This is a genomic window from Nonlabens xiamenensis (genome assembly GCF_003865345.1).
Lineage (GTDB): Bacteria > Bacteroidota > Bacteroidia > Flavobacteriales > Flavobacteriaceae > Nonlabens > Nonlabens xiamenensis.
Map to the genome: position 1 here is coordinate 115,344 of NZ_RMVE01000004.1, position 230,686 is coordinate 346,029.

Here is a 230,686-nt window from a genome sequence, read left to right on the forward strand (position 1 = left end):
CTATTTCTTGAAGCCCGTTCCTCTGTAAGCTGCTTTTCTATCCTCGCATTTTTAAGTTCCTGCTGGATTTTATCCACCTTATATTTAGCTACCGCGCTTTCGACGGCATTGATTTTATCTACCTGATATTTTTCTTCATTCAGTTCGTTGAACTTTTGTAACTTATCCAAGGCAGATGCATAGTTTCCTCTACCCTCCTCAACGCTGGCATAAGTCTTATAAATTTCTACCAATATTTCCTTGAAACCCGAGGATTCGGCCAATTTGATTCCTTGCACTAACTCATCGGCCGCGGCATTGAATTGTTGGGTACTGTAATAGTATTTACCGAACAAGGATTTCTGACCTGCCTTGTAAGCATCGACCAAACTGGATACATATTTTTCTGAAGATTCAATATACGGCTTGGCGTCCTTGGCTTGATCCAATTCAAGAAAAGATTCACCAATATTATAATTCAGCAGGAACAGGGAGATAGTATCGTTGACTTGTTCGGCCAGGGGAAGCACCTTTTGATAATTTTTGATGGCTGAGCTGTAATCTTCGCTGATGGCATAAACATTGCCCAAATCAATGGAGGCGGTGAGTATACTCTGGGTATCATCCAATTCCTTGGCTTTACGCAAGCTACGCTCAAAAATCTCCTGAGATTGTACTGTATCGCCTAATTGTAAGAGTGAGCTACCCAACAAACTAGACGTATTGACAAATGACTTGAGATCATTGCGCTCTTCGGCCTGTTGTAGAAGCTTTTGTCCATTCTCTATGACTAATTCGTAATCCTTGGAATAATAATATCCGCGAACAACACTTACCATTGAATCGAGCGATATTTTGCCAACCTCCTGAGAAGGCTGCACGTCAGGATCCTGAAAATTGACAAAACCTAAGATTACCGATAGAGGTAAAAAGGTAGCACACAGAAGAGAATAAAAGAAACGGATTGGCTTTGGCATTTTGGAATAACAAATTCTTATCTGCACAGCTAATGTAATATATTCCTACGAGAACTTATATTAAAACCAAGATAACAGCAGCTAATTGTGTCATATAAGTCAATAAATTGACCATATGTGATACCAATGAGCAAATGAGGGTTTCATTGGTCGATCATAAAAAAGTTTATTGTTTAAACTTGATGATTAAAAAAGGTAGTCACTCTGTCAAATAAATCCGTGGAGGCCCTTTATTGAAAAGCTTTTATGACTATCACTCCCTTTTCCGTTTTAGTTTCTTTTTCGGTTCCGATTCCTGTTTCCGGAGCTATAATTACCAGATGATTTTCCAGATGGATTGGATGAGCTATTTTTCCTCCTGGGTGGACGCTGGCCTTGTTTTTTATGCGTTGGTTCTGCCGCATCTTCCATCCTGAATTCGTACTCGTGTTCTTCTACGACTGGAATCTTGGTTTTGATCAATTTTTCAATATCCTTGAGGTAGGGTCGTTCTTCCAGCATACAGAAAGATATAGCCAATCCACTAGCACCAGCCCGACCTGTCCGACCTATGCGGTGTACATAGGATTCAGGGACATTGGGAAGATCATAGTTGACCACATAGGACAACTCATCTATATCAATGCCTCTGGCCGCTATATCTGTAGCTACTAATGCACTGAGGTCGCCATCTTTGAAATGTTGAAGAGCGCGTTGCCTTGCGGCCTGTGATTTATTCCCGTGAATGGCAGCTGATTTGATGCCAGCTTTATCCAAAATTTTTACAATTTTATTGGCACCATGCTTTGTCCTTGAAAAAACCAAGGTCGGTTCGGTCAATTTTTCCTGTAACAAATGAACCAATAGTTTGGTTTTGTTCACCTTGTTGACGTGGTAAATTTGTTGTTCAACCTTTTCTGCGGTAGTTTTTTCTGGGGCGATCGTGACACGTGCAGGATTCCCTAAAATCTCGTTAGATAATTTCACTATTGCAGAGGGCATAGTGGCACTAAAGAATAAAGATTGACGCTGTTGTGGGAGTAATTTTAAAATCTTTTTGATGTCATGAATAAAGCCCATGTCCAACATCTGATCCGCTTCATCCAATACAAAATGCTGGATATACTCTAGCGTGATGAACTTTTGACCAATCAAATCCAATAGACGTCCAGGCGTAGCCACCAACACATCCACACCCTGATGCAAAGCATAAACTTGAGATGTCTGTTTTACACCACCGAAAATGACCGTGTTTTTAATATCCGTGTATTTGGTGTATGCTGTGAAATTTTCACCGATCTGAATCGCAAGTTCACGTGTGGGTGTAACCACCAATGTTTTGACCTTGCGCTTACCCTTTTCTTTGGGTTGGCGGTACAAATCCTGAACAATTGGGATAGAAAATGCTGCTGTTTTACCTGTTCCTGTTTGTGCACATCCCAATAAATCTTTGCCTTCGAGCAAAACCGGGATAGATTGTGATTGTATAGGTGTGGGACGTTCATAGCCCTGATCCTGCAATGCGCGTAAGATGGGATCTACAAGTCCTAATTCTTTAAATGTCATGAAAAATATTAAGCGCCAAAGGTACGCTTTTGAAGTCGGCTAAAGACTAGATTAATACTAAAGTCCTTTTTCTTCATCCCATCTGTGTTACAGCATTGGCCCTTTTTGAGATTCCTAAGGCTGCGACCTTGGCCATCACAGGCTTTTCCTCAATTTTCCTTGACTCTACGTGCGTTTTGATTCTTGTTTCACAGCGGCAGCTTTTTTTCTCAAGGCTTCGACTTCTTGCAAGATGCGCCGTTTTTCCTCCTCTAATTTCTTGAGTCGCAACTCTTCTGTAACTCTTTTACTCTTAAATTTTTCTTCCTGGATGGCCTGAGCGCGTTTTCTCAAGGCTTCCTTGTGCTTTTGATGTGCCTTTTCCTCATTGGATTTTTGCTCAATCGCTTGTTCAATTAAAGCCTGTCGCTCTTTGATGGCTTGAAGCTTCATCTCCTCCTCGATCTTTTGTTTTCGTGCTTTTTCTGCCTGATCTGATAGCCTGGCCTTTTGTTTCTCCGTGGCACTGATTTCCTTTTCCAATGCCCGGTGGTTAGGATTGGAATCCGAATTGGGTTGTCGAGTTGTGGTCTTGCGCTGCTCTGTAGTTAATTTGACGGCCGTGTCAGCAGCTGGATCCATTTTCTTCCTGTGATTATCAACAGCATTTTGTTGGGGTGCTTCTTGTTTTTTGACAGGATGCGGTCGGTGCGGTTCCTTCACGCGTTGGGCAGATACATCGGATTCGGTCTGTACAGGTTTTTCATCCATCTTTTGAACTGATGGCTGGGCTGGTTTTTCGTTTTTTGCTCCAAGATCACAATAATCAAAGTAAAGGATCAAATTCTTCTGGATATCGATTTTCAAACAAATGTCTTTGATTCCGTTTTTGTCTTCTGCTAAAATGGAAAACTCGTTGCCTTGATCAGAGATCAGGTTCAATCCTAATTTACTGGTCACACCAGAAGAACGTTGATAACCACTGATCTTACAAGTAATACTATAAGCTTCTTTCAGTTCTCTGATCAGATCAAAGATTTGATTACGGTCGAATTGCGCATTGATGGTAAACACCCTGACCTGGTCGTCATTCATTGTGCTTGGTGGGTAGATGGCTGTTGAATTCGCTTTCGCGAAAGCGGAAATACCTACGATAACCAGTAGCCAGCACAACTTCCATTGCCCTATAATTGAAGTCATGAGTTGAGAATTGATTCGGTGAAAATACATAAATATCTTATTTTCAGCAGCTGAGAATCAATAATTAATCTGCAAAATTTCTAAAAAGCAAGCCTAAATAAAACTGGTCTTTTTAAGTAAAGGTTTTACCTTTACCGGTTCATATTTTGTAGTTATGATCAATATTACACTGCCAGATGGCAGCATTAAAAAAGTAGAGCAAGGTAGCACGCCCATGGATGTAGCCATGAGCATTTCCCACGGATTGGCTCGCAATGTTATCAGCGCCTCTTTTAACAGTAAAAAGGTAGAGACCAAAACGCCTCTGGAAGAGGACGGAAGCTTGATTCTGTACACCTTCAAGGATGACGAGGGAAAGGAAGCTTTCTGGCACAGTACTTCACACGTAATGGCGCAGGCGATTGAGGAACTATTTCCTGGTGTGAGCCTGACCATTGGACCAGCGATCGACAATGGCTTCTATTATGATATTGACTTTAAAGACCATAGTATTTCTGAAGCTGATATTCCTAAAATAGAAGCGCGTATGCTAGAGATTGCCCGTGGTAAGCATGAGTTTGAGATGCGGAATGTATCCAAGGCCGACGCCCTCGAATTTTATAAAAAGCAAAACAATCCCTTTAAGGTCGAACTTATTGAAAACCTCACCGATGGTGAGATTAGCTTTTGTGACCATGACACTTTTACCGATTTATGTCGGGGAGGTCATATTCCCAATACAGGGATGATCAAGGCGGTAAAGATTATGAGTATTGCCGGTGCTTATTGGCGTGGTAATGAGAATAATCCTCAACTGACCCGTATTTATGGTACCTCTTTTCCTAAACAAAAAGAACTAAAGGAATATTTAGAATTACTGGAAGAAGCCAAAAAGCGTGACCATAGAAAACTGGGCAAGGAATTGCAGTTGTTTACTTTTTCTCAACGTGTAGGTCAGGGGTTGCCATTGTGGTTACCCAAAGGAGCTGCTTTGCGCGAGCGTCTGGAAAACTTTTTAAAGGCAGCCCAGAAAAAAGCTGGATACGAAATGGTGGTGAGTCCGCACATCGGGTCCAAAGAGCTCTACGTTACTTCTGGTCATTATGCCAAGTATGGTGCAGATTCATTTCAGCCTATTACTACACCCAGCGAAGACGAAGAGTTTTTGCTGAAGCCGATGAATTGTCCGCATCACTGCGAAATTTATAAAAGTGCCCAATGGTCCTACCGGGATCTTCCTAAGCGCTTTGCCGAATTCGGTACGGTGTACAGATATGAGCAAAGTGGAGAGTTACATGGATTGACCCGTGTACGTGGATTTACACAGGATGATGCACACATCTTTTGTATGCCAGAACAGTTGGATGCCGAATTTAAGGCTGTCATTGATTTGGTGCTTTATGTATTCGGTTCTTTAGGCTTTGAAAACTTCACTGCGCAAGTGAGCGTTAGGGATCCAGAAAATCCAGATAAATATATAGGTGACACCAACAATTGGGAAATTGCAGAGCAGGCCATTATTAGTGCAGCTCGTGATAAAGGCCTCAACTATGTGGTAGAGGAAGGTGAAGCTGCCTTTTATGGGCCTAAACTGGACTTTATGGTCAAGGATGCCTTGGGTAGAAGCTGGCAATTGGGAACCATTCAAGTGGACTACAATTTACCTGAGCGATTTGATCTTTGGTACAAAGGAGCTGACAATGAGTCACATCGACCCGTAATGATTCACAGAGCGCCCTTTGGAAGCATGGAGCGATTTATTGCGATTTTACTAGAACACACGGGAGGTAATTTCCCGCTCTGGTTAATGCCTGAGCAATGTACGGTGCTGTCTCTCAGCGAGAAATATGAAAATTATGCCAAAATAGTGGCAGATTCTCTTGAAAATAACGAAATTCGCACTAGTATTGACAATCGCGCGGAAACCATGGGCAAAAAGATACGTGAGGCCGAAATGAATAAATCGCCTTATATGTTGATCGTGGGAGAGCAAGAAGAAAAGGATGGTACGGTTTCTGTACGTAAACACGGTGGAGAGGACTTAGGTTCCATGACTCCGGCAGCATTTGCCGAACTGGTACAGAAAGAGATCTCTCAAACGATCAAAACATTTGAAGTTTAACAACCTACGATAGTAGGATAAAATTATATAGCCATAGCAATAAGAAGACGCAGAAGCCGAGGCCCGGCTCGAATTATCAAAGAAGACAAGCATGCGATCAATGAAAAGATCCGCGCGCGAAAAGTTCGCCTGGTAGGCGAAGGAGAACCTAGAATCATCGACACCCGCGATGCTCTGGCAGAAGCTAGAGAAAAAGAATTGGATCTGGTAGAGATCTCCCCCAATGCAGAACCTCCCGTTGCCAAGATCTTGGACTACAAAAAGTTCATTTACGAGCAGAAGAAGCGGGAAAAGGCCATGAAAGCTAACGCCAGTAAAGTAGTCATTAAGGAGATCCGTTTTGGACCTAATACAGATGACCATGACTATGAGTTCAAAAGAAAGCACGCAGAAAAATTCCTGAAAGAAGGAGCTAAGTTAAAGGCTTACGTATTCTTTAAAGGACGTTCTATCATCTATAAAGATCAAGGCGAAATCTTGCTTTTAAGATTAGCGCAAGATCTAGAAGAACTAGGGAAAGTAGAACAAATGCCCAAGATGGAAGGTAAACGTATGAATATGTTTATCGCCCCTAAGAAAAAATAAAAATCATCGGTGTGATTTTAGCGTTTTAATGCGGTCATTACCAAGAAAACATATATTTTTGCAGTCCTCTAAATGAGGACTGTTTTTTTATGCCTTTTCCTGAAGGCCATTAAGCAGGACTTAGCAAGAGGATTGCGAGAATCTAAAAAAGGAAATTATGCCTAAGATGAAAACAAAATCCAGTGCCAAAAAGCGTTTTAAGCTTACTGGTACCGGTAAAATCAAAAGAAAGCACGCTTTTAAAAGTCACATCCTGACCAAGAAAAGCAAGAAGCGCAAGTTGGCTTTGACCCACGATACCCTCGTGCACAAAGCAGATGAGCCTAATGTCAAATTGCAATTGAACCTTAAATAAGGGAAAATTGTCACTTTGACGGTTTATTAATTATTCAATAACCCAATAGTAGTGCTCTAAGAAGTATCCCCAGGATCGCCTGCTGTTAAAAAATTAAATTATGCCAAGATCAGTAAACGCGGTTGCCCGTAGAGCCCGCAGAAAAAAAGTCCTTAAACAGGCCAAAGGTTATTTCGGACGTCGTAAGAACGTTTGGACAGTAGCCAAGAACGCGGTAGAGAAAGCCATGCAATACTCTTACCGTGACAGAAGAAACAAGAAAAGAACTTTCCGCAGATTGTGGATCACCCGTATTAATGCTGGTGCCCGTCTTCACGGAATGAGTTACTCTCAGTTTATGGGTGCGGTAAAGAAAAACAATATCGAGTTGAACCGAAAGGTGCTAGCCGATCTTGCTATGAACCACCCAGAAGCGTTTGAAGCAGTAGTTAAAAAAGTAAAGTAATTAAGGTGTAACCACCATCTCGCATTGAAAATCCTGGTCTATCGACCGGGATTTTTTATTAGATGACTTGAGAAGGCAACAATTGAGCCACTTGACCTCATAAAAAAAGCAACCCGAACGGGTTGCTTTTTTGCATTACTATATTGAAGAAATTACTTCTTCATATCGGTCACCTCATTCAATTCCTTGATTTCTTCTTCGTATTCTTTTGAAGCCTCAATCATATTTTGTCTGCGGGTTCTATTATTTTCAATCTCCTCCATGTATTCTTCACGTGCTTCCGCTTGAATGTCATTGTATTTCTTTACTGTTTCTCCAACTTCTTCACGCAAGTCTTCATACTGCTCAATTACTTCTTCCAAATTCTCCTTAAATTCAGAAGTGTCCATTTTGGTACCTTTCATCAATTCGATGTACTCCTTTTGAACATCCTGCACATCTTCCATCACACTTTCGGTCCACATCCACATGGGCAGTGTATCGTCCAATAGCATGATATTTTCACGCATTTGCGGGATGATTACCATGGTTTCATTTAAGGTTTTACCTTCCAACATATATACATGTTCTGATAGCGTATTAAAACTTTCCCAGTCGCTTACACCTACAATTCCAGTATCTTCTAAATCGTCGTCCACATCGTTCATACCTACGTTTTGGGCTTGACTTAGATTCATCATTCCCGCTGCTATTAATAAGGTAAACATTGTCTTTTTCATAATATCTCTTTTTTGATTTGAGTCAAAATTAAGATGATAACTTTAATGGTATACCTAATAAAGAATCAATTTTATTGCTAAAAAAGCCGAAGTATTATGTTAAATTTGGTTAGATCGCTTGTAGAACGGCCGCAAGTTTAATTATTTATTAAAAAGAGAATACCGAGAAATCATATGGACTGCTTCCCATACATCAAGCACGCATTTGATGAGCGCCTTTTTAGCGTCATCAAGGTTGGTGCATGAATAGGTAAGAACCAGGCGTACCAAACATTACTTAGTTCAGTAAATACACTCCGCTCAAATTGAAATTGACAAAATCGCCCACGCTGATTTGGGTATTGAGATTCCAGCGATTGGAAAGCTGATAAGCAGCCCCCAGATCTAGTTTAAAGGTGTTTTTTCTATCGCTCAACCTGGTCAATGCCTGATTAAATAAGTTAAAAAATGGTCCCTCCTCTCCTACCAATCTATAGTCAACCCAACTCGTATTGTAATTGACGGCAGTCGATAAGGTCCATTTACCGTAAAGCTTACTAGCGACCACCCCAGTATTGACAGAGTGAAAATCGATCAGCGAACCCGTAACTATGGCCAACTGTGCACCACCGTCGGTAGGCTCAAGGTCAAGTGGCTCGTCATAAATCAAGTTGAGATCGCTCAGGCTGTAATTGACAAATAAGGACAATTCAAAGCTTCTATCTGATTCAAAAAAATATTGAGACAATCCATGTTTGAGGCTTGCACCATAAACCGCATAGTTAGTTTTTTCTATGGTGACTTGTGGTGCATATCTCAATGTTAGTTCAGTTTCCTTCCATAAACCGATCTGAGATTGAATGTAGGGATAGGCAAAAAAATCTGTATCTAATCCAGAAAAAGCCTGAAACTCATAAGTTTCACCCTCTATTTCAAAATCAAAAAATGTAAGTCCGCGACCTCCGATGGTAGTGGGAATTGACGCACGCTCACCACCTCGGATGCGCAAATTGCTGAAATCAGTATTGGAAACTTCAAAACGTTTTCGCCTGGAAGGAAAAGGCAAACCTCCAATACCCACTGCTAGGTTGACTTTGTATAAACCCAACGGGCGTGCGGTATGGAACCAACCTCCACTGGTTTGCATTACACTGGCCTCTGCGGCAGGCTGATTGTAGCCATCTAAAATAAAAAGAATGTCAGAAAGTACATTCTCTACATCGTTTTGGGCATAGAGATTGGCACTTAAGAATAGAGTTAAAAGGAGTAAAGGTTTCTTCATCAATTAAAGCTGTACGTGATAAATCAAACCCATTTCAATTCCCCAACTGTTGTGTCCAGAGTTGGGCTGGATAAACTCAAGGTTTGAAGTGTGCCTCAAAATACATCTTAAATTCCAATCCCACTCCTTTTGTTGAAAAGATATACCTATTCCTAAAATATTTGAAAAAGCAAAACCCTTACTCAATCTTTCCGTTTGCATAGTGCCATACATGGGTCCAAGGCTGGCTAACAATGGCGTGCTCCATTTTTCATTCCATCGGTATCTCACTTGAAGACCTAGATTAAGAGCATATTCATGAAATGTCCTAGGGGTAGTAAATTTCATGCGTCGCTGCTCAAAATCAGGTCCTGAGGCAGGCGTTATATAAAATGGATTGAGCAGTTGATGTTCCACCCGATATATTCCAGGTTCCAACACAATCTCCCAATCCCAACGTTCTCCTTGCTTGATCTCCCAAAGCAAAACTGCTTTAAAAGAAGTATTGGCATAGCGATAGTTTTCATCTTTGATCAAGAAACTTTCATGTTTTGCGGTACCTAAAAATATGCCCACAGCGTCGATTTTCAGAGATGCTTTATTGATCGATTGGGCGACAAGATGTGTAGAGGAAAGCATCAATATCAAGCGCAATATCAAGTTGCTTTTCCTGATCACGATAATTTTCTTAATAAAACGCAGAAATACTTCCAAAATATTTGATGATTGGTGTTCATTCTTTTGAGGCCAAGCCAATTCCTATCAAAGTTGAACTGTTCTAAGGTAAGAATATCCCTCCTTTTATCAATGAGACAGGTATCGCTTTCGCGAAAGCGAGCCAACCAGCATCAGGATATATACCTAGTTCCGGCAAGTCAACAATCGCATCATCAGTATAAAAATCAACTTTTAGGTCGATCCAGCAAAAAATTTAGTTGAATGCCAGTCTCTACATCGGGAGCATTATGTACGTCAAGATCTTCTCTCAGATAAACTGAAATTCCCCAAACTTCTCTCTGGTGGGAATAGATCAGGCTCCAACCGGTGAGCTCCTCAATAAGTGTGGTATAAGCGTGATGCCAGCCTTGATTGATCGCATCCCAATCTCCTTTAAGATGAAAATAATCGGCTTCTTCCCGTTTAAAAAATGGCGTTTGATATTGATAATTAACACCTAAACTGTTCCAATTCCCGTGACGGGTTTTGTGCGACCACTGAAGCGTAACTTCTCCAACCCCCATGAAATTGTTATTCCCAGTGTCAAGCACATCTTCGTTTCGGGAGAAATTTTTGGCGGTTACATGTAAGCCTAATCCCGCATTTAACCAGGACTTATTGGTCAAAAGAATGGATTTTATCAAGCTACTTCCCGCCCCTACGTCCAATGATGGATTATATTTACTTGTATTCCATCCCAAGTGCGCCTGAAGGTTAAGAGACCATCCCTTTTGGTTCCAGTGGGTCAAGGTGGGAGAATACCTGTACACCAATTCAAGTCCGCCCAGAATCATTTCATTTTCCTGCATCTTAAGCTGACGTCCATTACGATCGGTATAATCGACTACCACCTGATTCAGACCATAAAACTCCCTACCAAAAGGGTCTGGGCCTCCTGCAACATTTCGATGGAACCATTCTATGGATTCATCGTTGGTCAATGGCGAATTCACAAAGTTACCAGAGATGGTCTGAAAAGCCCTTACACCTACAGACAATTGATGCTGTTGATTAAGGGGAATATCAACACTCATTCTGTACACTTTATATACAGCATCAAAATGCAAGTCCATACGTTGGGCTGGTGTTGTTTCCTGATCGATGTAATCAAAGCTTCGAAAGAACCAGGGCTGATTGCTGAAAGTCTCCCTTAGGGCTGGATCATCAGGCAGGTAAACTTCTACTGGCGGCTGGAAAACATTCCCAGATTGCACCTGAAAATTCAGGGTAGTTCCTGCCGTCACCTTCGTATTGAAATTAGGTCCTACTCTGGCAAAAAACAAACCCAATGGATGAGTAGAAACCAGGTTGGGTTGATGTATTCCTGTACCGACATTTACCGTTGTATTTTCCTGAGATTCTTGGGCATTTGTTGTTGGGGGAAACACTAAAAGGCTCCAGAAAAATGAAAATAAAATAAGGTATCTTTTCATGAAGCGTCAAAAATAGGACAAATACAAATGAACAACATTGATTTAAATAGAGAAGGCGTAAGTGCTAAATTTCTGGTCCCAACTTGCGTAACTGCTGTAAAACCGGCATTTATTAAAGGATAGTTTTCATGAATCAGTTCCCGTACTCGCCACACTGGTGGTGCCTAGATGTTGGCCGATCATATCCTTTAATTTCTTTTTGGTGATGGGTTTATTGAACACTTCTCTCATCCCAGCCTCAACGCATTCCTCACATATAATGGAAATATCCGTAGCAGATAAACCTATAATACAAACTTCTGGATGTGTTTCAGAAATTTGCTTACTGGCCTCCAGGCCGTTCATGACGGGCATATTCAAGTCCATAATAATCAAATCGAAATGCTCTTTGGATGTTTTATCCACGGCTATCAATCCATTTTCTGCGGTTTCTACTTGATGCCCTAATAATCTTACCATGTTTCCAGTAACCAACAAACTCATTTTATTATCATCTACGACAAGAATTTTCTTGGGGTGCAAAGGGGCGAACTCAATGCTGGCATTCTCTTCTTGCGAACTCCCTTGTTGCAGCACCAAACTGAAATAAAAGGTAGATCCAACCCCTTTGGTAGTTTCCAGCTCGATCTCACTTCCCATGCTTTCCAGTAAGTATTTTACAGTGGACAAACCTAATCCTGCACCAGAACCAACATTGATTTCTTTTCTTTCCGCTTTGTTAAAAGCTTCAAAGATCATATTTACTTGATTTTGATCGATTCCCGACCCGTTATCGCTGACTTGAAAAGAGATCCTATCACCGTGTTTATCCCTTGAGACCAACTTTATTGCTATAATAATTTTTCCTTTGGTCGTGAACTTGACGGCATTTTCGATTAAGTTCATCATGACTTCGGACAAACGTATCTCATCAAAAATATAGTTTCTGACCAGTGACTGGTCCCATTCAAGACTGAGTTGGTTGTCACTTTCTCGAACTTGATAGTCAAACGAACTGACAATATTTTCCATCAGCCATTTTAGGTCGTTTTGTTTGAGGTTTAAATGAATGCCCTGAGATTCAATTTCTCTAAGTTCCAGCACCCGTTCTACGATATTCATAAGGTATTGTCCGGAAAACTTAAGGCCATTGACCAAACTTTGGAGCCTCTTGTCTTGCCCCTTTTCCTCTTCTAACAAGGTAGTAATACCGATCAAACTGTGTAGCGGAGTTCTAATTTCATGGCTGACCCTAGAAATATAAGATGATTTCATTTCGGCCAGGCGTTCTGCATTATCTTTTTCCACTAACAAGGTTTCATTTTGGGATTGTAACCTGAAGTTTGATTTCCATTTTCGGTAACTATAGTACATGAAACTCAGAAGTAGTAGTAATAAAACGATGCTGAGTATCCCAATATAAATCGCTGTGGATTGGCTATTTGAGAGTTTCTCTAATATATGTTTTTGCTTTTCTGAGGCAAGGAGCTCTTTGCGCAATTGTTTGGCCTCGGTAAGTTTTGAAGCTAGGCTTTTCTCACGGTCGAAGAGTATCCTCTGAAGTTCTGAAATCTGCTGCAAGTCATTGATCATGGCCGACTTATCATCCAGAGCCGTATGCGCTGTTAGCAACTCCTCGTAGACTTCAATGGTATAGTCATCCAGTTGATATTCCTCTCCGATCGCCCTGGCCTTTTCCAAATAATACAAGGCAGTTTGATAATCTGTCATCTGGCTATAATACGCTCCATATAGCAAGTTCACATGCATATCGTACAAAGGAATGTACTCACCATGAGTAGGTATGTTGCCAAAATAAAGTTCGTGAGCTGCCTCTAGCTGGGATAGATAAGGTTCTGCGTCTTCTGGCCTATTCATCTCCAGGTACATATTACAAATATTGGCCAAATTCACCAGGATGGCTAGGGGCTCATTTCTCTGCAAATTGTACTCCAAAGACTGTTTAAGGTAATCCAGGCCTTTTTGTTCATCCTCATAATAGTCATAATGGATGTAAGCCAGGCCATTGGTGGCCGAATTAAGTATAAACAGATCGTTGAGTTCCTTGCCTATTTGAAGTGCACGTTCAAAATAAATTTCGGCACTCTCAGGTTTTTTTAATTGCTGGTAAGAGTTACCTATCGCATTGTATGATCGAGCTATGAGTTCGCGGTCACCATTTGCTTCAGCATGATCTAGCGCTTGAATGGCTAGTTCTAAGGCTTCATCAGCCTCGGTATTCTGGATTTTAAGCTCGATGGCATAGAACATTTCAACTATGCTATCCTTAGATATTGTAGACCGTTCCTGATTTTGCGCCCAACTGAGGGATAGACAACAGGAAGCAAAAAGAAAACCTAGACTTGATACAATCTGTGCTACGCGCGGCATAATTTTCTACATAATTAGGCTTACTTCAATAGGTTTTGGAGTGACTAAGTTAGTATTTTATATAAACATCCAAGGGTTCTTGCGCACAATTCATCATTAATCAGGGACGAATTCATTCGGTTCATCTGGAATTTGTTGTTTGATAAGGCTTTGTCAACTCATAACCACGACATATTGTCTACAAGTAGAAAGTATAAGAGTTCTATACTAAAGTTTAACTTGTTTCGACTTCTCTATAGGTAGACGATGATTCTTGGTGGCTTTATAGGCTCATGGCCAATAAAAACATAGCAATGACAGCTGGAACAGTTTGTATATATACAGTTTTTTTATCTACGGTGATCGCACCATAAATACCTGCAATCATCACACAACCCAAAAAGAAATAGGAAACCTGATCTCTAAAAGTGGGGTTTTCGATAAAAAAAGTCCAGGCCAATCCTGCGGCTAAAAACCCATTGTATAAGCCCTGATTAGCTGCCATGGCCTTGGTTTCTCTAAAAAGCTCTTTGGGAAGATTTCGGAACACCTTAGGGCCTTTTCTTTCCCAGGCAAACATTTCTAAATACATAATATAAATATGCAGAATAGCGATAAGGCCAATGAGAATTTGGGCTGGTAGTTTCATAAGGTTGGGTTTGTAGGGTATATAAATATACATCATGTTTGGGAAAATTCGAAAATTCGCGAGCTGTAGTTCATGTTTATCTCACTCCTACTCCAAATCATAGGATCATTGTGATTCAGGTAGATTTGATCAACTTTTGGAATAAACAAGCTATTCAAGTCACTATAGGCAAAAAAAACACAGCACTATATAAAAATCACAAAATGCACTATCAGTAGGGACTTTAAAATATTTAAACGTTTACAAACGTAAATAAACGGAAGTAAAGGGTTAAAATACGAAAGCAACTTTTTCTTTGCCCCAATTTTGCATCGTCATCCTAACTCATGGTTGGCACTAATTTTTTTAATCCATATAAACCAATTTATTATGAGCACATTAAGCAACAAAGTACAATTGATCGGTAACCTGGGTCAAGATCCAGAAATGAAGACGCTAAGTAACGGGAATACTATGGCCAAATTTTCTATCGCTACTTCTGAGCGTTACACCAACAAGCAAGGTGAGCAGGTAACCGATACACAATGGCATCGGGTAGTTGCCTATAATGGAGCCGCAACCATTATTGAGAAATACGTTAAAAAAGGAAACCGAATAGGTATTGAAGGTAAACTGGTGACCCGCCAGTGGGATGATATTGAAGGACAAAAAAGATACACTACAGAAGTGGTCTGTAACGAGGTCTTGCTGCTTGGGAATAAATCTTAATTGCGACATAGCGTTTTTACCGATCTTCAATAGATCGTTTTGACCTCAACAACATGGGGCTGTCCAAAAAGTACGTGAAGATTAATATTGTCAGTCTGAACTTTGCGAAGACCTTTTTGAAATTCAAGAAGTTCAAAACTTCGGCAAGTTCAGTTTGACACTTTACAATCTCATTTTGGGCGGCCTCCTGTTTTTATACACCTATATTGGCCTAACCGTCAATTGTGATAAGAAGATAAAAATCTATGACCATCAAAATGTATGAACACCGCACCATGCCAGAGCTCTACCTCACAAGTCTTATGCAAGACTTTGCTAATGGAGTCTCAACCGAGAATGAATAAGCTCATCTTATTGGCTTAGGCTACTGGAATCGCATAGAGATCAAAATCCTCTGCATCAGTTATTTTGACCTGAACAAAACTTCCTACACTTAGGTAATGTTCGTCTGCATTGATCAATACTTCGTTATCCACATCTGGACTATCAAACTCGGTACGCCCCACAAAATAATTTCCACGCTTGCGGTCAATCATCACTTTAAATTCCTTGCCGATTTTCTGCTGGTTCAGCTCCCAGGAAATTTGCGACTGGATTTCCATAATTTCATTCGCGCGTTCCTGTTTTACCTCAGCCGGAACATCATCCTCCAATTCATAGGCGTGCGTGTTTTCTTCATGGCTATAGGTAAAGCACCCCATGCGTTCAAACCTTTGGTCTTTTACCCATTGTTTCAGGATGGCAAAATCTTCTTCAGTTTCCCCTGGGTACCCGACGATCAAAGTGGTACGTATCGCCATATCAGGAACTTCTTCCCTAAATTGTTGGAGCAACTTATTGGTTTTCTCAAACGTGGTTCCTCTACGCATAGATTTGAGTACAGGGGTTGAAATATGTTGCAGAGGAATATCCAGATAGTTACAAACCTTTGGTTCTTCTCTCATGACCTCTAACACATCCATTGGAAAACCTGTAGGAAATGCATAATGCATTCTGATCCATTCTATTCCTTCTACCTTCACCAATTCGCGCAACAAGTCAGCCAGACGTCGCTTCTTATAAAGATCTAAACCATAGTACGTCAAATCTTGAGCGATCAAAATCAGTTCCTTGACCCCAGCTGCCGCCAATTTCTCAGCTTCAATCACCAGGTGCTCTATGGGCGTACTCTTATGACCGCCCCTCATCAAAGGAATAGCACAAAACGAGCAAGGACGGTCGCATCCCTCGGCGATCTTAAAGTAGGCGTAGTTTTTTGGGGTGGTGGTAACACGTTCTCCGATCAATTCGTGTTTGTAGTCTGCCCCTAAAGCCTTTAAAAGAGAAGGTAGTTCGGTGGTTCCAAAGTATTGGTCCACATCCGGAATTTCGGCCTGAAGATCTGGTTTGTAGCGTTCAGAAAGACATCCTGATACAAATACTTGATCTACCTCTCCATCCTGTTTGCGTTGTACAAAGTCCAGGATGGTATTCACCGACTCCTCTTTTGCATTATCGATAAAACCACAAGTGTTGATGACTACAATATTGCCTTCCTCTTCATGCACCACATCTTTACCGCTGGCCTTGAGCTGGCCCATCAGTACTTCGCTGTCATATACATTCTTGGAACAGCCCAATGTAATCACATTGATTCGGTTCTTTTTTCTGGATTTTGTTCTCATAAGCGGCTGCAAATTTACGACTTAAGTATGGTTTATGACTTTTTTTGTTCCGCTTTCGCGAAAGCGATAAAAATTAGAATCTAATACCTTACCTTTAATTAACACCAACTCATAGAAAATATATAACAACGGTCAGCTACTTTAATTTCAACCGCTTTGCTGAATTTCCTTTGTTCACCATAAGGACGCAATGCGGAACTCACTTTATGTTTGATTAATGGTCTATGACTCTTGAGATGTACACTATATGGGGTCAAGCGGGCCTACTACTTAGTCAACCTTCTATATGAAACAATCACCAGACCAAGTCATATCTTATTACGATAGCATTGCCACAAATTATGATGAATCTCGTTTTTCTAATACTTATGGGGCCTACGTCCATCAGCAAGAAATAGGTCTTTTAGACAAGTACGTAGGCAAAGAAAATGCGGCTCATCATGTTGATTTGGGATGTGGCACAGGAAGGTTTTTGGCCTACGCAGATACAGGCGTAGATCCCAGCCAAGAAATGCTAAAAATTGCTAAGGCCAAGCACCCTGATAAAATACTCTTATGCGCTAAAGGCAATCATACGACGCTGGCCCAGGAATCCTACGACAAGATATATTCCCTGCATGTGATGATGCATCTCCATCAGGAAGAGATGCTTCCAATTTTAATAGAGGCTCATCGTTTACTCAAAAATAAAGGTCTCTTCCTGTTTGATTTCCCCTCTAAGAAAAGAAGAAATTTGATCCGCTATCGTCCGGTGAACTGGCATGGAGCAACTAGTTATAATCTATCTGAGATCAAAAAGATATCACAGGAATACTTTGATGTGGTGGAAAGTTGCGGGATCATATTTTTCCCTATTCACAGAATTCCAAAACAATTACGTAAGTATTTATTGTTTCTTGATGGATGGCTATGCCGGAGTTGGCTCAAATCGTATTCCAGTTATATTTTTGTTGTATTAAGAAAGAAATGATCAGAGCGCTCATCCCAAAATCCGTGCGATTGCGAAGGCAACTTTACAAGAGAAAAAGAATGGACAACCAATGTGGTTTCCTGGAACGCATTGCCAGCACCAGGATAGAAAATGCTGCACTTGAATATCGAATATCTATCCGCCAACCCATAAAGGTAAACAAGGGTAGTCAAAATAAAATTCACAACATTCAACTGGCTTTTGACCGTCTCCAGCACCTGATCATTGAACCTGGGCAAACTTTTTCCTTTTGGCACTTTATACCTCGACCTACCGCCCGCAATAATTACAAAAAGGGTAGAAACTTAATTAAAGGCCAGCTACAAGAGGATTATGGGGGTGGATTATGTCAATTATCTGGTATGATCTATTTATGTCTTTTAAAAAGTGGTGTGACTATTTTGGAAAGACATCATCACTCCACTGATATTTACACCGATGACACAAGGTATACCCCTTTAGGAAGCGACGCCACCGTAGTCTATGGGTTCAAAGATTTACGATTTGAAAACTGCCTGGACCAACGTCTAGGGTTTGATCTGGAATTTCAAAAAGATAGCATTGAAGTTTCTTTAACCAGTGACAAGCCGTTGACAGAAAATGAAATAAGCTGGCATATTTTATCCGAATCGCCAGTTAAAATAGTAGAAACAAGAAATGCCGCTGGCGCTATACTTACGACCTCTCGTTATCAAATTAACTCAAGCCAAACCATATAATTTATCTTTCTGGGGGCCAAGAGACTATGATAAATCCTACAATCTTCCTTTACCCGTAAATCCCTTTTTAACCCCTGCTTCTACTTTGAGCGGCAAGTGATTTTCAGCTGGTGGGATAGGGCACGAAAAGCGCGAACTATACGCACAATAAGGATTATACGTGTTGTTGAAGTTTAAGACCACTTTTTCATCCAGTGGCGACCTCAATTCCATATAGCGCCCTACCTTATAGCTCCCTTTTCCATTGGTATCATCGGTAAAAAATACGGAGAGGTAGTTATAATATTCCGGATCGTCTTTTAAACTGGGACTTTCCAATACCAACAGTCGGCACTTCTTTCCTTTTAAGGTAAAATGCAAATAGCCATACGGACTATAAGTGGCTATACGGCTGGTGGATGTTTTTAGCTTCATTAGTTCGCCGCCTTCCAGTTTTTCAAATCTGGCCTCGACCACAAAATCTGGGTCATAAGGATAAAAATTCAGGTACCTGAAGCCTTGGCGTTCTGCCGCGGTTAATACATTGTTTTCTCCAGAAGCATATTCGGCAGAGAGTTCCTGACGGTAGGTCATAGACTCCGCTTTACGGTCTTGGGCTGTGGCGTAACACAGGTTCAGTAAAAAGCTAAAAAGTAGGATTTTCTTCATTTGATGTGGTTTAAAAATCATGCACTCCAACTCCATACCCAAAGCGCAATATCTTCATAAAAGATTCGGCTGAGCAGTACGACAATTACACTCAATATGGTAATTATCCAACGGTACCGACTCATCGCTATACAGGCACCAGTCACCAGTAAAACCAACAGGTGTATTCCTGCGACCACATAAAGGGGGTCGTAGGCGTGAACCGATACGGTAGGTTGATTTTCCAATGGATCAGCAAACACCTTAACCAGTCCGGTTACGATATAAAAGGCGGCATATATAGCCGTGACTTTGGTAATAATGATCAGGCTCTTTTGGGTGAGAATGGGTGGTTTTGAATCTGTCAAAGTGATTAAATTTCTGTTGGTAAAGGTAGGCACTGCGGCGCCAATACCCATATCTTATCAAGGAAAGGCAGCAGATTAATAATTGGCAGGCGGTTGACGATGCATGGTCGCTTTTTCAAAGGCGCTAGCCCAGGTGTATAACTGAGCGTCTTCTTCATTGGGAGCGATAAAGGTCAGTCCAAAAGGTTTACCTTTTTCTCCATAACCCATAGGGACCGTCAGGGCTGGATAAAAACCTACCGCAGCAATCCCGGCATCATAATTATTGATCGACACAAATCCGTCCAAGTTGTTATTTTTGATGTAGTAGTCAAAATGTTCCTGAGCTTTGGCGGTCATCTCCTGCTTAAATTTCCAGAACTCGGCATCAGACAGCGGTGGCTCATTTAGGATACCCTGAAAAAGTTTTTGACCGTAAGGCATGGAGCGCAACGAGTCTTGTCTGTTGTACTGCATGACCTTTTCGACATCCCAGCCTCTGTATTTTTCATTACTTTGTCCCATAAAATAAGCAGGCAAGTCCTTTTTCATATCCAGGTTCAGGAGTTGTAAAAAACCTTTCAGTTCTAATTCCCTTTCTTCCAAATCAACTAAGGTGGCCCCCAAATTTTCCAAATCTTTCAATGCTTGCGCATAAAGTGGATTCTCACGGTATGCTGGAAATACCCCAAAGCGTTTACCACTGAGATCAGCTGTGGCAAGCGAACCTATTCCCTTTTCAAATAATTCGACACTGCTGATGGCGTCCATCAGGATAGCATTGTCGATCACCCATTTGGTCATGGGTCCAGCTGTATCCAGGTAACTGGAAATAGGAACAATTCCCTGACCGTTGATGGTTCCCACCGTAGGTTTCATCCCCACCACACTGTTGGCCGAGGAAGGAGATAAAATAGATCCCGACGTCTCCGTTCCAATAGCGGCCATGGCAAAATTAGCTGCCACAGCTACCCCACTTCCACTACTCGACCCACCTGTATCCAGGGAACGCCGTCCGTACGGATTTAACGTCTGCCCTCCTACCGCACTATATCCACTCGGGCAATCACCGCAGAAAAAATAAGCCCATTCACTTAGATTGGCTTTACCCAAAATTACCGCGGCTTCCTGTCTTAATTTATCCACCAGGGGCGCATTGGTTGTGCTATTTTCCCTTAATACCGCTGCCCCAGCTGTGGTGACCATATCTTCGGTATTGATATTGTCCTTTAACAGCACGGGCATTCCTTTTAGCGAATAAGGATTAAAGACCGCGGACTGGGATTTAAGGTATTGTAAATCGCGATCTGCTGCTCTGGCTTGTTCCAGTGCTTGCGGATTCAAAGCGATGACAGCATTAAGTGATTTGGTGTTCCACCGGTCGTAAGTGTAAATCCGATCGAGATAGAACAGCGTAAGCTCCTCATAGGTCAATTGCCCATCAAAAATTGCTTGTTGAACGGCCGGAATGCTTCCTTCCAACACCACTGTTTCTATTTCCTGTGTTCGATTGTTGGTGAGTCCGCTTTCGCGAAAGCGTTGCACCTGTCCCAATAACGGTCCAAAAACTTGTTCTTTGGTCAGATAAGCAGAATCCAATACTTTAAATTCCCTGAAGTCATCTTTTGATTTTTTTGGATCGACGCCGTCTTGAGACTTACAGGCAAGAAATAAAATGGGGAGAAGCAGAAAAAACTTTTTCATGACAAAGATTTTCCTTAAAAATAAGACAGAATAAGCGAATTATCGAGATCAGGCTAAGATCTAGGAAATTAATAATTACGAATTCCGATCTACTGGAAAGTTGCACGATTTTTAAGTCAACAGCTCATCCTACATGTTGTTACTTCCTACCTCCAGAATGTCAACCATCATCAATTCTGAATGCTACATGCTGTATGCTTATTGCCTGAAGAAGCTATCGACAAACTCGACTTTGTTAAAGACTTGTAAATCTTCAACTCCCTCTCCTACTCCAATATAGCGTACTGGGATTTGGAATTGATCTGAGATACCAATGACCACACCACCTTTTGCGGTTCCGTCCAATTTGGTAACAGCCAGACTGGTCACTTCAGTGGTATTAGTAAATTGTTTGGCTTGTTCAAAAGCATTTTGTCCTGTGGAACCATCCAGAACCAGCATTACATCGTGGGGTGCATCGGGTACGATCTTTTGCATAACCCGCTTGACTTTTGAGAGTTCGTTCATCAAGTTCACTTTGTTGTGCAATCGGCCAGCAGTATCCAATAAAACTACGTCCGCATTTTGGGCTACGGCACTTTGCAAGGTATCAAAAGCGACACTTGCGGGATCGCTTCCCATGGCTTGCTTTACAATTTCTACACCTACACGTTGGGCCCAGATATCCAATTGATCCACCGCAGCTGCCCTAAAGGTATCACCTGCTCCCAGCACTACCTTCTTTCCAGCCTTTTTAAATTGATAAGCCAGTTTTCCTATGGTCGTGGTTTTCCCTACACCATTGACACCTACCACCATGATGACATAAGGTCCGTCAACTTTAGGCAAGGTGAATTCTGTGGCATCACCGTGATTGACCTCGCTCATCAATCCGGCAATTTCTTCTCTTAGAATTTGGTTCAGCTCTGTGGTTCCCAGATATTTATCCCTGGCCACCCTTTCTTCAATACGATCAATGATTTTTATGGTCGTCGCTACACCCACGTCACTGGAGACCAGGACTTCTTCCAGGTCATCCAGTACATCTTCATCGACTTTGGCTTTACCGGCAACGGCCTTTCCCAATTTGTCAAAAAAGGTAGTTTTGGATTTTTCCAGTCCCTTGTCCAGGGTTTCTTTTTTCTCTTGGGAGAATATTTTTTTAAAAAAGCTCATGATCTAGGTAAAGGCCACAAAAATAGGAAAGTTAGTGTCAAAACCAGCCATGCTTGTACGTGTTTTCCTCGGTCTGTATCGGACCAGTCTCAAAATATGATCCTGCCGATCGCAAACTAGGGTTAAGCTTCTACCCTAATATTCTCACGTATGATCAGCAACACCCAATAATTGGTGTTTTACGCTTATCGTATACGCTCGATGGTAAAGTCAGTTTTACCCGCAAAAGAATCCAATTCCACTACACCTGCCTGAAAGTTAATGGCTGAAATTTCAATGTAATCATTGGTATTGAGATATACCACGGTATTGATATGCCTGGTCACTTGGCTGGCGTTTTCGGCAGCATTGTAGGCATGGTGGTGAGCAAACTCTTTGGAGGGTACGCCTGATCCATTGACGAAGACTGCGATACCATAGAAATTTGAGTTGCTTTGAGCAGTCACTGTATGATATACGGCATTCACTCGGTAATAACCAGGCTGCTGGGCAACAAAACGATTATTGGCAGTATCAAATTCGTTGTTGATATCAAAGATCACATTATCGAAGTTGATTTTCTGCGCTCCGGTTGCTGCCAGCGCCTGATTTCCAGAAAGACTAACCCTGGTAAGTGAAAAATCGGATGTGGCATCTCTGCCTACTTTTACCCATGACGAACTGTTATTATCCCAGTAATAAAAACCTCTTACTGCAGTGGCATTACCTGTGATAAAAACCATCATTGCATCCTGATTAAAGGTGGGATCAACTGCAGGAAATTCATCCAGTCTGGGAATTAGCAATCCATCTGTATTGTCTGGAGCGGCTTGGTTGCTCACTCGCATGTCCAAGAGCGCCTGTGGGTCATTGGTACCTAAACCGATTTGGCCATAGGTGTTGAGGCTAATCAAGCAAATGGTTAAGCAACATAATCGGCTGAGTCTCATCATCATTTTTTATTACTTATTCAAATCTCATATTGTCAATATAATAGAGGTCGGCAGGTGAACCGTTGGCCTGCCCAGCATTGAAAAACAACACCAAGGCGGTATTTCTATTGCCAATTGCTCCACTAAAATCAAAAGTTAATTCCTGCCATTCGTCTGTGACAGTGACATCGGCCATTACTTCAACTGGCGTACCGCCTTCCAACTTGGCCAGTACCGTTAAAGGTGTAGGATTAGAAGTAAGGATATCCATTGAGAAAGTACTGTTATTGGTCAGATCAAATGGCCCGTTGAGTGGAATAAATAAATTGTCAAAAGGCATGGTTCCGTCATCAGTATATTCCCCTACGTTGGAACTGCGGTTATTACAGCTTACCATAGGGTTTTGGACGGTAGGCGCATCGTTGATACCGGCACCATTACCCATATTGTAGTTTTGCTGACAATCAAAATCATTGATCACCTTCAAGTCCTGGGCTACTCCAGTACAATCGGCCACCACTTCACTACAAGGGTCTGCTTCAAAGCGCAAATCATCCAGGAAATAAATATCTTGTGTGGTTCCATTCATTTGACCTGCATTAAAAAAGATGACCAACTGATCATTCCCTGCCCCGGTTACTGAGCTAAAATCAAAAGAGTATTCTACCCAGTCGTTAAGTACAGTAATATCTTGAGTGAGCTCAAGAGGTGTAGTTCCTCCTTCCAATTTAGCTATAACAGGGCCTGCCATTGAGGATAAAATCTTAATACTGAAAATAGGCGTAGCTGATAAATCCACAGGCGTCCCCAGGTCAATTAACAAATTGTCAAAGGGCTGTGTTCCATCCTCAAGATAACGACCCACCTGCGGACTTGGGTTAATGCCAGTATCATCAGGATTTGGTACTGTCGAGATCAAGGCTGGATTTAAACCTAGGGTGTAATTCTGCTGACACTCAAAATCAGAAATAATGGATAAGTCTGCTGTCACCCCTTGACAAGGGTCCACAAATTCCTCAAGCCTCAAATCATCGATCAGATAAACATCTGTCGCAGCACCCATGGTACCACCAGCGTTGAAAAATAGAGTAAGTACATTATTACCTTCATTTAAGGCAGGCGTGAAGTTAAAACTGTACTCAACCCACTGGTTTAAAGCAGTGATATTTGTAGTCAATTCGAGTGGCGTATTTCCACCTTCTAATTTTGCAATCAATGGCCCTGCAGTGGTAGAATAAACTTTTAAGCTAAAGACGGCATTCTGGGACAGGTCAACTGGATTGTCAAATACAATCTGAAGATTGTCAAAAGGCTGAGTTCCATCATCTGTGTACACCCCCACATGAGCGCTGGTGTTAATGCCTTGGGGGAAAGGATTATCTACCAATTCCACGCTAGACATGGTAGGATCTGCACCTAGAAATTGATTTTGCTGACAGTCAAAATCATTAAGAATGCTAGGATCAGTGGCCACACCTTCACAAGGATCGATCGTTGGGTCAAATTTTAAATCATCTAGTAAATATTCATCAGACCCACTGGTTGAAACGCCCTCATTAAAAATCAGCTGGAAGGACGAAAAGTTTTCATTCCTGTAATCGATCAGGTCAAATTCATACTCGTTCCAGCGTTGATCGCCATCGATCGTAGTTTCCAAGGTTACATCACCAGCATTTCCACCGAGCAAATCAAGTCTTAGAGTTCCTGTCACCGCAGTTTTCACCTTGAATTTAAATAAGGCATTGGTGGACAGATCCAAACCATTGTCAAAATTGATGGTTAAGGCATCCGTTGGACTTTGGCCATCCGTGTAACGTCCTACAAAACTGGAAAGATTGATCCCGGTTTTGCTGGGGTTCCTGATGACCTCAACGTCTTCCAATTCGATATTGGACTGACACTCGAAGTCTGTGATCACAAATGGATCTGGCACCACATCATCCCTCTCACAGCGTTGTTCACTGATCAGATCATATTCCTCCAGTTCCCTCTCGCAGGAATAAAGTAAAAAGAAGATGATAATACAGGTGCCTATTCTTAGAAATGATGTCTTCATGACTTGTAATTATTTTATTTTTTGTAAAACCTGATCAACTGGCTGGTTGATGGTCCATCGAGTCTTAGGAAAAACATTCCTTGAGACAAAGATTGGATGTTGATCAGATTATTTTGAATTTGGGCATTATTGACAATGCTTCGTCCAGATAGGTCAACAATGCTATAGGATTCAAACTGCTGGTTGGAACTCAGGTTCAAGAAATCAACGGCCGGGTTGGGATAAACATTGACCTGCGGCACTGAAATATCGTCTGATGACAAGGTGGTGGATTCCCACCGTATATCATCCACAAAATAAGTTTGAGCAGTGGCTTGGGTATTCCCTGCATTAAAAAACAGCACCAGGCGCTGGTGATTTTCATTGGCCTGACTACTGAAATCAAATTCGTATTCCTTCCAGGCATTGACCGTATCTATATTGTCTCCATTTGTCCCCACACTTCCCAATTCTACCGGCATTGACGTTCCATTCTCAAGCTTTACTAACAAGGGTGCCGTTTGAGTAGCATAGACTTTAAGTCTCAATTTATTGTTGACTGATAAATCGATGGGAGTGCTATAGGAAAAAGCAAGGTTATCAAAAGCATCAGTAGGGTCATCTGTGTAATCACCTACCATGGCTGATGTATTTAGACCTCCTGGAAATGGATTGGCTGTCCTAGTCACAGCACCAGTCAAAGGCTGCGACGGTAAATCACATTCAAAATCCGTTAGGATAGGGTCAGCACACATGGTTTGCATCGTCACAGGTTCATCAAAGAACAAATCATCAATAAAATAGATATCATTGGCCGTACCATTGGTTTGAAACGCATTGAAAAACAGCACCAATCTGGTATTACCAGCACTACTCACTTGAGAAAAATCAAAAGTGTACTCTCTCCACTCATCAGAGGCTTCAATCTGTGCCGTTAATTCTAAAGGTGTAGTTCCTCCTTCCAGTTTTGCCACTAGCGGTATAGGGTTGGACAGGCTAGCTGCTATAGAGGTGTATACCTTGATATGAAAAACCGAATTGAGACTGAGATCAATCGGCATGACATAATCAGCCGATAAATTATCAAACGCCATAGTTCCATCATCCACAAATTGACCCACATTGGCACTGGTATTAATTCCTGTGGACGATGGATTGGTAACCGTTGTAATCGCACCTACCAAAGGATGTGAAGGCGCTGAACATTCAAAATCAGTTAATACGGGATCTACGCATTGCGCTTTCGCGAAAGCGGCCACTAAAAGACCTGCTAAGAGTAAAGTTTTTTTCATCATAAATTATTTTGGGTGTCCCTCATTTTTAGTTCGAAACTGTTGGTAAACGCATGATCAGAACTACCAGCTACGAACAAGTCATATTGACCGGCTTCATTAACAAATTCTAAATCGCGGTTGTAAAATTTCAAATCATCTACACTGATTTCAAAGCTGACTTTTTGGGTCTCTCCTTTTTTCAGACTGATTTTTTGAAAAGCTTTTAATTCCTTTACTGGTCGGGTTACGCTACCGAATCTATCTTTGATATATAACTGGACCACTTCTTCTCCATCGTAATCCCCAGTATTTGTCACTTCAGTAATAATGGTTAGCTTCTCACCATCCCGCAAGGTTGTACTGGACAACTGTGGCTGAGAATAATTAAAGCTTGTATAACTCAAACCGTATCCAAAAGGAAATAAAGGTGCATTTTCAACGTCAATATATCGAGATACATAGCGCGGATGTGCACCTTCAAGGTCTTGAGGCCTTCCAGTGTTTTTCATGTTGTAGTGGATGGGCACCTGTCCTACATTGCGAGGGAAGGTCAGTGTAAGTTTTCCAGCTGGGTTGTATCTCCCATAAAGTACATCCGTGACAGCATGTCCACCACTGGTACCTGGGAACCAAGCTTCCAACATTGCATCGGCCATCTCATTTTCTTCAACCAAATTCAGTGGACGACCATTATAAAGCACGAGTACCAAAGGAGTTCCCGTAGCTTTTACGGCTTTGATCAATTCACGTTGAATTTCTGGAATTCTGATATTGGTCCTACTGGCCGCTTCGCCGCTCATTCTTTCAGACTCTCCTACCACTAAAACGGCTACATCTGATTGTTTGGCCAGGTTGACAGCTGACTGAAAGCCAGAACGGTCATCGCCTGTGATTTCAGATCCTTTGACATAAGTAAAAGTTTTGTTTTGTGCCTCAAAGCCTTCTTTAATACTTACAGCAGTTCCATCTCTGTCACCTCGACCGGACCAGTTCCCGATGATATGAAATTCATCAGCGGCCAGAGGTCCAATCAAAGCAATTTTTTGGTTGTCTTTTAAAGGCAAGGTTTGCTTGTCATTTTTCAAGAGAACCATAGATTTTTGTGCCACCTCTCTCGCAAAGGCTAGGTTTTCTTCACTTAAAACAACCTCGGTTTCAAGCTCCTCATTGGAATAGCGATATGGGTCTTCAAAAAGACCTAATTTAAATTTCAATCTAAGGATATTTCTTACCGCCTGATCCAAGCGTTCCATATCCACATTTTTTTCGTCCAAAGATTTCTTTAAATAATCCTTGTAAACACCACCTTGCAAATCCATATCTACCCCTGCGTTCATCGCCATCTCACCTGCATGTTGAAGGTCCCTGGCGTATCCGTGTGGTACCATCTCATTGATGGAGGTGTAATCAGTGACCACAAAACCATTGAATCCCATCTGATCACGCAGTACATCTTTGAGCAAATATGAATTGCCAGTAGCTGGTACTCCATTGAGTTCGTTAAAGGCAGTCATCACAGTAGCTACATCGGCATCTACCGCGGCTTGAAAAGGTGGTAAATAATATTCCCTCAAGGAAAGTTCTGACATATCTACGGTGTGGTAATCCCTACCCGCTTGAGCGGCACCGTAGGCTGCATAATGTTTGGCGCAAGCAAGAAGGGTATTGATGTCAGAAAGATCTTCTCCTTGGAATCCTTTTACCCGAGCCTTGGCGATCAAACTACCTAAATAGGTATCCTCTCCTCCCCCTTCGGCCACTCGGCCCCAACGGGCATCCCTGGAGATATCCACCATAGGCGCAAAAGTCCAGTGCAACCCAGCCGCAGTAGCTTCTTCGGCGGCTACACGAGCGCTTTTTTCCATCAAATCCATATCCCAGCTCGCCGACTCACCCAGCGGAATGGGAAAAATGGTTTTATACCCATGAATTACATCGTAACCAAACAACAATGGAATACCTAATCTTGTCTCCTCTACCGCTATTTTTTGGAGTTCGCGGGTAAATGAAGATCCTGTCGCATTAAAAATGGCGCCGATTTCTCCATTTTTTAGATAATTCATGTAATTGGTATCAAGCGTTGGCCCAGTAACGTCCTCTATACTTGAATACAAAACAGTTTGTCCTATCTTTTCCTGCAATGTCATTAAGGACAATACTGAATCAACTTTGCGGGAAATTTCCTGCTCAGCCGGATCCTGGGTTTCTTTATAGGTTGTATTGTGACAGGAGGTCATCGACGCCAATCCCAAACCAATACATAAAATTTTAAGTGTTTTGTGCATAGCTATTAAAATGTAAAGCCTAATCTGTTCAAACCATTGATTACATCAGGATCCTGCATAAAGAGGGTCCATAACATCTGGGTTCTATAATTTTCAATCATCGCAACGATGGGTCCCTGATCAATAGCCAAGTAACTATCGTCATACCAATTAAATTCTTCAGAAAAAGCGTCATAGAAACCATAGGGACCCAATAATTCATCATTGAGGTTGTAATAGAAATACTCCATGGCCGCTAGTGACTCAGTGGGTGTATACGGAAAAGAAGACAAAGCTGCTGTAGGTGTGATTACTCCAATGTCATTGAGTGGATCATGAACCGCATAACCATTATAATCGTTACTGGCAGTAAGTCCCCAACTATCTCCACCGTAGCCTAAATAGTTATTGGGGTTGTTTCTACAGTGTGTGTAGTTGATCAGAGAATGCGCTGTATTCTGTTGCATATAATCGGCATACTGATCACTGAGATTGCGCGGATCCAAACCTATAAACGAATAATGCGCATAAAACAAAGGACCTCCAAAGTCCACACCCAAAGGGAGTTGAGTGCCTAAATACGTATTGTTATTGACCATGGCGCCATTTCTTGCCCATCCATTTTCATAAGTAGCCCTATCGATAGGAAAAGTCGGCGATCCCGCCGCCAAAACGTACACCATCAAAGCTTCATTCCATCCTTGCACCTGCAAGTCAATCGCAAAGGCATTGTTGGGTGACCAGTGCCAGGTCATTACATTTTGTCCTCTTTCAAAGAAGCTCCATTCTACGTTTTCATATAGCGTGGTGATTCTATTGATGAGCGCGGCCTCTTCGGTAACTGTATCTGACAAATATTGCCTATTGATCAACAATCCTTGCAATAGGAAAGCAGTCTCAACAATATCAGCACCATCATCTAGCGCACTGAAATCTCTTGTCAATCCCGTATCACCAAAATACCAGTGGGAAAAAGCACCGTGGTAGGTTTCACAACTTTCTAGAAAGTTGAGTATTCGATCCAGTCTGGCTAGCATTTCTGGTCTGGTGATCCAACCGTGTTCAACGGCCGCAGGAAAGCAAGCAATACCAAATCCTGAACCACCTGTGGTAACAACTCTATCTCCTGTTCCTCCCAATGCATCATCTCTAGAAGTTTCACGAGCCAATCCACTGTTAGTTTCTGCAAAGTCCCAGAAATAGTTAAAAGTACGCTGCTGTACGAGGTCCAATAACTCCTCTGTGGTTAAACGCTCCACCGACGGCGTTTCCACAAAGCCCACATCTGGCGGTGGTGGTGCGATATCTTCATTGGTACAATTACTGGACAGGAAAAACACCCATCCGACCAAGTATATTTTTATTGGGGTCATAAAATTTGATTTATGCATCATCATCTGTAAACTTTCTTAATAATTGGGATTTTGTACGAGAGCTCCATCACTTAAATCAATTTGCTCTTGTGGGATAGGGAAGACTTCATGCTTTCCCTGAACAAAGGGAATACCTTTAGCATTTAATACCTGGGCTGCGCGCCCTTGTCTGACCAAGTCAAAATATCTATCGTGCTCAAAGGCCATCTCTAACCTGCGTTCCTCCCAGATCGCTTGTGTAGATAAATCTGTGGCCGGTGTCAATCCAGCTCTTAACCTTATCTGGTTTAATGGTGTAGCTACATCGCCTCCCAAAATAGATCGGGCTTCTGCATTGATCAGCAACACCTCAGCATAGCGCAATAGCCTTACATTTTTACCTGTGATTTCGGCTTCTGTAAGTATACTTGAATAGGCCTTTTGGTTATACCCGATATTGGGCACATTAGGGCTGATTTGTCTTCCATCAAAAAGGGTTTCGCCTGGAAATATGATCGTTGCATCCATACGTTCATCATCAGCCGTGTACGTATCTATCAAGTCCTGGGAAGGCGTATTAAAGCCCCATCCCCAGCCGCTTTCACCACGAACTCCCTGAATGGTGCTGTATTTATCCACTCCCGCAGCGGGCATCACACCTCTAGATTGAATTTCAAAAATAGATTCCGGACCATTCTCAAAAGATTCTTTCCAGATATCTTCATAATTATCAGTCAGTTGATATTCCTGGCTAGCGATAACATCATTGGTCAATTGCAGGGCCTCAGTCCATTTTTCTTGATACATACTGACTTTGGCCAGCAAAGTTTGCGCAGCCCCTTGGGTCGCTCTACCTAATTCGCTAGGTGGATATTCGCTTTTCAGCGGAAGGTTCTCAATAGCAAAATCTAGATCAGCCTCAATGAACGCATAGCACTCTGCTTTGGACTTTCGCGTAAGCAAATCAGCATCTATCTGGTCAGCCGAAGTCACATTTTCAATCAAAGGCACACCTCCATAAGTTTGGACCAGTCTGAAATAAAATAAAGCACGCAAGAATCTGGCCTCACCGATCAAACGTTGCTGTAGAACTGGGTCCATATCAAATTGAGATATCCTGTTGATAGCTTGATTTGCGCGTTGGATACCATTATAATGTCCTCTCCATACCTCGGCGACAGAAATCAAAGTGGGCGTAATATCCAACTGGTCCAATTGACCTTTGTCGGCTCCTGTATCACTGGGAATACTTCCTTTATCTGCATCGTCGGAAGCGATACTGGTGATACCTGTCCAGGCAAACGAACTCATTTCCCATTGCAGCAAACTGTTGTAAATCGCATTAACCAACTCGGGTGCACGATCAGCCGTTAAAGCCGACTCGGTTTCCTGATTGGCATCCACATTGATGAAGTCTGTTGTACATGAAAATGTCAACAGCGCTATCAAGGCAAAAATGGCCAATTGAAGCTTCGTTGTTAAATTATTCTTTTTCATGATTTTATTTTTTTTTTAAAATGACGCGTTCAAACCGATAAAGAAAGATCTCAAAGTAGGATAGGCATCAAGTTCTATCCCGGCCGACCCTAAAGGTGCACCTGGCAATTCTGGGGTGAATCCAGAGAATTTTTGGAAAATGATTGGATTTTTGGCAGTCGCATAGAACCTGGCATTTTTCAAGAAACTATCTTCTGGAAGTGGTACTGTGTATCCCAGGGTGATATTATTGATCCTCAAGAAATCACCGTCCTCCAGATAATAAGTAGAAGAAAGCGGAACATCATTAAAAGCCCTTGGGGTCGTATTACTGGGTCTTCCCGTGGTGTATCGACTGTTAAATTCAATCTCCTCAATATTTTCATTACCAAATCGTTGGGCCTTTTTACCATTGTACACTTTGTTCCCGACGTTGAAATAGGTATCTACATTAAAATCAAATTGTTTGTACTGCAACCCTAGATTGAAGTTTCCGTAAAATTTAGGAATGTAAGAACCAAAGAACGCCCTGTCTCTTTCATCAATTACACCATCCTCATTCAAATCTTTGTATACCAGATCTCCATCTTCATTAATACCTTCTACATCATACAGGAAGAAACTTCCTAAGGGTTGTCCGACGGCAATTTTCTTGGTGTATTGACCATTGTTGATGAATCCACCCAATTGTTCTAAAAAGAAGGGATTGGTGACCTTTGTAATTTCGTTTTTGTTATAGGAAAAATTCAATCCCAATTGATACTTGAGGTCCTCATTGATATCATCCTTCCAATTTAAGGCCACCTCCACCCCAGTATTTTGAATTTCACCTACATGCGAATTGAAAGGATCGAATCCGACGATATCCGGTAGGTCAATCTGTAGGGTGGCATTGGTATTGGTACGCTGATATGCATCGATTTCCCCTGAAAATCTGTAATCCAATAAAGTGAACTCTACTCCTACATTGAATTCATTTGTTTTTTCCCAGGTAAGATCTTCCTGGATAGTCCCTGTGATCGTTATTCCCTGCTGTAGGTCCTGATTAGGTCCGAAGGCATAAAAACCAGCGGCGCCGGTGGTGGCGGTCAATACATTTAAAGGGACATTTTGGTTACCTAGTTCGCCGTAACTTCCCCTGAGTTTTAAAATATCAAATACGGATCCCTCCATAAACTCCTCTTCGGTAATAACCCAACCAGCACTTAAGGCATAAAAGTTTCCAAACTGGTTACCTTCCTGAAACTTACTTGAACCATCCCTTCTGAAAGAGCCTCCAAACAAATATTTATCCTCAAAATCATAGTTCACTCTAGCGATATAAGAGTACAAACGATCTTTAACACTAATAGCTCCAGCATTAAGTTGCGTATCATCTTCATCTCCTGTATTTAGGTTGAAATTCAAGTTGCTATCCAATGGAACGTTATTTCTCGTGGCGGATAAGAATTCACTCTGACTTTCCTCAGCGGTTATACCTAAAGTGGCATTGATGGTATGCTTGTCAGCGAAAGTTTTGTCATAGGTAAAATAGTTGTCCAAAAACCAGCGATAAGTATTGGTATGCGTGACAGTGAGTCTAGTGTTGGCTGGATTTTCCAGATCACCTTCAAAACTACTGGCTGTATTGGATGGGTTTTGGGCTAGGAACAGTCCTAGTCGATCTCTAAAGGCATAGAATCTACCGTATTCTGTTTCGATGGAGAATCTAGAGGTGAAGGTCAACTCTTCCAGTAAGTCGTAATCAAATTTAAAAGCACCTTGGATTTTAAAAAATTTGTTCTTGTCTTCCTTGAAGGCATTGCTTGCGCCTACGACTGGATTGGCCACACTATTCAGTTCTACGGAAGAACCAAATGCTCCATTTTCATCCCTCACCGGTACAATAGGTGCTTGCTTGTAGGCCGAAGTGAATAAACTATAATCTTGTGGCGTGCCTGTAGCCAATTGGATGCCTACTCTATGGGAAAAATCGAACTTTTTACCAATCTCATAGTCTACATTGCTGCGCAGCGTCAAACGATTGAAATCATTATTGAGCAATACACCTCTTTCCTCATTGAACCCTGCACTGAAAAAGGCTTTTACAACATCAGAACCTCCACTCGCAGATACATTCACGTTGGACATCAATCCAATTTGAGTTATTTCATCCAGCCAATTGGTATCATAAACTTGATCGGTTGGGATAAAACCAAACGTACTATTATCATTGGTGGGGTCATTATCAGTAAGATAATCTCTTCTCAGTGCCTCGTTACTATAAATAACATATTCTGAGGCATTGGCCATTTCTACTTCTGTAAGAATATCTCTAAACCCATAGTAAGCATCTGCATTAATCTTGATTTTTCCAGTTCTACCTCGTTTAGTGGTAACGATCACCACTCCATTAGCTCCCCTGTTTCCATATATGGCTAGCGAGGCGGCATCCTTAAGAACATTTACTGACTCAATATCACTGGTATTAATGTTATTGATATTATCAGTCAATACACCATCGACTACATATAATGGATCACGCCCACCTTGGACGGTTCCTAATCCTCTTATAATGACGTTGGATGCGGCACCTGGCGCATCAGATGCAATGATGTTTACCCCCGCTGCTTTACCTTGTAGAGCTTGAGTAGCATTTAACACAGGTTCACGCGCCAACTCTTCCCCATCGACCTGAGCGACCGAGCTGGTTAAAATAGCTTTCTTTTGTGTTCCATATCCCACAACCACCACTGTTTCCAGAGCGGCGACATCTTCCTGCAATTGAATCTGATAGGTAGATCGTTGATCTACAGTTATTTGTTGGGTCGTATAACCCACATAGCTAATAGAAAGTGTTTGACCTGCAGACGCTTCTAAGCTAAAATTACCCTCAAGGTCAGTCTGAGTTCCTGTATTCGTCTCTAACACAACCACCGTTGCCCCAAATAAAGGTAGGTTATTCTGATCGGTTATTTGCCCAGAAATAAGGGTTTGTGCCAGTAGGTTTTGTCCCCATACTATGGCGATCAACAATAGGAAAAATGTAGTGTTCAACTTCATGCCGTAGCGATTGTTTTGTTGCTCTTAAAATTGGTCTCCCAATCTTATAGCTCAAAATTAATGGAAGCATGTATTGAATCGAAGCGACTATAACGATGTAGTCGGTTGTGAAATATAAGTTATTATTAATGAATAACTTACATCAGAATAAAATTGTAAACTTTAACAATATGATGTAGTAATGATGGGGTGATTTTCAACTTAAAATCACGGATTTCCCATTAAAACCTATCTAAAAATTCGATAAAACTAATTTTAGTGTCGAGATTTAGCTTTTTCCTTAATCTATAACGTTGTAGTTCTACACTTCTCTTTGTGATACCCAACAAGGGGGCAATTTCTTTGGAAGTGAGGCCAATTTTTATGTAGGCACATAATTTCTTGTCCTTGGTAGTCAGTTTTGGGTAAGCATGTGAAAGTTTATTGAAGAAGTCCTCATTCAATTCACTGAACCTAGATTCAAATAAGCTCCAATCTTTCTTACTGTCTAACTGCTGTCCAGATCGATGAAGTATATTTTTGGTTCGAGTTACATTTGGAGAGGATTTCTCAAGACGCTTGAGTTCATTTCTGAGAGAAATAATCGTTTCGTTCTTTTGCACCATGGAAGCGGTGGTATTGGTAAGCTCCTTTTTTTTGTTCTTGATTTCCTTGAGTAGATTTTTTCGTTCAATTTCAGCGATTTCCTTTTGAGCAGCAATTTTTAATCGATTCTGTTTGTCTATACTTGCCTTTTGTTCTCTGCGTTTCTGGAAGCGCCCAACTGCAAATAAAGAAGCTATAAATAGAATAAGGTAGAGTAATTTCATCAGCGGACTCCAATACCAGGGAGGTAACACTTCAAAATTTAATTGGGCCGGTGAGTGAGGATGCGCAGTCTCATATATACTGAGCTCATAGTCTCCGGCTGGTAAATTTTGCAACATCAATTTACCATTGGGAATTTTACCTTTTTGTTCTTGCTGTCCCTTTAGATCATATTCCAATTCGCTGCCCTGAGCCTGCGGAACATAAGCCTCCACAACAACTGTCCTGGCTTGAGCATGGGAAATGGTCAAATCAGTCATATTTTCCAGAGGGATGGCTGTGTTATTGAGATAGATCGCCCCGATTGCTGGAGAAATATCATTGTCCTTGCGGTTACGAGTTACATCCCATCGGGCAAATCCATCAATAAGGTTCAGTAATAAGGTAGAATCATTCTGTATCAATACTTTCTGAAAGCCAGGTACAAATCTTTCCACAAGGCTGGAATTGGTCCAAGTGTCCAAGCTTTTAAATTTGACATCACGACGTGTAATTAAAGTAGATGTCTGATCCCAAAACCATAATTCATCACTGGTTTGGCCCAATAGTTTTTGGTCGGTTAATACAGGAACTTCTTGAAATCCTTTCATTGATTGCATCCACCAACGGTTGTTTTCTGCTAAATATATGGTGTTGTCAATAATGTTAAGTTTGACCTTATTTTGTTGAAAAATATCATCTTCCCCCCATGGTTCCCAGTTTGTTGGGCTTTCGCCTTGAGCGGCAAAATCAGATTTATAAAGTCCTTGATAAAAGCCTGAGGCATACCAATGCCCCTCATGATCAAAACTGACTTGTTCGATGGGACGATCCAATCCTGAAATTCGAGTAATTTGTAGCCCTTCAGTTACATTCAAGTGGCCTAATCCAGAATAAGTGGCCAGTAGTAAATTCTTATCACCAGGAATGGGAGTATAATCATACACGCCACTAAAGGAACCGGGTATGAGACTGAGTTGTTCACCTTTTAGCCAAAACGCACCATTATTATGTCCACAGAGTAAACCGTCCTCCCAGGGATAAAGACTCCAACATTGTCCCTCAGACCCTGGAATTAATTGGAGTTGGTCATTGTAGTATCGATATATACCTGTATTGCTGGCCAAATAGTACACTTGATCAATCACAGCCAGGTCATAGACTGTCCCCAATACACCTGTTGGATCATTGAAATAAGCTAGTGCTCCGCTGATATTGATTCTACTTAGTCCGTTGTCTAAGGCTGCCCACAGTCGGTCACCAGAAACATGCAAATCCAAAACTGTATTATTATTTATACCTGCTTGTTTATTTAGCATTTGCATGTCCTGATTCAAGTTGTCCATCAGATAAATTCCGTTTTTGATGGTACCAAATACCAAGCGTTGATCATCTATAAATTGAACACTATTGAGGGATTGCTGTTTCAATAATTGGTTAAGTTCAGGCGATACAGGTCGGATGTTTTGTGGGTCGATAAAAAAACCTCCAGCACTCGGCGAATAAGCAAATAATTGATCCTGATAAACCGCTAACTGACTGAATGATTCGATGTCCAGTGTTTGACCTCCAGTTTCAAAAGCCCGGATGCCCTCTTCTGATATTTGCAATAATCCATTATTTAGAGTGGCTACTACCAGCCTGCCCTGGTATTCTTGTACCCTTGAAACAGCATATCCTTCCAGAATTCTGTTGATTGTAGAGCCATCATAAAGATATACCGCACCAAATGACCTAAATACCACCTGATCTCCAAAAGGTATAATTTGCCAAAATTCTTCACTCGGCAAGGGCGGATTGGCACCAAAAGATTCCTTAAGGCTGTGGTAGATCAATTGTCCCGTATTGTCTTTTTGCCAATAACCAAACTCTTCATAGGAACCTGTATAAATCCGTTCTCCCAAACAACGAACAGATCGTATAATTGTATTTTGTGGCAACTCATGCAAGCGCCAGAATTGTCCATTATATACAGTTAACCCTGCATTATTAGCGGCGTAGATCACTTCTTCCTCATCTGTATCTACTCCCCAATTCTGTACGCCGCCAAATGAATAGTTGACGATTTCTGGAAGCATGCTTTGACCCTGCAATAAGTACGCACCCAAGAAGCAAACCAAAACAGGCCAGCGGTGAACAAAATTCAAATGTTTGAATAGATTCTTCATATCAGGTCTGGATGGCAAATAAAGCCCAAGTTTATACCCAGGCAATAAATGTAGCCAAACCATCCAGCTTTTAAAAATAATCAGGCTGCAATGCTTTGGGAGGAGCTTGGCCAAATAAACCCTAATCTTTGAATACTAACCACAACAACCTTTTTAGGGGTGTTGGTCGAATCTGTAGTCCGCTGTTGGCTACTGGCGTTTTGTCATCAACGAAGCGCATTTTATTCGACCAAAATTTTGCTTAAACACCTGTAATTGGAAGCATTTACATGTTTTTTAGGCCTTAACCACCCAGTGGATAGAAGATTAAATACGTCATTCCTAAATTGAAAGCCGCATGACATATTATAGCGCCTAAAATCGACCCTGAAGCTTTTCTACATACATAAAATAAAATGCTGACAAGAAACATGCTCAACACCCAAATCAGGGTTGGCAGCAAGAGAAATTCCCATTGTTGTTGATGATAAACAAATCCAAAATGTGAAATATGAACGATAGCAAATGCAGCACTATCGATTAAAGATGCTTTTCGATCACCGAGCGAATTTGCAAAGCTCGAATGGACTATTCCTCTAAAGAAAAGTTCTTCTCCAATTGGACTAAAGGTCATGGCTATAAAAGCTGAAACACCAAACATAATCAGTCTGGTATTTTCGTCAATGTCTGGCGAAATAGGATAAGACGCCCCAATATAGGTGTACCAATTTTCATAAGATTGACCGTACAATGCGTCTCCGATGAAGTAAAGAAACATACTGAAACCAGCACCGATGATGAAAGCAATCATCAACCAATAAATACGAGCTGGTTTTTTAATGCTGATTTTTCTTCTGCCAAATTTGGTCAAAAAAACGAACGGTGCAGCAGCCATACTGAGCATTGCTATTCCAACAAATTGCATACTGCCAATGAAATTGCCGTGCAACACCAAAATGAACCGAGGAATACTAATGGCTAAAAGTAAAACAAGCCCAAACTTCCAATCAAATTTGAAATATTTGAGCCAAAAGGGTTTCAATTCAATTTCCATTCTTTTTTGGAGGTTTTATATTTCTCGGTGTTGAATCCAATTCCGCACCAAGCCAAATATATAAAAAAGCAAAAATGACGAAGTCTTTCATTTTCATTTGATTAGTATATTGATTTAAAGAATTCTAAGCTTATTTGCCTACACCACATTGCCGCAGATTAGTCTTCTTTGATTAGCCTTAAAGCCTCATCCAATACACTGTCTTTCCCGTCAATCAAGTCCTGTTTTGTCAACAGAATTTCAATATCAGGCAATATCCCGCTCCCCTTTTCTACCGTATGATCTTTGACGTATCGCTCAATTTGAACAAACGAAATCAAAAGTTTGATTTTAGAATTTGGCAAGGTATAAATTACCGGGTATCCACCGGTTTGCTTGTAATAGTTTCCGCCGGTTTCTTCTCCAATTAATGATATACCCTGATTTTTACAGAAGAGCGCAAAACTTGCTCCTGCTGAAAAGGTTTTTCCTCCAACCAATACGTAGGTTTTTCCTTTGAATCCTTTTTTATTTGGAAGCATCATTGATTCGTTCTCGTCTGTCGTTGATATCCATTGGTTATCTTTCTTTGCAGCCTTTTGGTAATATTTCTCAAAAAAGCTGTGGTAGGTATATCCATTCACTAAATTTTGACTGTGACTTTCTTCGGGTAAATTGGAAGTAGTAACAACAGTGGCAGTTCGTTGTTTAAATGCTTCGTTTGCGATATAAGAAAAAGCCTGAATGCTATTCAACGGATAACCACCTTCATTTTGCCTGATATCGACAATTAGATTGTCAACTTTTTTTCTATTGATATTGTTGAAAATAGTCTTTAATTCCTTTTGAAATTTTTCAACATCCAATTGGAAGCTATTCATTGTCAATACCGCTGTATTGACGGAATCAATGAAGTAAACATAAGGCTCTTTTTTGCCTAGCGTGTTTTTCACAAATTCGGATTTATTGGTCGCATGATGATAGTTGGAAAAATAGGAATTTCTCTCCACGAATCTACTGCCGATTTGCTGAAAGGGTTGACTTTCTATGTTCTTTGTGAATAGCTCGTTTGAGGGTGTTTTGTAAACTACCTGATAGGCATCACCAGCACCAAACTCATAAAAATGCAGGATACTAAATTCGCGTTCTATTTGCCTATCCTTTTTGGTGGTGTTGAAACCATCTGAAGGAGCATATTTCAGAAGTCTCTGCCTTATATCTTTCGCATCTACCTGATCAATAGCTATTAGTTCTGAACCCACAGGAATACCAAAATCATTTGTATCAGTATAGAATTTCTTATCAATAATTTTTACCAACAACGGAAATAATTTTGGTATGGTCTTTAGTTGCGGACGCATGACGATTAAGTGTCCATCTCTAGCATGGTCAGTCAGCTCCGTAATGGTTTTATATAAATCTTTGCTGGTTTTAAGCTTGGCTAATTGTTTGTTTTCAACGTTGGAAAACAGGCTGTCCCAATCGCTTGGGGAAGTATATTCATATAAACTTGGGTAGCCCTCGGTCAATATATTCTTTACAACAGTGTAGTCCTCGCTTATTTGTTTTTGAGTCAATTCATCTTGGCCAAAAACAAGCAAGGGAAAACAGATAATGACTCGTATGATAGATGTTGTTCTCATGGAATGAGTGGTCAAAATAACAACTAATCACCTATTAAACATGTGGTTATATATAGAATTTACTCGGCTGTTACATTCAACCATTCTATGATTAATTCTTCTTTGATATCTTCTTGCTTCCTAATTTTAAGATGACGCATTGTTTTACCAGTTCCTTCCAAGATACCATCGATGTCTTTTATTTTATCAATACGATAAAACCCAAGGGCCACATGTTTTTTGCTATGTCGTAGATAGGTAAATATTTTACGCTTTTTAAACACTGGGATTCCCCACTTGATCTCTTCGGTCACTCCATCCACACTTTGGTGGATCAACTCGCGCAACTTTTCCAGTATTGTAATTTGTTCTGCAGATGCGGTGTGGATATAGTCTGTAACTTCTTGATTGAATGCCATTATTTCTTGTGTTGGTGTTGTAAAAATTCTCCCAATCCTTTTAATTGAACTTGCCAATATTTTTCAAGTTCGGACAGGTACTCTTGCACTTCTTGTAAGGCCTCTAACTGAGCAAAACAAATTCTTTGTCGGCTGTCATTCTTGTCCAGTTGAATACCGACCAAATTAGCACTTTGGAGAATTTTTATGTGCTTGGCCACTGCAGGTCTGGTCATGTTGAACTGCTGTGCTATTTCTCCAATATTGTTTGAATCCTTGATAAGCATCAATAGAATTTCTCTGCGCGTTTGGTCAGCAATTGCTTTAAATACATCAGCCATTGTCTTGCAGGTAATTTGTTAAGTTTTCAGTCAATATTTTAGACTTCCACCCATTCGATAAAAGTTTACGAACTATAAATCGATTGAATAACCCATCAAATCCTTTATGTTCAAAATGAAGTATAGTTTTGTTATCTACTTCTTCAAGTCTAAAAACAACAGTTGTGTTGCTTAAGGGACCACCACTCCAACTGTAGGATAGCAATTTATTCTCGACCACTTCTAATACTTCGCAATCAATGATTCCATCAAAGAATAGATTGGATTTTGTTTTGAACTGGAACTTGTGTCCAACGACCGGCTCAATATCGCAAGGCATTAGCCATTGGCTTACCGCTTGTTTGTCCGTTATGGCTTTCCAAACTACTGATGTCGGAAAATTGTATTCCACAGTAATGTTGATCCTATCTTTCATCAATTATAAAACTAAATGGTTTTACAAATATATGAAACTTTTTGGTTTCATACCTGCCGATTCGTTCTACCTCAATCGTGGACATTAAAGAGATGGTGTCCAATAGTTGTGGCTTGACACTAGAAATAAAAAATAACCCTTAAAACAAACTGTGCCTCTCTGTGTAATTACAAGCTGGTTATTCAGGATTGGTGAGACACCAACATGCAACAACCTTGGTTGTAGTAAAGACTTGGCCTGTAATCATTATCAGAGTTGGCCATCACTTATGGAAGTGATTCAATCATTTCCTTCTTTTGCTCGTCAGAATAAAAATCGGATTTTTCCAGGCTGCGTTTAAAAGCTACGATCGTTTCTTCTGTGTCTAAGTTCAGGTGTTTTTGTGCGCGTAGGATATTGAGATAAGCTTCGCTGAAATTTGGATAGATCGTTAGAAATTTCTGCCAAGCTTCGATTGATTTTTCATATTCACCTTGATTATAATAAGTGAAACCCATTCCATAGAGTGCAGATAGTGAAAACGTCAAATTTTCACCATAATGCGCTAGTATTTCTTGTTGAAAGTCTTCTATTTTATGAATATCTGCGCTTTTGTGTAAGAGTTCATTTTGCTGTGCAGCCCAAAATTCAAATATTTCATATAAGGCATTGGGAACAGTGACCGCTGGAATCGCATAATGTTCCAATTCTTCAAACAACTGCCCTTTGATATTTATCTTGGGATGATTGATTGTTGAAAGTACCTCTTGAGCAGGAGTAAATTGAGAGTAACTATCCCTACCAATGGCATACCTAAAGTATTTCTGCCCAGTTAACACCTTGTTGGACAGTGATTCAAAATCCTCCAAAAGATTGATATTCTGCTGAGTAAAAAAAGGCTCAATGGCAATAACTGCACTTAGATCGTCAATATGGTTAGCGAATAAACCTGATGCAAAAAATCCATATCTGGAATGTCCGATAAACAATCTAAATGAATTGGTTTTCAGCTTTTCCTGAGCAAAAGGAATCAATTCGTCAAACAAGAAACTGATGTTCTTTTCAGCAAGACCGTTGGCATCAGTTGCCCGGTAATTGGTCTCTCTAAACCGTTTGTTTCTATCGGAATTAATACTGATGATGACAGAAGATGGAACTTGGTCTGTAGCCGTTAAAAAATCAATAGTATTGATAATAAAATGGTGTGTTCTTTGGTTTTGCCTATCAAAAACAATCGTGAGCGGGTAGGTTTTATCTAAGTCCGCTTGCCATTCCAGGGGCACATAAATACTAATTGCTTTATCATTATTTAAAAAGGCAGAATGAACCACAGTATCGTTCAATTTTCGATAGCGTTCAAGTTTTTGTGCAAAAGCCCCTTGTAGTAATACAATTAATGAGATTACCAGTAGTAATTTTTTCTTCATTCAATAGAAATATTTGATGTTGGTTGCAGCTTGGGTTGCCGTGTGCAAATTATCATTATTTTTTCGTTTAAGCGTGAGCAAAATTTTTTAATGCTCTTGTTATTCTATTTTCAGTTCATCGTCAAATTTGAAATATGGCAAATGCTGCAACCACAAAGCTACCTCCATGGTTCAGACCTATAGTCGTTGTTGATAGCCCAGATTTCAACATTAATGAAGCTATTGGAATTAATAAAATAAAATAAAATCAATTTATGAGGATACAAACAACATACTTAAAGTAAGTAATCTTAAATCAGTTGTTAAAGGCGCAGGAGATTCTGAACTTGTAAGTATGTTGAATAGTTTAAATTTATCAGATCCAATAATTAAGAATAAAATGGATTTAAAAATATACCCCTTGGAAGCAAAGCAAACGGAGTTAAGACCTATAAGTCAAATTACATTATAAAGAAAAATTTAGCCGTTATGGAAGTTATATATGGATTTCAAAATAATAGACGTACCAAAGTTGAGTATATGACAGAGCAACAAGCTCTACAAGATGATTATTATCATAAATTTTTTAAAGATGATAGTGGGTTAATTAAAAAAGTAGAGATATATAAGAATCAAAACTTATCAGCTATTGAATATTATCTAGATGCAGGTGAAGATGAAACTCAATTGCTCAATGAATTTTATCAATTCGTGGATAGCGTAGGTTTCTTTGAGCGTAAAATCCCCATAGGGTCTTATTTTATAGAAAGAGAGAGAAGCTATCAAAAGGATACACCTTCTTATATCTGGCGTTACATCCGCGTTTATGATGCTCAAAATCGTTTGGTGTGCTATCAAAGAATTGATGAAAATGACAACCCTAGAGTTGACACTCGTACGACTGAGAAATATTATTATACGAATATCACAACTATAGAAACTGATGGTACATCTAGTACAGATTTATTCTATTTACAATTTTACTATGATAAAGCCACCCAAGATATTATTGACATTGACGTTAACAATGGTCACATTGTTGAAGAAAATAGGCATCTAATAGATACTTTGGATGATTTAAATGAAGTAATGGAATATTTTGGAAGTAATCATGATTTTAGTTATTACTTACATCCTAATTGGATGCCATAAATAATGCTCATAGGCCTAATAATTTTCTACTAAATCAATTTAGAATAAGATTTGAATGTTTAAAATAAATGATATAAATATTAAGCTTTCACGAAAGCGAAATGTCAGTAAATATTTATTAAGCCTTAAGAAAATGTAAACCAGTAAAAAGAAGCAGGGAATGAATTTTTATAAATAATCTTTATTAATTAATACAAAAAAACAGGCAACAACCCGAAATAAGATACCTAGGTGCAGCCTAAAAAATCAACTAAGAAACCTAAAATATTGATCTGAAAAACTGAGGTAGCGAATACAGTATACTAACTTACCTATTGATAAGATAAATTTTGCATTTATAAAACCTAATACTAGTTTAGATAATGGGATTAAAACACCTTTAAAGTTTAATTAAAATAATTATAAGACAATGAGTATCATATACAAATATTATAATGGTGATGTAGAACTCACCCTACAGCAAGCACAAATGCAAGATTTTGGATATAAAAAGTATAAATTTATTAATGGCGATTTAAAAATTATATATCATATTAAAAATGGTGAAATAATTGGGGGTGATTATTTCTTAAATTCTAATGATGTAGTTCCGGATTTAGTGCAAGAGTATTGTACACAAAACGGGTGGTACTTCGTATTTTACACCCTATTAAATTCGGCTGGACAATACAAATTATGGAAAGGAGATGTATATAATGAAGAGGGAATATTATCTAGTAAAATCCAATTAGTAATAGATCAAGATGGTTTTGATATCGCTAATGCCCACCTAGATTTTACTACAGAAGCCGTAAAGCATGGTACTAAACGTTTTTTTAACATTAATCCAGATACAGGCAAAAAAGATGCTTTAGTACAATTTCATTATGAGCGCCATACTTTTAATGCAGAGTCTTTTTGCGGCGGTAGAGGGCATTGGGATTTTTACTATGGTGGTGCTATAATTGAAAAAGTTTACAATCCAGAAGTAATGGCACTATTCAACTATGACAACCACCCTTATTTTCATAACCTATTGCCTTTATTACCGGCTAATGGAATTATTTAAATTTATGCAAACTACAGATAAAATATTAGTCATTGATCTTGAAGCTACCTGCTGGGAAAACCGTCCTGAGTACCAGCGACAGCATTCAGAAATTATAGAAATAGGAGTTGCTCTTCTAGATGTCCGTACTGGTACAATCAGTAAAAATCTGGGAATATTAGTTGAACCTTACAAATCAGAAATAAGCCCGTTTTGTACACAACTTACTACCATAACCCCAGAGATGGTCACAAAAGAAGGTGTATCGCTAGAAGATGCTTATGAATTACTCCTAGACGAGTATGAATCACACGAGCTTACTTGGGCGAGTTATGGTGCTTATGATAAAGGCATGATAGAACGACAAAGCAAAAAGTGGAGTTTACATAATCCTTTAACAAATAAACATATCAATGTAAAAGCAGAATTTGCCAAGACTAAAAAGTCTAAACCCATGGGAATGGATAGGGCACTTAAAAGTATTGGGATACAACTAGAAGGCACTCATCATCGTGGGGTAGATGACGCCAGAAACATTGCTAAAATTTTACGTTGGATACTAAACAATAATTAAAAAATAATTATTTACCACAGTCAATAAGCTCGCAATGACTAGCAAAAGAATAAAAATTCCGCTTTCGCGAAAGGGTCACTCTAAACAGAGTGAACAAGAAGAAACTATAAATACAAGAATCGAATATAGAAAGTGGAACGGTGTTATCACAGAGCAGCAGGCGTTGACGTCTGGAGAGAGCTTTGAGAAAATATATTACACAAACAATATCAGAGATCGAATGGAAGATTACGATGATCAAGGAACTTTGTATCATTTTACTCACTATAAAAAAAATGGCGAAGATGAAACAGCGTTAGTAGCCTCTTTTGCCGGACAGTATAATCATCATTTTAGTATCGTGGAAAGAACAGCTATTGGCCCATATTTTAGAGAGAGAGAAAGAGAATATAATAATGATGGAGTACTTTTTGTCGAATCAGATTCTGTTGAATTAGAAGGGCAAATAGATTCATTATGCATACAGCAAATTTATGATCAGAATGGCTTTGATCCCGATGAAGAAATTACAATAAAGCAATTTGAGCTTGAGGCTACTAATCGAAGCTATGCCTTTTTTTATCACCCCAATGGAAGCTTTCGAAATGCTTTTTTAACAGAAGAATCACCGTGGGTAGATGAGGAGACAGAGTATAATAATTTTTCAGATATAGAATTTCCTTTAGACATCCATATGCCTATTAAAAAAGAATATTTTTTAACAGATGCCGTGGACCCCACAGGCTTTGAACCTGATTGATTTTTTATCAATAAAGATAAGCCAGTTGAAGGAAGGAGAAAATATAAAATTTTTAAAGCGAGCTTTCGCGAAAGCGAAATACTAATAAATGATTTTTAAAGCCTTAAGAAAATGTAAACCAGTAAAAAGAAGCAGGGAATGAACTTTTATCAAATAACTATAATTTAATTAATAACAGAAAAGCATGCCTAATACTAGCACTCCTGTTGTAAAAAGAAGGTACTATCCTACTTTATCCTCAATAGTTTCAGAAAATGATTTTCCTGAGGTCCTAGGCTTTATAAAAGATGGGATCGTTAATCTTTTTGAAAAGATACATTATAAGGACTTACAGTATAACAAAAGTCCTAGAGGTGACGCTGCATTTTATAGCTTATCCATAATATCTCCAAATCGTATAGACATTGAAATTCCATGAACTGGAATTTTCTTAGTCTTAAATCCTGATTTGATAGGGAATGACAACAATATTTCTTCTTTTCCTATCACAATAGAATATGAGTGGCAAGTGCTTGCTTTTTTATGAGAGTTTAGTGTCGGGAATTTTTTATTTTCTCCTCAAGAGATATTTGAAATAGCTTTACAGGTTTTAAACATAGACCAGGAACAAGCCATTGCCCATTTTATAAATACTTTTACTGAGCCTGCAACAGGACAAACATCTTTAGAGAAATTTAAGCAAGATGTCGAGCAAGCAAATAATATTCAAATCATTCCAGTGGATGTGGAAACAAAGCTTTCCGAGATTGCTGAGAGTATTTATTAACATGGACTAAAGAAGAAAGGATGACAGCATTTGCAAGTAAAGGTGGCGCATTTCATAGAAGAATTTCAACAGATTATGCAGACCTTATAGCAAATCCAAAAGCAATAGAATTATTTACTGCCCATGTTAAGACTGCTAAATCCAGTCATCCTAGCCAATTTAACATAAATAATCTTTATGATTTTACTAGGAGCAACTTTGAATCTAACACTTATGATTTACTGATAGAGCGTATTAAAAAACCGTTACAAGAAAAAAATGCGAGGTTTAGACAGGCCGAAGGGATTACCATCATAGACCTTAATGATACACAGCTTAGTGAACTTCATTTGAGGTATTCAAACAATCTGTCCCCAGCTGCTAAAGATTTTTTCTTGACTAAAAATCGATTTTACGTGACTATAGAGAATATAGATAATACCACAGGTAATCGCGTTAATACAAGCGATGTAATTATTCAATCTTATATATCTGGAAAATCTGAAGATCTAGTCCCTTTTATTACTGAATTACAGAGTAATGTTCCTAATCTGGTTGTAATTACTGATCCCAACGAATTGTCAAGATTTAAAAGCTTCCATCAAAAAGCGATTGATTTTGTAGATAAAAGTCGAAAAAACGATACGGAAATAAAAATGCTTTTTAATATTAATGAGGTAAACTGGAGTACTATTAACAGTTGGGATACAACTAATAGTTATATCAAGATATCAGGTGAATCAGTGCTGGATATTTGCACCAGTTGCCAGCGTTATCTAGAATCCTCTGTACCTGCCGTAACAAAAAGCAACCTGCAGTTTAAATATGAGATAAAAACACATCCTAGAGCTTCTGAGATAAACAAAATAGAAGATTTAATAAACTAAGAAATAACCGTCAATGATGCATATAGAATATTTAAAAGACCTAAGAGATTATCCCGAACAATACCCTATGGATAGTGAACATAAGTTTGGAAATAGAGGAATCCCTATGACAGAGATTCAAGCCCTAGAAACTCAGTTTAATAATAGTGCGCCTTTTCCTAAAGCCTTAAGGGAGCTGCTGTTTCTGGCAGGTGACTATTGTTATTTATTTAGTTTTGGCCGTTATAATTCTCAACAAGAATTTCAACTAGGCCAGCGCCAGTTAATCATAAATGCTAATAATAAACTTCAAATCACTAGACCCTACTATATCATAGACTGTACGTCTTTTGGAGATTATTTTTTATTAGTGTATTTAGATGAAGGAGACGATCCTATTGTGAGTGAGGCAGCTGTTCATGGGACAGAGGATCAAGAGGACGATAATGGTACAGGAATTAGGTCATTTGACATGACTCTCTCTGAATATATAAAATTTGGAGTAGACAATGTAAAAAAAGGTGGTAGTTTCAACTAGACAAAACTTTTTAATGGAAGTGCAATAGAAACTTTTTAAAACATAAAACTAGAAGCACTACTTTGAAAAAGGTATTAAATGATAATAGCTAAAATTAGAGAATAATGTTCTTTTTTTGGCAACATTGAAAATCCATTATGAATGAAGATTAGGACTCCGCTTTCGCGAAAGCGATGTTAAGAAAAAGAATGTTAGACCGAATAGGATGACTTTTCATTTTTAAAAACTAGTTGAGTAAAAGAGAATAAAAAAAGAATAACGATATGCCCAGTAATAACATACCTGTTTTAACAGATAGATTTTATCCTACACTGGCCACAGTGATAAATGAAGATGAGATCCCAGAGATTTTAGGGTTCGTTAAAGAAGGTGAAACATGAACTTAACAATCTAAGCAATTTAAATAGCATTAACATCTCTATGTTTAAAATATGGGATTATTCGGATGGTCTAACAATCAATGATATCAAACAAGTATCAACTTCTAATATTAATAATCTATAAAAAATGAGTTCAGTATACAATAAAGAAGATTATCATAGGCACCTGCAGCAAATTATGCCTGCCGGTTATAACATGAATCAATACGGTCAGTACCTGTTAAGAGATGAGAATAACGGTAGGACGATAATGATTAGTTTAGGAGGTAGAGAGTCTTTTCCGTTTGGTGTGAATTTTGACGCTTGTTCGCTTGGTGTCACCTTTCATGAAGTAGAAAGAATCTTTCATGATGTCTATGTTAACCATTCAAATTTAAGTTTTGGACATGATTTAGACAGTAATACATTTCACGATGACTTTTCTGATAGTGTTTTCACTCGACAAGTAATCTACGACGACGTTTATCCTATCACTGTTGAAGATGACGCTAGCTTTGCTCAGGTGCGTCCTTACTTACAATCTATGCTAGATGCTGCCATAGCCTTTTTGAACACATAAAACCCTAGAAGATTTTCATAATCTTGCTGAGGCTATGCCTATTTCAGAAATGGCAAAGTTTTATAGTCAGCCTTTACCCGAACGAAGACTAATTGTATACAAATTGATGGGTGTTCCATACAATAATTATGCAACAGATGTAATTAATGAATACAACCAGATAGGGCTAATTAATGATGCCATATTTGTTCAAGATTTAAAAAATCATCTTGATAATTTATGATGTAAATCGATCATAAGTAATAAAGTATATTAAAAGTTTTTTGACTAGACAATAATAAATTGAACGTTTCTGGCGATCAATCAAGTACAGGCACATCTACCTCAATCCAGCTGAGGATGGATTACAGTTGTTTAGGGGAATCGATAAATGGATTAAATACAACATCAGAAAGCACCAAAAAACAGGGCAACAACCCGAAATAAAATACCTAGGTGCAGCCTAAAAGATCAACTAAGAAACCTAAAATATGGGTCTGAAAAACTGAGGTAGTATGTTCTAAACGTGAATACGAAAGGAAGTCGTAGCATAACAACTTGCATTATTTGTATTTTCTACACGTACCAATAGATCTTCGTTAGCTGTTTGATTGGAATAACTAGAAGGTAATTCATTGATTCCAAGATCTGCACCTGACTGACTTACATGATAACTAATTATATGATCAGTAGCAGATGGACCGTTTAAAATCTCGCTTTCGCGAAAGCGAAGATCAAAAACTTCTGTACCATCGTTTGAACTATCATCATAAACTTCTATATCGTTAGGTTGATTTGCGATAGGTAGTATAGAAAATCCTATCAGGCCGGTTTCAATTTTTTCGACAGATTCACGGATCGTTTAAATTTATTTCGTTTAAATTATTTTCTAAAATATCCCTTATTTACAACTGTTTTTGATCGGATTATCATATTATTTTACCATCCTGATGAAATAATTCTTATAAAATTTAGTTTTATTTAAAAGTAAGTTATAGTTTTATGTCCCCCCTAACACGTAAACACTTAACTGTAATTTGCAGAAGAGTTGACGTGTTAGGGTTTTTTATTTAATATCCAATAAGCAAATGCATTTTTTTACAAATTATTATCAAATTCAAAATCAAATAAGCAGTGATGCTTTTGGAATTATGCCTAGCACTGCAACTCACGATAGGTTTAAACTGGATAATCATTTTGACGTTTCAGTAAATGCTCCTGTTTATTCTATTTGTAAGTCGATTGTTTTCTATGTGGAGAGTCAAACTAATTCTGATATACTGAATTGTGTTTTGTTTCCTTTCGGAAAATCATTTTACGCAGGATTACCATTAAATTGTTTTGTCATTAAAGGGATAGACAAATCCTCGTTAGTCGATACGAATAATGAAATTAAATTGGCTACCTCTCAATGGAAGGATGATAACATATTAGAGTTGATTAAGAAAATTCAGGATAAAATTAATGTTGAGGAAGGTATAAATGAAGTAGCTACATCAGATTCGTTGGGTATACAGTTCAGTAATTCAAATGACACCTCTCTTGTCGAAAGCGTTGTTTTCGACCATACTGATGATTTTAAACCTGTGATTGTAAATGAAGGTTGCCAAATTGGTTTGTTTAAAGGAGGATCCCAGAAGGTCTCTATCCAATGCATTTTAAACACTATTGGTCACGAATTAGATTTTGCTCAAGCAAAAAGTCAAAGTAATATTCTCGAAGTTCCCAAGTTGCCTACTCTATCTGGTAATGAATTTGTTGATAAAAACAGTCTTTACTCTCATCGTGTCGAAAAGGAAAAAATATTAGGTTACATTGATATAACTGCCTTTTTCGGTAATTCACTTTTGAGAAATGGAATAGTCAATGGTTTAGATAAAAATAATTGGCAATCCAAGTTTAGTAATAAAAATAAATTATATCTAGACATTAGAAATGAGCATGGTTTAGCATTTAATCATTTCCTTATAAACAATAAAACCATACAAATAGGTGCAATAGATCCAAATGATGGCAATCTTGTATTTAACGATTTAAATTATTCAAATAATTGGCCTTTAATAATCTTAGACAATCAGGATTTTATCAAAGGGAGTGAATTATTTATTAGGTCCTGGATAGATGTAGGATTACCTTTTCACCACACTTTGTTGACTACCTTCAACAATAATGTGAAGTCTCAAAACAGTTCTTACGGCGAAAGGTATTCTTTATTAGGGCTTTTAAACGACGACGGGACAACAAAAGTCGGGTTCTCAGAAGTAATTTCCCTCAGGGGTGAAGATGTATCAAATTCAGGAAAATTTTTTACATCCCACTATTTGATGAAAATTGAAAATACACAGAAAAGTAGTAATAATATTTTACCTAGATATTTTTCATCGTTTTTCAATTTTAAAATGAGGCTTTCCCGAGATTTATCTAATATTGATTATCAGACTTTTTATGTTAAGCTTTATTCTGGACTAAATGCTCCTGCCATTCTTAATAGCAGATTAGATAGAATTTATGATTTATCAATTGGATTGGCCATTGATAAGAATTCAAGAACATTTTTTACTGTAAAGGAACATGAAAAAGATATTTCAAATACCTCTGGCGTATTTACACGACCACCTTCTATAGCCACAGGTAAATTTACATTAACTACAAATACTGATGATTTTAATAGCGCACCTTTAAATTTAAGTACTGCTTTTCTTTATGGTTTAAAACGATTTGAAAATTTTAAGGAATACAGGATTGGTAAAAAGATTATAGATAATCCGGACCTTACTTCAAACGGAACAAACTTTTTGCATTTTGAGCGTATAGCTCAATATGAAAATAGCGATCTGAATTTTTTAGATGCATTTAATAGTTTTACTTTAGATCACTCTGAATACTCCATATTTGTCAGTGCAATTGAAAATTACTCTTCTAGTGCAAACTATCATTTATCTGGTCCAATATTTCTTGAAGGAAAGATTAAAAAAATAAATAATACAGTCACTTCTAAAATAGTAGACATAGAATTGACCGCAACAGCCCCATCACAAGCTAGTTCAGATAATTCAGAAATCAATTTATCTACATTAACAGATTTAATTCCCAGCTCAAATTCAATTACGCTGAGAGCAAATTTTATAATTTAAAAATGGCACAATTTATTTCATTAAATAGCATTCAGAATTCTAACTTAAAAGAACGTAGTATTTCCGGTTTAAATGGGGGGAATTCTCGGTTGACCTGGGAGTTATTTCGACGAAGTTCTCTCCTCGTTGGAATAGCTACAAATAGTGGTTACAGACCTTTACAGCTTAATGATGTTTTACTGGAGGTAGCATTTGTGAGAATCGGTATTGCTTTGATAATCAAAAATGATAATTTAAATTTTTCAATTAGTGATATTGAATCCACTCTTTTTGATTCGGATTTTGAAGCAGTAATTTTGAATTATCAAAATCATTACAATTTGTCTCCTACAGGTGTCGTTAACTCTCAAACACTCCTTCATATAGACGGAAAAATTCCCAAAAATATTTTCACTGAATCTAAGAAGCCTATCGGAGAATTAACGAATTTTTCGCTCGAAATATCTGGAATTGCTACATCAAATACTGAAGAATATTTTTATTACTTCACGATTGATGGAATAGATTTTGATTTTAAAAGTAATAAAGAAAAGTTACAGTCAAATTTTGTAGATCCAAGAAATTATTCAGCCGTTGAAGTTAATCGTATACCTCTAGATGCTGAGGGGGCCAAACAATTATTTGATTTTGGAGGTAGAATTGGACCAGAAATTGAAGATGTTCCTGTGAAAATTGAAGTTAGAATTGATAAGCATTTGATTAACGGTGAGCAATTAAACTCGTCACAAGAAGTATTTGATCAAATCGATAAGATCTCTAAAACTAAACTTTCTAATGACCTAATTCAAGAAAATTATTGCGTCAAGGATACTGATTCTGTAAATAGTATTATACAAGATTTTTATTATCAAAATAATTATTCGATTTCTAATCCTTTTTACCCTGATTACGGTACTGAAAATGTTGTTGATCTACATGACTATGGTTTATATCCAGCGGCAGATCGCAATGATGATGCAAGATTAATTTTCTTCACCCGTTTTATTTACTTGCTTAACATTGATGTAAACGAGAATTATCAAGTAGTTAACGAGTATGGCTTCAAGTGCAATTCATCTGAAAAATTACCAGATGTATCATTCATTGAATCATATAACTTAAAGGAAAATATTTTTAATACTAGCGATTCCAAATCTTGCTTGACTAATTATGGAAGGTTTCTAAAAGAAGAGCAAATTCAATCAAATTTCAAAATAGAATACGATTTAAATAGTGGAGATTGTACGACCCTTTCGCCACAACCAGGAAAGTTTCTTGTCATGCCTAAAAGAGAAGTGCTAGAGGCTGCTTGGGCAGATGCTAATTTTAGGCCTCATGAATATCTAACTAAGCCTGCACCATTTGCATTATACGATTTCATAACAGATGTACAAGAGTTTATAGATGACCTTGTAATTCATCCTGATTATATGCCTTTATCTCCTACTGTAAAGGAAGAAATCCGAAAAAATCATGAAGACTCGTATAACATTATTACAAAACTGTATACTTTTGCGACTTCCGTGTTGATGGAAGTATGGCCTAGAGGTACGGGCATTTCTGGTGGAGGCTTTTTAGGGGTAACTTGGGGAATTCCCGTTTATACGGATTTTGCTGTTTATTCTCAAACCATAAGGAAATTTAGTAAAGAGGATGAGCTTATTTTAAAGACTCAGATTTCAGGGTACGCTGAAGTTGGAGTGGATATAGGCTTTGAATTTCAAGCGGGTCTATTCATGGGTAAAGGCAGTAAACGCAAGGGTGTAGGAATCGATGCTGGTGGCAGCTTCCAGGCCGGTGCTAGGTTTAGTAATGTGCAGAAATATGAATTACCCGTAGCTAAGCATGAAACTAGTATACTCGCTTCGTTAATCGCATTTTTACAAGAAAGATCTACATCTCACAATAATTTTGAAAATCTACTATCTCTAAATAATGTTAATCCAGTTAACTATTTAGTTCATGCAAACTTGGCGGTAACATTTGTGGTCACAGCAAATCTTTCAGGACAAATAGGGGTTTTAACTCAAGCTCCAAATACAGATCAGAAAACCTTGAAATGGTACGGTAAAGTTTCTCCTGAAGCGAAAGCTAGTGAGAAAGAGAGTAAGATGTCCTTTAATCAATTTGGAGAATGGGTGCCTGGATTTGCAGGAAGCGGGGGTCTTGAGATAGGCTTAGAATTTGAATACACAGCAGAATACGATAGAACGAATTCCAGATATTTTATAATAGATAAAGAAAAAAGAGAACCAGATAAAGTAAGTGTTTCAATGAACTATTTAGGGCACTTTCAAGCTAATGGTCAATTAAAAGGAAATAACTTACTTGGCAGCATTTTAGGTGCGGGAATAAATTATGTATTACCTATGCTTAGTATAGATTACGGCTTAAAGTTAGGTCTACAATTTGATTATGAAAAACCTCTCCAAGATCCTACAAACTCTTTATGGTTAAATCTGGATCAAATTATCAGAAGCGGTAACTTTTCTGAATCAAACATCTCTGAAAATAATGGATATTTGAAGTTTAACAATTCCTATTGGCAAATGTTGATTCGAGCCGGGAGTTTTTCTGGTGATATAGATAGTTTAGGTATGCCTGGATCTGAAACCTATTTATTAATTAATGCTTACAAGGCCAGACAATTAGTTCAAAGCTTTAATAGTCAAGGATTCGGAAATTACGATTATTCAAACTTATCTAACCTATTAGGTGTTTTTTATGCGTTCGAAAAAAGAATAAAAGCGGGTATAGGTAACAACGGTAGAGGATCAAAATTGTTTAGCTCTACAGCCAAAGCAATTCAAGTTAGTAAATTATTAGACTTTTTTGGAAATACTGCTACTAAGGACTTTTTTAGCATATTTAAAAAAGATTCTAGTAGTCCTATCTTGGAAGATTTCAAAGTGTTGCTCGATATGGGATTTGTTGTGGATATAGGATTCACATTGCCACTAGATAGTATTAAAAAGTATCTTGAGATTAAATTTCTAGAATTTTATGGGATTTATTATATAGGATATTTTAATGAAAATCTACATGATAGTCAAAGATTTAAAGAGAAAATTTCAGCATTTAAAATTAATTTTAGAAAGTCTTACAGCGCAAGTCAAGGCAGTGATAAGCTAGATAGTGTTGACTTTTTTACACAACGTAATGATCAATTACTAGATTATATCCTGGACATGTATAATCCAGCTCATGGTGATCATTTTTCACCTTTAGATCTTTCACAAATCGATTTTACTACCTCTATTCGCTTATTTGTTTCCCTTTATGAGAAGCTATTACTCTATTTAAAAAAACAGTACAATGAGTATGATACTGAAAGCATAGATAAATCCATCGATACCTCTACATTAAAAGTACCAAATGCTACGGGAATTATGAAAGATTTCGATGAAGAGATGGGAACAGAAGATCTTTTTAAAATATTTGCCTATTTATGTGATTTTATAGACCTTAATGTTTCCGTTGAGGCGGTGTTAGGTGCAACGTTGGGTGGTAGTGCTAAGGCTGCAATAGTCAAAGGGAAAGGTAGAATAAATTTAAGTGGTTCTCTTAGCGCTTGTTTCTCGGGTGATTTTATTGAGAAAGGATCCAATCTGGCTTTACCTGGTGAGGATGATTTAAAGCCTCTCATTGATAAGATCGTTGAACTTTATCACAGTGCTATGGATACAACTACTGACAAGAAAAAAGCGCTCAAACCAGGTAGCTTAAGACAAGAGATTAGTGTAACCGAATAAAGAAAATAATAATTACGCTTTCGCGAAAGCGTGATGTTTTAATGAAATTAATACCTGTTATGTTGAGAAATTTAAAATATACAATTTGCTATGGTTTGTTAATTATTATGATGAGCTCATGTAACGGTAAAAAAGAAACGGTAACTGAGAATCAATCTAAGCAAAAATTAGAAGCGGTTAGATACTTAATTAAAAATTTTAAAAATGACAGAACAAATTTATTTGGACCTGTAAAAATCTTGGACGTAAGCTTTGTTGACAAAATGAATAGATCCATAAATACGGACCTTTATAAGGTATTTCCTTTTAATACAATAATCAGTTATCGTGGAGATTATGAGTTTGACCAATTTGGACATCAATTATTGTATAAGAATGATACCCGTTCTGAATATCCATTTTTTGATGGTATTAAATACTTCGATTATCAGCCATCTAGTACTTTACACTCTGAGGATAATTTAACCCCAGACTATTCCATGCATATAAAATACCCTAATCAAATACACTTTAATTATAAACATGTTGATTCCCATACGCTTCGAAAAAAGAAACAAGAATATGACTTTTGGCATGTTTATACTTTTGATTACGATAAAAAAGGGTATTTAATAAAACAACAGGCTTTCGAAGTGCTTTACCAATCTATAGGTTATACTGATACCATTATTCGAGAAGAAAACCATTATAAATATAAAGATAATCGTATAGTCAGTAAAATAACCATTTTTGATAAAAATAATCCTGAGAGGAGCTTTGGAGCAGAGAAATTCCATGGAAAGTTAGTTACTATAAAAGTTCCCTGTACAGAGGATTTTGAATACGATGATCAAGGACGTATTATAAAATGGATGTTTTATCAGGGTAATCGCTCTATTGCAGAGCATTCTTACATATACGGAGATGGTAGTAATACGCTTAAGAAAAAAATAGAGTATAGTTTCACTGCAAGTGATGATCGTAGGGTAGTGAATAGCTCATATAAAGCAATAATACTCTTTGATAAATATGAAAACATAACAAGGGTAGATCGGGTGCATAGCAGTGGCGACACCTTAAACACTCAATACATTGAGTATTTCAAATTTGATCACCTTAACAATTGGACCGAGAAGAGAATTTACTTAGATGGTGATAAAAACGACAAAGGAGAAGTCTCCATAATTGCCACTAGAGATCTAACCTATTATGACGAATAGCATATGAATACTATAGCACCTACTTTAGATCAAATATTGCCATTAGAAAAAATTCCTAATGAATTAAGTGCATTAAGAGATGCTCTTACCAATGTGTTTGATGGATTATTTGTACATGATGTTATTATTGGGCACTCTACCTATTCAGATGCAGGATTTTATAGTTTTACTATAAAGAGCTACACAGGTGTACAGTTGGATATTCCATTTGTAACAGATTTGAAATTAGTATTAAATCCAGATCCTTCAGGAATTTCTGGAATGTCTGTGCCAATTGAGTTTGATTATTCTTGGTTAATCCTTAGATATATATCGGAATTTAATATAACTAGCTTTGATAATTCAATTAAGTCAGTTTTTGAAATTATTTTCAAACTTGCAGGCGTTACACCAGATGAATTACTCTACACTGCTGTAAATAAGTTAGCTAGTAATAATTTAAATGATCTAAACGATCTTATAAACGCATTTAATTCGACATTTAATGAAAATGTTCAAATTATCAATGAACCTCACCTAAATGAATTTGATCAGTATAGTGAGTTTACAAAAAGTATTGCAAACCTTTCTTATGATCCCATTGAAGTTATATATGAGCTGTTTTTAAGTAGTTCAAACGTCACATTAGAAGATGTCCAGTTGATATTTGAAGACTTCATAGATAACATCGTGGATTCTTTAATGGAAGCTATTCAGTTGCATTTTAATTTAATCATAAGAAATATTGCAATTGGTCTTCAATTTCCTCATAAATGGTTACGACCTGTTAACACTTCTGCAATTAATGAACCGGGAATAGGCATAGATGAACCTTTACCAGATCAATATTTTAGTTTTTTGACTTTTGATGTCGGGACATTTAGATATTCCACAAGAAGAGGGTTTGAATTTGAACAAACAACAGCATTTAGTTTATCAAGATCGGTTATCGGTAAAACTGGAATCATAGCGGAGTTTTTAGGATTAAAAGTTGATTTGTCTAAAGGTAGAAATATTCCTGAGGCTGTACTCGATGGTCGTCCGGATAATTTTAGAGGTGTTTTTGCCAGTCAGGCTTCACTTACACTACCAAAAAAATGGTTCAATTCTACAGACAACACTACTTTACAACTTGTAGGAAGAAATTTGTTAATTGGTACTGGTGGTGTTTCTGGCACTATAGGTCTAGAAGCGGTTACTCCAGGAGCTAACATAGCTAATAGTGTATTATCAACAAAAATTGGGAATTGGGAATTAGGATTTAGCAGTTTTGACATGGTGTTTAGTCAAAATGTTGTAGTCTCTTCTAATATAACAGGTAGTTTAAAAATCCCAAAGTTAAAAGATGCCAATGATAATCCAGCAGAGCTGTTAATTTCGGCACATCTACAAGAAAATGGAGACTTTCAGCTTACTGCTTCAGAACCTGATGGCATTGAAGCTAGATTAGCAGACTTAGTAATTTTTAATTTTAAGTCAGTTGAATTAGGTACACAAAACGACGATTTCTATATAGGAACACAAGTAGACATTTCTTTTCCACAAGATAGTGTAATCCATAAGCTTACTAAAGGACAGGTAATTAAATTACCTAGATTACGAGTCTATGATAACGGTTCAATGGAAATTGTAGGCGGTAATTCTTTTATTCCTACAAATTTAAGCTTACCTCTAGGCCCCATAGATATTGACGTAACAGGAATACACCTAGGAAGTCATCAACAACAGCATGACGGTATAGAGCGCACCTATAACTATATAGGGTTTGACGGTGCGATTTCCCTCAATCCAGTAGGAATAGATGCTCGTGGAGAAGGTGTCAAATATTATTATACTACAGATAATGATGAACCTGCTCTGGATGCCAACGGTGATCCTATTCTAGATGCCCAAGGTAATCCAGTGATAAAGCAAGCTCACGGTTTTTTACGTATACAGACCATCGAGGTAGAAATGGTTATACCTAATGATGCTGAAGCCGAAAGTGCAAAAGCAGTTATTACTGGTATGTTAAGTATACCAGAGCCTGGAGTGTCTCAAGAGTTTATAGGTAAAGTGACTTTTGAACAAAATAATCCAACTGGTTTAAGTGCAGGTGCCGACATGCGTTTCATGCCTCGTGAGCCTGCCTTTGTAATTGAAGCTGGTTTAGAACTCCCTAAACCTATCCCCTTATTAGGTACAGGGCTAGGTTTTTACGGTTTTGGTGGATTACTTGGATATAATTATGTAGCTGAGAAAGAGGCTATAGGATTAGTTTCTGGAGAAGATACCTGGTATGATTATTATACCTATCCTCGTCGAGGTGTTAATATAGATAAATTCAGTGAACCGCCTAAAACTGATGAATATAATTTTCCTTTTTCAATTGGAGCAGGGACGGTATTAGGAACTGATGGAGATGATGGCTATTTATTTAGCTCAAGACTAATGTTAATTCTGTCGTTACCGTCTGTGTTAATATTAGACGGGCGTGCGAATTTATTAGGAGACCGCATTAAAATGATGGATCGTACTGAACCACCGTTTTTTGCGGGTGTGGCCATAGGTGATGCATCGGTAGAATTCTGGGCTGGTGCCGATTTCTCACTGGAGAAGTCAGGTACATTTAAAGGAAAGTTAATTAGCCTTTATGCAGAGGCTCAGGCGGCCTTCTTCAAAAACAATCCATCAGCCTGGTACATCAATATTGGTACTCGAGATAACCCTGTAACAGCGAGAGTTCTTGATCTTGTGACGGCAAGATCATTCATTATGATCTCAGCCAGTGGCCTAGAAGCAGGAGCAAGGGTAGATTTTGAATTGAGGAAGCGATTTGGGCCAGCACGAGTTGAATTAACAGCTTATCTAGAGGTAGGTGGAATGATAAGTTTTGAGCGGCCTCAAATAGGTGGTTACATCGCTTTAGGAGGAAAAGCACGAGTTGATATATGGGTAGTTAGTATTGAAATCTCTGTAGACGCTATATTGTCAGTAGAGGCTACTAAACCATTTTTGCTTTATGCAGAATTAAGATTGAGAGCCTGTATAAGAATTGCTTTTGCTAGAATTTGTAAAAGATTCACAGTCAAATTAAAATGGGAAAAAAATAACCAGGTAGACCGGACACCCATTGCTCCATTGACCTTTGAAGATAGCTTACCTTATAAGTTAGACAAATCTAATGACCTTGTAAAGGGAGTTCACATGTTAACTAGTGAAACCTTTAACTTGACCAAACTACACATTGTTGAATCGGGTACCGCGGTAAATATTAACGCGTTTGAAAATTCGATTGCAAATGTTATTCCTATAGATACCTACATCGATCTAAAGTCGGCAAAAAGTCTTGACCCTACGGCAGTGAATTTAAGTTCAACATCAGAGGCAAAGATTGGTGGTAACACTCATGGGGCTGATAATTTTGTAGACTTAATACCACCAAATAAGGTCGTGCGAGGTGGTAGAGAACTACGTCAGGTTAAGCATAAATATTCTATAGAAGAGATTGAAATCAAGGCCCTAGACCGTAGCGGTAACTGGCAGCATTACCATCCTTTTGAAGCTGTGGTTAAAGAAACAGATCGGGCGCAATTTGCTAATTCACCAGTAGGATATTGGCAAAAGTCGGATAAAAAATACAATACTATTAGGATACCGTCTACAAACCCTTTTCAATATACTGAAAACGGAAGTCCTGGCTCATTTATTCCCGAGCACTATGGAATAACACCTTCAGATCTTTTTTGTGAAGGAGAGCTACGAGATTACACGTATTCAGACTTTGTAGATGAAACTTTAGGTCGAATTTATTTCAACCCTTCTCAATTTGAAGCACACTACATTGATCAAGCTTATTATGCATTAAATTTTAATAACTTTTTAGTGGTAGGAACTTCTCCAGACGGCAGCCAAAATATTTTAGAGAATGCTGATTACTTGCAAATCACTGATGAACCAAATCCATTTAACAAAGTTCATTCATTGAAGTTCGATAATTATTCAGAACTAGTTGTCAAAATTCCACAAGCTGCAAAAAAAGTTAAACTTTCTATTCAGACCTATTCTACAGGTGTGACCTTACAGTTTTTCAAATCCGATGGGTTTACAAATGATGAGGTAGTTCATACTCAATTTGATTCTGTTTATCTCAATAGGAATCAGCTTAATGTAGCTTATGAGTATGAAGCTCAAAATGACTTAATATCTAAAGTCATAATTATGCCTAATAGGGCAGATCAAGCGGCCTTACAAAACGCACAAAACCAGCTAAATAATTATATTTCAAATTATTACAACGGGCAAAATGGACCATTAAGTGATATTACATCAGATTCACAATATCTAAATTTACTTTCCAATTTGAATGATTTAAAGGATATAGCTTGCGACAGCGATATAATTACACTGCCATGTGAGGAAAATACGGAGTTATGCTCTCTTTATAAGGAACTTATATCAATTTTTCAGATAGACTTCATTTTTCCTGTTGCAAAACCTGAATATCTTTTGGGAGAAATTCAAACGGTGTTTGAGGAATTTCATTCGATTTTAGTTTCATTTATAGATGAAAATCCTGAATTAAATCTGAAAGATCAATTGTCGCCTACTTATGATACTTACATTATTTTCCAGAATATTGTGACTTCTTGGAGTAATTCTGAAGAGGTTAATATTAGTACCTACTACATGTTTAGAAATGTAACTTACAGACTATTACAAGATATATATGTATTGGCTAATTGTGATTGTAAAGATCGACAGGTTGAAATAAAAAAATGCTACACTACTGTTCAAGAGGTTGGATGGCTTTCTATTGCCGATTTTGAATATAACTCAACGGTTCCTGAAATTGCCGCTATAAACGAGGAACGTACACAAATGATCGAAACTCTTCAAAGTGTGGCAATGCCAGTTTGGAGACCAGATACTAAGTACTACATCAGATTTAGGCTTAAAGATGAAGTAGATAATGATAGTGCTCTAGCCAAATCATGGGATTACTACTATGGTTTTAAAACTGTAGGCCCATTAGGTTTTTATCAAGACCATCCAGATGTGGATTACATAGGAACCGATAGAAATGAAGATTCATATGCTTTGACCACTTTAAAATCATATATCGATTATCAAAAGTCTTATCCACAGGCTAATGGTAACTTGCTTCAGGCAAAACCGTTATTTTATGGAAATGAACAAGCACAGATAGAATTATTTTTTATCAAGCCTTTTGTTCAACACATGTTAAATAACTGGAACGGATATAAAATTTCAGGCAGTCAGGGATTTGATGCATTGAATGGTTCCATTTCCCTTGCGATTAAAGACCCAGTGAGTGATGAAATTATACCTTATCCGCTTCCTGTAAATTTTAGTTCTGAAACAGTTCCGAATACGCTAGATGAATGGGTGGATGACAGGGATCCTAGAATTCCTTCAACTATTATGTTTTTGAACAATATAATTGATAGAATAAATCAGGATAATTCTACGATATCATGTCAGCTAGATATGGGTAATCCCATTAGTCCCGTTCATCAAAATTTTAAAGCTATCTTGTCGAACCTAAAACCTCAAAAGTTATACACGGTTTTAGTTTATAACAACTATGCAGGAACTTCCACGGCATATGAGCGTAAGAAAATACATGAGTTTGTATTTCAAACGTCAAGGTATGCTAGTTTCTCTGATCAAGTAAATAGTTACAAACTATCTGCAGTTGAAGAGGATACCGAAACTTTGATGGAAAAGGATTTAGTTTTAGATATGTCGATGGATCTATCTGTCAACAAAATTCAAATTATTAAAAACTTGATCCTAGATACGCCAAATTCATCTGCAGAGGAACTGGAAAAAGACGTTGTAAATCGTTTCGATAGAATTGTTGATACGATACTTGAGTTAGGTACATTAGACCCACCTGTTTGTAGTGAATTTAATGTGATAAGGAACTCTAATGATGATAAGGTGATAGCAATCTTGTTCAGAAATCCAGAACCTTTAAATAGTCCATTAATTCCATCAGATATAATTTATTCTGGACTAACTGCATCATCTCTTATGCCTAGCGTTCAAATTTTAAAAGAGGACATGACTCCTGATTCTGGCTTTTCAATCTTACATTCTAAAGACAGGTCACAATTTATAATTTGCCATAATTCAATGAATATTGATAGACCAAAATTAAATTTAAAACTATCATATATCAAATGGAATGGTTCAGATTATGAAGAAAATGATACAGTAACCATAGAAGATTTAATAATTAACTAAGCCTTTCGATAATGTCTTTTATAAATAAATATACCTATTCAAAAACGGTTAAATTTAACCTAGCAAAAGAGTTTATCGAGGGAACAAATGCATTTGTTCTGGCCGTAGGGCTTTATGATAATAAGTCAGGAATTGTTAATGCCTTAAAACCTAATGGTGAAGTAATCTGGGAAAAAATTTATACAATCCCTGATTCTACTGTCAAATTGAATTTTCAGAATGTCGTTGTTGCTGAATTTGATAATGTTGTTCAGTATATCATTCACGCATCAGATAGCAACAATCATTTTCTGTTAAGCATAAACTCTACGGGTGACTTACTTTGGCAAAATCAAATTCTCGGATTACAAGAAAGTCAAATCTGTCGTATAGATAGCTCAGTTTACGATAAGCGACCTTATCTAATGATTTCTGACGATGAAAACAATGAGTTTTCAAATGAAATAACCGTATCTGAGATTGATTCTTTAGGCTCAATTAAGAATTCTATCTCTATTTTTCATAGTGATTCAAAACTATCAGCTGGTGCCTTAAAGGTTGAAAAAGATGAGATTTTAGTGGCATCTTCATGTACTTATGGAGAGTCAAATATAAATCCTCTAATCATCGAATTGACCAGAGATCTCAAGGAAATAAATAATACCCAGATCTTTCTTAATTCAATATGTAAAAGCGTAACGAGAACAAATGAGGGTAACCTAATTGTCAGTTCCCTCGATGCAACTAGCTCTAAATTCTATCTATCATCCGTACAGCCAGGGGAGGAGAACGGGATATTTAAGTTTTATTCATCACTAGATAATAACGATTCAACTTTAGAAACATATAGTTCAGGTTTCTATCTTTTGCACTTCCTGGGAGAAAACGGATCTGTTCGCGCTTTTGACGATGAGTTAATACCTATCTGGAGCAAAAGAATTCTTGCGTCAAATGTTGATAATAATCTGAGGTCCTTTTGTCCGGATGGAAGAGATAATTCCATTTACACCACCCCCATTGATGAACTGGGCAATAGTTTAGTATGTAGAAGCGATAAGGATTTTGAAAACTGTAAATCTACAACGGTTCCTATTATTGATTCAGACCGCACTGAATTATCTATTGAAACTCTCAATTTGGGCTTTCGCGAAAGCGAAATGATACTAGAAACAGTCGATATTTCTACTTCCTCTATCAATTCTACTCAATCGCCCGTTTGCTCTCCTAACAGAGAGAATTTTGAATTGAGTGAAAACATGTCTATTCAGTCTCCGAGTTTTGGAATTCAAGCTGCAGGTTCAATAGGAGCAGATAGTTCTTTAGGTATACACACTAGATGGGTTTTAACAGGATCTCTGGGTGAACTTCATTTACCTAAGGGCAATATGGCAACGGGAACTTCAAATTTTAATCAACCAAATGATTTTGTCAAATTATATAGAGCTAGGTATACCCCTTCAACCTTTGAATTAAATTTTGCAGACGTTGCTCCAAGTGCAGTTAACGACCTCTTGAAATTTTGGATATACAGATTTGGGGAGAAAGAATTTAAGATATACTTTAAGGATTTAGACGTTTATACTGCTGTCAGGCAAAGTATCGACCCAATGACTGATACTTTAGGATTCCTAGAAGCCTATGGTACGGGATTGATCGAGGTACACTGTAGCCAATTGTTTTTTAGTGCGAAATTAAATTCAGATTCTTATCCTAATGGTTCTTACTATAGAGCAGAGGTTCATTCGGCCCCACATAATGGAACCAATGCTCAGATAGTCTGTTCTTTAAGGAAGGATTTCTCATCTGATTTTTCTCAAATGAACTTGAAGGCTGAAAACGGAAAGCTGGTCAAGTTTACATCCTTGTTAAAGCCAGTAAGTTCTATCATTTTCGAATTTTACGAAGACCAATTCAATCATGTAAACCAAGGAGAAGGATGGACGCATTTAGGAGATTTTTCCTTAACTCAAGACACCGATGTAGCTTACAGGGCATTAGAACCTTTTAGAGACGCTGTAAATTCTCAGTGGAAAAGATTTAATGATGAAGAATTTGTAAATGTAGACAACTATAAAAAGCGTTTTAACAATATAACAGACCCTCAAGATAGGGACCTGGTAGAAATTATATCTAATTATGTTTCCTTAAGTAATGACGTAAACAATCCGACAGCTATCGAGGCAGTTGATTTTTATGATGAAGAGGGTAACACTACAGAGATAAGTAATTTAGATGTACTCAATTTAGCATCATATGATTACCATATAGCCAGAATGTTAGGATTGGGGTATTTAGATTTAGATACTGAAGTCTTTGATGGCACCTATATTTATCTAGCGATATATGAGACGAACGGAGATCTTCAAGATGGCAACGGTGCTAAGTATGTACAGCATATAGCTATTTCATTACCTACTTCTATTCATGATTCTAGATTACCTATTCCAATTGACTTAAATCGACTTACGCCTGGAATTGAATTAGATAATGTGAATATCACAGATGAAAATGGATATTCTCATGATGGAATGTCACGTTATGTCCAGATTTTCATGGATGAACTTCCTGCATATGAATATAATCAGGAATTTTTTCATGATTCAACTCCACTTGAACTGCATAACAAAACATTTCCTCTTTATGCAGGTCTAGAACATCGCTTGTCTACAACTACCGAATGGGATAACCCAGAGTTGGCTCACGATGTTAGGTATTCAAATGTAAATAGTCAAGGCGCTCTATCTAATTTTGAAACTAGACCTTTAAATATTCCAGAGAGTGACCAGGCTTTATATATACATAAACAAAAGAAGAGTGGTACACATGTTTATTCTTCCTATGGAATTAATATTTTCTCCCGTGCAACAAATAGTGATGTCAGCAAAATTTTAGCCACTACCATTCAACAAAAAAACAATTTAGTACCTCCTACTAATTTAAATGCTCACATAATAAAAGAGGAAAAACCACTAATGCTTACTTCATTAGATGAGCAGCAAAGATTACAAATGTTATTGTCAGATGGAGGAAAAACAGATAAAACCTTGATGAGAGTAAGATTTGATTACAACAGTAATCACGAGCTTAAGACTTATCAGGTACCGCTCAATTCGCCTTATACAAATTCAGATTATTTGAATCCGCTGAATACAAATAATCCAGATATCCTTTTTCCAGATAATGAAGAGATTTTTGCAGATGAGGTAGAACTTTTTTTCAGGCCAAAAGAGCCAAATAGAATAACAGGTAAAATCTCTGCTATAAATTCGGTTAATGGCAATGATTCCCTTTGTAGATTTACTGTTGACGACTATGTAATTGCAAGTCAAAACACGGTTGAAACCCCATTAATAATTCAAGGCACTGCAAATAATTTTATAGGATCAGTTCTGATGATGGGAAGCGAGCGATTCATAGTACAGAGTTTATCCATAGTTAATGAGAATGCTGAATTTGATAGAGTGAATCAAATTACGGTTTATAAGCAAGAAATCAGTCAATCTATCTTTAATAATGGTGCAGCAGCCACTAATGGATCCACCTCTAGTTCTCCTGTAATAATAGGAGACGGCTACTTTATTTGCATAGAAAACATGTTAAATGAGAATTCTTGGGAAGCATCCAATCCATCTTCATTTAAAGTTCAAATAGGAGATAACTGGGATACTAACGGTATACATAGGGAACTCATACAATTTACTAACAGTGATGGCGAGATAGAAAGGCATGTAGAAAAATCTAGAGGATTTTGGTTTAATGCTAGCGTTGATAGGATAGATGAGGAAGAATATGAAGTTGACCAAAATAGTATTATCACGGTTTTTCTAGGTCGATACATATTAACATCAAATGGATTTAATTTAAACCATCATCCACAATTTTCATCGACTAATAATTCTGTTGAATGGCATGGTGGTATTGTTAGAATTCATGTTCAAGGAACTAATAGTAATGGATTTCCTACACAGACAAGAAAAGTACTTCAAGTACAAAAGATAATTACTAAGGACGAAAATGGAAATCCTATTCCACTACAATTGATCTGTAGAGATGAGCAGTTTGTATTTAATTCTAGTGATAATGTTGCTATCGAAGAAGGAGCAAATGTTGAAGTGAATTTCTATCCTGGTTATCGCGCTTATTATTATCAAGATGATTCTATTCTCTTGAATGAAACTAATACCATTCCCTTAACAGAGAATGTCAAAACAGCAATGATAGGTCTTAGATCAGTAGATAATGATTTTAATCCAATTTTAAAATCTAAAATAAGTCCTCCTTTCTTACTTCAAATACCTAGGCAAATAGAACCTAAACAACCATTATTACCTATTGGTTCTAATTATGCGACTAAACCAGACACCTATGGACGTTCAACATATACGTTCAGAACAGAATATGAGCATAAGCCTCACGGATTATTGTTTTACCGTACCAGCGACCAATTATTATTAAATGCACTTTATAGTGTTGAAACCATTGATATTATAAAAACTGAATTAATTGCCAGAGGTGGATCAGATGGTACATTTTTTGCGAATAGGTATCTTAATTTACTTGATTTTGACGCCTTATTAACGAATGGAGATTTTTTAACCTTTCCAGCTACAAATGGTTATAAATTTCCTTATCCTGATAAAGTAGGATTCTTTGATTGGTGTAATGAAATAATTAATAGAATTAATGAAAGCTCAAATCAACCACCGATTCCCAACATTCCAGAATCAGCCTATGGAACGCTACCAGCTGGTCATGATACAATTAGAGATTTTGTAAAAGGAGCCTTACTTTCTGCTTTTATCCCATTGACAAAAGCTCCTATCATTTATGAATACATTAATGACGATTCATATAAACCTAATAGCAGACCACAAAATCTAAGGGATAGCAATGGAAACATTTTGTCTCCTTTTCATCCTGATTTTGTCATGGCTCCTATGATGAAAATAGTGAATACCTCTCCTCACCAAACCCAGTTTACAGATTTCAAGCTAGATGGAACTACAAACAACGTTTATTTCTACGCAGTAAGGGAGTTAGGAACTAGTATGGCGGTAAGTGAAATGAGCCCTGCGCTTGGACCAGTACTTCTACCTAATACTAACCCGCCTGAGAGACCTGAAATTAAATCTTTGATTCCCTCTTTAGATAATCCTCAGTTGGGCTTGAGTGCAAAGATGCAAATCGATATCAATGCATTTGATGAGATTCAAAACATAACAAAAATCAAGGTTTATCGATCAAAGACACTGTTAGATGCTCAAAGTATCAGAACAATGAAAGAAGTCAAAGAAGTAGATATTACCAGTTCTAATTTTGCTGGTAGCCCTGTTTGGTCTATTGCAGATACTTTTGATGATTTAAGTGAAATACCTTACGGAGACCCTCTTTATTACAGAGCAGTTGTCTTACGAGAAGTAAAATACGAACGAATTGACATTGATAATGGTTTACAAAAAAACCTGGTAACCGACTATCAGGCGTCTCAACCTTCAAAAATCTTGGGTGGATTAATGGTTCAAAATGCGGTACCAGAATCACCTGTTATGAAATATTATTCAGAACCTATTGATTCCTATGGAGATATACTTAACATAACCTTAGCCTGGAACAAAACCACCTATAAAGGGATATATCATGTTTACAAAATGACACAGCAAGGAAATTGGAGTAAAATCGGCGAACAAAGAGGGAATGAAGAAGAAGAACTGTTTTTAGATTTAATACAAACTCAAATTAATGATTCTGGTATTTCCACTTTAGATAATAATGGCAATCCGATATATCATCATTTTAAAGTGATTGCAGAAAACTCATCAGGTTTGCTAAGTACTCAAGAGAATATTATGACAATTCCAAATTTGGACAATTGGGTAGAGTTAGGTGGAATTGGTGATATGATAATTGATGGAACTTTTACAATTGGAAACATAAATCATCTAGAAGTCGAAACAAGAAATGCCTTAAGAATTGCATACGAGAATAATTTTCAGGCACCAGACAATAATACAATTACTAGCCTGAATAGATTGATTAGAAGGATGAAGCAAGAAGGATTGTGGGATAAAAAAGATACTTTTTTCAACTTTGCTTATAATAATCTGCTGTTAAGCGATTTTGCCAAGATTGATTTAAAACGATCTATTTTGTGTGAAGCTCCTTATGGAGTCGAACCTGTCTTAACTGAATATGGCTTTGATTTTGATTTGCAAGCTGCGCTTGATACCAATTTCGTACCATCCACTGATGGGGAGAATTATACACAAGATGATGCTTCTAAGGAGTGCATTATTTACGATCTTTCTGGAGGTACCGCTTGTATTAATACAGCTCTTAACAGTACGGATGAGAGATGGTTTTCTGCGGGTCCTAATTCTTGGCTGAATTCCGCATCACCAATGGTTGGAACTCTTCCGTCAAATGTTGTGGGTTATCGAAGCATTAGTAGATCTAATTCTAGTGAAGTAAATTACGTTACTAAATATACTACTAAAACTTTAGAGCAAATTGCTGATAGAATGAGTAATCGCAAAATTGTCATAGGTAATTATGCAACCTCTTCATCGTACGATCATGCTTTTCTTTCAATGTTTGCGATGGGATCAAGTCTTTCGTTTCAAGAGACGCAAAAACAAAGAGAAATTTTAAATGAATTCTTTGCTAACATTGGCTTAAATGAAATAGCCTAAAATTTAGATAAAAAGGAAAAGGGCTATGGCACAGAAAACAAGACAAGAGTTAAAAGACACTTTCGTAAACGGATACAAACCTACAGAAAATGATTTTGCCGACTTGTTAGATAGTTACCTCCAACTATCAGAGGTGGATAAGATCAATAAACAAATCACGGGAAATGGAGGGGTTTATATTTTATCAGATGATGATAAAAAATTTGATATTGAGTTTAGTGTATCGGGAAACACAATTTTAAGAATAGATGTAGGGGTGCTCAATGAAGGGTTTGAAACCACAATTTTTGATAGTAACGAACAAGGTCAAATCTTTTTTACTACTGGAACTGGAGTAGATTTATTGTATAATCATAATTATCTACCGCAGACTGAGATGTTTAGCGCTTCTACTATATCTGTAGTAACGATCAAAAAATTATCTAACGCTAGCAATGGGGATGAGAGATATGTGATTTATGGCAATTTAGAAAAAGTGCCTGAGTTTGTTGATGACAGTTTGTACCACTGGAATTGCGAAGATGGCTCTGGGAATACTATAATGGATATTAAAAATGGAAATAATGCAACTGCTGTTGGCCTAACTTTCATGGCAGGAGTCAAAAATGGTGGGGTTTTTATAGATCCTACAGTGCAGCCAGCATTAACAAATCCAATATCCCCAATTGGAGAATTCGCCCTTTCGGTATGGTACTATCCAAATACACAAAGTCAATATAAAACCTTGTTTGGAATGCAAAACAACCAACATGCGATGTTATTGTCTAATAACAGTGAAAATAGGCTAATGGCATATAATTCAGGGTTTAAGTTTATTAATTTGGAACCAGGTAAATCTGATATTCTGAGTGTCGGTAATTGGTATCATATTGTTTATAATTATTCAAGTGATGGATTTTTTAAAGTTTATGTGAATGGAGAATACATTGGTGTATCGCAGGAAAGCATAAATCACGACTTTATTTCACAGCCAATAACTCACATAGGTAACTCTGGAACACAAGCTTATGGAGTTGGATTGATGGACGAAGTTCGCTATTACGATAGAAACCTATTAGATTATGAAATCCAATTTATGTATAACCAATTAATTTAAATAATCAAATAAAACAAACTCCAGTCACATCGACTACAATATTCATATTTAAATCTAATAAATTAGTTTAAATAATTATGGCACAGAAAACAAGACAAGAGTTAAAAGATACTTTCGTAAACGGATACAAACCTACAGAAGATGATTTTGCAGACTTGCTAGATAGTTACCTCCATCTATCAGAAGTGAATAAGTTGAATAAACAAATCACGGGAAATGGTGGGGTTTATATTTTATCAGATGATGATAAAAACTTTGATATTGAGTTTAATGTATCAGGAGACACAATTGTAAAAATAGATGTAGGGGTGCTCAATGAACGGTTTGAAACTAACATTGTTGATAGGAACGAACAAGGTCAAGTCTTTTTTACTACTGGAGCTGGAGTAGAGTTATTGTATAATCATAATTATCTACCGCAGACTGAAATGTTTAGTACTTCTACTATTTCTGTAGTAACGATTAAAAAATTATCTAATGCTAGCAATGGTGATGAGAGATATGCGATTTATGGCAATTTAGAAAAAGTGCCTGAATTTGTTGATGATAGTTTGTATCACTGGACTTGCGAGAATAACTCCTCGCAAATAATCACTGAGATTAAAAGTAATAATTATGCTGACAGCGGTGGAGGTTTAACCTTCTCACCCGGTATAAAGGGTGAAGCTGTCTTTGTAGATAGTTCAGTACGTCCTCAACTTCAAACAGCTATAAGTCTTCCAAGTTCATTTAGTATTTCTTTTTGGCATTACGCAACAGGGGAAAATTTCTATAAGATCTTTTTTGCTTCTGGTTCCAACAGAAGTGTAGCTAGCATGAGAAATAATGGATTGAACACCCTTATTGCTTTTGATGGATCGTTTATTGATTTCATCACCAGCAATGGTGAACAGAACTTAATCAACAATCAGTGGTCAAGTATAGTCTATAATTATTTACCTAATGGATTTATAGATTTGTATGTCAATGGAAGAAAGGTTGGTGTTTCTAATAGAGCGTATAATTTTAACAGTAGCAATTCAAGTATATCTCATGTTGGGAATGATGAAAATTTAAATTATGGCGCTGGTATAATTGACGAATTAAGATATCATGACAGGAATTTGACAGATTATGAAGTAGCTTACATGTATCATAAACAACTTTAACAATGTTAAAAAATAGTAAGGTTTAACGTTTTGATTAAAAGATGTTTATATTTTGGTAATATTGATGACTATCTTAACATAAATAATGATGATAATTTCGCTTTCTCGAAAGCATAAATAAAAATATTTACTTAACCTCGATAAAATATTACGAGTTTAATAAATGATTTAATCTTTCGAAATACACTGGATATACTATAATTAGAATAGTTTACAAGAAAAATAAAGCCATGGCAAAGAAAACAAAACAGGAATTAAAAGATACCTTTATAAACGGTTATAAACCGACGGAAAACGATTTTGAAGATTTATTTGATAGTTTTTTACATCAAGATGAAGATCTTTCTACAAAAGTACCTACTGTGCCAAGTTACCTTGATTTTTCTGGTAGATTTTATTTACACCCAGACAAAAGATGGGTTAGTCACCTTGCATATTACGGACAGGCTACGGTAAATAATTATCAAAGTCACGGCACCGGAGCCTCACCTGGTATTCTTTGGAACCATATAGGTTTTGGTTATTTGCCGGCAGGTTCAGTACTAAAGAATTTAGAATTTATTGGTAGGGTAAATGTTACTGAAGTAGAAGGTGTTCAGATTCAGTTATCCTGTCAAGGGACTAATTTCAATACCTCTGGATATGATAGTGCTGCTGAAGCTCAAAATCAAGTCATTTTACCACCTACTGATTTGTTGCCACATTCAACCGAAATGTATGATATGCAACGACATGAAGTATTGTTAAACGATTTTATTTTAGATCAAGATAGGATTTTAGTTTTCTGTTGTAGAGGTATTGGAAATATAACAGATACTAGATACTGGAGTGTTCAAGCTAAATTACATTATCAATTACCTTAAATTATAATATTATGAAAACAGTTGTCTTCTTTCTATTTAGCATTTTATCTATTAATATGCTTGTAAGTGCTCAGAGTTATGACACTACAAATTTTAATTCACCTTCTGGAAGACAATTAATTAATACTGGTGGTAATGATGAAGAAGGAAGACGTGTTTTAAAAAAATCTGACGGAACTATTTTATTTGGAGTAAAGACATTTTCATTTATAGGTAATTTACGATATGAAATCTACTGTTTGAATCAAGATGGCACAAGATGCAGCAACTTTGGAACCAATGGATATGTAGACAACTTAGGTCTTCCTGTAGTTGTAAGAAGTGTACGAGATTTTTCATTAGAACCAGGAACTGATAGAATCGTCTTAGCTGTAAATTTGCAATTTGAAAGCAGACCTGCACTGATAAGATTAAATGCAGATGGATCATTTGATAGTACTTTTGGAAATAGCGGTTCGACTGTGCTTCCATGGCCTTCTAATGCAATTATGAATGCCGGCGGTTTTTATAATACGTTGTGCCTTGGAAATAACTTCGGTTATATATTATCACATACTTATATAGCGGTAGGAGGTATTTTAAATCATGTTTTTTATAAACTAGATAGTAATGGCAATTTAGACACTAATTTTGGAACAAATGGGTTGATAGAATTTAGTAGTGCCTCTATGTCCTTTGTTTCAGAAGCTATAATACAGGATAGTTCAACTACTTTCTTAATTTCTATGGCAGAATTTGATAATAATACTCAGGTATTGAATAATGTAATACGGAAATATGACTTTACAGGTAATGTAATTCCAAGTTTTGGGACCAATGGAACCGTTAATATACCTAACGCTGATTTAGATAAATCAATAGAAATTAGTAGCACTGGAAAAATTGTTGTTTATGGTACTTATCCATCTACAATTTCAAGTTCTGGTGAACAAGAACTTAATATAGCTGTTTTAAATCCCGATGGTAGTATTGACACGAGTTTTTCTAGTAATTCTAATGGTGTCAATAATTATGTTTTTGTTCCTAGTACAACCCATATTGCAAATGATGTCGTTTTTCAGCCTGACGGTAGGCTTATTGTTATGTACCGAACCACACCGCAAGTGGCAGGCTATAATAGTTTATTATTTAGATTAAATACAGACGGATCGGTTGACACAACTTTTGGTGGCCCTTCGGGATCAGCACCTCCTAATAATTTCAGTCTAAATGCTAGTGCTAGCATATCAGAATTTTTTGATATGAAATTAGTAGATGACGGTAGCCTGTTCGCAACTGGTTTTGGTAATAGTTTCACACCTACTTTCTTTGATGCATGGCTTGTCAAAGTGCTCATTCCTGGAGCAGCTTTAAACAGTCCAGACATTAAGCCTAATGAGGTAGAAGTGTTCCCTAATCCTGTATCTGAAATTCTACATTTTAAAACGGATCTCTCTATTCAATCTATTTCAATTCATGATTTGTCAGGGAGAGAATTGTTGAAACTTGAACCTAATACTACTAACATTAATATTCAAGAATTAGGCCTAAATCCCTCTGTTTATTTTCTTGAATTCAAAGGTGATTTGATTTCTACTACCAAAAAAATAATTGTCAAATGATAGAAGATGATAAAAGTTTAAGTAAAGCAGACCTTAGTGACGAAGCTATTGCCACTTATATAGAGCAACGAGTTGTTGATGAGAGTTTTTGGTTAGATCAAAATAGAATATTTAACGACTTGAGTATTTCTCCAGAGAATCTAGACAAAATTATAGAGAATTCTGATCTCATAGTGATGAATAGTGACCGTAAGTTAACAACAAGAAGATTATATAAAAAGAGAACTGCTTTCACAGATAGATTGTTCAACGCTATAAATAACAAAATTACATGAGCGAAATCATAAAAAATATATTCACTGAAGGAGTTATTCTTTCAGCGCTTGGTGGCTTGGCGTATCCATTATTGACTTTATTAGAAAGAATTAAACAGCCTAGTGCAGTTCGCATAGATTTCAAAGATCTTACTTTTTATATCACTGTCTTGATATATGTTTTTATGGGTAGCGTTATCGGTTATATCTACTTCAATGATAAGACTGGCTTTGGAGTTAATGATCGATTATTAGCCTTTCATGTAGGAATTACAGCTCCGTTGATCATTCGCTCTCTTACTACATCTTTGCCTAAAATAAAAGAGAACCTTTAAAAATAGAATATTTCAATATGGTAGTTCTTCTAGATAATGGCCATGGTTCACTAATCAATGGTAAATATGTAACCCCAGGAAAAAGGTTTGACCATGGAAGCCATGGGATAATATATGAAGGTGAGTTTAATCGAGCTATTACCGCAGGAATTATTGAGGAGCTTACTAAAAAGAATATTCCGTTTGTTAACATCGCCCCTGAGTATTGGGATGTTCGTCTAGAGACGAGAGTTAAGAGGGCAAATAGATATGCAGGTCATGAGTGTTTCTATTTAAGTATTCATAGCAATGCTGGTGGCGGTCAAGGTAGTGAAATTTTCACCTCGCCGGGTGATACATTAAGTGATAAGATAGCTACTGTGTTTGGTGAAGAATTCAAATTAGAATTTCCCAATCGACATTTGCGTACAGATTTTTCTGATGGCGATTTAGATAAGGAAAGACGCTTTTATGTTTTAACTCGTACTAAAATGCCAGCGGTCTTAACAGAAAGCTTCTTTATGGATAATCTTGAAGAATTTAAAAGTATCCTCTATACAAGATCAGGTAGACAAAAAATAGTCAATTATCACGTTAACTCAATTTTAAGAATTCAAAAAGAAATATTCATTTAAAACTAATCAAACCTATGGCAAATTTAGAATGGCAACCAATCAACCCACTTTTAAAAGAGGATGGGTCTTTTTATTCCTTGTCGTTGGAAGACAATGCTCATGAATTAAAACCACTTCAATTAGAAGAAGGAGATAATCCTTTTTCTCAATTCAAGGTAATGCAGAAAACACTAAATATTCAGACCGCTGCTAAACTAGGTATTGCTTTAGGGAGTGTTAATGGAAGCTTCAAATCCTTCGTTTTGAGCTATGAAGCTATGCTGTATACCGATAAAATTACGAGCACTCCAATCGGCGGTAAAATTTATGGAACTAGATGGGGGGCAGGACTGAGAGTGCTGCTTAAAGTAAGCGAAATAAAAAGTAATGCAGATTTCAAATTTGGTGCAATCGCTGCCGCGGCAGAATTAGGTTTAGCTAAGGTAGAATATGAAATTAATGGGATTGGTATCAGCAAACCCAGTATATTAAAATCGCTACCAGGTCCAGCAGAATTCAACTTTGATAGCTATAACAAAATTCTAGAAGCAGCTGAAAAGGTCAGGCGATATATGGCAGACAATCACGAAGAGTTGAAGCCAGAGCCTTTTCAAGTTTATGTTAGCGACGAGATCAATAACGATATTTACAGGGATGCTCGCTCAGTAATAGTTGCGGCTAGAAACATCATAAGCAGAAATTCTTTACAGGAAGCTATATCAAATGCTGCAGGTAAATACAATATTGATATTATCACAGGATTTTATTTAAAAATGGGGATTGCCAATGAAAATGAAAGACCAAGTCGTGATGATAAAAGAGCTGCCATAGACTTTCTTGACGACTAGAGTGCAATGAGTTCAGAAAAGCAAGTTTCCAAGCCCCAGTATTACAATTGCCATACTCATATATTTACTATAGATCATGTGCCAAGGTTTGTAGGGCGAAAGATGATCCCTTTATTGTTCGCTTATATATTTAACGTCTCAGTCCTTAATTGGTTATACACGAACTTAAGCATACGAAAAGATGGAATTGCAGGACAACTCAAATATGGGAGATATCCTAAAATAAGTAAGATTTGGAATAGATTTTTGGATGTTTTAAGGCTAACCATCATATTGTTTTGGTTGTACCTGTTAATTCATGGAATTGTCAGCTTTGTATTCAAATTTGTTTTAAGAGTCACAAAATTTGTATTAAACCCCTTCTTTGGTCATAGGACCAAAGAAGGGCTAATAAGGTACATGGGAATTGCGAGATTCGCTACTTATATTGATCAGTCTAAGATTTTTGAAGTTTTAACTAGATCTTATCCGAACTATTTTTCGTTCGTCGTATTAGCCATGGACATGGAATATATGGGTGCTGGTTCAATCCGTATACCATACAAGGAACAGCTTAAAGAATTAATTAATTTAAAGGAAAACAAGAAAAATCAAATACATGTATTTCCAGGTATTGATCCTAGAAGATTGCAAGAGGACAAATCATTTCTAACTTATTTGATGGATAGGTTTTCAAGTAAAAAGTTTTCTGGAGTGAAATTATATCCTGCTTTAGGTTTTTATCCCTTTGATAAAAGATTCAAGTCATTATATGAATATTGTATAAGATATGACATACCCATAATGACGCATTGTATTGAAGGGACGATATATTATAGAGGATCCAAGACAAGAAATTCTGATGAACATGCTCACCTAAATAACAAAAATGAATGGAATCATCATCCTATTTTAAAAGTTAACGCTCAATCCGAACCTTTAAAATTACCACAACGAGCTAATCATGATTTCACTAAAAACTTCACTCATCCTTTAAATTACAAATGTTTATTAGATCCTAAAAAGGCAACTGAATATTTTGGAGATCAAGTTGATTTTTCCCAACTAAAAATTTGTTTAGCACATTTTGGTGGTTCCGCTGAGTGGGATAGGTACTTTGAAGATATCTATGAAACTTACAACAACAATTTGTTCAATAAAGAAAACATTGGTAAAGCAACTGCGTACACTAATGTCCAAAAGATTTGGGATAGTGCAAGCTGGCTAAGCATTATTTATGATTTGATGGCCACTTACGACAATGTATATGCTGATATGAGTTTCATGCTATACAACAAGAATAACTTTGAATTACTCAAATTGCTCATTGATGATAATAGAGTAGGACACAAAATATTATTTGGAACAGATTTTTATGTAGTCGCTCAAAAAGGCACGGAAAAGCGATTGTATCATACCATTAGAGCTGAATTAGGTGAAGAAAGATTTAAAAAGGTGGCTTCAATAAATCCAGAAAATTTTTTGAAGACAAAATTTTAGATACTGTAGACTACTTTACTATTCCAAATAAAGATTTTGAATTACAATTTGAATAAAACATTCTGACAGCTCACGCTTCTCGATTTATTGACTTTTTGGGAAATAAACTATTCAATGAGCATAAGCATTTTCCTCTGCGCAAGACATTTCAGAACTATGGTATTTTTAACGCCGAGGACTTTACAGAAATTGTTCAATTTGAACTTTGGTATGAGACCAATTTTAAAGCTAGTAGCAAAAAGTTAATTGAAGATCATTTAGAAGCCTTTAAAGATGTTATTAATCAAGCATTCACTTTAATCTAAGTCAGGAAACTCACCTTATCGCTTTCGCGAAAGTGTTACAAGCATCTTCAAAGGTCAATACTCTCGAAACTGATAAGGATGTAAGTCTAAAGAATTTCTTATACGTCAACCAAAAAGCCCACTATCTCTAGCGGACTCTTGAGCCTAATTTCTGCGGTGGCGTTTCTTTTTCTTCCAAGGGGCATTTTTTTTCCAGTTACCGGCCATGATGCATCCATAGGGCATTACCTTATCCAATACCTGACCGAGGTTGAATTCTTGCATTTGCTCACGTACGTTGTCTGCATCCTTGTAGGCACTAGGAAGCTCTGAAATATCAATTTCGTTTGAGTAGAAACGAATATCTAGTCCTTTGGTTTCTTCCGCAAAGATTTCTTCTTTTGTCAGGTGCGCCAAATTACGTTTGTGTTGGGATCTGCTCATATTTCTACCAGCCCCATGAGGTGCAAAGCCTAAGTTAGTGGTCGTTGTTTCTCCTTGAACAATCAACACAGGCTCAGACATGTTCAAAGGAATCAATCGAGGTCCCGTGATGTCTGGCATGAACTTGCTGTCCAGCGGTGTCGCACCTTTGGCATGGTAGAAGATATCTCCATCCTTAAACACAAAATTATGCTCATTCCAAAACCTATTTTCCTTAGTAGCACTTGCTTTTTTGGCTACCTCGTCATGGATCAACTCGTGATTCAACTTTGTCCAATCACGGATGACCTGTAAGGCATTCCAATAGTCTTGTCCTTCTTCTGTATCAAAAGGGATCCAAGCGTTTTGACGCAAGGTTTCTGGCGAAAGCAATTCCTTAAAGCGTGCTGCGGTAGCCATACCTTTACTGTACAATCGTGCTCCAGGACCTCTAGAGCCATGGTGTGTGATCATCATCGTATTGCCAGTTTGTTCGGACTTGCCGACAAACAAGAAATGATTTCCATCTCCTTGAGTACCCAAATGTTCGCGAGCGACAGAGATGGATTTTTCATCCCAAAGAAATTCATTCGTTTTAAAAGCTTCCATCAAGGCTTCTGGCATTTGGAATTGCTGCCCACGAGGACGCCCACCCGGACCAAAATGCGTCACGGAATGCGCAGCATCCAGAATTACCTTAGGATCCGCTTGACCGAAGTCCGTCAACATGACTGAGCAACAAATATCTGCACTATGCATACCAGGATGAATTGCATTTTTAGCCGCTACAACACCACCTACGGGAATAGTTCCTACAGGTCCTGCCGGGCAGGCATCTGGCATCACAGACCCACCGACTACCGTGGGTGTGCGCATAACCGCATCCATGGTTTCTTTGACTTTGGCGATATTTTCTTCTTCCAATTCATTAGAAGCGCTGATGTTCAAATTATAAAAAACAGGCACATCAAATAGTGGTTGAGGATCTGGCAACCTGAACTGGTCCAAATAGTTTTCTATCTCAGTTGTCGAAAGCTGATTTTCATTGATATGGTCGATGGCTTTTCTGAACCATTTCCCAGGTGGGAAACCCATATCTATCAAATCTTTTCCTGTAATTGTTGTTTCTGTTTTCATCGTCTTATCTTTACTTGATTAAAAGCTCCGCCCACTCCTCTGGTTGACGGAGCCACCACTTAGAGAAGTAGAAACCACAAAGAATATACTTCCCTACTAACTCTACACAAATATTTGTTATCTACTGCGCAATCTTTTTGCGTAGAAAGATTTTAATGTTAGATTTCGATAGAATTGAACTTATGGCACTGAATAAAAATGCACTGATACGATATAAAACCATCGATCGATGTCTCCAAAATAATATGCGCGACTGGACGCTTGATGATCTCATCGACGCTTGTAGCGATGCCCTGTATGATCTAGCGGGAAAGGATGTAAATGTGAGTAAGCGCACGATACAGCTCGACCTGCAGCATATGAGAGGAGATGCGTTAGGTTATAATGCACCCATAGAGGTATATGAAAAGAAATATTACCGGTATTCTGATCCTGATTATAGTATAACCAATATACCACTAACCGAGAATGACATGAGTGTGCTGTCAGAGACCATGGATATGCTGAAGCAATTTCAAGATTTTTCTCTATTCGATGAATTTAAAGGAGTCTTTCAGAAATTGGAGGATAAGATACATACTCAGCGACATCACAAAGCCGCAGTAATACATTTAGATAAAAATACCAATCTTAGAGGATTAGAACTACTGGACGAATTGTACCAAGCAATTTTGAAAGAGGTTGTGATTAATATTCTGTATCAGTCATTTAAAGCCCAGGTGCCTTCTACCATTAAATTTCATCCGCAATTATTGAAGGAATATAACAATAGGTGGTTTCTAGTGGGTATCAGAGATGAGAATGGCAAAATTTTGACTTTGGCACTGGATCGAATCTTAGGCATTGACTATGATCTGCATTCTGACTATAAAGCTGCACATCTCGATGCAGATTCATTTTACAGGCATACCATAGGTGTAACCGTCCTTTCAAATAGAGAATTACATGATGTGGTATTTAAAGTAAATCGAACAAATGCTCCCTATGTGGTAACCAAGCCTTTTCATGAAAGTCAGATGATATTAGAAGAACACAGCGATGGTAGTACGACCTTTCAAATTCACGTGCATCTGAATTATGAGTTGGAGCGTTTACTGTTAGGTTTTGGAGAAACACTAGAAGTTTTAGCGCCTAAACAGTTAAGGCGCAGAATGCGCGAAAAGTTTAGGAAAGCGCAGAAGCTATACTGTTGAGATAATTAAAACCATAATCAAAAACTATCACTATGAGCACAACGGTGATATAAGTTCAGGAAGTCACCCCCAAAGAATTAGCAAAAGCCCTATTTGAATTTCTATATTTTCCCATAACGTTTTTTAGCTAGCTTTTTTTGCTTCTCTATATAAGATAACTCAGTTATACATCTACTACTCTAACACATATCCTACTAACCAATAAGGATACGAAGAACTATTGCGATAGAAACCCTTACAATTTATCATTCCAAGAAAGATAAAATGTTGATAATGCTAAAGTATGCTATACCTATTTGGTGGATGCTGGGATGGTAAAGAAATATTACAAATTAAAAGCTATTAATTTCTTTGAGGTGGTGGGTTTTCGCATTCCTTGATGTCTTTATCTATTTCAACATTAAAAACTTGTTTCAATGATCTTCTTCTAATTTCAATATCCGACATCGGCAACAAGGATTCCTCTTTTACTTTTCCAAAGCATTGATATCGCGTGGCACGAGTCATCCTACAAATCGTTTCGATTCCTTATCTTATTCGCCTAATCCAACAACCAAATGAAAAAAATAATTTCCATTTTAGTATTTTCCGTAGTCGTGTTTTCTGCTGCGGCCCAAAAAAAGAAAGTGGCTGTGGTCAGTTTTTACGCCGATAAAGTAATTGACCTGTCTGCAGTAGATCCGAGCGTCAACTTTATCGCCCAAAACACCGAAATGAGTAATGATCCAAATTTTAATTTGTCAGAACCTCTGCAGGAGTTTTTTGATCAGTTTTTTGCCAGCTATGTCGATGAATTTGACTTTGAGTTGATCCCGCAGGAACAAGTACTGTCGCTTCCCGAATATCAAAATTATAAGCCTAGATTGGGTGATACCAAGAACATTGGCGGGCAAGCCAATTATATTGCTGTCGATGGTTATAAGGTCATTCCTAATTATGGAAGCGGATATGAGATCAAGAAACTCAAGCCTATTGCTGAAGCCCTAGGCGCTGATGCGGTCATGATCGTGCGATTGAACTATCGATTTAATAAGACCGGAATTGGCAAACTAGGATATTACAGTATTCAGGCTGTTGTGAACGTAGACTTATTTTCTAAGGACAACAAAAGTATTTTCCAATTCCATGAATTGGCAGGTTCTAAGAAAAAGGCTGTCATGGTAGGTGGTATTCCGGTCATGTCTTCCGAAAAGATTTTACCCATGTGTAAAGATGCTACCATAGAGCTGATCGAGGACATGAACAAAAAGATAGACCGCTTGGCCAAAAAAGCCAATCGAAAATTAAAATAATTGTTTGGTAGCTCTATAGCTGCATTTACTAATAACAACAACTGGTATGATCCGTTTGGACCATGCCAGTTTTTATTGATGCAGTGTTCAAATAATATTATTACTGTACAGGCATCAAAAATATTTCAAGATCAGGCCGTAGAAAAAACCATCACACCATCGCTTTCAACTCATCCTGTTTTTGGACAAGGCTATGCCAGAACTGGTCTTCAAGCCATGAACAAAATCAATCCCTTTATTTTAAGGACGTTACAGACATGACCCCGTTCTGAAGCGTTCAGGAAATAATTCTTTGAACGCTGACTTTTTTATCAAAATTTAATGTAACGAATTTATCCTTAACAGCTTAAGAAAACTGAAACCCTTACCAGTTGCTCGTATCAAGATAAGCAGACCAGCCTTAAGTAGGATTAGTACATGATCCTGGTCGTCTGGAATTGATCTGAACTTAGCATCACCAAAACTTTGCTGTTGCCTAGGGTTTCCATTATCCTGACCTCTATTCTCTAATCTATTGTATTTTATTCGCTTTCGCGAAAGCGGTTCCATACAACCTCTATCGATTCTCAACCAAAAAAGCTGTTTGGATTGCGGCTCTTTATAAAAAATCCAGATTCATATACCGATCTTACATCGTCAAGATAGGCTTGATCACCTTACCATCGTGCATGTCGTGGAGCGCTTTATTGATATCTTCAAACGGGTAAAAACTTACCAATTTGTCAAAAGGAAAACGGCCTTGCTCAAATAGTTCAATAAGTCGTGGGATGTACACCTTGACGATGGCATCACCTTCCACTACACCGATCACCTTTCTACCCGAAAGAATCAGGTCGTTGGCATCAAAGGCATAATCAGTACCGCCAGGAGGCGCTCCTACTACTGCCAGCGTACCACGTTGGGCGAGCGCATTAAACGCCATTTCTGCCACCTCTTTTACCCCAGAAGCCTCGACGCCATAATCCAATCCGTGAGGGACTATTTTCATGATCGCCTCCACGGGATCATCTGCCTTTTCACTGTTGACGGTATGCGTGGCGCCCAATTTTTTGGCCAGTTGGAGTCGGTCGGGATTGATATCTACGGCAAGAATCTGCGCACAACCTGCATTTTTGGCCGCCATGATGGCAGAAAGTCCGACAGAACCTACCCCAAACACCGCTAGCGAACTCCCAGGATTTGGATTGAGAGTGTTCATTACTGTTCCTGCCCCAGTTTGAATTCCGCATCCCAATGGTCCCATTAACTTTAAATCAACCTCCTTGCTGATTTTCACTACATTGCGATGGTGGGCCAGTGCATAGGTCCCAAAAGAGGATTGTTGAAAAAAGGCTCCGTTGAGCTGCTCTTCTCCCGAATCAAAAACAGGATCTGATCCACCTTGACGTTCATTCATAAAATTAAGAGGATTAAAATCCTCGCAATAGGCAGGATCTCCTTCTTGACAAGGTCTGCAATTCCCGCAAGAACCGTAGGACAGAACCACATGATCTCCTTTTTGTATATCATGGACATGAGACCCAACCTTCTCGACCACGCCAGCACCTTCATGTCCCAACACCACAGGGTAATTAGTAGGTAAATCTCCATTTTTAACGGCGACGTCGGTATGACAAAGACCCGTTGCCACTACCTTAATGAGTATTTCATGAGCTGATGGTTCCGAAATGTTGACCTCTTTCATTGTGAATTCGGCTCCGGCTTCTTGTACAATGGCAACTTTGGCTTTCATAGTGTTTGTTTTAAGATATTATTAGTTTGCTCCAATCTTACTTGGTTAGAGGAAGTAAGTTAGCTTGTTTTCGAACTGCAACATCCTAAAAGCTTGCTAAGGATTCCTTAAGTAATTACAAATATGAATAATGTTCTATTGAGCTATTCGCATTGCATTGAGCTTCGCATTTGGAAGTTTGGTAGAGCTTCACCGAAGCCCGAGAAAATGGCCCTACTGCCTATGTGGAGTCGGAGAACGACGCTGCGGCAGCAGTGGGCGAGTTGGCGCGCTGGCCGGATTCTCCCGATCTGCACAAAAAAACCCACTGGGCGCGCCCAGTGGGTTTTTGAAGTGGAGTCGGAGAGAATCGAACTCTCGTCCAAACAGGCGAATTCATCGCTTTCTACATGTTTAGTTTCCGTTTAATTTCAGTCGTTGCACCGGTCAGAAACTACCAAAACAACGCTTGTCCTCCATCAAATGTCTCCGTTGCATCAAGGCCCTACAACAGATAGGTTTACTTTTACGAAGTCCCTAAATCAAATGCCGTAAACCAAGGCCTTTGAGGAACTTCCTGCATGTCTGTCTAACAGACCGAGGCATATCTTACTATAATTCAGATTATGCTGCTAGGGCGTAGTTATTCTCGCCGTTTAAAAAAGATGAAAAATGAGATTTAAGAGCTGTTTCCCAGCGCTCTACATGCTTACAACCAACTCGGACCCGCTGTCAAAACCAGTCGACCCCATGGTTTGATCCAGATCTACCCCTACTAAAACAGGCTTTCCTTCACATCGCAAAGATAATATTCTCGCACCGATTATATCCTAAAAACCATGCCAAAACCTACTTATTCCACCGCCTCTTCCCTGCCCTGGCCTACTGCCTTAACCTGGCATGATCGCGCATACCTACTCCTACTCCATTCGCCCCAATTGACCTTTTATTGTTTCCACAGGCTTCTGCTTGCGTCTGTAGGTTGAAAACACAACTTCTTACGCCTTTTGGAGCTGTTTTAGTATCTTGCTGCCTAAATCTAGCAGCATGAAATTTGCCATCATCAGAGAAAGAAAAAATCCGCCGGATCGCAGGGTCGTGTTTAGCCCAGAGCAATTGGCTCATCTGCGTTCCGCTTTCGCGAAAGCGGAGTTTGTCGTTGAATCCTCCCCTATCCGCATTTTTTCTGATGAGCAATATGCACAACATAATATCGAGGTGAAAGAGGATATCAGCGATGCCGATGTGATGATTGGCGTTAAGGAGGTCCCCATCGAACACCTGATTCCCCATAAAAAATACTTTTTCTTTTCGCATACCATCAAGGAACAACCTTATAACCGCGAACTCCTACGGGCGATTCTGGACAAAAAGATTGAGCTGTACGACCATGAGACGATTGTCAAGAAAAATGGGGCCAGACTGATCGGTTTTGGGAGATACGCGGGCATCGTTGGCGCTTATAATGGTTTCCGCGCCCTGGGATTGAGGGATAAACTTTTTGAACTCCCCAAAGTAGAAAGCCTGGCAGATTACAAAGCCCTGAAAAACGAACTCAAAGCCATCAAACCCCTGCTCCCACCAATCAATATCTGTATGACTGGTATTGGAAAAGTGGCTGGCGGTATCCGCGAAATTTTGGAGGTGCTGGGAATTCACGAATTGCGCCCCAAAGAATACCTTCAACTGGGCCAATTCAACAATACACAAACTGTTTTTACCCAAATCGATGTAACGGATTATTATATCCGCAAAGATGGCTATCGACCTACCAAAACTGAATGTTACAATAATCCAGAGCTCTTACAGAGTGATTTTATGAGGTTTGCCAAAGTAACCGATATGCTCATCACCGGACATTTCTATGGTAACAATGCGCCTTATTTGTTTACCCGGGAAGATGCCAAACAGGACAACTTCCATATCAACCTGGTGGCCGATGTCAGTTGTGATATAGACGGACCGATCGCCTCTACCATTCGCCCCAGTACCATCGCCGACCCGATTTACGGATATGACCCACAATCTGAACAAGAAGTGGATTATACCAGTCCTGGAGCAATCACTGTTATGGCGGTGGATAACTTGCCTTGCGAACTCCCCAAAGATGCCAGTGAAGGTTTTGGAGAAATGTTTTCTAAACACGTGATTCCAGCATTTTTTAATCAAGATAAAAATGGGGTCTTGGAACGCGCACAGATGACGACTAGCGATGGTAAATTAACCGAAGGCTTTGCTTACTTACATGACTTTGTGTACGGAAAGCAAACCAAGTTCTAACCACTGTCTGACTTTTATACGCGTTGAAATGCTGCCATTATCAGGATTTCGAATGGACATGACCTCAATTGGCTGGACCATTCCCTATCTTAATTTTGCTATTGGGGTGAAGTAGTTTAGTCGTTACCGGAGGTCAGTTTCCTCCCCTAAACCCGACACCAGATCGAGTTATTTCCAGCTACCATAAATTAACCATTTGTCGAATCACTTAAGGCCATTACCGGTGGATTTTTGTTACCGCTTTCGCGAAAGCGAAACATCAATATTTTTTTCTACTCAACTAAATATCAATACGATGCAGTACAAAACAATCTTTGCATCAGTTACCCCCAACACCATGCCGATAGAATTCAGGATACTACAGGATAGTGATACATGAATTTACTTGTATTTTTCATTAAGAAAAAATTAACACCTAAGGTTTTCAGTACAACAAACCGATAATTTAGTTCTACAGTATCATGATCAGAAATTTACTATTACTTATTCTATTAGTTACAGGAATAAGTACTCAGGCACAAGTAGGAATTAATACACTAACACCAGCTGCCAGTCTTGACGTTGTGGGTGACCCAACAGATCTCACGCTGGCTGACGGCATCATCCCACCTCGAATAAGTAGAGCCGATCTGGTCGCAAAAAACGCAGCTTATACCATGGATCAAGCTGGTACGATTGTTTTTGTGGATGATATTACAGGTACCGCAGATGTAGCTACCGGCCTTATCAATACAGTCGGATATTATTTCTTTGATGGAAGTCTATGGCAAACCCTGACCATCGATGCTGAAAAAAGTAAATGGAGCAATAATACCACCGATAATCGGGTCGAGCTGACCAATACTTCAGCCGGAGTCGCCAGAACGGCAGCCAATGCCATAGTTGTAGAAGATGCAGGAAATATGGGGATTGGTATTGAAGATCCCACCCAGCGATTGAGTGTCGGCGGAAATATCAATAGCAGTGGTAATTTAGAATTGAACCAACTAGGAACTGGAGATCGAGCCAGCCTGATTGATTTCCATTCGGCTGGTTTGCCTGCCACGGTAGATCGCCATGCGCGAATTATCAGAGGTGCTGGTACCGATGGGAATCTTGAAATGAGTAATAATGGAAATGGTGATTTTATCCTGAACAATACTGGAACTGGTAATCTTCAATTTGACACGGGCAATGTGGTAGGTGTTTCATTACTGGTTGATGGTAGCGACGGATTTGTAGGTATCAATACTGTTGACCCGACCCAGGAGTTGGATGTCAATGGGAATGGTCTATTTCAGAATAACATTTTTGTCTCTGGAGTTCCATCTGCCGGAGAGAATGGGTTGCGGATTCATAAAGATGGTGACCAGAGTGTTTACTTTGATATGAATTCTAATGCTGCGAGTGTTACTCCGGGCAACTCAGCCTTCTATTTTCGGGCAGATAATACCGATGGTACCAGCAGACTAATGAATGTCCTGTATAACGGTACCATTCAAAATGAAGGTGGACTGTCCACTGGTGGTAATATGGAGTTAGGACAAAGGGCCACTGGAGATCGTCCCATCTTTATTGACTTTCATTCTTCTGATACTGGAAATACCGACTTTAAATCGCGACTACTGCGCAATCCAGGCGAGAACAGTAATTTTGCCATCCTCAATAGAGGTTCAGGTAATATCAATATCGATGTATTAGGAGTAGCACGTAATTCAATCAGCATAAATGGTTCCAATGGATTTGTTGCTATCAATAAGACCACTGCCCCGACGGCAGAATTAGATGTAGATGGGAATGGGATCTTTGTTGGAACGGTCACTGCCGCGGGTACTTTGTTGACCTCAGACCGTAGGTTAAAAAAGAATGTGGTAGAGATTGATGATATGTTGGAAAAGGTCATGGAATTACGACCTGTATTTTACGAGAAAAAACGATCAATCGAAGAAGATTCCTATGACCGTCAGGAATACGGATTTATCGCTCAAGAACTACAAAAAATCTTACCCGAGATCGTAACCACGACCACCAGAGAAGATCAGCTGCTGGGCGTGGATTATAATTCGTTGATTCCTATCCTTACCCGAGCAGTGCAGCAACAGCAGGCCCAACTAGAAGCAAAAAATGCTGAGACAGAGGCGTTAAAAGAAGAATTGAAAAGTCTCAAAAACGAAATTGAGAATATCAAAAAGTTGCTGAAAACCAATTGATCTAAACAATATTGTTTACAATTCCCAATAAGGGCTGCCAGTTTCAACCATGCTTAAGTTGGGTTGAATTCTTGTCAGCCTTTTTCCTTATCTATAAACCTCACAACTCCACCAACTCGGGTACCAAGCTGCTCATGATGCTATTCGCATAGGTTGAAATTTCCTCTTGATCACACCAACGGAATTGTAGCTGCCGATTCACATGAGTTACCCATCAATTTCGGATTCATCAGACTTTCACACTACCCATGGCGACCAAAGCTGACGATCTTTGGTGATCTCCAACTTACCCAGCTATCTGAGTGGTCGATCATTGATAAAATTGACCATGATGGACCTTCAGCCTGAGCTTTCCGATGATAGATTCCTCATTCTCTAACCTTAGATGTACCGCAAATGGGCAACTTGCGCAAAGAAAGAATCGATCTCAACTTTGAGGTAAAGAAATACGGTAATCTTTTCGCTCTAGCGAAAATGCCACATCAGCACAAGATAAAGTGCGATAATTAATGTACGCTCGCCACATGGGCAGGCATTACACTTTTATTTTACTACCACTTTGCGTTGTAGGTACTTGCTAAAGATCAAGAACAATATCCCACTCAAGATCCATGCTGGTAAAGTGACAAAAGACAAGAACACTTCAAATTGGATCGAAATAAAGTAAAACAATCCAAAACTAATCGCCCAGGCCAACAATACGGCCACATTGATCTTCAAACCAGCTACCGAAGCAAAGTTTTTGATAATCCCGAATCGTTCGGCCAAAAAATGTTCAAAGACGATGACTGCTCCTACTGGTGCAAGAATAAATCCATATAAGGCCACAAAACCTAGTAATTTCATAGCAAAGGCTGGAAATAGACCCGCTATGGTGGCCACCGTACCCGCAATGATGGTCACCCAAAAGGTAGAGGCTTTAGGGATGATGGCTTGAAAGGCCAGTCCAGCGCGATAGATAGTGGGATTTGCCGTAGTCCAACCAGCCAGCACAACGGCGATAATACCGAATAAACCGATGGCATTATTGGCCAATGGTCCTGGAGCTACCGGTGGCGCCTCTCCATTGCTGAGAAAGGTCATGGCTTCCGGAGTTTTTAAATATACTGCGTACAACAAAGCCGCAGCGATCCAAGCCATATAATGACCTACGTACATTCCAGCTGCGGTTGTCCAGCCCGAACTTGCTTTTTTGGCGAATCTAAAGACGGATAAGTCAGACATTCCGATATGCATGGCCCCGTTAGCAAACCACGACCAGATCACTACGTGCCAAAAAGTAAATTTTATCTGACCAGGAAAGGGCTCAGAACCTTCACCCCAAATATCCCAAAACTCTGAAAGGCTGGTCACATTTAATTGATTCAAGGCCACCACACCACAAGCCACAAAAGCCAGAACGATCACTGGAGACATCCAGTTGGCCGCTTTGGAAACCGTTTCATAACCTTTGGAAGCGATCAAGGAGATCACAGCCCCGATAGCAATGACGATGATCACCCAGGTAGGTCCGTTGGGCATGGTATCCGATAGTTTAGGCATTTCCATGTCAAATGGGATTCCAACTGCGGTAGCAGAGACCGTGATCATGGATCCAGCGAGAAAGCAAAATAGGATACCGTTGGCCAGGTTATAGGCCGTAACTAATTTTTTACCACATATCTTTTCCAGCTGAAAGTATAGTGTAAGTCGATTTTTAACCGCAATCTCGGCCGTCAAGAACCTCCAGCTCAACACCGCCAGAAGGTTACCAATCAGAAGTCCGACGATCAGGTCAAACGCACTGACGCCAGCCGTAAGAAACAAAGGGCCGATCATGAACTCAGTTCCAGCAGCATGCTCGCCCGCATACATGCCCAAGAAGCTTTTCCAACCTTTCCATTTTGAAGGTGGCACTGGTTCTCTTTCAAATTCGCCTCCAGCGATCTGTTCAATTTCTTCTTCTATATTGTATTGCGTCATAGCTCAGTTGATTGATTAGGCTAAAATTATCGAATTAAATGATCAGGAAAATCCTGCACGCGTTCGCAACAAAGTTGTTCCATAACTTGTTGCAATTCGTTTTTAAGTAAAGCGATCGTATGGTCACCACCTTCCTTACCTAAGGCAGAAACACCGTACATAAAAGAGCGCCCCAAGAAGGTAAAGCTGGCTCCAGAAGCAAGTGATCTGGCGATGTCAGGCCCAGACCGCAGACCACTATCCATCATTACTTCGATTTGGTCGCCATATTTATCTGCAATAGAAGTAAGTGGTTTAATGGAAGATTGACCGGCATCTAATTGACGGCCTCCGTGGTTGGAAACGATAATACCATCCAAGCCCAATTGTATAGCTTGTTCTGTATCTTCATGGGAAGCCACACCTTTAAGCACTAATTTACCTTTCCACATATCCCTGATCGGCTTAATTTTCTCAGCATTGAGCCTACCAGTAAAGGTATCGTCCATAAATTTACCGAGTTGGCTCAAGTCCAAACCTTTGGGCATATATTTTTCAAGATTCGCAAAGCTGGGAATCCCGTGTTTTAAGGTTTCAATTCCCCAATGAGGCCGACCGAATACCTGGAGGATGTTCTTCAAATTCATTTTGGGCGGCATGGCCAGACCATTTCTGATGTCACGTGGTCTGAACCCAAAAGTAGGAACGTCGCACAAGATCACTAGAACCGGGCACTCAGCCGCGGCTGCTCTGTTGATGATGTCATCCCTTAATCGGTCTTCTGTAGGATGATATAGTTGGAACCAGGCCTTTCCATCTGTAAGTTCTGCTGCTCGTTCTATACTGGTTGTGGTCACCGTACTCAACACAAATGGGATGTTGTGTTGATGGGCTGCTTTGGCAAGAATTTCTGCCGCATTAGGCCACATCAGACCTTGCAAACCTACTGGAGCGATACCAAATGGGGCATCATATTCCACCCCAAATAGATGGGTCTTCAGCGATGATCCACCGTGAGCGCGCAAGTAATTGGGCTGGAGTTGCACCTCTCGCAATTCTGCTGTATTTCTATGTAAGTTAACATCGTCGTTGCAGCCACCATCTAAATATTCAAAAGCAAATTTTGGAATTTTATCTTTTGCCTTCTTTCTTAAATCGGTAACTGAGGGATATTTGGGATTTATTTTCAGAGACATAGAGGTTTATTTGATGATGACCGGAACATGCTTTTTAAGCGAATAATTCTTCTTCAAAAATTTTGAGTTTAATTTGGAGTCAGAAATGGCAATAGCAGCTCCTAAGGCTGAACCCAGCGACGCCTTGGTGGTGCGTAGTTTCATATCTCTTAAATAATGAGATAAGAGCTTTACAAATAGATCATTATCCGTAAAACCACCGTCCACGTACAATCGAGTGATATCTTGATCTTTTCTCAATTTTTCAATATGCTTCACCTGTAACTTGACCAATTCAATCATTAATTGATGATAGCCATACTCAAAGTTCTTAAAGTCCAAATCAGTCGAGGCCGGCATTGTTTCGGCTGCGATAGATTTCCATTTGAATTTGTGTTCAAAATTTTGGATGATGTTGTAATAGATCTCATGATCAAACATCACCTGCTTATGATAATCTTTGGCGACATTAAATTTATTGGCAAGCTCTTGGATCTGGAGTTTGTACTCATTGCCCAAAAATAATCTTGATGATTTGACAGGTTTACCGTTGATCCGCATATAATTGATACATCCTTCGCTCGCCTCATCATCTGATAATGGTTGCTGCGAAAAAGGGTTGAGCGATACAGACCAGGTACCAGTAGACACCAGGACAAACGGCTTTTTGACGCTTCTTACGTAAGGCAACAACGCTGAAGAACTATCGTGAATACCCACACCTATTTTGATTCTGGTACCATTATAGTTCATGTTGATACTGGTTTCTGTAGAAACAATGGGTGGAAGTATGCGATGCATCTCTTCTTGATATACCCAATTCTGATAATCCTTGGTCTCATAATTCCATAAAGACGTATGACAACCTATACTGGTATATTCACTAAGTGGTATCCCGGTAAACACGTAACTCAAGTATTGAGGAAGGTGAAGTGAGTACTTAATTTTATTAAATACCTCTGGTTTTCGGTATTTAAGCCAATAGAGCTGTAATCCCGAGTTCAACAAACCAGCTCTGGGAGCACCCGAAGTTCGCTCTAGCTCAGATACAGGCCCGTATTTTTTATAAAACTCTTCTTCGATGGCAGGATCAATTTCCTTGGTGTAATTATAGAGCGGTGTCAGAATTTCACCATCCTCGTCCAAATGAACAAAGCTGGCACCGTAAGTGGAGAAATTGATCGCCTTGATCAAATACTTTTCATTTTTCAACAGGCGATGAAACAAATCTTTCAACCATTTTTGTAGCGCCTGTAAGTCTTCAGTAGGATGTCCATCTTCATCTTTGATGGGATCAAAAGAGGAATATTCTCGATAGACTTCTTGATACTCACTATCAAAAAGAAAAAATTTCTTATTGGTCTTACCTATATCAAATACAGCGGTTACTTTTTGCTTCATGAATTGATTTTTACAGTCCAGTAGCTGTGGTATGTTTGCCTCGCTCCTTGATCAAGGTAGACCTCACTGCGAGCGAACGATAGCTTTCAATCGGATGAATAGCTCCACCAGTTTTTAATCTTGCGGCAGCGAGTAAAGGCCGGACATCTGTTCTGTAAGCTTGCTGCAATATTTCCTGACACTTGACCACATCGTGATCCATCTGTGCGGCTTTAAGTTCCTGTTGATCTACTAAAAGTGCCTTGGCGTAAGCCTCTTGAATGGCTTCCAGCGATTGTATAAGATCTTCCAGCGGATCTTTGATATTGTGACTGGCATCAATCATCCAAGCCAGTTCCGGGTTTTGCGGGTTATGAGCCATTCCGTACACCAACTCGTTAAAAATGAGGAATAAGGCGTATGGTTTAATACTGCCAACGGTTAAATCGTCATCACCATATTTGCTGTCGTTAAAGTGAAAACCTCCCAATTTACCTTTGAACATCAAGGTTGACACAATTTGCTCAATATTGGAATTAGGTAAATGGTGTCCTAAATCTACTAGTGAAAAAGCCTTTTCACCGCATTCGTTGGCCAGCATAAATGACGTCCCCCAATCTTGAATCACTGTAGAATAAAAGTTGGGTTCGTATGGTTTGTATTCGATGAGCAATTTCCAATCATCTGGTAAAGATTTGTAAATCGTCTTCAAGCTATCTTGGGTATGCTTCAGCGCAGTTTGAAAGTTGTGCTGACCAGGAAAACTGGCACCATCAGCCAACCAGACCGTGAGACTTTTGGAACCCAACTTGTTTCCGATGTTGATTACATCGATATTGTGCTGGATGGCCTGCTCTCTGACTGCTTGAGCGGTGTTGCTCAGGGAGCCATATTTATAACTTTGAGTGGCGCCCTCTTGATCCTGGAAAGTATTTGAATTGACTGCATCAAATTTAATATCCAGGGCAGCTGCCTTTTCTTTAATCGCATTGTAGTCAGAAGGAATATCCCATGGAATATGCAATGAAACGGCTCCGGCAGTTTGGGTCAGTGCATGCAATACACCCACATCATCAATTTTTTGTTCTAGACTCGAAGGTTCTCCATAAAAGGAAAAACGACCGAATCGTGTTCCGCCTGCCCCAAGAGCCCAGCTGGGCACTGCCACTTGAAACTCTGAGAGCCTATTGAGTATTTGATCGGTGTCATGACCTTTTGCGGTGAGCTGATCGGCTAAAAAATTATATTGTTTATCATGATCGGCCTGATACTGCTTGTTCTGGTCATGAATATGTTCTGACGTAATCTTCATAAAAGTAATATTGTAAGCTTTTTTAAAAGTAATTCATCGGCACCTGATAAATGGTCTGGTGCTGTTGTCGGCATAACACAGATGAAAGTTGACATGCAAACTTAAGCTTTCGCGAAAGCGAAACATGAACGCTCATCTGCGTTATTTCCAACAATATTGCTGCAAAAGCTGCACTGACAATGTTCTACCTGACAAATGCAGTTGCCATTCCACCATCTACATTGATGATATTCCCTGTAGATTTATCCAGGATACCTACCAATGAAAATACGCCATTGGCAATATCTTCTGGTCTGATGATTTCATTTAATAAGTTTCTTTTGGCATAAAAAGCTGGAAGTTCCTCGACGGTAATCCCATTGGCTTTGGCTCTACCTTCGGCCCAGGCACCTTCCCAAATTTTGCTACCTACGATAACTCCATCTGGATTGACCGTGTTTACCCTGATCTTATCCTTACCAAGTTCTGCTGCCAGCAATCTTACCATGTGCTGCTGAGCTGCTTTGGCGGTACCATAGGCAACGTTATTAGGCCCTGCTACCAGTCCGTTTTTACTGGCAATGGAAATAAAGTCTCCTCCCAGATCTTGTGTACGCATAATGGCCACGGCTTGTTGAGCCAACTCAAATTGACCTTTGACAAGAATATTCTGTAGAATGTTCCAGTCTTTGTCAGTGGTATCTTCCAGTGATTTTGAAATGGCCAAACCTGCACTATGTACTACAATATCTACACCTCCAAACTCAAGGCAAGCCTTTTTATAAGCTGAGGCTATGGAAGCACTATCAGTAATATCGCCTACAGCATAGGTAGAAACATCTCTTTTAAAGGTAGCCTGCGCCTCGATAAGGCTGTCCTCATTGATATCTGTTAGCACCACATTAGCACCTTCGGCAGCTAGTTTATCTGCGATCGCTTTTCCTATACCACCTCCTGCTCCGGTGATCAGGGCAACTTTTCTGGAAAGTGGTTTTTCTTTTGGCATTCTTTGAAGTTTCGCCTCTTCCAACAACCAGTATTCAATATCAAAAGCTTCCTGACGCGGTAAAGATGTATAAGCACTAATGGCCTCTGCACCGCGCATTACATTAATGGCATTAATGTAGAACTCATTGGCCACTCTAGTGGTTTGTTTGTTTTTTGCAAAACTGAACATACCTACCCCTGGGTAAATGATAATGACTGGATTAGCATCTCTGATCGCAGGGCTATCCTCTCTTTTACAATTATTGTAGTAATCAATGTATTCCTGACGATAAGCCTCAAAAGCCGGTTCTAGTTTTTTTCTGATCGCCTCCGTATCCGAAAGGTCTTCATTTTTATCCAATGACAGTACCAATGGTTGGATCTTGGTACGCAAGAAATGGTCAGGACAAGATGTACCCATAGGTGCCAGACGTTCTAAATCATGGCTGTTGATATATTGCATCACGACATCTGTATCAGAAAAATGTCCAATCATACGCTTTTCTGAAGAGCAAAGTCCTCTTAAAAGCGGCATGAGTTGGGCAGCCTTTTCTCGGCGTTCCTCTTTCGGAAGACTTTGAACTTTCTCGCCGCCGAAGACTTCTCCATTCTCTTTGATTTTTTTCTCGATGTATTCCGAAGCCATTTCTATGACTTCCAAGCTATTCATATACGACTCATACGAAGTATCACCCCAAGTAAAAAGTCCATGACTACCCAGGACTATACCTCTGATGCCTGGATTATCAGCAAGACACTTTTCAAGTTGTAGCCCCAAGTCAAAACCTGGTTTTTGCCAAGGTACCCAACCCATGGTATCACCCCAAATTTCTTTGGTTACTTGCTCGCTGTCTTTTGCTGCAGCCACAGCTATTAAGGCATCCGGATGCAGGTGATCAATATGTGCAAAAGGCAAAAGTCCGTGTAATGGCGTATCAATGGACGGAGCTTTACTATCCAAGTCATAAATACAATGATTAAACAGACCTACCATGCGATCTTCATCGTGTTTTCCTTGATAAACTTTCTTAAGGTCTCTTAATCTGCTTGTATACAAACCTGCTATTCCTGCTCTATCCAAAGTCCCGATATCCCCACCTGAGCCCTTCACCCACATCACCTCTACCTCTTCATTGGTCAATGGATCTTTTTCTATGGTTTTGCAGCTGGTATTTCCTCCTCCATAATTCGTAATTCTCAAATCTGCACCCAATATATTGGAACGGTACAGGAACAAAGCTACCTGGTCATCTCCAAGTGCATCAGCCTTTTCCTGATCCCATAAATAGTCTACGTACTTAAATGTTTTTTTAATAGTTTCCATACAAGAATTAAAAAGATTTATACGAATGTAAATGAAGAATTAAGCTTTGCTATCCTGTTCTATACCGTCATGGTTCATATTTTTCACAGAAATCGGTTCAAATTAATTATGGTTTATTAATAATGGCGGTCAATAAATAATAATTTGCTAGAATCGAGTTGAGGTATAGTTTGTTATTTTTACGTCGCATACTTTGAAAAAAAATAGCGCCTTTATGTTTGAATTTATAACTATAGATGAGAATTCCAGAATACCCAAATACCAACAGATCGTCAATTCTATCATTGAGAATATCTCGAATGGGAATTTGACAATTGATCAACGTATTCCATCTATCAATAAATTTAGTGAAGAGTTTTATCTCTCCAGAGATACGGTTGAAAAAGCTTACAACATTCTCAAGCAGCGCAACATTATCACCTCGATCAAGGGAAAAGGATTTTACGTGAGTCGTACAAAACTTATTTCCAAGGTCAACATACTTTTTCTGGTCAACAAATTAAGTTCCTATAAACTGCGCATCTATAATTCGTTTGTGAATAACATAGGCCACAATTGTCATACAGACCTCAGGATCTACCATTGTGATGAGTCGCTATTCTTGAACCTTATTGCCAAAAATAAATCGGCTTACGATTATTTTGTGATCATGCCGCATTTCAATATGAACAAGACCACTCATGTGAGCTATACTGATGCGGTCAAACAAGCACTACAGGAGATTCCCAAAGATAAACTTGTCATATTAGACAATCTCAAGGAAGGCATGATCAGAGGAAGTATCGAGATTTTTCAAGATTATGATAAAGATATTTATCACGCCCTCAATGAGGCGTTCCCAAAAATAGATCGCTATAAAAACCTCATCTTATTTTATCCGACCAAAACGGTGTACCCCTACCCAAAAAGAATCCTGCACGGGATACGCAGGTTTTGTTTTGAACATGATATTGATTTAGAAACACTAGAAGAAGTGCCGGAAGATATGATCATCAAAAAAGGCGATCTATTTCTCACCATTGAAGAATCCGATCTCGTGACTTTGGTGAAAAGAGCTCGTGAAGAAAAACTCAAATTAGGAAAGGATGTGGGCATTATCTCCTATAACGACACGCCGCTGAAGGAGCTTTTAGGCATCACTGTAGTGTCAACAGATTTTCAAATCATGGGAGAAAAAGCGGCCAAAATGATACTGGAAAAAGACAAAGGCCAGTTTAAGGTACCTTTCAACTTTATCGATCGTCATTCGCTGTAATAGCCTATTCTGAAATCATTTCAGGTGTGGCTACTGTTCTGAAACCTACGTGATCAGATCCCGAGTCTGCCGTGACGCCCATCTTTGCCGATATTCTAAAACTCGCGCAATAAGATTCATGGCATAGGAAGGAACCACCCTTAATGACATATTCTTGTTGATAGGGATTTGCAGGGTTGTAAGCTGTTGCGGCTCCTTTTGGGTTGACTTCGATCACACCTGACTCCAATTGCCGGTAGTATTCTACATTTAATAGATCACTGGTCATTTCCCACACATTACCAATCAAATCATAAATCCCCAAGTCATTGGGCGGATACGAGCCTACGGGTGCTATATAGGTATATCCATCTTCAGGTAGATTTTGAGTGGGGAATACACCCTGCCAGGTATTGGCACGTTGCGTAAGCAGTTCAGGATCATTCCCCCAGGTAAAAATCAAGTCTCTATCACCACCTTGTGCAGCTGCCTCCCACTCTGCCTCTGTAGGCAATCTTCTGTTGGCCCAACGACAATAGGCGTTAGCATCTTCATAGGCCACATGTACCACCGGATAGTCGTCTTTGCCTACTATATCAGATCCTGGACCCTCTGGATGTCTCCAGTCCGCACCAGTTTTCCACTGCCACCACTGCGCGTAATTCTGCATATTTACCACAGCATCTACATTTTTATTGAAGATCAAACTACCTGGCATTAACAAAGAATCATGCGGCTTTTGTACGTCTGGAGGTAATTGTTTTTTCATTTCCTCCCAGTCTACGGCCCTTTCAGCAATGGTCTTGTATCCAGTGGCCTCAACAAATTTTCGGAATTGAGCGTTGGTTACTTCAGTGGTATCTATAAAAAAACCATCAACCTGTACCTCATGGGCGGGAAGCTCTCTACCCATTGCATACTTATCATTTGGTTTGCCTCCTTGTAAAAATGTGGTTCTTTCTACCCAAACCATGCCTTCTGGAGCTTTCACTGTGGTCGTGGCATCTTCTTGTTCAACCGCAGTATGCTCATCTTTACAACCAGCCAACACCAAAAAAGTCAGAAATAATGTGATCAAAGAAAGTTTATCCTTGTGAGCCGATGGAATCATGTGTAGCAAGATATTTAAATAGTAGTATATACGTTGATTTAAGTTGCGCTTTCGCGAAAGCGCTTACCGAAAAATGCAAAATACATGCTAAAAAGTTTTGCTGCTAGTCCATCGCATAAAAATCCAGTCTACCATATGTAAAATGAGCCTTTGGTGATCTAATGGTTTAGTACACCACCAATTTATGGGTCAACCGCTGATGTTCATTGATCTCAAACACGACCAGATAAATTCCAGCTTTCGGTTGGATCAGTTGTAGCATGGTATGATCAGCCTCCACCTTTACGCGTTTACCGCTCATGTCAAATACTTGGATGCTTACCTTATCTTGCTGCAGTAAACCTCTGATACCAATTCTATCTCCTTGAGCTATTGGATTAGGGAAGAGTTGAACTTGGCGCTGAATTTCATCATTTCTCAAAGATAAAGTGCCACAAGGGTTATTGGGATCTACAGCATCTTGAGCTCTGATCCAGTCGATTTCAAAGCTCACATTGGTGTCGTTTGTAGGATCAATACGCAGACTTGTAATGGTTTTGCCTATCCAATCCTGGTCGTTTGATAAATCCAACTGAATGGTTTGCCAACTTGAATTTCCAGTGTAGTTAGCCGCAACAGATCTCGCTGCTGCATAACCACCATCCTCATTTTTCCAGAAGATCCTAAATTGGGTAGAGCTGATATTAGCTTTAAATCTCACCTGCAAGGATGTGATCTGCGAACCTTGAATACCCAAAAACTCATTTTTGATCAATTTGGAATCGCTACCTGTACTGATACCTGACAAGGTTCCATTTAATTCTTGAACTGAGGTCAATTGCTGTGTTGTATAACCGTCAAAAATATCATCCCCATTGAATTCAATGGCAAAATCTGCAGCAGAATTAGCGTCTCTGCAGTTATCTGTTTCCTCACCATTGCTCAATCCGTCACCATCATCATCTATAGTATAAGAACAGCTTACCGCGGGATCTAAAGCAGCATCTGCCCTGATCCAATCGATTTCAAAATTAACATTGCTATGATTGGTAGGATCAATACGCAAACCTGTAATCACTTGATTGGCCAGGTCGACATTGGCTGAAAGATCCAACACTAATTCTTCCCAGGATCCATTCCCAGTATAGACAGCAGTCAAAGATCTGCTGGCACTAAAGGATGAATTGGCTAAAGTCTCAAAAAAGATCTGGAAACTCGTTGTTGACCGATCGGCTTTAAACCTGACCCTTAGTGAACTGACCTCCGAACTCTCAAAAGAAACTACATTGCGATGAATGATTTTAGAATCACCAGCGGTAGAGGTAGCACCGAAAACACCATTAGATTCCTGTACATTGGACAACTGATCTGTTGTATATCCATCAAAAAAAGTACTCAGACCATCAAATTCCAATGCAAAATCTGCAGCAGTATTGGGATCTCTACATAGCGTCACCTCTTCACTATCCAACAAACCATCCCCATCTGTATCTTGTCCGACGGGAGTAGAAGATTGGCTATAGGCAGTGGGCACATCAGATCCCAGTCTGATGCTATTGATCTCGACGGGTTGGCTAGCTGCCGTATTCAAGTCATTACCAATGGCTGATTCATGGAATCTCAACACCAATTTTTTTACATTGGAGAAAATATCAAACTGTACATCTTGTCCGATCTGTACCTTATCAATATCTGAAGCACTATAAGTTCCTGCACTAAAAGTGTCTCCTGTTTGATTCACGACCAACAATTCCACATCTGGGCCTGTATAATCAACATTCAAGGTTTCAAAATACTCCCAAACTTGCCTAGCTTCAAGGTCAATCTCATAATCGGTGTAGCCATCTGTTCCATTGCCGTTATTTTGGACATTGAAACTGACCCTAGTATTTGCATAAGACAAAGTGGGAACACTTAATCCATCCGTGGTACTTACTGCGTCCCGGGAGTCATTATTGGTCACCACGGAACCTAGATTCATAGAGCGAACTCCGTAATCAATCAAGGTCACCTGATTGAGAACATCACCCCAAGTGGTATTATCAAAGCAATTCCCCGAATTACAAATAAACACTTGGTTGCTTTCATACTTGTAATCCGATCCAAACTGTCTTTGTTGAAAGTCGCTACGTACAACATTGGTAATGTGCTTAACAAAAACGGTATTATCCTTTATAAAATAGGCTTGACTGGCACTTGCTTTTAATTGTGCCATGCTGGTTACTCTTGTAGCATTTCCTGCGTAGGCAATGGAAGGAATATTGGGATAAGCTACAATTACATTCTCTGAATTCCCAACGGCACCGTTAACTTCTCCCAACATGTATTTTGGCAGCTTGTGATATTGCATGTAATAAGTGTAATCCAAATCATTGGTAATGACCGGTGCGTCAAAGTACAACTGTTGGGTTTGTGTGTTAAAAACCGCATGCGTTGAAAGATCAGGATATTGTGTAATGAAATAGCGAGGTGTAAAAGCAGCTGCTGACTTATCGGTAAAATCAGTATCCTTAAAATAATTATAGGTTTTATTTTGGGTTAACCAGGCACCCCATTCTGGTTTTCCAATGATATTGGACATCTGGATGTTAGCTCCTTTTTCATATAGATTTTGTCCGTTGGGATGCGGAATGATATCAGGCCTAATATTGGTTCCAGGAACACCTGTAATGCTTCCATCTTCATCAATTAAACCACTCAGATACATGTAACTGAAAAAAGAATTATTCTGAAAGTCAAACTTGGCATTCTCAGGAATAGCAGGGTCAAAAGTGATGCCTCTGGCAAAATGGTTGGTTGACTTTCTTGAAGCTCCGTTGGTTTGAAAACAATAAGAACGAGCACCTACCTGGTCAAAGCCTGCAAAATGTGTATCTACAATTCCCGATGGGCCATCATAAATACTGTGTCCTCTAAAGGCATTTGTAAATGCATCGATACTTCTGTTGGGGAAAGGAAGCGACCTACCAGCCTGTAGCTCACTAGCCGATTGAGGGTTCCCAATATTTGCGGATTTCCCTACGATAAGCGAATTATAAAGAGTTTGATTGTAGGAAAAGAAATCTGCACGACCATTGTCACCAAAATCACAATCGTAAAAATCCATTGTATTGGCTCTGATCCATACATTCCTATCTACAGATTTATAACCGTCAAAACGATTGATCACTGGAACAAATTGACTACCATCTGGATTGCGTGGACGATAATGGCCCGCTTCAATTTCTTCTGTAACTTCATCTATCCCACCATCTATTCCCCAGCTGAACAAATTGGAATGGGCTTTATTATCATCAAAAACACCCATGGGTTGGTGACCAGGCACATAGCCGCTGTTGCTACCGTCCAGGACCTCATCCAATACCAAATGCCAGAAACCCGAGCCATCTGAACCCGCAGATACATTTCCTATAAAATCATTGTTGGGATTGGTAATCCAAAATGTAACTGGAAAAGCTTCTGGGCTGGCTCCTCTATCTGCACCAATCCCCAAATCATGAGGAGTAGTTTCTTCACCAACCACCGGACGCTTACAAACGACACCTAAGTTATCTTTAAACAAATTGCGGATTTCATTACCATCTTCAAGAAAATAGCCGTGACCGATAAAGTCATACCCAACATTGCCTTCCACTAAGGTATAATTGGTCCCATGCACAGTGACCAATCTATTATAAGATCGGTGAATACCTGCGTTTTTTATATATTGACCAGGTGCGTCTCCTAACAAGTGCCAGTGCCATGGATACCTCCCTACTTGAGATTTTTGCCCCATACGGAACAACTCGATATTGGAAGCCTTCGAAAGAGAATTAGGCATGGACATGATATGTCCTCCGTAACCATTGTTTTCACTAGAGGTATCGCCTTGAATCTTGAGGTTACGGGTAAGGAGTCCAACCTCAGCTCGTTCGTCGAGTATTCTGTCATTGCTGCCATCGTTATAAATTTGCTCAGTACCCCAGTGCATATATTGAAGGGGTGTATCAAGCGTCAGGTTTAAACCATTGATAGCCGTGATAACTCTTTTCTCTGCTTGGTGTGGGTCGAAATCTGTTGAGGCAATGACAATCTCATCTCCTACTTGCCAATCGACCATTTCTTTCAACGTGATTGTCTGAGTTCCTACCGCAGCTGTGGCGTTGAGTTGTGTCCATGATATTTTTGGAGCACCGTGCAAATCAAGCCTCCCGTTGCCCATCACACCAATGAGTTTAGCCCCCATCGCCGGACTCATCAAAACTTCGTTTGGATTACTCCCATTGAGCGTAATGATACCATTACCTAAGTAAGGGTTTGTCTCTGTACCTATTTCCAGGGCACCACCCGAATGTACCATTATTCCTTTGGTACTCATGTCAAAATCGGCGGTCAAAGTTTCTGTCGTAAGAATACCTTCAACCATGATTGTTCTCGCCTGTATAGCTCCGGATAGACTTACCGTGACACCCGCTGGAATTGTTACATCGTCGGCTGAAGTAGGGATCTGATTATTGCTCCAAGTGGCTGGGTTGTTCCAAACACCATCATTCACTGCAGAAACAGAAAGCAAGGTAGTCGGCGCACATTCAATCGAAGAACTAATTAGGGCCTTGGAGTTGTTGAAACCCATAAACGAATACCAGATCACCACCGTTGTTAAAATTGACAGTCTGTATAGAAGTAGTTTAGTCCACACCATAGGCTTCTTATAAGTTTGTAAAACAGTTTACTAACCTGCAAATTTAGTTAAAGAAAATAAAAATGCGTCCTGTCCTCACCTGTAATAACTATTTCCCAATTAAGGGGATGATTATTTAGTTTCCAATTGTTTAAGAAAATCAAACAAAGCTTTTTCATAAGTATCTTGAACTGTCTTCACTGATGGATCTCCATAAAGATTTACCCATTCTCGAGGATCTTTTCTCAGGTCGTAAAATTCGCCATCAATAATATCTTCTTTTGTATAAGTTGTGGCATCTGCCTTACGATTTAATACCAAAATGAGTTTATGCTCCTTGGTACGCCACATAAAGGCAGCTTCCCCTGGCCGTTCATGGATCACCGCAAATCCAGCCCCTCCTTGTTCTTTTTCAAAAAGATCATCACCCAACAATGCATCTTGCTGTTGGATACTTGCTGCGGCTAATAAAGTAGGAAGTAAATCCACATTTTCTGCAGGGCGGTCGTCTTTACTGCCTTTTTCAATGTTTTTTGGTAATGCTGGACCAGAGAAAATCATAGGCACACGAACGCTGGCATCATACAGATTATACTTGTTGAACTTGTAGTATCGCTCGCCTAACATTTCACCGTGATCAGAAGTATAAACAATTAAGGCGTTTTCTAACAGACCTTTATCTTCCAATTTCTTGAGAACTCTACCCATCATGTCGTCGATCCAGCTGACGTTTGCATAGTACCGCATGGTCATTAGCTTCCATTCCTCCTCACTGGCATTTTTCCAATACTGTTCATACATATCCCTACGATTCACCCCTTGAGAGTGTGGTGATCGATCTTGCTCCCAATCCGGCTGCTCTGCATAGTTTATTTCATCCACATCGTAAAGATCCTCATAACCCTTAGGCACATTGTGGCCCGCATGAGGTTTCATAAAAGAGAGGTACAAAAATAAAGGACGTTCATCCTCCCTACGGTCGATATATTGCATCGCTTGTTGGGTGATCCATCCATCTCTGTGTTGTTCTTCATTCAGCTTACTGGTGAAACCAAGGTATCCTAAATTATTCTCTTCCCCTGGTCCCATATCTTTAATTTCAAGATCATAAGCGGCCTTGTCTTCCGGATTCATCTCGGCCATACTTACGGCACCTTTTTCTGGAATTTCAGAAACATATCTGGTTTCAAATCCACGAGTGCCCGTGGGATATTTGCCCCAATGGGTTTTTCCAAATCCAGCGGTTTCATATCCGGCTTCCTGAAAGTACTGGGCCATAGTTTTGACCGGTAAATCTTCGTCTTTTATACCTCCGCTGTTGCGAAATACGCCGTTTTGATTCGGATAGAGACCCAACATCATCGAATTTCTGCTGGGAACACACATGGGTGCCTGACACACGGCCTGGCTATATAGTACTCCGTGCATCGCTAAACTATCAAGAGTAGGCGTTTTAACCTGTTCATTAAGTAGTCCCAGTGCATCGTAGCGGTGCTGGTCATCCATCAAAAAAATAATATTTGGAGGTTGTTGAGCGGTTGATTCTGGTGTGGGTTGTTTTGTTGGCTCAACATTTTTACAACTCATCAAAATGCAGTTCAACAGAATAATTTGAAGTATAATATTTCGTTTCATTTTAATTTTTTAATCAATGTGAAAAACTTCTTTTAGATAGGTCACGCTTGGGCTGTTATCAGGATTGGTGTCCATGATACTGATCAGAGATACCCACCAAATTTTACAAACTTCCGTTTTAGCAATTGCCTCCCATTTCTCCATGCTTTCTAGTTCAACATAGGCAAATAGAATGTCTGTGTCTTCATCAAAAAAGATGCTGTAATTTGAAACACCTTGTTCTTTCAGGAGAATTTCCAGTTCTTCCCATATTGGATTGTGTCGAACAATGTATTCCTGGAGTTTACCTGGGAAAAGTTTCATTTTAAATGCCTTTCTGATCATGAGGTTCATGTTTTAGTTTATAATGGCTTTGTCTTTCTCAGAAAGAAAAGTAATCCCCCTTCCATTCATTCCTATTTATCACATTTCGCGAAAGCGATTACTCCAAAAGATCAAACACCTGAAAATTATCTCCTGTTGGTCATTCCTCAAAATGATATTTGAATCGGCGGTCCGGAGCCGTATCTCCATTCATAAAAAACACACTGACATCAGTTAACTCTCCCGGATTATCTGCCCATTTGAAATAAAAGTTTGCATTTGATCCAATATTGAGGTCTGTTCTTGAAACACTCAATTCTAATTCGTTCCCTTTTAACTGATAATTGACCACACCCTGATCTTCCCAAGATGAACCATTCCATTTTTTAATCTTAGACCTGGTGTCTGAAATCACTTCTTGATTGATGACATAGTCATAACCTTCCCAACCAGTTGACAGATCTTTATCGCTGTCAATAAACAAAAGCATCCATTGCTTGTCATGCGATGAGGTCATGGGAGCGGTAGTGGTGGCATAAAAGTAAATGTCCTGGTCATTTATGGCGACTTTGGATTGTACGATATCGTTTCTGCCGCTAAAATTGGTATAGGTTGTGTCAGGATGGTAACCAGCAAAATTTCTGTGCATGGTATCTCCTGGCGGATCATAAAACTCTGGTAGAACATCGGCCCACTCATCATACGATCCGTCGATGATAATATTTGCGGGTTGATGGTTTTTAACTGGGGGGCGCATGCCTTTAAATTTTCTGACATTCGAGACCAATTGATAATAATAATTATCAGTATGTCCTCCTTTCATGGGGGCGATATCCCGATTGAACTCTTCGGTAAATGCATCTACAAAATAGCTGTCGCCAATGTCTATCGGCCGTCCTGCATATCCTTTATGATTGAGCTTTCCATCCCAGATAAAACGTTGTGCGAGCCATTCATTCCACTGTGTAACCATAACTACTTTGGGGTCCACCTCTAGCGCTCGGCGCCACTGTTCTTCAAAATGAGCTCCCTGCCCTGTAATTTCAGTAACATAGTATTTATTGACAGGCGGCTGAACATTGTTGGACCGACTCGTACCGTACAATCCATGTCCGAGTTCGACCGGGTGTCCAGCTACTGAGACTGGTATCTGCTCTGGTTGATCAGGATCCTCGCTCCAACCGTAATCTTGCGGTGTAGTATCCAGCCATTGCCAGTGATCTGGGTTGTCCTTGGTTTTGGTCCATGCCCAACTGTATTTGATGGTAAAGAAATTTTTTGCTTCTTCTGAAAGATTCGGATCATCGGGATTGGCCATGATCAGTGGTTTTCCTTGCCAGTAGAACCACTGGTCCTTATACAAGCCTGGTTTGTAAAATTGGTTGTAGATCTTTTGAACCGTTTTACCGCTTTTGGAGTTGGTTGTAAACGTGATATCAGGTGTAGGAATACCTTCAGACCTCATTTGAGCGCCCATTTCAAATAGGGCATGCACAGTTTTGGGGTAAATAAAATGATTGGTTACGTCAAGGTATATAAAATCAACTTTGGCATTGGCCAGCATTTGTAGATCCCTGCGCAGTACCCAAGGATCCTCAGAGCGATAATAGCCTTGCTCAGGTTCTCCCCAAAAATGAAATTTACCCTTGGGTCCCCACTTTCTTTGACCTATAGAATCTTTTAAAATTTTTGTAATATCATAGACTTGTTTTCCATGATGGCCATGCCAGATATAATAGAATACGCCTACTTGCTTATCCTGACGCTCTTCTCCTGTTTGATCAAAACTTACCAGGTCGCGGCCTAATCCATCTGTGGCCACCCAATGATCTGTTAGGTTATTTTCCTGTTGTTTTGATCCTGGTCCTTTTTGCCCATAAGCCATACAACCAACCAGACCTATCCAGTACATCAAATAAAATCGCAACGCTTTCATAGGAAATAAAAAAATCATCTTACCTTTTTACGGTCAAGCCATCTGGAATGTCCAAGGTAGTTTCTATACGACCCTTTTTATTTTTTTGATGTGTAATCTTTAAGATTCCGTATTTCGTAGGAAAGCTGCCCTTGACATAGTCTAGATCACCCAAGTGCGGGTCAATGGTTACGGTATCACCGGCATTGGAGACATTTACTCCGAGCACGTATTGGCTCAACCAGGCAGTCGGCCCGCTGGCCCAACCATGTGCCAAGCTATGACGCAACCCGACATAACAAAATGCTCCAAAGTCAGCGTGGATGTCACATTTTCCTTTTACGGGTAATTCATCAATTCTGCCGCTAATTTTAGCTTCCTTGATGTTGAAGTCTTCCCAAAAAGTGGTGGCACCTAAATCAAGCATTCCGCCCCAATATTCCCTTATGACATCAATGGCTCCAGTGTAATCATCAGCTTTTGCCATGGCCTCTAAGATGTAATAACCGTAAAAAGTGGACATGTTTTCCACACCATCCTTTTTCAACACCTTTTTATTGATTGTTTTGGCTTTTGCGATGTCAGCGAGCACCATTAGCGCAGCCGCTTGCTTTGACGTATTTCCTTCGGGAAGATGTTGTTTCAATCGGCTGGCAATTTTGGCGTATTTATCCTGCAACTGATCACGTCCCAAGATTTCCATCATCTCAGATCCTGCTTCAAATGTCATGATCATCATGGCCTGCAGACCTGCGTGAACCGCCTTGGGATCAGTGCTGGTAGGCCAGTCCAAAAATCGTCCTCCATCCAAGGTTTCTTTGTTATTTTCGTCTATGTGGGTGGCGAGCTGATCGAGCAAGGGAATCATATAATCTTCCTGCTCTTTGAGGTAAGCAAGGTCTCCGTGATAATCATACCAATTCTTATGTATGAGCAACCACCACATGGAATAAGAACTAATCGTATTCATCCATTGTGGTAAAGGATGCTGATCTCTGGCCAGATCCAAACTTTTAGGAACGATGTCATGGTCACCAAAAACCGTATTGATGGTCATCACTTCAGGATGCATGTCACCCACCCAGACCAAACGATCTCTTTTTATTCCGTCCCATAAATAGTTTTGCATATTCAGGTGAACAGTGTAGGCACCTGTCATCCAAATTTCGTTCAGTCTTGGATCGCTGCTTTCAAAAGAACCCAGATAATCTAAATCCCTATAAACAAAAGCTGCTTCAACGGACTTGATCGGCGCTGTTTGATTTGCTTCCACCAGATCAATTCTTAAGAATCTGAACCCGGTCTCACCTACCTCAATGGAGCCCAGCCACGGCACTTCCACCACAAAATCCCTTAAAGAATGTTCGTTGGTAGCCGTACTCTCACCACCCATTTCAGACATGGCTTCAGAAACCGATTCACCAAAACGCACTCTTAATTTGAGCGGAGTCTTGCTAGGTCTGATTCCCATCGAAATTTTCACCCCTCCATGAATTTCTCTTCCGTAATCCAATAAGATTCCGGGTCGTTGCGTATCGTCACTGATTAATGTAAACAATCCCTTGTCATTTACCGCCACTTGCCCATTGCCTTTCTTCAGCAAGGTTTTCTCATTTTTGATATAAGTACCAGAAGAATCTGACTGCCATTTAATCTGTTTAGGCACCAAGTAGGTTTTGACCATTTCAGAATGGGTAGCATTGGCGAGATCAGCAGCATCAAAAACTGGAGGTAACTGCGATTGGCCCAAAGCCGTCATGGCAAGAAGTAAGGCGATGATCTGTAAAGTCTTTTTCATTCTTTTTATTATGTGTTTAAACGCTTTCGCGAAAGCGGAATTATTAATCATTTTTCTGGGGTATTGCCATCGTTTTAAATCGGTAGGCGAAAGCACTTTCTCTGACCGGACTTATATTCCGCCATTTTCCTTGATGCATCACCTTGACCCATCCGGCATCCCAGGTGATGTAGTAATGTGAATCGGCCTCTAAAGTAGGGAAGTCCGTAAATGTAATACTGGTTTTTCCTTCATGTAAACTGCTCGCATCAAAATCTTTTGACCAAATCACATCAGGACTACCATATTTCTGCAAACGTATAGATTTCCCTGTGGTACCCGCAAAAGTAATCTTGCCTTTAAAATTTAAGGTAAGCTTTTGGTCGGTAGGGACCTGATCACTCATATAATCGGGAGTTGCTTTGTTGAGCAGCGCATTGAGCCTATCATAACCAAATCCGCGCTTCGTTGATCCAGTCGGCATATTCCACCTCAAGTCATTTTCAAAACCTTCTTTAATGGTGTACTGGTTCCAACGTTTCAACAACTGCTGGAATTTTTTAGGGTATTTGTCACGGACATCGCATATTTCTGTCGGATCTTCTTCTAGGTTATAAAGTTCAAACGGGCTATCATAATAGCTCACCAATTTCCATTTTCCCTGAACAATTCCCTTTGATCGATAAAACGTGGAGACAAAAAACTCTTCTCTTTCCTGCGATTTACCTTGAAGTAGCGGCAAGAAGCTTTGCCCCATCAGGCTTTTTTGATCAGCAGGGTAAGTGCCTCCAGCAATCTCTAAAAATGTGGGATATAAATCCCATATGCGTAACATCTGATTACTTATAGTAGCGTTTTTAAGCGACATGGCTTTGGGCCAGTGAACAACCATCGGCGACCTGATGGCACCTTCTCCGCTGCCGTGTTTATAGGATCCAAAAGGCGTGTTGCTTAGGGCCGCCCAACCGTAGTTGGTAGTAAAACCTGCGCCTCTTTTTTCTTGGCTCCATGGTAGTGCCTCCCGATGGGTATAACTTCCTGCGTAACAGCCTCCATTGTCAGAGATAAAAATGATCAAGGTGTTTTCCAGCTGACTATCTTCCACATCACCATCATTATTGGGATCCTTTAAAAACTGGATGATTCTGCCCACGTTTTCATCCATCCGATCCACCATTCCAGCATAGGCGCTCCGAGACAAGGATTCAAAATCCTGCTGTAGGTCCCATGAGTTCTTTGAAGTTTGGGGCAACGCATCCCAATCAGGTATTTCCACTCCAAATTCAGGCAATGCTATATCTTCATCTACGATACCCAACTGTTTCATTCTTTCCAATCGCTCAATTCTCAATTGTTCCCAGCCTTTCTCATAAACATTAATCCCATTTGTGGGGTCATAATATTTGCGCACATTTTCAAGTGGTGCGTCCAGCGGACTGTGCGGCGCATTATACGCCAAGATTCCAAAAAATGGCTGTTCTTCTGCGATGGCCTCTTTCATATAGGCCATGGAGTAATCTGTAAATGCATCTGTGGCGTAAAAATCAGCGGGCAGTTGTGCTGGTTCAAACATCCTGCCATCTTCTTGCCATTGTACATTACCTTCTCCTGTAAAACTATTGATTTGCCCTCCTGTAAAACCGTAAAAGTGATCAAAGCCAAAATCATTCGACGGGTCAGCGATATCAAGATTTCCCAGACCATGATTCTTCCCGACAAGATGTGTGGCATATCCCTGATCACGCATCAATGATGCTATGCTGACTGCATTGGGAATGTTGTTTTTCCCAGCGGCCATGTATTCCATTCCAGCAATCAGCGCCGCTCTACTGGTCACACACATGGGAGACACATAAAACTTATTGAATCGGACACCATCTTTGGCGAGCTGATCAATATGTGGGGTTTGAATCTCGCTGCCGTAGCAACTTAAATCACTATAACCCAAATCATCTGCGACGACCAGCAGGATATTGGGCTTGTTAGACTGACCATGGCATATTGAAGGATAGAAAACCATCACGCCCATTGCCATCAATCGTATGTAGTTCCAAATTTTCACTATACAAAAAAGCATCATTATCAATAGAAACTTATCCTGTGCCAACCTGTACCGCTGACCTACCTGCCATTACAGGATGGTTGCGCCCTATCTTATAACGATATTTAGACAATTAATTAGATATGGGAACAATGATTCAATACCGGGTTTTACCTCAACGCCGTCATCTGGCTTTTCTTTTATGGTTGATGGCACTTTTGCTCAACGCTTGTGCCTCTCAACAAAAGGAAACTTCAAAAAAACAGGTGGGTGAAGTGAACCAACCCATGAATGTTGTGCTTATACTGATGGACGATCAGGGATATGATACCTCGGTAGATGGCATGACTGGAGCAAATACGCCCAACTTTGATAGGTTATCCAAAAAAGGAATGAGATTTACGAATGCTTACGCATCGGTACCTTCCTGTTCTCCCAGCCGTAGTTCCATTAATACAGGTATGTTTCCGCATGCCAATGGTCACTGGAGAAATACCATTACACCCAAACTCACTGATGATGATGTAGCTTTCAGCCGTAAGGCGACAAGAGTGGATCAAGTGGGTATACATGAGTACATCTCCACGCTTCCAGAAATCTTGAAGGAACACGGCTATTTCACAGCTATTACCCAAAAATTTCACATGAGTCCGCCGTGGAAATTCCCATATAGTGAACGTGATCCGGTACATAATGACCCCACGGAATACAAGGAGGTCATTGGAAGATTTATCAAGCAATCTGGATCAAGACCATTTTTTTTCCAGGCCAATATTTCTCCGCCTCATCGCAATTTTGATGCTCACATGAACGCATTTCCGCAATTCATGCCTGATCCCGCGAGCATCATTGTCCCAGATTATCTACCAGACACCCCTATAATGAGAGAAGACCTGAGCAAATATTACGGTTGCGTTCAACTCGCGGATGCCTGCACCGGCGCCATTGTCGAAGCTCTCAAAAAACAAGGCCAGTTAGAAAACACGTTAATCATCATCACCTCTGACCACGGCCAACCTTATCACCGGGCAAAAGCCTCGCCTTACGGAGAGGGACTACATGTGCCCTATGCCATACTGGGGCCAGGTGTAGATGCTGCCAGTGTTTCAGATGCTTTGATCTCACATGTGGATATCATGCCCACAGTGTTGGATTTCCTGTCCTTGCCAATTCCTGAAACGGTACAAGGAAAATCGATTTTACCCGTAGCCTCAGGTGCACATGATAAAGTAAATGGTAGGAAGTATATTTTTGCGGAACACAATTCCCACGGGCCAGACCCTAGAGAGCACTATCCCAGCAGGGTTATTTTTGATGGTAGATTTTATTTGATCAAAAATTTGATGCCCAACAAATCCTATCTGTTACCAGCCGACCTAAGAGCGTATAAAGGCTGGAGTAATTTGAGCTATCAAGCTACTGTAGAAGCCCAATCCACTCATCCCATTCCATACCAAATACTTAGAAACCTAGAGAATGGAAGGCCACCAATAGAATTATATGATATGAATACCGATCCTTATCAGATGGTCAACCTGGCCTATCTTCCTGAATTTGCAGAAAAGAAAATAGAGTTAGAACAGGCTTTAATCGATTGGAGACGACAAACAGGAGATACAGCAGATAATCCCAAAAACATCCCAACTCGCTTACGCAGAAGATGAAATGGGTAAACCATTAGCTTATTTACGCTTTCGCGAAAGCGTTTTTAACCACCACTTTTTTTAAATTAAATGTAGGATGTTTTACTTTTCACCGTGGAAACCGGACGATAAGCCGACAGTGCAGGACACAAATTAATGAACATAGAATTATAATTGTTTAATAAAACCCGTATTATGATGAAAAAATTACTTTATAGTTTATCCTTTTTTGCTTTAATCGCAACACCCACTGTGGCGCAAACAGCAGATGTGAATCAATACATCATGTATTTCCCATTTGACAACGATTTGAACGATGCATCCAGTCAGAATGTGGTTTTAAACCCCAAAATCCCTACTAGTGTAGTAGATACCTATGCACCGGGCCAGTTTGGAGATGCCGCTCTATTTAATGACAAGCCGTACATTACTTCCAATAGTATTTTTAATGCCGGAGATTCATTCAGTATACTCATGTGGGTCAATTTTAACAGTTTAACATCCAGTGGCCCTGGAACTCCTAAATTGATGCATCAAGAGGATGAAGGCCCTACATCTACATTTTTAGCAGGTCGACCATTACAAATTGCGACCGCAGCAGTTACCGTAAACACCTCATTTGGTGAAGCAGTTTCCAACTCTTCCAGTACACCGCCACTTAATACATGGGTGCACATTGCACTGGTCATGGATAAAACTGCCCAAACCGTCAAATTATACATTGATGGTGTGGAAGATACCAGCAACACGATCGGTAATCCCATTAAAGTTGACAATAAAACCAACAGCGCGCAAATTTCTGTTGGCGTGCAAAAAAATTCCACGACAGCCGGCTTACTTGACGCGTATATCGATGACTTTGTGATCACTACAGAAGTCTTAGATGCCGCGACCATCAATAACATCATTACAAACGGAGCAGCAGCGGGTGGTTTGCTGAGTACAGATGATGCTATTTCCGATGATGTTCGCTTGCAATTGTACCGTAACGATCAAAACCAATTAAAAGTAGATTCAAATATCTCCTTTGATCGCTATTTAATTTATAACACGTTAGGACAGCAACTGAATTCTGGTGCGCTGGAACAAGATAGCATCGAAATTGATGCATTGTCCAAAGGAATTTACATTGTGAAGTTATTCTCTGAAACAACAGGCCATGTCCTGACCAGAAAAGTAGCTTTATAATCAGCAACCAGTAATTGAAAAAACTAAAGCCCGATCTTGGAATCGGGCTTTTGCTTAGAAAACCCTGAACATAGCCAATCTGAAGTGTTTGCCTATGGATACAAAGTAAATTGACATGAGAAGTATTTTATTGATGATTCTTTTGACCTCAGCCCAGGCGTTTGGGATGGTAAACTGCAACACAGCTCCGTTAAAAGTTGAAGACCTAAGGGTTGAATATTTAGTCAACCCAGAGGGAATTGATGTTTTACGTCCGAGGTTCAGCTGGATACTTAAAGGTGACGGATTTGATCGATCCCAAAGCAGCTATCAAATTGTCGTTGCCAGCCATCAAGATATGCTTCAACAGCCAGATGTTTGGGACAGTGGAAAAATCAATTCTGATTCCACCCACCATATTGTCTATTCTGGTCCGGCACTGGCATCCAATCACAAATATTTTTGGCGAGTCACGGTATGGGACGAGAATCAAATCTCCAGCCAGAGTGCTGTTGCATTTTGGTCCATGGGGCAGCTCTATTTTCAGGATTGGGAAGGTCAATTCATAGGGCTGGATGTAGGATATAACAAAAAAGACAAATACAAAGAATTGTATTTACCTCCTGCACGTTATCTGCGACACAGCTTTACGGTAAATAAAAAAATTAAGCGCGCTACCGCTTACACCACCGCCCTGGGATTATATGAATTGCGATTGAACGGAAAAAAGGTAGGTGACAACTATCTGCTTCCTGGCTGGACAGATTATGATAAAAGATTGTATTATCAAACCTTTGACATCACCGATCAGCTGTCTCAAGGAGACAACGCCATTGGTGCGATCATTGCCGATGGTTGGTATTCGGGCTATATAGGTTATGCATTGCTGGTGCGCTTGGATCAGGTTCGCAATTTTTATGGCGTGAATCCCGCTTTTATGGGGCAAATTAATATTGAATATGAAGATGGGAGTTCTGAAATTATCAGTTCCAGCACACAAACATGGAAAGCTAGCGAGGGACCCATTCGAGAGGCAGACATCATCATGGGGGAAACCTATGACGCACGCTTGGAACAAGAGAACTGGGATTCCCCCGGTTTTGATGACACCGATTGGAAGACCCCCAAACCCTATACACTGCCTAATGGACAATTAATGGCCTCACCTACCACGGGTATAAAAAACCAACATAGACTGCGTCCGGTGCGTATTACTGAGCCTAAAAAAGGTACCTATATATTTGATTTAGGTAAAAATATAGCTGGTATTGCACGGCTTAAAACAAAAGGACCAGCAGGGACAAAAATCAGCATGCGTTTTGGTGAAATTCTCAAGAGTGATGGAAGTTTATTGACGGAAAATCTCAGAAGAGCAAGAGCAACCGATACCTATATTTTGAAAGGTGATGGAGAAGAGGTTTGGGAGCCTCGCTTTACCTACCACGGCTTCCAGTTTGTTGAGGTATCTGGGTTGACTGAAGAACCAGACCTGGAAACGATTACTGGTCTACAACTCAGTTCCATCAGTACTGATGGAGGAGAATTTAAGTCCTCCAATCCCATGACTAATACACTCTTTCAAAACATTAAAACCACGCAGTCGGCTAATTTCATGGATATACCAACTGATTGTCCGCAGCGAGACGAGCGTTTGGGATGGACTGGAGATGCACAGGTTTTTGCACGCTCTGCCACCTATACCTCAGATGTATCATCCTTCTTTACGAAATTCTGCGTGGACTTGGATGATGCCCAACGGTGGTACGGCGCCTACCCTAATTTTGCTCCCTTCCCCTTTTCAAGACCCGGACAATTTTCACCAGCTTGGATGGATGCTGGAGTGATTATTCCGTATACCATGATGAAGGTTTATGGCGACACCAGAATTGTAGATTATATGTATCCGGGCATGAAAAAGTTCATGGAGTTTCAAGAACGATCCAGTACTGGATACCTGAGACCCGGAGCGGGTAAAAATTGGGGAGACTGGCTGGCAGTGAACGAGACCACCAGCGACGATTTCATTGCTAGTGCCTATTATGCCTATGATGCAAAATTGATGTCAGAGATGGCAGCGGCCATAGGCAAAGATGAAGACGCTCAAAAATATCAAAGGGATTTTGAAAACATTAAAAATGCTTTTGCGAAACGCTATATACGCCCAGATGCGACGATTATTGAAAATTCAATGACTTCTTACGCTCTTGCGTTGTGCTTTGACCTTTTTCCTGAAGATCTAGCGCCCAAAGGTGCAGCACATTTGGCCAACAAGATAAAAGACAACGACTATAAGTTTGCTACTGGATTCTTGGGTACAAAACATGTGATGTTGGCCTTATCAAAATATGGGCATCACAAAACCGCCTATCAATTGTTTCAGCAAAAGGAATACCCCAGCTGGGGCTTTTCTATAGAAAACGGAAGCACCTCGATCTGGGAGCGATGGAACAGTTTTACTAAAAATGATGCCGAAAATGCCGACTTAAATGCTGCGATGAACTCTTTTAGTCATTATGCCTTTGGATCGGTAGCCGAGTGGATGTACCAATACGCTGCTGGGATTGACACTAAAGATTATGGGTATAACGAAATTACAATTGAACCTGCGATTGATCCAGCAATGGATTTTATTGAGGCTTCTACAAATACCATTCATGGGAAGGTGGCCTCTAGGTGGGAAATTAAGGGTAAAAAGTTTGAGATGACCATCACTATTCCCGTAAACACGACTGCTCATGTTGTAATTCCGACGGATCGTCCCAACAGAGTCAAAATCAATAGCCGATCCTTGAATAAGATTCAAGATCTCACACCCAGTCAACAAGACACGAACAAGCTTACCGTCAACTTGGGATCGGGCACTTATGTGATCAGTGCTCCACTCATCAACTAAGGATATTCTGATGGTTCCGCTTTCGCGAAAGCGAAAAAACCCACTATACCTTCTGCATACAGCATGGAGTCCACAATTGATATCGGTTGATTTGCCATTGTAATAGCAAATTATCCAACCAAAGCAAGAAGGTACAGGTTACTTTATTTTATTAGAATGCATAATATTGATTTATCAATCAATAATAGTCATTCTTGACAACCATTTAATTTTATCATATGATACTAAGAATACGACAATTTCCCAGTGAAATCATACGTCAATTAGCATTGATCGCATTTCTCTTTTATTGTTCAGGTCTCGAGGCGCAAACGATTTCGGGAACCGTGACTAATGTAGAAGGAGAGCCGCTGCTAGGCGTTGTAGTTGCGCAAAAGGAAACAAAAAATGCGGTAACCACAGGGTTGAACGGTGGCTATCAAATCATATTGCAGGAAGGTCAGAGTGATGTACTTGTATTCTCCTATTTGGGATATGCCACAACAGAAAAACAAGTTGCTGGAGAAACAACAATCAATGTAAAAATGATTGAAGAAACCGAGAAGCTTGAAGAAATTGTGTTGATAGGATATGGAGTAGAGAAAAGAAAAGACGTAACAGGGGCGATCAGTTCGATTGATGCAAAAGACCTGGAAGATCAAGTATATAATAACCTGACAGAAACATTGCAAGGTCAAGCTGCCGGTGTATTTGTCAACTCGGACTCTGGAGAGCCTGGTGCTGGAATCTCGGTTAACATTAGAGGAATCAATAGTATTAGCGGAAGTGTTCAACCGCTTTATGTATTAAATGGTATACCATTAGGAGAAGACATCCAAGCAGAGAATGATCAGTTCCTGACTGGCACAAACCCTTTGGCGGGTCTTAATCCAGACGATATAGAAAGCATTGAAATTTTAAAGGATGCTTCTGCCACAGCTATTTATGGTGTACGTGCTGGTAATGGTGTGGTTTTAATTACTACCAAAGAAGCGCGTGCAGGTAAAACGAGGCTGGCTGTGAACTTGAGGTCTTCCTATACAAGTATTGGGATGCCTTATGAATTATTAAACGGACCTCAATATGCACAACTTAGAAATGATCTCGTGGTCTTGAGAAATCCGCAAACCTCGTTTCAAGATTTGCTAGATAATAATCAGATTCCTTTTGACGGAAGATCAGAAGAAAGACCATTACCTGAGAACGCTCCAATAGGAACAGATTTCATGGATGCGATTTTTAGAACAGGTCAAAATGAAAATGTGAATGTGAGCATTTCCGGCGGAAACGATAGTCATTCTCAGCTGCTATCTGTGAACTACAACAATGTAGAGGGTAACATCATCAATTCTAATTTTAGAAGGATGAACTTGAGGTACAATTCAAAGATGAAGGTCGGGAAAAAATTCAGCCTGAACTCTAACGTGCAATTGAATTTCACACGTAACCAAAGAGTTCAGACCAGCGCAAGAACAGGTTTGACTGGGGTTGTGTTTTCTGCCATGAGGATCAATCCGCTGATTCCATTGTTTGATCCTGAAACTGGAGACTTGAATGAGTTTGGTCCGGATGATCAATTGATCACCAATCCGGTTATTGAAGCTACTCAATCCAATAACTTCCAACGAGACAGAAGGCTTATCCTTTCTAGCAGTGCTGAATATGACTTCACCCCCGAATTAAAGTGGACCACCAGATTAGGTTTTAATGCAGGGTACAACAATAACGAGGTTTTCAATAACAAACAGACTGTTGTAGGTCGTAATTTTAATGGGCGACTTTTCTTAGCTGAAGCTGAGACAGACCGCTTTACCGCAGAATCATTTTTGAATTTCAACAAATCCTTCAAAAAACATCAAGTTAGTGCAACTGTTGGAGGAAGCTACACAAACATCAACGCTTTCAGGAGAAGAGAGGTATATAGTGATTTCACTTTTGATGATCTGGGTGTAGATGCCATCAGGCTTGCCAATTCAGCACAAGACTTTAATAGCATTAAGACCAACAATTTTATACAATCAGCGCTGTACCGATTCAACTACACTTTTGATGATAAGTATACCCTGACGACCACAGGACGATATGATGGTGATTCCAAGTTCAGTCAAGGAGATCCTTGGGGCTTCTTCCCATCTGCGGCAATTGCTTGGGATGCGCATAAGGAAAGATTTATACGTAATATCAGAGCGATTAGCCTCCTGAAATTTAGGGCCTCTTACGGAGTTGTAGGTAGCTCAAATGGTGTGGCACCTTATTCCACACTGGATACCTATAACATTGGAATAATTGGCTTGGGAGGTAGTTTAGACGACCTCTACACCGGGACATTTCCTGCGAGAATTGCCAACCAAGAGTTGACTTGGGAAACCAGTACGACCCTTAATATAGGTTTGACTGCCAACTTCTTAAAGAATCGTTTGAGAACATCGATTGATGTATATGAAAGAGAAACAGAGGATCTACTGAATCAACTACCTATTCCCACCCAAACAGGATTTAACTCCATCCCTATCAACGCTGGAACATTAAACAACAAAGGTGTAGAGATTGAAATCGCTTATGATATTTTCAATAATGAAAACTTCTCATGGACATCTAAACTAAATTGGACCAAAAGTAGCACTGAGTTAGTTGATTACGGACTGAATGAGTTTGTAGATGGGCCAGGTCTTGGAGCTAACTTTTTCCAGATCAATGGAACGCGAACCTTCCCAGGAGATGAATTAGGGCTGTTTTACGGTTATCGCGTGATCGGCCTAATCCAACCTGATGATTTGGTAGATTATCAAAATGGAAACTTCAACATCAGAACAGTAATGGTCGACGATGGAAATGGAGGTATGATCGAAGAACCTATTTTTGCCACCACCGCTCGAAACAATGCAGGTAACGGAAACGCAGCAGCCAATACACCCGGACAATGGATTTTTGAAGATGTCAACGATGATGGAATCATCAATATTGAGGATCGACAGGCGATAGGAAATCCCAATCCAGACTTTTTCTTTGGATGGAACAACCAGTTTAGAATTGGAGATTTTAATGTGAATATGTTTGTGCAAGGATCGGTTGGGAATGACATTCTCAATCTCAATAAGGCCTTTGTAGGCTCAGGATGGTCAGGTGGAAACAGTACGCAAGACTACTTCAACAACCGCTGGACGCTTGACAATCAGCACAACGACATCAATTATCCAAGTAATATTGGACCTACAGGAGTCAACATACCCAATTCTGTTTACATTGAAGATGGTACTTACGTGAGATTAAAGAACCTGAGTGTGCGTTACAACTTGACCAAAATCAAGTACTTTGAAAGAGCTGCAATCACTCTAACCGGAACGAACCTCATCACTTTGACCAATTACACAGGGCCAGACCCTGAGGTTAGCACCAATGGAAACGGGGCATTGAACCGTGGAATCGATTATTCAGCTTACCCAAGACCACAAGTGTACTCACTAGGATTGCAACTTAACTTTTAGACATTAAATTAGCTATTATGAAAAATTACAGGTTATTGATATTTCTCTTTCTTGTAGCAGGATTGAATTCTTGTGAAAAAGAATTGGAAGAGGAGATTTTTTCTACATACAGCGCCCAAAATTTTTATCAAAATGAAGAACAACTTCAAGCGCAAAATGTAGGTATATATGAAGCTTTCAGACATGTTATTTGGGAGCAGGATATGTATATGTTGGTAAGTATGACCAACAAATATGCGACGTCAAGAAATCCAGGGTTTGCCATTCATTCTGCTTACCTAACTGCCGACAGACAACCTTTTAGATATGATAGGTTATGGAACACTGGTTTTAGAGCGATCTCCAGGGCCAACACGATCATCAAATATGCACCTCAGGGGAGCTTTGCAGCATCCAATCCTGATATAGTCAATCAATATGTAGCGGAAGCACGATGGATGAGAGCCTATACCTACTTTCAATTAACACAGTTGTTTGGAGACCTTCCTATGTATACAGAGCCGGTGGAAAATGCTGATCCAGAAATTTTGTTTAAGGCGCGTAGCTCAACTGCTGAAATTTATGATTTGATCATCTCAGACTTGGAATACGCCAATGAGTTTCTTCCTGTTTCTTGGCCATTAACTGGTTCAGATAATGGTCGTGTCACCAAAGCAGGTGGCGCTTTTCTATTAGGTAAAGTTTACCTTACTTCAGCAGGATTCCCTTTACAACGTACTGAAAATTACCAAAAAGCGATTGACGTCTTACAACCATTGGCAGATAACCCTGGAACTTATGATGTAGAATTACTTTCAGATTGGCGTAGTGTCTTCAGCTTAAGCAATGAGGGTAATAAGGAAATTATATTTTCTCATGGTAATGTTTATCAAAATTTGCTCGGAAGTTTAATGCCATTTTGGACCAACCCGCAATTTAGCGAGTTTGGTGGTATCCAAACCGCCTCCGGAAGTAATTACCTGGTTGCATGGCACCCAGACCTATTAAATCTTTATGAGAACAATGATGTGAGACTTACCGAAGGGTTTACCTATTCTTATACACGTATTAATAATGGGGCAACGGTGAATTACCAGCCGACTCCCATCAATGTCCCTGGTGCGACTTACGGCGGTCGAAACGGTATATGTATGACCAAATATCAGGACGGAGGAGCATCAGGTAACGTAATTCATTCAAAAGATCATATTGTTTATAGATATGTAGATGCCTTTTTAATGTTAGCAGAAGCATTTAATGAAAACGGCGAACCTGCCCGAGCCCTACCTTATCTCAAAATTGCAAGAGATCGTGTTAACGCAAGTGAAATCACTACCACCGACCAGACACAGCTACGAGAAATTATCAGAGAAGAGCGTGTACGGGAATTACATGGTGAAATGGGAGAATTGTTTGACATTAGAAGATGGGACACTACGGAAGAAGAGTACAACCAGCATTTACTAAGACAATTTAGATTTCCAAATCAAGGTTGGGATGAAAAATTTAAACTATCACCAATACCTATAGTAGAATTGTCAAAGAATCCCAATTTAACCCAAAATCCTGGTTGGTAGTCACCCGTGTTGAAGCTTAAAATTAAATAGAATAGCAACGTTTATCAGTGCATAAGCCTATGAAAAAAACAGCCCTTTTATCCCTAATCATGATAGGATTCATGAGCTGTCAAGTGAAAAACAAATCCGCTGAAGGAAAAGACCCGGGGCAAGAAAAACTTCCGAATCTCGTGATTGTGTTGTCTGATCAACATTCCTCAGATATGTTGGGGGCTTATGGCAATGATCAAATTATTTCTCCCCATTTGGATCAGCTGGCTAAAGAAGGTATGTTATTGGAACGTGCTTTCTCCAGCCAACCCGTATGCACTCCATTTAGAGGCATGCTGATGAGTGGAATGCATCCTTTCAAGAATGGTGCTTTTGTCAACGACGTACCTCTTTTACCCAATAAGAGCCCTCTTTTGGCTGAAATTCTAAAGGAAAAAGGTTATCAGACTGCCTATTTTGGAAAATGGCATCTTTTGGGTGGTAACAGAGATCGACCTATTCCAGAAGACCTTTCCTACGGTTTTGATACGGTTAAGACTAATAATTGCCATGTAGACTTCAGACCTGGAAAAGCCTTTTTTTGGAATGAAGATGGAGAAAAGGAATATTTTGACGAGTGGGAACCCTATGCACAAACAAGTCAAGCCATTGATTATTTAGAGCAAGTAGACCGTTCTAAACCGTTTGCCATCATCCTATCCCTGCACCCACCACATGACTGGGGAAAATTTAGAGGAGTCGACGGTAAAATGCATTACAGGTACGACTCTTTGGAAGAGTTGATGGCGCTTTATAACAGGGAAGAAATTCAATTAAGAACAGGCCTGGAAGACACCCCAGATAGGAGAAGAATGTATCACGGTCATATGGCGCAGGTTTCTGGAATAGATATTGCATTCGGAAGATTGATGGAACAATTAACGGATATGAACGCGGTAGATAATACGCTGGTAGCGTTTACTTCAGATCATGGTGACATGTTGGAATCCCACAATGCCACCTTACCTAAGCAGTATCCACATGATTATTCCAACAAAGTTCCTTTTATCATCAAATATCCCAGCAAGATCCAACCAGGATCTCGCACTCAAACCTTACTAGGAACCATGGACATCCTTCCTACCCTACTTGGTTTTATGGATATCAAAACCCAACAAGAGTTTGATGGGGATGATTTATCAGAGGCATTAACTCAAAATATCACCATGGAAGATCACTATATACCTACATGGAATTATCGCATCGGTCGGGCTAAAAATTCCAATTGGCGTGGTGTTGAAACACAAAGGTATACCTATTCTACTGCCCTGGAATCTGATGACCCCATCATCAACACGCTGTTTGATCGTGTCCAGGATCCCTATCAGCTGAATAATCTATACGATAATCCAAAATACGCTTCCATTCAGCAAAAGTTACATGGATTCACGCAGGAATGGATGGATCAATACGGTGATGAGTTTTATGGCGCCAAGGAATTTAATGCTGTGGAGCCCACCAGTAAATGGACGTACAATTACACCTACTCACCTTATGAATTATTACATGAGTAACATTGAGCCAGTAGCTATTTTAAACTTCAAACAACGCACTCATAAAAACCTTCAACTCATCTGTGGTCTTATTTTAATGTGTCTTTCTTATGCCACGTTAGCCCAAGAAAACATAACAATAAGCGGTAAAATAATAGACGAGTCTGGTGATCCCATACCCTATGCGGCCGTGGGTATTCCCCAACAATATATAGGTACATCTTCCAACGATGAAGGTAAATTTCAATTGAGCCTTTCTCAAGAAAATATCGCGGACTCCTTAGAGGTGTCGAGCATTGGGTTTTCAACCTTAAAAATTAAAGTTTCAGACTACATCGATCAAAACATATCTGAAATCGTATTAAAGGAAGAAGTTACCGCCTTGGATGCTGTTGTCATTATGGATGTGGAAGATGTGGTGAAAAATGCCTTGAAAAAATTGCGGAAAACCGCCTACAGTTCCAAGCACCAACTCGACATGCTCTACCGCAGATCGTCTGTTGAAAATGGCAAAACCCGTTTTATGGTAGAGCATTACCTCAATGTTATCGATTATGGACCTACTGATGTTAAGTTAGATGAGATTGGCATTGCGGAAGGCAGAAAGTCAGCTGACTACAGATTTGCTTTTAAAAAGCAGCCCGCTCATGCTGTAAATATCATGGCTCAAATCAATCCGTTGCGCCAAAATATTTACGTCCGCGATTATGTATGGGAAAAACAGGGCTATACATCTTATGATGGTGAAGATATTGTTATCGTTCAAGGTACTAAAGAGAATCAAAAACACCATCCCAAACAAAACTGGATCAAATTCTATATAGGATTGGACACCTATGCGGTGTATAGGATTGAAGTATCCAGGTTTGCCTCGCCCATAGCCAACCTAAATGCGGTCTATATCTATAAAAAAGGCCCAGAAGGAAAATTGGTCCTCAGTTACCACAACAGACAGGCCAATTTTTCAACAGAGATCAGTGCCATCAAGCAAAATCAATTAGGGCTACAAAAACCCAGGGTCCAAAGTTCTTATAGACATGAGGCCATCGTTCTCAACATAAAAACGGATAGGAAAGAGATAGATCCCCAAAACATCATTTACGATAAAATGGATATAGGTGATTACGAAATAACCTACCATCCCGAGTTTTGGAAAAGCATTTCAATGCCACCAGAGACCGAGTTTTATTTAAAGAGTGTCAAGGAATTGGAATCTATTTATGGGGTTCCACTGGAAAAACAATTTGAAGCTGTAAATAAGTAATATGACCTCAACGTTGAATTTTAAAGGGATAACGACTGGCCTACTGTTGGCCTTAAGTTTTCTGACCTCTCAGGCCCAAGACCAAAAACAGCCTAACGTCGTATTTATCCTGGCAGACGACTTGGGGTGGAGTGATGTTACCTTGTACGGAAAAACAAGTTTTTACGAAACTCCGAACCTGGAACGACTTGCTGCTCGAGGTATCACCTATACCAAAGCCTATGCTGCAAGTCCATTGTGCTCTCCCACACGTGCAAGTATCTTAACTGGACAAACCCCAGCTCGAACCGGTATTACAGCTCCTACAGCTCACTTGGGAAAGGTTAAATTGAAGCCTACCTTGCAACCCAATCCAGGACCTGCAAATAAATCTGTAGTCCTTGAATCAGTTACCAGACTAAACAACCAACTTCCTACGCTGGTCAAGCAATTTAAAAAAGCGGGTTATGCCACTGGACATTTTGGAAAATGGCACTTGGGAACAGCACCTTATTCGCCATTAGAACATGGGTTTGACGTAGATATCCCCCATTTTAATGGTCCAGGTCCCGCTGGTAGCTTTGTGGCGCCGTGGAAATACCAAAACTTTAAGGCCAAGACCAAAAATGAACATATAGAAGACAGAATGGGTGACGAGGCGGTTGCATGGTTGCGCAGCCTGGAACCTTCACAGCCATTCTTTTTGAACTACTGGCAGTTTTCTGTGCACGCGCCATTTGATGCTAAAAAGTCACTAAAAGCTAAGTACAGGGGTAAAGTCGATATGACCGATGCCCAACATTCTATTACCTATGCAGCCATGGTACAGTCCATGGATGAGGCGGTAGGAAAATTACTTGATGAACTGGACCGACTCGGGCGCACTGAAAACACCATTATCGTTTTTACCAGTGACAACGGTGGCAATATGTATAATGGTGTACCTGATCGCCTGGCCAATGGCGATCAATACCTGGCTCCACCCACAAGTAATCGACCCTTGAGAGGAGGAAAAGCTACCATATATGAGGGAGGAATTAGAGTGCCCACGGTGATCTCCTATCCAGGTATGACCACGCCAGGAACCACAAATGAATCACTGATCCAATCAACAGACTTTTATCCTACCCTACTTCAACTGGCTGGTTTGGAGCTACCCAATAACCACCCGATCGACGGAATCGATATCACACAAACGCTCAGGGGTGAGTCTTTGGATCGAGAAGGTATCATCACTTATTTCCCACATCAACCTGGGGTGCCCGACTGGTTGCCTACCTCTGTGGCGATTCACAAAGACAACTGGAAGTTGATCCGCCTGTTCCACCAAGGTCCCAATTTTGAACATGAATATCTATTGTATCAATTGGAATGGGACATCAGCGAACACAATAACTTGGCTTCAGTTTATCCGGAAAAGGTAAAAGAATTGGACGCTTTGATCCAGAAGTATCTCGATGCCAGCCATGCAGTCGTTCCTGTTCCTAACCCCAATTTTAATCCAGAAAAATACAAACCTGAAAATATTGGAAAACAAAAAGGCGGTCTGCGGGGCAAGAAAATAGAGATCAATTGACCTCTTCCAATCATTGAAATGGCTTCTCATAGATTCGCTTTCGCGAAAGCGAATTCATGAACAAGTATTATACATTACTCTTTCACATCAATTTATTCAGAGGCTACCATTAAATCTTGGAAGGCTTTGTTACGCACTTCTTTTTCAGGATTATAATCTGGATTGAGCGACGGCCAATAGCGTTGGTCCACCTCATCTTTCAGCCAACGTTTTAAATCCTCAAAGAGTGATTGGGCAAGTTCCTGCTCGGACTCATATAGGTCGTTTTGCTCGTATGGGTCTGATTCAATGTTGTACAAATGCAATCTTCCATACCAATCAAAAATCAGCTTATGCTCTCCTTTGCGAATGGCTGAATGCGGTGTAAGTGCATGACCATCATACGGACTCTTGTAAATAACATTAAAGGGATAATGCCAGTAGTGGGTGTCTTTTTGGTATGAATTATTAGCATTATTGACATCGTAAAGCAGTCCCGCTAGACTTTCTCCATCCAAATCATATTTGGAAACCGTCATTTCAGCGTCTTGTCCTGCGATATCTAAAAAGGTGGGAAATATGTCCGTACAGTCCACAGGAGTATCGACCCACTGATTTGGGGTCAGTGTACCTTTCCACCTAAACACAAGAGGAACCCTAATTCCTCCCTCAGTGAGACAAGCCTTGCCGCCCAAAAAAGGATGATTTTCCGTACCATGACCATCGGGTGTGATCTCTGCGTCTATCCCGCCGTTGTCTGACATAAAAACTACCAAGGTATTTTCTTCCAGACCTGTTTGTTTTAATTTGTCCAGAATTTGACCAACTGAACGATCCATGCTTTTGATCATGGACGCGTAGACTGGATCATCTTGACCATTATAACCTTTGGTCTTTTTGGAATTGAAATAAGATACTTCCTCTTCTTTACCTTGATAAGGTGCATGAACGGCAAAATGAGAAAAATACAATAGAAAGGGCTGCTTGGTGCTATCAGCCGCCCGTTGATCAATGTAGGACAAAGCCTGATTGGTAAGATCATCGGTCAAATAATTGGCACCAGTAGGTTGTCCAGAATCTCCAATCTCCCATTCTTCTTGAGGCATTTTTGGAAATCGGGCTTTAGACTTTTGATCCCAACCGGCACGCCAGTTATAATAGGCCGAACCGCCTCCGTCAAAATACGCCAAGGTCTCAAACCCATTATCGCTGGGTTGAAAGCCTTCGGCTCCAAAACCGCCTACATGCCATTTACCAATAAAAGCAGACTGATAATCAGGCAGAGCCTCGGCAAAGGTGAGTTCATCAAGATCGGTTTGAGCGTGAACTCCAGTCGGAATTCCAGCATTAGAAATACCATTGATATGGGGTTGCTCGATCTTAATATCATCTTTGTGTTCTAGAACATCATGAATATAATAACCTTCTGGCACTGCTAGATTTTGATTGTAATACGTGTCTCTATGCGGCATGGCTGTAGTAAAACCTAATCTTGCAGCATACTTACCTGTAAGAATACTTGCCCTTGTCGGAGAGCATAATTGGGTCGCATACGCCTGGGAAAAAGAAATCCCTTCCTTCATCAGTTGGTTGATGTGAGGAGTCTCATAAAAAGTACTGTCAGTTGAAACCCCCGTAAAATGAGCGGCATAGCCTTGGGTGTCCATAATACCATAGTCATCTGCCAGAATAAAAATGATATTGGGTTTTTGAGGCTCTACCGTCATTTTCGGTCGCTGGCCGCAAGAGCAACAAATCATCGTTAATAACAGGTAGCAAAAAATCTTATACATCATTGTAAAGTTATAGTAGGTCCAGTTTGTAATGATAAAAGAAAAAAAGTAAGAGGGCATCCTGTACGTTTTGGGTCACTAATGGTTTTTAGTTTCAGGATACCTCCACTTTGATCAATATGGATTGGTAGGCCTTTCAAATGTGGTCTGATGTATAGATCATTTTTTGAAGGGGACGCTTTCGCGAAAGCGCAAGAAAAACAAGTCTACTTATGTTGTAGTAATCAGAAGATCAAATGCTGATGATAATTGTAATAGTAAGATATGGTGATCCAATTGTTAATTCCGTGCCTATTATCAGCATGTTAACGCATTGGCGACGGGAATCTCTAGATATTGCTGTAAAATCATACCCATGGACTTTCTAGAAATCGTTTATCTCATCGGCACAATCATGGCCATATTTGCCATTATCATCGTTATCACGCGAATATTTGGGCTGCGTACTTTTGCCAAGATGTCAAGTTTTGACTTTGCTTCTACGATTGCGGTTGGATCGGTATTGGCCAGTATTTGCTTGAACAAGGATCAATCCATACTCAAAGGGGCCATCACGCTATTTGCCATCATCGCTTTTCAAACGCTGTTCTCTTTATTGGTCAGAAAAATGGATTGGTTTAAAAAGCTATTTACCAATGATCCGCAACTATTAATGATCGATGGAAAAATACTCTACGATAACCTCAAAAGATGTAATGTGGGGGAAGGTGATCTGATCGCTAAACTACGCGAGGCTAATGTGCATGATTACAATGAGGTAAGAGCTGCTGTATTGGAATCCACTGGAGATGTTTCCATCTTGCACAATAAGGACAATAAGCAATTACATCAGGATTTGCTTTCAGGTGTGGATATGTCTCACCAACATCTGCATCAATAAACCAGCTAGGTATATGACTGAATCTATGTCGGCGAATGATCTGCCCTGAACCTGTTTATCTGAAATAAGAAAAATAAGTTCAAGCTGCGACCGTCAGAAAGCTCACTAATTTTAGGCTGAGCATACCATGCTTTTTCAATTTCTATCACACAGGACAGACTTATTAAATTCGATTCTTTGTTCTAGGGTATCACATCTCCATGAACATCAATCTGTACTAGATCTCCCTTATAGATTACAGTTGTGCTGCCCTCATGGAAACCTTTCAGTGTTTCCTGGCCTTCAGGGAGGTCAAATTTAAATTTGATCACGGTATCACCAGCAGCGTCAATGAATCCCCATTTACCGCGTCTCTTGGCTGGGATTAAATTATTGACGAGATCACTTCGGGTAATTGATCCAAAGGCATCAAATTTTGCTGGAACCACGACATTGTACAAGACGTTGATGATGCCATATAAACCTTCCTGTGTTTTGAAAACGGCAACTTTAGATCCGGTTATCGGTCTCCACTCCACAATTTTATCCTTGTCCTTTTGGCGTGATCCAGGTACGTAATAGAGTGGCTCATCATTTTGATTAAGCAAGGTTTTAAAGGCATTGAGTGAATCATTTCTTATGTATACCCCATCACTGAGGTAGCGCAGGGCGACAGACCTGTCTTGATCAAATTCATAATTGACGTATCCTTTGATTTTCTTTTGTTCAATAGTGGTTAATTTCTTGTCCAATCGATGCGTGATACTGTATAGATCTCCTTTGCTCAAACCGTTGTTGGAATTGTAACTATCTGGCCAAGTATGATAAGTGATGAGGCGATTGATATCGCTGTATGACACCGCACTGTCGATGACATGTTGCGTGTAGGCAATTTGTTCTTCTGCGGTATTGATGATATAATTTTGTTTACCCGATTTAGTGGCTATTTGTAGGGAATCACTTAACGCTGATCGTACAGGTAGAACCACCTGAAAGCTTCTGAACTTTTCTTGTTCAATTCGCCTTTTTTCCATGTGATCAAAGATCTTTTTTATCTCTTCATCTACATTCTCTGGGCGGAATTCTTCCAATTCTTTATTCCAAAATCTGATACCGGTGTATTGTTCTCCATCATCATATAATTTATAGTAATAAGGGGCTTCAGGATTGTTTTTAAAAAATTCCTTCATTTGCATATAGAAGTGAATTTCCTTCGGCAAATATCTTGCGAGGTCATCTGCAAGTCCTTGAGAAATTGACGGGCCACCTGTGTAAATAAAAGCTCTTTTGTGATATCCATGACATCTATCGCAAGATTCGCCCGTATTGACATGCTTTTCTACTACTCCGCTGGCATCACAGACCGTACATAATTTTTTTCCATCATTGGGATGTTTGGTCTGGCCTTGTGCTATGAATACTCCAACCCTGTAAAAAGTAGCGCCTTCGCAACTTGAACACAGTTCTACCCGGTGTTCGTGAATTTTCCCATTCTTACAATTGGGGTTTGGGCAATCGCCGTATCTATAGTGTTTGAAAGCTTCTTCCAGTACTAGTGCATTGGCAGTATCGCTAATGATTTCCTCAAAGCTCGTCATGCGCTGTTTTTTCAGTTCCGCTAATTCTTCTTTTTTTGCGTTAAACTCCCGTTTCCAATCAGCAACAATGGCTTTTGACCTCCTGCTATGATCCTTTATAATGGCCTCACCACTACGATCTCTTTGTTTGGGCATAAAAAGAGAGGCTAGATCATCTATCGCAGCATTGGCAGCTCTCAAGCGTTCCTGACCTTGTCGATCTCTTTCTCTTATTTGGTTCAGTTGACTACTCCGACTGTAGGTAGTCTGGCTCATCTGCTTATCGTAAATGAGCGCCTCGTTGGATTGTTGAATTGATTTTTGTATATCTCTATAGGCCTGTGTATTAGTCCTTCCATCTCTTCTCATTTGCGCTGCGATTTCTTCCAGTTCGCCTTTAGATTTCTTAAGACTTGCTATCGTTGCAGCGCCAGTGTCATCAGAATTTGAATATCCAATTTGAGCGACGTTCTTTTTTTTGTTCAAACGATCTAATTGTTCTTGGGCAAATTGCTGTTTCTTCCTATACAAATCAATATCCCTTTGAAGTGCTTCACATTCTGCGTCAGGACCTATTTTAACCAGTCCATATTCAGTGATCAATCTTTTTTTCAGCGACCTGATTTCGCTACAGTCAATGTCTAGCCCAAAGGAGGTCAACTTGTATTCCGCTTTTTTAAAAGCGTTCAAATAATTGGTATAATAGGTTAGGTCATCATCATCCCCTCTTTGAAATATTGTTTCATTATAGGCATCTGCCCTTCGATCGGTAAATGCTTTTACCTTCCGCGCCAATTGAGCTTGAAGAGTATTCCCAGCGGCGCTTTTTTTTTGTTGCTCACATACACATTCCAGATAACCCTGTAAAATTCCACTATCCCCAGCGGCTGCAGCTTCACATTCATTGACGTGAGGAATGACAGGCATATTGAATTTTTCTGCACAATTGACAGGGCCTTGGGCGTACAATGCATTGCTACAAACAATTAAAATGAAGATAAATAGGTTTTTCATGGATTGGTATTTTCGGTAAATATTGCTGTGTTTGTTAAAAAATTGGTTGAGCCTAAAATTGGACCAAAACAATAGTAGCTCATGGTCGATCATCGCATGACATCAAGCGGATGTTTATCAGATCAATGACTTTGCTCAATAACAAATCTGGTACAAATCTTTTTATTCACAAATTGTAAGAATGGTAAAGGTGCTTACTTTGTCACCAATTACACGAAATATGTCACGAATGAACACCGTCCAAATCAGCTTTAAGGTTGGAATCGTGTGAAGTGATCTTGTAAGGCCTCTTTATAAGATTTAGAAACAGGAATCCAGCTACCGTCTGAAAGTTGCAGCTGACTCGTATTGACATAAGAGACATGCTGACTATTCACAATATAGGATCTATGTGTTCTGACAAAAGTATCTGGTAAGATTTCCAAGGCCTTTTTAAAAGTGAGCCGCTCGGTCAGCTTTTTATGATCGGCCAAATAAAATTCCTGGTAATGACCATCTGATTTTAAGTACATGATATTCGAACTTTCCATGATATGCCCACTAGGTAATACTACTCTTTCTGAGGCAATCGTCCGATGTCCTTCAATCAATTGCTGTAATACGGCAATCTCAGACTTGGCCGATCTATTTTTCCTGATAAAATGAATGACTGCCAGCAGAAGTAGGCACATCACCACAGCTCCTAGGATGAGATAACGCTGTTTGGATTGGGACTGCTCTTCAAGCTTGTCAATTACATTATTGGATAACTTTACCTGAGACGCTATGTAATCCTTATTGTTGGGCACCGCTACCAAGGCCTTCTCTGGGATAGCAGCACTTGCGGCTTTAGCTTTGGCCCTGAATTCCTGGGCGAGATCGGTATTCCCCATCCGATTATGTGCTCTGGCCATGATACTATAAAAACTGGCGTGGTATCTTTCTGACCTGGGATCCTGAGCCAACTCCAAAGCGGACTCGGCATGTAGAATAGATTGTTGCGGCTGTTGCAACTGCAAGTAATTTTCAGCCAAATATCTGTGGGTCTCCATCAATAATCTGGAATCGTTCAGCCTTGTAGCACCGTCAAATGCCTCAAGGAATAATGTGAGCGCGCCTTGATAATCTTCTTCATCAAAAAAAGTAGCCCCCTGAGAATTGATTTGCCTCACCACCATTTGAGGTCGTTGATTGGCTTGATGCCATTTCTCTAGTTTTTTATAATAAACTCTAGCGCTGTCATAATACTTAGTGAACCTATGATTGTGCGCGAGAGGGGCATAGACCTTATAATTAAGTTCAGGTTGTTCCAATTGCTTGGCAATAGTCAGGGCTTTATAGATATCTTCGTTACTTTTAGCATACTTCCCCTTGCGACTCCAGGCGCTCCCTAAAGATCTATAAGCTATGAATTCTGTAGATAAATCTTGTTTCGCTTTCGCGAAAGCGAGCAACTGGTTTCCATATATAATTACACTGTCTTGCTGGTTTCTGTGGTTTTTGATCTTTTGGGTGTAATAAGCTACACTATCCACCTGATCAGATTGAAATTGGCACAATGCCATGATCGGCAGGCAGTACATCAGTAAAGGTGCAAGATTTTTGAACGAAAAAAAGGGGGTAAACAAACGCATATCCTAGCTGATAAAGATATTTATTGGCTGACAAATCTGAGCACTGTCAGCCAGTAAATTACATGTTCTTGTAGGAATTTATTCCTAATAACCTATTGATGTAAGCCCATACCCTTGACCAACTATGCTCTGGAAAAGCTAATCTTTGAAATATTCTTTACAAGATTAAAATTAGTTTTTTCCGATAAAAGATTCATTTTATGGCTCAAAGGCACAAAACCTATTATCTTACTTCAGCTGTCTGGAGCAAAAAATTCTTCCAATAAAGGTGAATTTGACACCGGATAGACCAGTTGTTAAGTCTAGTATATAAGAAAATAGTAGCCCGGCCTAGTGAACGTCACTATGTTTGTTTTTAAATACTCAGCTTAAGGAAGCCCCCTACAAGATCGTTTACCTAGTGGTCAAAACTCAATTGCTCTCGCCAGGACTTCAACTTCTTTTCATTAAAACATTCCAATATGGCATCTACCCCATACACCGAACCTTTTGCCAGGCGTCCAAAACTGTAGAGTCCTTCTATGCGACGCCCATGAACAAGGTGCGTGGCATCTTGGTCTACCTGAAAGCCTAACTTTTCATGAACTTGCTGCGCAAAACCGTCTTTCAACAAATTTTTGATCAGTGGTGACTTAACCTCAGTAACATCAGGTGCAGGTATGATGGCATCTACCATGGCATTTGCTGTATGTGAGCTGCCGTTTTGGGATAGTTTAAACCCATCTTTCTTCAGATCTATGTTGGGATCATTCACCACATCCAAATGAAGGATTTGTGCTTGGTGTAAAGCCAACAGCTGGAGCATGCTTTCTACTGGTGGGCCATAGCTGTAACGTTTGGTCTGCTCATCAATTTTTATAAAATCAGCCATCAAACTTGGTGCTGTTTTATGGCTAAAAACCATATACAAGTCAGGTTGCAATTGACGCCATATCTGTCCTGCCACATAATCTAGACTTGGAGGCGCGGTTCCCATGGCCATAGCACAAGTTGTTTCAATATAATCCGTAATAGGTAAACTAGTATCCAATATCAAATCATGTGATGTGGATGGATCCATCAACCATTCTGTCAATAGATCGACCATTAATTCATGGTCAAGTCTTGAATTTCCATGCGCCAGATCAAGTCGCGAGTATATCTTAATCATTTCGTGAGCAATAGCGCGTACCAATTGCTTCACTGTCGTACCTTCATCATCTCTCAGCCTTTCTAGTTGTTCCATTAACACTTGTTTGCGATCGGTCAACATCTCATAGGCTACATCCATAGGATGACCAAATGGCTTGGGAACCGTGGGAAGTCCGTCCAGTGAGAACGGAATCAGTATAGGGTGCTCCTCCCTGGCCTTATATTTCAGATGATATGATCCCTTAATAAGCTCAAAGTCGCCATCGTAATGCGCTATCACCATACGCACAACATCAATCATGGAAAGGCCCAAGCCTTTGATGGAAATCGCTTTCGCGAAAGCGTAAAACGCTAAAGCTTCTTGGGAATAACAATGCGCGCTAAAATGGAGATCCTGCTCTTGCGCATGTTTTTTAAATTTTTGATTTTGCGAACTCATAGCAGTGGGCAGGTGACCTAAGGCAAGTACTACCTTTATGGCTTGATAGGATTTCTGTGCCGTCTCTAATGTAAAAACCTGATTTTTTTTGCTGAGCGCCACTGCCTCTTGATTGACGATATCAACGCAACCATAGGTCTCGAGTCGTTCCAACAATGAATGGGTGCGCTGGTTGAGATAAGTCCCCATGACCTTGCGCCGGTGGTACGTATCTTTGATATCGCTTACATGATGATCCATCACCTCTTCTAACCATTTGAGGTAACTGGGGAATTCTGGAATATCCATCTGCGCAATATGCATGGCGGGTCTTGCGGGAAAAGTGTCCAACGCCCGGTCTGCAATATTGATCCAATTGGCATCTGGCTGTTTGACACTCCAGGCCTTACCTACTCCCAATTCGTCATTGGGTTCAAAGATCAGTGTTTTAGGTAGTTCTTGGTGGTTGCTTTGCGCAGCAACAAGGTAAAATTGCTCCAAGGCAAAAAGACCACGCGGCCCGAAACCAACGATGGCCAGCTGATAGGTATCATTCATGTTGTAAAGTACGTTCTTTCCGCTCCATTTGCGTTGAAATTTTTGCTAAGGCTATGGTAAACTTTTGGGAAGTTGCGCATTCCAATTATGGCAGGTCAACTGGTCAAGTGGCTCTATTTCTTCTAACATCTATCCGGATGTAATTATGTTCTCTTTTTGAATGTGATCGCTCAACTGTTCGCGACAAAGCCTAACTTTTTACCAGCGCCGAGAAAAGGAGTCCGCCTGTTTAAACATCAGATATCATTCGTCCTTTTCTACAGAAAATTCAATCTCAAATTGATCGATGATTTCTTGGACGCATTTTTCTGAAGCTGTAAAGTAGGTTTGGTCTTGGTAGGCGGTATATTTCTCTCGGTACGGTCCAAAAGCTTCGTCTTCATATATACTAGGTACTTGCGGGTGCACGTAATACTGCCGGCAAACGGCGCGGGTATTTCCTAGGGCTTCGGCAGCGGCATCATAGCCTTTAAGCAGATTCTTTTCCCGTTCCTTTTTGGTGTTGGGCTCATCAAGTTCGACCATTTTTTTGAAAAATTCGCGGGTTGCACCCCAAGTTCTAAAATCCTTGGCGCTGAATATTTCACCTGCAATCTCATGCATGTATTGGTTGATCATCCCGCTGTCAATGGAATGGTGCTTCCCATCATTGTCATAATACTGGAACAATTCCCAACCTGGAATTTCCTCGCATTGATGGATCAGGTTCACCAGCTCTGGCTCCTCTATAGCTGTACTTTGTTCCACCCCTTTTTTTCCCTTAAAATTAAAACGTACTCCATCTGCTGTGTCCTCCACGTGACGGGTACGCATGGTGGACAACCCGTAAGTTTTGTTCCGATCCGCATAGTACTGGTTCCCTACCCTTATGTAAGTTTCATCCATAATGCTCAGTACCAAGGCCAGACATTTGGACAAAGGCATACCCTCTTGTTTGAGGTCTTCATCTAATCTCTTTCTGATCTTGGGTAATGCTTTCGCGAAAGCGGACATCTTAAAGAATTTAGTTTGATTGCGTAGAAGGGACCAAATATCATGATACAGATATACCTTTCTGTTTTTATCATCTCTTCCCACCACCTGTAAATGACCATTAGGCACCTCGCTGATACGTACATCCTGCCAGGCTGGTGGTATGACCAGAGCTTTGATACGTTTGAGTTGACTGCGGTCTTTGAGTCGTTCTTTATTGTCAATCAGATAAGTATATCCGCGCCCGTATTTCTTGCGGTGAATGGAAAGGTGTTGATCCTGGATATAGACCAAATCAGCCATTTGCGCGGCCATTTCTGGTTGAGTGAGGCACTCTTTAATTTGCTCGGCGGTAAGGGTCATAATTTTAAAAGTAGTTTGGTTGTTCCACCGGCCCACTTAAAAAAAATAAAATTGTGAATAATTTAGGCCAGCCACCAGACCGGATATTGGGCGTCAATAAATCCAAAAACCCGGATTTAAAAAGCTATCTTTGCGTGCAATAAAATTCTATTGCATGATTTCCCACGATTCCAAGTTTATAGGAGAAGGTCTTACCTACGACGACGTCTTACTCGTACCTTCCTACAGCGAGGTACTTCCTAGAGAAGTGAGTATCAAGACCAGGTTTACCAGAAACATAACACTCAACGCTCCGGTAATTTCGGCTGCGATGGACACTGTAACCGAAAGTCGCATGGCCATCGCCATGGCCCAAGAAGGCGGAATCGGAATCCTACACAAAAACATGAGCATTGAGGCGCAAGCCCAAAAGGTACGTCGAGTAAAACGTGCAGAAAGCGGAATGATCATCGATCCGGTTACCTTGACGGTAAACGCTACAATTGGAGATGCCAAAGCCAGTATGCGCGAGCACGGAATAGGTGGTATTCCTATTACTGATGCAGATGGGTTTATCAAAGGAATTGTAACCAATCGGGATCTGAGATTTGAAAAAGATGACACTAGATCTGTGACTGAGGTGATGACCTCAGAAAATTTGGTAACTGCTAAGGCAGGTACATCGCTCCAGGATGCCGAGTTGATTCTACAGGAACACAAAATAGAAAAACTATTGGTGGTAGATGATGACAACAAACTCATCGGACTCATTACCTTTAGAGACATCACAAAATTAACTCTACAACCCAATGCCAACAAGGACACCTACGGCAGGCTGCGTGTAGCCGCCGCGATCGGTGTTACCGGTGATGCCGTAGAACGCGCCGGCGCATTGGTGGAAGCCGGAGTAGATGCAGTAGTCATCGATACTGCCCATGGTCATACCAAAGGCGTGGTCGATGTGTTAAAAGAAGTCAAAAAAAACTATCCGGATCTAGAAGTGGTGGTAGGAAATGTAGCTACTGCCGAAGCGGCCAAATACCTGGCAGATGCCGGCGCCGATGCCGTAAAGGTAGGAATTGGACCTGGCTCCATTTGTACGACACGGGTTGTAGCCGGGGTTGGTTTTCCCCAACTCAGCGCTATCATGGAAGCCTCTCATGCTTTAAAAGGGACGGGTGTACCAGTTATTGCCGATGGAGGTATACGCTATACAGGTGATATCCCAAAAGCCATTGCCGCAGGTGCCGACTGTGTGATGCTGGGGTCCATGCTGGCTGGAACTACAGAATCTCCGGGAGAAACCATTATTTACGACGGTAGGAAATTCAAGTCCTATCGAGGCATGGGATCGGTAGAAGCAATGCAACACGGATCCAAGGATCGTTATTTCCAGGATGTAGAAGACGATATTAAAAAGCTTGTACCAGAAGGTATTGTTGGACGTGTGCCCTACAAAGGTGACTTGGTTGAAAGTATGACCCAATTCCTAGGCGGTTTACGCGCAGGTATGGGGTATTGTGGCGCCAAGGATATTGAAACTTTAAAAGAAAACGGTAAATTTGTTAAAATTACGAATGCGGGAATGATGGAAAGTCATCCTCACGATGTGACCATTACCAAAGAAGCACCCAATTATAGCAGATAGGATGAAGATTATATGCATAGGACGTAATTATGCCAAGCATATAGAAGAGCTACAAAATGAGCGCCCTACAGAGCCAGTAGTTTTTCTAAAGCCTGACACGTCCATTTTATTGCATAAACAACCTTTCTTTATTCCGCCATGGACCAATGATGTGCACCATGAAGTGGAAGTGGTCGTCAAGATCAACCGTATCGGCAAGCACATCGATAGTAAGTTTTCCCATAAGTATTATGACGAGATCGGTCTTGGGATCGATTTCACCGCGAGGGATATCCAGGCACAGTGCAAGGAAAAGGGATTGCCTTGGGAAAAGGCAAAGGCCTTTGACGGCGCCGCAGTGGTATCCAGGAGTTTTATTTCAAAGAGCGATCTACCTGAACTGGACGCCCTAGATTTCCAATTGTTTAAAAACGATGTGTTGCAACAAGATGGCAACACCTCTCATATGCTTTGGAAAATTGATGATATTATTTCCTATGTCTCGCAATTTTTCACGCTCAAAATAGGTGACCTTATTTACACGGGCACGCCGGCTGGTGTATCAAAGGTGAATGACGGTGATGTACTCCGTGGAGTATTAAACGGTCAAAATATGTTTGAGATAAAAATAAAATGAAAAAAGTTACTTACAATTTAAGTAAGCTTAACGAGATTTCCGATAACGATCCAGACTTCCTACGGGCCATGGTTACCATGTTTCTGACCGAAGTCCCCAAAGACTTGGAACACCTCGCCATAGCTGTGGTTGAAAACGACCATGTGAACGTACACCGATATGCCCACAAGATGAAACCTTCTTTGGAAATGTTTGGGCTGCGAAGCCACAATGAAATATTGATATTGGAAGACTGGGGGAAAAACAAAAACACAACGAAGGACATCAAAAACGAATTTATGGTACTGCACCAGGAGTTGGAAAATATACTCATACAGTTGAAAAGGGATTTTTAAATGAAGGCAAGCCTGATTACCATTGGCGATGAAATTCTCATCGGCCAGATCGTGGATACCAATTCGGCCTGGATGGCCCAAGAACTTAACAAGATCGGTGTCGAAGTTTTTGAGATCCTGACCATTAGTGATGATCGGAAGCACTTGTTGTCTGCTTTCGCGAAAGCGGAATCCCAATCAGATTTGGTATTGATCACCGGCGGCCTGGGACCCACTAAGGACGATATTACCAAAAGTACGCTGTGTGAATACCTGGACGACCATCTGGTCATGGATGAGCAGGTTCTTGAACACATAAGCCAACTCTTTGCCCAGTACATCAAAGATCCTATGGTGGACATGAACCGTGCCCAAGCCATGGTGCCCTCCAAAGCCCAGGTCTTACCTAACCAATACGGGACGGCACCAGGCATGTGGATGGAAAACAACGGCTGCATACTTGTAGCTATGCCAGGGGTTCCCTTTGAAATGAAGGAATTGATGCGCAGTCAGGTGTTGCCCAGACTAGAGGCCTTACCCGATCGTCCTTTTATCCACCACCGCACTATTCTTACCGCTGGAAAGGGAGAAAGCACTATTGCAACTGTTTTGGCCAATTGGGAGAACGCCTTGCCACCACATATCAAACTAGCCTATCTGCCCAGTCTGGGCATGGTGCGCTTGCGATTGTCCAGCGTGGGCGCCGATAAAGACAAAATTCTTCAAAGCGTAGACGAGGAGATCAAAAAAATGACTGAATTAATCTCCGATATTGTGGTAGGCGAAAGCAATGAAGAATCACTGATTGATCAAGTAAGCCGTTTGTTTAAGGATCAAGGCAAAACACTGGCGACCGCTGAAAGCTGTACCGGAGGAAAAATAGCCAACATTATCACTGAGATACCCGGAGCCTCCAAATTCTTTAAAGGTAGTACAGTGACTTATGCGACTGCTTCCAAAGTGGAAATTTTGGGACTGGACAGCCAACTCATCGATCAACATTCAGTGGTAAGTGCCGAAGTAGCCAGCGCCATGGCCCAGGCAGCCAAAGAAAAATTCAAATCGGATTATGCGGTGGCAACTACCGGCAATGCGGGCCCAGACAAGGGTGACAGCGATGCACCAGTAGGAACCGTGTATATAGGTATTGCTACACCTGACGAAGTTTACGCACTACATTTTACCATGGGTAACCACAGGGAACGGGTGGTTCAAAAAACAGTAAACAAGTCCCTTGAACTGCTCCAAAAAGAATTATTAAAAAAGGTAGGGATTTAGGCTTGTGGGTTTGAATTAATTATCGTTATTTTGCATTCCGATTTTAAATACAAGATAATCATGTCTCGAGTTTGTGAACTTACTGGAAAAAGAGCGATGACGGGAAACAACGTTTCGCACGCGATGAACAAGACCAAACGTAAATTCAACGTCAATCTTTTCAAGAAGAAGTTCTATCTTCCAGAGGAGGATAAGTGGATTACACTTAAGGTATCTGCAAGAGCGATAAAAAATATCAACAAGAAGGGAATTACCCAAGTCGTTAAGGAAGCCCGTGCAAACGGAATTCTAACCAAGTAATTCTATTAAAGCTTATATAAGATGGCAAAGAGTAAAGGGAATAGAATACAAGTAATTCTTCAATGTACGGAGCACAAAGAATCTGGTCAACCAGGTATGTCCCGTTACATCACGACCAAGAACAAAAAGAACACGCCAGATCGTTTGGAGTTGAAAAAATTCAACCCGATCCTTAAGCGTATGACGGTTCATAAAGAAATTAAATAAGTAAGACATGGCAAAGAAATCAATCGCAACCCTACAATCGGGATCAAAGAGATTAACGAAGGCAATCAAAATGGTCAAGTCTCCTAAAACTGGAGCTTACACTTTTGTAAGTGCCATCATGGCGCCAGAACTAGTAAACGATTTCTTGAATAAGAAATAAGTTAGGTTAACTAAAATGTCGAAAACACCGCTCTATTCAGTTAGAGCGGTGTTTTTGTTTTGGCATAATCTCACCCACTCGATCATGACTTAATGAAGCCAAATAAAAAAATTACTAGGCGATCATTCCTATAAGAATCCGTCTTTAGATTGTAAACCGATTAGACCGTGAAGTCATTGAAATATATTCTCATCAGTACTTTTTTTACTCTCTAACGGTCAAAGTTTAAGACACCCACCTTGTTACCTGGACTAACCGAGGTTAATGTTACACCTGCCCAATTTTAAGAATTGATTAAGTATTTAATAAACGATCTTTACGTTTACCCATAAACACTGATCATGAAAAAATCCTCTTACCTCCGATTAATAATGCTATTGATGCTGACTGTAGGAATTACCACAGCCTGCAGTGATGACGATGACAACGGGCAAAATAATATCGACCAACAAGAATTGACCCTGCGCATGCAACAAGGCGGATGGATCATTACTGAATACATTGATTCTGGCCAGGACGAAACCAATGATTTTAATGGCTTTACTTTTAGTTTTAATGTGGACGGGACTCTTGTCGCCAGCAGCACTGCGACCACCTATAATGGTACTTGGAGTGTTGAAGACGAGAGAGGTGACGACAACTCGCAAGGCGATTCTGATGTAGATTTTAATATCTTCTTCAACCTTACCAACGAATTCGAGGATCTAAATGATGACTGGGATGTAGTCTCTAGCTCGGATACACGCCTGGTGCTTATCGATGTTAGCGGTGGTAATGGTGATATAGATGAGCTTACTTTTGAACGCAATTGAACCTGGACTATCAAAAGATAAACCTTCACCCTCCGACTGTCCAGCACTGATCCTGTTTAAAATCACTGGCCTAACTAGATACTACTGATTTTGTATTAATTTGTCTGCAAAATCATCTGCATGGAACGTGAAGAATTCTTCTCTGTCAACAAAATTACCTGGAATAAAAAGGCCCGTGTTCATTTAGAAAGCAATTTCTATGATCAATCCGCTTTCGCGAAAGCGAAAAATTCCCTCAACTATTACGAACTTAATGCTTTGGGAGATGTGACTGGTCAAAACCTATTGCACCTCCAGTGCCATTTTGGACAGGATAGCTTGAGCTGGGCACATCGTGGAGCCAAAGTAACTGGAATCGATCTGTCTGATGAAGCCATTGCGATAGCTACTAAGCTGAGTCATGAGTTGGATATTCCCGCCAAATTTGTTTGCTGTAACGTACTGGATACCTCCCAATTCATATCAGAACAGTTTGACATCGTATTTACTAGTTATGGCGTCATCGGCTGGTTACCTGATTTAAAACCCTGGGCACAGATGATCGCTGAAAGACTTTGCCCAGGCGGTGTATTTTACATGGCAGAGTTCCATCCCATCGCATGGATGTATGATTACACCTCATCACCGCCGCAACTGAAATACCATTACAATCGGCATAAGACGATTTATGAAGAGTACACTGGAACTTATGCAGACCCAACATCACAAATTGTTTCCAAAGAATATACCTGGAATCATGGATTGTCCACTGTTATTCAAGCCTTAATAAATGTTGGTCTGAGCATTCAGCATGTTGAGGAACACGATGGTAGCCCTTATGATGTTTTTCCTGACATGACCAAACGAGACGATGGACTATACTATCTCAAAGATCCATACTACCCAACAATCTTTGAATTGAGCGCTGTGAAACCTCATTAGAGCCACTGATAGCCGACAAATCTAAATCAAATCTTGACCTCTAAGGTCAAATAGAAATTACGATTAGGTGAGGGAATTATTCCTGGACCAGGATAACCCGTAGCCCTTCTGGTAAAGTAAATATTATCCAATAAATTATTTACCCCAGCTTCCAGCTTCAAGTTTTTAAACTTATAAGAACCCGAAAAATCCAACACATCGTAGGCAGGAATAGCACCAATCACACCGCTTAAATTGCCTTCATTGGCATTGGTGGCATCCGTAAATTGATCGGACAGATAAGAATACTGTAAACTGGCCAAGAAATTTTTATAGCCCAGCTTGACACCTGTCTTAAAATTGACCTCAGGGATAAATTCGACCCGATTGCCTTCTATACCGCTTTCTTCAGATCGTAAATACTCAGAACCGACCAGAGAGGTATTGAAGAAAATAGTGGTAATCAGTTGGTCTTTTTGAAAGATCAGTTGGTTCAAATCCAATTCCACCAGACTTTCCAGACCGTAAATGAAGGCATCCCCTACATTCGTACGCTGACTTTTCACCCTTCCGCCATCATCCACAAACGGACGGAATCCGATACGGTCATTATAAAATAGACCAAATACACTGGCGTCATAGGAAATGGACTTATCAATGGTTCCTCTGGCCCCTAAGTCGGCGGTAAAACCTCTTTCATCAGCAATGTCGGGATCAATCACAAAAGCTGGGTTGACGGTACTGATATCTGTATAGGTAACGGATCTATAGTTTTGTGATACGTTGGTGTAGAGTTCGAGTTTAGAATTGGGTTTATAGCTGGACCCAAGTCCTAATAATACAAAGCTGCGCTCATTGACTAGGTTTTCATCAATACGCTCATTAAGGATCACATTTCCAGCAGCATCAAAACGTACTAACCTTCTAAAACCGTCACTTTCAGTTTTGATAAACTCAAGCCTGAATCCTGGGGTCAATGACCATTTATCGGATAAATAGAAAATATTCTCTCCAAAAAATGCCAGGTTCAGGTTGGGATAGATAAAGGAATTTTGGTTGGGATAATTGGGATACTGATCGTATTGAAAATCAAAATTGGCATCACTGCCGTCGCTTCCGGGTCCTTGCTGACTGGTGTTATCTGCTTTATAAAATTTTGATCCCAGTAGAAAAATCGCCTTTTTACCAGCAACTTGATAGTCTCCAAGTAACTTGGCCTCAGCACCAAAATTGTTGAAATCACCTTTGATCAAATCCCGCTCTTCTCCTGCATCCACCTGATCCACCCTGTTGGTACGGAATCCCAACGCATTACGGGCGGCATCCAGCCCAAACAGGTTCAGAGAAAAGTTAGTACGCTCTGAAAACTGGTGGTCTAATCTCACATTGTACAATAACCAATCTACTTCAAACCAATTCCTGGCGCGATTACTCTGGAACGGATCATCACTAAACTGTCGATCGTTGAGTCCGCCAGCTTGTTGAGCCAAATAATGCAGATAGGTCAACTCGGCACTGAGGTGAGTTTTTTCAGAAATTTTATATCCTAGATGTCCAAAATAATTTTGAGACTCAAAGCCAGAATTGGGTCTAAATCCATCCCCTCGCTTGTAATTGAAAAAAGTATAGTAGCTAAATCGGTTGGATGTACCACTCAGGCTGGTAAAATTGGTATAAAGCCCATTACTTCCCAAGGTATTTCTAGTGATTAATTCAAAAGCTTTTGAAGGGTTCGGCTTTTTCGTGACAAAATTGACAAGCCCGCCAAACTGGGTTCCATATTGAAGGGATGCGGCTCCACGAATAATCTGAACGCTTTCCAGTGATTCAGCAGGTGGGGCATAGTAGCTTTCGGGATAACCCAATACATCTGCACTGATATCATATCCATTTTGTCGGGTATTAAAGTTGGCCGTACGATTGGGATCCAGACCACGGCCTCCGATATTGAGTTGGAGTCCGGCATCATCATTTTGATAGATATTGAGGCCAGCAACCTGGTTAAAGATTTGTCGGGCATTGTTGGTTGCTAGATTGGCCGTAGAATTTTCCAATAGAACCACCTCGGTTTTTTTACCTGCGTAGATGGCAGTGCCTTCCACATCTTTAAGGCGTTCCAATTGAAAAATCTTTTTTTTACGAGCGGTGATCTCTATTTCGGTCAAGGTTTCTGAAAGTGGTTGCAGGCGTATAGTCGCCGGGAGGGTTCCTGAAGCAATGGTGGTTTCCAACACCTGGTAATCATAGGAGAAAAATACCACTTCCAGACGCTCGGCTGGATGATCAAAGACAAACTTTCCTTGAGCATTGGTAGTCGCTAGTGGGCCGGCATTTTTTTGATACACCACTACATCTTCAACAGGCTGATTGGTGACCGCATCTACCACAATTGAGTCATAGGTGTTTTGGGCGTTGAGCCCAATAAAACAACACATTGCCAACACTAAAATTTTATAATCCATCAATTTCTTCTTCAAAATCCAAAATCCAATTCTTATGCGCCAGTGATTCCTCTATCGCATATAAATCCACGCTGTCATCAATAAATGGCCTGCTCATTCTTCCATTGAGGGCGACATGACTGTCAGCAAATACCTTAATTCCATCATAACCTTGCCCAGTAAAATGGTCTCCCAAATAATGCGCATACTCCAATATAAAATCAGGCTGAAAGCTCATCTGTTTTTCTTGGAGTGGCGTGAGAAAATCAGCATTGTTGACGTAAAAAGATCTTCCGCCGGCGTCCTCAATCCTGAATTGGGTATGTCCCATTTTTTCCATCAACATCACTCGCCAAGAGAACCTATAACCTTCTTCCGTCCAGAACAGTTCATCTGGATAGACCAGGTAACGCCAGGGCAAGAGTAATTGTACGGCAAAGAACACCACCACTACTGGAGCCACAATACTACTGGAAAGTCTTAAAGGAGCAGGTTGATTGTTTCGCTTTCGCGAAAGCGGTAAAAATAAAAAGCCCAAAGGTTTTAATACGCGTTTTAGGAATCCGATGAAACGTTCATGCCATTGAGGAGAAAAGAAGATCAAAGTACTAACGATCATGACGTAAGGAAACATGCCGATGGGAAATAATACGCGAGTGAGCACGTGAAAAACAACAACCGCTATAAAGGCGAAAGGTCTGGTTTTTTTGTACAGCAGCAGAAAGGGAATACTCAGGTCATATATCATTCCTGACCAAGAAAAGGCATAGGCCACCCATTGTTGTTCCATCAGCTCACCGAGCAAAGGCAGATCATATTTGGAAGGCAACCATATCCTTAAGGGCATTGCTCTGATCAACCAATCCGAATTGATCTTGGCTAAACCAGCATAAAAATAAACAATACCCAGCATAAGCTTGATGGTATCGACCGACCATTGCGGAACCTGTGGCACTTTAAATACAGCGATTCCTGTGCGCCAACTATCAATGGAAAAGTATTTGTGCAACGGAAGGAAGATCATCAGAAAACTGATCGCGCTGATAAAATAGTAATGATTCAAATAAGTGGTTTTGTCCATTAATTCGATATAGGTAAAACTGAGAAAGAATACCAACATCGACCAGCGATATTTAAACCCAATAGCGATCATCAAGGCTGCCAGACCGCAAATGACAAATAAGCCATAGGTCCATTCCCCTATAGGTTTTACCCAGGAAAAGCCATAGTAACTAAAATGGAATTGTGGATCTATATAAAGACTTTGGATCCAGCCTTTGGCCCAGAATCTAAGGATACCGTAGAACATCATCAAACCAAACCCAATACGGAATACCGCCAGGGGAGCGGCAGAAGTTTTGGCATTTAGATATGTTTTCAGGGAAGTTTTCATCAAATGAAACGAGCTGCAAAAATACTTGATCACCAAGGTTTCTGCAGCTCGATTCGTTTATTTATTCATGATTAATCACCATCGGCATCCACATAATCTACACTGATGTTCAAAGTTTGCAATAGATCTACCTTGAGTAAGACTACGGCCCGTTGCAACTCGTCGTAGGTTCTGGTCATCATTTGGTTACTGGTACTGATTTGTTCAGAAAAATTATCATCCAACTGGTTCATCTGACTTCTGGCAACCCCTAATTGGTTGTTGATGGCAGCGGTCAAATCCTCAGAACCATTGTTATTTCTCAAGTACGTGGCATAGCTAGCATAACTGGGTCCGCTACCCATTCCATTAAAAGCACGGCCGTTAAAGAAAGCCTCAGAAGCATGTAGAGCAGCCAGTGATAATTGTTTAGACAATTCACCACTGTAATAAGCTTCTACCCTGTCAGGCAATGGGGTCGTTGAAAATACGCCTGCAGGAATACCGATCTTGTTGGCCCGCAAACCTTTTTCGTAATAAAAGATAAAGTCATTGATCAGCAGATTCACCGAACTGGTAGCGGTGTTACCTGTGCTATTGACAAATTGGTCCCGGTAGCTTCCATTCCAGTCATCTAAAACTACATTAGATAGTTCCAGCATGCGATCGATGAGATCTGCCAGGTATTGTTTGCGATTTTGTGCATCGGTTGCAGTGGTATATGCTGTAAGTATGGCAGTTTCATCCTGTCCGACGCCAAAAAGTAGATAATCCAACGCCGGAAAACCAACAGCATCGTTATTGTTTGGGATGGATAAATCGTAAGTACCGCTGGCAATATTGTTATTAATATCGGTTACGTTAGTCGGATAAATATTCATTTGAAAAGCATAGAGAATTTCTTCTGCCTTGCCAATGTTAAACATTTCTATATACTGCCAGGTCATATAGGCATCCAACCAATGGGTGCGTAAACTAGCCAAGGTCGTTGTATTTGGTGTGGCAGTAAAATCCTGCTGTGCCAATTGTAAGTCTTCCAGATCCTCGACGAGTTGGGTCAACGCAGGAATAATGATGTTATCGGCTGCATTTTCAAGCAAGGCTTTTCGGTCAAAGTCGTCTGAAGTCGACCCTCCATCATCTGTGCTTTCTGAGCAAGCGAGAATTAGAAAGATAGCCAGTAAGGGCAATAACAAGTTTCTCAATTTCATCTACTTTATTTTTATTGGGTGGCAAAGGTATGGAACCATTGCTATTCTGATTTGTTTTATCATCAATTTCCAGTCAAGCCTTTATTCGGTTAAGTGGACAACTTTCTCCCGACATCACCGCTCTCGTAGCTTGAGAGTGCAAGTCCAAACTGTTTGACAGGCCTTTGCATTTCAGATCAAAAGCCTTTTATTTTCGATTAGTTGGCCGCCTCAGCCACGGTAAAGCTATATCTGCTGGCAATCTGACTGGACATGGCCTCCAAAGTTGCCGGAGTTAGGTCCCAAAAACCATTGTTTTCCATTAGGGTAGACAAAAAGGCATCCACTTCGGCTTTAGAAAAATAAGGACTGTTGGTTCCTGGTTGTCTGGTAAACTGCAGGCTATAGATAAAACCATATGCCTCTGATAACGCATGAAAAGCGCGGGCAGGATCTGTATTCAGATCATCCTTAGCATCTTCCAGGTAGTACACGGCACGAATGGCTGGGATCATTGAAATCTTTTCTCGGATGATTTCGGCTTGTGCATCCCGTAACTCATAATCATTAGCAACAATAGCAGCACGTCCCAGTTTAAAGGCATCAAATATATCGGTGTCGATACCGGCAAAATCTGCATCGGCCTTGACACGTTCAAGGTATTTACTTAAAAAGCTATCCTGGCCCAGACTTGGATTTGCAGGTGTAGCTTCGGCTCCATAGAGATATCCGTAAGCTTCATCCCATTTGTGTTCCATGACGGTATAGTTTTTTCCTTCGGCCACTACTTTTTGTCCATTCTCCATACGGTTATCCGCTTCATCCAATACTGTTGGGCTGAGATAATTATTGAGTATTTGATCCATCATCAAAGCTCCGAGCAATGATTTGGCGTAAGCCTGATCGTATTCTAGACCTTTGGCGCTGATATATCTGATGGTTCCTCCTCCCGCTTGTTGCAATTGCCCCGGAGTTCCTGGGCTTGCCGTATTCCCCCAGGCAGGAAATACCTCATTAGCCTGACCGGCGATAAATCCGTCAAAGTCAGCTTTGATCGCCGCAGCATCGGTAGAATTGGCTGAAAAATAATCTGCACTAGCCGCTGTTTTACTGCGTAAATTTTTGTCGGAGTCATTGAGACTTCCAACAGAAAAATCCTGATTTCCCTCTTCATGAGCAAACATCGCGTCTAGGGTTGCCTCATCCAAGTTTGGATTTTTTAAGGCAGAATTCAACTCCTCGGCCATGGCGATACGTGTGGTCTGACCGCTGAAGTTGACTGTTGAATTGTTATCTCTTTCAAAGGTATAGGTGGCTGGCGCTTCTACTAAGTTGTTGACAGAAGATCCTTCATCCTCGGAACAGGAGGCCAGTAGTATGGCTCCCATTAACAGAGCGCTGTAAGTTTTAAGTTGGGTCAATTTCATTATATTTTATTTAGACTAGATATAAATAAGATTGTTAGATGACCGCAAATATAAAACCCTTATTTAGATTAAATAAAGATAAGAGTTCGGGATTTCGATTGATATTTATTATCGATTACTCCTCCAACATAAATGTATTATATGGAATAATTCTAAATAACTAATTAAAACGCTGAAGGTTTGAGATTTACACCAAATAGACAAAGACCCCTCTCTATGGATTCTGTAACAGATACAGATTTTGATACATTAGACGCCGATCTTGTCAGCGACAAGTTGGGCTTCAAAAAGCTGTGTAAAATAGGTTTTGATTTTTTCTTTCACCTCTACCATATCAACTTCACGTTTGAGTTCGCTGGCCAATGATGTCACCGCTTTATCATCAATTCCACACGGAATGATATGGTCAAAGTATCCCAGATCCGTATTCACGTTGAATGCAAAACCATGCATAGTGACCCAACGACTGGCCCTTACTCCCATGGCGCATATTTTTCTGGCAAAAGGTGTTCCTACATCTAACCAAACACCGGTTTCACCAGGACTGCGCTGTCCTTCCAGGCCGTAATCTGCTAAAATTTTGATGAATATTTCTTCCAAAAACCTGAGATACTTATGTATATCAGTAAAGAAGTTTTCTAAGTCAAGAATAGGGTAACCAGTAATTTGACCCGGACCGTGATAGGTAATATCTCCTCCCCTATTGATTTTATAAAAAGTAGCTCCGATTTGATCCAGCATTTGTTCGTTGGCCAGTAAATTATCTAAATCGCCACTTTTACCCAGGGTGTAAACGTGTGGATGCTCGACAAATAACAAATGATTGTCGGTGTCTAAACCAGCCTCTGCTCGACGGTTTTTGATTTTGGTATCCAGGATTGCTTTGAATAGCTCTTCTTGGTAATCCCAAGTCTCCTTATAATCCTTCAATCCCAGATCCTGAAAACGCACCCTTTTGTTCATGGTACAAAGGTAAGTGTTTGGGTCGGGAAACATGGAAGACCCAAGTTGTCTTTTACATCTACAAATAGTGGTAAATCTACTGGTACATACCCCAAAAGTAAGCTTGCGTCATCGGTCAGGATTGTTAAGAATGATCAAAGCCGCGATCACACCAGGAATCCAACCCAGTAGAGTTAAAATAAAAACGATAATAATGGAACCACAGCCCTTACCTATGACCGCAAGGGGAGGGAAAATAATGGTCAGAATGACCCGCCAGATACTCATGAAATTGGTTTTGGTTGAAATTGAACTATACTGTATAGACCTTGCAACAGGAATTTTGTTACAAGATACCTATTTCACCAAATCATTTTAAGATCCTTGTAACATTTTGATTAAAGTATTCACTAACAAAGCGAACGATAAAATTTGATCTGATGATTCTTAGTTTAAAAAATCTCTCCAAAACATATAGCAATGGTGTGAAGGCACTCGATAACATCAACATAGACATACATGCGGGCATGTTTGGCCTGCTCGGACCAAATGGTGCCGGAAAATCTACATTGATGCGCACCATCGCCACACTACAAGCGCCAGACAGCGGTAACATTCACCTGGACGGTCTGGACATATTAAACAATAAGATGGAATTCAGAAAGACCTTAGGCTATTTACCTCAGGAATTTGGGGTATATCCCAACATGAGCGCCCATGATTTACTGCATTATTTTGCCACCCTTAAGGGTATTACCAATACATCCGAACGCAAAGCTATTGTAGACAAAGCCCTGGAAGTGACCAATCTCAGTGATGTACGCAAAAAGCATGTCGCTGGGTATTCTGGAGGAATGAAGCAACGTTTCGGGATCGCCCAACTCTTGTTGAACAATCCAAAATTGATCATTGTGGATGAGCCCACTGCAGGACTTGACCCAGCAGAACGTCATAGATTCCTCAATGTATTAAGAGAAATAGGAACCAATCACATCGTTATCTTCTCTACCCACATTGTGGACGACGTCAAGGAACTCTGTACCTCAATGGCCATCTTAAATGGCGGGCAGATCTTATGCCAAAGCACTCCTTCACAATTGGTGCAGGAACTGGATGGAAAAGTTTGGCAAACTACCGCAAGTCGTGATCAAGTCGAACTCTTACAAAAGCAGTACAATGTCATCTCTAGCAGTTTTAATGACGCTAATGATCTCAACGTGCGGGTCTACTCCGATACCTTGCCAGGTGAAGGTTTTGTACCTGCGCAAGCAAGTCTAGAAGATGTTTATTTCACCACCCTCAACCAGCATGAGGAAGTACCAACCCCTCAAATCGCCTAAATATGTTTGTTACCATTTTCTCACATGAGTTTCGGACTTGGTTAAAAAAACCTTTGTTCTACATTTTTACTATTATTTTCTTCTTGCTGGGTGGATTGATCACTTCCATCGCAACTGGAGTCTTCAGCAGTGATAATGTCACTGTGACCAGTAATTCCTATATCAATAGTCCATTGGCAATTATGGGACTGCTGGCCAATATGGCTTTGCTTTGCTATTTATTAATCCCATCCTTTACTGGTACCACGATACACAGGGATTTTAAAAATAATATGCACAACCTGTTATATTCCTATCCAATCAAGAAATGGGAATACCTTACCGCCAAATTCATGGCTGGCTTTAGCATCAACTTGTTGGCTATCGCTGCTTTGCTATTGGGTTTAATGGTAGGAACTTACTTACCTGGTGCTGAACCTGAACTGGTAGGCCCCTTTCACCTCTGGTATTATATTCAGCCATTTTTGGTGATTATTGTTCCCAACGTATTGTTTTACAGTGCGATTGTGTTTGCGATTGTCACCTTTACCAGGAACATGAACATTGGCTTTATGGCCATCTTAACCCTCATTATCATTCAATTGATCACTACCTCATTGGTGGATCAGGTGGATGATCCATTCTGGCTGGCTATGGCAGATCCTTTGGGTAATGTTGCCATGGTTGAAATGACCAAATATTGGACGCCGGTGGAACAAAACGAACTCTTGATTCCGTTTTCTGGTATGATGTTATGGAATCGACTATTATGGTCTGGTGTCTCCTTACTTATTCTTGCAGGGATTCTCGCCAGATTCAAATTTGCTCAACATGCGATTGGTTTTGGTAAAAGCAAAAAGTCTAGTCGACTTACCAAGGAAAATATCAGTAGCGTGGCCAGGGTGATTATGCCTAGTGTAACCGCTAATTTTTCGTTGACTGGACAGCTCAAGACGCTCTGGCACCTGGCCAAGAACAATACCCGATATATTTTATTCGGATGGCCCTTTATCATTATAAGTTTCTTGGCAGTTGCGCTCACATTTGTGTTAATGTTCAACACGGGTATGCTCTATCAAACCAGTATTCTTCCCAAAACCTGGGTGATGCTGGGAGAGCCTTCTACCTATATCTTCTTATTTAGCTATCTATTGATTCACTTATACGCTGGTTTCCTTATGGACAGATCCAAAGCCGCGCATATCAATCAAATTGTAGATGTTACTCCCACCAAAAACTGGATATTCTTGGGCGCTATGTTTATCAGTTTATTTTTGATGGTGGCTGCACTTCAAGTGATTTTAATTTTGTGTGGTGTAGTTTATCAAAGCATCCAGGGCTTTACCGACTACCAGATCGATCTATACCTTTTCCAGGCTTTTCTGATTAATGTCTGGAGTTATGTTCCCTGGATCTTCTTGGCCTTGCTGGTTCATACCTTGGTCAAAAACAAATGGCTGGGTCTAGCCATACTCTTGATCGTTGCTGTTGCCATACCTTTATTACAAGGCGCCATAGGTGTATCCCAGCAGATATATGATTTCAACAGTACGCGTGCCCCCAGCCCATCAGACTTTACTGGATACGGAATAGGGCTTATCACGTACTACACCTACCGGGTGTATTGGATCTTGCTGGCATTGATATTTTTTGTTGTTACCCTTATTTTTTACCGACGTGGAATGGGCACAAATGTCCGTGGTCGTATCGCTTTCGCGAAAGCGAGAACTACCCGCCCCTTGATCATATTTTCTAGTATATGCTTGCTGGCATTTCTGGGAATAGGTTCGTATATCTGGAAGGTGAATAATATTGATAATGAACTACTGACTGGGAAGGAACGGGAGTTAAGACGTGTAGAAGCAGAAAGGGAGTTGGGTAAATACGAAGGAATTCCGCAGCCCAGATTGGTCGCAGTGAATACTTTTATGGACATATTTCCAAAAACGCGTGATTTTAAAGCTGGGGCCACCTATACCATGATCAACAAACATGAAGTGGCCATCGACACTTTACACGTGAACCTCACTAGTTATCCGACAGAAATTGAATTGGACCGAGGCAGTGAAATCGTGTATGATAACGAGGATTATGATTACCGCATGTACCGACTTCAACCGGCCCTACAACCTGGAGACACCCTTATCTTCAAGTTTAAGATTCATAATAAACCCAATAAATTCTTAGACAACAACTCACCCGTATTGTCCAATGGTACATTTATCAATTATGCGGTCTATCCCTCGATCGGATACAACGATGGTTATGAACTGCGCAACCCCAAAGTGCGCAAAAAATATGACTTGCCTGAAAAAGATAGATTGCCTTCACCATATGCCGATGGCGCTACAGATAACAATTACATCAGCAACTATGGCGACTGGATAGATTTTGAAGCCACCTTAAGCACGAGTGGTGATCAGATGGCAATTGCACCTGGGTATTTGATCAAGGAATGGAAAGAAGATGGCCGTAATCATTTTCATTATAAAATGGATTCTAAAATGGTCAACTTCTATTCATTCCTCAGTGGGAAATATGAAGTTACCCGTGAAAAATATAAAGGTGTGAACCTGGAAATTTATCATCATCCCGAACATACGTACAATGTAAACCGAATGATGAACGGACTAAAAAAAGGATTGGATTACTACAATGCCAACTATACCCCTTACCAGCATCGTCAAGCCCGGATCATAGAGTTTCCTAAACAGATGGGTAGTTTTGCCCAGGCATTTGCCAATACTATACCTTTTAGTGAAGGCATAGGTTTTATCGCCAATGTGGATGACGAAGACCAAAATGTAGTAGATTATCCGTTTTCTGTCACTGCACACGAACTCGCACATCAATGGTGGGCACATCAAGTGATTGGTGCCAAAGCCAAAGGCGCTACGCTACTATCAGAAAGCTTATCAGAGTATAGCTCGCTCAAAGTCTTAGAAAAAGAAAATGGTGCTAACCAAATGCGCAACTTTCTCAAGGATGCCATGGACTCCTATTTACAGGGACGTACTTCTGAAAGCATTAAAGAAAATCCTTTGATGTACAATGAAAACCAACCATATATCCACTACAGGAAAGGATCGGTAGTATTGTATGCCATGAGCGATTATTTAGGAGAGAAAAAATTTAACGATGTAGCCAAACGCTTTGCGGAAAAATATAGGTTTGTAGGACCTCCTTATCCCACTGCGCCCGAATTTGTCGAGGACTTGAGAAGCGTTACACCAGACTCTTTACAGTATCTGATCAAAGATATGTTTGAAACGATCACGCTCTATGACAATGAAGTAACTGAAGCTACTTATGAAGCCAAGACTGATGGCACCTATCAAGTGAATATCCAAGCATTGGTCAGCAAATATAGATCCGACAAAAGGGGAGAAAAAAGCTATGCGAGTGTACAACGTGATAGTCTGAGCTATACAGGGGACGACAAGGAAAAGACGTTGAATTCGCTACCGCTGGCCGATTATATCGAGGTAGGAGTTTTTGGAGAAGAAAATCCAGAAACGGGTGAGGAAGAAGTGCTTTTTCTAAAAAAACTTAAGGTAAGTGATATTCAGAACAATTTTGAAATCACAGTCCCTGCCCTACCTGTCGAAGTAGGTATAGATCCGTATTATAAGTTGATTGATCGCGATCCACTAGATAATCGTAAATCGCCTAAAGAAAAAAAGCAGGAAACCGACACCGCTGATTGATCCAATTGATCTAGAAATAAAAAGCCTTTCTTGTGCAGTTTCATGTGTAAGAAAGGCTTTTTCATGCTGTGGTTTTAACAGAGCTATCACATCAAGCAACATCTCCTGTTGTACCTTTAGTTGAACATGAAAGTACTACTCACTGGAGCCAATGGCTATATCGGCGTGCGCTTATTGTATGAACTCCTTAAAAAGGACCATGAAGTGGTGTGCGCGGTACGCAGTGCGTCAAGATTGTCGGTTCCCGATGAGATCAAAGAGCAGGTTGAGATTATCGAGATAGATTTTTTGAAGGATGACCATCAAGATGCAATTCCCAAAGACATCGAGGCTGCCTATTACCTGATCCATTCAATGAGTTCGAGTACGGAAAACTTTGACCAAATGGAAGCCGATAGTGCGCAGCACTTTGTTGATTTGGTCAATGCCACCGACTGCCAGCAGGTCATTTATCTGTCTGGAATTGTGAATGAGGAACAGCTGAGTAAGCATCTGCTTTCGCGAAAGCGGGTGGAAGACATCCTTTATGAAGGAAAATTTCACCTAACGGTACTAAGAGCCGGGATTATTGTAGGCAGCGGGAGTTCGTCTTTCGAAATTATACGTGATTTGTGCGAGAAATTGCCAGTCATGATCACGCCAAAATGGGTCAACACCAAAACACATCCCATCGCCATACGTAACGTCATGAGCTTCTTAACTGGCGTCCTGGGTAATAAAGAATCTTTTGACCAGAGTTTTGATATAGGCGGAAAAAGTATTTTGACCTACAAGGAGATGATGCTACAATATGCTGAAAAACGCCAACTCAAATTATGGATGATCACGTTACCAGTTATGACGCCAAAGCTGAGCTCGTATTGGCTCTATTTTGTCACCAGCACTTCTTTTAAATTGGCTAGAAATCTAGTGGACAGCATGTCTGTAGAAGTAGTGGCTAGTCCCAATGACCTCGCTGAACGATTGGCCATACCTTTATACACTTACCAGGAGGCTTTAGATATGGCTTTCGCCAAAATTGAGCAGAACCAGGTCGCCAGTAGTTGGAAGGATTCCATGGTCAGCGGCAGATTTAAACGCAATTTGAACAAATTCAAAAAAGTGCCTTCTTATGGGTGTTTGAAAGATGCACAGCAACTCAAAACCAAAGATGCTGACGCTGCATTGGAGCGTATTTGGTCTATTGGTGGTAGAAATGGCTATTACTATGCCAACGGATTGTGGAAAATCAGGGGCTATATCGACAAATTGTTTGGTGGAGTGGGATTGCGTAGAGGACGAACCAACCAAACCACCATTTATGCAGGTGATGCGTTGGATTTTTGGCGGGTATTGGTGGCTGATCGCACTGAGAAACGCTTGTTGTTATTTGCCGAAATGAAGGTTCCAGGTGAGGCTTGGCTAGAATTTGAAATCGATGAAGACCAGGTTGTTCACCAAACGGCGACTTTCAGACCACGCGGACTTTGGGGCAGGTTGTATTGGTACAGTATGTTGCCTTTTCACTATTTCATTTTTGCTGGTATGATCCGACATATTGCCCGCGGAAAATAAGCAATTCCATGGGGCAGGTATTCTTAGTTGCCCAGTGTTTATCTTAGAATTGATAACCCTTCAAATCCGCTTGTAAATCAACATAGGTAGGATGAACAACCTTAATTTCCTCAATACTATTGTCCAAAGAAGTAGAGAAATAGCCGTTTACGTCTGTAATTACTTCTTGTTCTGCTGTAGCAGTTTTGATATAAATAGAGGCATTTTTAATCGGATCTCCCTTTTTGGCATCAATAACAATTCCTCTGATGGTTGCTGTAGTGTACCTTTCAATCTCCAATCGCATCAAAGAACGATCTTTATTATCCTTGGTTTTTGATACCACCAATTGCGGATAATCCTTGCCTGCAATGGTGAGTAATGAAGTATCCGGGGATATATTTTTTTTGGCACTACAAGCTGTAGCTAACAAGACCAGCATCAAGAGGTATAAAATATTCTTCATCATCACTACATTTAAAATTAACTTACATCTGTTCAGGTACCTCAATACCCAACAGCCCACAAGCGCTCTTGACTACCAAAGCAGTCTTATAAGCCAACATCAATCGGAATTGCTTCAGGTCTTGGTCTGTTTCTTCAACGATTTTAGGCACGTTTTGATAAAATGAATTGAATTCCTTGACCAATTCATAAATGTAATTAGCAAGCAAAGCCGGACTGTATTTATCGGCTGCATTTTGAATGACCTCTGGATATTGCTGCAAAGATTTGATCACGGCCGTATCTTTCTCCGTCAGCGACAAATCTGTTGCTGCCGTCAGATTTTGATGGTCAAATCCTGCTTTATCAAGTATAGATTTGATACGGGCATGGGTGTACTGTATAAACGGCCCTGTGTTCCCTTGAAAATCAACAGACTCTTCTGGATCAAACATCATGCTTTTCTTAGGGTCAACTTTGAGCATAAAATATTTAAGGGCACCTAGTCCAATCATGTTGTACAAGGATTCTTTCTGACTCTCAGAAAGTCCGTCCAATTTACCTTGCTCGTCGGCGATTTGACGAGCGGTATCCGTCATTTCCTGCATAAGATCATCAGCATCCACCACGGTTCCCTCTCTGGATTTCATTTTCCCTGAAGGCAGTTCCACCATCCCATAACTCAGGTGATACAAGTTAGCTGCCCATTCAAATCCCAGTTTCTTTAAAATTAGAAACAAAACTTTAAAATGGTAGTCCTGTTCATTACCGACTGTATAAACCATGGCATCGATATCGTGGTCCTTCACACGCTGGATCGCTGTACCTATATCCTGTGTCATATACACAGCAGTTCCATCGCTGCGCAAGACCAATTTGCGATCCAATCCATCGTCGGTCAGATCTATCCATACCGAACCGTCCGGATCTTTTTCAAAAACACCTTTGTCCAATCCGTGTTGTACCACATCTTTGCCCAAGAGATAAGTATTGCTCTCGTAATAAAGACTGTCAAAGTCCACTCCCAGGTTCTTATAGGTGACGTCAAAACCATCGTAAACCCACTGGTTCATCTTTTCCCATAAAGACACTACTTCAGGGTCACCCTTTTCCCATCGCTGTAGCATTTGTTGCGCTGCAATCAGGGAAGGTGCTTGTTTTTTAGCTTGCTCTTCGGTTTTTCCGTCAGCTACCAAAGCTGCTATTTCCTTTTTGTATTCCTGATCAAATCTGACATAGTAATTCCCTACGAGCTTATCCCCTTTTAATCCTGAAGTTTCAGGAGTTTCTCCATCACCAAACTCTTTCCAAGCCCACATGGATTTACAAATATGTATACCACGGTCGTTGATGATTTGAGTTTTATTCACCTTTCTACCTGTAGCTTGAATGATATTGGCCACGGCATAACCCAACAAATTGTTGCGAATATGCCCCAGGTGCAAGGGTTTATTGGTGTTGGGCGAACTGTATTCTACCATTACGCCAGGAAGATCCTCCTTAATTTTTTGGATGCCATAATCAGCTTGAGCCAAGATAAGATTAAAGTCTTCCAGCAAGGCATTATCGGCCAAACTGATGTTCAGAAATCCTTTGATCACCTCGATCTCGCTGACCAAGGTGGTATGCTCTTGTAAATATGCACCGATTTGTTCACCTATCACGGCGGGATTGCCTTTGATGTGTCGCAACATTGGAAAAACCATAATGGTAAAATCTCCTTTTTGGTCCTTTCGCGTAAGCGTAATCTCTACGTCTTCAAGGGTGACCGAAAAAAGGCTCTGTACAGCTTCCTTTGTTTTTTGTTCCAGTTGTTGGATCAGCGTCATAACGGCAATTTAAGCCTGCAAAGATAGGAATTATGAAAGGCTTAACCCGTCGTGGGGACTAATAAAGTAACTTTGAATTATGCTGCACAACGTCTCTTACAACAACCCAAAAATCGATCGCGTCATCAAACAAGAAGTAGGCGGCATCCTCACACTAAAAGAACGTTGGAAACTCAAGGGGTCTGGTTCGCCCAAACTGTTGATAACCCAAGCCAGTATACAAATTCATAATTTGATGGTGATGGACAACAATGCCAACAACTGCAATATTGAGATCCGACAAAAAGGAATAATAGTAAGGTTCAGGTCGTTGTTGGAAACTTATGCCCTACCTATACCTTTCTATAAGTTGACCTTATACAAAGGGCTGGCACAGGAATACAGTATTCATCGGGACAATTATTTTGTCAAGATAAAAGCAGATCAGCAACGCATACATCAATTTTTTGACAAGCTGCAATGGTTTAAAGCAGACCACGGCTATGACCAGGTTGATGATTTATAAGCGTCTTTTATCGCCAACTTACACGCAGATGAGCGATGTGTAAATGAGCTGACTCTACACCCAATCTTTGTTGGTTCTATAGACCACACCTTTGAATAAAGCTACCAGCTCTTCTCCTCTTTTCACCTCGACAATATGAAAACCCAGTCTGTTCTTGGGTAGATCCAGAGTGCAGGTGGCCGTGAGGAAATCTCCAGCTTCCAAGGCTTCAATGTGATTGATACTGGACTCTATGGAAAGCGCATATTTCCCGTGGGTATTGGCGGTAAAACCAAAAGCTGTATCTGCCAAGGAATAGGAAATACCACCGTGCGCCTTCCCCATGCTGTTGAGCATTTCTGGTCGTACTTGCATTCCTAGAGATACCTTACCTACCTCAACCGACAGGATTTTGATTCCCAGCCAGGTAGAAAAAGGGTCTTTGGACAACATATGCTGCGGAATTTGAGTAGCTTCCATCATCTAAAATTGGCTTAGTTTTTTTGTTGTATTGTAGTTTCGCATGGTACAGTCCACAACCAGTTTACGTTCAAAAAACGCATTGGTCAACTTGGTTTTCCCAAAACCTGTCCCGCAATAAAAATATAGAATGTCATTGTCGATAGCGAATTTTTCAATTTCACTGGCATAGGACATCACCTCATCAATTTTCTCTTGATCGGGAACATTAGACAGAAATCCAAAACTCATGAATCTAGGCTCTTCTAATGTTTCCAGAGCATAAGGATTGTTGGCTAGTATCTGTACCAGGTCAGCCTGTTTCCGAATCATTACAGGTACCTCCAGTTGGAAATTGTTACGTAGTACATCCTGTATCTTAACTTTTAGATCAGACGGGTTGTCAGCGCTTTCTATATGAACATTACCGCTTTGGATATACGTGCGTACTCCATGATATCCAGCCTCTTCAAGAGCTGTCCTAAGATCAGCCATCGGGAGTTTATTCTTCCCGCTGACGTTGACACCTCTCAAAAAAACAATATACGCAGTCACGATAACTCAAATTCTTGCTGGTTTTTGTCCATACGCCTCAAAATGGGCGAGCATCGGTACCTGTCCTCGCGATACAGGTCATACAAAATATCCATTTGTTGAACACACCAGGCCAGTCCTTTTTCATTGGCCCAAGCTAGCAGACCTTTTGGGTAGTTGACTCCTTTGGTCATGGCATTGTCGATGGCATCTGCGGTGGCGATGTTGAGAAACAAGGCATCTGCCGCCTCATTGATCAGCATGGCCAGCACTCTGTTTTGGATATTTTCCAATAAGGCTGGAGATTTGTCAGGGCTCGCTTTCGCGAAAGCGCGGTCACTTTCAGCTTCGGTATAATCGTAAAAACCTTTTCCGGTCTTACGCCCCAACCATCCAGCTTCTACCAGTCTTTTCTGGGTCAATGAAGGTTTATATCTGGGATCAAAATAAAAAGCAGTAAACACGGTTTCGGTCACTACATAATTGACATCATGGCCTATATAATCCATCAATTCAAAAGGTCCCATTTTAAAACCCAATGATTTCATAGCAAAATCAATGGTGGCGATACTGGCCTGACCTTCCTCGTAAATACGAAGGGCCTCGGCATAAAAGGGCCGAGCGACTCGGTTCACAATAAAACCTGGGGTATCCTTGGCTACAGCGACCGTTTTGTTCCAGTTTTGGATCGTTTCCACAATCGTATCGGTTACTACTGGATTGGTTTGAATAGCAGGGATGATTTCAACCAGTTTCATGAGTGGCGCAGGATTAAAAAAGTGAATTCCTATACATCTTCCTGGCTGGTGAAGTGAGGCAGCTATACTCGCCATACTCAAGCTGGAAGTATTAGAGGCTATGATGCAATCCTTTCCAACTACTGACTCCAGCTGTTGGAACAATTTGGTTTTGACTTCCAGATTTTCCACAATGGCCTCAATGATCAGGTCACTATCCGCCAGTGATTCCAAGTTGTCTGTATATCTGATATTTTGCTGTATACTGTCTTTTTTTGCCGTATCGATACGACCTTTTTCTACGAGTCGGTTGAGGATCTTGTCCAAAGCAGTTTTGGATTTTTCCAACTGTTCCTTTGATCTGTCCATCAATCGAACCTGACAACCAGCCGTGGCGGCTACCTGCGCAATACCGCTTCCCATGGTTCCAGCTCCGATGATCCCTATTTTATTAATACCCATAAAGTTTTAATCTGATTGTATATTGTTGGCTACAAAGATTCATTGGTCAGGTTTCTATTTCCCTTTGAATACAGGTTGGCGTTTTTCTACAAATGCGCTTACACCTTCCTGATAATCTTCGGTTGAAGCACTTTCGATCTGTAATTTTGATTCTAAGGTCAACTGTGCCTCTAAATCATTGGTCATAGAAGCATTTAAGGCCTTTTTGGTATTGGCCAAAGCGATGGTAGGCAATTGTGCTAATTGATCGGCCGTTTTTTGAAAAGCGGATTCAAAGTCGTCTGATTTTTCCACTTTATAAATCATTCCCAATTTTTCGGCTTCGACGGCACTTATTTTGTCCGCCAGCATCATGGCTGCACTTGCCTTTCCGAAACCAATCAGACGCGGAAGAAAAAATGTGCCTGCACTATCCGGAATTAATCCAATTTTTGAAAAAGCTTGTATAAATGCTGCCCGCTCTGAAGCAATGACCACATCGCAGCACAAAGCAATATTGGCTCCCGCGCCCGCTGCCACACCATTGACCGCAGCGACGACAGGTTTTTCCAATTGACGTATTTTCATCACAATAGGATTGTAGTGGTCATCCAAAATAGCTTTAAAACCTGGATTCAGTTCAGGATCAGTAATTTCCTGGATATCCTGACCGGCACAAAAAGCTTTCCCAGCGCCCTTAATTATTACCGCACGCACATCATCATGAGTCGCACATTGATCCAAAGCATCCTGCATGGCATGGGCCATTTCTTTGTTAAAAGAATTAAATACTTGTGGACGATTAAGGGTAATCGTAGCCACAGCATTGTTGATTTGAAATTGAATGGTGTCAGACATAAGTTATTGGGTAAGGAATATCGAGCCACTAGGTATTGGGCACGGCTCATTTTATTTTAAACATTTAAAGTAATCAAAAGGCTCCTGGCAATCATTGCATTGGAACATGGCTTTGCAGGCGGTAGATCCAAACTGACTTACCAGCCTAGTATTTTTTGAACCACAATTGGTACAAGCTACTACTTTTTCACCGTCCAATAGTGCAGCTTTATCAGCCGACTCCTCCAATGGGGCAGCGACTCCGTATTTTTCCAAGGCTTGACGGCCTCGTTCCGTAATCCAATCAGTGGTCCACGGCGGACTCATCACTAGAGCGATATTGGTCTGGTAACCCGCTTTCGCGAAAGCGCGTTCCAAATCATCCCCAATCACATCCATAGCTGGACAACCGCTATAGGTAGACGTGAGTTTGATATGCACCTTCTGCCCATCTCGCTGTGCCTCCCTGATCACTCCCAGGTCAATCACATTGAGCACGGGAATCTCTGGATCCTTTACAGATTCCAAAATGGGAAGTAATTCTTTATCGATGTTGACATCCATGGGGCTCAGTTGAAGAATTTAATTTACCAGCGACTATTGGGGTAGGTACGTTGCATGTATTGCATTTCGGCCAGGATTCTACCCATGTACTCGCTGTGCATTCCTTTTTTTCCGCCTTTTTGAAAGTATTCTACTTCTGGGACTTTGAGGGTCGCCGTTTCCAGCAATTGTTCTACTTTTTCATAATAGTATTCTCGCAATTGCAACATGTCGGGCGCAACCCCTGCTTCCATCATCGCTTTACTGGAGGCAGTAGAATGGAAGAGTTCGTCTGTATAAATCCACAGATCATCTACGGCCTGTTGCACCCTATGGTGACTTTCTTCTGTACCATCACCCAATCGTTTTAACCAATCGCCTGAAAAACGTTCATGGTAGGCAGCCTCCTTGATTCCCTTAAAGGCTAGAGATCTTAAGGTTTCATCAGCACTTTGTTGCAAGGCGTTGAGAAACATTCTATTGTACACGTCAAAAAAGTACTGTCGGACGATCACATATCCAAAATCCGTGTTCGGCTGCTCAACCAACAGCACATTTTTATATTCACGTTCCTTGCGCAAAAATGCGATATCATCTTCTGTGGTCTGATTGGCTTTTAATTGAGCGATATACTGATAAAAACTACGCACCTGACCCAAAAGATCCAAGGAAATATTGGTGATCGCGATATCAGGTTCTAAGTTGGGGCCATGGCCACATAACTCACCTAGACGTTGACCTAGGATGAGATAATTATCTGCCGTTTCTAACAGGTAATTAATCAAGTGCTCTTTATTTTCCTCTTGGGTAAGGAATGTAGGGTTTAATTCTTTAATAGGTTTCATGATACTGTGTTCAAGAAATTGATAGATGCATTATAGCAGCGTAATGATGAAAAGCAAGTTCCACATCCAGCGGTCTCCATTAGACATGCCACCGACTACTGCTTGTTGAAACAATGTGTGGCAATTTCCTCAAGCTTCTACATGTGTTTTACCTCATCTGGCAAGTCGTAAAAGGTGGGGTGACGGTAAACCTTATCATTGGCGGGTTCAAACAACTCAGCACTCTGATCTGGATTGCTAGCCGTAATATGTTTACTTTCCACCACCCAGATGCTCACTCCTTCACTGCGTCTGGTATATACATCTCTAGCGTTATTCAGTGCCATTTCTGCATCTTCAGCATGTAGGCTTCCACAATGTCTGTGTTCCAGGCCATTTTTTGAGCGGATAAATACTTCCCACAATGGGATCTCATTTTTCATAAGGTCAGATTTTGACGGTGTTTCAACCAATTTTGTTATTAAGCTGACTTGCTTTTTCGATCATTTTGTTTGCGGGCATAGGCTGTGGCTGCCTCGCGTACCCAGGCACCATTTTCCCAAGCATTTTTTCGATCTTCAAGGCGTTTTTTATTCATCGGGCCATGACCCTTCACTACTTGCCAAAACTCGTCCCAATCAATTTCACCAAAATCGTAATGGCCAGTTTCTTCATTCCATTTTAATTCAGGATCAGGAATGGTCAAGCCCAGAATATCAGCTTGGGGTACGGTTTGATCAACGAACTGCTGGCGCAACTCATCATTGGTTTTTCTTTTGAGTTTCCACTTCATCGATTGCTCGGTATGTGTACTCGCGGCATCTGTAGGCCCCAACATCATCAGCGAGGGCCACCACCATCGATCCAATGCATCTTGCGCCATTTGCTTTTGTTCTTCCGTTCCATTACACAACGACAACATGATTTCATAACCTTGGCGCTGGTGAAAACTCTCTTCTTTACATACCCGAACCATAGCTCTGGCATACGGACCAAAACTGGTGTTACATAAGGGTACCTGATTAATAATTGCAGCACCGTCTACCAACCATCCAATGGCTCCTATATCCGCCCAGGTAAGTGTTGGATAATTAAAGATCGAGGAATATTTGGCTTTCCCGGAATGCAGGTCTTCGTACATCTGCTCCCTGGAGATCCCCAGGGTTTCACAGGCGCTATATAGATAAAGTCCATGACCCGCCTCATCCTGTACTTTGGCCAACAAGGCTACTTTACGACGTAGGGATGGCGCTCTGGTAATCCAGTTCCCTTCTGGTAACATACCTACAATTTCTGAATGTGCATGTTGGGAAATTTGGCGTATATGGGTTTTGCGATACTTTTCAGGCATCCAATCTTTCGGCTCGATTTTTTCATCTGCCGCGATTTTTGCCTCAAACTGTTCTTCCAAATTTTTTATTTCTGCTTCACTCATTTTTTTGTGTTTTTAAGACCATTTGACAAGGTCAATTCAACAATAGATGGATGGTTGATGGGGTAACTGCGCTTTCGCGAAAGCGAATACCGACTACACATCATAATCCACCACTAGTTTTTTACTGGTTGGCACGCTGACACAACTCAGCACAAATCCTTTTTCTACTTCCTCTTCGGTCAGTGCATAATTTACTTTCATTTCCACGCTTCCTTCCCTCACCTTGCACTTACAGGTACTGCAAACACCACCTTTGCAAGCAAATGGTAAATCTGCTCCTGCGGCAATAGCTGCATCCAGCACATTATCATGGTCCTCGCCCAGGACAAAATGAAACTCTTTACTTCCATCGATCACTGTAACATCGACACCGTCTACCTTTTTCTCCAAAGCTTTGGCAGCTCTGGCCTTATCCTCTTCACTTAAACCACTGACAAAAAGTTCAAAATGTATATTTTCCTTTTTCATTCCAGCAGCTACCAGTTCGTCACGGATCAAAAAGATCATTTCTTCTGGACCACAAATAAAAGCGTGATCTGTATGCGGGGCATTGATCAAGGTTTGGGTTAGCACCTGTAATTTTTCCTGATCAAACCTCCCGTTGAACAAAGGAATATCCCGGTGCTCACGACTCAAGAAATAAAATACCTCCAATCGGTTGAAGTATTTGTTCTTCAAAGCCTCCAACTCTTCCTTAAATATAATGGATTTAACGGTGCGATTCAGGTAAAATAACTTGAATTTGGCATGAGGCTCTTGGGCCAAATGAGTTTTGATGATACTAAGCATAGGGGTAATACCACTACCCGCAGCAAAGGCGATATAGTTCTTAGCTTCGCTCTCCGCCTCACAGTCGATCCCAAAATCACCACTGGGAGCAGCAACTTGTAATCGGTCACCTGCCTTGAGCTCACGATTGGCATAAGTGGAGAATTTACCATCAAAAATCTCTTTTACCGCCACTTTCCATTCATCATCAAGCGGACTGCTACACAAAGAATAGCTACGACGGACGTCTTCTCCGTTGATTCTAGCTCTTAAGGTCAGAAATTGCCCCTGTCGAAAACGAAACTCTTCTTTGAGTTCATCTGGAACATCAAATGTAAGGACCGTGGTATCATTGGTCTCTTTATATACATCGCTTAATTGAATATCGTGGAATCTGCTCACAGTAACTTGGTCGTTTAATCCATACAAAACTAACACTTGTTAGTTTGATTTCAAAATTGGTTGAAATTATGCAATAGCACTCATCAGCCTACTTTAGTAATCATTTTGTAATGATGACAACTGAAGCTATTGATTGGCACTCTTCCTCTCAAATGTAGGAGTGTTTAACCAATATCGGTCAAAAAATAAGATACAGCCGTGAAGGTTTAACGGGACGTTCACGTGCTCGCCTGCGATTGCTCAGTATATTGCGGCCATGAGTTACCCCAAATTAAAGGTTCCAGATTCCATCCGAACAGAAGCTGAACAAGCCATGTCCTATTATCCCGAATTGCGTAACACTGCTATCGAATTCAAGTTCAATGATATGGTGCGAAAGAACTTTATGCAGGCGCAACCTACCTATGCCAGTATTTTAAAATCCCGCAAAAACCGCGCTTATATCATACTGATCAGCAAAGAGTTTAAAGTAGAAAATCATGTTTTCACTATTGATCAAATACCCAGCGAAGTCCTGATCGGATGGTTAGGTCATGAATTGGGTCATGTGATGGATTATCGGTCAAAAAGCAGTTGGGGAATGCTTATTCTTGGGTTAAAATATCTGTATTCTCCCTCTCATATTCAAGAAGTAGAACGTGCGGCAGATGATTTTGCTGTACGCCACGGGATGGGGGATTACATTCTAAAGACCAAAAATTTTATTCTTAACCACACCAGTCTTTCTGACACCTACAAAGAACGGATGAGGAGGTACTACCTTTCTCCAGAGGAAATTTTAGAACTGATCAATAGATACTCAGATACAGGGCAGACCCCCACCGAAGAGGAGTTGGCTCCCAATTGAATCCATTTATTGTAGAGATGATTGGCCAAAAACATCTGATTGGCTTTTCAGAAATAGTTGTAAAAAAGAAAAGATTTGTCTTACGCTTATTTGGTTTTTTGGCCTTTGACAAAATCCTCCCAGGTCGCAAACTGCTCCTCTTTCATTACTTTTTCCATTTTTACTTGCCCTCCTTTTTTCTTGTTGTGATCATTCCAGTCAGCAAATAATTTTGGTGAGACTTTATGTACTCTAATTCCTTTAAGTGCCTTTTTTCTGGCGACTTTGTAATTTTTATTAGCTTCGGCCAACTTCTGGTCGAGTGCCTGGGCCAGTTCGTCCTCACTAGCTGATGTGGCGGTCCCCAGATACCACACATGGTGGAACTCACCCTCGATCTTTTTGGCGCAAACCGTAAATTCCTTGATACTGGTATCGAATTGTTGCTGTAGTTCAGTAATCGCTGTTTCCATCTTCAGAACGGAGAGTTGGCTACCTACTACGTTTAGGAAAAACTTGGTTCGCCCGGTGATTTTGATTTCGGCCCGGGACTTGTCCGTGAATTTAATGGTATCACCAATGAGGTATCTCCATGCGCCAGCTACCGTTGATATAATCAGGGCATAGTCAACATCTTCCTCAATTTCCTTGAGATTCAGCACCGGTGCACCTTCTTTGATACTCCCATCTTGGGCTACATATTCAGGTTGAAAAGGAACAAATTCAAAATAAATACCTCCATCCGTGATCAATTCCATGGCATCTGTATCCGGCCTTTGCTGGCAAGCGATAAAGCCTTCACTGGCCAAATAAGTATCGATGATTTGTACAGGTCGGCTAAATAGCTTCTCCAAACTGGTTCTGTAAGGTTCAAACGCCACACCTCCAGAAGTATAAACACTTAAGTTGGGCCAAATCTCGTGAATGGAATCGGCCTGATGGTAATCCATGACTTTTTTCAACATCATCTCCATCCAAGACGGAATCCCGCTTAACATCCCAATATCCCAGTTTTTGGCTTCTTCGGCAATTCTTTCCACACGTTGATCCCAGTCTTCTATTGAGGAAATCTCTCTTCCAGGTCTATAAAAGGCATCTAGAAATTCAGGAATTTGACTGGCTGAAATACCACTGATCTCCCCAATAATAAATCCATCTTCTTCATCGAGAGCTGTTGAGCTGCCAAGAGCCAACACCTCAGATTCAAAAGCTTCATTGGGAAGGTCAAAATGAGTCAAAGAACTTACCTGTCGGGTACCTGCTGCCTTGATGGCATCGATCATTTCTTCAGTTACGGGAATGGTCTTGGATTTCTTACCGGTAGTACCACTGGATCTGGCCAGGAATTTAGGACTTCCAGGCCAGGCAATATCTGGGTTTCCAGCCTTCATCTGATTCCACCATTTCTCATTCATTTCATGGTAGTCAAAATACGGTACCGCTTTCGCGAAAGCGGATGCTACTTCATCCTCCTCTAATATTCCTGCAAAATCGTAATACAATCCAAAGGAAGTATTCTTAGCAGTTTTTAAAAGTTTACGTAAAACTTTTTCTTGTGCTTCAACATGATCTGCAGTGCTGGAAAAGCTATCGTGCAGGTGGAGCGCGGTTTTTATAATGGGACCCAACAGAGCCATAAGATCAGTAGTTTAATCCAAAAATACTACCCGGCTGGAGGCACAAGCGTTAAGTTTTAGGTAATTGTTTATTTTTTAATCAATTGATGAACTGAGCTCCCTCCATCCGTGCGCAAACTGATCCAGTACATTTGTGAAGCAGCACCAGAAAGATCTACGTTAAATTGATCCAGCCCACTTACCTCTTTGGATTGAATCAGTCTGCCCTGCAGGTCATAAATATCGTATGCATAGATCTTTAGTGCACCAGTGCTTTGTACAGTAAAGGTTTGACCAAAGGGATTGGGGTAAATATTTACTCCTTGTGTCAATATGCTTTTATTGCTAATAGCCACATCATCAAAATTCAATAGGTAATCCTCCACTTCACCTGCGGTGGTACCACACGGAGAGTCAGGACTATAATAATTATTTCTCACCCTTAATCTCACTGATTGATTCTGCACCGCATGATCAGGCACAACAAACTCAGCAGTACCCGTATTATTGACGTAGCCTGTAAGCATTACAAGTTCATCTGCGCTAAAAACCCTATTCCCGTCAAAATCAATCCAGCCCCTGCCTCGGTCTGGTGAAAAGGCATAATCGAGGGTCATCGTGATTCGGTATCGGTCACCTATTTCCAAAGTAGGCGGGGCATTATCATAATAAAGGGTATAAATATTCTTCCCACTATTATTGGAGAATACTGTCGTATTAGTAGTTAAGTTCTCTAAAGTGACATTGTTGATATAATCAGCACCTGTCCTGGAAGTTCCAGAGGCCTCGCAGTATTCTGTCAATATGTGACGGTACATGAATTTATAGGTTTCAGTTTTCTTCCCTGTACTTGTCGTTGCCACCACCTTAAAGTAAACTTTATCGCTGACTTGTCCGGATGGAATGGGAGTATTAGATTCCCAAGTATCACCCGCAGTGTTTGTCATAGGAATAATGTTATTGAAATTTAGATTGTTGAAGGACCATCGCACTTCTACCCCTGACAAAGTTCCATCGTAGCTAATTTCAGAAGTAACATACTGATCCTGTGATGTATATGGAGTCAGTTCTGTCGGCGGATTGGTGATTGTGGTGTAATTAATAGCTGGATAATTTGCTCGCCCTACCAACTTAGTTTCCCAGAGCCCTCTTCCCCAAGTAGAAGCTTTAAGCGTGTTGGTGGCATATACGATCTCTAGTTCCTCGACTGAAACGTTGGGCAACCCGGTACCTAGAGTAGTCCAGGTGTTTCCCGCTGCTGGTTTGGTAAAAACGCCCAATTCTGTACCCAAATAAATATTACTGGCGTCATCGTGATCCACGACCACGGTATGTACGGGCATATTACCAAGGTTGTAGGTAATATTATTCCAGGTCAAACCACCATCTTTAGATTCATATACTTTCTTACCATCGTTTTGGTAGTTGGCGTATACTACATAGATCGTATCATCATCCAAAGGATCAAAAGCAATGTCCTTGATACTTGAATTGGGAAGGTTGGCGCTTATATTAATAAAGCTACTGCCTGCGTTGGTTGACTTTTCAAGACTGGAACCCCTAGAAATCAACATAATATTGGAGTTATTTTGGGCGATTTCAGCATGTTGAATAGATCCAGTAAACGACGATGGAGTACCTCGCAAGATCCAGTTTTCACCAAAATCGTTGCTTTCAAAAATCTTGCTACTGAAATGAAATACTTTAAGTTGATCATTTGGGTCAAATGCCAAGGGTGCTTCCCAATCTGCATTTCCATTTCCTGACTCGTTGTCGGGTGATATAAGGTCCCTGGTCAAACCACCGTCTCGTGATCTCACTCTGCTACCAAACTGGATGCTCCCGATCATATAATCATCATTTAGGGGGTGAATGATGCCCTCCATACCATCTGCACCGTAATACTCAACCCAACCATTTTCCGTGAGCAGACTGGTACCATTATCTTGGGAACCGACGATAGTTCGCGAGTTGTTGTTCTGACTTACCCCTAACTTGTAATTTTCTCGAATTCCAACAGTCTCGCTCAACAATTTCCAGTTGAGACCGTTGTCACTGCTTTTGGCCAAATATCCATCTGTAGAGACATAAAATACACCATTGATGCATCTGGCGTTTCTGATATCTGCATGTACATATTTAGTCGTGGTCTGAAAATTCTGTGTGAGACTTCCCGTTCCATTGGCGACGTTGCCCAACCACCAATAAGTACGCTGCGTAAAGCTTTGACCTTCATCACTGCTCATTTCTATATCGACACAAGCATTCAGGATTTGATTGGAATCTGTATCGCTGACGGCAAAACCATTTCCACAGCCCAAATTGGGAGTTCCCAATAAGCTAAAAGTTAGCCCGTTATCCGTACTTTTCCATACACCATTGGCTGAACCGAAATAGACACATTCGTTACAGGCAGGGGTAACGCTGATGGTACCTGACCGATTGTTATTGCCGGTGATTTCATTGCTGGGGGTGTAGCTATTTCCTTGGTCCGTTGATCGATAAATAACATTCGCGCCATAAGCTGTAAAATACACGATCTGATCGTCAGTCGAATGGAAATCTATACCCGATACGTTCAGGTTAAACAATTGGGTCCAGGTTTGAAAGCTGTCTGTTGTTTTATATATCCCACGATTTGTTCCTACAAAAAACAAATTGGGCACTTGGGGATGTGCAACTAAAGTATTGATCCTAAAATTACTTCCCAAACCACCTTGCCCAAGGTTGGTGGGATTGAAATTAGTCGGTATCCAGTTGTCTCCACCAGTTGTGGAGCGGTATACACCATGTGAAGTCCCGTTCCGGGCATTGCGCAAACTGATGAACACGTTTTGGTTATTTAGAGGGTCTACTGCAATACTGTTGACTCCAGTAGCCATCAAGAAATCTGCTGTATTCCCAGTCCAGGTCTCACCTCCGTCCAAAGACTTCCAAAAGCCTCCACTTCGAGATCCGATATAAAGGATATTATCGTTGTTAGGATCTACGTAAAAATCTTCAACTCTTCCCATTCCAGGAGCGTAATGACCTGTAATTGTCTCTATGCTTACAGGACCCAATTCGGTCCAGGTAGATCCCATTTTTTCGCGGAACGAGGAAGATTGGGTTTTGGGATGTCTCTGAAAAGCCTGATAAGCTTTTTCCACAAAATAAGGATCCGTCTGGGAGCGGTCACCAGAAGGATAATACTTGTATTCGTTGGCCATCTTCCATCGCATATAACCCTTGTATCCTGAACCTTTTTTCTGGATCTCTATGGTTTCAAAATATGCTTCTGCGGCAGCCACGACTTCGTAAAAGTTGACTGACGGATCTTGCATCATCTCTTTATATTTTTGGGATGATGAAATGTTAAGCCCACTTAGGACGAGGGCTACGGTTAAATACAAGGGGGAAAATTTCTTCATGGCTATCTGAATATCAATGATTTATACTTTAAAGGTAAGAAAAGATTTACAACATTGATCAGTAATAAAGAAAATAACTAGTGGTAGCGTTGAAAAATTTTGCTGGCCTCGTTATAACTGCTCTCAAAAGATGTCATCTTAATGTTAGCATCTGCCTTAACCTGATTGAAGTAACTCAACATTTTTTCTGTAGGCATATTCCCAGTAAGTTCATCCTTGGCCATTGGACAACCACCGAACCCCTGAATCGCACCATCAAACCTGCGACAACCTGCCTTATAGGCGGCATCTATTTTTTCTCGCCAGCTGCGAGGTGTGGTATGCAAATGTGCTCCAAATTCGACTTGTGGATATCTCGGAATTAAATTAGAAAATAGATACTCGATGGTTTGGGGGTCACTGGTACCAACCGTGTCCGATAAAGACAAGATCTTCACACCCAGATTTGCTAACTTTTCTGCCCATTCTCCTACTATATCCACATTCCATGGATCACCATAAGGATTGCCAAAACCCATGGAAATATAGACCACAAGTTGTTTTTCTTTCGCGAAAGCGAGATCAATGATCTCTTTCAATAAGTCAACAGATTGTGCAATAGTCTTATGGGTATTACGCATCTGAAAATTTTCTGAAATGGAAAACGGATAACCCAAATAATCGATTTCTGGATGCTGGCATGCGTCTTGCGCTCCCCTCAAGTTGGCCACAATGGCCAGCAATTTGGATGAAGTAGTAGAAAGGTCTAACATGGATAGCACCTCAGCAGTATCCACCATTTGTGGAATAGCTTTGGGAGATACAAAACTTCCAAAATCAATGGTGTCAAAACCACAACGCAATAAGGATTGTAGATACTGTACCTTAACATTGGTAGGTATCCATTCTTTAATACCTTGCATGGCATCGCGCGGACATTCTATGATTTTAATTTGCTCCATCGGCCCGCAAAGATACGTATTTACGAAATCGATTGATGGTGGAATTTACTCTTGAATAAATGCCTGCAGCAAGCCAGCCACGTCTTCTTGTTTTTCTACATAAAATCTAGCCTCGGTATTCACCCGACCTACTTTGACGGTAATCGCAGAGGATGGAAGATCATGAAACATGAACTCATCGGTCCAATCATCCCCAATACTGAAAATGAACTCATAGTTCTTATTCAAAATGTGATTGGTCGCGGCTTTCCCTTTGTGAACATTACTGCTTTTGATCTCGATCACTTTATTGCCAGATAAGACACTTAGACCGTGATTGCTAGAAAGTTCCTTGATCACATTAGACAACTCATTTGCTCGCATCGCACCTAGTTCCGGATCTGCCTTGCGGTAATGCCAGGCTAGACTGTATTTCTTTTCTTCTATAAAAGTTCCTGGCGTACGGTCAACATACGTCTGTAAAACGGGCTGGATGCTGGGCACCCAATCAGTATTCATTGCTTCGGTGGGATGCCAGTCACCATCCACCTGTTTCTTTAATACACCGTGTTCGGCGATAAGGGTGACGGGAAGATCTTTGAACCATTCCCCTAATGTTTCAGAATCACGTCCACTGATGATCACTACATCGGTTTTGGGTTGTTCTTGGAGTCGGCGCACCATATTCAGGATTTTCTCATCCGGATTGGCCTCAGAGGGATCATTGACAAAACCTCTAAGAGTCCCATCATAGTCTAGAAAAAATATGCGTTGTTGCGCATTGTTGTATTGTTCCAATATTTGGGGCAATCGTTTGTCCGTAAGTTTCTTGGTTCGGATAAATTCTTCATTGACTTTTAAGGCCTGTAATTTACCCATGAAATCGGCCGCCCATTTTTCAACATTATAGCGTCTGAGACGGTTTTGCATGTATTTGTTTCTTTTTTGCTGCTCTTCTACAGGCATTTCCAACGCCTTTTTAATGGTACGGGCAATCAGATCCATATTATTGGGATTGATCAAGAGAGCTTCATTCATTTCTTTGGCCGCCCCTGCCATCTCGCTTAGAATCAGTACTCCGGTACGATCGGTTCTAGTGGCTACATATTCCTTGGCTACAAGGTTCATCCCGTCACGAATAGGTGTAATCAGTGCCACATCACATGAAGTGTAGAGATCGATTAGATTGGTAAAAGGCATGGATCGGTAGAAATACCAAATGGGTGTCCAGCTTACAGTAGCAAATTTTCCATTGATCCTACCAACGAGTTCGTCAATTTCCCGTTTCAGGAGCTGATATTGAGGTACATTTGATCGACTGGGAACGGCCAGCATGACCAATCGTACTTTTTCCACATAATCTGGATAGGTTTCCAGGAAGCGCTCGAAAGCACGGATTCGGTTGGCAATTCCTTTGGTATAGTCCAGGCGGTCAATCGACAGGATCATCTTGGCATCTGGCGTTTCCTGTTGATGATGGTATAACCTTCGCTGCAATTCGCTCTGTGACTTATCGGTTTGTTCCTTGTTTGCTTTCGCGAAAGCGGAAAACTTCTCATAATCAATACCCATGGGAAACGAATCTACGGTTACCACACGATCGGCCATAGTGATGCTGTTAAAGCTTACAGCATGCCCAAGAATACGACTTACCGAACTCAGAAAATGTCGCTCGTAATCATAGGTATGAAAACCGAGCAGATCAGCACCTAAAAGTCCGTTCAAGATTTCTTCCCGCCATGGGATCGTACGAAACACTTCATAGGAAGGAAATGGGATGTGCAGGAAAAATCCAATAGAAACTTCGGGGCGTTTTTCTTTGATCAGTTGAGGCAATAACATGAGTTGATAATCGTGGACCCATACGGTATCTCCATCCTCCAAATTTTCCAGCACTACATCGGCAAATTTCTGATTAACGCTTTTATAAGATTCCCAAAAATTGTTATCAAATTCTGCGTATTCCATAAAATAATGAAACATGGGCCAGATGGTCCGGTTGCTGAATCCATAGTAGAAGCCCTCCAAATCAGATTGACTGAGCTGTACAGCAGCACATTGTTGTTCAGACACCGCGGTTTCAATGTCCTTTTCTAACTGTGGCTCAGTCTCTTCCACGGTTAATCCTGTCCATCCAATCCATACACCATTGCTATCCCTGTGTACGGATTTGAGTCCTGTGGCCAGCCCTCCCACACTGGGTGAGGACGTAACTTTTCCATTTTCGATATTTAATTGTAGTGGTAAACGGTTGGAAACAATGATTGTTTTTGACATAAAAAAGAAGGCTATTGCTCAAATGATTGATTAATCCTTAAATTTCGGAAAAATCAATCGCTCAAAAGAAAATACTGCGTTAAATATGGATAATCTCAATTACGGAATCATTGGAAACTGTCAGAGCTGTGCCTTGATCTCAGATCGGGCTTCGATCGATTGGTGCTGCTTGCCCATTTTTGATTCTGCATCAGTGTTTGCCAAATTGTTGGACGAGAAAAAAGGTGGATCGCTGGGATTTGAGGTGGACGAGTCCTATCAAGTACATCAGGAATACCTATGGCAAACCAATATCCTTAAAACGTCCTTTGACAATGGCAAGGATGCCTTTCAGGTTATCGATTTTATGCCGAGATACCAGCACCAAGACGGTACTTATTATGCACCGCCGGATATTATCAGGTTTATACGTTTGTTGAACGGTAAACCCAGTTTCAAAGTAATATACGATCCCAGATTAGAATATGCTTCCAGTCCGGTATTCACGACAGACGAAGGAAAATACATCTGTAGCCAAACCAAGGATGGCAAGTATGACTCCTTATTTCTTTATAGTGATTTAGGGAATCAGGCGATTCTGGATGGAGAAAATATACTCCTGGAGGACAATGCCTTTATCCTGGTGAGTTACCATGAAAAGTTGAGCGAACAAAGTCTAGATCGTTCCTATCTAAAATTTCAGCGTACCAAGACCTATTGGATGGATTGGAGTGATAAAACAACCCGCTATCCTTTGTATCAAGACGAAATTATACGCAGTGCACTTACCCTAAAAGCCTTGACCTATGAAAAATCTGGGGCAGTATTGGCCGCAGCGACTACTAGTTTGCCTGAGACCATCGGTGAGGTGCGCAATTGGGATTACAGGTTTTGCTGGATCAGGGATGCTTCCATGGTGATACGTGTTATTTCTGGCCTCGGACATCCGTATTCGGCCAAAAAATTCCTGCAGTTCGTGATCGATACCATCCCAGACAAGGATGAAAAAATCCAGATCATGTACGGGATAAATGGGGAGCGCGAACTAACCGAGAATTTCCTGAATCACTTGAATGGTTACCAGGGTTCAAAACCCGTGCGTATCGGTAATGCCGCTTATATCCAGCGACAAAATGATATCTATGGTATCCTGATGGAGGTTATCTATCGACAGTTTGTACAGTTTGAAACCAGTCTGGAAAACCGAGAGGAATTATGGACCATCGTCAAAGGTATTACCAAAATTGTGGAGCAACACTGGCAGGAGCCAGATAAAGGTATCTGGGAGTTACGTACCGAAGACCGGCATTTTACATTTAGCAAGTTATTGTGCTGGGTGGCCATAGATCGAGCCATACAGGTGGGTAAAATTATAGGTAAAACAGAATATTTGAAGCATTGGAGGGAATTGCGGGCGCAAATTTATACGGATATCTATCAACATTCGTGGAGTGATAAAGTTCAGGCCTATACCCAATCCTTCGGCTCAGATGACCTAGACGCCTCTACCTTATTAATGGAGCAATATGGATTTATTGAAGCAGATGACCCCAGATTCATCAGCACTGTCCAGGCCACTGAACGTGAATTGTGTCGGGATGGTTTGATGTACAGGTATAAAAATCAGGATGACTTTGGAGAGCCGAGCTCTTCTTTTACGATTTGTTCTTTTTGGTTGATTGACAGTTTACATAAGATTGGTGAAAAAGAAAAAGCCCGAAAATACTTTGATCAATTATTGTCCTATAGTAATCATCTAGGATTATTCAGTGAAGATATTGACTTTAAAACCAAAAGATTATTAGGCAATTTCCCTCAAGCCTATTCTCACCTGGCCCTCATTGAAACAGCCATCAATTTCTCAAAGGATTAAAAACTTATCAAGGTATCACGGTATTATTATAGCTATGGCAATTCCGATAAAGACCAAGATTTGCAACCATTTCATAGAAGGGGCAAACCAGGTGGAGGATTTGATGAAAGTAGCTGCTTTACCAGCCAACAAAGCGATGCTATAAAAAGTCAACAGCGAGACCAACATAAATATTCCCCCCAAAATATAGATCTGTAGCCATTCAGGTATACGGCTTTCACCGATGACGAATTGAGGTAATAAGGCAAGAAAGAATAAGGTTACTTTTGGGTTGAGCAAGTTCATTGTAATGCCGATCCGGTACAAGGCCCATACCCCTTGTTCATTATTTTTTTGTTGGGAAAGTTCGATGCTCGAATCCGATCTATAAATTTTATACGCCAAATACAGAAGATAAGCCGCGCCAGCGATTTTTATTCCTAACAATAACCACGGACTATCCTTGATCAATACAGCAAACCCAAAAGCTACCAAAGAGGTGTGTACAATACAACCTGTGATCAAACCGCTGGCAATGGCAATGCCATATCTGGCACCACGAGCCACAGATTGTGATAGTACAAAAATGTTATCTGGACCTGGCGAGACAGCCAGCAGCAATGCTGAACCCGCAAATAACAGCCAATTTTCAATCACGGCTTGTGATTTATCAAGGCTTTACAAATGGACTTTACCAATCCTGGCCCTTTATAAACAAACCCGGTGTACAGTTGTACTAAACTGGCTCCTGCCTCAAGCTTATCCATCGCATCTTGTGCAGTCATGATGCCTCCTACACCGATAATGGGGAAAGCCCCATTGCTCTTTTGGTGTAAAAAAGAAATCACTTCTGTGGAGCGATCGGTGAGCGGTGCACCGCTCAATCCGCCGGCTTGATTAATTAATTCTGTTGCTGATTGCAAGTCATCTCTGGCAATGGTAGTATTGGTAGCGATCACCCCATCAATCTGGGTATCTTCAACAATCCCGATAATATCTTCCAATTGGGCCTCTGTGAGATCTGGGGCAATTTTCAGTAGAATAGGTTTCCTCTTTTCTTTTTTTTCATTCAGAGCTTGAAGTGTCTGTAGGATATGTGTAAGCGGCTTCCTATCTTGAAGTTCGCGCAAACCAGGAGTATTGGGCGAACTCACATTAACGGTGAAGTAATCGACGTGGTCAAATAATTTTTCAAAGCAGATGATGTAATCATTGACCGCCTGGTCGTTGGGCGTGGTCTTATTTTTTCCAATATTACCACCGATCAATACATGGTTTTTATGTCCCAGTTTTGGGTTCTTCTTCAGACGATGGACGGCAGCATCTACACCGCCGTTATTGAATCCCATACGATTAACAATGGCTTGATCCTTTTTTAACCTGAATAATCTTGGTTTTGGATTACCTGACTGGGGCTTTGGCGTGAGGGTACCGATTTCTATAAAACCGAATCCCAGCTTTCCAAATTCTCTAAAAGCTTTAGCGTCCTTATCAAATCCAGCGGCGAGACCTACCGGATTGGAAAATTGAAGCCCGAATAACTCTCTTTCCAAATCAGGATGATTCAGGTGGTATCGCTTTCGCGAAAGCGAACCTAGACCAGGAATCTTATAAAGGAATGAAATCGCCCTGAAAGAGAAATGATGCACTGATTCTGGATCAAAAGCAAAGAGCAATGGTCTTATGATGGATGTATACATAGGAATAAGCTTATGCAAAAATACGATCGTTACAGCTTTATTCTATATTTTTACAGCTCTTAAAAATATGACTGATATGAGTAACTATGACGTGATCGTTTTAGGTAGTGGACCCGGCGGATATGTAACCGCTATTCGTGCTTCACAATTGGGACTGAAGACCGCAGTAGTGGAAAAGGAATCCCTGGGTGGTGTATGTTTGAACTGGGGCTGTATTCCCACCAAGGCCTTGATCAAAAGTGCCGACGTATTCAATTACCTGAACCACGCCGAAGATTATGGCCTCAAGGCCGATAATGTGGATAAGGATTTTGATGCGGTTGTCAAGCGATCCCGTGACGTAGCCGATGGAATGAGTAAGGGTGTCCAATTCTTGATGAAAAAGAACAAGATCGACGTCATCATGGGTTATGGAACCTTGAAAAAAGGAAAAAAGATAGAGGTCAAAGCAGAAGATGGCTCCACCTCTACCCTAGAGGCCAAACATATTATTATCGCTACTGGGGCAAAATCAAGAGAGTTGCCTTCGCTGCCACAGGACGGTGAAAAAGTCATCGGTTATAGAGAAGCCATGACGTTAAAGAAGCAACCCAAAAAATTAATTGTGGTAGGTTCAGGCGCTATAGGCGTCGAATTTGCTTACTTCTACAATGCCATGGGTACAGAGGTGACCATCGTGGAATACCTGGACCGCATTGTTCCCGTAGAAGATGTGGACGTCTCAAAACAAATGGAACGCAGCTTTAAAAAATCAGGTATCAAAGTCATGACTTCCAGTGAAGTTACCAAGGTTGATACTTCAGGTAGCGGTGTCAAAGCCCATGTAAAAACAAAAAAAGGCGAAGAAGTACTAGAAGCAGATGTGGTATTGAGCGCTGTGGGGATTGAAACCAACATCAAGAACATCGGATTGGAAGATGTAGGTATTTCTACCGACAGAGGTAAAGTATTGGTCAACAAATGGTACCAAACAAATCTCCCAGGTTACTATGCCATTGGAGATATCACTGCCGGACCCGCTCTTGCCCATGTGGCCAGCGCTGAAGGTATTTTGTGTGTGGAAAAAATCGCAGGTATGCACGTAGAGCCTTTGGACTATGGAAATATTCCAGGATGTACTTATTCTACCCCAGAGATTGCCAGCGTAGGATTGACAGAAGCTCAGGCCAAAGAACAAGGTTATGAGATCAAAGTGGGTAAATTTCCTTTCTCGGCCTCTGGTAAAGCCAAGGCTAGCGGAAATAGCGATGGGTTTGTCAAGGTAATTTTTGATTCTAAGTATGGCGAATGGTTAGGGTGCCACATGGTTGGTGCTGGAGTTACAGACATGATCGCCGAAGCAGTAGTGGCCCGTAAATTAGAAACTACTGGACACGAAGTTCTGAAGGCTGTTCATCCTCACCCAACGATGAGTGAAGCTGTAATGGAAGCCGTAGCCGCAGCTTATGACGAAGTGATCCACATATAGCCAGATATATAACTTCAATTATACAATTGAGGTCGTCTTAAAACAATCAGTAAAAGAGTCGGCTTGAGCTTGTTAAAGACTTATTGTAAATCAATAGGTACAACACTTTAACCAGCTTAGATAGACATTCCAAGGTTGTTTTAAGACGACCTTTTTTTACAACCTCAGCTAGCACCTTTGCCCAGGTTAAAACCTGATACCTGTGCCTACCGTTAGTGTTTACAGGCGCCATGTAGAGGTAGGCAAATCTAGGACCTTAGTTCTGGTGAGCAAGTCCTATCCATACCTTAAATCAACAAAGATTAGTTTTTTGGCCTGATATCTCACTCATAGATGTGCACGAGGGATCAACTTGGGATGCCAAGGTCGAGATGGGATGATAATAACTATCGGTATAGGTTTTTAAATTCAGCCGTGAAGCCTCTCTACGAACTCCACTTGTGCGCGATTCGAAGAGCGTATTGACAGGACAAGCTGAGTCCTAGATGTTAGAATAACCCGATGCTGGCATGTTATTTAAGCTCGGCGGTTACTGAAACTTGGTAATGAACAAAATTAGGTAGCCTGGCAATGAGGTAGGGAAGATCGGATGAATTATTTTCAGAGGCCTTGATGAAGCAAATATTTAAGAGTTAGAGACAAAAACCAAATACACTTTGATTTTTCATGGCTTTTTAGTTTTGATTCGCCACCAATAAAGCCCGTGATGGTGTATTGGTTTGAAACAATAACGCTAAAAAAAATTAGTTGGGGGAGTAAGGATTCTTCTTGTAGAACATAAAAGTGACCTTTTCACCTTTTTTTAATTGTGAAACCAGATCCACAACCTCACCGTTTTTCTTTATCAGCTGGACTTTGGCGGTATTGGGTGGTTTTTGACCCTCATTGATCGCTTGAATGGAAATCGTGTTGATTGGGTCAATGAGCGTTAACTCCATTTCTTTCTTTTTGTTGACAGGAACAAAGCCATTCAGGATTTTATTGCCGTTGATGATCAAATCGATTTGGTCATTATCCTCCTCACCATCATCCCAGATGACAAGTTTGAGGTATTCATCAGGCCAAATTAGGCTTACCGTCTCACCTCCTTGTAACGCATTCTTGGAGTAACGGTTATACATTTTATCCAGATTAATTTTTTCTTTGATGCTATCTGCCACCCGATTGCTTCGGTTGATTTTACGTTTGGACTTTTGTATGCGTTGATTAATTCGTTCAGCCACATTCATTTCTATTTCACCACGCAGGCATGGGGTAAGATCATCATAATAACTTTGGAAATGACCATTGATGCTTGCGCGATTATTTAATTTGCGCAAGGTTCCATCTACATATAAGTAACAAAAATCAAGTTTGGTGATCTTTGATTTGGTGTAGATCATGTCGACTTCACGGAAAGTGATGTGGTTATCTTTATCATTGAAGGTCCCTACAATGCTGGACTTAGTTTCATGCTCTCCATTCAAATCAGTATAAGAATAACCTTTGATCTTTCCTTTTTCTACATCAAAACTGACTTTATAAGTCATTAGCGAGCTGTCAGGAAGTTTTAACAAACCCAAATATTCATACTCTTGGGTCCAGCCGATAAAAAAATTGGCCAGCAGAAAGCCGACCGTTATATATATTCTCATATTCTTTTATATTTGGTAAATATAACTTAATTCATTTTTTATGAAAACCAAATTAACTATTGCTCTTATGAGCCTTTTCATGCTAGTCAGTGGACTCAGCTATGCCTCTTTCCCGGTAGAGAGACAAACCACGCAGGAAACTGTATTGTTGGACAACGGTTCAACTGTTGAAAAAACATCAACTGTTATAAGCTCACCTGCGGCTGTACTTTGGTCTGAAAGCCAGACCATCGCTACTTTGCTTTGGTTTTTCTTAGGCTTTGTTGCTGGTCACAGATGGTATTTAGGCAGTCCAATTGGCTGGAACATTCTATTTATCTTAACACTAGGAGGTTTAGGTATATGGGCATTGATTGATTTGATTGATATTTTGACCGGAAACTATCCTGGTCTATAACAAATCATACTATTATCCAAAGCCTGCTATTCTTTTGATTAGCAGGCTTTTTTTATTTTCCTTGTTCTTGCTCCATAAAACTTAGAATAGCCAGTCGATAACTATCCAATCCAAATCCTGAAATCACGCCTACGGCATTCTTGGAAATAAAGGAGGTATGCCTGTAGTCTTCGCGATCCATGACATTACTTATATGTACCTCAACAACTGGTGCCTCGATGGCAGCCACTGCATCACCCAAGGCCACAGAAGTGTGGGTATATCCTGCAGCGTTTAAAATAACACCATCGAACTCTTCCTTGTCTGCTTCGTGAAGTTTGTTAATTAATTCTCCCTCAACATTGGATTGAAAATGTGCCAATTCCACCTCGCGGAATTTGAACTGTAATTCGCTGAAATAATCCTCAAACGACGTCTCGCCATATACGTCTGGCTCGCGCCGACCTAGCAAATTGAGGTTTGGACCATTGATAATAAGTAGTTTCATAGGTTAAAGATAGTAGGGTTGATGCTTTCGCGAAAGCGATATCAAAAAAAACCGCCGCCATATTTAGTACACTCCTGTCACAAATAATATGAGAGGATCATTATAGAATGAATGGGCACCCCCTATTTAAGAGGAAATCCATTCAACATCTTCCAAGACAATGCCTTGGCAACCTAAGGAAAATAAGAGAGCTAGCCCATCAAAACCACTTTGGGCCATTAGAGGAAACCGCTTTTTTTACCATCTGTGATACCTACCGCATGCCCTAACCCTCACCCATCCCAAAATCAGAATGTCTAAAAACGAAAAATATCAGTAAGCTTGATCGGAAAAAATTGTACACCGTTCGCTTCATTCTCATCTAAGGTTGTTTGCAAATCCTCGGTGAAATAATTGGTAAAACTTATTGCACCTCCCGGTAAAGGCACCTCAGCAGTTTTAAATAAAAGAACAAAAAAATGCCCTCGGATGGAGAGCATTTTTATAAAAATTGAATTTTAATTTCTAGAATTTATATCCGATAGAAAGAGAAAGCACCGAATTGGTTAAATCATCTCCAAAGGTGTCATCATCCTCATAGATATTGCTCAATCCAATCATGTAACGTGCGGTTGCACTAAGTCCTTCCAACGTTGATCCTTCCTTAAATTTATAGGACAATCCGCCACCTGCACTCAGGTCAATTGTCTCTGCTCCCAAGTCATCTTCTACCTCTTCACCATTGATTTCATAACTATCGCCTACTAAAAACCCAACCTGAGGTCCCGCTTCAATGGCCAAACCACTACCGCCTAAGTAAAATTTTGCAAGAACTGGTACATTAATATAATTCAAATTGAGTTCCTGTTCCAAAGTAGAACCACCAAATGTAGTTTCGCTTTGCAAGCCTTGTTGAGAATAAATGGCTTCTGCTTGCAGTCCAAAAGCATCGCTGAACATATACTCTCCAACCAATCCCACCATAATTCCAGTGCGACCATCTGCATCTTCTACGTTATCTCCTTGAAGTTTTGCAAAGTTAACTCCAGCACGCACTCCAAAATCTATTTCTTGGGCGGCCAATAACCCCGATCCCATCAAGGTCATTATTGCAATCAATAAAATCTTTTTCATAGTTTTAGTTTTAGTTTTAAGTTGATGCTAAACTAGAAATACGCTTGGTGCGGAAATGTGAAAGCCTTGTGAATTCTTATTTTTTTATTATAATACCATAAAATTTCATTAAAAAATGCAGTGGAGCCATGCCGCCAAGGACTTTTACCAATATTGTAGACTCGAACGCGGTCTATCTGAGAATACCATTAAGGCTTACACACGAGACTTGAGTAAGTTGACCGTTTGGTTAGACCACTCTTCTGAATCAGCCACTCCAATTGATATCAATCAAGAAGTTTTACGCACCTATTTATATAGTCTTGCCAAAACCGTACAACCCAGATCACAGGCACGAAACTTGAGCAGTCTGAAGGCCTTTTTTAATTACTTGATGCTGGAAGGTTACCGGGATGACCATCCGCTGGAACTGATGGAAAGCCCTAAAATAGGTCGCAAATTGCCAGACAGTCTCAGCACTAAAGAGATCGATTCAATGATCCAGGCTATCGACAGAAGCACACCTGAGGGTGAACGCAACAGAACCATAGTAGAAACTTTATATGGCTGTGGGTTACGGGTAAGCGAACTTATCACATTAAAGATAAGTGACCTCTTTTTTGACGAAGGCTTTATTAAGGTATTGGGAAAAGGTGACAAACAACGATTTGTTCCCATTGGACTTTATACCATAGAAATTATTCAGTTGTACATCAATGAGGTACGAATTCACATTCCTACAAAGTCGGGCCATACGGACACTTTATTCCTCAATAGGCGAGGTGCTGGACTGACCAGAGCGATGATCTTTCATGTAATCAAACAACTTGCGGCCAAAGCAGGTATCAAAAAAAAGGTGAGTCCGCATACCTTTAGACATAGCTTTGCCACCCACCTTTTACAAAATGGTGCAGATTTGCGATCCATCCAAATGATGATGGGTCATGAAAGCATCACTACCACTGAAATTTATATGCACGTGGATAAAGCACATCTATCAAAAGTGCTGGAGACACATCATCCGAGAGCTTGATATAGCGCTTTCTGTGGAACACCAGATTGAAAAAATGAGGCGCTTACTTGTCCTAAAGTTATGATAATCCAGAGGGATAATTTTGTGTACGCTTTCGCGAAAGCTAACTTTATACAATTGATCATTAATACGTATATCATTTAATACACCATACCAATGAAATCATTAAATTTTGCCAACGGCGACCAACTGGCTGCCATCGGATTAGGAACCTGGAAATCAAAACCGGGAGAAGTAAAAAAAGCCATCAAAACCGCCCTAAATGCGGGATATAAGCATATTGACTGTGCTGCCATCTATGGAAACGAACAAGAAATAGGTGAGGCATTCAACGAAGTCTTTTCTGAAGGGAAAATCAAAAGGGAAGATATTTGGATTACCTCAAAATTATGGAATAATGCGCATCTCAAGGATGATGTAGCCCCAGCGCTTGAAAACACCTTAAAAGACTTGCAACTGGATTATCTAGATCTTTATTTGATTCACTGGCCGGTTGCATTCAAGCCCAATGTCCAAATGCCAGATGGACCTCAAGATTACTTGACACCGCAAGAAGCCCCAATTCATGAAACATGGGAAGCTATGGTCGAGCTTAAAAAACAAGGTAAGGTGAAACACATCGGGGTCTCCAATTTTTCTACTAAAAAATTAGATGAATTGTTGGATAAAACCTCAGAAATTCCAGAGATGAACCAGGTGGAACTTCACCCTTTGTTACAACAAAATGACTTGTTTGAATACTGTGCAGAAAAGGGAATACATCTCACAGGCTATTCTCCTCTGGGCAGTGGTGACCGTAGTGAAGGTATGAAACAAGAAGACGAACCCAATATGTTGGAAAACGACACGATCAAGTCCATCGCCCATAAACATCAGGCCACTCCAGGGCAGGTCCTGATCGCCTGGAGTGCTCATCGCGGAACGGCTGTCATTCCTAAATCTACCAATGAGGGCCGAATCAAAGAAAATCTGGCTGCTTCAGATGCGGTTTTCTTTGACAAAGAAGATTTAAAAAAACTGGCCGAGATGGATCGTCACTATCGATATGTGACTGGCAAATTTTATCAGGTACCAGAAAAGGGATATCCCAATATTTACGACGAATAAAAATACCCAGTACTGGGTATTTTAATTCAAACAGCCCTATAGCATATTTGTCTCAAGCGTTTGTATTGAGCTTAGGGCATATCATTTGACTGGGTAAAGATCTATTTGAGTAAAGTGGATTTATTCCTACCGAATTCGTCAATACGTTCATTTATAAATGCGGAAATAGAGGAGTTAGGGGCCCTCTTTTCCAAACAAAAAACCGTTGGAACCAAAAGCTCCAACGGTTTTACATTTTAGGGGGAAATAAGACCTCTACTTGGCGATATTGACAGCTCTGGTTTCACGGATCACCGTAACCTTTACCTGACCCGGATACGTCATATCAGTTTGTATTTTTTGGGAAATCTCAAAGGACAATTGTGCTGCACGATCGTCGTTGATCTTTTCACTCTCGACCATCACACGAAGTTCGCGACCTGCTTGGATGGCATAAGCCTTTTCCACACCTTTGAATCCAAAGGCAATATCCTCTAGATCTTTCAATCGTTGGATATAGGAATCCAAGACCTGCCTTCTCGCTCCAGGACGTGCTCCACTGATAGCATCACAGACCTGAATAATTGGTGACAAGAGCGAGGTCATTTCAATTTCGTCATGGTGTGCTCCAATGGCGTTACATACTTCTGGTTTTTCTCCGTGCTTTTCGGCCAATTTCATTCCTAGAATAGCGTGTGGTGTTTCATCTTCTGTTTCTGGCACTTTTCCTATATCGTGTAATAATCCAGCGCGTTTGGCCAACTTGGCATTAAGACCTAATTCAGCCGCCATCGTTCCACATAATTTCGCTACCTCCCTACTGTGTTGAAGCAAGTTCTGACCATAAGAGGAACGGTATTTCATGCGTCCCACCATCTTAATGAGTTCTGGATGTAGTCCGTGGATACCTAAATCAATCACAGTTCGTTTACCTACTTCAGCAATTTCCTGATCGATTTGTTTTCTGGTCTTACGTACGACTTCTTCTATTCGCGCAGGGTGAATTCTACCGTCGGTTACCAACTTATGAAGAGACAAACGGGCCACTTCTCTTCTCACAGCGTCAAAACAAGAAAGGATGATAGCATCTGGGGTATCATCTACGATAATTTCTACTCCGGTAGCGGCCTCAATAGCGCGGATATTTCTACCTTCCCTACCGATGATTCGTCCTTTCACGTCATCACTTTCAAGGTTAAATACGCTAACGCAGTTTTCTACCGCCTCTTCGGTTCCAATGCGTTGAATGGTGTTGATAATCACCTTACGAGCTTCTTGTTGAGCGGTAAGCTTTGCTTCTTCAATCGTCGTTTGGACAATAGACATGGCCTCGGTTTTGGCTTTATCTTTTAAGGTTTCCACCAACTGTTTTTTGGCGTCCTCGCCAGACATACCGCTGATAACCTCCAGTTGTTTTACCTGACTGTCGTGCATTTTTTCTACCTCTTCCATCTTTTTATAGACGGAATTGCGTTTCTCTTCTACTTCAGCAAGCTTGTTTTCTAGTGTCTGGTTGAGTTTTTTATTTTTAGCTAACTCACTGGAGACTTTGGATTCTTTGTCCTTGGCACGCTTTTCAGCATCACTCATTTTCTTTTCTCTGGCCATGATCTCCTTTTCATGTTTGGCCTTGAGATCCATGAATTTTTCCTTTCCTCGGTAGAGCTTATCGTTTGTGATTTTTTCCCCTTTTGCCTCGGCCTCCTTGAGGATATTTTCTGCGTCCTTTTTGGCGTTGGCGATGAGGCTGGATGCCTTACCTTTTTCAACGATGGATTTTGCGATAAAAAAGCCTATTGCCAGGCCTATGACTAATGCCACTATTGCGGCTATAATTGTATTTGGTTCCATTGGTTTATATATATAAAAAAACCTGCACAAGTTTGGGTTTTGTATGAACTCCTTAAATAAAGTTTAGAGCTAGCTGGCTGATCAAGGATCCGGCCCATAGGTCCGGCTTGCTTTTACAACCACGATTCACCCTTTTTAAAGAATTATGTGTTGAGTTCACCAAAAAATGAAACAAGTGCAGGTAATGACTTCTTATGTTTAAAGAACGATTATGACAATTGCTGGTCGAGCAAGTTTTTCAAGACCTCTAATCGGTCCTTGGCTTGCTCTACGTCAGCCTGGTCATCTATTTTAATTTGCTCTGATTTTGCCGCAAACTGCAAGGCACACATGGCCAGAACATCTTGTTTATCCCTCACGGCATAGCTCTGTTCCAGCTGTTTGATCATCGCCTCAATATTTTTAGCAGCTTTACGTAAACCTTCTTCCCTTGAGGGGTCGATGGTCAACGGATACACCCTGTCTGCAATCGATATTTTGATTTTGAGTCTATCTGCCACCTTTAAGTCAATTGTGTGATACATTGATCAATTTCCCTGATCAGTGCGTTTATTTTGAGCTTTGTTTTTGTTTTGTAATCATCACTACCTAGCATCGCATTTGCCGTTTTCAATGCAACATTTCTGTCCTCACTGGCCTTTAAGGATTCCATAAGCGCTTTCTGGTCCTTTTCTAAAGACAAAACACGCTGTTCTTGATCTTTCATTTGGGCCTTCAGTCTGGTGTTTTCTTCTATCAAGCGCTTGATCCTGAGCTCAATTTCCGAAATTTGGGACGTTAATGTGGGCATAAAGGCAAATTAAATGCAATCTCTACAAATCTAGGATTCCAAAACAACAATTCAAATATTTATGGAACAAAGTTTGAAAAGCTTTTCATAATCCTTTGGCACTACATATATTTAACTCATGATGCGACATTTTATTGGATTACTTATCCTACCCCTTTTCAGTTTCCATTTTGGCGAAAGCCAAACCCAGCAACTCCCCAAGGATTACTTTGTCAATCCGCTGGATATTGACTTGATTCTAAGCGGTACTTTTGGCGAGTTGCGCTCTAATCATTTCCACAGCGGATTGGACATTAAAACAAATCAGCGCACTGGCGCTCAAGTCCATGCCACAGCTGCAGGATATGTTTCTAGAATAAAAATTGAGCGATATGGTTATGGAAAAGCACTTTACATTACCCACCCTAACGGTTACACCAGTGTCTATGCTCACTTGGAAAAATTTGCCCCCAGAATCGAGGCTTACGTCAAAAAGAAACAGTACGAAAAAGAAAGCTATACGATTCAACTCTTCCCCAACGATTTAGAACTGCGGGTAGATCAAGGTGAAGTGGTGGCTTATAGTGGAAATTCAGGCGGAAGCGGAGGACCCCACTTGCATTTTGAACTACGTGATGCTGCTGCCCGACCTATGAATCCAATGATGCTAGGTATCCAGGTCCCTGATTCCAGACCTCCTTTGGTCAAGCAAGTAAAAGTATATCCCTTGGATGAAAGTTCTACCATCGATGGAGAAAACAAACCTAAACTCTTACGCATAATTCCTATGAAAGGTGGAAGGTACAAGGTGGAGTCATTCCGCGCTTACGGAGAAATAGGCATAGGAGTCAATACCAATGACCAACAAGATGGTGCCTATAACCAGAATGGGATTTACAACGTATGTACCACATTCAACGGTTCCAAAAATTTTGAAATGACCTTTGATAAATATGCATTTTCTGAAACCCGATACATCAACCAGATGATCGATTACGAGCATTTTAAAAACACCAAAAGCAGAATCATGAAGCTCTACGTCCCCAAAGGAAGCCCGCTGAGTCTTTATGAAGATCATGTGAACGATGGCGTACTGCAGCTCTATGAGGATGGAGCTACCCATACCTATCAAATTCAAATCAAGGATTATCAAGGTAATTTAAGTCAGATCGACATGAGCATTACAAATGATTCAATACCTAGCGAATTGTACGTAGATGCCAACCCTAACCTCACCTTTGTGAGTCATTCGCAGACCTACAGTCAAAAATATGGGCCATTTGGATTGACCATCCCTAAAGGGGCACTGTATGAGAATGCGCTTTTGGACATCACACAGCAAGGCGACACGCTTAAAATACATGAGGACCTCATTCCCCTGCATAAAAACATGCATATTTCATTTGAGTTGGATGCCAAGGTGCAGGACAACCTTAACCAGTATTACATAGGCAGAGTCACTGATTGGGGTGCGGTATATCACGTCAACACTAAACGCAAGCAAAACAAATTAACGGCCAGCACGCGTACACTGGGAACATATGCCATCAGTAAGGATGATACTCCACCCACAATTAGTCCGGTGAATTTTGACAGAAATGCTTGGATCAGCTGGAATAAAACTCTGAAAATCAAAATCGCCGATGCTGATACGGGTGTGGATGGTTATCGAGCCACCGTCAATGGCAAATTCATCCTGATGGAATACGATTATAAAACTGGTGTACTTACACACGATTTTGCAGATGGCGTCGTTACAGATACCGAAAACCAACTCAAGGTAATTGTGACCGATAATGTGGGAAATAGCACTACATTTGAGACCACTTTTTACCGCAAAAGCTAGAATTTGAGATATTACCTTTTGATCATCACCCTGATGGCCTGTTCCTGGGCCAGTGCCCAGAACGCTATCATCCAGGGTATAGTATTGGATGAAAACAATCAGCCCATTGAGAACATCAATGTAAATGTTGTAGGAACATCCTTGGGAACTACAACTGATGCGACAGGCTTTTATAGGCTTAGTGTTCCTAAAAATAACGAGTTCACCCTGCGTTTTAGTTCGATAGGCTTTCAACCAGTGGAGCTGCAAAACCTTCAATTAGATGGAAAAGCAGTTTTTGAATTTAATCCAGTGATGAGTGACAAGGTCGAACAGATAGAACTAATTACCCTGGAGAATATCAGAACCAGAGATTTCAGAGGCATCAGTAATATTGAACCTACCTTGATCAGAAGCATGATCGGCGTTCAGCCTGGTGTAGAAAATTTGCTCAAATCACTGCCAGGCGTCATTTCTAACAATGAGTTGAGTACACAATACGGTGTGCGCGGTGGGAATTATGATGAAAACCTCGTATATATCAATGAAATTCAGGTTTACCGACCTTTTTTAATTCGCAGCGGGCAACAGGAGGGTTTAAGTATTGTTAATGCTGATCTCGTACGGGACGTCAACTTTAGTGCCGGGGGCTTTCAATCCAAATACGGTGATAAATTGAGTTCAGTCCTAGACATCGATTATCGAAGGCCAACCGATTTTGGGGCAGGAATTGACGCAAGCCTTTTGGGTGTCAATGCCTATGTGGAAGGTGACGCTTTCGCGAAAGCGGCTACAGGAATACTAGGCTTACGATACAGAAATAACAGTTTATTCATTAACAGCCGGGAAACTGAGGCCATCAGCGTACCCGTTTTTTTTGATGCGCAGACGTATCTCACCTATCAGCTCAATCCCAAATTTGAATTGAGTTTTTTGGGGAACATCGCCATCAATTCCTATGAGTTTACCCCTATTCAATCGCAGACCAATTTTGGAACGGTAGATGATGCACAGGCATTAATTATTAATTACCAAGGTCAGGAAGACGATCAATACGAGACTTACTTTGGTGCCATGAAAGCGAGTTATGATGCTACTGAAAACTTGAATCTAAGATTTATTGGAAGCGTTTATCACACTCAAGAACAAGAGCATTTTGACATTCTCGGGAGTTATCGCATTGGACGCCCCAATACAGATATTGGTGGGAACGACTTGGGACAGGTGGACTTTACCCGGGCAATTGGAAGCGAGCTGGATCACGGTCGCAACGATCTGGACGCGTTAATTGTCACCGCTGAACACCGTGGAACCTTAACCATTGATTCTGAGAAGAAGGAAAAGGATCAATTGGATTGGGGAGTCAAATACAATCTGGAAGACATTCGCGATCGCGTACGAGAATATACTGTAATTGACAGTGCAGGGTTCAACGTAAGACCGCCCAATTTCCCGGCCAATGATGAGCCCTATTTTTCGTTTGTTGCCCCATTGGAGCCTTTTGAGTCTGTGCGGGCTGATAATGATGTGCGTGTCACCAGATTTCAGGCATTTGCCCAATATAGCAGTCGTGGTTACTTAGGACAAAGCGAATTCTTCTGGAATGCTGGTTTGCGGTCTCACACGTGGAATGTGAGTGGAGATGACATTCAAAGTACTACCCAAACTGTCTTTTCACCTAGAGGTCAGGTAGCCATGAAGCCAGCTTGGGAACAAACGGATATGTTATTTAGGTTTTCCTCAGGATTATACTATCAACCGCCTTTTTACCGTGAATTACGGGATCGGCAAGGTGCGGTTGTGCCTGAGGTCAAAGCCCAGCGCTCCATTCACTTCGTGCTAGGAAATGATTGGAGTTTTGACTGGATCTCCCGGGACGGAGAAAAGAGGCCTTTTAAGTTAACCAGTGAGGCTTATTACAAAAGCCTGAGCGATGTGAACACCTACACGTTGGAAAACGTTCGTATTAGATATAGAGCCAACAATGAGGCGAAAGCTTATGCTTACGGACTTGATGTTAGATTGATCGGGGAGTTTATTAAAGGAACAGAGAGCTGGATATCCTTGGGTTACCTCAAGACTGAAGAAAACTTAAATGATCGCGGATTTATCTCCCGCCCTACCGACCAAAGACTGAAAGCCGCATTTCTATTTCAGGATTACGTACCCACCATACCCAATTTGCGAGCCTACCTAAATATGGTGTACAGCACAGGTTTACCTGGCGGCTCCCCCAGCTATGCAGATCCTTATGATTTTCAATTTAGATTGAAAGATTATTTCAGGGCAGATTTGGGAGTACAATTTGTGTTAGTAGACGAAAAGAAAAAGGCCAAAGCTGGCAGCTGGCTCCAAAACTTTGAAGAGTTTTCCATTGGTGCCCAGATCTATAACATTTTTGATTACGAAAACAATATATCTAACCTATGGGTTCGCGATGTAGCTACCAGTTCGCAGTATGCGGTACCAGTGCGCCTGACGCCAAGGGTTTTTAATCTGCGTTTAATTGCCAAAATGTAGGTGAAGGAAACTGATCATTTAAAAATCAGATGACATGGATGGCATTGGATGGAGGCTTAAGTAGATGTACAGTACTCAAAAGGGATAACTCAACCGACTTTCAGTATTATCTAACTTTACCCATCTTCATTCTCAATCTTACCGCTCAGAACTTACCGCCACCCCTTCCAGATACTCCAGCAACACGTTGACTACGTAATCAAGCTCATCTTTTGTGTTGAAGATGGAAAAACTGAATCGCAAGCTAGGTTTTTGCAAATCCTCTTCAGGTAAGATACTGGAAAGTACGTGGGAACCTTTTTGGGAGCCACTTTGACAGGCACTACCTTTAGAACAGGCGATGCCCTTGAGGTCCATGGTAAATAACAACATCGCCGCTTTATCGGCTGGGCAAGGGAGGCAAACGTTAAGCAAGGTATAGGTGCTGTTTTCGTGATCGCCACATTTGCCGTTGAATTTGACCCCAGGGATTTTTTCGGTCAATTGGGTTTTAAAATAATCCTTTAAGTCTTGAACATACGCGCGATCGGCTTCTAGGTTGTCATAAGCCATTTGCAACGCCAGATCCATTCCCACAATATTGTGCACACTTTCTGTACCCGCACGAATCCCTCGTTCTTGTGATCCACCTAAAATTAGAGGCTTTAATCCAGTACCTTTTCTGATAAAAGCAAAACCTACACCTTTAGGTCCATGAAATTTATGCGCACTCACTGCCGTAAAATCAACTGGTAGCTTATTCAGATCCATTTCATAGTGACCAATGCTTTGCACGCAGTCACTGTGAAACAAGGCATTATATTTTTTGCACAAAGCACCAACTCGATCTATATCAAGACGGTTTCCGATTTCGTTATTGATATGCATTAGGGAGACCAATGTTTTCTCATCACTGCTAGACAATAAGCGCTCCAAATCCAGATAATTAGGCGTACCGCAGTCTTGCAATTTTACTTGCACGACTTCGGTTCCATATTTCTGGGCACAATAATCGACGATATAAAGAACCGCATGGTGCTCGATGGAGGTGGTGATAATGCGTTTGACCCCAAGGTCACGAATACAACTGTGAATCGCCAAATTATCAGCTTCAGTTCCACCAGAAGTAAAAATAATTTCGGCAGCAGAAACATTGAGTTGCTTGGCAATATTCTTACGTGCATTTTCAATGAGTGATTTAGCAGATCTACCATAAGCATGGGTACTGCTGGGGTTTCCGTAAGAATCTTGCATTACCTGGGTCATTCGTTCAATGACCTCAGGCCTCATTTGTGTCGTGGCCGCGCTGTCTAAATACACTTGTTTCATATCGCAAAAGTAGAATATTTGCCATAAATTACCCGTTTTAAGGCTTGATATTGATTACCTACTTTTGTATCCATGAAGAAATTGCTATACCTTTTAATTCCTATCGTTTTACTGGGTTGTGACGATGGAGATATCATTACTAACGACTTTGAATTTGAGGGTATTGCCCTACAAGCTTGTGAACCCGCCCAGGTGGGAACAAATATTGAATATGTGTTTCATAAAACTGATAATACGAATCGGGAAAGTTTGGTGCTGAGTTTCAATGCCAATGATGATATTCTTGTTTCCGATGGTGTGTTTGGCCCATTCAGTTTAGATACAAACAACAGCTTCCAGTACAGACGTTTTAACGAGGCACCAGGAAGTGACTATTATTGTAACAGTGTTCCCCCAGTCACCCCTAGGGTGGTGGAAACACTAGATGGTGAAGGTGGTCGTTTCCAGATTTTGACCGTAGCCGAAACCCCTGATGATGACATAGACGGTATTCCAGCAGATCAAGAATTAAATGAAGATACTGATGGTGATGGAATCATCAATGCATTGGACAGCGATGATGATGGAGATAATGTTCCTACAGCGGCAGAAGGTGTGGTTATTATAGATGGAGTGATCGATATGACACTGAGCCGAGACACCGATGGCGACGGCCTATTGGATTACTTGGATAATGACGACGATAATGACGGAATCCTGACGATTCAGGAAGATCTCAACCGAAATTTAAATCCGACCGATGACCTGACTGGTGGCTCCAGTAATTACCTCAATCCGAATGCCTCAGTCTCAGCCAGCCCAGAGATTAGCGCGTATAATATTCACATTTTACAGCGAAATGCCAGGGTGAGTATTATGTTTGAGGACTTGGTTTTAGCCAACGAAGAAAAGGAAATACTATTGAGTGAGTTTGATTTTGGAGACTACTTGAGCGGGATGTTTTCAATCACTTTTACACCAGCATTCAACTAGTTGATTTTACTCTGATAGATGTAAACTTCTGTAGCACCTCTACCGTATTTCTGGAAGTCGGCGTCGTAATAGGTGACCTCGGAATAGCGATCTAACAAGAATTCTAATTCCTGCCTTAAAACACCTTGCCCTACCCCATGTATAAAAACCAATTTTGGAACACGTTCCCGAATTGCCCATTCCAGGCGATGACGAGCCGTATCGATTTGTAGATTAAGTTTGTCGTAGGCATCCATTCCTTTCTCATTTTTGACCAATTGATGAATGTGCAGATCAATCTCGACCGCGTGGATTTGGGCAGCACGCTTCTTGGATTGGCTCCTGGAGAGAGATTTTTTTGCTACGGTTTCTGGCTTGACTTCAACATGTTTGATCTCAAAAGATCGGTCGTGAATTAATTCGCTCACGTTAAACAAGAGTTCCAAGCCCTCTTCAGTTCTGATCGTAATGCTTTCCGCTTTCGCGAAAGCGACCACACCAGCCAGATCCTCATCTACAACCAACACACGATCACCCTTTTTAAACTGCTGCATCCTTATCTCCTTTCTCTTTTTGATCAAGGTGATCGTCCTTGTGACTCACCCAATGTTTACTTGCACGATAGGCTCCGACCATCAAAAATATTAATCCAATGATTTTGAAATAGATAAGAACACCGGGAACAACAAAGGCATAAATCGATAAAGTACCGCCTAAAATTATCAGAAGCCCGTTGAATGGTTGTTTAAAGCTGTGTTTAATCGACATTTTAAATCGTTTATCTAATTGATTACAAAATTCTATAAACTTTACCAAAAGGTTGGTTTTTAGGCAAGAATATGTTATATTTTTGTCATGCTAAAAGTTTATTCCATGAAAAAACTTATACTTTTTATAATTATTTGTGCTTGCGCAGCTCCGGCTTCCATGGCACAGCTCACCGTAAAGGGAGATAACTTTGTGTTTTCCAAAGGTGTAGATATTTATGTAGAGAATGAAATTAATTTAATCGACGCAGATTCCCGCTTTTATTTAAGGGGTGAGGCTGAATTGATGCAGGAAAATGATGTCCCGAATGAAGGGAATGGCTTTCTCTCTATTTATCAAGAAGGAACTGAAAGTAACTTTACCTACAATTATTGGTCTGCTCCAGTAAGTGATAACAGCTCTGCAACCGATGGAAATGTGGGTTTCATTGCTACCGATCAGATTTACTATCCTGTGCATGCAGATCCTGCAATTCCAGATGACTTTACTATTGATGCAAACAATGCGACCATACTACCCTATAACCAAGTAAATGGTCGAACTGATGATGGTTCGCCCAGCAATCCGTTAGAGATTGCAGGAAGATGGCTTTGGAAATATGACAGTTCGATCAGTTCTACCTCTGGATATGCTGGATGGCAAATCATCAACGGTGGTCAAACTGTACCAACTGGATATGGTTTTACCATGAAAGGAGTGGCGTCAAGAGCTGGTGATACGCCTAACTTACGTTCTTTTGGCTTGAATGCTGGACAGCGTTATGATTTTAGAGGTCGCCCGAACAATGGAAGAATTGAGGTTGGTGTTGGAAATGATAATACATCTGTAATAGGGAATCCATACCCTTCTCACCTTGACCTAAAAGAATTTTTGGAATTGAATGCCAATGATACGGGCAGTATCCCTGGATCTGACATGAGAATTGATCCTATAATGTATTTCTTTGACTCTCAAGATACTGGGTCCCATTATTTGACTAACTATAGTAACGGGTATGGTGAATACGTACCTAATGGATTTAATCGTACTGCTGGTGAATATGACAATGATGGTGCGTACATACCTCCTGTTTGGAGACGATATGACAGCGCTGGTAATATCATCTCAGAAAACAGTGGTACGGGTCCTGTTGCTCCTCCAGGGACAACGAGAAGATACCTTCCACCAGGACAAGGCTTCCTAATTTCGCGAACTAACACTTCATATGTTAACGCCAATGGTTTTACAGTTGCACCTACTCCCGCTTTAACGCCTGGTGTAACAACTGGAGGCTTTAGTGCAAGCTATCCAGGTGACTTTGCGTATTTTGAAAATTACATGAGGATGTTCTCGGATGAAGGCATTGATTCCTATTTCAAGGCTTCTCCCGCCAACGGAACACCCCAAAATGCGAGATCTTCCAGAGTGGTGCCTATCCTTAAAATGAATGTTGTTGTAAAGGATACTTTCACGAGACCAATTTATCTTCAGTTTGACGATAGTGCTAGTTTGAACGATTACGACGCAGGTTGGGAGACTTACATATCAAGTATGAATCCCTCTGATATTTACCGCACACAAAGCGACGGCCGTCCATATTCTATGACTACGCAATCGTACAACGAAGACATGCGTATACCATTGGAAGTACATGTGGCTAGTAACGAGACTGCACCAGTGACCTTTGAATTCGAGATGAAGGAGATGATCAATTTTAATCCTCCTCATGTTTACGTATACGATAGCGTAACTGATACCTATCATGAGATCAGCAATGGTAATCATATTGTGAGCGTAGCACCTGGAAACTACAGTGACCGTTTTGAGATCACTTTCAAAAACACCAGTGGTACTTTAAGTACAGATACTACCAATTACAATGGTTTCCAAGTACTTCAAAACAACAGAAGACAAGAATTGACAATTTTGAATCCAGAATTAAAAGACGTAGCTAATGTAGCTCTTTATGATTTGGCTGGACGACAAGTATTTGCTCAACCACAAACACAAGCACAGCAAAATTATAGTTTTGAAACTGCTGGTTTGAGTAGTGCCATCTACATTGTCAAAATCACTACACAGAATAATGAAGAGGCTGCTGTTAAAATCAGTGTAGCCAATTAATAAAATTTTTTCTCATGGATGATAGCTGGATGCTACCTTGTATGAGCAAACAAATGTTTGGAATGGACTGTCCTGGATGTGGTATTCAGCGGTCCATTTCTCTTTTGCTACAAGGTAATATTGTGGACTCCTTCCTGATGTACCCCGGTTTGTTTCCGGGTATTTTTTTGTTTGTCTTTTTAATTTTTGACTGGTTTGTAGATACAAGGCATGGTGAAACGATAAAATTGTGGGCCACCATGATCACGTTGGGTACTATTCTCACCAACTTCTTTGTCAAAATGGTAGTTTGAAAAAAATATTGTAACATTGTTATGGTTACACTTACTAACAATTAAAATCAACCTTATGCAAAAATTAAACACTACGCTCGTTTACATTCTTTCGGTAGTTGGATTTCTATGCTGCTGGTGTTTTGGAATCGGATTAGTCGCTTCCATCATCGCCTTTGTCATTGCATCTAATGAACTCAAAAAATACGCAGCAAACCCAGAAGCTTACTCCAATGGTCCAGCTATGAAAACAGCCAAAACTGTTGCACTGGTCGCGTTAATCATTTCTGGTCTAGTTACCGTTTATCAAATCTACAATTATGCAACTACTACTGACGAAGAAAGAGCTGCACAACAACAACAGATTTATGATATGATGGGGATTGATGATCCTTATGGAGAGTAACAACGATTAGCAAGAGCAGAAAACCATGCAAAAATTAAACACCACCTTAGTTTACATTCTTTCCGTAGTTGGATTTCTATGTTGCTGTATTGGTATTGGAACCATCGCTGCCATCATAGCCGTTGTGATCGCCTCTCGCGAACTCAAAAAGTACAATCAGGCGCCAGATGACTATGTAAATGGACAAGCAATGAAAACTGCTCGTGTGGTCGCCATTGTATCCTTGGTATTATCACTTATCGGATTGGCAATTTTCATTTGGATTCGATTAAATCCGTGCCTATTCTTTGAATGGTACATAGGTCTGTTAGAAAATAATCCTAACATGCCAGCAGAATCAATGGATCAGATCTACCAAGCTGCAGAGAAAGCAGGTTGCAGGTAGTTAAATGCTCAAGTTATCTTTTATCAAAAGCCGTCTTTTATTAAGACGGCTTTTTAATTACTTCATCATGTCTACCCAAACCAACCTATTCATTAAGTAAGAAAGAATATTGTCAATACCAGGAACTATTTGAAAGAATTCTACGGTCACAGCTTTCCATAAGCTTTTTGTCTTAGCATCTTCTAAAACGGTCTTTAGATATTACGCCAAATTGTAAATAATACAATAACAACAAATACACCCATAATCAGCAATGGATGATTGATCTTTTGACGAAATGGATGGAAGCGTAACTGGGGCACGTATTCAAAAACACCCACCAGAATGGCAAATGGCACTAAAACAAATAAAAGCGGATTGAACCAAAACGCCATCCTCCAATCACCTTGAAGAGCAGCATGAACAGCCCGCTGTGATCCACAGCCCGGACAATCATAACCCGTAATCATTTTACTCGGACATTGAGGAAAATAAGAAGATTGTGCAGGATCAAAAAAGTAATAAAGCGTTAGTACGGCGATAAAAATAACCGCTATCCCAACGCCTATCCACATTCTTTTAGTGAAGCCCATCCATTACGGCGGCGAAAACACCAAATACAAAGCATAAACCAATGACCACAACTCCGGTCAATGCTGCAGCAATCACCCATTTTTTTGCAGTATCTGAAGCTTGAATGGCGCCCTGAATATCTCCTACTCGATGTCGGCTCTCAACCTTTGAACTGTAGATGATAGCTATAATACCAAAGATTTGACAACACAAAAAGGTGACTAAAATTGATTCCACGAGCCACGTTTTAGGTGGTGGCCCGTAAGGTTGGTTCTGGTTTTCCATATTAATTAAATGCAATTAAGGTTTTGATAATTATGTCGATACATTCATCCAATTGTTCCATTGTCATCACCAAAGGCGGCGCAAATCGGATGATATTTCCATGGGTAGGTTTAGCTAGTAGTCCATTGTCTCTAAGCTTTAAACAGATATTCCATGCCGTATCACTATCCTCACTGTCATTAATCACAATGGCATTGAGCAGACCGCGACCGCGCACAAGACTAACGGTGTCAGTAGTAGCAATGTATTCATTCATTCGTTGACGGAAATGTTTACCCAATTTCCTGGCGTTTTGCGCTAGTTTTTCGTCCTTCACCACGTCCAGTGCGGCGATGGCAACAGCGGCAGCGACTGGATTACCTCCAAAAGTACTCCCGTGTTGACCAGGTTGTATTACATTCATGACCTCGTCATCAGCTAACACTGCACTTACCGGATAGGCTCCTCCAGAAAGTGCTTTTCCTAAGATTAAAATATCTGGTCTCGCATAGGTTTCTTGGCGTTCACAGTGCCCCTCACAGGAACAGTTTCCACACACCGCCAGCAAAGCACCGGTGCGGGCAATTCCAGTTTGGATCTCATCGGCCATAAAAAGGGCATTGTATTTCTTACATAAAGCGCGAGCTTTTTGCATAAAATCATCAGCGGGCGTGTAAACACCTGCCTCCCCTTGGATGGGCTCTACCAAGAAGCCAGCGATATTATCTCCTTGCAGTGCCTCTTCCAAAGCTTCGGTATCATTGTAGGCTACTTTAATAAATCCAGGGGTATAGGGTCCAAAATTTTTGCGGGCACCTTCATCATTGGAAAAGGAAATAATCGTAGTGGTACGTCCATGGAAGTTGTTCTCACACACAATTATATTGGCCTCTTTCTCATGAACGCCTTTTTTCTCATAGGCCCATTTTCTGGCAATCTTAATCGCGGTTTCTACCGCTTCGGCTCCTGTGTTCATCGGAAGTACCTTGTCGAAATTAAAGTATTCGGTCATGTACTTTTCATAAATCCCAAGCTTATCATTGTGAAAAGCGCGAGAGGTCAAGGTTAAGGTTTTGGCCTGCTCGTGCATTGCTCCTACGATGGCCGGATGGCAATGTCCTTGATTAACCGCACTATAAGCACTCAAAAAGTCAAAGTATTTTTTACCATCTACATCCCAGACACACACGCCTTCCCCCTTGTTCAGAACCACCGGTAGCGGGTGATAATTATGGGCGCCATGCCTGTCTTCCAAATCAATAAAATGTTGTGCTTTACTTTGCGTATCTATACTCATTAATGCTGTTTTTCGATAATATCGCAATTTAAGGATTTGACCAGGCAGAATAAAATTTAATCCTCAAAGAATTTGCGAACATCCTGTTGTTTTCGCGCCAACTTATTTCCCTAAAAACTCACTAAAACCATGGAATTGCCTTAATTTTGAAGCCTATGTCCAAAAGAAGAAAAAGGGCTCAAAAACGCTTTTTAAATGTTCCTGTGGTCGACGCAGGTGCCAGAGGAAAAAGCGTTGCCAAAACTGATGAAGGCGAGGTGATATTCCTCACCGATGCCGTACCCGGAGACGTGGTCGATATCCAAACATTCAAGAAAAAACGCTCCTTCTATGAAGGCAAAGTGACCCATTACCATCGCTTATCTGATCGTCGTACAGAACCAGTTTGTAAGCATTTTAAAGTTTGTGGGGGTTGCAAGTGGCAACATATGGCCTATGACAGTCAGCTCTTTTTTAAACAAAAAGAAGTGGCAGAAAACCTGAGACGTATCGGACATCTGGAGCTGCCAGAATTCACACCTATCGCTGGTTCATCACAGCAATACCACTATCGCAATAAAATGGAATTCAGCTTTTCGGCCAATAGATGGCTGACATTGGAAGAAATCCAAAGCGAAAAAGCCATCACAGACAAGAAGGCCTTGGGCTTTCATATTCCTGGTATGTGGGACAAGATTCTCCACCTGGATGAATGTCACCTGCACCCAAAAATTGGTGAAGACATTAGGTTGGCAGTCCACGCTTTCGCGAAAGCGGAAAACATTTCCTACTTCGACCCGAGAGAAAAAACAGGCAACCTGCGCACCTTGATGCTGCGTATGTCGAGTACGGGAGAAAACATGGTGGTGATTCAGTTTTTTAAAGATGCGCCGCAACAGAGAGTTGCTCTACTAGAGCACTTAAAGGAAAAATTCCCAGAGATAACTTCCCTTCAATACATCATTAATGAGAAGGCAAACGATACCATCTACGACCAGGATGTCATCTGTTATCACGGCAGGAACCATATATTTGAAGAAATGGAAGGGCTACAATTTAAAATCAATGCCAAATCATTTTATCAAACCAATAGCCAACAAGCCTACGAACTTTATAAAATCACCAGGGATTTTGCTGGACTGACCGGAAACGAATTGGTTTATGATCTTTATACTGGAACCGGAACCATCGCCCAATTTGTCGCCAAAAAAGCCAAACATGTGGTGGGTATAGAGGCTATTCCCGTGGCCATTGAGGATGCCCGTGCCAACGCTGAGCACAATCAGGTCGACAATACTACATTTCAAGCGGGAGATATGAAAGAGGTATTTACCGAAGAGTTTATCGCAAAACATGGGGAACCCGATGTCGTGATCACTGATCCGCCGAGGGATGGAATGCACAAGGACGTGGTTGCCCAATTACTGAAATTAGAAGCTCCTAAAATTGTATATGTCAGTTGTAACAGCGCAACACAAGCCAGGGATATTGCGTTGTTAGATGAAAAATATAGTATTATTAAAGTCCAACCAGTAGACATGTTTCCGCAAACACATCATGTGGAAAATGTGGTCTTATTAAAATTGAGAAATGAATAGTTACAAACATCTGATCGCCTTAATTATGGCTATTGTGTTGTTGAACTCCTGCAACAGCGACAGAAAAAAGGAAATTTTAGAAAACGACGCGCCTCAAACTATTTACATCGCTGGTCACGTGACGGTAGTTGATTCACTAGATACTGGTAAAATCACTGCCTATGGTTATGATCTAAAAAACCGGGAATCCATCCAGAAAGATACGGAAGTAGATGAACAGGGTAACTTTGTGATTGAACTAGAACAAACCCAGCCCATGCCCCTGACTTTGTATAGCAATAGTGTTATAGAAGTGTTGGCTTCACCTGGGGACAGTATTTTCATCGACTTTAAAGAAGGAGAAGATCCAGAAATCTTAGAGAAAAGTCTCACTTTCAGCGGGTCTCAAGCGACCACACAAGAGCAACTGCGCAAGTTTGAAGAAGGATTTCCGATAAGGATGGATGATTTCTACGCCGCTGATACCGATCTTGATTATAACGACTTACAGGAATTGATCGAAATGCGTAAAGAAGATATTACCGCTTATTACCAAAGCTTTTATACCGATAATACAACCAGTCCGTTATTAATGGATTATCTCAAGGCCAGAGAAAAGTACGGAATGATGAATACAAAAATGGATTATCTTTCCTATGCCGATTATTACGGTAAGCCCATTCCAGATTTGGAAGATGTGTATTTTCAAGAAATGGACAGCCTGCCCGAATTGGAAGAAAAGGATTTGGTCAATAGCATGGTGGTCAACGATGCCCTGCATAATTATGCACTGTACACCAACAGGGTTCTCAAAGAATTACATCCTGAAGCCAGCAATGAAGAACTGGATCGGCTGATTCTTGAACGAGCTGCCGAAAGACGAGGTAGTTTAATGCACCAGCATATGATTGCCATGATGGTCGTGGCAGATTTTGGAGACCACAGTACTGAGATGTATGAAACCAACAGAGAGAAAGTGGATTCTGCTCTAAGTGAATCAGAACTTTTAGGTTTGGTACAAAACAAATACCAGGACACCAAAAATTTGTTGGAACAACCTCAACTACCCGAAGAAGCACAGCTGATGACCTTTACCTCAGAAGATCCAAAACAATATTTGGATGAGATTATTGCTAACGCCAATGGCAAAGTCATCTATATCGACAATTGGGCGACCTGGTGCGGACCTTGTAAAGCAGAGTTTAAAGAAGCTTCTCCAAAATTGCATGAAAAATTTAAAGATCAAGTCGAGTTTGTTTATCTGTGCCATGAAAGCAAGCAACGATCCTATCAACCCAGTATTGCAGAATTTCAGATCAAGGGAAAACACTATTTCCTTGACAAAGAGGAAGGCCGAGTGATTCAACAACAAATAGAACTCGAGGGATTCCCAACCTACACCATATATAATAAAAAAGGTGAGCTCGTCCTTTCTGACTATATCCACAGACCCAGCTATGGACCTACCACTGAATTACTAAGCCAGTTGATCAATGAGTAAAGAGAGTTTTTGGGTGTTGGTCATTTTCTTTTTTGCGGGAATTTCCTCTTGCGAAAAGGATGATTTGTGCACACCAGACCAAGCAGTAACACCCAGATTGATCATCCAATTTAAAGATCAATTCAATCCATTGATGGCTAAGGCGGTGCCCAGTTTACAAGTCAGGGAAATTGGCGCAACAGACTTTGCCCCGCTCAATGACAGTGGAGCGACAATGCTTAGCGAGGTTGACTCCATCGCCATACCTCTGCGCACCAATGATCAGCTTACTAGTTATGACTTTCTGCGTAGAGAGGACGGCAATCTTGATACTGACAATATTGATTTCACCTACGAATTAAATGAAGAATACGTGAGCCGCGCTTGTGGATTTAGGGTGGTTTACGAAAACCTGAACGGCATCTTGAACAACAGTACATGGATTTCTAGTGTAGTTGTCGTTGAACCTCAAGTAACCAACAATACCGATATACATGTGGAAATACGTCATTAGTATATGGGTACTTGCCCTCACAGGCCAATTGACCTGGGCGCAACAAGAAAACCTTCCGAACGCGCAAGCGCCAGACAGTGTGATCTATAAAAAAACCTATGGGTTAAGAGCGGGAATCGACCTGGCCTCTCTCATACGCACTGGTTTGGATGATCAATATTCGGGCTTTCAAATATTGGCTGATTTCAGGTTAAGCCCTAGGCTATATGTGGCGGGCGAACTGGGAAACGAATCTCTAGAACAGGAATTGGATCGCGTGGACTATAAAGGTGCTGGTTCCTTTTTAAAAGCAGGTGTGGATTACAATTTTTACACCAATTGGCTGGATATGGACAATATGCTCTATGGTGGCGCACGTTTGGGAGTAGCCTCCATGACACAGGAACTGCGCAGGTACGATTATAATCTAGACAATGAATACTTTCCCATATTTACCAACGTGGATAACCGGGAATTTGATGGGCTAAGTGCGGTATGGTTGGAAATTCAAGCTGGGGTCAAGGTAGAGGTGCTAAACAATCTTTATCTCACGGCAAACCTCCAATTAAAACGCAGTATTACCCAAGACACTCCTGAGGGTTTTGACAATCTGTTTATCCCAGGATTTGGCCGCACCTTTGACACCTCAGAAATAGGTGTAGGCTATTCTTATGGAATCGTATACAGGATTCCATTGTTTAAAAAGTGATCGATCTCCTTTAGCAAACAAAGAAAGGATTGGCATGGTAAAAGTTCAACCACCAGACAATTCGAGTGAACAGGTCTTATTCTTCCTCCTCCAGACTGGATAAAAGATCATTGCTCTGCAGCAGGTTATACCATTGCACCACCTTTTTGATATCACTGGCATAGACACGTTCCTGATCATACTCAGGAAGTACTTCAGAGAAATAGTTTTCCAACTCGCTTTTTGAGGACTTGTGCGAGATGGCTGGCCCCTTGGATTCCTTTTCGGCAATTTTACTGAAAACCTCCTTGAGCGGGACGTCTTCAGTATAGGTATAAATGGAAATATCCTTAAGAACACTTACGTTGTGGTTGATTCCCACGATAGACGTTTTCTGGTCAATAAGGCTTTCCACGACAAAACCGCTGCGTGCCTTACTCTTTAATTGATATAGTCCGGGCTTACCGGTGATGGATAAAATGTTGTCCAAACTCATAATATTTCTTTTTCAGCGGTGGCAAATATATCGATTCCGCTCTAATTCTTACTATTTACTGCATAATGACCAGATGGCTACTGGTTCGTCATCATGGATTATTGTCTTCCCTTGACATTGGGAAATCTCATACGGTAATCCACCTGCGTTTTCCCTTTCGAAATATTGGCTAGTTTCCCTTTGATCAGTCGTTTTTTTAATCCCGAAAGTTTATCGGTAAACAATATCCCCTCAATATGGTCATACTCGTGTTGGATCACACGGGCAGCAAGTCCTGTGTAGGTTTCGGTATGTTCTTTAAAATCCGCGTCTAGATATTTGATGGTCACTTCTTCAGGACGGAACACGTCTTCACGCACATTGGGAATACTTAGGCAACCTTCATTAAATGCCCACTCTTCTCCTTTTTCTTCCAAAATCTGCGCATTAATAAATACTTTTTTAAATCCGTCAAGTTCTTTGGACTCTTCTGGAGATAACTCAGGATCATCAGAAAAAGGTGTTGTATCTACCAAAAACAGCCGAATGGGCAATCCCACCTGAGGCGCAGCCAGTCCTACACCACTGGCGTTGTACATGGTCTCCCACATATTATCTAAAGTTTCCTGTAGATTGGGATAATCCTTTTCAATATCCTTTGCTTTTTTTCTAAGCACCGGATCACCATAAGCGACAACTGGGTAAATCATAATTGTTGATAGTACTAAATAGCCTGTTTTCGGTCCAGATAAGTTTGTAGGATAATTGTAGCTGCAATTTCATCGACCAAGGCTTTGTTACGTCTTTGTTTCTTTTTCATTCCGCTGGCAAGCATGCTGGCGTGGGCCATTTTTGAGGTAAAACGTTCATCTACTCTTTCCACGAGGACATTCGGGAATTTCAGTTGTACTGCTTCCGCGAAAGCATTAATCTCACCGCCTAATTCACTATCGGTATAATCCATTTGTTTGGGCTCACCGATGACAATAGTGGATACCTCTTCCTCCTGAAGGTAACGCTCTAAAAACCCATTTAATTCTCCCGTGGAAACTGTCTGAAGACCAGAAGCAATAATTTGCAATGGATCCGTGACGGCAATACCGGTACGTTTCTTTCCATAATCTATTGCCAACACTCTTGCCATAGGATTTGCAAAAGTAATCAAATGTAATGTGATGCGCCAATTTGCAATCTAGTGCACCTAACTATATAAGAGTGAAACCATAGACCCATAACATGATCTGACAAGCTGCCATCTGATTTTTAAAAATTTCCGCAGTGAACCCCTCATCATTCTATGGTTTTACTGATTCAGCCTCTCAAATACAAATCAAACCCCATATCTTTGTAAAAAACACCGACTGTGGATCAATTGAGAAATGTCATAGAAAATGCTTGGGAAGATCGTTCCCTGCTTGAAAATAAAGTTACACAAAGCGCTATACGTGAGCTGGTTGATATGCTAGATCGTGGAACACTAAGGGTAGCAGAACCTACCGACAACGGCTGGCAAGTCAACGAATGGGTTAAAAAGGGCGTGGTGCTCTACTTTCCCATTCAAAAAATGGAGACGATAGAATGTGGTCCGCTCGAATTCCACGATAAGATACCGCTGAAGACGGGTTACAAAGACAAAGGCATACGTGTGGTTCCGCATGCGGTAGCACGCCACGGCGCATACATATCCAAAGGTGTCATTATGATGCCCAGCTATGTTAATATTGGCGCGCATGTGGAAGAAGGAACCATGGTAGATACCTGGGCCACGGTAGGGAGTTGTGCTCAAATTGGTAAAAATGTACACCTCAGCGGTGGCGTCGGAATCGGTGGCGTGTTGGAGCCTTTGCAGGCTGCTCCGGTCATCATTGAGGACAATGCCTTTATCGGTTCAAGATGTATTGTCGTTGAAGGAGTACGTGTTGGTAAAGAAGCAGTATTGGGGGCCAATGTCGTTTTGACTGCCAGTACTAAAATTATTGACGTGACCGGCGATGCTCCTAAAGAATACAAAGGAGAAGTACCACCCAGAGCGGTGGTGATTCCAGGTAGTTATGCCAAGGAATTTGCTGCAGGAACCTATAATGTGCCTTGCGCACTGATCATAGGGGAGCGTAAGGAAAGTACCAACAAAAAAACTTCGCTCAACGATGCCCTTAGGGAATATGATGTAGCCGTTTAGGAATGAAGGTTCTCCTGATACAATATCAAATGTTGGGAGATGTCCTGACCAGTACCATCATTGCCGATCAATTAAAAATCAATGATCCTGATACACATATCGATTATTTGATCGTAACCCACGCCGAGGCCATCGTGGCCAATCATCCATCGATAGATGGTCTAATCAAGGTAGACAAGTCAGATTTCAAAAAATTGTCGGGTGTACTGTCGCTTTCGCGAAAGCTGAAAAATGCCAAATATGACCTTCTGATTGACGCTTATGGCAAAAACAATAGTGCGCTATTGTCATGGTTAACTAGAATTCCAAAAAGAATCGGATACCAGAAGTGGTTTTCCCGTTGGGCCTACACACTTGCCGTAAGGAACAATCCAGACCCCAGGCTTTTTAAAACTGGGTTGTCCTTGGGTAGTCGACTTTTACTCGCACAACCTTTAGTGGATCGGGTTCAATGGCAATTGACACCTACAATCAATCTCACGAAGGAAGAAATCCAAGAGGGTTCCCAATGGTTGTCTGAACAAGGGCTAAATATAAACGCACCAATTACAATGGTGAGCGTTTTAGGAAGTGGTGTTGACAAAACTATGCCCTTTAAATTCATGGCCCAATTGCTAGATATATTTGTAGAGCAAACCAGCTCCCAACTCCTATTTAATTACATACCGGCCCAACGGGATCAGGCGAAGAAAATCTATGCCCACTGCCTGCCTGAAACTAGGCAACGTATTTTTATTGATGCCTTTGCTCCCAGCATCAGGGATTTTCTTAAAATTCTCCATCATTGTCGTTCCATTATCGGGAATGAGGGAGGTGCCATAAATATGGGTAAAGCACTGGGGGTTCCCAGTTTCTCCATTTTTAGCCCGTGGATCAACAAAGCTTCCTGGAATGCTGGTGAGGACGGTCATCAACATCAAAGTGTACACCTGGCCGACGTACATCCTGAAATTTATGAAGGAAAAACAGTTAAGTCCATGAAAAATCAGGCTCAGGATTTATACCTTAAGTTCACACCAGCGCTCATCAAACCTCAACTGGAGAACTTTATATCCATACATTATCACTAAGAAATATAGTTAGAAATCAACAGCTTAAAGCTCTGTCGTTGTCTCGTCGTTCTTGACAATACCGTAGGGCGTAAAGTCTTTTTTCTCGTTACGTGTAGACTTTCTAATGGCCTTATTTTTATCAATGGAATCTTGATTTTTGTAACCGCGAGAGTGATCCAGGTGCAGGCAAATCGCACTGTAACGAATCTGTTTGGATTTGATACCGTAATTAAAAAGTCGTTCCCCCAATTCACGATCTTGACCACCGTATTGCATACGTTCATCAAAGCCATTAACCGCTTTAAGATCAGCTAACCAGCCACTGGAGTTATGGCCATTCCAACTGGCATTGGTAGGCGTCAGGTTTTCCATCACTTTGGCCTGCACAAAGCCTGAGGTCAGTTTTTGATTTTTATAGGAAGGTGGTAATCCTTGTTCCTTGAGCCATTCCAAGTCAAAACAACGCTGGGTAGCTATGTCGTCCTCAGCAATACGCTCAGAAATATCCATGGGTAATTTATAGTAGCCTCCAGATAAAAAGTAACCGGACTGTCTGCGCTCATAATGAATTTGCAGAAAGTCTTCCCTGGCAATACAATCGCCATCAGACATGACAACGTAATCGGTGTTGCAAGCCATGAGCGCCTTATTGAGTATGGCACTTTTCTGAAAGCCTTCGTCTTCATGCCAGATATGAATAATTGGCTTTGAACTTTGTTCTTGATAGGATTTGATAAAATCGGCCGTTTCCTGATTTGACCCATCATCTGCAATAATAATTTCAAATGGCCTGAAAATCTGATGCTCATAGCTCCACAAGGTTTTTTCTAACCATGGAACAGAGTTGTAAGTAGAGATAATTACAGAGATAATGGGGTCTTTAGTCATGGGACCGTTTGTTAATCTTTTCCAGTCAAAGACAAATTTAATGATTACCAAACGTTATTTCGGATTAGGATTATATTTTTGCCCAAGTTTGCGCACTTTATACTAGTTTAGCCCACAGTATGACCAAATATCCCATTTCAGCCATAATACCGTCCTTCAATGAATCCCATAATATTGTGGAAGTATTGAAAAGCGTTGACTTTTGTGAAGAAGTTATATTGGTGGACAGTAACAGTACCGATGACACTGTAGCTCTGGGTGAACCTTATTATACCAAATTATTGACCAGGGAATACATTCACAGTGCTTCCCAGAAAAACTGGGCCATACCACAAGCTCAACATGAATGGATACTTTTGGTAGATGCTGACGAGCGGGTAACTCCCGCGCTCAAAGAAGAAATCATACAACTGTTGCCACAACTGGACCAAAAAGAATTTGTAGGTTACTGGATCGGTCGGAAAAACTTTTTTATGGGCAAGCAGGTCAGGTATAGCGGCTGGAAAAATGACAAAGTGATCCGACTCTTTAAAAAGTCCCAGTGCAGATATGTAGACAAGCATGTCCATTCAGAGATTGAAGCCGATGGACCTGTAGGTCGCCTTTCCAACAAGTTACTGCACTACAAATATATCAGCATTGATCACCATGTTAACAAACTCCAGCGATATGCACAGTTGCAGGCCCATGACTTTGATGATAAAGTGGGTAAAATCCACATCTTCCACGTGGTATTTAAACCCATGTGGGGCTTCTTTAAACACTATTTTATTCAACGTGGTTTTCTTGACGGTTTTGTAGGATTTAGCATCGCTTATCTGAGAAGCTATGGGATCTTTATGAGGTATGTCAAGCTCTGGCTGTTGAGAAGAGGAATGAACTAATTGAGTAATTCCTGGATTCCATCTTCAGTCAGTCCATAATGCTCACATATCTGTTTCCACTGAACCCTATTGAAATCTGCTCCTTTATTGATTTTTTTAAGGGCTACAAATTGGGTTCCCATTATCGGAATAGGCACTTCAGGAAAGTCTCTATTTTGTCTAGACCTGGTCCCCTGCAACACGGCCATCGCCTTGAACCAAAGATCATCTGCTTTCGGCGCCAGCTCTGTGAATAGCTCAATATTCCCTACATCTGTATGGAGACTTCCTGGAGGATAAAGCACGCAAAAGGCACCAATAGGCATCACTAAAGCTCCTTGAATAACAGGTTCGGTAACAAATGGCCATTGCGAATAAGAATTGACTTTCTGGTCGGTATAGGTTATGCGACGACAACGATTACCGATAATATCGTTGGGAAATTTTAAATGCTCTTCCCAAAGCAATTGCAACGTATTTTCCTGATAGATCACATCATCATCACAGGTAATGATGATCTTATGAGGGAATTTTTCTAGACTGTGTATCAGCTTGCGATGTGAAAAACCGTAGGAAACATAACGAATTTCAAACAGGTCATCTTGAAGGCGTTCTAATCTACTGGGTAATTTCCCTTGTAAATCTTCTTTGAGCCACAACACAATCTTTTCTGGCCGATAAGTTTGCTGCATCATGCTCCGTATAGTAAGGTGCAGTGTGCGTAAACGTGAAGGAATCGAAGTTAATGACACAACAGCTGGAATCACCTGTTCCGGCTGGTTGCCCAATTGCGAAATGGGAATACTACCTATCTTCAAGCTATAGTACAAAGATTTGGGAATTTCAGAAAGCTTCATACTATTTGAGGATGTTTTTCAATTTCTTTTTTAACCGCTTTTTCCTGTGAAAGCTTTGTTGAAACCGTTGCGTATGTGCCCACATTTTATCTATAGTTTCATTTTCATCGGCATTGGATAGCTTTGCGTATGCGGTCCCCATCACCTCATAAATCCATTTGTCCGGTGCCAAACGTTCAAAGTTCTTCAGACGGTCTTCATAAGGAATATCAAAAAATCTCATCCGATTGAGGTCTACCAAATAAAACTCATAATTATCGCCATCGCGTTTGATAAGTGTGTTACCGGGTGAATGATCCAGAAAGTAAATTCCCGCCTCGTGCATATTGTACATAAAACCTGCAAATTGCTCCAAGATCCTGTTTTTATCCTTAAGGTTTTCATCATTGATGATTTCCCTGAAGGTAAAGTCATGTTCAGCATAATCGCTCACATAATAGCTCGTATGTAGACCTATGGAAGTGTACTGTTCCAAATAAGCGATCGGTTCGGGCGTACCAATTTGGTGATCCTTCAAGTAGCATGCGTTTTCATAGGAGCGTCTTGCTTTAGATTTCCTAATTAGACCATATACAATTCTGTTAACAAGGTTGGGCTTCCTAAAAGATTTGACTACCAGCTTCTTACCTTCATGATGCACCACTTTGATTTGGTTACGGTCATCACCCAATTGATCGTCAGACGCAAAGAACAATTGGATGATTTCTTTAAATCGCTTTCGCGAAAGCGAACCAGAAACAAATCGCTCTTTACCCATAGATAATATCTTCTACTGCAAAAATAAGGATAATAACAGGTATGGTGTCCATATCAAAATTCCAACACTATTTGACTTTGTCTCAAAGATTTACTCAAAGGCGCCCCCTGCAGTAAAACTTTGAATAGCTTCCAATTCTTGGGTTTCAGGATGCTGGAGAAAAAATATTTAATGATATAAAATCCTAGCATACCTAAATACACCATTACTCCGTGGTGTTTTTGTAGCAAATACAACAGCGAAATTTTCTGCTCGATCTTGATATCAATACTCTTGGAAGTACTACCTCCTTTATAATGGATATAGCTTTGCTGTGGAAACAAATAAGTGCGTAAGCCTCTCTTTTTCAGTATCCGGCGACAGAGATCACTTTCTTCATAGTAAAGAAAAATGTTGGTATCAAATCCACCCACTGCATTAAAAGCATCGGCTTGAACAAACATAAAACTGCCCTGCACATAATCACATACCTGCGGTTGATCATAATAGGCCTTACGGTCTGGATATCGCTGGGGAGCTATTTTTTCCAAAAAACCTCGCTTCAAGATTTGCCTGGCGGGTGTCGCAAAGTGATCCAATGTGGCTCTAAAATTTTCGTTTTCATCTAGCATTTGCGGACTACATACACCCGCATCAGCCTGATTCTCCATAAAATCCCTTAGATCGGACAAGGTTTGATCTTGAATGAAAAGAATATCATTATTGATAAAGGCATAATATTTACAGGGTGCGGCATACTGCACACCCATCATATTACCTCCCCCAAAACCAGTGTTGACCCGACTGCGATAAAGCTTTACATGATCTGGGCCTTGATCCACAAAACGCTTGAGCTTGGTGTAATCTTCCCATTGAGATGCATTATCAACCACGACAATTTCATAGGAAAGTCCCACATCAGCATGTTGAAGGATAGAGTTGATTGCCTCTTGTGTTAGTTGAGAGGTATTATAGTTGATAATGATACAGCTTACCTCTATCATGAATCTGTGTTTAATAATGGTACCCATCTTTCGGCTATATTGTCGATTTCAAAATAGGCCGCCCTTTTCATTGCATCTTGGATCATAGCTTCGTTTGGGTAACCTTGAATAATCAAAGACAGTTCATCCATAAAAGTAGTTTCGCTGAACAAATAACCATTTTTATTATGTTCTATGATTTCTTGCGGGCCAATATGGGCAGTTGCGATTGGAATGCAACCCGTGGCCATTGCCTCTATCAACACCATTCCAAAAAGTTCTTGCCATTTTGAGCTACGTTGCGAATTCAATAGCAAGTAAGTATGTTCATTGAACAAACGGTTGAGATCGGAATTGTGCTTAGTCGCCGGAAAAAACTGAATGTTTGGGAAGTTATCAGCCGCCTCTTGAACTACGGTAACCAAGGGCCCATCGCCGATCAGGGTGAGCCTTTGAGCCGGGTATTTTTTGAAAAAATCTAGTAATTCGGTAATTCCTTTTTGCGCCACCAACCTGCCCACATATAAACATCCATTTCTTTCAGATGCCTGAAGCGGATCGTAGTGAAAATCTTCTGGATCGTATGCATGCCCAACCACATGAACATCGGCAGTCATGACATAGTGCTTTAATAAACTCGTTTTAGCCTGTTGAGTTACCGTGAAAACTGCGCTGACCTGAAGTTCAATGAAGTTTTTCCAAATGGCCTTCACGTTGCTATTAACTCCCTTCTTTTTAGGGAAATAGTCCCCATCCCAAACAGGCCAAGAAGTGTGGTAATAAATTCGATGCCGTTTGATGATACTACGCAGTCTTTTGAGTGTTCTATCATATGGGGCTATACCCAGAACAACGACATAATTTCTCGTACAGCGCAATTCAATTAGGGTAAACAGATTCTTCCATTGCTTCACGAATAATTGACCGTCCAATTTGACAATCGACTTAAACAACCGACTTGCAACAGAAAACTCTCTATATTTCAATTGAATACCACGGGCATCTGCCAGACACTGCAAGCCACGATAGTGGGAATCAGCTCCTGATTTGTGGAGAACGATGATGCATTTGGCTTTTTTTCCCATGTGATTGCAAAGCTATCATTTTCCCATCACTTTTATTCTAGCGACATCTTGCAACAATTCTACTAATTAGATTTAATTTTGCAACATGGGAAGAAGCGATAGACAAAGAAACAGAAGAGACCAGGTGCGCGGCCGCAAGCCCAAAAAAGATCCGCAGGATAATATTGAACTTCCATTGGAAGCTATCAATCAAGCAGTCACTGCCCTGAAAAAAGGAGGAACCCTACTCTACCCTACCGATACCATTTATGGACTGGGCTGTGATGCTACCAATTATGATGCTGTAGAAAAAATCTACCAGATCAAAGAGCGTGATAAATCCAAGTCGTTATTGGTATTGGTGGACAGCTTCCAGATGCTGGAGTCCATTATTGAAGAAGTGCCAGACATGGCTTGGGAGGTGTTGAAGGTCAATAAAAAACCGCTGACCATCATCTATGACCGCCCTAAAAATGTAGCAGAAAACGTACTTGCCGCCGATGAAAGCCTGGCGGTTAGGGTGACCAACGATCCTGTGTGCAGGGCCATGATTAGAAAATTGCGTAAACCAATTGTATCTACCAGTGCCAATCTGAGTGGTGAGCCTTCTCCGGTTCACTTTTCCGACATCAATCCGGCACTGATCGAGCGTGTGGATCATGTCCTGGACTTACCGCTCGCACACAAAAATATCAAGCCTTCCTCCATCATGAAAATCTCCAATAACGGAGTCATAAAAATCATAAGATCCTGATCTATGCTGGATAAAAAGCATTATCCCGAAGCACTTGAAGGAGCGGTTTTTTCCATACTGAGCACAGCTGCAGATGAATTAGATCTTCCAGCTTATGTCATTGGTGGGTACGTCAGAGACTATTTCTTGAAACGTGGACAGAAAAAAGATATTGATGTGTTAGCTGTGGGTAGTGGCATCTCGCTTGCGCGAAAAGTAGAAGAATTACTCCCTCATAGCACCAAAGTCTCTGTTTTCAAGAATTTTGGAACCGCCATGATTAAAACAGATGAACTTGAGCTCGAATTTGTGGGCGCCAGGAAAGAGAGCTACAATCGTGATAGCAGGAAACCCATCGTGGAAGACGGATCCCTAGAAGATGACCAGAACAGAAGAGATTTTACCATCAATGCGATGGCTTTTTCATTGAACAAAAGCAGTTTCGGAGCTTTGTTAGATCCTTTCAATGGAATGCAGGATTTACAGGATAAAATCATACGCACGCCACTCGATCCAGATATCACCTATAGCGATGATCCTTTGCGCATGCTGAGGGCCATAAGATTTGCCAGTCAGCTAAACTTTAGGATAGAACAGAAATCATTTCAAAGTATCCAACGCAACGCACACCGCTTAAAAATCATCTCCAACGAACGCATCGTTACAGAGGTACATAAAATCATGATGTGTGATCAGCCATCCTTTGGTTTTCAACTATTGGAAAAATCGGGATTATTGAAGCAATTCATGCCAGAACTCACTGCTCTTAAAGGAATTGAAGAGATAGAAGGACAAACCCACAAAGACAATTTTTATCACACCTTGGAGGTAGTCGACAATATCTCAAAGAACACGAATGATCTCTGGTTGCGATGGGCGGCGTTGTTACATGACATTGGAAAGGCACCTACCAAAAGATTCAGCAAAAAAGTAGGCTGGACTTTTCACGGGCACGAATTCAAAGGCTCTAAGATGGTGTACCATCTTTTTAAAAGATTGAAGATGCCTTTGAATGACAAGATGAAATTTGTCCAGAAAATGGTTCGAATGTCCTCCAGACCTATAGCCGTGATCGATGAGACAGCTACGGACAGTGCGGTACGACGACTTGTACATGATGCGGGCGACCATATTGAGGATTTGATGACGCTATGTGAAGCAGATATCACTACAAAAAATCCGCGTAGATTTAAAAAATACCACAACAACTTTCAAAAAGTCAGGGATAAAATAGTCGAGGTAGAAGAAAGAGATCATATCAGGAATTTTCAACCACCTGTAAGTGGTGAAGAAATCATGAAGGCTTTTGACCTTCAACCTTGCCGTGAGATAGGGATGATTAAAACAGCGATCAAAAACTCTATTCTAGATGGTATCATCCCCAATGAACATACAGCGGCGTATCAATTTATGATTGAAAAAGGGAAAAGCCTGGGATTGACTCCTGTCATTTAAGTATAATTTGTACATTTTTAAGCTTTACAAACACCTGAATTTCTTAATTTTAGGTAAATAATCCTGGTTAAAAATGAAAGTCTTAAACATTACTTTGCTGTTGATGATTTCTCTTGTAGCTTGTCTAAGTTATGGTCAGATCGAAGAGCTAGAAGTCAGCTTTGATGCAAAAAATACCTGTACGATCGATTTTCAACCTAGTACGGGTCCAGGAGACTTGGAGGCATTTGCCAAATGTTTCATCAGAAACAATGAGCTAGCAACAGCTCAAAACAAGGTACAAGTGAAGAAAATTGATTTTAGCAAACTACCTATACGGATTGATCCCCAGGTCCAATTTCCTAGTATTTACAACAGTACACCACCCATTTTTCTGAATTTAGGTACTTATGAAAATAGCTATTTAGACGCCAAAATTAATCATCTAGCCTTTTTTGAAGCTACAGAAAATACGGTTTTGAGCTCTGCCTTTGTTATTTATCCTGGTATCCCACAGTTTTAAACTTAGACTTATAGCCTGCCATTTGACCCTTTCATCAACCTGTTGATTCAAATGTCTGGTTATAGTTTTGAGTAATTTTAGAAAGGATTTCTGCAGTTGGGAAAGTTATTTAGACCCAGTACCTACTTTAGTTTTATTTTTAGGGTCAACTTATCAGAATTTTTGAAACTGCTCCTCCCCTTTTTACTTTTATCCCTTGTTTTTTACTCAAATGCGCAAGAGCCCGTACGTCTGATCATTGATGAAAAAGTTGGATTACCGTCCAATGAGGTGTATGCGATTGAAGAAGATAGCCAAGGTTTTGTATGGCTGGCTACCAACAAAGGTTTGATTAGATATGATGGAGCGATATTTAAAAGCTATGATCATCCTCAACAACGCGGACTTTCCATTTTTGAACCTTTTGTAGATGAACAGGATCGGGTTTGGTGCATGAATATTTCTGGACAGGTATTTTATGCAAAAGATGATCAATTTGAACTAGTTGCAGATCTCAAAGATGAACTGAAAGGTTCACTCGCTTCTATTGTAGCCAATGAAAATTACTTAATTGTGTCCATGTTTTTAAAGAATATCATCATCGATTTAAAAACTGGAAAACAACATATTGAAAAGTTACGTCGGAAGGATGATGAAAACTCTGTTTCCTATGGACTGAATAAAAGTTACGACAAGCAATTCTTCCAAACCCTCAATGCCCATATACGTATTTTCAAAGAAGGTTCTTTTGTAAAAGACAGGCCTTTGCCTAAAAGCCTTATACCATCTAAAAGACGACCGAGACCAATCCAGCTGCTCAAAAACAATAACGGGCATTTTTGCATTTTACAGCAGATTCCCTATCTGCAAACTAAGTTCTTTGTAATGAAGGGTCAGCAATGGCTGGATCTGAAAGTCCCTGATTCTTTTCATAAGGTCAATATTATAATGGCACAATTCATAGACGACAAATTGTGGTGTTCTACGAACAAAGGCTTATTCGTGTTTTCAATTAGTGAAGATTCTTTGATTCTAGAGGCAACTTACCTCAAAGGCACTTTCACCACTGATTTTTTTCAAGATAACGACCGCAATATATGGGTCAGCACCTTGCGGAAGGGACTGGTCATTATGCCCAATATTTATGTTAAACAATTGGACCTCAATGGCCGACTACCAAAAAGACTTGAAAAAATAGAAAATGATGAGCTATTGATAGGCTTTGAGTCTGGCGAGGTAAGTTTACTCAACACTCAGCATCAGCAGCAATTTCTCGATATGCCTACCTCCTCACCAGTGAGTAGTATTATGCATGATCCGGAAAATCGGCGAACTTTCATTTTCCAAAAAGCGCTCAATTACCTCTACACCCGTGAAAATAATAGGCTTACTGAGATAAAGGAACCTTTGGCAACAGTCAAGGACGCTGCTCTTATTCATCAAGATACGATGATTGCAGCCCTAGCAACCACGCTCATCACTACCTCTATTAACAAAGATCAATTTGCCACCAAAGAAAATTACCAACTTTTAAAAAATAAGAGGGGTTATGCTGTGCTTTATGATTCAGTAAATAAAACCAAATATTTTGCCGCAGTAGATGGTTTGTATTACCAAAAAAACGGTGTTGACATGCAACTCCTCTACTACAAAGGGTCTCCTTTATTCATTCGCAAACTACTGCTGGACCAGAATGGATTTGTTTGGGCCTGTAGTTTTAAAAATGGTATTTATAAAATCGATCAACAAGAGGTTGTCAAACACCTACATACGCAAAACGGGCTCACCTCGGCCGTAGTCAATGCCATCGCATTGGATAAGAACCATCTTTGGATTGCAACCGAAAACAGTCTGCTGCGATATGATACAGTAACTGGCGAAATCCGATCCCTGGGTACCAATGATGGCTTGCCTTCCTATGCCATCATCGACATGGCCATTACCGAGAAGTATATTTACATGAATACGGCTCAAGAAGTATTTCAACTCAAAAAGGATAAAGTGTTTAAACCAAACATCATTCCTGAATATTACTTTACAGAAGTGCTTATCAATGGTAAAGAACAGCAGCAACAATCCGTTTATACAGTCCCTGATCAAGAAACCAGTACAGTCATAAGTTTCAATGCAAACGGCCTGCGCGGTTTAACCAGCAGTTCGTTTCAGTACCGTATCAAAGACCACACAGATTGGACAGTGTTACCTGTGGGAAGTAATTCAGTTCAGTTTGCCTCTCTTCCCGTTGGTAGTATCACATTTGAGCTCCAACAAAAGGAGAGCAATGTCACAAAGCACCTGTATTTTAAGGTTCAACAGGTTTTCTACAAAACACTTTGGTTTTGGGCTTTAATGGCAGGCATAATCATAGGAGGTATTATTTTTTATTATAGACGGTTGTTACGCTTTCGCGAAAGCGAAAAAAATAAGGAACTGCGCAATCTCGCCCTGGATAACGAACTAGTGTCCCTTCGTTTGGAGAACTTAAGATCACAAATGAATCCGCATTTTATATTCAACGCCCTCAATTCCATCCAAGAATACATTATCAATAACGAAAAAAACCTTGCGAGCTCTTATCTGGTAAAGTTCTCCAGATTGATCCGGATGTATCTGGAACAGTCGCGGGAGCATCATATTATGCTAGAAGTCGAAATAAAAGCTTTACAACTCTACCTCGAATTAGAAAAAGTGCGCTTTGAGGAGAAACTAAACTATCAACTTGAAGTTGATCCAGTCCTCGACATTCAAAAAGTAATGGTTCCACCATTATTTATTCAACCCTACGTAGAAAATGCTTTGAAGCACGGATTGCTCCACAAAAAAACTAATCGTCGTTTACACATCTCTTTTAGCTGGGATAAAGAGCACAACCGCCTAATTGTTTCGGTCGAAGATAATGGAGTAGGACGGGCAAAAGCAGCTGCCATTCAAGCAGAGCGCAGCGATTATCATAGAAGTTTTGCTACCTATGCCAACACCCAACGGGTAGAATTACTTAATAGAAAACGAGAAAATAATATTGAAGTAGAAATAGTGGATTTGACTTCTAGTGAGGGGCAGCCATTGGGCACTAGAATCTGCATTTCCATACCACAAGCGTAAACCTATGAAAGCAATAATAATCGACGACGAAAACAAAGCAAGAAGCTTATTACACTCCATGCTTCAGGAACACTGTCCTGATATCACTGCGTATTTTCAAGCCGATGAGCTGGAGCAAGGTGTCGCGATCATTAAAAATGAGCAGCCCGATTTAGTGTTTTTGGATATAGAGATGCCGCGTTATTCTGGATTACAGATTCTAGATTTTTTTGACAATCAGCCCGTAGACTTTCAGATCATATTTACCACGGCTTATAATCAGTATGCGATTGATGCTTTCAAACTCAGTGCAGTTGATTATCTACTCAAACCTATCGGCCATGAAGAGCTCAAACAGGCGGTCCAAAAGGCGATCGATTTAAAAGATCAATATAGTATTACCAATAATTTACAAGAACTCAAGAAGTCTTTTAAAACGCTAGCTGCCAATAAGATCGCGCTAGATGTACCTCGAGGACTGTTATTTATCAATCACAGTGATATTTTATACATGGAAGCTGACGGAATGTATACAACGGTCTATATGAAAGGTGACAAAAAGGAGCTCATCTGTAAACCATTAAAACACTTTGCCGACCAACTAGAAGAGGGTGCCTTATTCTACAAACCTCATCGCTCCTATTTGGTCAACATCAATTCCATTAAAGAGTTCAACAAAAAGGAAGGTGGGCATTTGTTGATGGAGAACAATGCTATCGTCCCTATCTCAAGAGTGAAGCGAGAAGAATTCTTTGAGATTATTAAGGAACTATTTTAGCCCAACCCAACCCAACCCAGTCTATCCCATTTAACGAGAGGCTGAATTCGCAGTCCGCAACGAATTGAACGTTTCAGAAACCCAAACGGCAATTCAGAAAGCAAATTGATTTTGAGACTATTTATACTACAAATTTGCCTTTGTAATTAATAATCAAACAAATTCAATCATGAAAAAATCATTACTCATCATCACATTCCTCCTAAGCTTGTGTGGGAGTGCACAAACCGTTATTTACGTTGATGCGAGTGCTACAGGAGCAAATAATGGTAGCAGCTGGGCAAATGCTTATACCAGTCTGGCCACTGCAACGTCTAATCATTCCAATACTCAAATTTGGATTGCAGCTGGAACCTACAGCCCTGGTCCTGCCGTTAGTGACCGTATAAGATGCACGTCTAACACTGAACTTTATGGCGGTTTCAACGGAACTGAAGCAGTGCTAACTCAGCGTGATTGGATAGATAATCCCACAATCATCGATGGTGATGTGAATGGTGATGACACCGGGAGTTTAAGTTATACCAATTCAACAAAAACTGATAATAACTATCGACTTCTACAAACTGCCGGGCCTAACATCGTATATGATGGTTTGATTTTAAAAAATGCAGCTGCACTAGGAACAACAAATAGTGATAAGGAAGGAAGTGCGATGATTGTCCAAAAAGACACACAAATACGCAACTGTATATTTGAAAGTAATATCGCTGCTAGAGGTGGTACCATCTCAGTAGGTGGTCCTATTACTGGAGCTACAATTAGAGTTACAAATTCGCAATTCAAAAATAATCTGGCAGCTTTTGCCAATGCATTTTATAGTGACCGTGATGATGTAAAATTGGTGATCGCTAATAGCTTAATCAATGACAATACAAATAGCAGCTCTTCTGGTGTTAGTGGTGCTGGTAATCTTTTCTGGTTTAGAACAGGTGGTAATGGTGAAAACAGCCTCACGATGACTAACTGCACCGTGACCAATAACACCTACAGCAACAACGCCTCAGCGCAAGGACATATTAGAGTAGATGGAATATTAAATGATGGTGATTACAAATTTTACAATAATATTTTCTATGGTAATCAGGTCAATTATAACGTAATTGTCCTTACTAATAACGCTTCACCAGACCTAATAGATGTACAAAACAATATTGATGAAGATGCATTTTCTAATATTGCCAACAATGGTAGCAGTAGAATTAACTTAAACAACATTGCTGCAAATCCGCTTTTTATTGATACCGCTATGCAGAACTATCGGTTAGGCATAAACTCTCCTGCTATTAATAGTGGAGATATTAATTTATATGCGGCTAGCTTTCCCAACATCGATTTAGATGGAAACGGCAGGTTTGCAGGAACATCCATAGATCGCGGTTGTTATGAATCTTCTTCTACTCAAGGACCTAGTAGACCTATAGTTTACGTTAATCCCAATGCATCAGGAAGCAACGATGGAACTTCATGGACAAACGCTTATACTGATCTCCAAACGGCCTTTTTAAACGCACAAGGTAAAGAAGTCTGGATTGCGTCTGGAACATATATAAGACCTAGCAATGCTTCAAAAAATTATGTTTGGGAAATTTTTACAAACACTTCAATTTACGGTGGCTTTGATGGCACTGAAACTATGTTGAATCAAAGGGATTATATAGCCAACCCGACAATTTTATCTGGTGACTTTAATGGTGATGACAACACCAATATGGATTATAGTGTAGGGGCTGCGACAAAAACAGACAATAATCTACGCGTAGCGATTGTACGAGGTTCGAATGTTGAAATTGATGGAATAACCTTCACAGGAGGTCACGCATTCTCGTTGGGTATTTTACAAGGTGCTGCACTTGCTATTGCTATAGATACAAAAGTTTCCAATTGTGTTTTTGATAACAATACAGCTGAAAGAGGTGGCGCTGGGGTTTTAGTCTACGATACAAACGGATTGAATTCAGGTACAACAAGATTTACGAATTGTATTTTTAAAAGAAATAGGGCATGGTTTGCCTCTGCTATATATGTGGAAACTAATAGAAACACCTATAAGTTAGAACTATTAGGGTGTAGCTTTGAACAAAACAATACGGGAACAACTACACAACCTAATAACCCTGCTGGAATTGTGTGGTTACGTAATCAAGCCGCAAGTAATGTAAATTCAGATTTTGATGCTATTAATTGTACGATAGCTGGAAACACAGGCACTCATAATGATTCTAGGTATACCCATTTCCACCTAACTAAGTTATTAGGTAACTCTGAGTATAGAGGTTTTAATAATATCTTTTATGACAACACTCAGAATTTGACCAATGGTTCTTCACCTACACCTGCCTTTGGAGTTAGTGGCGGTAGTCGCAACTTTACCATAGATACTAATATAGACGAACACAATTTTGCCAACTTAGGAACCACAGCCTTAAATACAACCACTACAGCTCCTGGATTTATAAACGCGTCAACTGGTGATTATCGCATCATGATGGGCTCTGTTGCCGCTGGTTCTGGTAATGCTACATTGAATTCACCCGACACACCAGACCAAGATTATTTCGGCTTATTGAGAAACAATAACGGTTGGGATATTGGAGCTTATAGCTCACTATCGACAGCAAGCACCCATGACCTAACGACTGTAAAAGCTAGCCTTTACCCTAATCCAGCAAGTGATATAATGAACGTAGAGTTGTTTAATTCCGCTTTCGCGAAAGCATATATATATAACTTGCAAGGTCAGCAGGTAGCTACATCAATTGAGGCCAGCATTCCCGTAGCTGATTTACAAGCTGGTATGTACTTGATAAAAGTAGAAACCACGGATGGTGCGACCGTATCGCAAAAATTTGTAAAGAGATGATGAAATCTGATATCCTTCATGGTGTATGGAACTCAAATGATTGATAAAAGAATATCCTGACATGATAAGGATGATTATGAAACGAGTCGTTTTTTAGGGGAACGGCTCGTTTTTATTTGATGAATTTAGCTAAATTTAAGCTATGAAACAGCTATTGATGTTGTCGGCTTTTTTGATTTCTGGATCTGTATGGACTCAAGAGTTAGCCGGGGACAATCTTCGGGAATACAATCTCTTTATTATTCCCAGTCCACAAATACAGGTGACGCTCAGCCTGGATAGTAACCGCATTGTTAATCCCAAAACTGGATTTTCAGTGACTCCCGGCGTAACAACTATTGACATGGTCGCCATCTACAACGAGTCTCAACAATACCAAGAGAAAGAATATATCCCCAACCAAAACACTGATTTTGGCCGACTACGATTTAAGTCTGACGACCGCGGAGTTAACTTCTCCATTCAAGACAATGATAATTTTGCTCGGGAATTCCGCCGGACCAATCCCGCCTTTTTTGAGGCCAATCGCAATACTGCGCTTCATCGCTCCTACAACCCCTTGTCCTGTTATCGTTCTTGGTAGGACATTTTGGTCTCGTCTCGATTGACTGGCTCTGGAAACAAAAGTGGGTGAAAGTAGAGATCATCATAAGAATGATGACATTCTCGCTCCTGACACCAGCGATGTTAATGTAAATCTGGAAAATTTTATAAGTGGATGACTTCAATAAAGTACGCCAAAACCTATTCACCGCCCAACCTACATATTAGATCAGGGTTCCAAGATCAAAATTCTTGCTTCTCAATGACCAAGGAATTATTTATCGCCATAGATCAGGAATTCGAACATAAGAAATTAATAGAGCGTTATGATCTTGATGAATTCATAAGGATCTTGACCGAACCTTGCTGTAAATTCGTCTGATGGAACACTACCTAAGGTAGAGTTCCCACTTAATACTGAACCCCACAAATCTACCCTATAAGTTCCAGGGTCGAGAAAACCCGTAAAAGTACCTGAGTTGTATACAAATCCGGTAGAGATGTAACCACCACCTGATGCAGCATTGGTATAACTTTGTCCCGTGAGGCCTTCCACAAAATTACTGACTATTGTATTGGTAGACGTGTCTACAATGTTGATAAAGTTATGAGCGACTTTAGGCTTCCCATCTGTTACAGGACCGTTGTTGGCGGCATTAAAGAAACTTACCGATACACTATAGGTTACTAAGACCAATGTGCGACTGGTCACCGTAAAGTTTCCACTAGAAGACAAGAATCCGGATGCTAGATCACCATTAGTCCCTGTAGACAGAGATATTGCTCCTGGTTGACCTTCATCTGGCATGAAGTTAGTATCATTCAATGCATTTTCAGCATTGGCTGGAGTTGCTGGAATAACGAGGTTTCCATTTGCATCAGCATGGACACTGACTGGTCTAGTTCCATTGTTGTTGGCGTTGTTGGCCGCGCTCAGCCCGTCGATCCGCATAGTAGCTCCAGCTCCTGCGAGATGAAGATCAGTCTGCGGGTTGAAGGTACCTATTCCCACCCTATCAGTTCCTGAATTGACATAAAATGTGAAGTCCCGATTGACCGTATTCATCCAGAAATCAATGTCCCTATTTCGGGAGTTGAGTACAGAATTGCTGTTTCCAGCCAAGAAATGATTATAGTTCCCTGTATCATCCGATATCGTAAACATACCACCATTATTGGATGAGATTACTGCCCCTAAGTTATCTGATGGAGTATTCAAGTTGTTCCGATAGAAAAAAGTTCTTTTCAAGGAAGTATCACCATTGTCATTAAATGCTGCATTTGAAGTTAAAAGGTTAGCATTGGCATTATTACTCTGAGCACTTATGAATAATGATGCGTTAACTCCTGTACCCATATGAATGGACGCCGCATTTGTATCGTCAGAATTTTGAAAAGAAATACCCGTTTGAGATAAGTTATCCGTGCGTTTCAGTTGCAAGGCACTGCGACCATTACTTCCTGTAAATTTTAGGTCATTGTTACCCAAAGTAACTTCTCTATTTTCGGTAATCTCTCCATCGCCAGTGTATAAATTGTATGTAGAAATGGGAATCCATTGGTCTGTACCATTCCAATAATAAAAACCCGTCCCAGTTAAGGCGTTGGTATTATAAACAATTAAACCCTCCGTCGAACTTCCGGTTAACGGAGCTATAGTAGTGAGGTCGTCAATATCAAGTCTAGGAAATAAAATTCCTTTATCGGTAGAAACCATATCCAATATCGCTCCAGGATCAGGGTTATCTGTATTTAAACCAATCTGTGCAGAAAGACTTAAACTTAAAACTATGAATAAGGACGTTAGAGTAAAGGAGGATTTCATTTCAGAGGAGGTTTATAGTTTTCAATGATCTATTCTTCAGACAATTAATATCAATTTTCTGCCGTACACAGCAACGCACGAAGATAAAAGATTTTGATCATAAAAGACTGAATTTTAATAGTTAGCATTTTAAAAGAGTCATTCGTCGATAAAATCAATATTCAACATAGTCATTGAGTCTGGCTTTCTCGATAATCAGTATTAAAGATGCAATTAATAATAATTCTCTAAAATGACAATATTGATTAAGATTTCTTTATTATCGATTGACATGATGAATAGGGTATGAAATTTCAATTTCCCGACCATCTATTATAGAATAGGTGTTGGTTCCGCTTTCGCGAAAGCGAATACATCCATTATCTTTACCCTTCAAAAAAAGCAAGTCATGAAGAAAGAAGAAATTCTGGAACGTTTTATTAGCTACATCAGCATTGATACTGAGTCAGCACCAGAAAGTGATACAACACCCAGTTCGGAAAAACAGTGGGACCTGGCCCGCAAACTTCATCTCGAATTGATCAAGATGGGCATGCAGGAGGTGAGTATAGATGATAATGCCTATGTCATGGCCACCCTGCCCAGCAATGTAGAGCACAAGGTTCCAACCATAGGTTTCATTTCTCATTTTGACACCACCCCAGATTACACAGGAAAAAACATCAAACCTCAAGTGATAGAGAATTACGACGGCGGAGATATTCCCTTGAAAGGAAGTGACCTGGTACTTTCACCAGATGATTTTCAAGACCTAAAACAATATAAAGGTCAAACTTTAATCACCACCGATGGAACCACATTGCTTGCTGCCGATGATAAAGCTGGGATCACTGAGATCATGACTGCCATGAAATACCTGATCGACAATCCTCAGGTCAAACATGGCACCATTAAGGTAGGATTTACACCTGATGAAGAAATTGGTCGCGGCGCTCATCAATTTGACGTAAAGAAATTTGGCGCTGATTGGGCCTACACTATGGATGGAAGTCAGGTAGGCGAGCTGGAGTATGAGAATTTCAACGCTGCAGGTGCTGTAGTGACCTTCTATGGAAAAATTGTCCATCCTGGCTATGCCAAAGGCAAGATGATCAACTCGATGTATATAGCCCAAGAGTTTATCGATTCCTTGCCCAGGTTGGAAACTCCTGAGCACACAGAAGGTTATCAAGGTTTTTTTCACCTCTACCAAATGAAGGGTTCTGTGGAAAAGACTGAACTGCAATATATTATCCGGGATCATGATAAAGAACACTTTGAGGCGAGAAAAGCTGTGATGCAGCAATTGGTAGATACCTTAAATGAACAATATGACCGCAAGGCGGCCAGTATTGAAATCAAGGATCAGTATTTTAATATGCGGGAAAAAGTAGAACCGGTCATGCATATTGTAGACCTGGCAGAACAAGCTATGAAGGACCTGGGCATCACCCCAATCATCAAACCTATCCGTGGAGGTACAGATGGATCACAGTTGAGTTATATGGGATTGCCTTGTCCAAATATATTTGCTGGCGGGCATAACTTCCATGGGCCATACGAGTATGTTCCCCTTGAAAGTATGCTAAAAGCCAGTCAGGTAATCGTGAAAATTGCAGAATTGGTAGCCCAGAACAACGATACCTAATTACAAACACAACCAACCATGCACAAGCAACTTTTATACATTTTCTTGATTTTTTTACGCGTCCTGTGTATTAACAAAAACAAGGATAGGAACCCGCAATATATAGAGGCTTGCCAGTGGACAGCACTCACCAAATTGAATGTAAAGTAAATATTAGACGATGAAAAATTTACGCCTCGAGCAATCTTTTAGTGGTCATCAAATCGTAATGATCAGTTGTGGCATTCTGGCCTTTGCAGCCATAACCTTTAACAAACTAACCGCAAACGGCTGGAATTGGACTTCACTGGTTATGGCTCTTCCGTTTTTTCTTATCACAGTAGCATTGGTAGGTGTTCTATTTCTGCAGAATGGATTTACCGCCAGATCCAATAATCGCATCGCACGCAGTTGGTTTTGGTTTGGGATTCCTATACGTATGAAAACAATTAACGCTGATAAATATCCAGTAATTAGTGTGCTGAGAATGGGAAAAAAACAAAAACTGGCCTGGACAGTTGCCGCCAATCCAGATCTTTCAGTTTCCTACAGCTCTTATGATATTACTTCACTCAATGAAAAGCATACCAAAAAGGAACGTCTTATCATTCTAAAGAATCAACGTAATGCCGAAAATGCCATAGCTTTTATACTGAATCACAGCAATTTAAGAGAAGAGATTTATAGTCCTGATTTCAGTTAGTAAGTAAAAGATAGGACGGTGCTAAAAAGAAATTTTGAAAAAACACAAACTTAGCACAGTATTTGATTACCGACTGTAAATTTTAAAAACCAACTATGAATCTACAAGCTATTTGTATATCCCTGCTGCTTTTTGCTGGATGGTGTACTGCTCAAAATGACGATCTAACAGACAACCAGGAACGTCTCAACAATTTCAACGATATTAAAAAAAATGAAGTCAGCCTGGACGTTGTCGCCGGTATAGCTGGACTAGGAATCAACCCCAGGTATGAACGAGTCCTGGGAAGGTATGCTGGTGTAGGTGTAGATGTAAACATCGGGATTGAAGACGAAGATTATGACTATCTAGAGACTTTCAGCCTTACTCCCTATTATCGTCAATATTTCTTTTCCAAAGAAGATTACGGTGCCAAAGGATTTTATGGCGAAGGCTTTATGAAGTTTTTCACCTATGAAGACAGGTTTTCTGTATTTGACAATGGCGGTAATTCTACCAGAATCACTGCAGAAAAATACACAGAGCTGGCGCTAGGAGTAGGTATCGGATGGAAATGGGTTAGTGACAGTGGATTTTTGATTGATGTTGGTTTTGGAATAGGACGTAACTTAGGTCTTGCTGATGAAAGTCCTGAGGGTCGGGAGCAACCTGAAATAACAGGACGTGGCGGAGTCAACTTCGGTTGGAGGTTTTAAGCATTCCCTGAAAACACTAGTTAAATACGGCGGTTCCTTGAGAATTGCCGTTTTTCTTTGGTAGCTTTTTTTGTTTCAACTATCGCATCGGTGAAGATCAAGGTCACGAGAGCGCAAGCATATATCTCATTATTCCCACAATGACGAAGCCAATTGAGCGCTGTGCGAAGAATTTTTCAAGATACTCAGCTGGAAGAATGTATCAAATGGGAGCGCCTTGCTACACCTACCCTCAAAAAAAACTAGTGGGATTGGCAGGATTTTAAAATCATTGTGCAGTCTGTTTTCAAAAGGAGCCTTTTTGAGGGGCAGCGCCAGGGCTTTTGAAAATGCATAACCTGGAAAAACCATATGCTTACCTCAATTTCGCTTCCGCGAAAGCGACAGCCTCGACGCCCATTTGCTTCAAGTATATCTCAAAGAAACCATTCCTCTTGAAAAAAAAATGGCCTCCAACTTCCCAAAAATACCATCGCCCCTAAATGAGCTTCAGCTGAGTCACTTAAAGTGGGCTTGGATCACAATGATCGTTGACATGGTGCTTTTTAAAAGCATAATCCCTCTTCCCTTATACCAAAACTGGATCCTTATCTCCATTTATAGGAATCTAGGTGAATATGAGCCGAGCCGTGTATGGGTAGCCACCTATTTACCAACCACGTGTAATTCAGTAAAGTTCTTATTGATA

Annotated in this window: 179 protein-coding genes and 2 other RNA genes (2 of these 181 only partly in view); 87 read left to right on the plus strand and 94 right to left on the minus strand. The window is 40.5% G+C overall.

What is annotated here, in order from left to right:
* The 3 genes from EGM47_RS11435 to EGM47_RS11445 form a co-directional block, all read right to left on the minus strand.
* Positions 1–956: the beginning of a response regulator gene (locus EGM47_RS11435; RefSeq protein WP_124980958.1), read on the minus strand. It extends 1,285 nt beyond the left edge of the window; only the first 956 of its 2,241 coding nucleotides appear in the window; the start codon lies at positions 954–956; its stop codon lies off the left edge, out of view.
* 270 nt (positions 957–1,226) lie between these two features.
* Positions 1,227–2,501, minus strand: a complete 1,275-nt coding sequence (locus tag EGM47_RS11440) for a DEAD/DEAH box helicase (RefSeq protein WP_124980959.1) — start codon at positions 2,499–2,501, stop codon at positions 1,227–1,229.
* A 165-nt stretch (positions 2,502–2,666) separates the two neighbouring features.
* Positions 2,667–3,680 (minus strand): hypothetical protein, encoded by a 1,014-nt coding sequence (locus EGM47_RS11445; RefSeq protein WP_124980960.1) that lies wholly within the window; start codon positions 3,678–3,680, stop codon positions 2,667–2,669.
* Positions 3,681–3,834: 154 nt separating this feature from the next.
* On the opposite strand from EGM47_RS11445, the gene thrS reads away from it, so the two are divergent.
* The 4 genes from thrS to rplT all read left to right on the plus strand — a co-directional run bounded on the left by thrS (position 3,835) and on the right by rplT (position 7,166).
* Positions 3,835–5,781, plus strand: coding sequence for a threonine--tRNA ligase (gene thrS, locus EGM47_RS11450; RefSeq protein ID WP_124980961.1), 1,947 nt, complete (start codon positions 3,835–3,837; stop codon positions 5,779–5,781).
* Between the two features lie 72 nt (positions 5,782–5,853).
* Positions 5,854–6,366 carry a translation initiation factor IF-3 gene (gene infC / locus EGM47_RS11455; protein WP_262707066.1) on the plus strand — a complete coding sequence of 171 codons (513 nt, stop codon included), beginning with the start codon at positions 5,854–5,856 and terminating at the stop codon, positions 6,364–6,366.
* A 157-nt stretch (positions 6,367–6,523) separates the two neighbouring features.
* Positions 6,524–6,721 carry a 50S ribosomal protein L35 gene (gene rpmI / locus EGM47_RS11460; protein WP_124980963.1) on the plus strand — a complete coding sequence of 66 codons (198 nt, stop codon included), beginning with the start codon at positions 6,524–6,526 and terminating at the stop codon, positions 6,719–6,721.
* 100 nt (positions 6,722–6,821) lie between these two features.
* The gene (gene rplT / locus EGM47_RS11465) at positions 6,822–7,166 is read left to right on the plus strand and encodes a 50S ribosomal protein L20 (RefSeq protein WP_124980964.1); all 345 of its coding nucleotides are present in this window, start codon (positions 6,822–6,824) and stop codon (positions 7,164–7,166) included.
* Positions 7,167–7,318: 152 nt separating this feature from the next.
* On the opposite strand, the gene EGM47_RS11470 is transcribed toward rplT, so the two are convergent.
* The 6 genes from EGM47_RS11470 to EGM47_RS11495 all read right to left on the minus strand — a co-directional run bounded on the left by EGM47_RS11470 (position 7,319) and on the right by EGM47_RS11495 (position 14,273).
* Positions 7,319–7,885, minus strand: coding sequence for a hypothetical protein (locus EGM47_RS11470; RefSeq protein WP_124980965.1), 567 nt, complete (start codon positions 7,883–7,885; stop codon positions 7,319–7,321).
* A gap of 277 nt (positions 7,886–8,162) precedes the next feature.
* Positions 8,163–9,146, minus strand: coding sequence for a DUF6588 family protein (locus EGM47_RS11475; protein WP_124980966.1), 984 nt, complete (start codon positions 9,144–9,146; stop codon positions 8,163–8,165).
* Positions 9,147–9,149: 3 nt separating this feature from the next.
* The gene (locus EGM47_RS11480) at positions 9,150–9,803 is read right to left on the minus strand and encodes an acyloxyacyl hydrolase (RefSeq protein ID WP_164510869.1); all 654 of its coding nucleotides are present in this window, start codon (positions 9,801–9,803) and stop codon (positions 9,150–9,152) included.
* 224 nt (positions 9,804–10,027) lie between these two features.
* Positions 10,028–11,275, minus strand: coding sequence for a hypothetical protein (locus EGM47_RS11485; RefSeq protein WP_124980968.1), 1,248 nt, complete (start codon positions 11,273–11,275; stop codon positions 10,028–10,030).
* Between the two features lie 126 nt (positions 11,276–11,401).
* Positions 11,402–13,645, minus strand: coding sequence for a tetratricopeptide repeat-containing hybrid sensor histidine kinase/response regulator (locus tag EGM47_RS11490; protein WP_124980969.1), 2,244 nt, complete (start codon positions 13,643–13,645; stop codon positions 11,402–11,404).
* 262 nt (positions 13,646–13,907) lie between these two features.
* Positions 13,908–14,273 (minus strand): DUF1304 domain-containing protein, encoded by a 366-nt coding sequence (locus EGM47_RS11495; protein WP_124980970.1) that lies wholly within the window; start codon positions 14,271–14,273, stop codon positions 13,908–13,910.
* Between the two features lie 369 nt (positions 14,274–14,642).
* On the opposite strand from EGM47_RS11495, the gene EGM47_RS11500 reads away from it, so the two are divergent.
* Positions 14,643–14,981 (plus strand): single-stranded DNA-binding protein, encoded by a 339-nt coding sequence (locus tag EGM47_RS11500; protein ID WP_124980971.1) that lies wholly within the window; start codon positions 14,643–14,645, stop codon positions 14,979–14,981.
* Between the two features lie 359 nt (positions 14,982–15,340).
* Here the strand turns inward: EGM47_RS11500 and rimO are convergent, their stop codons facing one another.
* A complete protein-coding gene (gene rimO, locus EGM47_RS11505; protein WP_124980972.1) occupies positions 15,341–16,645 on the minus strand; it encodes a 30S ribosomal protein S12 methylthiotransferase RimO in 1,305 nt (434 codons plus the stop codon).
* Positions 16,646–16,931: 286 nt separating this feature from the next.
* Here rimO and EGM47_RS11510 point away from each other — a divergent pair, with 286 nt between their 5' ends.
* Both EGM47_RS11510 and EGM47_RS11515 read left to right on the plus strand, forming a co-directional pair.
* Positions 16,932–17,615 carry a class I SAM-dependent DNA methyltransferase gene (locus EGM47_RS11510; protein WP_124980973.1) on the plus strand — a complete coding sequence of 228 codons (684 nt, stop codon included), beginning with the start codon at positions 16,932–16,934 and terminating at the stop codon, positions 17,613–17,615.
* Between the two features lie 59 nt (positions 17,616–17,674).
* Positions 17,675–18,334, plus strand: coding sequence for a VanW family protein (locus EGM47_RS11515; RefSeq protein WP_164510870.1), 660 nt, complete (start codon positions 17,675–17,677; stop codon positions 18,332–18,334).
* Between the two features lie 36 nt (positions 18,335–18,370).
* On the opposite strand, the gene EGM47_RS11520 is transcribed toward EGM47_RS11515, so the two are convergent.
* The 18 genes from EGM47_RS11520 to EGM47_RS11605 all read right to left on the minus strand — a co-directional run bounded on the left by EGM47_RS11520 (position 18,371) and on the right by EGM47_RS11605 (position 42,669).
* Positions 18,371–18,982 (minus strand): DUF1684 domain-containing protein, encoded by a 612-nt coding sequence (locus EGM47_RS11520; protein ID WP_164510871.1) that lies wholly within the window; start codon positions 18,980–18,982, stop codon positions 18,371–18,373.
* A 17-nt stretch (positions 18,983–18,999) separates the two neighbouring features.
* Positions 19,000–19,380, minus strand: a complete 381-nt coding sequence (locus EGM47_RS11525; protein ID WP_124980976.1) for a hypothetical protein — start codon at positions 19,378–19,380, stop codon at positions 19,000–19,002.
* Between the two features lie 24 nt (positions 19,381–19,404).
* Positions 19,405–21,012: an amidase family protein gene (locus EGM47_RS11530; RefSeq protein WP_124980977.1), complete on the minus strand. Its 1,608-nt coding sequence runs from the start codon at positions 21,010–21,012 to the stop codon at positions 19,405–19,407.
* A gap of 198 nt (positions 21,013–21,210) precedes the next feature.
* Positions 21,211–22,167, minus strand: a complete 957-nt coding sequence (gene ftsY, locus EGM47_RS11535; RefSeq protein WP_124980978.1) for a signal recognition particle-docking protein FtsY — start codon at positions 22,165–22,167, stop codon at positions 21,211–21,213.
* 185 nt (positions 22,168–22,352) lie between these two features.
* Positions 22,353–23,060: a complement C1q domain-containing protein gene (locus EGM47_RS11540; protein ID WP_124980979.1), complete on the minus strand. Its 708-nt coding sequence runs from the start codon at positions 23,058–23,060 to the stop codon at positions 22,353–22,355.
* 52 nt (positions 23,061–23,112) lie between these two features.
* Positions 23,113–25,134 carry a carbohydrate binding domain-containing protein gene (locus EGM47_RS11545; protein ID WP_124980980.1) on the minus strand — a complete coding sequence of 674 codons (2,022 nt, stop codon included), beginning with the start codon at positions 25,132–25,134 and terminating at the stop codon, positions 23,113–23,115.
* A 14-nt stretch (positions 25,135–25,148) separates the two neighbouring features.
* The gene (locus EGM47_RS11550) at positions 25,149–26,405 is read right to left on the minus strand and encodes a T9SS type A sorting domain-containing protein (protein WP_164510872.1); all 1,257 of its coding nucleotides are present in this window, start codon (positions 26,403–26,405) and stop codon (positions 25,149–25,151) included.
* Positions 26,405–28,672, minus strand: a complete 2,268-nt coding sequence (locus tag EGM47_RS11555; protein WP_206052164.1) for a glycoside hydrolase family 3 N-terminal domain-containing protein — start codon at positions 28,670–28,672, stop codon at positions 26,405–26,407. The genes EGM47_RS11550 and EGM47_RS11555 overlap by 1 nt, the downstream gene beginning before the upstream one ends.
* Positions 28,673–28,677: 5 nt before the next feature.
* Positions 28,678–30,024, minus strand: a complete 1,347-nt coding sequence (locus tag EGM47_RS11560; RefSeq protein WP_164510873.1) for a glucoamylase family protein — start codon at positions 30,022–30,024, stop codon at positions 28,678–28,680.
* Positions 30,025–30,060: 36 nt separating this feature from the next.
* On the minus strand, positions 30,061–31,500 hold the full coding sequence (locus EGM47_RS11565; protein WP_124980983.1) for a RagB/SusD family nutrient uptake outer membrane protein: 1,440 nt from the start codon (positions 31,498–31,500) through the stop codon (positions 30,061–30,063).
* 15 nt (positions 31,501–31,515) lie between these two features.
* Positions 31,516–34,521: a SusC/RagA family TonB-linked outer membrane protein gene (locus EGM47_RS11570; RefSeq protein WP_124980984.1), complete on the minus strand. Its 3,006-nt coding sequence runs from the start codon at positions 34,519–34,521 to the stop codon at positions 31,516–31,518.
* Positions 34,522–34,742: 221 nt separating this feature from the next.
* Complete coding sequence (locus EGM47_RS11575; protein ID WP_164510874.1) at positions 34,743–37,385, minus strand: helix-turn-helix and ligand-binding sensor domain-containing protein; 2,643 nt, start codon at positions 37,383–37,385, stop codon at positions 34,743–34,745.
* Positions 37,386–37,758: 373 nt separating this feature from the next.
* Positions 37,759–38,508: a CPBP family intramembrane glutamic endopeptidase gene (locus EGM47_RS11580; RefSeq protein WP_124980986.1), complete on the minus strand. Its 750-nt coding sequence runs from the start codon at positions 38,506–38,508 to the stop codon at positions 37,759–37,761.
* A gap of 158 nt (positions 38,509–38,666) precedes the next feature.
* Positions 38,667–40,130 carry a S41 family peptidase gene (locus tag EGM47_RS11585; protein ID WP_124980987.1) on the minus strand — a complete coding sequence of 488 codons (1,464 nt, stop codon included), beginning with the start codon at positions 40,128–40,130 and terminating at the stop codon, positions 38,667–38,669.
* Positions 40,131–40,189: 59 nt separating this feature from the next.
* Positions 40,190–40,528 (minus strand): DUF1801 domain-containing protein, encoded by a 339-nt coding sequence (locus tag EGM47_RS11590; protein WP_124980988.1) that lies wholly within the window; start codon positions 40,526–40,528, stop codon positions 40,190–40,192.
* A complete protein-coding gene (locus EGM47_RS11595) occupies positions 40,528–40,848 on the minus strand; it encodes an ArsR/SmtB family transcription factor (protein ID WP_124980989.1) in 321 nt (106 codons plus the stop codon). The genes EGM47_RS11590 and EGM47_RS11595 overlap by 1 nt, the downstream gene beginning before the upstream one ends.
* Positions 40,841–41,263, minus strand: coding sequence for an SRPBCC family protein (locus EGM47_RS11600; RefSeq protein ID WP_124980990.1), 423 nt, complete (start codon positions 41,261–41,263; stop codon positions 40,841–40,843). The genes EGM47_RS11595 and EGM47_RS11600 overlap by 8 nt, the downstream gene beginning before the upstream one ends.
* Before the next feature lie 266 nt (positions 41,264–41,529).
* Entirely contained in the window at positions 41,530–42,669 is a 1,140-nt protein-coding gene (locus EGM47_RS11605) for a tetratricopeptide repeat protein (RefSeq protein ID WP_124980991.1), read from the minus strand.
* Between the two features lie 468 nt (positions 42,670–43,137).
* On the opposite strand from EGM47_RS11605, the gene EGM47_RS11610 reads away from it, so the two are divergent.
* The 21 genes from EGM47_RS11610 (at position 43,138) to EGM47_RS11710 (ending at position 78,387) form a co-directional block, all read left to right on the plus strand.
* Positions 43,138–43,800: a hypothetical protein gene (locus tag EGM47_RS11610; protein WP_124980992.1), complete on the plus strand. Its 663-nt coding sequence runs from the start codon at positions 43,138–43,140 to the stop codon at positions 43,798–43,800.
* 409 nt (positions 43,801–44,209) lie between these two features.
* Positions 44,210–44,848, plus strand: a complete 639-nt coding sequence (locus EGM47_RS11615; RefSeq protein ID WP_124980993.1) for a hypothetical protein — start codon at positions 44,210–44,212, stop codon at positions 44,846–44,848.
* Positions 44,835–45,401, plus strand: a complete 567-nt coding sequence (locus tag EGM47_RS11620; protein WP_240642436.1) for a 3'-5' exonuclease — start codon at positions 44,835–44,837, stop codon at positions 45,399–45,401. The genes EGM47_RS11615 and EGM47_RS11620 overlap by 14 nt, the downstream gene beginning before the upstream one ends.
* A gap of 34 nt (positions 45,402–45,435) precedes the next feature.
* Positions 45,436–46,140: a hypothetical protein gene (locus tag EGM47_RS11625; RefSeq protein ID WP_124980994.1), complete on the plus strand. Its 705-nt coding sequence runs from the start codon at positions 45,436–45,438 to the stop codon at positions 46,138–46,140.
* 786 nt (positions 46,141–46,926) lie between these two features.
* Positions 46,927–47,772: a hypothetical protein gene (locus tag EGM47_RS11630; RefSeq protein ID WP_124980995.1), complete on the plus strand. Its 846-nt coding sequence runs from the start codon at positions 46,927–46,929 to the stop codon at positions 47,770–47,772.
* A gap of 13 nt (positions 47,773–47,785) precedes the next feature.
* Positions 47,786–48,289, plus strand: coding sequence for a hypothetical protein (locus tag EGM47_RS11635; RefSeq protein WP_124980996.1), 504 nt, complete (start codon positions 47,786–47,788; stop codon positions 48,287–48,289).
* Positions 48,290–48,796: 507 nt separating this feature from the next.
* Complete coding sequence (locus EGM47_RS11640) at positions 48,797–49,228, plus strand: hypothetical protein (protein ID WP_124980997.1); 432 nt, start codon at positions 48,797–48,799, stop codon at positions 49,226–49,228.
* A gap of 1,067 nt (positions 49,229–50,295) precedes the next feature.
* On the plus strand, positions 50,296–52,341 hold the full coding sequence (locus EGM47_RS11645; RefSeq protein ID WP_124980998.1) for a hypothetical protein: 2,046 nt from the start codon (positions 50,296–50,298) through the stop codon (positions 52,339–52,341).
* A 2-nt stretch (positions 52,342–52,343) separates the two neighbouring features.
* The gene (locus EGM47_RS11650) at positions 52,344–56,072 is read left to right on the plus strand and encodes a peptidoglycan-binding domain-containing protein (protein ID WP_124980999.1); all 3,729 of its coding nucleotides are present in this window, start codon (positions 52,344–52,346) and stop codon (positions 56,070–56,072) included.
* Between the two features lie 41 nt (positions 56,073–56,113).
* Positions 56,114–57,271, plus strand: a complete 1,158-nt coding sequence (locus EGM47_RS11655) for a hypothetical protein (RefSeq protein ID WP_164510875.1) — start codon at positions 56,114–56,116, stop codon at positions 57,269–57,271.
* A gap of 3 nt (positions 57,272–57,274) precedes the next feature.
* Positions 57,275–63,502 (plus strand): hypothetical protein, encoded by a 6,228-nt coding sequence (locus tag EGM47_RS11660; protein ID WP_124981001.1) that lies wholly within the window; start codon positions 57,275–57,277, stop codon positions 63,500–63,502.
* Positions 63,503–63,513: 11 nt separating this feature from the next.
* Positions 63,514–70,170: a hypothetical protein gene (locus tag EGM47_RS11665; protein ID WP_124981002.1), complete on the plus strand. Its 6,657-nt coding sequence runs from the start codon at positions 63,514–63,516 to the stop codon at positions 70,168–70,170.
* 25 nt (positions 70,171–70,195) lie between these two features.
* Positions 70,196–71,266, plus strand: a complete 1,071-nt coding sequence (locus tag EGM47_RS11670; RefSeq protein WP_124981003.1) for a LamG domain-containing protein — start codon at positions 70,196–70,198, stop codon at positions 71,264–71,266.
* 77 nt (positions 71,267–71,343) lie between these two features.
* Positions 71,344–72,414: a LamG-like jellyroll fold domain-containing protein gene (locus tag EGM47_RS11675; RefSeq protein WP_124981004.1), complete on the plus strand. Its 1,071-nt coding sequence runs from the start codon at positions 71,344–71,346 to the stop codon at positions 72,412–72,414.
* A 230-nt stretch (positions 72,415–72,644) separates the two neighbouring features.
* On the plus strand, positions 72,645–73,277 hold the full coding sequence (locus tag EGM47_RS11680; protein WP_124981005.1) for a hypothetical protein: 633 nt from the start codon (positions 72,645–72,647) through the stop codon (positions 73,275–73,277).
* An 11-nt stretch (positions 73,278–73,288) separates the two neighbouring features.
* Complete coding sequence (locus EGM47_RS11685) at positions 73,289–74,878, plus strand: T9SS type A sorting domain-containing protein (protein WP_124981006.1); 1,590 nt, start codon at positions 73,289–73,291, stop codon at positions 74,876–74,878.
* On the plus strand, positions 74,875–75,153 hold the full coding sequence (locus tag EGM47_RS11690; RefSeq protein ID WP_124981007.1) for a hypothetical protein: 279 nt from the start codon (positions 74,875–74,877) through the stop codon (positions 75,151–75,153). The genes EGM47_RS11685 and EGM47_RS11690 overlap by 4 nt, the downstream gene beginning before the upstream one ends.
* Positions 75,150–75,467: a hypothetical protein gene (locus EGM47_RS11695; protein ID WP_124981008.1), complete on the plus strand. Its 318-nt coding sequence runs from the start codon at positions 75,150–75,152 to the stop codon at positions 75,465–75,467. Before EGM47_RS11690 ends, EGM47_RS11695 begins: the two co-directional genes overlap by 4 nt.
* Positions 75,468–75,484: 17 nt before the next feature.
* A complete protein-coding gene (locus EGM47_RS11700; RefSeq protein ID WP_124981009.1) occupies positions 75,485–76,081 on the plus strand; it encodes an N-acetylmuramoyl-L-alanine amidase in 597 nt (198 codons plus the stop codon).
* A gap of 14 nt (positions 76,082–76,095) precedes the next feature.
* Complete coding sequence (locus EGM47_RS11705; RefSeq protein ID WP_124981010.1) at positions 76,096–76,908, plus strand: hypothetical protein; 813 nt, start codon at positions 76,096–76,098, stop codon at positions 76,906–76,908.
* A gap of 498 nt (positions 76,909–77,406) precedes the next feature.
* Positions 77,407–78,387, plus strand: a complete 981-nt coding sequence (locus EGM47_RS11710; protein ID WP_164510876.1) for an amidohydrolase family protein — start codon at positions 77,407–77,409, stop codon at positions 78,385–78,387.
* A gap of 449 nt (positions 78,388–78,836) precedes the next feature.
* Here the strand turns inward: EGM47_RS11710 and EGM47_RS11715 are convergent, their stop codons facing one another.
* The gene (locus tag EGM47_RS11715; protein ID WP_124981012.1) at positions 78,837–80,231 is read right to left on the minus strand and encodes an RtcB family protein; all 1,395 of its coding nucleotides are present in this window, start codon (positions 80,229–80,231) and stop codon (positions 78,837–78,839) included.
* A 182-nt stretch (positions 80,232–80,413) separates the two neighbouring features.
* On the opposite strand from EGM47_RS11715, the gene EGM47_RS11720 reads away from it, so the two are divergent.
* From EGM47_RS11720 to EGM47_RS11730, 3 genes are all read left to right on the plus strand, one after another.
* Entirely contained in the window at positions 80,414–81,424 is a 1,011-nt protein-coding gene (locus tag EGM47_RS11720; protein ID WP_124981013.1) for a helix-turn-helix transcriptional regulator, read from the plus strand.
* 557 nt (positions 81,425–81,981) lie between these two features.
* Positions 81,982–82,716, plus strand: a complete 735-nt coding sequence (locus EGM47_RS11725; protein WP_124981014.1) for a hypothetical protein — start codon at positions 81,982–81,984, stop codon at positions 82,714–82,716.
* Between the two features lie 78 nt (positions 82,717–82,794).
* The gene (locus EGM47_RS11730) at positions 82,795–82,977 is read left to right on the plus strand and encodes a hypothetical protein (RefSeq protein WP_124981015.1); all 183 of its coding nucleotides are present in this window, start codon (positions 82,795–82,797) and stop codon (positions 82,975–82,977) included.
* A gap of 367 nt (positions 82,978–83,344) precedes the next feature.
* Here the strand turns inward: EGM47_RS11730 and EGM47_RS11735 are convergent, their stop codons facing one another.
* Together EGM47_RS11735 and ssrA are read right to left on the minus strand one after the other, a co-directional pair.
* Positions 83,345–84,448 (minus strand): NAD(P)-dependent alcohol dehydrogenase, encoded by a 1,104-nt coding sequence (locus EGM47_RS11735; RefSeq protein WP_124981016.1) that lies wholly within the window; start codon positions 84,446–84,448, stop codon positions 83,345–83,347.
* A gap of 331 nt (positions 84,449–84,779) precedes the next feature.
* Positions 84,780–85,177: a transfer-messenger RNA gene (gene ssrA, locus EGM47_RS11740) on the minus strand.
* A 297-nt stretch (positions 85,178–85,474) separates the two neighbouring features.
* Here ssrA and EGM47_RS11745 point away from each other — a divergent pair.
* The 3 genes from EGM47_RS11745 to EGM47_RS11755 all read left to right on the plus strand — a co-directional run bounded on the left by EGM47_RS11745 (position 85,475) and on the right by EGM47_RS11755 (position 89,244).
* The gene (locus EGM47_RS11745; RefSeq protein ID WP_124981017.1) at positions 85,475–86,707 is read left to right on the plus strand and encodes an NAD(P)-dependent oxidoreductase; all 1,233 of its coding nucleotides are present in this window, start codon (positions 85,475–85,477) and stop codon (positions 86,705–86,707) included.
* Between the two features lie 461 nt (positions 86,708–87,168).
* Positions 87,169–88,896 (plus strand): tail fiber domain-containing protein, encoded by a 1,728-nt coding sequence (locus EGM47_RS11750; RefSeq protein WP_124981018.1) that lies wholly within the window; start codon positions 87,169–87,171, stop codon positions 88,894–88,896.
* A 153-nt stretch (positions 88,897–89,049) separates the two neighbouring features.
* The gene (locus tag EGM47_RS11755; RefSeq protein WP_124981019.1) at positions 89,050–89,244 is read left to right on the plus strand and encodes a hypothetical protein; all 195 of its coding nucleotides are present in this window, start codon (positions 89,050–89,052) and stop codon (positions 89,242–89,244) included.
* A 195-nt stretch (positions 89,245–89,439) separates the two neighbouring features.
* On the opposite strand, the gene EGM47_RS11760 is transcribed toward EGM47_RS11755, so the two are convergent.
* The 5 genes from EGM47_RS11760 to EGM47_RS11780 form a co-directional block, all read right to left on the minus strand.
* Positions 89,440–90,858, minus strand: coding sequence for a purine-cytosine permease family protein (locus EGM47_RS11760; protein WP_124981020.1), 1,419 nt, complete (start codon positions 90,856–90,858; stop codon positions 89,440–89,442).
* A 26-nt stretch (positions 90,859–90,884) separates the two neighbouring features.
* Positions 90,885–92,033, minus strand: a complete 1,149-nt coding sequence (locus EGM47_RS11765) for an alpha-hydroxy acid oxidase (protein WP_124981021.1) — start codon at positions 92,031–92,033, stop codon at positions 90,885–90,887.
* A 6-nt stretch (positions 92,034–92,039) separates the two neighbouring features.
* Entirely contained in the window at positions 92,040–93,413 is a 1,374-nt protein-coding gene (locus tag EGM47_RS11770; RefSeq protein WP_124981022.1) for an FGGY-family carbohydrate kinase, read from the minus strand.
* 10 nt (positions 93,414–93,423) lie between these two features.
* Positions 93,424–94,704 carry a sugar isomerase gene (locus EGM47_RS11775; RefSeq protein WP_124981023.1) on the minus strand — a complete coding sequence of 427 codons (1,281 nt, stop codon included), beginning with the start codon at positions 94,702–94,704 and terminating at the stop codon, positions 93,424–93,426.
* Between the two features lie 184 nt (positions 94,705–94,888).
* Positions 94,889–96,994 carry a bifunctional aldolase/short-chain dehydrogenase gene (locus EGM47_RS11780; protein WP_206052165.1) on the minus strand — a complete coding sequence of 702 codons (2,106 nt, stop codon included), beginning with the start codon at positions 96,992–96,994 and terminating at the stop codon, positions 94,889–94,891.
* 214 nt (positions 96,995–97,208) lie between these two features.
* On the opposite strand from EGM47_RS11780, the gene EGM47_RS11785 reads away from it, so the two are divergent.
* Positions 97,209–98,249, plus strand: coding sequence for a GntR family transcriptional regulator (locus tag EGM47_RS11785; protein WP_124981024.1), 1,041 nt, complete (start codon positions 97,209–97,211; stop codon positions 98,247–98,249).
* Between the two features lie 4 nt (positions 98,250–98,253).
* On the opposite strand, the gene EGM47_RS11790 is transcribed toward EGM47_RS11785, so the two are convergent.
* The 7 genes from EGM47_RS11790 to EGM47_RS11820 form a co-directional block, all read right to left on the minus strand.
* Positions 98,254–99,339 (minus strand): formylglycine-generating enzyme family protein, encoded by a 1,086-nt coding sequence (locus EGM47_RS11790; protein WP_124981025.1) that lies wholly within the window; start codon positions 99,337–99,339, stop codon positions 98,254–98,256.
* 166 nt (positions 99,340–99,505) lie between these two features.
* Complete coding sequence (locus EGM47_RS11795) at positions 99,506–103,999, minus strand: G8 domain-containing protein (RefSeq protein ID WP_124981026.1); 4,494 nt, start codon at positions 103,997–103,999, stop codon at positions 99,506–99,508.
* Positions 104,000–104,110: 111 nt separating this feature from the next.
* On the minus strand, positions 104,111–105,613 hold the full coding sequence (locus EGM47_RS11800) for a sulfatase family protein (RefSeq protein ID WP_124981027.1): 1,503 nt from the start codon (positions 105,611–105,613) through the stop codon (positions 104,111–104,113).
* A 9-nt stretch (positions 105,614–105,622) separates the two neighbouring features.
* Positions 105,623–105,937 (minus strand): L-rhamnose mutarotase, encoded by a 315-nt coding sequence (gene rhaM, locus EGM47_RS11805; protein WP_124981028.1) that lies wholly within the window; start codon positions 105,935–105,937, stop codon positions 105,623–105,625.
* Positions 105,938–106,076: 139 nt separating this feature from the next.
* The gene (locus EGM47_RS11810) at positions 106,077–107,870 is read right to left on the minus strand and encodes a hypothetical protein (RefSeq protein ID WP_124981029.1); all 1,794 of its coding nucleotides are present in this window, start codon (positions 107,868–107,870) and stop codon (positions 106,077–106,079) included.
* A 1-nt stretch (position 107,871) separates the two neighbouring features.
* A complete protein-coding gene (locus tag EGM47_RS11815) occupies positions 107,872–109,680 on the minus strand; it encodes an alpha-L-rhamnosidase-related protein (RefSeq protein WP_206052166.1) in 1,809 nt (602 codons plus the stop codon).
* Positions 109,673–111,643: a sulfatase-like hydrolase/transferase gene (locus tag EGM47_RS11820; protein WP_164510877.1), complete on the minus strand. Its 1,971-nt coding sequence runs from the start codon at positions 111,641–111,643 to the stop codon at positions 109,673–109,675. The genes EGM47_RS11815 and EGM47_RS11820 overlap by 8 nt, the downstream gene beginning before the upstream one ends.
* 149 nt (positions 111,644–111,792) lie before the next feature.
* Between EGM47_RS11820 and EGM47_RS11825 the strand changes: the two genes are divergently transcribed.
* The 8 genes from EGM47_RS11825 (at position 111,793) to EGM47_RS11860 (ending at position 126,714) form a co-directional block, all read left to right on the plus strand.
* Entirely contained in the window at positions 111,793–113,313 is a 1,521-nt protein-coding gene (locus EGM47_RS11825) for a sulfatase family protein (RefSeq protein ID WP_206052167.1), read from the plus strand.
* A gap of 174 nt (positions 113,314–113,487) precedes the next feature.
* Complete coding sequence (locus EGM47_RS11830; RefSeq protein ID WP_124981032.1) at positions 113,488–114,480, plus strand: LamG-like jellyroll fold domain-containing protein; 993 nt, start codon at positions 113,488–113,490, stop codon at positions 114,478–114,480.
* 115 nt (positions 114,481–114,595) lie between these two features.
* Positions 114,596–117,352, plus strand: coding sequence for an alpha-L-rhamnosidase (locus EGM47_RS11835; RefSeq protein WP_124981033.1), 2,757 nt, complete (start codon positions 114,596–114,598; stop codon positions 117,350–117,352).
* A gap of 218 nt (positions 117,353–117,570) precedes the next feature.
* Complete coding sequence (locus EGM47_RS11840; protein WP_124981034.1) at positions 117,571–120,816, plus strand: SusC/RagA family TonB-linked outer membrane protein; 3,246 nt, start codon at positions 117,571–117,573, stop codon at positions 120,814–120,816.
* 17 nt (positions 120,817–120,833) lie between these two features.
* The gene (locus EGM47_RS11845) at positions 120,834–122,372 is read left to right on the plus strand and encodes a RagB/SusD family nutrient uptake outer membrane protein (RefSeq protein WP_124981035.1); all 1,539 of its coding nucleotides are present in this window, start codon (positions 120,834–120,836) and stop codon (positions 122,370–122,372) included.
* A 59-nt stretch (positions 122,373–122,431) separates the two neighbouring features.
* The gene (locus EGM47_RS11850) at positions 122,432–123,916 is read left to right on the plus strand and encodes a sulfatase family protein (protein ID WP_206052168.1); all 1,485 of its coding nucleotides are present in this window, start codon (positions 122,432–122,434) and stop codon (positions 123,914–123,916) included.
* A complete protein-coding gene (locus EGM47_RS11855; RefSeq protein ID WP_164510878.1) occupies positions 123,909–125,159 on the plus strand; it encodes a carboxypeptidase-like regulatory domain-containing protein in 1,251 nt (416 codons plus the stop codon). The genes EGM47_RS11850 and EGM47_RS11855 overlap by 8 nt, the downstream gene beginning before the upstream one ends.
* Before the next feature lies 1 nt (position 125,160).
* Positions 125,161–126,714 (plus strand): sulfatase, encoded by a 1,554-nt coding sequence (locus tag EGM47_RS11860; RefSeq protein ID WP_124981037.1) that lies wholly within the window; start codon positions 125,161–125,163, stop codon positions 126,712–126,714.
* Between the two features lie 92 nt (positions 126,715–126,806).
* On the opposite strand, the gene EGM47_RS11865 is transcribed toward EGM47_RS11860, so the two are convergent.
* A complete protein-coding gene (locus tag EGM47_RS11865; protein WP_206052169.1) occupies positions 126,807–128,546 on the minus strand; it encodes a sulfatase in 1,740 nt (579 codons plus the stop codon).
* 295 nt (positions 128,547–128,841) lie between these two features.
* Here EGM47_RS11865 and EGM47_RS11870 point away from each other — a divergent pair, with 295 nt between their 5' ends.
* The gene (locus EGM47_RS11870; RefSeq protein ID WP_124981038.1) at positions 128,842–129,366 is read left to right on the plus strand and encodes a DUF421 domain-containing protein; all 525 of its coding nucleotides are present in this window, start codon (positions 128,842–128,844) and stop codon (positions 129,364–129,366) included.
* Positions 129,367–129,548: 182 nt separating this feature from the next.
* Here EGM47_RS11870 and EGM47_RS11875 read toward each other — a convergent pair whose 3' ends face one another.
* The 4 genes from EGM47_RS11875 to EGM47_RS11890 all read right to left on the minus strand — a co-directional run bounded on the left by EGM47_RS11875 (position 129,549) and on the right by EGM47_RS11890 (position 136,991).
* Positions 129,549–131,936, minus strand: a complete 2,388-nt coding sequence (locus EGM47_RS11875; RefSeq protein WP_164510879.1) for a WG repeat-containing protein — start codon at positions 131,934–131,936, stop codon at positions 129,549–129,551.
* A gap of 251 nt (positions 131,937–132,187) precedes the next feature.
* The gene (locus EGM47_RS11880; protein ID WP_124981040.1) at positions 132,188–133,549 is read right to left on the minus strand and encodes a LytTR family transcriptional regulator; all 1,362 of its coding nucleotides are present in this window, start codon (positions 133,547–133,549) and stop codon (positions 132,188–132,190) included.
* Positions 133,550–133,946: 397 nt separating this feature from the next.
* Positions 133,947–135,656 (minus strand): FAD/NAD(P)-binding protein, encoded by a 1,710-nt coding sequence (locus EGM47_RS11885; protein ID WP_124981041.1) that lies wholly within the window; start codon positions 135,654–135,656, stop codon positions 133,947–133,949.
* Between the two features lie 243 nt (positions 135,657–135,899).
* Positions 135,900–136,991 carry a DNA topoisomerase IB gene (locus tag EGM47_RS11890; protein ID WP_124981042.1) on the minus strand — a complete coding sequence of 364 codons (1,092 nt, stop codon included), beginning with the start codon at positions 136,989–136,991 and terminating at the stop codon, positions 135,900–135,902.
* Positions 136,992–137,145: 154 nt separating this feature from the next.
* Between EGM47_RS11890 and guaB the strand changes: the two genes are divergently transcribed.
* From guaB to EGM47_RS11935, 9 genes are all read left to right on the plus strand, one after another.
* Complete coding sequence (gene guaB / locus EGM47_RS11895; RefSeq protein ID WP_124981043.1) at positions 137,146–138,618, plus strand: IMP dehydrogenase; 1,473 nt, start codon at positions 137,146–137,148, stop codon at positions 138,616–138,618.
* Between the two features lies 1 nt (position 138,619).
* A complete protein-coding gene (locus tag EGM47_RS11900) occupies positions 138,620–139,234 on the plus strand; it encodes a fumarylacetoacetate hydrolase family protein (protein WP_124981044.1) in 615 nt (204 codons plus the stop codon).
* Positions 139,231–139,569 (plus strand): Hpt domain-containing protein, encoded by a 339-nt coding sequence (locus tag EGM47_RS11905; protein WP_124981045.1) that lies wholly within the window; start codon positions 139,231–139,233, stop codon positions 139,567–139,569. Before EGM47_RS11900 ends, EGM47_RS11905 begins: the two co-directional genes overlap by 4 nt.
* Entirely contained in the window at positions 139,570–140,826 is a 1,257-nt protein-coding gene (locus tag EGM47_RS11910) for a competence/damage-inducible protein A (protein ID WP_124981046.1), read from the plus strand. It abuts the gene before it with no gap.
* A gap of 60 nt (positions 140,827–140,886) precedes the next feature.
* Positions 140,887–141,126, plus strand: a complete 240-nt coding sequence (gene rpmB, locus EGM47_RS11915; protein WP_124981047.1) for a 50S ribosomal protein L28 — start codon at positions 140,887–140,889, stop codon at positions 141,124–141,126.
* Positions 141,127–141,147: 21 nt separating this feature from the next.
* On the plus strand, positions 141,148–141,333 hold the full coding sequence (gene rpmG / locus EGM47_RS11920; protein ID WP_085765437.1) for a 50S ribosomal protein L33: 186 nt from the start codon (positions 141,148–141,150) through the stop codon (positions 141,331–141,333).
* Between the two features lie 7 nt (positions 141,334–141,340).
* A complete protein-coding gene (locus EGM47_RS11925) occupies positions 141,341–141,493 on the plus strand; it encodes a DUF4295 domain-containing protein (protein WP_085765438.1) in 153 nt (50 codons plus the stop codon).
* Positions 141,494–141,834: 341 nt separating this feature from the next.
* Positions 141,835–142,305: a hypothetical protein gene (locus EGM47_RS11930; protein ID WP_240642437.1), complete on the plus strand. Its 471-nt coding sequence runs from the start codon at positions 141,835–141,837 to the stop codon at positions 142,303–142,305.
* Positions 142,306–142,425: 120 nt separating this feature from the next.
* The gene (locus EGM47_RS11935; RefSeq protein WP_124981048.1) at positions 142,426–143,226 is read left to right on the plus strand and encodes a class I SAM-dependent methyltransferase; all 801 of its coding nucleotides are present in this window, start codon (positions 142,426–142,428) and stop codon (positions 143,224–143,226) included.
* Between the two features lie 26 nt (positions 143,227–143,252).
* On the opposite strand, the gene EGM47_RS11940 is transcribed toward EGM47_RS11935, so the two are convergent.
* The 6 genes from EGM47_RS11940 to EGM47_RS11965 form a co-directional block, all read right to left on the minus strand.
* Positions 143,253–145,667, minus strand: a complete 2,415-nt coding sequence (locus EGM47_RS11940; RefSeq protein ID WP_124981049.1) for a TonB-dependent receptor domain-containing protein — start codon at positions 145,665–145,667, stop codon at positions 143,253–143,255.
* Positions 145,657–147,039 carry an HTTM domain-containing protein gene (locus EGM47_RS11945; protein WP_124981050.1) on the minus strand — a complete coding sequence of 461 codons (1,383 nt, stop codon included), beginning with the start codon at positions 147,037–147,039 and terminating at the stop codon, positions 145,657–145,659. Before EGM47_RS11945 ends, EGM47_RS11940 begins: the two co-directional genes overlap by 11 nt.
* A gap of 71 nt (positions 147,040–147,110) precedes the next feature.
* A complete protein-coding gene (locus EGM47_RS11950; protein ID WP_124981051.1) occupies positions 147,111–148,229 on the minus strand; it encodes an imelysin family protein in 1,119 nt (372 codons plus the stop codon).
* A 197-nt stretch (positions 148,230–148,426) separates the two neighbouring features.
* On the minus strand, positions 148,427–149,635 hold the full coding sequence (locus EGM47_RS11955) for a DUF4856 domain-containing protein (protein WP_124981052.1): 1,209 nt from the start codon (positions 149,633–149,635) through the stop codon (positions 148,427–148,429).
* A 249-nt stretch (positions 149,636–149,884) separates the two neighbouring features.
* The gene (gene lipB / locus EGM47_RS11960; RefSeq protein ID WP_124981053.1) at positions 149,885–150,598 is read right to left on the minus strand and encodes a lipoyl(octanoyl) transferase LipB; all 714 of its coding nucleotides are present in this window, start codon (positions 150,596–150,598) and stop codon (positions 149,885–149,887) included.
* A 108-nt stretch (positions 150,599–150,706) separates the two neighbouring features.
* Complete coding sequence (locus EGM47_RS11965; protein WP_124981054.1) at positions 150,707–150,865, minus strand: YqaE/Pmp3 family membrane protein; 159 nt, start codon at positions 150,863–150,865, stop codon at positions 150,707–150,709.
* Positions 150,866–151,017: 152 nt separating this feature from the next.
* On the opposite strand from EGM47_RS11965, the gene EGM47_RS11970 reads away from it, so the two are divergent.
* From EGM47_RS11970 to EGM47_RS11980, 3 genes are all read left to right on the plus strand, one after another.
* A complete protein-coding gene (locus EGM47_RS11970; RefSeq protein WP_124981055.1) occupies positions 151,018–151,917 on the plus strand; it encodes an ABC transporter ATP-binding protein in 900 nt (299 codons plus the stop codon).
* A 2-nt stretch (positions 151,918–151,919) separates the two neighbouring features.
* Positions 151,920–155,603 (plus strand): M1 family aminopeptidase, encoded by a 3,684-nt coding sequence (locus EGM47_RS11975; protein ID WP_124981056.1) that lies wholly within the window; start codon positions 151,920–151,922, stop codon positions 155,601–155,603.
* 126 nt (positions 155,604–155,729) lie between these two features.
* The gene (locus tag EGM47_RS11980) at positions 155,730–157,157 is read left to right on the plus strand and encodes an SDR family oxidoreductase (RefSeq protein ID WP_124981057.1); all 1,428 of its coding nucleotides are present in this window, start codon (positions 155,730–155,732) and stop codon (positions 157,155–157,157) included.
* Between the two features lie 43 nt (positions 157,158–157,200).
* Here EGM47_RS11980 and EGM47_RS11985 read toward each other — a convergent pair whose 3' ends face one another.
* Both EGM47_RS11985 and argS read right to left on the minus strand, forming a co-directional pair.
* The gene (locus EGM47_RS11985) at positions 157,201–157,605 is read right to left on the minus strand and encodes a peptidase associated/transthyretin-like domain-containing protein (RefSeq protein WP_164510880.1); all 405 of its coding nucleotides are present in this window, start codon (positions 157,603–157,605) and stop codon (positions 157,201–157,203) included.
* 19 nt (positions 157,606–157,624) lie between these two features.
* Positions 157,625–159,409, minus strand: a complete 1,785-nt coding sequence (argS, locus tag EGM47_RS11990; protein WP_124981059.1) for an arginine--tRNA ligase — start codon at positions 159,407–159,409, stop codon at positions 157,625–157,627.
* A 79-nt stretch (positions 159,410–159,488) separates the two neighbouring features.
* On the opposite strand from argS, the gene EGM47_RS11995 reads away from it, so the two are divergent.
* Positions 159,489–159,914 (plus strand): hypothetical protein, encoded by a 426-nt coding sequence (locus EGM47_RS11995; RefSeq protein WP_124981060.1) that lies wholly within the window; start codon positions 159,489–159,491, stop codon positions 159,912–159,914.
* Between the two features lie 54 nt (positions 159,915–159,968).
* On the opposite strand, the gene EGM47_RS12000 is transcribed toward EGM47_RS11995, so the two are convergent.
* The 9 genes from EGM47_RS12000 to paaE all read right to left on the minus strand — a co-directional run bounded on the left by EGM47_RS12000 (position 159,969) and on the right by paaE (position 166,873).
* A complete protein-coding gene (locus tag EGM47_RS12000) occupies positions 159,969–160,373 on the minus strand; it encodes a PaaI family thioesterase (protein ID WP_124981212.1) in 405 nt (134 codons plus the stop codon).
* Positions 160,374–160,376: 3 nt separating this feature from the next.
* A complete protein-coding gene (locus EGM47_RS12005) occupies positions 160,377–160,907 on the minus strand; it encodes a DUF1697 domain-containing protein (RefSeq protein WP_164510881.1) in 531 nt (176 codons plus the stop codon).
* Positions 160,904–162,085 carry a 3-hydroxyacyl-CoA dehydrogenase NAD-binding domain-containing protein gene (locus tag EGM47_RS12010; RefSeq protein WP_124981062.1) on the minus strand — a complete coding sequence of 394 codons (1,182 nt, stop codon included), beginning with the start codon at positions 162,083–162,085 and terminating at the stop codon, positions 160,904–160,906. The genes EGM47_RS12005 and EGM47_RS12010 overlap by 4 nt, the downstream gene beginning before the upstream one ends.
* 54 nt (positions 162,086–162,139) lie before the next feature.
* Entirely contained in the window at positions 162,140–162,922 is a 783-nt protein-coding gene (locus tag EGM47_RS12015; RefSeq protein ID WP_124981063.1) for an enoyl-CoA hydratase-related protein, read from the minus strand.
* A 51-nt stretch (positions 162,923–162,973) separates the two neighbouring features.
* Entirely contained in the window at positions 162,974–163,465 is a 492-nt protein-coding gene (gene paaD / locus EGM47_RS12020; protein ID WP_206052170.1) for a 1,2-phenylacetyl-CoA epoxidase subunit PaaD, read from the minus strand.
* Between the two features lie 23 nt (positions 163,466–163,488).
* Positions 163,489–164,289 carry a 1,2-phenylacetyl-CoA epoxidase subunit PaaC gene (paaC, locus tag EGM47_RS12025; protein ID WP_124981065.1) on the minus strand — a complete coding sequence of 267 codons (801 nt, stop codon included), beginning with the start codon at positions 164,287–164,289 and terminating at the stop codon, positions 163,489–163,491.
* Positions 164,290–164,426: 137 nt separating this feature from the next.
* Entirely contained in the window at positions 164,427–164,711 is a 285-nt protein-coding gene (paaB, locus tag EGM47_RS12030) for a 1,2-phenylacetyl-CoA epoxidase subunit PaaB (RefSeq protein ID WP_124981066.1), read from the minus strand.
* Between the two features lie 38 nt (positions 164,712–164,749).
* Positions 164,750–165,703 carry a 1,2-phenylacetyl-CoA epoxidase subunit PaaA gene (gene paaA / locus EGM47_RS12035; RefSeq protein ID WP_124981067.1) on the minus strand — a complete coding sequence of 318 codons (954 nt, stop codon included), beginning with the start codon at positions 165,701–165,703 and terminating at the stop codon, positions 164,750–164,752.
* Between the two features lie 93 nt (positions 165,704–165,796).
* Positions 165,797–166,873, minus strand: a complete 1,077-nt coding sequence (paaE, locus tag EGM47_RS12040) for a 1,2-phenylacetyl-CoA epoxidase subunit PaaE (RefSeq protein WP_124981068.1) — start codon at positions 166,871–166,873, stop codon at positions 165,797–165,799.
* 256 nt (positions 166,874–167,129) lie between these two features.
* Here paaE and EGM47_RS12045 point away from each other — a divergent pair, with 256 nt between their 5' ends.
* A complete protein-coding gene (locus EGM47_RS12045; RefSeq protein WP_124981069.1) occupies positions 167,130–167,720 on the plus strand; it encodes a hypothetical protein in 591 nt (196 codons plus the stop codon).
* 86 nt (positions 167,721–167,806) lie between these two features.
* On the opposite strand, the gene EGM47_RS12050 is transcribed toward EGM47_RS12045, so the two are convergent.
* The 4 genes from EGM47_RS12050 to EGM47_RS12065 all read right to left on the minus strand — a co-directional run bounded on the left by EGM47_RS12050 (position 167,807) and on the right by EGM47_RS12065 (position 175,922).
* On the minus strand, positions 167,807–169,336 hold the full coding sequence (locus EGM47_RS12050) for a GH3 family domain-containing protein (protein ID WP_124981070.1): 1,530 nt from the start codon (positions 169,334–169,336) through the stop codon (positions 167,807–167,809).
* A gap of 68 nt (positions 169,337–169,404) precedes the next feature.
* Entirely contained in the window at positions 169,405–172,725 is a 3,321-nt protein-coding gene (locus EGM47_RS12055; protein WP_124981071.1) for a GEVED domain-containing protein, read from the minus strand.
* A gap of 77 nt (positions 172,726–172,802) precedes the next feature.
* Positions 172,803–173,666 carry a hydroxymethylglutaryl-CoA lyase gene (locus EGM47_RS12060; protein WP_124981072.1) on the minus strand — a complete coding sequence of 288 codons (864 nt, stop codon included), beginning with the start codon at positions 173,664–173,666 and terminating at the stop codon, positions 172,803–172,805.
* 45 nt (positions 173,667–173,711) lie between these two features.
* A complete protein-coding gene (locus tag EGM47_RS12065) occupies positions 173,712–175,922 on the minus strand; it encodes a bifunctional alpha,alpha-trehalose-phosphate synthase (UDP-forming)/trehalose-phosphatase (protein WP_124981073.1) in 2,211 nt (736 codons plus the stop codon).
* 85 nt (positions 175,923–176,007) lie between these two features.
* Between EGM47_RS12065 and EGM47_RS12070 the strand changes: the two genes are divergently transcribed.
* Positions 176,008–177,774: a glycoside hydrolase family 15 protein gene (locus tag EGM47_RS12070; protein ID WP_124981074.1), complete on the plus strand. Its 1,767-nt coding sequence runs from the start codon at positions 176,008–176,010 to the stop codon at positions 177,772–177,774.
* 15 nt (positions 177,775–177,789) lie between these two features.
* Here the strand turns inward: EGM47_RS12070 and EGM47_RS12075 are convergent, their stop codons facing one another.
* Both EGM47_RS12075 and EGM47_RS12080 read right to left on the minus strand, forming a co-directional pair.
* Complete coding sequence (locus EGM47_RS12075) at positions 177,790–178,410, minus strand: LysE family translocator (RefSeq protein ID WP_124981075.1); 621 nt, start codon at positions 178,408–178,410, stop codon at positions 177,790–177,792.
* The gene (locus EGM47_RS12080) at positions 178,407–179,453 is read right to left on the minus strand and encodes a quinone-dependent dihydroorotate dehydrogenase (protein WP_124981076.1); all 1,047 of its coding nucleotides are present in this window, start codon (positions 179,451–179,453) and stop codon (positions 178,407–178,409) included. Before EGM47_RS12080 ends, EGM47_RS12075 begins: the two co-directional genes overlap by 4 nt.
* Before the next feature lie 76 nt (positions 179,454–179,529).
* Here EGM47_RS12080 and lpdA point away from each other — a divergent pair, with 76 nt between their 5' ends.
* Positions 179,530–180,921, plus strand: a complete 1,392-nt coding sequence (gene lpdA, locus EGM47_RS12085; RefSeq protein WP_124981077.1) for a dihydrolipoyl dehydrogenase — start codon at positions 179,530–179,532, stop codon at positions 180,919–180,921.
* Positions 180,922–181,664: 743 nt separating this feature from the next.
* On the opposite strand, the gene EGM47_RS12090 is transcribed toward lpdA, so the two are convergent.
* Positions 181,665–182,555 carry a hypothetical protein gene (locus EGM47_RS12090; RefSeq protein ID WP_124981078.1) on the minus strand — a complete coding sequence of 297 codons (891 nt, stop codon included), beginning with the start codon at positions 182,553–182,555 and terminating at the stop codon, positions 181,665–181,667.
* Between the two features lie 40 nt (positions 182,556–182,595).
* On the opposite strand from EGM47_RS12090, the gene EGM47_RS12095 reads away from it, so the two are divergent.
* On the plus strand, positions 182,596–182,952 hold the full coding sequence (locus EGM47_RS12095; protein ID WP_124981079.1) for a TM2 domain-containing protein: 357 nt from the start codon (positions 182,596–182,598) through the stop codon (positions 182,950–182,952).
* 52 nt (positions 182,953–183,004) lie between these two features.
* On the opposite strand, the gene aroQ is transcribed toward EGM47_RS12095, so the two are convergent.
* Positions 183,005–183,439 (minus strand): type II 3-dehydroquinate dehydratase, encoded by a 435-nt coding sequence (gene aroQ, locus EGM47_RS12100; RefSeq protein ID WP_124981080.1) that lies wholly within the window; start codon positions 183,437–183,439, stop codon positions 183,005–183,007.
* 504 nt (positions 183,440–183,943) lie between these two features.
* Complete coding sequence (locus EGM47_RS12105) at positions 183,944–184,552, minus strand: porin family protein (protein WP_124981081.1); 609 nt, start codon at positions 184,550–184,552, stop codon at positions 183,944–183,946.
* Positions 184,553–184,667: 115 nt separating this feature from the next.
* On the opposite strand from EGM47_RS12105, the gene xerD reads away from it, so the two are divergent.
* Entirely contained in the window at positions 184,668–185,564 is an 897-nt protein-coding gene (gene xerD / locus EGM47_RS12110) for a site-specific tyrosine recombinase XerD (RefSeq protein WP_124981082.1), read from the plus strand.
* Between the two features lie 156 nt (positions 185,565–185,720).
* Positions 185,721–186,671 carry an aldo/keto reductase gene (locus EGM47_RS12115; protein WP_124981083.1) on the plus strand — a complete coding sequence of 317 codons (951 nt, stop codon included), beginning with the start codon at positions 185,721–185,723 and terminating at the stop codon, positions 186,669–186,671.
* A 255-nt stretch (positions 186,672–186,926) separates the two neighbouring features.
* Here EGM47_RS12115 and rny read toward each other — a convergent pair whose 3' ends face one another.
* The 4 genes from rny to EGM47_RS12135 all read right to left on the minus strand — a co-directional run bounded on the left by rny (position 186,927) and on the right by EGM47_RS12135 (position 189,291).
* On the minus strand, positions 186,927–188,501 hold the full coding sequence (rny, locus tag EGM47_RS12120; protein WP_124981084.1) for a ribonuclease Y: 1,575 nt from the start codon (positions 188,499–188,501) through the stop codon (positions 186,927–186,929).
* Between the two features lie 45 nt (positions 188,502–188,546).
* Positions 188,547–188,657, minus strand: a non-coding RNA gene (ssrS, locus tag EGM47_RS12125) — 6S RNA.
* Between the two features lie 53 nt (positions 188,658–188,710).
* Positions 188,711–189,001, minus strand: a complete 291-nt coding sequence (locus EGM47_RS12130) for a cell division protein ZapA (protein WP_164510889.1) — start codon at positions 188,999–189,001, stop codon at positions 188,711–188,713.
* A 2-nt stretch (positions 189,002–189,003) separates the two neighbouring features.
* The gene (locus tag EGM47_RS12135; protein ID WP_124981086.1) at positions 189,004–189,291 is read right to left on the minus strand and encodes a hypothetical protein; all 288 of its coding nucleotides are present in this window, start codon (positions 189,289–189,291) and stop codon (positions 189,004–189,006) included.
* A 118-nt stretch (positions 189,292–189,409) separates the two neighbouring features.
* On the opposite strand from EGM47_RS12135, the gene EGM47_RS12140 reads away from it, so the two are divergent.
* Both EGM47_RS12140 and EGM47_RS12145 read left to right on the plus strand, forming a co-directional pair.
* Positions 189,410–191,116, plus strand: coding sequence for a M23 family metallopeptidase (locus EGM47_RS12140; protein WP_240642439.1), 1,707 nt, complete (start codon positions 189,410–189,412; stop codon positions 191,114–191,116).
* A gap of 3 nt (positions 191,117–191,119) precedes the next feature.
* On the plus strand, positions 191,120–193,615 hold the full coding sequence (locus EGM47_RS12145) for a carboxypeptidase-like regulatory domain-containing protein (RefSeq protein ID WP_124981087.1): 2,496 nt from the start codon (positions 191,120–191,122) through the stop codon (positions 193,613–193,615).
* A 138-nt stretch (positions 193,616–193,753) separates the two neighbouring features.
* Here EGM47_RS12145 and EGM47_RS12150 read toward each other — a convergent pair whose 3' ends face one another.
* Positions 193,754–194,923 (minus strand): cysteine desulfurase family protein, encoded by a 1,170-nt coding sequence (locus tag EGM47_RS12150; protein WP_124981088.1) that lies wholly within the window; start codon positions 194,921–194,923, stop codon positions 193,754–193,756.
* A 72-nt stretch (positions 194,924–194,995) separates the two neighbouring features.
* Here EGM47_RS12150 and EGM47_RS12155 point away from each other — a divergent pair, with 72 nt between their 5' ends.
* Positions 194,996–195,895 (plus strand): hypothetical protein, encoded by a 900-nt coding sequence (locus EGM47_RS12155; RefSeq protein ID WP_124981089.1) that lies wholly within the window; start codon positions 194,996–194,998, stop codon positions 195,893–195,895.
* On the opposite strand, the gene EGM47_RS12160 is transcribed toward EGM47_RS12155, so the two are convergent.
* Entirely contained in the window at positions 195,892–196,428 is a 537-nt protein-coding gene (locus EGM47_RS12160) for a Smr/MutS family protein (RefSeq protein WP_124981090.1), read from the minus strand. The two genes, EGM47_RS12155 and EGM47_RS12160, sit on opposite strands and share 4 nt — an antisense overlap.
* Positions 196,415–196,690, minus strand: a complete 276-nt coding sequence (locus tag EGM47_RS12165) for a hypothetical protein (protein ID WP_124981091.1) — start codon at positions 196,688–196,690, stop codon at positions 196,415–196,417. Before EGM47_RS12165 ends, EGM47_RS12160 begins: the two co-directional genes overlap by 14 nt.
* A gap of 57 nt (positions 196,691–196,747) precedes the next feature.
* On the opposite strand from EGM47_RS12165, the gene EGM47_RS12170 reads away from it, so the two are divergent.
* From EGM47_RS12170 to EGM47_RS12185, 4 genes are read left to right on the plus strand one after another with little or no spacing between them, the layout of a single operon-like run.
* Entirely contained in the window at positions 196,748–198,745 is a 1,998-nt protein-coding gene (locus EGM47_RS12170) for a T9SS type A sorting domain-containing protein (RefSeq protein ID WP_164510882.1), read from the plus strand.
* A 14-nt stretch (positions 198,746–198,759) separates the two neighbouring features.
* Positions 198,760–199,038, plus strand: coding sequence for a DUF2752 domain-containing protein (locus tag EGM47_RS12175; protein WP_124981093.1), 279 nt, complete (start codon positions 198,760–198,762; stop codon positions 199,036–199,038).
* A 55-nt stretch (positions 199,039–199,093) separates the two neighbouring features.
* Positions 199,094–199,423: a CCC motif membrane protein gene (locus tag EGM47_RS16545; protein WP_124981094.1), complete on the plus strand. Its 330-nt coding sequence runs from the start codon at positions 199,094–199,096 to the stop codon at positions 199,421–199,423.
* 25 nt (positions 199,424–199,448) lie between these two features.
* A complete protein-coding gene (locus tag EGM47_RS12185; RefSeq protein ID WP_124981095.1) occupies positions 199,449–199,808 on the plus strand; it encodes a CCC motif membrane protein in 360 nt (119 codons plus the stop codon).
* A 194-nt stretch (positions 199,809–200,002) separates the two neighbouring features.
* Here EGM47_RS12185 and EGM47_RS12190 read toward each other — a convergent pair whose 3' ends face one another.
* Genes EGM47_RS12190 through rocD form a run of 3 tightly spaced genes read right to left on the minus strand, consistent with a single transcriptional unit; the run spans position 200,003 to position 201,921 of the window.
* The gene (locus EGM47_RS12190) at positions 200,003–200,362 is read right to left on the minus strand and encodes a DUF2752 domain-containing protein (protein WP_164510883.1); all 360 of its coding nucleotides are present in this window, start codon (positions 200,360–200,362) and stop codon (positions 200,003–200,005) included.
* A gap of 4 nt (positions 200,363–200,366) precedes the next feature.
* Positions 200,367–200,645, minus strand: coding sequence for a CD225/dispanin family protein (locus EGM47_RS12195; protein ID WP_124981097.1), 279 nt, complete (start codon positions 200,643–200,645; stop codon positions 200,367–200,369).
* 1 nt (position 200,646) lies between these two features.
* Entirely contained in the window at positions 200,647–201,921 is a 1,275-nt protein-coding gene (rocD, locus tag EGM47_RS12200; protein WP_124981098.1) for an ornithine--oxo-acid transaminase, read from the minus strand.
* A gap of 155 nt (positions 201,922–202,076) precedes the next feature.
* Here rocD and rlmD point away from each other — a divergent pair, with 155 nt between their 5' ends.
* The 4 genes from rlmD to EGM47_RS12220 are packed head-to-tail and all read left to right on the plus strand — an operon-like array spanning position 202,077 to position 206,159.
* Positions 202,077–203,498: a 23S rRNA (uracil(1939)-C(5))-methyltransferase RlmD gene (gene rlmD / locus EGM47_RS12205; protein WP_124981099.1), complete on the plus strand. Its 1,422-nt coding sequence runs from the start codon at positions 202,077–202,079 to the stop codon at positions 203,496–203,498.
* Positions 203,491–204,978, plus strand: coding sequence for a TlpA family protein disulfide reductase (locus EGM47_RS12210; protein ID WP_124981100.1), 1,488 nt, complete (start codon positions 203,491–203,493; stop codon positions 204,976–204,978). Before rlmD ends, EGM47_RS12210 begins: the two co-directional genes overlap by 8 nt.
* Entirely contained in the window at positions 204,971–205,471 is a 501-nt protein-coding gene (locus tag EGM47_RS12215; protein WP_124981101.1) for a DUF6452 family protein, read from the plus strand. The genes EGM47_RS12210 and EGM47_RS12215 overlap by 8 nt, the downstream gene beginning before the upstream one ends.
* Positions 205,452–206,159 carry a DUF6048 family protein gene (locus EGM47_RS12220; protein WP_124981102.1) on the plus strand — a complete coding sequence of 236 codons (708 nt, stop codon included), beginning with the start codon at positions 205,452–205,454 and terminating at the stop codon, positions 206,157–206,159. The genes EGM47_RS12215 and EGM47_RS12220 overlap by 20 nt, the downstream gene beginning before the upstream one ends.
* A 76-nt stretch (positions 206,160–206,235) precedes the next feature.
* On the opposite strand, the gene EGM47_RS12225 is transcribed toward EGM47_RS12220, so the two are convergent.
* The 3 genes from EGM47_RS12225 to ruvX all read right to left on the minus strand — a co-directional run bounded on the left by EGM47_RS12225 (position 206,236) and on the right by ruvX (position 207,757).
* Positions 206,236–206,634 carry a DUF5606 family protein gene (locus tag EGM47_RS12225; RefSeq protein ID WP_124981103.1) on the minus strand — a complete coding sequence of 133 codons (399 nt, stop codon included), beginning with the start codon at positions 206,632–206,634 and terminating at the stop codon, positions 206,236–206,238.
* A 98-nt stretch (positions 206,635–206,732) separates the two neighbouring features.
* Complete coding sequence (gene def / locus EGM47_RS12230; RefSeq protein WP_124981104.1) at positions 206,733–207,323, minus strand: peptide deformylase; 591 nt, start codon at positions 207,321–207,323, stop codon at positions 206,733–206,735.
* Positions 207,324–207,337: 14 nt separating this feature from the next.
* A complete protein-coding gene (gene ruvX, locus EGM47_RS12235) occupies positions 207,338–207,757 on the minus strand; it encodes a Holliday junction resolvase RuvX (protein WP_124981105.1) in 420 nt (139 codons plus the stop codon).
* Between the two features lie 219 nt (positions 207,758–207,976).
* On the opposite strand from ruvX, the gene EGM47_RS12240 reads away from it, so the two are divergent.
* A complete protein-coding gene (locus tag EGM47_RS12240; RefSeq protein WP_124981106.1) occupies positions 207,977–208,792 on the plus strand; it encodes a 2,3,4,5-tetrahydropyridine-2,6-dicarboxylate N-succinyltransferase in 816 nt (271 codons plus the stop codon).
* 2 nt (positions 208,793–208,794) lie between these two features.
* Positions 208,795–209,862 carry a glycosyltransferase family 9 protein gene (locus EGM47_RS12245; protein ID WP_240642441.1) on the plus strand — a complete coding sequence of 356 codons (1,068 nt, stop codon included), beginning with the start codon at positions 208,795–208,797 and terminating at the stop codon, positions 209,860–209,862.
* A gap of 24 nt (positions 209,863–209,886) precedes the next feature.
* Here EGM47_RS12245 and EGM47_RS12250 read toward each other — a convergent pair whose 3' ends face one another.
* On the minus strand, positions 209,887–210,732 hold the full coding sequence (locus EGM47_RS12250) for a glycosyltransferase family 2 protein (protein WP_124981107.1): 846 nt from the start codon (positions 210,730–210,732) through the stop codon (positions 209,887–209,889).
* A gap of 119 nt (positions 210,733–210,851) precedes the next feature.
* Between EGM47_RS12250 and EGM47_RS12255 the strand changes: the two genes are divergently transcribed.
* Positions 210,852–211,616 (plus strand): glycosyltransferase family 2 protein, encoded by a 765-nt coding sequence (locus EGM47_RS12255; RefSeq protein ID WP_124981108.1) that lies wholly within the window; start codon positions 210,852–210,854, stop codon positions 211,614–211,616.
* Here the strand turns inward: EGM47_RS12255 and EGM47_RS12260 are convergent.
* Genes EGM47_RS12260 through EGM47_RS12275 form a run of 4 tightly spaced genes read right to left on the minus strand, consistent with a single transcriptional unit; the run spans position 211,613 to position 215,256 of the window.
* Entirely contained in the window at positions 211,613–212,452 is an 840-nt protein-coding gene (locus EGM47_RS12260) for a glycosyl transferase (protein WP_240642442.1), read from the minus strand. The two genes, EGM47_RS12255 and EGM47_RS12260, sit on opposite strands and share 4 nt — an antisense overlap.
* Before the next feature lies 1 nt (position 212,453).
* The gene (locus EGM47_RS12265) at positions 212,454–213,209 is read right to left on the minus strand and encodes a lipopolysaccharide kinase InaA family protein (RefSeq protein WP_124981109.1); all 756 of its coding nucleotides are present in this window, start codon (positions 213,207–213,209) and stop codon (positions 212,454–212,456) included.
* A gap of 53 nt (positions 213,210–213,262) precedes the next feature.
* Entirely contained in the window at positions 213,263–214,192 is a 930-nt protein-coding gene (locus EGM47_RS12270) for a glycosyltransferase family 2 protein (protein WP_164510884.1), read from the minus strand.
* A complete protein-coding gene (locus EGM47_RS12275; protein ID WP_124981111.1) occupies positions 214,189–215,256 on the minus strand; it encodes a glycosyltransferase in 1,068 nt (355 codons plus the stop codon). The genes EGM47_RS12270 and EGM47_RS12275 overlap by 4 nt, the downstream gene beginning before the upstream one ends.
* A gap of 85 nt (positions 215,257–215,341) precedes the next feature.
* On the opposite strand from EGM47_RS12275, the gene EGM47_RS12280 reads away from it, so the two are divergent.
* From EGM47_RS12280 to EGM47_RS12310, 7 genes are all read left to right on the plus strand, one after another.
* On the plus strand, positions 215,342–215,989 hold the full coding sequence (locus tag EGM47_RS12280) for an L-threonylcarbamoyladenylate synthase (RefSeq protein ID WP_124981112.1): 648 nt from the start codon (positions 215,342–215,344) through the stop codon (positions 215,987–215,989).
* Positions 215,990–215,992: 3 nt separating this feature from the next.
* Complete coding sequence (locus tag EGM47_RS12285; RefSeq protein WP_124981113.1) at positions 215,993–217,423, plus strand: CCA tRNA nucleotidyltransferase; 1,431 nt, start codon at positions 215,993–215,995, stop codon at positions 217,421–217,423.
* Positions 217,424–217,496: 73 nt separating this feature from the next.
* Positions 217,497–217,925, plus strand: a complete 429-nt coding sequence (locus tag EGM47_RS12290; protein ID WP_124981114.1) for a hypothetical protein — start codon at positions 217,497–217,499, stop codon at positions 217,923–217,925.
* A gap of 162 nt (positions 217,926–218,087) precedes the next feature.
* A complete protein-coding gene (locus EGM47_RS12295; RefSeq protein ID WP_124981115.1) occupies positions 218,088–221,006 on the plus strand; it encodes a sensor histidine kinase in 2,919 nt (972 codons plus the stop codon).
* Between the two features lie 4 nt (positions 221,007–221,010).
* A complete protein-coding gene (locus EGM47_RS12300) occupies positions 221,011–221,763 on the plus strand; it encodes a LytR/AlgR family response regulator transcription factor (RefSeq protein WP_124981116.1) in 753 nt (250 codons plus the stop codon).
* Between the two features lie 169 nt (positions 221,764–221,932).
* Entirely contained in the window at positions 221,933–224,626 is a 2,694-nt protein-coding gene (locus EGM47_RS12305; RefSeq protein WP_124981117.1) for a T9SS type A sorting domain-containing protein, read from the plus strand.
* A gap of 142 nt (positions 224,627–224,768) precedes the next feature.
* Complete coding sequence (locus tag EGM47_RS12310) at positions 224,769–225,209, plus strand: hypothetical protein (RefSeq protein ID WP_124981118.1); 441 nt, start codon at positions 224,769–224,771, stop codon at positions 225,207–225,209.
* Between the two features lie 273 nt (positions 225,210–225,482).
* On the opposite strand, the gene EGM47_RS12315 is transcribed toward EGM47_RS12310, so the two are convergent.
* The gene (locus tag EGM47_RS12315; protein WP_124981119.1) at positions 225,483–226,994 is read right to left on the minus strand and encodes a hypothetical protein; all 1,512 of its coding nucleotides are present in this window, start codon (positions 226,992–226,994) and stop codon (positions 225,483–225,485) included.
* 388 nt (positions 226,995–227,382) lie between these two features.
* Between EGM47_RS12315 and pepT the strand changes: the two genes are divergently transcribed.
* The 3 genes from pepT (at position 227,383) to EGM47_RS12330 (ending at position 229,998) form a co-directional block, all read left to right on the plus strand.
* Positions 227,383–228,621: a peptidase T gene (pepT, locus tag EGM47_RS12320; RefSeq protein ID WP_124981120.1), complete on the plus strand. Its 1,239-nt coding sequence runs from the start codon at positions 227,383–227,385 to the stop codon at positions 228,619–228,621.
* A gap of 160 nt (positions 228,622–228,781) precedes the next feature.
* Positions 228,782–229,303 (plus strand): hypothetical protein, encoded by a 522-nt coding sequence (locus EGM47_RS12325; protein ID WP_124981121.1) that lies wholly within the window; start codon positions 228,782–228,784, stop codon positions 229,301–229,303.
* A gap of 95 nt (positions 229,304–229,398) precedes the next feature.
* A complete protein-coding gene (locus EGM47_RS12330) occupies positions 229,399–229,998 on the plus strand; it encodes a hypothetical protein (protein ID WP_124981122.1) in 600 nt (199 codons plus the stop codon).
* Between the two features lie 645 nt (positions 229,999–230,643).
* Here the strand turns inward: EGM47_RS12330 and EGM47_RS12335 are convergent.
* A protein-coding gene (locus EGM47_RS12335) for a glycoside hydrolase family 31 protein (RefSeq protein ID WP_124981123.1) crosses the window boundary here: on the minus strand, positions 230,644–230,686 show its end. Its footprint extends 2,360 nt past the window's final position; 43 of the gene's 2,403 nt are visible here — the last part of the coding sequence; the start codon falls outside the window, past its right edge — the gene reads right to left on this strand; it ends in the stop codon at positions 230,644–230,646.

Coding starts and splice junctions, on each gene's coding strand:
- EGM47_RS11440 (WP_124980959.1), bottom strand. CDS start 2,501: ATGACATTTAAAGAATTAGGACTTGTAGATCCCATCTTACGCGCATTG.
- EGM47_RS11445 (WP_124980960.1), bottom strand. CDS start 3,680: ATGACTTCAATTATAGGGCAATGGAAGTTGTGCTGGCTACTGGTTATC.
- thrS (WP_124980961.1), top strand. CDS start 3,835: ATGATCAATATTACACTGCCAGATGGCAGCATTAAAAAAGTAGAGCAA.
- rpmI (WP_124980963.1), top strand. CDS start 6,524: ATGCCTAAGATGAAAACAAAATCCAGTGCCAAAAAGCGTTTTAAGCTT.
- rplT (WP_124980964.1), top strand. CDS start 6,822: ATGCCAAGATCAGTAAACGCGGTTGCCCGTAGAGCCCGCAGAAAAAAA.
- EGM47_RS11470 (WP_124980965.1), bottom strand. CDS start 7,885: ATGAAAAAGACAATGTTTACCTTATTAATAGCAGCGGGAATGATGAAT.
- EGM47_RS11475 (WP_124980966.1), bottom strand. CDS start 9,146: ATGAAGAAACCTTTACTCCTTTTAACTCTATTCTTAAGTGCCAATCTC.
- EGM47_RS11485 (WP_124980968.1), bottom strand. CDS start 11,275: ATGAAAAGATACCTTATTTTATTTTCATTTTTCTGGAGCCTTTTAGTG.
- EGM47_RS11490 (WP_124980969.1), bottom strand. CDS start 13,645: ATGCCGCGCGTAGCACAGATTGTATCAAGTCTAGGTTTTCTTTTTGCT.
- EGM47_RS11495 (WP_124980970.1), bottom strand. CDS start 14,273: ATGAAACTACCAGCCCAAATTCTCATTGGCCTTATCGCTATTCTGCAT.
- EGM47_RS11500 (WP_124980971.1), top strand. CDS start 14,643: ATGAGCACATTAAGCAACAAAGTACAATTGATCGGTAACCTGGGTCAA.
- rimO (WP_124980972.1), bottom strand. CDS start 16,645: ATGAGAACAAAATCCAGAAAAAAGAACCGAATCAATGTGATTACATTG.
- EGM47_RS11510 (WP_124980973.1), top strand. CDS start 16,932: ATGAAACAATCACCAGACCAAGTCATATCTTATTACGATAGCATTGCC.
- EGM47_RS11515 (WP_164510870.1), top strand. CDS start 17,675: ATGGACAACCAATGTGGTTTCCTGGAACGCATTGCCAGCACCAGGATA.
- EGM47_RS11520 (WP_164510871.1), bottom strand. CDS start 18,982: ATGAAGAAAATCCTACTTTTTAGCTTTTTACTGAACCTGTGTTACGCC.
- EGM47_RS11525 (WP_124980976.1), bottom strand. CDS start 19,380: ATGGGTATTGGCGCCGCAGTGCCTACCTTTACCAACAGAAATTTAATC.
- EGM47_RS11530 (WP_124980977.1), bottom strand. CDS start 21,012: ATGAAAAAGTTTTTTCTGCTTCTCCCCATTTTATTTCTTGCCTGTAAG.
- ftsY (WP_124980978.1), bottom strand. CDS start 22,167: ATGAGCTTTTTTAAAAAAATATTCTCCCAAGAGAAAAAAGAAACCCTG.
- EGM47_RS11545 (WP_124980980.1), bottom strand. CDS start 25,134: ATGAAGACATCATTTCTAAGAATAGGCACCTGTATTATCATCTTCTTT.
- EGM47_RS11550 (WP_164510872.1), bottom strand. CDS start 26,405: ATGAAAAAAACTTTACTCTTAGCAGGTCTTTTAGTGGCCGCTTTCGCG.
- EGM47_RS11555 (WP_206052164.1), bottom strand. CDS start 28,672: ATGCACAAAACACTTAAAATTTTATGTATTGGTTTGGGATTGGCGTCG.
- EGM47_RS11560 (WP_164510873.1), bottom strand. CDS start 30,024: ATGACCCCAATAAAAATATACTTGGTCGGATGGGTGTTTTTCCTGTCC.
- EGM47_RS11565 (WP_124980983.1), bottom strand. CDS start 31,500: ATGAAAAAGAATAATTTAACAACGAAGCTTCAATTGGCCATTTTTGCC.
- EGM47_RS11570 (WP_124980984.1), bottom strand. CDS start 34,521: ATGAAGTTGAACACTACATTTTTCCTATTGTTGATCGCCATAGTATGG.
- EGM47_RS11575 (WP_164510874.1), bottom strand. CDS start 37,385: ATGCTTCCAGAAATCGTCAACTATTCATTTGGCGGCGTACAGAATTGG.
- EGM47_RS11580 (WP_124980986.1), bottom strand. CDS start 38,508: ATGGAAATTGAATTGAAACCCTTTTGGCTCAAATATTTCAAATTTGAT.
- EGM47_RS11585 (WP_124980987.1), bottom strand. CDS start 40,130: ATGAGAACAACATCTATCATACGAGTCATTATCTGTTTTCCCTTGCTT.
- EGM47_RS11590 (WP_124980988.1), bottom strand. CDS start 40,528: ATGGCATTCAATCAAGAAGTTACAGACTATATCCACACCGCATCTGCA.
- EGM47_RS11595 (WP_124980989.1), bottom strand. CDS start 40,848: ATGGCTGATGTATTTAAAGCAATTGCTGACCAAACGCGCAGAGAAATT.
- EGM47_RS11600 (WP_124980990.1), bottom strand. CDS start 41,263: ATGAAAGATAGGATCAACATTACTGTGGAATACAATTTTCCGACATCA.
- EGM47_RS11605 (WP_124980991.1), bottom strand. CDS start 42,669: ATGAAGAAAAAATTACTACTGGTAATCTCATTAATTGTATTACTACAA.
- EGM47_RS11610 (WP_124980992.1), top strand. CDS start 43,138: ATGGAAGTTATATATGGATTTCAAAATAATAGACGTACCAAAGTTGAG.
- EGM47_RS11615 (WP_124980993.1), top strand. CDS start 44,210: ATGAGTATCATATACAAATATTATAATGGTGATGTAGAACTCACCCTA.
- EGM47_RS11620 (WP_240642436.1), top strand. CDS start 44,835: ATGGAATTATTTAAATTTATGCAAACTACAGATAAAATATTAGTCATT.
- EGM47_RS11625 (WP_124980994.1), top strand. CDS start 45,436: ATGACTAGCAAAAGAATAAAAATTCCGCTTTCGCGAAAGGGTCACTCT.
- EGM47_RS11630 (WP_124980995.1), top strand. CDS start 46,927: ATGACAGCATTTGCAAGTAAAGGTGGCGCATTTCATAGAAGAATTTCA.
- EGM47_RS11635 (WP_124980996.1), top strand. CDS start 47,786: ATGATGCATATAGAATATTTAAAAGACCTAAGAGATTATCCCGAACAA.
- EGM47_RS11640 (WP_124980997.1), top strand. CDS start 48,797: ATGAGTTCAGTATACAATAAAGAAGATTATCATAGGCACCTGCAGCAA.
- EGM47_RS11645 (WP_124980998.1), top strand. CDS start 50,296: ATGCATTTTTTTACAAATTATTATCAAATTCAAAATCAAATAAGCAGT.
- EGM47_RS11650 (WP_124980999.1), top strand. CDS start 52,344: ATGGCACAATTTATTTCATTAAATAGCATTCAGAATTCTAACTTAAAA.
- EGM47_RS11655 (WP_164510875.1), top strand. CDS start 56,114: ATGAAATTAATACCTGTTATGTTGAGAAATTTAAAATATACAATTTGC.
- EGM47_RS11660 (WP_124981001.1), top strand. CDS start 57,275: ATGAATACTATAGCACCTACTTTAGATCAAATATTGCCATTAGAAAAA.
- EGM47_RS11665 (WP_124981002.1), top strand. CDS start 63,514: ATGTCTTTTATAAATAAATATACCTATTCAAAAACGGTTAAATTTAAC.
- EGM47_RS11670 (WP_124981003.1), top strand. CDS start 70,196: ATGGCACAGAAAACAAGACAAGAGTTAAAAGACACTTTCGTAAACGGA.
- EGM47_RS11675 (WP_124981004.1), top strand. CDS start 71,344: ATGGCACAGAAAACAAGACAAGAGTTAAAAGATACTTTCGTAAACGGA.
- EGM47_RS11680 (WP_124981005.1), top strand. CDS start 72,645: ATGGCAAAGAAAACAAAACAGGAATTAAAAGATACCTTTATAAACGGT.
- EGM47_RS11685 (WP_124981006.1), top strand. CDS start 73,289: ATGAAAACAGTTGTCTTCTTTCTATTTAGCATTTTATCTATTAATATG.
- EGM47_RS11690 (WP_124981007.1), top strand. CDS start 74,875: ATGATAGAAGATGATAAAAGTTTAAGTAAAGCAGACCTTAGTGACGAA.
- EGM47_RS11695 (WP_124981008.1), top strand. CDS start 75,150: ATGAGCGAAATCATAAAAAATATATTCACTGAAGGAGTTATTCTTTCA.
- EGM47_RS11700 (WP_124981009.1), top strand. CDS start 75,485: ATGGTAGTTCTTCTAGATAATGGCCATGGTTCACTAATCAATGGTAAA.
- EGM47_RS11705 (WP_124981010.1), top strand. CDS start 76,096: ATGGCAAATTTAGAATGGCAACCAATCAACCCACTTTTAAAAGAGGAT.
- EGM47_RS11710 (WP_164510876.1), top strand. CDS start 77,407: ATGGACATGGAATATATGGGTGCTGGTTCAATCCGTATACCATACAAG.
- EGM47_RS11715 (WP_124981012.1), bottom strand. CDS start 80,231: ATGAAAACAGAAACAACAATTACAGGAAAAGATTTGATAGATATGGGT.
- EGM47_RS11720 (WP_124981013.1), top strand. CDS start 80,414: ATGGCACTGAATAAAAATGCACTGATACGATATAAAACCATCGATCGA.
- EGM47_RS11725 (WP_124981014.1), top strand. CDS start 81,982: ATGAAAAAAATAATTTCCATTTTAGTATTTTCCGTAGTCGTGTTTTCT.
- EGM47_RS11730 (WP_124981015.1), top strand. CDS start 82,795: ATGCAGTGTTCAAATAATATTATTACTGTACAGGCATCAAAAATATTT.
- EGM47_RS11735 (WP_124981016.1), bottom strand. CDS start 84,448: ATGAAAGCCAAAGTTGCCATTGTACAAGAAGCCGGAGCCGAATTCACA.
- EGM47_RS11745 (WP_124981017.1), top strand. CDS start 85,475: ATGAAATTTGCCATCATCAGAGAAAGAAAAAATCCGCCGGATCGCAGG.
- EGM47_RS11750 (WP_124981018.1), top strand. CDS start 87,169: ATGATCAGAAATTTACTATTACTTATTCTATTAGTTACAGGAATAAGT.
- EGM47_RS11760 (WP_124981020.1), bottom strand. CDS start 90,858: ATGACGCAATACAATATAGAAGAAGAAATTGAACAGATCGCTGGAGGC.
- EGM47_RS11765 (WP_124981021.1), bottom strand. CDS start 92,033: ATGTCTCTGAAAATAAATCCCAAATATCCCTCAGTTACCGATTTAAGA.
- EGM47_RS11770 (WP_124981022.1), bottom strand. CDS start 93,413: ATGAAGCAAAAAGTAACCGCTGTATTTGATATAGGTAAGACCAATAAG.
- EGM47_RS11775 (WP_124981023.1), bottom strand. CDS start 94,704: ATGAAGATTACGTCAGAACATATTCATGACCAGAACAAGCAGTATCAG.
- EGM47_RS11780 (WP_206052165.1), bottom strand. CDS start 96,994: ATGGAAACTATTAAAAAAACATTTAAGTACGTAGACTATTTATGGGAT.
- EGM47_RS11785 (WP_124981024.1), top strand. CDS start 97,209: ATGTTTGAATTTATAACTATAGATGAGAATTCCAGAATACCCAAATAC.
- EGM47_RS11790 (WP_124981025.1), bottom strand. CDS start 99,339: ATGATTCCATCGGCTCACAAGGATAAACTTTCTTTGATCACATTATTT.
- EGM47_RS11795 (WP_124981026.1), bottom strand. CDS start 103,999: ATGGTGTGGACTAAACTACTTCTATACAGACTGTCAATTTTAACAACG.
- EGM47_RS11800 (WP_124981027.1), bottom strand. CDS start 105,613: ATGAAACGAAATATTATACTTCAAATTATTCTGTTGAACTGCATTTTG.
- rhaM (WP_124981028.1), bottom strand. CDS start 105,937: ATGATCAGAAAGGCATTTAAAATGAAACTTTTCCCAGGTAAACTCCAG.
- EGM47_RS11810 (WP_124981029.1), bottom strand. CDS start 107,870: ATGATTTTTTTATTTCCTATGAAAGCGTTGCGATTTTATTTGATGTAC.
- EGM47_RS11815 (WP_206052166.1), bottom strand. CDS start 109,680: ATGATTAATAATTCCGCTTTCGCGAAAGCGTTTAAACACATAATAAAA.
- EGM47_RS11820 (WP_164510877.1), bottom strand. CDS start 111,643: ATGGCAATGGGCGTGATGGTTTTCTATCCTTCAATATGCCATGGTCAG.
- EGM47_RS11825 (WP_206052167.1), top strand. CDS start 111,793: ATGGGAACAATGATTCAATACCGGGTTTTACCTCAACGCCGTCATCTG.
- EGM47_RS11830 (WP_124981032.1), top strand. CDS start 113,488: ATGATGAAAAAATTACTTTATAGTTTATCCTTTTTTGCTTTAATCGCA.
- EGM47_RS11835 (WP_124981033.1), top strand. CDS start 114,596: ATGAGAAGTATTTTATTGATGATTCTTTTGACCTCAGCCCAGGCGTTT.
- EGM47_RS11840 (WP_124981034.1), top strand. CDS start 117,571: ATGATACTAAGAATACGACAATTTCCCAGTGAAATCATACGTCAATTA.
- EGM47_RS11845 (WP_124981035.1), top strand. CDS start 120,834: ATGAAAAATTACAGGTTATTGATATTTCTCTTTCTTGTAGCAGGATTG.
- EGM47_RS11850 (WP_206052168.1), top strand. CDS start 122,432: ATGAAAAAAACAGCCCTTTTATCCCTAATCATGATAGGATTCATGAGC.
- EGM47_RS11855 (WP_164510878.1), top strand. CDS start 123,909: ATGAGTAACATTGAGCCAGTAGCTATTTTAAACTTCAAACAACGCACT.
- EGM47_RS11860 (WP_124981037.1), top strand. CDS start 125,161: ATGACCTCAACGTTGAATTTTAAAGGGATAACGACTGGCCTACTGTTG.
- EGM47_RS11865 (WP_206052169.1), bottom strand. CDS start 128,546: ATGCCCTCTTACTTTTTTTCTTTTATCATTACAAACTGGACCTACTAT.
- EGM47_RS11870 (WP_124981038.1), top strand. CDS start 128,842: ATGGACTTTCTAGAAATCGTTTATCTCATCGGCACAATCATGGCCATA.
- EGM47_RS11875 (WP_164510879.1), bottom strand. CDS start 131,936: ATGAAAAACCTATTTATCTTCATTTTAATTGTTTGTAGCAATGCATTG.
- EGM47_RS11880 (WP_124981040.1), bottom strand. CDS start 133,549: ATGCGTTTGTTTACCCCCTTTTTTTCGTTCAAAAATCTTGCACCTTTA.
- EGM47_RS11885 (WP_124981041.1), bottom strand. CDS start 135,656: ATGAATGATACCTATCAGCTGGCCATCGTTGGTTTCGGGCCGCGTGGT.
- EGM47_RS11890 (WP_124981042.1), bottom strand. CDS start 136,991: ATGACCCTTACCGCCGAGCAAATTAAAGAGTGCCTCACTCAACCAGAA.
- guaB (WP_124981043.1), top strand. CDS start 137,146: ATGATTTCCCACGATTCCAAGTTTATAGGAGAAGGTCTTACCTACGAC.
- EGM47_RS11900 (WP_124981044.1), top strand. CDS start 138,620: ATGAAGATTATATGCATAGGACGTAATTATGCCAAGCATATAGAAGAG.
- EGM47_RS11905 (WP_124981045.1), top strand. CDS start 139,231: ATGAAAAAAGTTACTTACAATTTAAGTAAGCTTAACGAGATTTCCGAT.
- EGM47_RS11910 (WP_124981046.1), top strand. CDS start 139,570: ATGAAGGCAAGCCTGATTACCATTGGCGATGAAATTCTCATCGGCCAG.
- rpmB (WP_124981047.1), top strand. CDS start 140,887: ATGTCTCGAGTTTGTGAACTTACTGGAAAAAGAGCGATGACGGGAAAC.
- rpmG (WP_085765437.1), top strand. CDS start 141,148: ATGGCAAAGAGTAAAGGGAATAGAATACAAGTAATTCTTCAATGTACG.
- EGM47_RS11925 (WP_085765438.1), top strand. CDS start 141,341: ATGGCAAAGAAATCAATCGCAACCCTACAATCGGGATCAAAGAGATTA.
- EGM47_RS11930 (WP_240642437.1), top strand. CDS start 141,835: ATGAAAAAATCCTCTTACCTCCGATTAATAATGCTATTGATGCTGACT.
- EGM47_RS11935 (WP_124981048.1), top strand. CDS start 142,426: ATGGAACGTGAAGAATTCTTCTCTGTCAACAAAATTACCTGGAATAAA.
- EGM47_RS11940 (WP_124981049.1), bottom strand. CDS start 145,667: ATGGATTATAAAATTTTAGTGTTGGCAATGTGTTGTTTTATTGGGCTC.
- EGM47_RS11945 (WP_124981050.1), bottom strand. CDS start 147,039: ATGAAAACTTCCCTGAAAACATATCTAAATGCCAAAACTTCTGCCGCT.
- EGM47_RS11950 (WP_124981051.1), bottom strand. CDS start 148,229: ATGAAATTGAGAAACTTGTTATTGCCCTTACTGGCTATCTTTCTAATT.
- EGM47_RS11955 (WP_124981052.1), bottom strand. CDS start 149,635: ATGAAATTGACCCAACTTAAAACTTACAGCGCTCTGTTAATGGGAGCC.
- lipB (WP_124981053.1), bottom strand. CDS start 150,598: ATGAACAAAAGGGTGCGTTTTCAGGATCTGGGATTGAAGGATTATAAG.
- EGM47_RS11965 (WP_124981054.1), bottom strand. CDS start 150,865: ATGAGTATCTGGCGGGTCATTCTGACCATTATTTTCCCTCCCCTTGCG.
- EGM47_RS11970 (WP_124981055.1), top strand. CDS start 151,018: ATGATTCTTAGTTTAAAAAATCTCTCCAAAACATATAGCAATGGTGTG.
- EGM47_RS11975 (WP_124981056.1), top strand. CDS start 151,920: ATGTTTGTTACCATTTTCTCACATGAGTTTCGGACTTGGTTAAAAAAA.
- EGM47_RS11980 (WP_124981057.1), top strand. CDS start 155,730: ATGAAAGTACTACTCACTGGAGCCAATGGCTATATCGGCGTGCGCTTA.
- EGM47_RS11985 (WP_164510880.1), bottom strand. CDS start 157,605: ATGATGAAGAATATTTTATACCTCTTGATGCTGGTCTTGTTAGCTACA.
- argS (WP_124981059.1), bottom strand. CDS start 159,409: ATGACGCTGATCCAACAACTGGAACAAAAAACAAAGGAAGCTGTACAG.
- EGM47_RS11995 (WP_124981060.1), top strand. CDS start 159,489: ATGCTGCACAACGTCTCTTACAACAACCCAAAAATCGATCGCGTCATC.
- EGM47_RS12000 (WP_124981212.1), bottom strand. CDS start 160,373: ATGGAAGCTACTCAAATTCCGCAGCATATGTTGTCCAAAGACCCTTTT.
- EGM47_RS12010 (WP_124981062.1), bottom strand. CDS start 162,085: ATGGGTATTAATAAAATAGGGATCATCGGAGCTGGAACCATGGGAAGC.
- EGM47_RS12015 (WP_124981063.1), bottom strand. CDS start 162,922: ATGTCTGACACCATTCAATTTCAAATCAACAATGCTGTGGCTACGATT.
- paaD (WP_206052170.1), bottom strand. CDS start 163,465: ATGGATGTCAACATCGATAAAGAATTACTTCCCATTTTGGAATCTGTA.
- paaC (WP_124981065.1), bottom strand. CDS start 164,289: ATGAAACCTATTAAAGAATTAAACCCTACATTCCTTACCCAAGAGGAA.
- paaB (WP_124981066.1), bottom strand. CDS start 164,711: ATGAAAAATGAGATCCCATTGTGGGAAGTATTTATCCGCTCAAAAAAT.
- paaA (WP_124981067.1), bottom strand. CDS start 165,703: ATGAGTGAAGCAGAAATAAAAAATTTGGAAGAACAGTTTGAGGCAAAA.
- EGM47_RS12045 (WP_124981069.1), top strand. CDS start 167,130: ATGAGTTACCCCAAATTAAAGGTTCCAGATTCCATCCGAACAGAAGCT.
- EGM47_RS12050 (WP_124981070.1), bottom strand. CDS start 169,336: ATGGCTCTGTTGGGTCCCATTATAAAAACCGCGCTCCACCTGCACGAT.
- EGM47_RS12055 (WP_124981071.1), bottom strand. CDS start 172,725: ATGAAGAAATTTTCCCCCTTGTATTTAACCGTAGCCCTCGTCCTAAGT.
- EGM47_RS12060 (WP_124981072.1), bottom strand. CDS start 173,666: ATGGAGCAAATTAAAATCATAGAATGTCCGCGCGATGCCATGCAAGGT.
- EGM47_RS12065 (WP_124981073.1), bottom strand. CDS start 175,922: ATGTCAAAAACAATCATTGTTTCCAACCGTTTACCACTACAATTAAAT.
- EGM47_RS12070 (WP_124981074.1), top strand. CDS start 176,008: ATGGATAATCTCAATTACGGAATCATTGGAAACTGTCAGAGCTGTGCC.
- EGM47_RS12080 (WP_124981076.1), bottom strand. CDS start 179,453: ATGTATACATCCATCATAAGACCATTGCTCTTTGCTTTTGATCCAGAA.
- lpdA (WP_124981077.1), top strand. CDS start 179,530: ATGAGTAACTATGACGTGATCGTTTTAGGTAGTGGACCCGGCGGATAT.
- EGM47_RS12090 (WP_124981078.1), bottom strand. CDS start 182,555: ATGAGAATATATATAACGGTCGGCTTTCTGCTGGCCAATTTTTTTATC.
- EGM47_RS12095 (WP_124981079.1), top strand. CDS start 182,596: ATGAAAACCAAATTAACTATTGCTCTTATGAGCCTTTTCATGCTAGTC.
- aroQ (WP_124981080.1), bottom strand. CDS start 183,439: ATGAAACTACTTATTATCAATGGTCCAAACCTCAATTTGCTAGGTCGG.
- EGM47_RS12105 (WP_124981081.1), bottom strand. CDS start 184,552: ATGAAAAAGATTTTATTGATTGCAATAATGACCTTGATGGGATCGGGG.
- xerD (WP_124981082.1), top strand. CDS start 184,668: ATGCAGTGGAGCCATGCCGCCAAGGACTTTTACCAATATTGTAGACTC.
- EGM47_RS12115 (WP_124981083.1), top strand. CDS start 185,721: ATGAAATCATTAAATTTTGCCAACGGCGACCAACTGGCTGCCATCGGA.
- rny (WP_124981084.1), bottom strand. CDS start 188,501: ATGGAACCAAATACAATTATAGCCGCAATAGTGGCATTAGTCATAGGC.
- EGM47_RS12135 (WP_124981086.1), bottom strand. CDS start 189,291: ATGCCCACATTAACGTCCCAAATTTCGGAAATTGAGCTCAGGATCAAG.
- EGM47_RS12140 (WP_240642439.1), top strand. CDS start 189,410: ATGATGCGACATTTTATTGGATTACTTATCCTACCCCTTTTCAGTTTC.
- EGM47_RS12150 (WP_124981088.1), bottom strand. CDS start 194,923: ATGAAACAAGTGTATTTAGACAGCGCGGCCACGACACAAATGAGGCCT.
- EGM47_RS12155 (WP_124981089.1), top strand. CDS start 194,996: ATGAAGAAATTGCTATACCTTTTAATTCCTATCGTTTTACTGGGTTGT.
- EGM47_RS12160 (WP_124981090.1), bottom strand. CDS start 196,428: ATGCAGCAGTTTAAAAAGGGTGATCGTGTGTTGGTTGTAGATGAGGAT.
- EGM47_RS12170 (WP_164510882.1), top strand. CDS start 196,748: ATGAAAAAACTTATACTTTTTATAATTATTTGTGCTTGCGCAGCTCCG.
- EGM47_RS12175 (WP_124981093.1), top strand. CDS start 198,760: ATGGATGATAGCTGGATGCTACCTTGTATGAGCAAACAAATGTTTGGA.
- EGM47_RS16545 (WP_124981094.1), top strand. CDS start 199,094: ATGCAAAAATTAAACACTACGCTCGTTTACATTCTTTCGGTAGTTGGA.
- EGM47_RS12185 (WP_124981095.1), top strand. CDS start 199,449: ATGCAAAAATTAAACACCACCTTAGTTTACATTCTTTCCGTAGTTGGA.
- EGM47_RS12190 (WP_164510883.1), bottom strand. CDS start 200,362: ATGTGGATAGGCGTTGGGATAGCGGTTATTTTTATCGCCGTACTAACG.
- EGM47_RS12195 (WP_124981097.1), bottom strand. CDS start 200,645: ATGGAAAACCAGAACCAACCTTACGGGCCACCACCTAAAACGTGGCTC.
- rocD (WP_124981098.1), bottom strand. CDS start 201,921: ATGAGTATAGATACGCAAAGTAAAGCACAACATTTTATTGATTTGGAA.
- rlmD (WP_124981099.1), top strand. CDS start 202,077: ATGTCCAAAAGAAGAAAAAGGGCTCAAAAACGCTTTTTAAATGTTCCT.
- EGM47_RS12210 (WP_124981100.1), top strand. CDS start 203,491: ATGAATAGTTACAAACATCTGATCGCCTTAATTATGGCTATTGTGTTG.
- EGM47_RS12215 (WP_124981101.1), top strand. CDS start 204,971: ATGAGTAAAGAGAGTTTTTGGGTGTTGGTCATTTTCTTTTTTGCGGGA.
- EGM47_RS12220 (WP_124981102.1), top strand. CDS start 205,452: ATGTGGAAATACGTCATTAGTATATGGGTACTTGCCCTCACAGGCCAA.
- EGM47_RS12225 (WP_124981103.1), bottom strand. CDS start 206,634: ATGAGTTTGGACAACATTTTATCCATCACCGGTAAGCCCGGACTATAT.
- def (WP_124981104.1), bottom strand. CDS start 207,323: ATGATTTACCCAGTTGTCGCTTATGGTGATCCGGTGCTTAGAAAAAAA.
- ruvX (WP_124981105.1), bottom strand. CDS start 207,757: ATGGCAAGAGTGTTGGCAATAGATTATGGAAAGAAACGTACCGGTATT.
- EGM47_RS12245 (WP_240642441.1), top strand. CDS start 208,795: ATGAAGGTTCTCCTGATACAATATCAAATGTTGGGAGATGTCCTGACC.
- EGM47_RS12250 (WP_124981107.1), bottom strand. CDS start 210,732: ATGACTAAAGACCCCATTATCTCTGTAATTATCTCTACTTACAACTCT.
- EGM47_RS12255 (WP_124981108.1), top strand. CDS start 210,852: ATGACCAAATATCCCATTTCAGCCATAATACCGTCCTTCAATGAATCC.
- EGM47_RS12260 (WP_240642442.1), bottom strand. CDS start 212,452: ATGAAGCTTTCTGAAATTCCCAAATCTTTGTACTATAGCTTGAAGATA.
- EGM47_RS12265 (WP_124981109.1), bottom strand. CDS start 213,209: ATGGGTAAAGAGCGATTTGTTTCTGGTTCGCTTTCGCGAAAGCGATTT.
- EGM47_RS12270 (WP_164510884.1), bottom strand. CDS start 214,192: ATGATAGAGGTAAGCTGTATCATTATCAACTATAATACCTCTCAACTA.
- EGM47_RS12275 (WP_124981111.1), bottom strand. CDS start 215,256: ATGGGAAAAAAAGCCAAATGCATCATCGTTCTCCACAAATCAGGAGCT.
- EGM47_RS12280 (WP_124981112.1), top strand. CDS start 215,342: ATGGGAAGAAGCGATAGACAAAGAAACAGAAGAGACCAGGTGCGCGGC.
- EGM47_RS12285 (WP_124981113.1), top strand. CDS start 215,993: ATGCTGGATAAAAAGCATTATCCCGAAGCACTTGAAGGAGCGGTTTTT.
- EGM47_RS12290 (WP_124981114.1), top strand. CDS start 217,497: ATGAAAGTCTTAAACATTACTTTGCTGTTGATGATTTCTCTTGTAGCT.
- EGM47_RS12300 (WP_124981116.1), top strand. CDS start 221,011: ATGAAAGCAATAATAATCGACGACGAAAACAAAGCAAGAAGCTTATTA.
- EGM47_RS12305 (WP_124981117.1), top strand. CDS start 221,933: ATGAAAAAATCATTACTCATCATCACATTCCTCCTAAGCTTGTGTGGG.
- EGM47_RS12310 (WP_124981118.1), top strand. CDS start 224,769: ATGAAACAGCTATTGATGTTGTCGGCTTTTTTGATTTCTGGATCTGTA.
- EGM47_RS12315 (WP_124981119.1), bottom strand. CDS start 226,994: ATGAAATCCTCCTTTACTCTAACGTCCTTATTCATAGTTTTAAGTTTA.
- pepT (WP_124981120.1), top strand. CDS start 227,383: ATGAAGAAAGAAGAAATTCTGGAACGTTTTATTAGCTACATCAGCATT.
- EGM47_RS12325 (WP_124981121.1), top strand. CDS start 228,782: ATGAAAAATTTACGCCTCGAGCAATCTTTTAGTGGTCATCAAATCGTA.
- EGM47_RS12330 (WP_124981122.1), top strand. CDS start 229,399: ATGAATCTACAAGCTATTTGTATATCCCTGCTGCTTTTTGCTGGATGG.